The sequence below is a fragment of the Agrococcus sp. SGAir0287 genome (genome assembly GCF_005484985.1).
In the GTDB taxonomy this organism is placed as follows: Bacteria; Actinomycetota; Actinomycetes; order Actinomycetales; family Microbacteriaceae; genus Agrococcus.
Genome location: NZ_CP027942.1, coordinates 2,359,141 through 2,587,798, shown reverse-complemented (window position 1 = coordinate 2,587,798; position 228,658 = coordinate 2,359,141). Strand labels below are relative to the sequence as shown.

General features: G+C 72.8%; 212 protein-coding genes, 1 pseudogene and 1 riboswitch (1 of these 214 cut by a window edge). Of the genes and pseudogenes, 149 read left to right on the top strand and 64 right to left on the bottom strand.

Annotated features, from left to right (window positions below; translation table 11 throughout):
- On the top strand, positions 1-640 hold the 3' portion of the coding sequence (locus tag C1N71_RS12315) for a LysR family transcriptional regulator substrate-binding protein (protein ID WP_137756672.1). Its footprint begins 71 nt before the window's first position; 640 of the gene's 711 nt are visible here — the last part of the coding sequence; the start codon falls outside the window, past its left edge; its stop codon occupies positions 638-640.
- Positions 641-890: 250 nt separating this feature from the next.
- Here the strand turns inward: C1N71_RS12315 and C1N71_RS12310 are convergent, their stop codons facing one another.
- The gene (locus tag C1N71_RS12310; protein WP_254678000.1) at positions 891-1,550 is read right to left on the bottom strand and encodes an alpha/beta hydrolase; all 660 of its coding nucleotides are present in this window, start codon (positions 1,548-1,550) and stop codon (positions 891-893) included.
- Positions 1,547-1,978: a YdeI/OmpD-associated family protein gene (locus tag C1N71_RS12305; protein WP_137756671.1), complete on the bottom strand. Its 432-nt coding sequence runs from the start codon at positions 1,976-1,978 to the stop codon at positions 1,547-1,549. Before C1N71_RS12305 ends, C1N71_RS12310 begins: the two co-directional genes overlap by 4 nt.
- A gap of 433 nt (positions 1,979-2,411) precedes the next feature.
- Between C1N71_RS12305 and C1N71_RS12300 the strand changes: the two genes are divergently transcribed.
- Positions 2,412-2,951 carry an NUDIX hydrolase family protein gene (locus C1N71_RS12300; RefSeq protein WP_137756670.1) on the top strand — a complete coding sequence of 180 codons (540 nt, stop codon included), beginning with the start codon at positions 2,412-2,414 and terminating at the stop codon, positions 2,949-2,951.
- 88 nt (positions 2,952-3,039) lie between these two features.
- Positions 3,040-3,486, top strand: a complete 447-nt coding sequence (locus C1N71_RS12295; RefSeq protein ID WP_137756669.1) for a hypothetical protein — start codon at positions 3,040-3,042, stop codon at positions 3,484-3,486.
- A gap of 7 nt (positions 3,487-3,493) precedes the next feature.
- On the opposite strand, the gene C1N71_RS12290 is transcribed toward C1N71_RS12295, so the two are convergent.
- The 9 genes from C1N71_RS12290 to C1N71_RS12250 form a co-directional block, all read right to left on the bottom strand.
- Positions 3,494-4,327, bottom strand: a complete 834-nt coding sequence (locus C1N71_RS12290; protein ID WP_137756668.1) for a spermidine synthase — start codon at positions 4,325-4,327, stop codon at positions 3,494-3,496.
- A complete protein-coding gene (locus tag C1N71_RS12285) occupies positions 4,324-4,773 on the bottom strand; it encodes a SprT-like domain-containing protein (protein ID WP_137756667.1) in 450 nt (149 codons plus the stop codon). The genes C1N71_RS12290 and C1N71_RS12285 overlap by 4 nt, the downstream gene beginning before the upstream one ends.
- Positions 4,774-5,073: 300 nt before the next feature.
- Entirely contained in the window at positions 5,074-6,714 is a 1,641-nt protein-coding gene (locus C1N71_RS12280) for an amidohydrolase (protein WP_254677999.1), read from the bottom strand.
- Positions 6,715-6,778: 64 nt separating this feature from the next.
- The gene (locus C1N71_RS12275) at positions 6,779-7,642 is read right to left on the bottom strand and encodes an ABC transporter permease (RefSeq protein ID WP_254677998.1); all 864 of its coding nucleotides are present in this window, start codon (positions 7,640-7,642) and stop codon (positions 6,779-6,781) included.
- On the bottom strand, positions 7,639-8,577 hold the full coding sequence (locus C1N71_RS12270) for an ABC transporter permease (RefSeq protein ID WP_175414206.1): 939 nt from the start codon (positions 8,575-8,577) through the stop codon (positions 7,639-7,641). Before C1N71_RS12270 ends, C1N71_RS12275 begins: the two co-directional genes overlap by 4 nt.
- Positions 8,574-9,710, bottom strand: a complete 1,137-nt coding sequence (locus C1N71_RS12265; protein ID WP_137756666.1) for an ABC transporter ATP-binding protein — start codon at positions 9,708-9,710, stop codon at positions 8,574-8,576. The genes C1N71_RS12270 and C1N71_RS12265 overlap by 4 nt, the downstream gene beginning before the upstream one ends.
- Before the next feature lie 2 nt (positions 9,711-9,712).
- Positions 9,713-10,888, bottom strand: coding sequence for a polyamine ABC transporter substrate-binding protein (locus tag C1N71_RS12260; RefSeq protein ID WP_137756665.1), 1,176 nt, complete (start codon positions 10,886-10,888; stop codon positions 9,713-9,715).
- A 422-nt stretch (positions 10,889-11,310) separates the two neighbouring features.
- On the bottom strand, positions 11,311-11,949 hold the full coding sequence (locus tag C1N71_RS12255) for a hypothetical protein (RefSeq protein ID WP_137756664.1): 639 nt from the start codon (positions 11,947-11,949) through the stop codon (positions 11,311-11,313).
- 95 nt (positions 11,950-12,044) lie between these two features.
- Positions 12,045-12,878, bottom strand: coding sequence for a spermidine synthase (locus tag C1N71_RS12250; protein ID WP_441297071.1), 834 nt, complete (start codon positions 12,876-12,878; stop codon positions 12,045-12,047).
- Between the two features lie 166 nt (positions 12,879-13,044).
- Here C1N71_RS12250 and C1N71_RS12245 point away from each other — a divergent pair, with 166 nt between their 5' ends.
- The 29 genes from C1N71_RS12245 to C1N71_RS12105 all read left to right on the top strand — a co-directional run bounded on the left by C1N71_RS12245 (position 13,045) and on the right by C1N71_RS12105 (position 54,469).
- Positions 13,045-13,281: a hypothetical protein gene (locus C1N71_RS12245; protein ID WP_137756663.1), complete on the top strand. Its 237-nt coding sequence runs from the start codon at positions 13,045-13,047 to the stop codon at positions 13,279-13,281.
- The gene (locus C1N71_RS12240; protein WP_137756662.1) at positions 13,281-14,423 is read left to right on the top strand and encodes a hypothetical protein; all 1,143 of its coding nucleotides are present in this window, start codon (positions 13,281-13,283) and stop codon (positions 14,421-14,423) included. Before C1N71_RS12245 ends, C1N71_RS12240 begins: the two co-directional genes overlap by 1 nt.
- 83 nt (positions 14,424-14,506) lie before the next feature.
- Positions 14,507-15,052: a hypothetical protein gene (locus C1N71_RS12235; protein ID WP_137756661.1), complete on the top strand. Its 546-nt coding sequence runs from the start codon at positions 14,507-14,509 to the stop codon at positions 15,050-15,052.
- A complete protein-coding gene (locus C1N71_RS12230; protein WP_137756660.1) occupies positions 15,049-15,651 on the top strand; it encodes a hypothetical protein in 603 nt (200 codons plus the stop codon). The genes C1N71_RS12235 and C1N71_RS12230 overlap by 4 nt, the downstream gene beginning before the upstream one ends.
- A complete protein-coding gene (locus C1N71_RS12225; RefSeq protein ID WP_137756659.1) occupies positions 15,639-16,193 on the top strand; it encodes a hypothetical protein in 555 nt (184 codons plus the stop codon). Before C1N71_RS12230 ends, C1N71_RS12225 begins: the two co-directional genes overlap by 13 nt.
- A 109-nt stretch (positions 16,194-16,302) precedes the next feature.
- The gene (rpoB, locus tag C1N71_RS12220) at positions 16,303-19,884 is read left to right on the top strand and encodes a DNA-directed RNA polymerase subunit beta (RefSeq protein WP_137756658.1); all 3,582 of its coding nucleotides are present in this window, start codon (positions 16,303-16,305) and stop codon (positions 19,882-19,884) included.
- Between the two features lie 36 nt (positions 19,885-19,920).
- Positions 19,921-23,808: a DNA-directed RNA polymerase subunit beta' gene (gene rpoC, locus C1N71_RS12215; RefSeq protein WP_137756657.1), complete on the top strand. Its 3,888-nt coding sequence runs from the start codon at positions 19,921-19,923 to the stop codon at positions 23,806-23,808.
- A 301-nt stretch (positions 23,809-24,109) separates the two neighbouring features.
- Positions 24,110-25,450, top strand: a complete 1,341-nt coding sequence (locus C1N71_RS12210; protein ID WP_137756656.1) for a hypothetical protein — start codon at positions 24,110-24,112, stop codon at positions 25,448-25,450.
- Between the two features lie 167 nt (positions 25,451-25,617).
- Positions 25,618-31,764, top strand: a complete 6,147-nt coding sequence (locus C1N71_RS12205; RefSeq protein ID WP_137756655.1) for an Ig-like domain-containing protein — start codon at positions 25,618-25,620, stop codon at positions 31,762-31,764.
- A 25-nt stretch (positions 31,765-31,789) separates the two neighbouring features.
- Positions 31,790-32,764 (top strand): AAA family ATPase, encoded by a 975-nt coding sequence (locus tag C1N71_RS12200; RefSeq protein ID WP_137757328.1) that lies wholly within the window; start codon positions 31,790-31,792, stop codon positions 32,762-32,764.
- Positions 32,765-32,769: 5 nt separating this feature from the next.
- On the top strand, positions 32,770-34,110 hold the full coding sequence (locus C1N71_RS12195; protein ID WP_175414204.1) for a DUF58 domain-containing protein: 1,341 nt from the start codon (positions 32,770-32,772) through the stop codon (positions 34,108-34,110).
- Entirely contained in the window at positions 34,107-36,446 is a 2,340-nt protein-coding gene (locus C1N71_RS12190) for a transglutaminase-like domain-containing protein (protein ID WP_137756653.1), read from the top strand. Before C1N71_RS12195 ends, C1N71_RS12190 begins: the two co-directional genes overlap by 4 nt.
- Positions 36,443-38,023 carry an RDD family protein gene (locus C1N71_RS12185; RefSeq protein WP_137756652.1) on the top strand — a complete coding sequence of 527 codons (1,581 nt, stop codon included), beginning with the start codon at positions 36,443-36,445 and terminating at the stop codon, positions 38,021-38,023. The genes C1N71_RS12190 and C1N71_RS12185 overlap by 4 nt, the downstream gene beginning before the upstream one ends.
- Positions 38,016-38,849, top strand: coding sequence for a PP2C family protein-serine/threonine phosphatase (locus C1N71_RS12180; RefSeq protein ID WP_137756651.1), 834 nt, complete (start codon positions 38,016-38,018; stop codon positions 38,847-38,849). Before C1N71_RS12185 ends, C1N71_RS12180 begins: the two co-directional genes overlap by 8 nt.
- A complete protein-coding gene (locus C1N71_RS12175) occupies positions 38,849-40,225 on the top strand; it encodes an FHA domain-containing protein (protein ID WP_175414203.1) in 1,377 nt (458 codons plus the stop codon). The genes C1N71_RS12180 and C1N71_RS12175 overlap by 1 nt, the downstream gene beginning before the upstream one ends.
- A complete protein-coding gene (locus C1N71_RS12170; protein ID WP_137756649.1) occupies positions 40,222-41,793 on the top strand; it encodes a serine/threonine-protein kinase in 1,572 nt (523 codons plus the stop codon). Before C1N71_RS12175 ends, C1N71_RS12170 begins: the two co-directional genes overlap by 4 nt.
- Positions 41,786-42,520 (top strand): hypothetical protein, encoded by a 735-nt coding sequence (locus C1N71_RS12165; protein ID WP_137756648.1) that lies wholly within the window; start codon positions 41,786-41,788, stop codon positions 42,518-42,520. Before C1N71_RS12170 ends, C1N71_RS12165 begins: the two co-directional genes overlap by 8 nt.
- Entirely contained in the window at positions 42,517-47,112 is a 4,596-nt protein-coding gene (locus C1N71_RS12160; protein WP_137756647.1) for an FtsK/SpoIIIE domain-containing protein, read from the top strand. The genes C1N71_RS12165 and C1N71_RS12160 overlap by 4 nt, the downstream gene beginning before the upstream one ends.
- Positions 47,113-47,200: 88 nt before the next feature.
- Positions 47,201-47,497 carry a flagellar protein FlgN gene (locus C1N71_RS12155; RefSeq protein WP_137756646.1) on the top strand — a complete coding sequence of 99 codons (297 nt, stop codon included), beginning with the start codon at positions 47,201-47,203 and terminating at the stop codon, positions 47,495-47,497.
- Positions 47,497-48,672 (top strand): hypothetical protein, encoded by a 1,176-nt coding sequence (locus tag C1N71_RS12150; RefSeq protein WP_137756645.1) that lies wholly within the window; start codon positions 47,497-47,499, stop codon positions 48,670-48,672. Before C1N71_RS12155 ends, C1N71_RS12150 begins: the two co-directional genes overlap by 1 nt.
- Positions 48,673-48,695: 23 nt before the next feature.
- On the top strand, positions 48,696-49,295 hold the full coding sequence (locus tag C1N71_RS12145; RefSeq protein WP_137756644.1) for a hypothetical protein: 600 nt from the start codon (positions 48,696-48,698) through the stop codon (positions 49,293-49,295).
- A gap of 20 nt (positions 49,296-49,315) precedes the next feature.
- Positions 49,316-49,924 carry a hypothetical protein gene (locus C1N71_RS12140; protein ID WP_137756643.1) on the top strand — a complete coding sequence of 203 codons (609 nt, stop codon included), beginning with the start codon at positions 49,316-49,318 and terminating at the stop codon, positions 49,922-49,924.
- Positions 49,921-50,553 carry a hypothetical protein gene (locus C1N71_RS12135; protein WP_137756642.1) on the top strand — a complete coding sequence of 211 codons (633 nt, stop codon included), beginning with the start codon at positions 49,921-49,923 and terminating at the stop codon, positions 50,551-50,553. The genes C1N71_RS12140 and C1N71_RS12135 overlap by 4 nt, the downstream gene beginning before the upstream one ends.
- Before the next feature lie 54 nt (positions 50,554-50,607).
- Positions 50,608-50,895, top strand: a complete 288-nt coding sequence (locus C1N71_RS12130; protein ID WP_092503067.1) for a WXG100 family type VII secretion target — start codon at positions 50,608-50,610, stop codon at positions 50,893-50,895.
- Positions 50,896-51,077: 182 nt separating this feature from the next.
- On the top strand, positions 51,078-51,365 hold the full coding sequence (locus C1N71_RS12125; RefSeq protein ID WP_092503067.1) for a WXG100 family type VII secretion target: 288 nt from the start codon (positions 51,078-51,080) through the stop codon (positions 51,363-51,365).
- A 164-nt stretch (positions 51,366-51,529) separates the two neighbouring features.
- On the top strand, positions 51,530-51,811 hold the full coding sequence (locus C1N71_RS12120; RefSeq protein WP_137756641.1) for a hypothetical protein: 282 nt from the start codon (positions 51,530-51,532) through the stop codon (positions 51,809-51,811).
- On the top strand, positions 51,808-53,487 hold the full coding sequence (locus C1N71_RS12115; protein ID WP_137756640.1) for a hypothetical protein: 1,680 nt from the start codon (positions 51,808-51,810) through the stop codon (positions 53,485-53,487). Before C1N71_RS12120 ends, C1N71_RS12115 begins: the two co-directional genes overlap by 4 nt.
- A complete protein-coding gene (locus C1N71_RS12110) occupies positions 53,484-53,837 on the top strand; it encodes a hypothetical protein (protein ID WP_137756639.1) in 354 nt (117 codons plus the stop codon). Before C1N71_RS12115 ends, C1N71_RS12110 begins: the two co-directional genes overlap by 4 nt.
- Entirely contained in the window at positions 53,834-54,469 is a 636-nt protein-coding gene (locus C1N71_RS12105) for a hypothetical protein (protein ID WP_137756638.1), read from the top strand. Before C1N71_RS12110 ends, C1N71_RS12105 begins: the two co-directional genes overlap by 4 nt.
- Before the next feature lie 53 nt (positions 54,470-54,522).
- Here the strand turns inward: C1N71_RS12105 and C1N71_RS12100 are convergent, their stop codons facing one another.
- A complete protein-coding gene (locus tag C1N71_RS12100) occupies positions 54,523-55,098 on the bottom strand; it encodes a hypothetical protein (RefSeq protein ID WP_137756637.1) in 576 nt (191 codons plus the stop codon).
- 332 nt (positions 55,099-55,430) lie between these two features.
- On the opposite strand from C1N71_RS12100, the gene rpsL reads away from it, so the two are divergent.
- The 4 genes from rpsL to tuf all read left to right on the top strand — a co-directional run bounded on the left by rpsL (position 55,431) and on the right by tuf (position 59,771).
- On the top strand, positions 55,431-55,799 hold the full coding sequence (rpsL, locus tag C1N71_RS12095) for a 30S ribosomal protein S12 (protein ID WP_066517721.1): 369 nt from the start codon (positions 55,431-55,433) through the stop codon (positions 55,797-55,799).
- 5 nt (positions 55,800-55,804) lie between these two features.
- Positions 55,805-56,275, top strand: a complete 471-nt coding sequence (rpsG, locus tag C1N71_RS12090) for a 30S ribosomal protein S7 (RefSeq protein WP_137756636.1) — start codon at positions 55,805-55,807, stop codon at positions 56,273-56,275.
- Between the two features lie 73 nt (positions 56,276-56,348).
- A complete protein-coding gene (fusA, locus tag C1N71_RS12085) occupies positions 56,349-58,463 on the top strand; it encodes an elongation factor G (RefSeq protein WP_137756635.1) in 2,115 nt (704 codons plus the stop codon).
- Between the two features lie 114 nt (positions 58,464-58,577).
- Positions 58,578-59,771 carry an elongation factor Tu gene (gene tuf, locus C1N71_RS12080; RefSeq protein WP_137756634.1) on the top strand — a complete coding sequence of 398 codons (1,194 nt, stop codon included), beginning with the start codon at positions 58,578-58,580 and terminating at the stop codon, positions 59,769-59,771.
- Between the two features lie 64 nt (positions 59,772-59,835).
- Here the strand turns inward: tuf and C1N71_RS12075 are convergent, their stop codons facing one another.
- The gene (locus tag C1N71_RS12075) at positions 59,836-60,522 is read right to left on the bottom strand and encodes an SGNH/GDSL hydrolase family protein (RefSeq protein ID WP_137756633.1); all 687 of its coding nucleotides are present in this window, start codon (positions 60,520-60,522) and stop codon (positions 59,836-59,838) included.
- 59 nt (positions 60,523-60,581) lie between these two features.
- Between C1N71_RS12075 and C1N71_RS12070 the strand changes: the two genes are divergently transcribed.
- Positions 60,582-61,145 (top strand): dTDP-4-dehydrorhamnose 3,5-epimerase family protein, encoded by a 564-nt coding sequence (locus C1N71_RS12070; protein ID WP_137756632.1) that lies wholly within the window; start codon positions 60,582-60,584, stop codon positions 61,143-61,145.
- A gap of 60 nt (positions 61,146-61,205) precedes the next feature.
- Entirely contained in the window at positions 61,206-61,667 is a 462-nt protein-coding gene (locus tag C1N71_RS12065; protein ID WP_254677996.1) for a GNAT family N-acetyltransferase, read from the top strand.
- Between the two features lie 10 nt (positions 61,668-61,677).
- On the opposite strand, the gene C1N71_RS15015 is transcribed toward C1N71_RS12065, so the two are convergent.
- Both C1N71_RS15015 and C1N71_RS12055 read right to left on the bottom strand, forming a co-directional pair.
- Complete coding sequence (locus tag C1N71_RS15015) at positions 61,678-62,274, bottom strand: hypothetical protein (RefSeq protein WP_175414202.1); 597 nt, start codon at positions 62,272-62,274, stop codon at positions 61,678-61,680.
- A 9-nt stretch (positions 62,275-62,283) separates the two neighbouring features.
- Complete coding sequence (locus C1N71_RS12055) at positions 62,284-63,078, bottom strand: IclR family transcriptional regulator (protein ID WP_175414201.1); 795 nt, start codon at positions 63,076-63,078, stop codon at positions 62,284-62,286.
- An 85-nt stretch (positions 63,079-63,163) separates the two neighbouring features.
- On the opposite strand from C1N71_RS12055, the gene hutH reads away from it, so the two are divergent.
- Genes hutH through hutI form a run of 3 tightly spaced genes read left to right on the top strand, consistent with a single transcriptional unit; the run spans position 63,164 to position 67,586 of the window.
- Positions 63,164-64,726, top strand: a complete 1,563-nt coding sequence (gene hutH / locus C1N71_RS12050; RefSeq protein ID WP_137756630.1) for a histidine ammonia-lyase — start codon at positions 63,164-63,166, stop codon at positions 64,724-64,726.
- Positions 64,723-66,393 (top strand): urocanate hydratase, encoded by a 1,671-nt coding sequence (gene hutU, locus C1N71_RS12045; RefSeq protein WP_137756629.1) that lies wholly within the window; start codon positions 64,723-64,725, stop codon positions 66,391-66,393. Before hutH ends, hutU begins: the two co-directional genes overlap by 4 nt.
- Positions 66,393-67,586 carry an imidazolonepropionase gene (gene hutI, locus C1N71_RS12040; RefSeq protein ID WP_137756628.1) on the top strand — a complete coding sequence of 398 codons (1,194 nt, stop codon included), beginning with the start codon at positions 66,393-66,395 and terminating at the stop codon, positions 67,584-67,586. The genes hutU and hutI overlap by 1 nt, the downstream gene beginning before the upstream one ends.
- A gap of 786 nt (positions 67,587-68,372) precedes the next feature.
- Here the strand turns inward: hutI and C1N71_RS12035 are convergent.
- Complete coding sequence (locus tag C1N71_RS12035) at positions 68,373-69,308, bottom strand: arginase family protein (protein WP_254677995.1); 936 nt, start codon at positions 69,306-69,308, stop codon at positions 68,373-68,375.
- 943 nt (positions 69,309-70,251) lie between these two features.
- On the opposite strand from C1N71_RS12035, the gene rpsJ reads away from it, so the two are divergent.
- From rpsJ to truA, 34 genes and pseudogenes are all read left to right on the top strand, one after another.
- Positions 70,252-70,560: a 30S ribosomal protein S10 gene (gene rpsJ, locus C1N71_RS12030; protein WP_092503033.1), complete on the top strand. Its 309-nt coding sequence runs from the start codon at positions 70,252-70,254 to the stop codon at positions 70,558-70,560.
- An 8-nt stretch (positions 70,561-70,568) separates the two neighbouring features.
- Positions 70,569-71,219, top strand: a complete 651-nt coding sequence (rplC, locus tag C1N71_RS12025; RefSeq protein ID WP_137756627.1) for a 50S ribosomal protein L3 — start codon at positions 70,569-70,571, stop codon at positions 71,217-71,219.
- A gap of 2 nt (positions 71,220-71,221) precedes the next feature.
- A pseudogene (rplD, locus tag C1N71_RS12020) lies at positions 71,222-71,860 on the top strand (50S ribosomal protein L4); the annotation flags it as partial.
- Positions 71,861-72,075: 215 nt separating this feature from the next.
- Positions 72,076-72,372, top strand: coding sequence for a 50S ribosomal protein L23 (gene rplW, locus C1N71_RS12015; RefSeq protein ID WP_137756625.1), 297 nt, complete (start codon positions 72,076-72,078; stop codon positions 72,370-72,372).
- Between the two features lie 18 nt (positions 72,373-72,390).
- Positions 72,391-73,230, top strand: a complete 840-nt coding sequence (gene rplB / locus C1N71_RS12010) for a 50S ribosomal protein L2 (protein WP_137756624.1) — start codon at positions 72,391-72,393, stop codon at positions 73,228-73,230.
- Between the two features lie 6 nt (positions 73,231-73,236).
- The gene (gene rpsS, locus C1N71_RS12005) at positions 73,237-73,518 is read left to right on the top strand and encodes a 30S ribosomal protein S19 (protein WP_092503023.1); all 282 of its coding nucleotides are present in this window, start codon (positions 73,237-73,239) and stop codon (positions 73,516-73,518) included.
- A gap of 26 nt (positions 73,519-73,544) precedes the next feature.
- Positions 73,545-73,907, top strand: coding sequence for a 50S ribosomal protein L22 (gene rplV, locus C1N71_RS12000; RefSeq protein ID WP_137756623.1), 363 nt, complete (start codon positions 73,545-73,547; stop codon positions 73,905-73,907).
- Between the two features lie 6 nt (positions 73,908-73,913).
- Positions 73,914-74,645, top strand: coding sequence for a 30S ribosomal protein S3 (rpsC, locus tag C1N71_RS11995; protein WP_137756622.1), 732 nt, complete (start codon positions 73,914-73,916; stop codon positions 74,643-74,645).
- Positions 74,646-74,647: 2 nt separating this feature from the next.
- The gene (gene rplP / locus C1N71_RS11990; protein ID WP_092503017.1) at positions 74,648-75,067 is read left to right on the top strand and encodes a 50S ribosomal protein L16; all 420 of its coding nucleotides are present in this window, start codon (positions 74,648-74,650) and stop codon (positions 75,065-75,067) included.
- Complete coding sequence (rpmC, locus tag C1N71_RS11985; RefSeq protein WP_137756621.1) at positions 75,067-75,366, top strand: 50S ribosomal protein L29; 300 nt, start codon at positions 75,067-75,069, stop codon at positions 75,364-75,366. The genes rplP and rpmC overlap by 1 nt, the downstream gene beginning before the upstream one ends.
- Positions 75,366-75,650: a 30S ribosomal protein S17 gene (rpsQ, locus tag C1N71_RS11980; protein WP_137756620.1), complete on the top strand. Its 285-nt coding sequence runs from the start codon at positions 75,366-75,368 to the stop codon at positions 75,648-75,650. The genes rpmC and rpsQ overlap by 1 nt, the downstream gene beginning before the upstream one ends.
- Positions 75,651-75,666: 16 nt before the next feature.
- Complete coding sequence (rplN, locus tag C1N71_RS11975; protein WP_092503011.1) at positions 75,667-76,035, top strand: 50S ribosomal protein L14; 369 nt, start codon at positions 75,667-75,669, stop codon at positions 76,033-76,035.
- Positions 76,035-76,406 (top strand): 50S ribosomal protein L24, encoded by a 372-nt coding sequence (rplX, locus tag C1N71_RS11970; protein WP_137756619.1) that lies wholly within the window; start codon positions 76,035-76,037, stop codon positions 76,404-76,406. The genes rplN and rplX overlap by 1 nt, the downstream gene beginning before the upstream one ends.
- On the top strand, positions 76,399-76,962 hold the full coding sequence (gene rplE / locus C1N71_RS11965; protein ID WP_137756618.1) for a 50S ribosomal protein L5: 564 nt from the start codon (positions 76,399-76,401) through the stop codon (positions 76,960-76,962). The genes rplX and rplE overlap by 8 nt, the downstream gene beginning before the upstream one ends.
- An 88-nt stretch (positions 76,963-77,050) precedes the next feature.
- The gene (gene rpsH / locus C1N71_RS11960) at positions 77,051-77,449 is read left to right on the top strand and encodes a 30S ribosomal protein S8 (RefSeq protein WP_137756617.1); all 399 of its coding nucleotides are present in this window, start codon (positions 77,051-77,053) and stop codon (positions 77,447-77,449) included.
- Positions 77,450-77,455: 6 nt separating this feature from the next.
- On the top strand, positions 77,456-77,992 hold the full coding sequence (rplF, locus tag C1N71_RS11955) for a 50S ribosomal protein L6 (RefSeq protein WP_137756616.1): 537 nt from the start codon (positions 77,456-77,458) through the stop codon (positions 77,990-77,992).
- Positions 77,992-78,363: a 50S ribosomal protein L18 gene (gene rplR / locus C1N71_RS11950; protein ID WP_137756615.1), complete on the top strand. Its 372-nt coding sequence runs from the start codon at positions 77,992-77,994 to the stop codon at positions 78,361-78,363. Before rplF ends, rplR begins: the two co-directional genes overlap by 1 nt.
- 23 nt (positions 78,364-78,386) lie before the next feature.
- On the top strand, positions 78,387-79,061 hold the full coding sequence (gene rpsE / locus C1N71_RS11945) for a 30S ribosomal protein S5 (RefSeq protein WP_302630601.1): 675 nt from the start codon (positions 78,387-78,389) through the stop codon (positions 79,059-79,061).
- Positions 79,058-79,243: a 50S ribosomal protein L30 gene (gene rpmD / locus C1N71_RS11940; RefSeq protein ID WP_137756613.1), complete on the top strand. Its 186-nt coding sequence runs from the start codon at positions 79,058-79,060 to the stop codon at positions 79,241-79,243. The genes rpsE and rpmD overlap by 4 nt, the downstream gene beginning before the upstream one ends.
- Positions 79,240-79,710 (top strand): 50S ribosomal protein L15, encoded by a 471-nt coding sequence (rplO, locus tag C1N71_RS11935; RefSeq protein WP_137756612.1) that lies wholly within the window; start codon positions 79,240-79,242, stop codon positions 79,708-79,710. Before rpmD ends, rplO begins: the two co-directional genes overlap by 4 nt.
- Before the next feature lie 66 nt (positions 79,711-79,776).
- Positions 79,777-81,117: a preprotein translocase subunit SecY gene (secY, locus tag C1N71_RS11930; protein WP_137756611.1), complete on the top strand. Its 1,341-nt coding sequence runs from the start codon at positions 79,777-79,779 to the stop codon at positions 81,115-81,117.
- The gene (locus C1N71_RS11925) at positions 81,114-81,698 is read left to right on the top strand and encodes an adenylate kinase (RefSeq protein WP_137756610.1); all 585 of its coding nucleotides are present in this window, start codon (positions 81,114-81,116) and stop codon (positions 81,696-81,698) included. Before secY ends, C1N71_RS11925 begins: the two co-directional genes overlap by 4 nt.
- A gap of 10 nt (positions 81,699-81,708) precedes the next feature.
- Entirely contained in the window at positions 81,709-82,533 is an 825-nt protein-coding gene (gene map, locus C1N71_RS11920; RefSeq protein ID WP_137756609.1) for a type I methionyl aminopeptidase, read from the top strand.
- A gap of 125 nt (positions 82,534-82,658) precedes the next feature.
- Positions 82,659-82,913 carry an HPr family phosphocarrier protein gene (locus C1N71_RS11915; RefSeq protein WP_137756608.1) on the top strand — a complete coding sequence of 85 codons (255 nt, stop codon included), beginning with the start codon at positions 82,659-82,661 and terminating at the stop codon, positions 82,911-82,913.
- A gap of 28 nt (positions 82,914-82,941) precedes the next feature.
- Positions 82,942-84,966, top strand: a complete 2,025-nt coding sequence (locus C1N71_RS11910; protein ID WP_137756607.1) for a PTS mannitol transporter subunit IICBA — start codon at positions 82,942-82,944, stop codon at positions 84,964-84,966.
- Positions 84,966-86,087: a mannitol-1-phosphate 5-dehydrogenase gene (locus C1N71_RS11905; RefSeq protein WP_137756606.1), complete on the top strand. Its 1,122-nt coding sequence runs from the start codon at positions 84,966-84,968 to the stop codon at positions 86,085-86,087. The genes C1N71_RS11910 and C1N71_RS11905 overlap by 1 nt, the downstream gene beginning before the upstream one ends.
- A gap of 97 nt (positions 86,088-86,184) precedes the next feature.
- Entirely contained in the window at positions 86,185-87,075 is an 891-nt protein-coding gene (locus C1N71_RS11900; protein ID WP_137756605.1) for a DUF3419 domain-containing protein, read from the top strand.
- A 140-nt stretch (positions 87,076-87,215) separates the two neighbouring features.
- Positions 87,216-87,437, top strand: a complete 222-nt coding sequence (gene infA, locus C1N71_RS11895) for a translation initiation factor IF-1 (protein WP_137756604.1) — start codon at positions 87,216-87,218, stop codon at positions 87,435-87,437.
- Positions 87,438-87,494: 57 nt separating this feature from the next.
- A complete protein-coding gene (gene rpmJ, locus C1N71_RS11890; protein WP_137756603.1) occupies positions 87,495-87,608 on the top strand; it encodes a 50S ribosomal protein L36 in 114 nt (37 codons plus the stop codon).
- 264 nt (positions 87,609-87,872) lie between these two features.
- Positions 87,873-88,244 (top strand): 30S ribosomal protein S13, encoded by a 372-nt coding sequence (gene rpsM / locus C1N71_RS11885; protein ID WP_137756602.1) that lies wholly within the window; start codon positions 87,873-87,875, stop codon positions 88,242-88,244.
- 22 nt (positions 88,245-88,266) lie between these two features.
- Positions 88,267-88,665 carry a 30S ribosomal protein S11 gene (gene rpsK, locus C1N71_RS11880; RefSeq protein WP_137756601.1) on the top strand — a complete coding sequence of 133 codons (399 nt, stop codon included), beginning with the start codon at positions 88,267-88,269 and terminating at the stop codon, positions 88,663-88,665.
- A gap of 104 nt (positions 88,666-88,769) precedes the next feature.
- Positions 88,770-89,759 carry a DNA-directed RNA polymerase subunit alpha gene (locus C1N71_RS11875; RefSeq protein ID WP_137756600.1) on the top strand — a complete coding sequence of 330 codons (990 nt, stop codon included), beginning with the start codon at positions 88,770-88,772 and terminating at the stop codon, positions 89,757-89,759.
- A gap of 30 nt (positions 89,760-89,789) precedes the next feature.
- On the top strand, positions 89,790-90,377 hold the full coding sequence (rplQ, locus tag C1N71_RS11870) for a 50S ribosomal protein L17 (protein WP_137756599.1): 588 nt from the start codon (positions 89,790-89,792) through the stop codon (positions 90,375-90,377).
- Positions 90,378-90,469: 92 nt separating this feature from the next.
- The gene (gene truA, locus C1N71_RS11865; protein ID WP_137756598.1) at positions 90,470-91,279 is read left to right on the top strand and encodes a tRNA pseudouridine(38-40) synthase TruA; all 810 of its coding nucleotides are present in this window, start codon (positions 90,470-90,472) and stop codon (positions 91,277-91,279) included.
- A 7-nt stretch (positions 91,280-91,286) separates the two neighbouring features.
- Here the strand turns inward: truA and C1N71_RS11860 are convergent, their stop codons facing one another.
- Together C1N71_RS11860 and C1N71_RS11855 are read right to left on the bottom strand one after the other, a co-directional pair.
- The gene (locus tag C1N71_RS11860) at positions 91,287-91,982 is read right to left on the bottom strand and encodes a DUF6882 domain-containing protein (protein ID WP_137756597.1); all 696 of its coding nucleotides are present in this window, start codon (positions 91,980-91,982) and stop codon (positions 91,287-91,289) included.
- Between the two features lie 29 nt (positions 91,983-92,011).
- Positions 92,012-92,662, bottom strand: a complete 651-nt coding sequence (locus tag C1N71_RS11855) for an HAD hydrolase-like protein (RefSeq protein ID WP_137756596.1) — start codon at positions 92,660-92,662, stop codon at positions 92,012-92,014.
- An 86-nt stretch (positions 92,663-92,748) separates the two neighbouring features.
- Between C1N71_RS11855 and C1N71_RS11850 the strand changes: the two genes are divergently transcribed.
- The 4 genes from C1N71_RS11850 (at position 92,749) to glmM (ending at position 96,644) form a co-directional block, all read left to right on the top strand.
- Positions 92,749-94,158 carry a DivIVA domain-containing protein gene (locus C1N71_RS11850; RefSeq protein WP_137756595.1) on the top strand — a complete coding sequence of 470 codons (1,410 nt, stop codon included), beginning with the start codon at positions 92,749-92,751 and terminating at the stop codon, positions 94,156-94,158.
- 175 nt (positions 94,159-94,333) lie between these two features.
- Positions 94,334-94,780 (top strand): 50S ribosomal protein L13, encoded by a 447-nt coding sequence (rplM, locus tag C1N71_RS11845; protein ID WP_137756594.1) that lies wholly within the window; start codon positions 94,334-94,336, stop codon positions 94,778-94,780.
- Positions 94,781-94,803: 23 nt separating this feature from the next.
- A complete protein-coding gene (rpsI, locus tag C1N71_RS11840; protein WP_137756593.1) occupies positions 94,804-95,283 on the top strand; it encodes a 30S ribosomal protein S9 in 480 nt (159 codons plus the stop codon).
- A gap of 2 nt (positions 95,284-95,285) precedes the next feature.
- Positions 95,286-96,644 carry a phosphoglucosamine mutase gene (gene glmM, locus C1N71_RS11835; protein WP_137756592.1) on the top strand — a complete coding sequence of 453 codons (1,359 nt, stop codon included), beginning with the start codon at positions 95,286-95,288 and terminating at the stop codon, positions 96,642-96,644.
- A gap of 10 nt (positions 96,645-96,654) precedes the next feature.
- Here glmM and C1N71_RS15390 read toward each other — a convergent pair whose 3' ends face one another.
- Positions 96,655-97,194, bottom strand: coding sequence for a CGNR zinc finger domain-containing protein (locus C1N71_RS15390; RefSeq protein WP_137756591.1), 540 nt, complete (start codon positions 97,192-97,194; stop codon positions 96,655-96,657).
- Between the two features lie 74 nt (positions 97,195-97,268).
- On the opposite strand from C1N71_RS15390, the gene C1N71_RS11825 reads away from it, so the two are divergent.
- Positions 97,269-98,285 (top strand): EamA family transporter, encoded by a 1,017-nt coding sequence (locus C1N71_RS11825; protein ID WP_137756590.1) that lies wholly within the window; start codon positions 97,269-97,271, stop codon positions 98,283-98,285.
- On the opposite strand, the gene coaA is transcribed toward C1N71_RS11825, so the two are convergent.
- Entirely contained in the window at positions 98,249-99,178 is a 930-nt protein-coding gene (gene coaA, locus C1N71_RS11820; protein WP_137756589.1) for a type I pantothenate kinase, read from the bottom strand. The two genes, C1N71_RS11825 and coaA, sit on opposite strands and share 37 nt — an antisense overlap.
- Positions 99,179-99,234: 56 nt before the next feature.
- Here coaA and glmS point away from each other — a divergent pair, with 56 nt between their 5' ends.
- The 9 genes from glmS (at position 99,235) to C1N71_RS11775 (ending at position 106,943) form a co-directional block, all read left to right on the top strand.
- The gene (glmS, locus tag C1N71_RS11815) at positions 99,235-101,082 is read left to right on the top strand and encodes a glutamine--fructose-6-phosphate transaminase (isomerizing) (protein ID WP_137756588.1); all 1,848 of its coding nucleotides are present in this window, start codon (positions 99,235-99,237) and stop codon (positions 101,080-101,082) included.
- A complete protein-coding gene (locus C1N71_RS11810; protein WP_137756587.1) occupies positions 101,079-101,444 on the top strand; it encodes a holo-ACP synthase in 366 nt (121 codons plus the stop codon). The genes glmS and C1N71_RS11810 overlap by 4 nt, the downstream gene beginning before the upstream one ends.
- Positions 101,444-102,412, top strand: coding sequence for an alanine racemase (locus C1N71_RS11805; RefSeq protein ID WP_137756586.1), 969 nt, complete (start codon positions 101,444-101,446; stop codon positions 102,410-102,412). Before C1N71_RS11810 ends, C1N71_RS11805 begins: the two co-directional genes overlap by 1 nt.
- Positions 102,409-103,320, top strand: coding sequence for a tRNA (adenosine(37)-N6)-threonylcarbamoyltransferase complex ATPase subunit type 1 TsaE (gene tsaE, locus C1N71_RS15525; protein WP_368074102.1), 912 nt, complete (start codon positions 102,409-102,411; stop codon positions 103,318-103,320). Before C1N71_RS11805 ends, tsaE begins: the two co-directional genes overlap by 4 nt.
- Complete coding sequence (gene tsaB / locus C1N71_RS15385; RefSeq protein ID WP_137756585.1) at positions 103,317-103,880, top strand: tRNA (adenosine(37)-N6)-threonylcarbamoyltransferase complex dimerization subunit type 1 TsaB; 564 nt, start codon at positions 103,317-103,319, stop codon at positions 103,878-103,880. The genes tsaE and tsaB overlap by 4 nt, the downstream gene beginning before the upstream one ends.
- Positions 103,877-104,323 (top strand): ribosomal protein S18-alanine N-acetyltransferase, encoded by a 447-nt coding sequence (rimI, locus tag C1N71_RS15380; protein ID WP_368074101.1) that lies wholly within the window; start codon positions 103,877-103,879, stop codon positions 104,321-104,323. Before tsaB ends, rimI begins: the two co-directional genes overlap by 4 nt.
- Positions 104,320-105,360: a tRNA (adenosine(37)-N6)-threonylcarbamoyltransferase complex transferase subunit TsaD gene (gene tsaD, locus C1N71_RS15375; protein WP_254677994.1), complete on the top strand. Its 1,041-nt coding sequence runs from the start codon at positions 104,320-104,322 to the stop codon at positions 105,358-105,360. The genes rimI and tsaD overlap by 4 nt, the downstream gene beginning before the upstream one ends.
- 68 nt (positions 105,361-105,428) lie before the next feature.
- Positions 105,429-105,761: a DUF4190 domain-containing protein gene (locus C1N71_RS11780; RefSeq protein WP_175414200.1), complete on the top strand. Its 333-nt coding sequence runs from the start codon at positions 105,429-105,431 to the stop codon at positions 105,759-105,761.
- A gap of 123 nt (positions 105,762-105,884) precedes the next feature.
- On the top strand, positions 105,885-106,943 hold the full coding sequence (locus C1N71_RS11775) for a hypothetical protein (RefSeq protein WP_137756583.1): 1,059 nt from the start codon (positions 105,885-105,887) through the stop codon (positions 106,941-106,943).
- A gap of 65 nt (positions 106,944-107,008) precedes the next feature.
- Here the strand turns inward: C1N71_RS11775 and C1N71_RS11770 are convergent, their stop codons facing one another.
- Complete coding sequence (locus tag C1N71_RS11770; protein WP_137756582.1) at positions 107,009-108,187, bottom strand: class I SAM-dependent methyltransferase; 1,179 nt, start codon at positions 108,185-108,187, stop codon at positions 107,009-107,011.
- A gap of 147 nt (positions 108,188-108,334) precedes the next feature.
- On the opposite strand from C1N71_RS11770, the gene groES reads away from it, so the two are divergent.
- The 3 genes from groES to C1N71_RS11755 all read left to right on the top strand — a co-directional run bounded on the left by groES (position 108,335) and on the right by C1N71_RS11755 (position 111,054).
- Positions 108,335-108,631 (top strand): co-chaperone GroES, encoded by a 297-nt coding sequence (gene groES / locus C1N71_RS11765; protein WP_137756581.1) that lies wholly within the window; start codon positions 108,335-108,337, stop codon positions 108,629-108,631.
- An 85-nt stretch (positions 108,632-108,716) separates the two neighbouring features.
- Positions 108,717-109,640 (top strand): EamA family transporter RarD, encoded by a 924-nt coding sequence (gene rarD, locus C1N71_RS11760; RefSeq protein WP_137756580.1) that lies wholly within the window; start codon positions 108,717-108,719, stop codon positions 109,638-109,640.
- A gap of 163 nt (positions 109,641-109,803) precedes the next feature.
- The gene (locus tag C1N71_RS11755) at positions 109,804-111,054 is read left to right on the top strand and encodes an ABC transporter substrate-binding protein (RefSeq protein ID WP_137756579.1); all 1,251 of its coding nucleotides are present in this window, start codon (positions 109,804-109,806) and stop codon (positions 111,052-111,054) included.
- Positions 111,055-111,957: 903 nt separating this feature from the next.
- Here C1N71_RS11755 and C1N71_RS11750 read toward each other — a convergent pair.
- Genes C1N71_RS11750 through C1N71_RS11735 form a run of 4 tightly spaced genes read right to left on the bottom strand, consistent with a single transcriptional unit; the run spans position 111,958 to position 116,093 of the window.
- The gene (locus C1N71_RS11750; protein ID WP_137756578.1) at positions 111,958-112,797 is read right to left on the bottom strand and encodes an ABC transporter ATP-binding protein; all 840 of its coding nucleotides are present in this window, start codon (positions 112,795-112,797) and stop codon (positions 111,958-111,960) included.
- On the bottom strand, positions 112,794-113,723 hold the full coding sequence (locus C1N71_RS11745; RefSeq protein WP_137756577.1) for an ABC transporter ATP-binding protein: 930 nt from the start codon (positions 113,721-113,723) through the stop codon (positions 112,794-112,796). Before C1N71_RS11745 ends, C1N71_RS11750 begins: the two co-directional genes overlap by 4 nt.
- Entirely contained in the window at positions 113,716-114,699 is a 984-nt protein-coding gene (locus C1N71_RS11740; RefSeq protein ID WP_137756576.1) for a branched-chain amino acid ABC transporter permease, read from the bottom strand. Before C1N71_RS11740 ends, C1N71_RS11745 begins: the two co-directional genes overlap by 8 nt.
- The gene (locus C1N71_RS11735; protein ID WP_254677993.1) at positions 114,699-116,093 is read right to left on the bottom strand and encodes a branched-chain amino acid ABC transporter permease; all 1,395 of its coding nucleotides are present in this window, start codon (positions 116,091-116,093) and stop codon (positions 114,699-114,701) included. Before C1N71_RS11735 ends, C1N71_RS11740 begins: the two co-directional genes overlap by 1 nt.
- A gap of 162 nt (positions 116,094-116,255) precedes the next feature.
- On the opposite strand from C1N71_RS11735, the gene guaB reads away from it, so the two are divergent.
- The 14 genes from guaB to C1N71_RS11670 all read left to right on the top strand — a co-directional run bounded on the left by guaB (position 116,256) and on the right by C1N71_RS11670 (position 132,269).
- Complete coding sequence (gene guaB, locus C1N71_RS11730; protein WP_137756574.1) at positions 116,256-117,758, top strand: IMP dehydrogenase; 1,503 nt, start codon at positions 116,256-116,258, stop codon at positions 117,756-117,758.
- A gap of 315 nt (positions 117,759-118,073) precedes the next feature.
- Positions 118,074-119,000, top strand: coding sequence for a hypothetical protein (locus C1N71_RS11725; protein WP_137756573.1), 927 nt, complete (start codon positions 118,074-118,076; stop codon positions 118,998-119,000).
- Positions 119,001-119,192: 192 nt separating this feature from the next.
- Entirely contained in the window at positions 119,193-120,068 is an 876-nt protein-coding gene (locus C1N71_RS11720) for a DUF4097 family beta strand repeat-containing protein (RefSeq protein WP_254677992.1), read from the top strand.
- On the top strand, positions 120,065-120,724 hold the full coding sequence (locus C1N71_RS11715; protein ID WP_137756572.1) for a PadR family transcriptional regulator: 660 nt from the start codon (positions 120,065-120,067) through the stop codon (positions 120,722-120,724). Before C1N71_RS11720 ends, C1N71_RS11715 begins: the two co-directional genes overlap by 4 nt.
- A 218-nt stretch (positions 120,725-120,942) precedes the next feature.
- Positions 120,943-122,058 (top strand): GuaB3 family IMP dehydrogenase-related protein, encoded by a 1,116-nt coding sequence (locus tag C1N71_RS11710; RefSeq protein WP_137756571.1) that lies wholly within the window; start codon positions 120,943-120,945, stop codon positions 122,056-122,058.
- 60 nt (positions 122,059-122,118) lie between these two features.
- Positions 122,119-123,912 (top strand): glycerol-3-phosphate dehydrogenase/oxidase, encoded by a 1,794-nt coding sequence (locus C1N71_RS11705; protein ID WP_137756570.1) that lies wholly within the window; start codon positions 122,119-122,121, stop codon positions 123,910-123,912.
- A gap of 14 nt (positions 123,913-123,926) precedes the next feature.
- Positions 123,927-125,429 (top strand): glycosyltransferase, encoded by a 1,503-nt coding sequence (locus C1N71_RS11700; RefSeq protein ID WP_137756569.1) that lies wholly within the window; start codon positions 123,927-123,929, stop codon positions 125,427-125,429.
- Entirely contained in the window at positions 125,426-127,519 is a 2,094-nt protein-coding gene (locus tag C1N71_RS11695; protein ID WP_137756568.1) for a rhamnan synthesis F family protein, read from the top strand. Before C1N71_RS11700 ends, C1N71_RS11695 begins: the two co-directional genes overlap by 4 nt.
- A complete protein-coding gene (locus C1N71_RS11690; protein ID WP_137756567.1) occupies positions 127,516-128,304 on the top strand; it encodes an SURF1 family cytochrome oxidase biogenesis protein in 789 nt (262 codons plus the stop codon). Before C1N71_RS11695 ends, C1N71_RS11690 begins: the two co-directional genes overlap by 4 nt.
- 54 nt (positions 128,305-128,358) lie before the next feature.
- A complete protein-coding gene (locus C1N71_RS11685; protein WP_441297065.1) occupies positions 128,359-128,784 on the top strand; it encodes a DUF3817 domain-containing protein in 426 nt (141 codons plus the stop codon).
- 8 nt (positions 128,785-128,792) lie between these two features.
- Positions 128,793-130,364, top strand: a complete 1,572-nt coding sequence (gene guaA, locus C1N71_RS11680) for a glutamine-hydrolyzing GMP synthase (RefSeq protein ID WP_137756565.1) — start codon at positions 128,793-128,795, stop codon at positions 130,362-130,364.
- Between the two features lie 247 nt (positions 130,365-130,611).
- Positions 130,612-130,809 carry a hypothetical protein gene (locus tag C1N71_RS15155; protein ID WP_217495996.1) on the top strand — a complete coding sequence of 66 codons (198 nt, stop codon included), beginning with the start codon at positions 130,612-130,614 and terminating at the stop codon, positions 130,807-130,809.
- Complete coding sequence (locus C1N71_RS15010; RefSeq protein WP_175414199.1) at positions 130,806-131,075, top strand: YciI family protein; 270 nt, start codon at positions 130,806-130,808, stop codon at positions 131,073-131,075. The genes C1N71_RS15155 and C1N71_RS15010 overlap by 4 nt, the downstream gene beginning before the upstream one ends.
- Positions 131,076-131,267: 192 nt before the next feature.
- Positions 131,268-132,269, top strand: coding sequence for a bile acid:sodium symporter family protein (locus C1N71_RS11670; RefSeq protein ID WP_137756563.1), 1,002 nt, complete (start codon positions 131,268-131,270; stop codon positions 132,267-132,269).
- Positions 132,270-132,288: 19 nt separating this feature from the next.
- Here the strand turns inward: C1N71_RS11670 and C1N71_RS11665 are convergent, their stop codons facing one another.
- Positions 132,289-133,146 carry a GNAT family N-acetyltransferase gene (locus tag C1N71_RS11665; protein ID WP_137756562.1) on the bottom strand — a complete coding sequence of 286 codons (858 nt, stop codon included), beginning with the start codon at positions 133,144-133,146 and terminating at the stop codon, positions 132,289-132,291.
- 141 nt (positions 133,147-133,287) lie between these two features.
- Between C1N71_RS11665 and C1N71_RS15150 the strand changes: the two genes are divergently transcribed.
- From C1N71_RS15150 to C1N71_RS11655, 3 genes are all read left to right on the top strand, one after another.
- Positions 133,288-133,719, top strand: coding sequence for a YciI family protein (locus tag C1N71_RS15150; protein WP_217495995.1), 432 nt, complete (start codon positions 133,288-133,290; stop codon positions 133,717-133,719).
- Entirely contained in the window at positions 133,716-135,014 is a 1,299-nt protein-coding gene (locus tag C1N71_RS11660; protein WP_217495994.1) for an RNA polymerase sigma factor, read from the top strand. Before C1N71_RS15150 ends, C1N71_RS11660 begins: the two co-directional genes overlap by 4 nt.
- A 339-nt stretch (positions 135,015-135,353) precedes the next feature.
- Positions 135,354-135,752, top strand: coding sequence for a VOC family protein (locus C1N71_RS11655; RefSeq protein ID WP_137756560.1), 399 nt, complete (start codon positions 135,354-135,356; stop codon positions 135,750-135,752).
- Position 135,753: 1 nt separating this feature from the next.
- On the opposite strand, the gene C1N71_RS11650 is transcribed toward C1N71_RS11655, so the two are convergent.
- The 4 genes from C1N71_RS11650 to C1N71_RS11635 form a co-directional block, all read right to left on the bottom strand.
- Positions 135,754-137,265 (bottom strand): SDR family NAD(P)-dependent oxidoreductase, encoded by a 1,512-nt coding sequence (locus C1N71_RS11650; RefSeq protein ID WP_217496067.1) that lies wholly within the window; start codon positions 137,263-137,265, stop codon positions 135,754-135,756.
- 41 nt (positions 137,266-137,306) lie between these two features.
- A complete protein-coding gene (locus tag C1N71_RS11645) occupies positions 137,307-137,765 on the bottom strand; it encodes a hypothetical protein (protein WP_137756558.1) in 459 nt (152 codons plus the stop codon).
- 100 nt (positions 137,766-137,865) lie between these two features.
- On the bottom strand, positions 137,866-138,189 hold the full coding sequence (locus C1N71_RS11640) for a DUF7882 family protein (protein WP_137756557.1): 324 nt from the start codon (positions 138,187-138,189) through the stop codon (positions 137,866-137,868).
- A gap of 172 nt (positions 138,190-138,361) precedes the next feature.
- Positions 138,362-139,327: a Bax inhibitor-1/YccA family protein gene (locus C1N71_RS11635; RefSeq protein WP_137756556.1), complete on the bottom strand. Its 966-nt coding sequence runs from the start codon at positions 139,325-139,327 to the stop codon at positions 138,362-138,364.
- 126 nt (positions 139,328-139,453) lie between these two features.
- Between C1N71_RS11635 and C1N71_RS11630 the strand changes: the two genes are divergently transcribed.
- The 3 genes from C1N71_RS11630 (at position 139,454) to pdxH (ending at position 144,068) form a co-directional block, all read left to right on the top strand.
- Entirely contained in the window at positions 139,454-140,461 is a 1,008-nt protein-coding gene (locus tag C1N71_RS11630) for a glycerophosphodiester phosphodiesterase family protein (RefSeq protein ID WP_137756555.1), read from the top strand.
- A 185-nt stretch (positions 140,462-140,646) separates the two neighbouring features.
- Positions 140,647-143,049, top strand: a complete 2,403-nt coding sequence (locus C1N71_RS11625; RefSeq protein WP_175414198.1) for an ATP-dependent helicase — start codon at positions 140,647-140,649, stop codon at positions 143,047-143,049.
- A gap of 377 nt (positions 143,050-143,426) precedes the next feature.
- Complete coding sequence (gene pdxH, locus C1N71_RS11620) at positions 143,427-144,068, top strand: pyridoxamine 5'-phosphate oxidase (RefSeq protein WP_137756554.1); 642 nt, start codon at positions 143,427-143,429, stop codon at positions 144,066-144,068.
- Positions 144,069-144,123: 55 nt separating this feature from the next.
- Here pdxH and C1N71_RS11615 read toward each other — a convergent pair whose 3' ends face one another.
- The 3 genes from C1N71_RS11615 to C1N71_RS11605 are packed head-to-tail and all read right to left on the bottom strand — an operon-like array spanning position 144,124 to position 147,381.
- On the bottom strand, positions 144,124-145,803 hold the full coding sequence (locus tag C1N71_RS11615; RefSeq protein WP_137756553.1) for a tripartite tricarboxylate transporter permease: 1,680 nt from the start codon (positions 145,801-145,803) through the stop codon (positions 144,124-144,126).
- On the bottom strand, positions 145,796-146,350 hold the full coding sequence (locus C1N71_RS11610; protein WP_137756552.1) for a tripartite tricarboxylate transporter TctB family protein: 555 nt from the start codon (positions 146,348-146,350) through the stop codon (positions 145,796-145,798). Before C1N71_RS11610 ends, C1N71_RS11615 begins: the two co-directional genes overlap by 8 nt.
- Complete coding sequence (locus tag C1N71_RS11605; RefSeq protein ID WP_137756551.1) at positions 146,347-147,381, bottom strand: Bug family tripartite tricarboxylate transporter substrate binding protein; 1,035 nt, start codon at positions 147,379-147,381, stop codon at positions 146,347-146,349. Before C1N71_RS11605 ends, C1N71_RS11610 begins: the two co-directional genes overlap by 4 nt.
- A 172-nt stretch (positions 147,382-147,553) precedes the next feature.
- Here C1N71_RS11605 and C1N71_RS11600 point away from each other — a divergent pair, with 172 nt between their 5' ends.
- On the top strand, positions 147,554-149,188 hold the full coding sequence (locus C1N71_RS11600) for an ATP-binding protein (RefSeq protein ID WP_254677991.1): 1,635 nt from the start codon (positions 147,554-147,556) through the stop codon (positions 149,186-149,188).
- Positions 149,185-149,868 carry a response regulator gene (locus C1N71_RS11595; RefSeq protein WP_137756550.1) on the top strand — a complete coding sequence of 228 codons (684 nt, stop codon included), beginning with the start codon at positions 149,185-149,187 and terminating at the stop codon, positions 149,866-149,868. Before C1N71_RS11600 ends, C1N71_RS11595 begins: the two co-directional genes overlap by 4 nt.
- A 3-nt stretch (positions 149,869-149,871) precedes the next feature.
- Here C1N71_RS11595 and C1N71_RS11590 read toward each other — a convergent pair whose 3' ends face one another.
- Positions 149,872-150,963, bottom strand: coding sequence for a PQQ-dependent sugar dehydrogenase (locus C1N71_RS11590; RefSeq protein WP_137756549.1), 1,092 nt, complete (start codon positions 150,961-150,963; stop codon positions 149,872-149,874).
- A 64-nt stretch (positions 150,964-151,027) separates the two neighbouring features.
- Positions 151,028-151,213, bottom strand: a complete 186-nt coding sequence (locus C1N71_RS11585; RefSeq protein ID WP_137756548.1) for a hypothetical protein — start codon at positions 151,211-151,213, stop codon at positions 151,028-151,030.
- 59 nt (positions 151,214-151,272) lie between these two features.
- Between C1N71_RS11585 and C1N71_RS11580 the strand changes: the two genes are divergently transcribed.
- Positions 151,273-152,673 carry a pyridoxal phosphate-dependent decarboxylase family protein gene (locus tag C1N71_RS11580; RefSeq protein WP_254677990.1) on the top strand — a complete coding sequence of 467 codons (1,401 nt, stop codon included), beginning with the start codon at positions 151,273-151,275 and terminating at the stop codon, positions 152,671-152,673.
- 37 nt (positions 152,674-152,710) lie between these two features.
- On the opposite strand, the gene C1N71_RS11575 is transcribed toward C1N71_RS11580, so the two are convergent.
- Complete coding sequence (locus C1N71_RS11575; protein WP_137756547.1) at positions 152,711-153,415, bottom strand: MBL fold metallo-hydrolase; 705 nt, start codon at positions 153,413-153,415, stop codon at positions 152,711-152,713.
- Between the two features lie 69 nt (positions 153,416-153,484).
- Here C1N71_RS11575 and C1N71_RS11570 point away from each other — a divergent pair, with 69 nt between their 5' ends.
- Positions 153,485-154,042, top strand: coding sequence for a TetR/AcrR family transcriptional regulator (locus C1N71_RS11570; protein ID WP_137756546.1), 558 nt, complete (start codon positions 153,485-153,487; stop codon positions 154,040-154,042).
- Between the two features lie 9 nt (positions 154,043-154,051).
- Here C1N71_RS11570 and C1N71_RS11565 read toward each other — a convergent pair whose 3' ends face one another.
- Complete coding sequence (locus C1N71_RS11565) at positions 154,052-154,453, bottom strand: glyoxalase superfamily protein (RefSeq protein ID WP_137756545.1); 402 nt, start codon at positions 154,451-154,453, stop codon at positions 154,052-154,054.
- A gap of 45 nt (positions 154,454-154,498) precedes the next feature.
- Positions 154,499-155,224 carry a VIT1/CCC1 transporter family protein gene (locus C1N71_RS11560; protein WP_137756544.1) on the bottom strand — a complete coding sequence of 242 codons (726 nt, stop codon included), beginning with the start codon at positions 155,222-155,224 and terminating at the stop codon, positions 154,499-154,501.
- Between the two features lie 254 nt (positions 155,225-155,478).
- On the opposite strand from C1N71_RS11560, the gene sucC reads away from it, so the two are divergent.
- Together sucC and sucD are read left to right on the top strand one after the other, a co-directional pair.
- Positions 155,479-156,645, top strand: coding sequence for an ADP-forming succinate--CoA ligase subunit beta (sucC, locus tag C1N71_RS11555; protein WP_137756543.1), 1,167 nt, complete (start codon positions 155,479-155,481; stop codon positions 156,643-156,645).
- 11 nt (positions 156,646-156,656) lie between these two features.
- The gene (gene sucD / locus C1N71_RS11550) at positions 156,657-157,556 is read left to right on the top strand and encodes a succinate--CoA ligase subunit alpha (RefSeq protein ID WP_137756542.1); all 900 of its coding nucleotides are present in this window, start codon (positions 156,657-156,659) and stop codon (positions 157,554-157,556) included.
- An 80-nt stretch (positions 157,557-157,636) separates the two neighbouring features.
- Here the strand turns inward: sucD and C1N71_RS11545 are convergent, their stop codons facing one another.
- A complete protein-coding gene (locus C1N71_RS11545) occupies positions 157,637-158,275 on the bottom strand; it encodes a hypothetical protein (RefSeq protein ID WP_137756541.1) in 639 nt (212 codons plus the stop codon).
- Between the two features lie 32 nt (positions 158,276-158,307).
- On the opposite strand from C1N71_RS11545, the gene C1N71_RS15520 reads away from it, so the two are divergent.
- Entirely contained in the window at positions 158,308-159,324 is a 1,017-nt protein-coding gene (locus C1N71_RS15520) for an endonuclease domain-containing protein (protein ID WP_368074099.1), read from the top strand.
- A 122-nt stretch (positions 159,325-159,446) separates the two neighbouring features.
- Here C1N71_RS15520 and C1N71_RS11535 read toward each other — a convergent pair whose 3' ends face one another.
- Entirely contained in the window at positions 159,447-161,666 is a 2,220-nt protein-coding gene (locus C1N71_RS11535; protein WP_137756539.1) for an NADP-dependent isocitrate dehydrogenase, read from the bottom strand.
- A gap of 149 nt (positions 161,667-161,815) precedes the next feature.
- Between C1N71_RS11535 and C1N71_RS11530 the strand changes: the two genes are divergently transcribed.
- The 6 genes from C1N71_RS11530 to C1N71_RS11505 all read left to right on the top strand — a co-directional run bounded on the left by C1N71_RS11530 (position 161,816) and on the right by C1N71_RS11505 (position 171,333).
- Positions 161,816-163,381: a cell division protein PerM gene (locus C1N71_RS11530; RefSeq protein ID WP_137756538.1), complete on the top strand. Its 1,566-nt coding sequence runs from the start codon at positions 161,816-161,818 to the stop codon at positions 163,379-163,381.
- A 10-nt stretch (positions 163,382-163,391) separates the two neighbouring features.
- Positions 163,392-163,952: a phosphoribosylglycinamide formyltransferase gene (gene purN, locus C1N71_RS11525; protein WP_137756537.1), complete on the top strand. Its 561-nt coding sequence runs from the start codon at positions 163,392-163,394 to the stop codon at positions 163,950-163,952.
- Position 163,953: 1 nt separating this feature from the next.
- Positions 163,954-165,609 carry a bifunctional phosphoribosylaminoimidazolecarboxamide formyltransferase/IMP cyclohydrolase gene (purH, locus tag C1N71_RS11520; RefSeq protein ID WP_137756536.1) on the top strand — a complete coding sequence of 552 codons (1,656 nt, stop codon included), beginning with the start codon at positions 163,954-163,956 and terminating at the stop codon, positions 165,607-165,609.
- A 319-nt stretch (positions 165,610-165,928) separates the two neighbouring features.
- Entirely contained in the window at positions 165,929-167,437 is a 1,509-nt protein-coding gene (locus C1N71_RS11515) for an LPXTG cell wall anchor domain-containing protein (RefSeq protein WP_137756535.1), read from the top strand.
- Between the two features lie 297 nt (positions 167,438-167,734).
- Positions 167,735-169,528, top strand: a complete 1,794-nt coding sequence (locus C1N71_RS11510; RefSeq protein WP_137756534.1) for an ABC transporter ATP-binding protein — start codon at positions 167,735-167,737, stop codon at positions 169,526-169,528.
- Positions 169,525-171,333, top strand: coding sequence for an ABC transporter ATP-binding protein (locus tag C1N71_RS11505; RefSeq protein ID WP_137756533.1), 1,809 nt, complete (start codon positions 169,525-169,527; stop codon positions 171,331-171,333). Before C1N71_RS11510 ends, C1N71_RS11505 begins: the two co-directional genes overlap by 4 nt.
- Before the next feature lie 39 nt (positions 171,334-171,372).
- On the opposite strand, the gene C1N71_RS11500 is transcribed toward C1N71_RS11505, so the two are convergent.
- From C1N71_RS11500 to C1N71_RS11490, 3 genes are all read right to left on the bottom strand, one after another.
- The gene (locus C1N71_RS11500; RefSeq protein ID WP_137756532.1) at positions 171,373-171,795 is read right to left on the bottom strand and encodes a hypothetical protein; all 423 of its coding nucleotides are present in this window, start codon (positions 171,793-171,795) and stop codon (positions 171,373-171,375) included.
- Between the two features lie 42 nt (positions 171,796-171,837).
- The gene (locus C1N71_RS11495) at positions 171,838-172,170 is read right to left on the bottom strand and encodes an MGMT family protein (RefSeq protein ID WP_254677989.1); all 333 of its coding nucleotides are present in this window, start codon (positions 172,168-172,170) and stop codon (positions 171,838-171,840) included.
- A 237-nt stretch (positions 172,171-172,407) separates the two neighbouring features.
- Positions 172,408-173,298: a MurR/RpiR family transcriptional regulator gene (locus C1N71_RS11490; protein WP_137756530.1), complete on the bottom strand. Its 891-nt coding sequence runs from the start codon at positions 173,296-173,298 to the stop codon at positions 172,408-172,410.
- 140 nt (positions 173,299-173,438) lie between these two features.
- Between C1N71_RS11490 and C1N71_RS11485 the strand changes: the two genes are divergently transcribed.
- Positions 173,439-175,376, top strand: a complete 1,938-nt coding sequence (locus C1N71_RS11485; protein ID WP_137756529.1) for a glucose PTS transporter subunit IIA — start codon at positions 173,439-173,441, stop codon at positions 175,374-175,376.
- The gene (gene murQ, locus C1N71_RS11480) at positions 175,373-176,317 is read left to right on the top strand and encodes an N-acetylmuramic acid 6-phosphate etherase (RefSeq protein ID WP_137756528.1); all 945 of its coding nucleotides are present in this window, start codon (positions 175,373-175,375) and stop codon (positions 176,315-176,317) included. The genes C1N71_RS11485 and murQ overlap by 4 nt, the downstream gene beginning before the upstream one ends.
- A 194-nt stretch (positions 176,318-176,511) precedes the next feature.
- On the opposite strand, the gene C1N71_RS11475 is transcribed toward murQ, so the two are convergent.
- Positions 176,512-176,955, bottom strand: coding sequence for a GNAT family N-acetyltransferase (locus tag C1N71_RS11475; RefSeq protein ID WP_137756527.1), 444 nt, complete (start codon positions 176,953-176,955; stop codon positions 176,512-176,514).
- Positions 176,956-177,107: 152 nt separating this feature from the next.
- Between C1N71_RS11475 and C1N71_RS11470 the strand changes: the two genes are divergently transcribed.
- The 7 genes from C1N71_RS11470 (at position 177,108) to nagB (ending at position 184,602) form a co-directional block, all read left to right on the top strand.
- Entirely contained in the window at positions 177,108-178,271 is a 1,164-nt protein-coding gene (locus tag C1N71_RS11470; protein WP_137756526.1) for an ROK family transcriptional regulator, read from the top strand.
- Between the two features lie 52 nt (positions 178,272-178,323).
- Positions 178,324-179,592 (top strand): extracellular solute-binding protein, encoded by a 1,269-nt coding sequence (locus tag C1N71_RS11465; RefSeq protein ID WP_137756525.1) that lies wholly within the window; start codon positions 178,324-178,326, stop codon positions 179,590-179,592.
- 103 nt (positions 179,593-179,695) lie between these two features.
- Complete coding sequence (locus C1N71_RS11460) at positions 179,696-180,673, top strand: carbohydrate ABC transporter permease (RefSeq protein ID WP_137756524.1); 978 nt, start codon at positions 179,696-179,698, stop codon at positions 180,671-180,673.
- A 23-nt stretch (positions 180,674-180,696) separates the two neighbouring features.
- A complete protein-coding gene (locus C1N71_RS11455) occupies positions 180,697-181,521 on the top strand; it encodes a carbohydrate ABC transporter permease (RefSeq protein ID WP_137757319.1) in 825 nt (274 codons plus the stop codon).
- Positions 181,518-182,930, top strand: a complete 1,413-nt coding sequence (locus C1N71_RS11450; RefSeq protein ID WP_137756523.1) for a glycoside hydrolase family 3 N-terminal domain-containing protein — start codon at positions 181,518-181,520, stop codon at positions 182,928-182,930. The genes C1N71_RS11455 and C1N71_RS11450 overlap by 4 nt, the downstream gene beginning before the upstream one ends.
- Positions 182,930-183,832, top strand: coding sequence for an ROK family protein (locus C1N71_RS11445; RefSeq protein ID WP_137757318.1), 903 nt, complete (start codon positions 182,930-182,932; stop codon positions 183,830-183,832). Before C1N71_RS11450 ends, C1N71_RS11445 begins: the two co-directional genes overlap by 1 nt.
- Complete coding sequence (gene nagB, locus C1N71_RS11440) at positions 183,820-184,602, top strand: glucosamine-6-phosphate deaminase (protein ID WP_137756522.1); 783 nt, start codon at positions 183,820-183,822, stop codon at positions 184,600-184,602. The genes C1N71_RS11445 and nagB overlap by 13 nt, the downstream gene beginning before the upstream one ends.
- Positions 184,603-184,648: 46 nt before the next feature.
- Here the strand turns inward: nagB and nagA are convergent, their stop codons facing one another.
- The gene (gene nagA, locus C1N71_RS11435) at positions 184,649-185,803 is read right to left on the bottom strand and encodes an N-acetylglucosamine-6-phosphate deacetylase (RefSeq protein WP_254677988.1); all 1,155 of its coding nucleotides are present in this window, start codon (positions 185,801-185,803) and stop codon (positions 184,649-184,651) included.
- A 59-nt stretch (positions 185,804-185,862) separates the two neighbouring features.
- Between nagA and argG the strand changes: the two genes are divergently transcribed.
- From argG to C1N71_RS11420, 3 genes are all read left to right on the top strand, one after another.
- Positions 185,863-187,290, top strand: a complete 1,428-nt coding sequence (gene argG, locus C1N71_RS11430) for an argininosuccinate synthase (protein WP_137756521.1) — start codon at positions 185,863-185,865, stop codon at positions 187,288-187,290.
- Positions 187,291-187,497: 207 nt separating this feature from the next.
- Positions 187,498-188,400, top strand: a complete 903-nt coding sequence (locus C1N71_RS11425) for a hypothetical protein (protein ID WP_137756520.1) — start codon at positions 187,498-187,500, stop codon at positions 188,398-188,400.
- A gap of 81 nt (positions 188,401-188,481) precedes the next feature.
- The gene (locus C1N71_RS11420; protein ID WP_137756519.1) at positions 188,482-190,569 is read left to right on the top strand and encodes a hypothetical protein; all 2,088 of its coding nucleotides are present in this window, start codon (positions 188,482-188,484) and stop codon (positions 190,567-190,569) included.
- 43 nt (positions 190,570-190,612) lie between these two features.
- On the opposite strand, the gene C1N71_RS11415 is transcribed toward C1N71_RS11420, so the two are convergent.
- Positions 190,613-191,836 (bottom strand): 4-alpha-glucanotransferase, encoded by a 1,224-nt coding sequence (locus tag C1N71_RS11415; RefSeq protein WP_137756518.1) that lies wholly within the window; start codon positions 191,834-191,836, stop codon positions 190,613-190,615.
- 383 nt (positions 191,837-192,219) lie between these two features.
- On the opposite strand from C1N71_RS11415, the gene C1N71_RS11410 reads away from it, so the two are divergent.
- From C1N71_RS11410 to C1N71_RS11400, 3 genes are all read left to right on the top strand, one after another.
- Entirely contained in the window at positions 192,220-192,840 is a 621-nt protein-coding gene (locus C1N71_RS11410; protein WP_137756517.1) for a hypothetical protein, read from the top strand.
- Positions 192,841-193,246: 406 nt separating this feature from the next.
- Positions 193,247-194,905: a Y-family DNA polymerase gene (locus C1N71_RS11405; protein ID WP_175414197.1), complete on the top strand. Its 1,659-nt coding sequence runs from the start codon at positions 193,247-193,249 to the stop codon at positions 194,903-194,905.
- Between the two features lie 46 nt (positions 194,906-194,951).
- Entirely contained in the window at positions 194,952-196,898 is a 1,947-nt protein-coding gene (locus C1N71_RS11400) for a hypothetical protein (RefSeq protein WP_137756515.1), read from the top strand.
- A 51-nt stretch (positions 196,899-196,949) separates the two neighbouring features.
- On the opposite strand, the gene C1N71_RS11395 is transcribed toward C1N71_RS11400, so the two are convergent.
- From C1N71_RS11395 to C1N71_RS11375, 5 genes are all read right to left on the bottom strand, one after another.
- A complete protein-coding gene (locus C1N71_RS11395) occupies positions 196,950-198,353 on the bottom strand; it encodes an Nramp family divalent metal transporter (protein ID WP_137756514.1) in 1,404 nt (467 codons plus the stop codon).
- A 42-nt stretch (positions 198,354-198,395) separates the two neighbouring features.
- Positions 198,396-199,343, bottom strand: a complete 948-nt coding sequence (locus tag C1N71_RS11390; protein WP_137756513.1) for an NAD(P)-dependent oxidoreductase — start codon at positions 199,341-199,343, stop codon at positions 198,396-198,398.
- Positions 199,340-200,377 (bottom strand): Ldh family oxidoreductase, encoded by a 1,038-nt coding sequence (locus tag C1N71_RS11385; RefSeq protein WP_175414196.1) that lies wholly within the window; start codon positions 200,375-200,377, stop codon positions 199,340-199,342. Before C1N71_RS11385 ends, C1N71_RS11390 begins: the two co-directional genes overlap by 4 nt.
- A 194-nt stretch (positions 200,378-200,571) precedes the next feature.
- A complete protein-coding gene (locus tag C1N71_RS11380) occupies positions 200,572-201,363 on the bottom strand; it encodes a FadR/GntR family transcriptional regulator (protein WP_137756511.1) in 792 nt (263 codons plus the stop codon).
- A 52-nt stretch (positions 201,364-201,415) separates the two neighbouring features.
- Positions 201,416-201,640 (bottom strand): hypothetical protein, encoded by a 225-nt coding sequence (locus C1N71_RS11375; protein ID WP_137756510.1) that lies wholly within the window; start codon positions 201,638-201,640, stop codon positions 201,416-201,418.
- Positions 201,641-201,990: 350 nt separating this feature from the next.
- Here C1N71_RS11375 and C1N71_RS11370 point away from each other — a divergent pair, with 350 nt between their 5' ends.
- On the top strand, positions 201,991-205,341 hold the full coding sequence (locus C1N71_RS11370) for an error-prone DNA polymerase (protein ID WP_137756509.1): 3,351 nt from the start codon (positions 201,991-201,993) through the stop codon (positions 205,339-205,341).
- A gap of 167 nt (positions 205,342-205,508) precedes the next feature.
- On the opposite strand, the gene C1N71_RS11365 is transcribed toward C1N71_RS11370, so the two are convergent.
- From C1N71_RS11365 to C1N71_RS11350, 4 genes are all read right to left on the bottom strand, one after another.
- The gene (locus C1N71_RS11365; RefSeq protein WP_175414195.1) at positions 205,509-208,811 is read right to left on the bottom strand and encodes an ExeM/NucH family extracellular endonuclease; all 3,303 of its coding nucleotides are present in this window, start codon (positions 208,809-208,811) and stop codon (positions 205,509-205,511) included.
- A 240-nt stretch (positions 208,812-209,051) separates the two neighbouring features.
- On the bottom strand, positions 209,052-210,416 hold the full coding sequence (locus C1N71_RS11360) for an NAD-dependent succinate-semialdehyde dehydrogenase (RefSeq protein WP_137756507.1): 1,365 nt from the start codon (positions 210,414-210,416) through the stop codon (positions 209,052-209,054).
- A gap of 103 nt (positions 210,417-210,519) precedes the next feature.
- Complete coding sequence (gene purU / locus C1N71_RS11355) at positions 210,520-211,368, bottom strand: formyltetrahydrofolate deformylase (RefSeq protein ID WP_137756506.1); 849 nt, start codon at positions 211,366-211,368, stop codon at positions 210,520-210,522.
- 335 nt (positions 211,369-211,703) lie between these two features.
- Positions 211,704-212,489 carry a hypothetical protein gene (locus C1N71_RS11350; protein WP_137756505.1) on the bottom strand — a complete coding sequence of 262 codons (786 nt, stop codon included), beginning with the start codon at positions 212,487-212,489 and terminating at the stop codon, positions 211,704-211,706.
- A 71-nt stretch (positions 212,490-212,560) separates the two neighbouring features.
- Between C1N71_RS11350 and C1N71_RS11345 the strand changes: the two genes are divergently transcribed.
- On the top strand, positions 212,561-213,139 hold the full coding sequence (locus C1N71_RS11345) for a hypothetical protein (RefSeq protein ID WP_137756504.1): 579 nt from the start codon (positions 212,561-212,563) through the stop codon (positions 213,137-213,139).
- A gap of 18 nt (positions 213,140-213,157) precedes the next feature.
- Here the strand turns inward: C1N71_RS11345 and C1N71_RS11340 are convergent, their stop codons facing one another.
- From C1N71_RS11340 to C1N71_RS11325, 4 genes are all read right to left on the bottom strand, one after another.
- Complete coding sequence (locus C1N71_RS11340) at positions 213,158-213,574, bottom strand: DUF779 domain-containing protein (RefSeq protein WP_137756503.1); 417 nt, start codon at positions 213,572-213,574, stop codon at positions 213,158-213,160.
- Positions 213,575-213,683: 109 nt separating this feature from the next.
- Entirely contained in the window at positions 213,684-215,207 is a 1,524-nt protein-coding gene (gene exaC, locus C1N71_RS11335; protein WP_137756502.1) for an acetaldehyde dehydrogenase ExaC, read from the bottom strand.
- A 312-nt stretch (positions 215,208-215,519) separates the two neighbouring features.
- On the bottom strand, positions 215,520-216,722 hold the full coding sequence (locus C1N71_RS11330; RefSeq protein ID WP_137756501.1) for a GAF domain-containing protein: 1,203 nt from the start codon (positions 216,720-216,722) through the stop codon (positions 215,520-215,522).
- Between the two features lie 118 nt (positions 216,723-216,840).
- Positions 216,841-217,143 carry a DivIVA domain-containing protein gene (locus C1N71_RS11325; RefSeq protein ID WP_137756500.1) on the bottom strand — a complete coding sequence of 101 codons (303 nt, stop codon included), beginning with the start codon at positions 217,141-217,143 and terminating at the stop codon, positions 216,841-216,843.
- A gap of 66 nt (positions 217,144-217,209) precedes the next feature.
- On the opposite strand from C1N71_RS11325, the gene C1N71_RS11320 reads away from it, so the two are divergent.
- Positions 217,210-218,430 carry an MFS transporter gene (locus C1N71_RS11320; RefSeq protein ID WP_137756499.1) on the top strand — a complete coding sequence of 407 codons (1,221 nt, stop codon included), beginning with the start codon at positions 217,210-217,212 and terminating at the stop codon, positions 218,428-218,430.
- A 2-nt stretch (positions 218,431-218,432) separates the two neighbouring features.
- Here the strand turns inward: C1N71_RS11320 and C1N71_RS11315 are convergent, their stop codons facing one another.
- A complete protein-coding gene (locus C1N71_RS11315) occupies positions 218,433-218,948 on the bottom strand; it encodes a mycothiol transferase (RefSeq protein ID WP_254677987.1) in 516 nt (171 codons plus the stop codon).
- Between the two features lie 68 nt (positions 218,949-219,016).
- Positions 219,017-219,099: riboswitch (ZMP/ZTP riboswitch) on the top strand.
- Between the two features lie 21 nt (positions 219,100-219,120).
- Here C1N71_RS11315 and glyA point away from each other — a divergent pair.
- Both glyA and C1N71_RS11305 read left to right on the top strand, forming a co-directional pair.
- Positions 219,121-220,398 (top strand): serine hydroxymethyltransferase, encoded by a 1,278-nt coding sequence (glyA, locus tag C1N71_RS11310; protein ID WP_137756497.1) that lies wholly within the window; start codon positions 219,121-219,123, stop codon positions 220,396-220,398.
- A complete protein-coding gene (locus C1N71_RS11305) occupies positions 220,395-221,276 on the top strand; it encodes a bifunctional methylenetetrahydrofolate dehydrogenase/methenyltetrahydrofolate cyclohydrolase (protein WP_137756496.1) in 882 nt (293 codons plus the stop codon). The genes glyA and C1N71_RS11305 overlap by 4 nt, the downstream gene beginning before the upstream one ends.
- 17 nt (positions 221,277-221,293) lie before the next feature.
- Here the strand turns inward: C1N71_RS11305 and C1N71_RS11300 are convergent, their stop codons facing one another.
- Both C1N71_RS11300 and C1N71_RS11295 read right to left on the bottom strand, forming a co-directional pair.
- Entirely contained in the window at positions 221,294-221,821 is a 528-nt protein-coding gene (locus tag C1N71_RS11300) for a gamma carbonic anhydrase family protein (RefSeq protein WP_137756495.1), read from the bottom strand.
- A gap of 22 nt (positions 221,822-221,843) precedes the next feature.
- The gene (locus C1N71_RS11295) at positions 221,844-222,647 is read right to left on the bottom strand and encodes a hypothetical protein (protein ID WP_137756494.1); all 804 of its coding nucleotides are present in this window, start codon (positions 222,645-222,647) and stop codon (positions 221,844-221,846) included.
- 35 nt (positions 222,648-222,682) lie between these two features.
- Here C1N71_RS11295 and C1N71_RS11290 point away from each other — a divergent pair, with 35 nt between their 5' ends.
- From C1N71_RS11290 to C1N71_RS11275, 4 genes are all read left to right on the top strand, one after another.
- A complete protein-coding gene (locus tag C1N71_RS11290; protein ID WP_254677986.1) occupies positions 222,683-223,624 on the top strand; it encodes an aldose 1-epimerase family protein in 942 nt (313 codons plus the stop codon).
- A 140-nt stretch (positions 223,625-223,764) separates the two neighbouring features.
- Positions 223,765-224,226: an FMN-binding protein gene (locus C1N71_RS11285; protein WP_175414194.1), complete on the top strand. Its 462-nt coding sequence runs from the start codon at positions 223,765-223,767 to the stop codon at positions 224,224-224,226.
- Between the two features lie 2 nt (positions 224,227-224,228).
- The gene (locus C1N71_RS11280) at positions 224,229-225,113 is read left to right on the top strand and encodes an FAD:protein FMN transferase (protein ID WP_137756492.1); all 885 of its coding nucleotides are present in this window, start codon (positions 224,229-224,231) and stop codon (positions 225,111-225,113) included.
- On the top strand, positions 225,110-226,648 hold the full coding sequence (locus tag C1N71_RS11275; RefSeq protein WP_137756491.1) for an FAD-dependent oxidoreductase: 1,539 nt from the start codon (positions 225,110-225,112) through the stop codon (positions 226,646-226,648). The genes C1N71_RS11280 and C1N71_RS11275 overlap by 4 nt, the downstream gene beginning before the upstream one ends.
- A gap of 10 nt (positions 226,649-226,658) precedes the next feature.
- Here the strand turns inward: C1N71_RS11275 and C1N71_RS11270 are convergent, their stop codons facing one another.
- The gene (locus C1N71_RS11270; protein WP_137756490.1) at positions 226,659-227,744 is read right to left on the bottom strand and encodes a hypothetical protein; all 1,086 of its coding nucleotides are present in this window, start codon (positions 227,742-227,744) and stop codon (positions 226,659-226,661) included.
- A 67-nt stretch (positions 227,745-227,811) separates the two neighbouring features.
- Positions 227,812-228,531: an SPFH domain-containing protein gene (locus tag C1N71_RS11265; protein WP_137756489.1), complete on the bottom strand. Its 720-nt coding sequence runs from the start codon at positions 228,529-228,531 to the stop codon at positions 227,812-227,814.
- Between the last annotated feature and the right edge of the window lie 127 nt (positions 228,532-228,658).

Here is a 228,658-nt window from a genome sequence, read left to right as displayed (position 1 = left end):
CGGCGCGAAGGGCGGCGGTGCGAAGGGCGCGGGCGCGAAGGCAGGCGGGGTGCGGCGTCCCGCATCCGCCCGCAGCACGGTCGAGCCCGCTGCCGCGTCCGCGCCCCGCGAGCCCTTCCGCCTGACGTACGTCGAGGGCGCGACGCCCGCGCGCTGGATCCGCGCCTGGGGCGAACGGATGCCGCAGCCGCTGGAGCACGAGCGGGTCGCGCTCGAGCAGCAGCTCGACGCGCTGCGCGCCGGCGACGCGGACGCTGCGATCGTGCGGCTGCCGATCGACGAGGGCGGGCTGCACGTCGTCCGGCTCTACGACGAGCGCGCGTTCGTCGTCGTGCCGCGCGAGCATCCCCTCGCCGATGCCGAGTCGGCCGTCGTGGCCGACCTCGACGACGCGTCGACGATCGCGCGCGGCACGATGACCTGGCAGGAGCTCGTCGAGGTCGTCGCGTCGGGAGCGGGCGTGGCCGTGATGCCGCAGTCGCTCGCTCGGCTGCACCATCGACGCGACGTCGCCGCCGTGCCGGTCGCCGACCTCCCGCCGACGACGATCGCGCTCGTCTGGCAGCAGGAGCGCGACGCCGACGACGTGCAGGCGCTCGTCGCGATCACGCGCGGCCGGTCGGCTCGCTCGTCGCGCTAGGAGCCGCGGGCTCGCCGACCTTCCGCGAGCCGACCGCCGCTCGCGGCCCGGCACCCGACGCTCCGTCCGCGCGACCGCTCGTCGAGGTGCGAGCGCAGCGAGCCTCGAGGCGAGCCGCACCGAGGCTGCACGCCCGAGACGGCGCGTGGCCGCGTCGTGCGGTGATCGGTCGCGTCCTGCGGTGGCGCGTCGCTCATCGGTCCGAACGTGGACCGATCGCCGACCCCGACAGCGACGGCGACGCGAGCCCTCAGCCGGGCAGCACCCGATCGAGGAACGCGACGACGTCCTGCAGCTCCTCCTGCACGATCGAGTGCCCCATGGCGTACTCGTGCGCCTCGACGTCGGTGTGCTCGCGCATCCACGCGGTCGTGCGGCTCGTCGCGTCGCGCGCGATCATCTCGTCGGCGGATCCGGATGCCTGGAAGGCGGGCACGCGCGGATCCGCCGCGGCGAGGGCCGCGTCGCCGGGCGCCGTGCCGGCGAAGACGAATCCCGACAGCTGCACGACGGCGGCGAAGCGCTCGGGCGCGTGGCGCAGCAGCTGCAGCGTCATGGCACCGCCCTGCGAGAAGCCGAGCAGCGAGACCGAGCGGAACTCGTCCTCCAGCCCGTCGAGCCAGGCGAGCACGCCGCGGCTCGAGGCGTCGATGAGGCTCGCATCGGTCGACATCTGGCTGCCGGCGGCGTACCAGGCGTAGCCGGTTCCGTAGCGCAGCGGAGCGCGCAGCGCGGCGATCGTGAGCCGATCGGGCAGGAAGGGTGCGAGCGCGAAGAGGTCGCCCTCGTGGCTGCCGATGCCGTGCATCACGACGAGCAGGTCGCTGCCGGCACGACCGTCGATCGCGTCGCGCCACAGCACGGCGTCGGCGTCGATCGCGTGGACGGGCTGCGCCTCCGCGCCTGTCACGCGAGCGACTCCACGACCTTCGCGACGCGCCTGGCCCGCGTGTCCTCGGCCTTCGCCGACTCCACCTGGCGCACGTGCTCCTTGCGCCTCGACGGCGAGAGGGCATCGAAGGCGGCGCGCGCGCCCGCGGCGTCGAGTGCGGCCGCGAGGTCGTCGGGCACGGGGGTGTCGCGGCTCGACGTGTCGAGCTCGAGCGTCACCTGGTGCTCCTCGCCACCCGTGACCCCCGCGTCCTTGCGGACCTGCGCGGAGACGGGGATGAGGTAGCGCCCGCCCATGACGGCGATCGTCGAGGGGTACTCGTGGCCGTTCAGGGTGACGACGACGGGCACGCGCTTGCCGACGCCGAAGCCGAGCACGACGTCCTCGGGCACCTCGATGCCGACGTTGTTGCCCTGGCTCAGCAGGGTCGTGGTGAAGGTGGGCATCGCCGCTCCTCTCGCGCGCCCGCGGCGCTCGGCGCCAGCATAGGCCGCATGCGTGGCCGCCGGGCGAGGCGAGAAGCCGGCGCCCGTCTCGTCGGGGCCGTCGCCTGCCGCCGACTCGACGCTCGTGGTGGTGATCGGTCGCTCGGTGCACCAGCGAGCGACCAACGTCGCCTGCGCACTCGGTCACGAATGGCGTGACTGGTCGCAGTCGCACCGGACTGGTCGCAGCTTCGGCGCGACCGCGACCAGTGACCGGTGCATCCGCGACCGGTCCGGTGCATCTGCGACCAGTGCGGTGCACCTGCGAGCAGGCCCGGGTGCATCGCCGACCGGTCCGGCGCACCTGCGACCAGTCCTGCCCGCGGCGAGCCGCCCCGCGCGCCGCGATCGCCCATGACGGCCCGCGCCGCGCGGGGGATGCCACGATGGATGCATGTCCGTGCGCACTCCCGACCGCAACCCCGGATGGCTGAGCGACGACGACCTCGCCGAGGCGAGGCGTCGGCTGCCCATGCTCTACGTGGAGGCCGTGCCCGTGCGCCTCGACGGCCAGGGACGCGTGACCGACGTCGGGCTGCTGCTGCGCGTCGGCGCGTCCGGCGCCATCGCGCGCACGATCGTCTCCGGCCGCGTCATGCACGGCGAGACGCTGCGCGACGCGCTCGACCGGCATCTCGAGAAGGACCTCGGCCCGATGGCGTTCCCGCAGCTGCCGCCGTGCCCGACGCCCTTCCACGTCGCCGAGTACATGCCGATCCCCGGCGACGGCATGTACCACGACGATCGGCAGCACGCCGTCTCGCTCGTGTTCATCGTGCCCGTCACCGGCACCTGCGAGCCGCGCCAGGACGCGCTGGAGCTCACGTGGCTCACGCCCGACCAGGCGGCCTCCGAGCTCGTGACCTCCGAGATGGAGGGCGGCCGCGGCGCGCTCGTGCGCTCGGCGCTCGCGCACCTCGGCGCGCTGCGCTGACCGCGGCGAACGGACGTCGCGACGGCGCATGACGCCGCGTGACGCGCGCGCATCGCAGGCTCTGCGGCGCGCGCGTACGCTCGCGACCGTGTCCGCCGACTACCAGATCCAGCTCGAGTGGGGCGTGCAGGCGCTGCGCGCCCACCCCGCCGACGTCGTGATCGTCGCCGACGCGGATGCAGGGGAGTCGGGCGACGCGCTGCGCGCCGCCGACGCGGGGCTCGTGCTCGCCGCCACGCTCGAGACGGCGGACGAGGTCGCCGAGATCGTGCTCGCCGAGCAGGGGCGCCTCGGTCGCCGCGCATCCATCACGATCGCCGCGGCGGGCGACCGCTGGCCCGACGGCTCGCTGCGCGTCAGCGTGGCCGACACGCTCGTCGCCGGTCGCGTCGTCGACGCGCTCGCCGAGCGCGGCATCGACTTCCACTCGCCGCAGGCGGCCGTCGCCTGCGCGGCCGCGGTCGCGCTGCGCGGCGCGACGGGCCACCTCGTGACCGCCGAGCGCGCGAGCCGCGAGCTCGCCGCCGCCGTCTGACGCGGCGTCAGTCGGGTCGCACGACCGCCGATCGGATCGGCTCGGGCGACCATCGTGCATCCGCATCGCGCAGCGGCGCGGCACCGTCGACGATGCGCGACACGTCCGCGACGAGGGCGCCACGGGAGGTGTCGCCGGCGAGCGCGGCGCGGATGCGGTCGGCGGCGAGGGGCGCGTCGCTCGCGACGACCACGGCGTTGCCGAACCGCGCGCCGGCCAGCACGGATCCCTGCACGACGAGCGCGACGTGCGCGAAGGCCGCCTCGAGCGCTGCGAGGTGCGCGCTCGTGAAGCCGAGCTCGGGGCCGGCGACGCCGTTCACGACGAGCACGCCCTGCGCGTCGAGCGCCGCCCGCGCAGCGAGGGCGCACTCGAGCGACGTGAAGGCGGGCGGGATGCGCCCGCCGGCGAAGACGTCGATCGCGACCCCGTCGAGCGATGCCGGCGCGGCGGCGTCGAGCCATGCGCGCGCGTCGCCGACCACGACGCGCACGCCGGCGGGCGGGGGCGCGTGCGTGACGACGAGGTCGACGATCGCCTGCTCGAGCTCGACGACGACCTGCTCGGCGTCGGGCCGCGCGTGGGCGACCTGCCGCGGCAGGCTCATCGCGGCGCCGCCGAGATGCGCGAGGCGCACGGGCGCCTCGGCGCCGAGCGGACCGGCGAGCGCCGCGAGCATCCACCGAACCGTCGCATGCGGGGAGGGTTCGGCGTCGTCGCCGACGTGCGACTGGCGGAAGCCGTCGACCTCCAGCGCCCAGCCGTCGTCGAGCACCACGATCGACGCGGTCTGCCCGCTCGAGAGCGTCGCCGACCACGACGACCGCGGCGCGCCGCTCATCGCACGCGCTCCCAGGCGATGCGATGCGCCGCGTCGAAGCGCTTCGAGCACTGGCCGCAGCTCGTCGCCCGCGTCGGCCGACGGAAGCGGTGGTGCACGTGGCCCGCCGGGCAGCGCCCGACCCACGGGGCGAGCTCCGAGGCGATCGCGCCATCGTGCAGGCGTCCGCCCTCGTAGCCGAGGTCGCGGGCGACGCGGCGCCAGCGCGGCCCGTGGCCGGCGTCGAAGCCCGCGAGCGCGTGCGCGACCTCGTGCAGCAGGATCTGGTGGACCTCGTCGTCCTCGTAGCGTGCGGCGAGATGCCGCGAGACCGAGATGCGATGCCGCGCATGATCCGTGAGCCCCGCGCGGCGCTTCGCGTGGTCGAAGCCGAACGACCACGAGTCGTCGAGGTGGATGCGGATGAGCGACTCCGCCCACACCCGCACACGAGCGAGATCAGCCATGCGCCGCACGCCGTCCTCGCGCGCCGCACCGCGCCGATCGCGCTGAGCCCCGCATCCCCACGCATCCATCGTCGCACCGACCGCCGACGCACCGCCGCTGCGGCAGCGCCGCCGCGACGCGCGGCGTCGACGGTGACGCGGTGACCACGAGGGCGCCCAGTCACCTCGTCAGGCTCGACAGTGGTCAGCAGATGCCGCCCGAGCGGCGTGTCGGCGACATCTGCCGACCACTCACCGACATCGAGCGACCACTCCAGCGATCGGTCAGCACCGGCGGGCGGTGGGCGCGCGTGGCGGGCGTCACTCCCGCACGAACACCCGACGGCCGCCGACCCAGGTCTCGTCGTTCGTCGTGTCGCCGATCTCGTCGACGTCGCCCGCGAACGGGTCGCGGGAGGCGACGGCGAGGTCGGCGAGGCGCCCGGGAGCCAGCACGCCCGACTCCCAGCGGTTCACCCACGCCGAGCCGGCCGTGTAGGCGGCGAGCGCCGTCGACAGCGGCAGCGCCTGCTCGGGCAGGAACGGCCGCATCCCTCGAGAGCCCGGCTCGGTCCGGGTGACGCCGACGTGGATCGCGGCCCACGGATCGGGCGTCGAGACCGACCAGTCCGAGCCGGCGGCGAGCACGGCGCCCGCGGCGGTGAGCGACGCGAACGGGTACTGCCACGACACGCGCGCCGCGTCCTCGCCGCCGAGGAACGGGATCGTGAGCTCGACCATCTGATCCTCGAGCACCGCCCAGAGCATCTGCATGTTCGCGGCGACGCCGAGCTCGCGGAAGCGCCCGCGGTCGTCGGGATGCACGACCTGGATGTGCGAGATGTGCGGGCGCGAGTCCACCCGGCCGTTCGCGGCGCGCGCCGCGGCGACGGCGTCGAGGCACTCGCGCACCGCGCGGTCGCCGATCGCGTGGAAGTGCGCCTGGAAGCCGAGCCGCTCGAGCGCGGGCAGCGCCTCCGCGAGCACCGCGGGGTCGTGGAAGGAGAGCCCGTCGTTCGCCGTCGCGTGGCCGTGGCCGTCGCAGTACGGCTCGAGCATGCCCGCCGTGAAGTTCTCGGCGACGCCGTCCTGCATGATCTTCACGCTCGTGGCCGCGAACGTCCCCGCCGACCACGCATCCCTGCGCTCGACGAGCTCGGGGATCTGCTCGACGCCGCGGCCGCGCTCCCACCACAGCGCGCCGCGCACGCGCGCCGTCAGCTCGCCGGACCGGGCGAGGGCAAGGTACGTCGGACCCGGGTTCGGCGCATCCCCGTAGTCGCCGAGGATCGCGTCCTGCCAGCCGACGACGCCCAGCGAGTGCAGGTACCGCTGCGCCACGCGCAACGCCTCGCGCATCCGCTCGGGCGACTCGACGGGGATGAGCCGGTTCACGAGCGTCATCGCGCCCTCGTGGAGGGTGCCGCTCGGCGTGCCGTCGGCGAGCCGCTCGATGCGCCCGTCGGCGGGATCGGGCGTCGACGCGTCGATGCCCGCCATGCGCAGCGCCACCGCGTTCGCCCATGCGCCGTGCCCGTCGCGGTTCGTGAGGAACGCGGGTCGGTCGGGCACGATCCGATCGAGGTCCGCGGCGAGCGGCGTGCCGCCGGGGAACGCCGCCATCGCCCAGCCGCCGCCGAGCAGCCACGGCTCGTCGGGATGCGCGGCGACGTAGTCGGCGATGGCCGCGAGGTAGGCATCCCGGTCGATCGCCGTGCCCGACAGGTCGCAGCGGAGCATGTCGAGCCCGCCCCACGCGGGGTGCACGTGGCTGTCGACGAAGCCGGGCGTCAGCAGCCTGCCGCGCAGGTCGACGACCTCCGTCGTGCTCGTGCGCAGCTCGAGCACCTCGTCGTGGCCGACCGCGACGATGCGGTCGCCGGCGATCGCGAGGCTCGTCGCCCACGAGCGCGCGGCGTCCGCGGTGAAGATGGGTCCGTTCGTGAAGATCGCGTCGACCACGGTGCGTGCCTTCCGTCCTGCAGCGGCGACCGCGCTCGCGATCGCGTCGAATGGGTGCGCGGCCTCAGCCGCCGGTCATCGTGCGGGCGATCTGCGCCGTCGAGTCGCCCGAGCGCCGCAGCACGATCGCGACGAGCACGAGCACGAGCAGCGTGAGCACGAGCATCACGGTCGACATCGCCGCGATCTCGGGCCGCAGCCCCGAGCGCACGGATCCGAGGATGTAGACGGGCCACGGCGTGGATCCCTGCACCGAGACGAACGCCGCGATGATCGTGTTGTCGAGGCTGAGCGTGAACGACAGCAGGAAGCCCGACAGCACGGCGGGTGCCGTGAGCGGCAGCGTCACGCGTGTGAGCGCCTGCACGGGCGTCGCGTAGAGGTCGGCGGCCGCCTGCTCGAGGTGCTCGTCCATGCCGACGAGCCGCGAGCGCACGAGGTACGCGACGACCGCGGTGGAGAACAGCGACGAGCCGATCGCGAGCCGCACGATGCCGTCGTTGAGCACCGTGATGCCGAGCTCGGTGCCCAGCTGCACGAACCACGGCAGGAGCGCGACGGCATCCACGATCTCGGGCGTCACGGTCACGAGCAGCAGCAGCGCCGTGAACCACACCGTCCAGCGACCGGGGCGCCTCGCGAGCGCGATGCCCGCCATCGTGCCGAGCACCGTCGCGACGAGCGCCGACCAGATGGCGACGCGGATCGTCACGAGCACCGTCGCGACGATCTGCCGGTTCGCGAACGCCGCCTCGTAGGCGGAGAACCCGAAGCCGTCCCACGACGCGAGCAGTCGCCCCTCGTTGAACGAGTAGACGACGATCACCAGGATCGGCGCGAAGAGGAACGCCATGACGAGCCAGCCCCACACCGACAGCAGCACGTCCGTCACGGGCCTGCGACGACGGCGCGCGGCGGGGGCGGTCACGACGCCGCTCCGATGCGCAGCCGCTGCGACAGCCGCAGCGGCCAGGTGACGAGCCACAGCAGGCCCGCGGCGACCACGGCCGACAGCACGGTCGTGACGATGAGCACGACGGCCATCGCCGAGCCGAGCGCCCAGTTCTGCGCCGTCTGGAACTGGCTCGCGACGAGCTGCCCCGCCATGGTGCCCTGGGCGCCGCCGAGCACGGTCGCCGTGATGTAGTCGCCCATGAGCGGGATGTAGACGAACAGCACGCCCGCGACGATGCCGGGGCGCGCGAGCGGCAGCGTCACGGTGAGGAAGGTGCGCACGCGGTCGGCGCCGAGGTCCTTGCTCGCCTCGCGCAGCGGCCCCTCGACGCGATCGAACGCGACGTACAGCGGCAGGATCATGAGCGGCAGGTAGTTGTAGACGACGCCGATGACGACGGCCGCGCGCGTGTTGAGGAGGTCGATGGGCGGCAGCCCGAGCCCGACCATCCACTCCGACAGGAAGCCCTCGGGCGCGAGCATGACGCGCCAGCCGATCGTGCGCACGAGGAAGTTCGTCCAGAAGGGCACGAGCACGAGACCGAGCATGAGACCGCGGCGGTGCGCGGGCACCTTCGTCGCGATCCAGTACGCGGCGGGCATCGCGATCGCGAGGCACAGCACGGTGCCGACGACGCCGACCCACAGGGTGCTGGCGAAGACGGAGGCGAAGGTCGGTGACAGCGCCTCGACGTAGCGGTCGAACGAGAGGCGGTCGGTCGCGACGGTCTCGAAGAGGCTCGGCTTGTAGCCGAACGAGTAGAACAGCACGAGCCCGACGGGTGCGACGAAGAACACGAGCAGCCAGAACCACGCGGGCAGCGCGAGCAGGAAGGCGGGCGCGCGCAGGCGGCGACGTGCGGGGGGCGCGGATGCGGGCGCCGCGGGCGCGGGGGCCGTCGCGGTCACGACGCCGCCGAGGCCGTCTCGGGCGCCGGCTGCGACCGGTCGTCGGGGAAGACCGCGACGTCGCCCGCATCCCAGGCGAGCGTCACCGCGTCGCCGGGCTGCACGCTCGGCGCGCTCGGACGCGGCGTCAGCACGACGACCGAGTGCCTGCCGGCCTCGACGATGTACTGCATCGACTCGCCGAGGTGGCTGATGCCGACGAGCCTGCCCACGAGCCGGTTCTCGCCGGGCTCCTCGCCGAGCGCGAGGCGCACGGCCTCGGGGCGGATGGCCGCGCGCACCGCCGTGCCGTCGACGAGGGATGCCGTGCCGCGCAGCGTGAGGCCGTCGGCCTCCACGAGGCTGCCTGCGGCGGTGCCGGCGAAGAAGTTCTGCCTGCCGATGAATCCTGCGACGTATGCGGATGCGGGGCTGCCGTAGACGGTGTCGGCGTCGGCGAGCTGCTCGATGCGCCCCGCGCGCATGACCGCGATGCGATCGCTCATCGACAGCGCCTCGCCCTGGTCGTGCGTCACGAAGACGAACGTGGTGCCGAGCCGCGCCTGCAGCAGCTTGAGCTCGACCTGCATCTCCTCGCGCAGCTGCCGGTCGAGCGCCGACAGCGGCTCGTCGAGCAGCAGCACCGACGGTCGGTTCACGAGCGCCCGCGCGAGCGCGATGCGTTGCTGCTGACCACCGGAGAGGGCCGTGGGGCGGCGGTCGGCGAACCCGCGCATCCGCACCATGTCGAGCGCCTCGACGACGCGGTCGCCGATCTCGGCGCGCGGCACGCGTGCACGACGCAGCCCGAAGGCGACGTTCTCGGCGACGGTGAGGTGCGGGAACAGGGCGTACTGCTGGAAGACGGTGTTGACGTTGCGGCGGTGCGGCGGCACGCCCACGACGGAGGCGCCCGAGATGCGGATGTCGCCGGCGTCGGGCTCCTCGAAGCCGGCGATCATGCGCAGCGTCGTCGTCTTGCCGCAGCCGGAGGGGCCGAGCAGCGAGAGGAACTCGCCCTGCGCGATGTGCAGGTCGAGGCCGTCGACGGCCGTCTGGTCGCCGTAGCGCTTCGTGACGCCCGAGATCGTGACGTCGCCCGCGCGCGCCTCGGCGGCGGCGTGCAGGGCTGCCTGGGCTGCGGTGTCGGTCATCCCTACTGGCCCGCCGCGGCCTTCATGGCGTTCCAGATCTCGACGCCGCGCGGCTGCGCCTCGTTGACCTCGCCGTTGTGCATCGTCGCGAGCTGCTCCTCGGTGAAGAAGACGATGTCGGTGCGCTCGAGGCCCTCGGCGATCGCCGCCTCCTCGATGCCGGCGACGCCCGTGTGGTAGCCGATGTAGTCGAGCTCCTGCAGCGAGACCGTCGGGTCGAGCACGTAGTCGATGAAGGCGTGCGCGGCCTCGGGGTGGGGTGCCCCGGTGGGGATGCACCAGTTGTCCATCCACAGCTCGGTGTCGGGCGCGCCGAGCCGCCACTGCCAGCGGTCGGGGTCGTCCGACTCGAGGATGCCCAGTCGGGCGTCGCCGTTCCACGCCTGCATGAGCACCTGCGTGCCCTGCTGCATCGCGCCGGAGCCCGGGTACGAGTCGAAGGCCGAGATGTGCTGCGCGAGCGTGTTCACGAGGAAGTCCTCGGCGGCGTCGAGGTCGGCCTCATCGGTCGTGGTCCACGGGATGCCGTTCGACCAGAAGTACAGTCCCGTGAGGTCCTCGGGTGCGTCGAGCAGGCTCGTGCGGCCGCTCGCCTCGTTCTGCGCTGCGTCGAGGAAGTCCTCCCACGTCTGCAGGTCGCGCGTGATGACGGTGGAGTCGAACACGAAGCCCGTCGTGCCCCAGTCCTTGCAGATCGAGTAGCGGTTCTCCGGGTCCCAGTCCTGGCCGGCGAACGCGGGGTCGAGGTTCGACAGGTTCGGGATGAGGTCGAGGTTCAGCTCCTGCACGAGCCCCTGCTCGATGAGCTGCGGGATGAAGACGCCCGTCGGCACGATGATGTCGAAGCCGGAGGTGCCGTTCGCGGCGACGAGGCGCGCGATCATCTCCTCGTTCGACGAGTAGGAGTCGAGCGTGATCTGCGGGCCCTGCTCGGCGGTGAAGTCGGTGAGCGTCTCGGGGGCGTCGTAGTCGCCCCACGTGTAGATGGCGAGCGCATCCTCGAGCGCGCCGCCGGTGGCGGCGGGGGCGTCGCTCGTCGACGGACCCGAGCAGGCGGCGAGGAAGGCGGTCGCGCCCGAGCCGGCGGCGACGGCCAGGAAGCCGCGGCGGGTGAGCTCGCTCGTGATCGCGCGCGAGCCTGCGCGGCTCGCGAGGATGCGGATGGGTCGTCGTGCCATCGGTGCTCCTTGGGGCTGGGCGCCGCGCGGGGAGGCGCTCGGTTTCCCGTGAGCGTAGGTCGACCATCGCGCCCAGGGCAATGGAAACGGTCGCCGGGCGCCCGGATCGTCACCGATCCGTGACCGGTGTGCAACATAGGCGACGCATTCCGTCGCCGACGGCGGTCGAGACGCCGATCCGGGGGACGGCGTCGGCGTCTCGACCGCTGCGCACCGGCCGGTCGCGGAGCGCAGTCGCGCAGCGTCTCCGCGTCACGAGACCCGCCGACCTCCGCGGAGCGTCGCAGAGCACGACATCCGTCGACGGCGCGGGTCTCGTGACGGCTCCTCGCCGCGCGACGCCCGAGGACGCGGCGAGCGCAGCGATCAGCCGTCTCGGAGGGTGCGTCCCCTCCACCCGCTGCGCGGCCGGAGCCCCAGCCTCAGCGCGTGCCGAAGAGCGGATGCGTCGGCCGCGCGCGACCCACGGCGCCCTCTGCGCGGTCGGCGCGGTCGAGCGCGACGAGCAGCGACACCTCGGCGGCGTCGATCGCCTCGGCGCGGGCGGCGTCCTCGTCGGCGCGCTCGCCCGAGTCGCCGTCCACCGCCGTGGATGCGGCGAGCTCGCGCGCCGTCGCGTCCGCGTCGCGCAGCAGCGCGAGCGACTCGGCGAGGTCGTCCGCCGCCTCGCGCCACCGCTGCGCCGCGAAGCGGGCGACGCCGCGCTCGTGGAGCGCCTCGGCCAGCACGGCGCTCCACCCCGACGCGCGCGCCTCGTCGACGACGGAGTCGCAGTCGCGCAGCGCCGCGGGGAGGCGCCCGCCCGCGACGGCGACCGCGGCGCGCAGGAGGCGCATGCGGGCGCTCTCGCGCCGGTCGCCCGTTGCCCGGGCGACCATGAGCGCGCGCGCGGCGCTGCCCGCCGCCTCGTCGACCCGGCCGACCGCGAGCAGCAGCCACGCGCGCTCCGCGAGATCGGCCATCGCCCGCGAGAGCCCGATCTCGTCGATGCGGGCCGTCGCGGCGGCGACGTCGACCGTGGGACGCAACGTCGTCACGTCGAAGCCGAGCACCGCATGCATGGGCACATCCTGCACCCGACCACCGACGCGATCCGTGCGCATCGCCCGGCGCGTGCGCGACTCGCCGACGCGGCCGCGGGCGTCGGCGCGTCGCGTCAGCCGAAGACCGAGCGGCTCGGCGGCGGGGAGGGCAGCGCCGTCGCGTCGGTCACGATCGCGCCGCTCGACGCGAAGCGCCGCAGCTCGTCGCCCTCGACGACCTTCGCCGGCCACGGGTCGCGCTGCAGCGCCGCCGGCACGCCGTCGAGCCGCAGCGGCTCGTCGGAGGCGACGGCGACGAGGTTGCCGTACCGGCGTCCCTTGAGGAAGCCCGTGTCGGCGATCGCCGCGAGGTGCGCGTGCACGTGCGCGAGCGTCGCGAGCTGCGAGCGCACGAACCGCAGCTCGCGGCCGTCCGCGAGGTTGACGCACAGCACGCCGCCCGGTGCGAGCAGCGCGCGCAGCCGTTCGTGGAACTCGAGCGACGTGACGTGCGCGGGCGTCTGCGAGCCGGCGAACACGTCGACGACGACGAGGTCGCACGCCCCCGTGAGCCCGGCGGGCAGGCGCTCGAGCACCGCGCGCGCGTCCCCGTATCGGATGCGGATGCTCGCCTCGCGCGGCAGCGGCGCGACCTCCCGCACGATCTCGACGATGCCGGGCTCGAGCTCGATCACCTGCTGCCGCGAGCCGGGACGCGTCGCGGCGACGTAGCGGGGGAGCGTCAGGGCGCCGGCCCCGAGGTGCAGCGCCGTGAGCGGCCCCGGGCGCATGGCGTCGAGCACGTGCCCGATGCGCTGGACGTACTCGTAGACGAGCAGCTGCGGCCGCTCGGGATCGACGTGCGACTGGGGCGTGCCGTCGACGACGAGCTGGTAGCCACCGTCGCCCGAGAACCGCATCTCGGCGTGCATGCCGTTCGAGAGCGTCGTCGACGGGAGTCCGGTCACGCATCCAGCATCGCAGGGTCCCTCGGCAGTCCTCCCCATGGCGACGTCCAGTCTCATCTCCTACGGTCGAGGGACACCCACGAGCCGCGAGGAGCGACGACGAGTGCTGGACGTCATGCTCGACAGGGCGAGGCTCACCGCCGCTCGCGATGGACTCCGCGCCGCGATGGACGAGTTCGAGGACTCGGCCTCGACCAACGACGACCTCGAGGAGTCGGTCGGCAACCCGCATGGTCGCGGGAGGCTTCGCGATCGCGTGGGGTGGTTCGAGGCCAACTGGTCGTCGAATCGCGACGACCTGCGCGAGCGCCTGCAGAGCGTGCACGAGCGCATCGACGGCATCGTCACGGGTTGGAACGACTGGGAGACCGAGGCGACCGCCGCCATGGAGGACGCGGGCTGATGCTGTCCCCTCGCTTCCAGTACCCCCTCGAGCAGTTCGACGGCGAGCCCGGTGCCCTCCGCACCACGGCGCAGGCGTTCGTCGACCTCGGTGCCACGATGGGCTCCACGGCCGACGCGCTCCAGGACGTCGCGGACTCGGACGTGCACCGCAGCATGGGGACCGACGCGCTGGCAGAGGAGGCCGAGGGCGTCGTCGAGGATCTTCGCAAGGCTGCGATCCGCTACGCGGGCACGGGTGAGGCGCTGCTGCCCTACGCCGCCGAGCTCCTCGAGGCGCGGCTCTGGTACGTCCGCAACGCCGACGAGCTGCGCACCGCCGAGACGGCCCACCAGCAGGCGCTCCTCGATCGCGACTCGGCGCTCATGAGCCCCGTGGAGGACCAGGCGGATGCCGTGAGCGAGGCGCAGTCGGCGATCGACGCCGTCGAGGGCACGCGCGACGCCCTGTGGACGCAGTGGGAGACGGTCGTCGACGACTGGTCGAGCGCCTACGAGACCGCGGCAGACGGCATCGCGGAGGCGATGGACGCGGCCGACAACGACGACTCGTGGTGGGATGCGATCTCCGACGCGCTCACGATCATCGGCTGGGTCATCGTGGTGCTCGCCGTCGTGGCGCTCTTCGTCGTCGCGAAGCCGTGGGCGTCGATCATCTTCTGGTCGGCCATGGCGCTCTCCGCCATCCACCTCGCAGGGACCGTGTACCTGTACGCGAACGGCAAGAAGTCGATGTCCGACGTGCTGCTGAGCGCGTTCGGCCTCGTCACGCTCGGCATGGGCGGCGTCTTCACGCGCGCGGCCCCGGGGCTGAGCACCCTCGACGAGGTCTCGACCATCGCCCGGCTCGCACCGAACGCCCCCGCAGGGGTGACGCGGCTCCCCTCGATCCTGTCGCCGCGCAGCGCGCTCGTCGGCATCCAGTACGGGGACGACGTGGCACGGCTCTCGCAGTACGCCGACGACCTCGTGCGCCTCGGCGCCGAGGGCGGGCCGAACCTCACGCGAACGCTCGGCACGATGATCGGCGACGACGTCGCCGCGCTCGGCCTCAACGCGCCCGCGCTCGTCGAGTGGTCGGCCGTGCAGGGCACCGCGGTCCTCGGCAACCTCGGTCTGCTGCCGTCCTTCGGACGACCGTGACCCGCCCTGTCGAGGCCGAGGTGCCGACGCGGGCGCCGGATAGGCTGGGACGCGACGAACGGGGGACGTCGATGGCTCGCTGGGTGCCCGTGCATCGACCGATGCTCGCGAAGGTGCCCGGCCCGTTCGGCGTCGTCCGCCGCACGTTCGTCGTCGCCTCGGTCGCGATGATCGCAGCCATGCTGCTGCACGTCTTCTCGCACATGGCGTTCGCGGGCTGGCGGATCGGTCGCACGGACGGGGCCCGCGATGGAGCGCTGCTGGCCTGGCCGATCGTCGACGTGCCGGCGTGGGCGATGCTGCTCGCGACGGCCATCGGCATCGGGCTGCTCGCGGCGATGATGGTGCTCGCCGACGAGCGCAGCGCGCAGATGGACGTGCCGGTGCTCGCGGCGCTGGGCTTCACGGCCTTCGTCCTCGCGCCGCTGGCCTTCGCCACGTGGTTCGGCGACGCGTCGGGGCTGCCGATCACCTGGAACGACGACGCGGCGCGCGCGGGCACGACGATCGGATGGCACGCGGCGTTGACGCCGGTCATGGCTGCGCTGGTCGTCGCGACGTTCGTGCGTTCGTCGCGCATCACGAGGGCGGCGCGCCGACGCACCGCCCAGCGAGGACCCGCCTCGTGAGCCTTCGTGACGAGCTGATGGCCGCCGCCGGACCCGAGCCGCGCGGCTTCACGCTCCTCGTGCCGCCGTCGTGGCGTCGATTCACGGCCGACGAGGCCGGACGGCGCAGCCTCGAGGCAGCGCTGACCGAGCGGCTGCGACCCCACGGTCGTCCGGACGTCGAGGGGCTGGCGCGCTCGATGGTGCGGGCGCAGTGGCGCAGGCTCGAGCAGCAGCGAGCGTTCGCGATCTCCATGCCGATCGATCCGAGCATCGAGGGCGGCACGCCGATCTCGATCGTCGTCATGCCGTGGGCGTCGCGCTCCGGCGACCTCGAGACCGACCTGCGTGCGCGGGTGTCGTCCGACGTGGAGCGCATCGAGACCGAGGTCGGTCCCGTCCTTCGATGGATCCAGGAGGTCGCTCCCAGCGACGAGGCGGGCGACGCGCCGTCGCGCCACATCTCCTACCTCTTCCCCTTTCCGATCCCCGATGCGCGTCGCGGCGCCCTCGTGCGCGCCGCGATCGTGCATCCCGGGGTCGAGGAGGGCGGCCCGGCGCTCGAGGCGTTCACGCGGCTCGTCGACAGCATCGCGGAGACGTTCCGATGGCGGGTGTGACGGTCGCCGCGTCGGTGCGGCAGGACGACTGGGCGTGGGTGCCCCTCGACTTCCCCGCCGAGCGGTGGACGTCGGAGCAGCAGTGGGCGCACGACGTCGGCGACGCGCTCGCGGGCGACGTGGTCGACGACCGTGAGCGCTGGCGAGCGATGGCGGCGACCGTGGCAGCGCTGCCGGTGCCGTCCGCCGACGTCGTGGCGCGGGTGTGGCACACGGCGCCGGGCACGGGCACCCTCGTCGTCGGCCACGTGCGCGCCGCGGACGACGAGGGCGAGGATCCCGGCGACCTCGCCCTCGTCGGCCTGCGCACGGGCGTGGTCCAACGCATGCTCGGCGTCGAGCATCCGCGACTCGCGGCTGCGTTCCACTCGGTGGGCGTCGGCGAGACGCAGGACGGCGTCGCGCTCGGCGTGCTGCGCTGGAGCGGCGTCGCGAGCGGCACGCGCGTGACGCTCGAGGCGATGCATCCCGAGCCGCCGCGGCTCGCACGCGCGTCGGCGGCGTTCGCGGCCCTCTTCCTGGCGCTCGGCGTCGACGCCTGACCCGGCCGCGTTCGCCGCGAGCGCACGCATCCGCGCCTACCAGGACACGCCGGGAGTGGACACCCGACACGCGCGGGGCGTATCGTGGGACTTTGCCTCTGGCTTCCCCATGCCCTCATATTGCGGTCGGCGTGCGCTCACGCGCTTCACGGGGCCGGATGGCAACTCACCTTACGACGTCGACCCGCAGCGGCTGCAACCCGCATGCGGCACGGAGGTAGTCACCTTGGCAGATGCCATCACCGGGCGCAGCGCCGCCCGACTGAGCTTCGCGAAGATCCCCGAGACCCTGACGGTCCCCGACCTGCTGGCGCTCCAGACCGAGAGCTTCGAGTGGCTCATCGGCTCGAAGGGCTGGCAGGACCGGCTCGCGGCCGCCGACGCGGAGGGACGCGACGACGTCTCCCGCCAGTCGGGCCTCGAGGAGATCTTCGAGGAGATCTCGCCCATCGAGGACCTCGGCGAGAAGATGCAGCTCTCCTTCTCCGAGCCGAGCCTCGAGGAGCCCAAGTACACGATCGACGAGTGCAAGGAGCGCTCGAAGACGTACGCGGCGCCCCTCTACGTGGCCGCCGAGTTCATGAACCACGAGACCGGCGAGATCAAGTCGCAGACGGTCTTCATGGGCGACTTCCCGCTCATGACCGAGAAGGGCACGTTCATCATCAACGGCACCGAGCGTGTCGTCGTGTCCCAGCTCGTCCGCTCGCCCGGCGTCTACTTCGAGCGCACCCCCGAGAAGACGTCCGACAAGGACGTCTACTCCGCGCGCATCATCCCGAGCCGCGGCGCGTGGCTCGAGTTCGAGATCGACAAGCGCGACGCCGTCGGCGTGCGCATCGACCGCAAGCGCAAGCAGTCCGTCACGGTCTTCCTCAAGGCCCTCGGCCTCGAGACCGAGGACATCGCCCGCGAGTTCGCCGGCTACGAGTCGATCCTCGCGACGCTCGAGAAGGACCCGGTGATGTCGAAGGAGGACGCTCTCCGCGACATCTACCGCAAGCTGCGTCCGGGCGAGCAGGTCGCCGCCGAGGCCGCGCGCGCGCTGCTCGACAACTTCTACTTCAACCCGAAGCGCTACGACCTCGCGAAGGTCGGCCGCTACAAGCTGAACCGGAAGCTCGGCATCGACGTGCCCATGAGCGACTCGGTGCTGTCGGTCGCCGACATCGTCGCGACGATCAAGTACCTCGTCGCGCTGCACGCCGGCGAGGAGACGATGGCGGGGACCCGCAAGGGCGAGCCGGTCGACGTGCGCCTCGACACCGACGACATCGACCACTTCGGCAACCGTCGCATCCGCGCGGTCGGCGAGCTCATCCAGAACCAGGTGCGCACGGGCCTCGCCCGCATGGAGCGCGTGGTCCGCGAGCGCATGTCGACGCAGGACATCGAGGCGATCACGCCGCAGACCCTGATCAACGTCCGCCCCGTGTCGGCGGCGATCAAGGAGTTCTTCGGCACGTCGCAGCTGTCGCAGTTCATGGATCAGAACAACCCGCTCGCGGGCCTGACCCACAAGCGCACGCTGTCGGCGCTCGGCCCCGGTGGCCTCAGCCGCGAGCGCGCCGGCGTCGAGGTGCGCGACGTGCACCCCTCGCACTACGGCCGCATGTGCCCGATCGAGACGCCGGAAGGCCCGAACATCGGCCTCATCGGTCGCCTCGCGACGTTCGGCCGCATCAACGCGTTCGGCTTCATTGAGACGCCGTACCGTCGCGTCGTCGACGGCGTCGTCACCGAGCAGATCGACTACCTCACCGCCTCCGAGGAGGACGAGCACGTCATCGCGCAGGCGAACTCGCCGTTCGACGCGAAGGGCAAGCTGACCTCCGAGCGCGTCCTCGTCCGCAAGAAGGGCGGCGAGGTCGAGCTCATCGCCCCCGAGGACGTCGACTACATGGACGTCTCGCCGCGCCAGATGGCGTCGGTCGCGACGAGCCTCATCCCGTTCCTCGAGCACGACGACGCGAACCGCGCCCTCATGGGTGCGAACATGCAGCGTCAGGCCGTGCCGCTGCTCCGCAGCCACGCGCCGCTCGTCGGCACCGGCATGGAGGGCTTCGCGGCCATCGACGCCGGCGACGTCGTGACCGCCGAGAAGGCGGGCGTCGTGGCGGAGGTCTCGGCCGACGTCGTGACGATCCAGCTCGACGAGGGCGGCACGCAGGACTACTACCTGCGCAAGTTCGACCGCTCGAACCAGGGCACCTCGTACAACACGCGCGTCATCGTGTCGGCGGGCGACCGCGTCGAGGCCGGTCAGGTGCTCGCCGACGGTCCCGCGACCGAGAACGGCGAGCTGGCGCTCGGCAAGAACCTCCTCGTGGCGTTCATGCCGTGGGAGGGCCACAACTACGAGGACGCGATGATCCTCAGCCAGAACCTCGTGAAGGACGACGTGCTCTCGTCGATCCACATCGAGGAGTACGAGGTCGACGCGCGCGACACGAAGCTCGGCAAGGAGGAGATCACCCGTGACCTCCCCAACGTGAGCCTCGACCTGCTCGCGGACCTCGACGAGCGCGGCATCATCCGCATCGGCGCCGAGGTCGGCCCTGGCGACATCCTCGTCGGCAAGGTCACGCCGAAGGGCGAGACCGAGCTGTCGGCCGAGGAGCGCCTGCTCCGCGCGATCTTCAACGAGAAGAGCCGCGAGGTGCGCGACACGTCGCTCAAGGTGCCCCACGGCGAGCAGGGCACCGTCATCGCGGTGAAGCACTTCAACGCGGAGGACGGCGACGACGAGCTCGGCTCGGGCGTGCACGAGAAGGTCGTGGTCTACATCGCGCAGAAGCGCAAGATCACCGAGGGCGACAAGCTCGCCGGCCGTCACGGCAACAAGGGCGTCATCGCGAAGATCCTGCCCGAGGAGGACATGCCGTTCCTCCCCGACGGCACGCCGGTCGACATCATCCTGAACCCGCTGGGCATCCCGAAGCGCATGAACTTCGGCCAGGTGCTCGAGACCCACCTCGGGTGGATCGCGGCGACGGGCTGGGACGCCGACGCGAAGGCGGAGTGGGCGAAGAACCTGCCCAAGGAGATCCTGAAGGCCGGCCCCGGCACGAAGGTCGCCACCCCCGTGTTCGACGGCGCGACCGAGGAGGAGATCATCGGTCTGCTCGACTCGACGCTCCCGACGCGCGACGGCGACCGCCTCATCGACGGCTCGGGCAAGGCCCGACTGTTCGACGGTCGCTCGGGCGAGCCGTACCCGTACCCGATCTCGGTCGGCTACATGTACATCCTGAAGCTGCACCACCTCGTCGACGACAAGATCCACGCGCGCTCGACGGGCCCGTACTCGATGATCACGCAGCAGCCGCTGGGTGGGAAGGCGCAGTTCGGCGGTCAGCGCTTCGGCGAGATGGAGGTGTGGGCGCTCGAGGCATACGGCGCGGCCTACACGCTCCAGGAGCTCCTCACGGTCAAGTCCGACGACATCGTCGGCCGCGTGAAGGTGTACGAGGCCATCGTCAAGGGCGAGAACATCCACGACCCCGGCATCCCCGAGTCCTTCAAGGTGCTCATGAAGGAGATGCAGTCGCTCTGCCTGAACGTCGAGGTGCTCAACGCCGCCGGCGAGGTCGTCACGCTGCGTGACGACGAGGACGAGGCGCTCCGCACCGCCGAGGAGCTCGGCATCAACATCTCGCGCCCGGAGCTCTCGTCGATCGACGAGATCTGATCCGGCGCCCACGAAGATTCAGCCAAGGGAACAACATTGATCGACGCAACCACGTTCGATGAGCTCCGGATCGGCCTGGCCACGGCGGAGGACATCCGCAAGTGGTCGTACGGCGAGGTGAAGAAGCCGGAGACCATCAACTACCGCACGCTGAAGCCCGAGAAGGACGGGCTGTTCGGCGAGCAGATCTTCGGTCCCTCGCGGGACTGGGAGTGCTCGTGCGGCAAGTACAAGCGCGTGCGCTTCAAGGGCATCGTCTGCGAGCGCTGCGGTGTCGAGGTCACGAAGTCGTCCGTGCGCCGCGAGCGCATGGGCCACATCGAGCTCGCCGCCCCCGTCACGCACATCTGGTACTTCAAGGGCGTGCCCAGCCGCCTCGGCTACCTCCTGGACATGGCGCCGAAGGACCTCGAGAAGGTCATCTACTTCGCCGCGTACATGATCATCGAGGTCGACGAGGACGGCCGTCACGAGGACCTGCCCGGCATCGAGCAGGAGATCCGCCTCGAGATGGCGGAGCTCGAGAAGCGCCGCGACGCGGCCATCGCCGAGCGCCTCCAGCAGCTGGAGACCGACGTCGCCCAGCTCGAGGAGGAGGGCGCGAAGGCCGACCAGAAGCGCAAGGTCCGCGACGCGGGCGAGCGCGAGATGGCGCAGATCCGCAAGGGCACCGACGAGCAGATCGCGCACCTCGAGCGCGTGTTCGACGACTTCCGCTCGCTGAAGGTCGGCGACCTCAAGCCCGAGGACGCCGTCTTCCACGAGCTCGTCGACCGCTTCGGCGACTACTTCGAGGGCTACATGGGCGCCGAGGCGATCAAGCGTCGCCTCGAGTCGTTCGACCTCGCGGCGGAGGCCGAGCGCCTCCACCTCGAGATCGCCGAGGGCAAGGGCCAGCGCAAGATCCGTGCGATCAAGCGCCTCAAGGTCGTGAACTCGTTCCTGCAGACGGGCACGAACCCGGCTGCCATGGTGCTCGAGGTCGTCCCGGTCATCCCGCCGGAGCTGCGTCCGATGGTGCAGCTCGACGGTGGCCGCTTCGCGACCTCCGACCTGAACGACCTCTACCGTCGCGTCATCAACCGCAACAACCGCCTGCGTCGCCTGCTCGACCTCGGTGCTCCCGAGATCATCGTGAACAACGAGAAGCGCATGCTGCAGGAGGCGGTCGACGCCCTGTTCGACAACGGCCGTCGCGGCCGTCCCGTCACGGGCACCGGCAACCGCGCGCTGAAGTCGCTCTCGGACATGCTGAAGGGCAAGCAGGGCCGGTTCCGTCAGAACCTGCTCGGCAAGCGCGTCGACTACTCGGGCCGCTCGGTCATCGTCGTCGGCCCGCAGCTCAAGCTGCACCAGTGCGGCCTGCCCAAGCAGATGGCGCTCGAGCTGTTCAAGCCGTTCGTCATCAAGCGCCTCATCGACCTGCAGCACTCGCAGAACATCAAGCACGCCAAGCGCATGGTGGAGCGGGCGAAGCCGCAGGTGTGGGACGTGCTCGAGGAGATCATCGCCGAGCGCCCCGTGCTGCTGAACCGTGCGCCCACGCTGCACCGTCTCGGCATCCAGGCGTTCGAGCCGCTGCTCGTCGAGGGCAAGGCGATCCAGCTGCACCCGCTCGTGTGCTCGGCGTTCAACGCCGACTTCGACGGCGACCAGATGGCCGTGCACCTTCCCCTCTCGGTGGAGGCGCAGGCCGAGGCTCGCGTGCTCATGCTCGCCTCGAACAACATCCTGAAGCCGTCCGACGGCCGTCCGGTGACGCTGCCCACGCACGAGATCGTGTCGGGACTGCACCACCTCACGACGGTGAAGCCGGGCGCGACGGGCGAGGGCCGTGCGTTCGCGTCGGTCGCCGAGGCGATCATGGCGATGGACCAGGGCACGCTCGACCTGGGCGCGCTCGTGAAGATCCGCATGGAGGGTCTGCACTTCCGCGACGCCGACCGGCCGGAGGGCTTCGTCGACGGCGAGCCGTTCCTGCTCGAGACGTCGCTGGGTCGTGCGCTCTTCAGCGAGACGCTGCCTGCGGACTTCCCGTTCGTGCAGGAGGCGACGACCAAGCCGGTCATCTCGCAGATCGTCAACGCGCTCGCGGAGCGGTACCCGAAGGTCGTCGTGGCGGAGACGCTCGACAAGATCAAGGACGCCGGCTTCCACTGGGCCACGCGCTCGGGCATCTCGGTCGCCCTCTCCGACGTCATCACGCCGGCGGAGAAGAAGGAGATCGTCTCCAAGGCCGAGGTCGCGGCGCAGAAGATCCAGGACCAGTACGACAACGGCTTCATCTCGGACGCCGAGCGTCGTCAGGACCTGACGGAGCTGTGGACGAACGCGACGAACGACGTGCAGAAGGCGACGCAGGCCGCGTTCGACGAGGGCAACTCGATCTACCGCATGGTCACGGCAGGCGCCAACGGCAACTGGATCCAGGTCCGCAACATCACCGGCATGCGCGGACTCGTGACGAACCCGAAGGGCGAGGTCATCGTCCGTCCGATCATCTCCTCGTACCGCGAGGGGCTGTCGGTGGCGGAGTACTTCATCGCCACGCACGGTGCCCGCAAGGGCTCGGCCGACACCGCCCTCCGCACCGCGGACTCCGGCTACCTCACGCGTCGACTCGTCGACGTGTCGCAGGACGTCATCATCCGCGAGGAGGACTGCGGCACGGAGAAGGGCCTCGACATGCCCATCGCCGAGATGGTCGACGGCGTGCTGGTGCGCGGCGAGAACGTGGAGTCCTCGGTCTACGCGCGCACGCTGGCCACCGACGTCGTCGCCCCCGACGGCACGGTGCTCGCGGTCGCGGGCTCGGACTTCGGCGACGTGCAGATCAACGCGGTCATCGCGGCCGGCGTCGAGGAGGTCAAGGTCCGCTCGGTCCTGACCTGCGAGTCGACCACCGGCGTGTGCGCGGCCTGCTACGGCCGCTCGCTCGCGACGGGCAAGCTCGTCGACATCGGCGAGGCGGTCGGCATCATCGCCGCACAGTCGATCGGCGAGCCCGGCACGCAGCTCACGATGCGCACGTTCCACACGGGTGGCTCGGTGGGTGCGAGCGACATCACGCAGGGTCTGCCCCGCGTGACGGAGCTCTTCGAGGCCCGCACGCCCAAGGGCGCGTCCCCGATCGCCGAGGCCGCTGGCCGCGTGCGCATCGAGGAGGACGACAAGTCCAAGCGCATCGTCATCGTCCCCGACGACGGCAGCGACGAGATCGCCTACCCGGTGCTGCGTCGTGCGACGCTCATGGTGCAGGACGGCGACCACGTCGAGCAGGGCGAGCAGCTCCAGGTCGGCACGGTCGACCCGAAGGAGGTGCTGCGCGTGCGCGGCGTGCGCGAGGTGCAGAAGCACCTGGTGTCCGGCGTGCAGGACGTGTACCGCTCGCAGGGCGTGCCGATCCACGACAAGCACATCGAGGTCATCGTCCGTCAGATGCTCCGCAAGGTCACCGTCGTCGATCACGGCGAGACCGACCTGCTGCCGGGAGAGCTCGTCGACCGTTCGCGGTACAACGAGCTCAACCGCGCGGCGCTGACGTCGGGCAAGAAGACCGCGTCGGCCCGCCAGGAGGTCATGGGCATCACGAAGGCGTCGCTCGCGACGGAGTCGTGGCTGTCGGCCGCCTCGTTCCAGGAGACGACGAAGGTGCTCACGGAGGCCGCGCTCAACGGCCGCAAGGACTCCCTCGTCGGCCTCAAGGAGAACGTCATCATCGGCAAGCTCATCCCCGCGGGCACCGGCCTGTCGCGCTACCGCGACGTCGAGGTCGAGGCCACGGAGGAGGCGAAGGCCGAGCGCTACCCGAACCGTCTGTTCGGCGACTCGTCGTCGTTCGGCGACGGCGACCTGGACTTCGTCGACTTCGACTCGTTCACCTCGGGTGACGCGTTCGGCGACGAGCCCGGCGTGTACCGCTGATCGATCCGATCCCTCATCCGAAGGGGCCGTGCCGCGAGGCACGGCCCCTTCGGCGTCTCGGGCGCGCGGCTGCCCTTCTCCTCGGGGCTCGCCGCTCTGCAGCTGGTCGAGGAGCGCGTGAGCGGATGCGAGCACGCGTCACGAGACCTGCGTCGGCGCTCGGACCCCGCGCGTCGTGACGCACCCGACCCGGCCGCAGCATCCGCCTCGGCCCGCGTGCCTCGCTGGCGTCGGCGTGTCCCCTGGCTAGGCTCGGCGATCAGCCAGCGGGCTGCGCTGGGAGCGACGAGGAGCGACGCACATGAGCGACACGACGAACCGCGACGGCCGCGTCGGCGACGCCGACGGCGTGCAGCCGACGACCTCGGCGGAGGACGCATCGACGTCGGTGCAGGACCACGACGCGCACCAGCCGCTCGTCGACGACGGCGACGCGCCGACGCAGCAGATGCCCGTGCAGGACGAGGCGCCGCGCGACGACGCCGACGACTGGCAGCGGTCGTGGGACGAGGCCGGCGGCGGCGACATCGAGCCCACGGTCATCGCGCCCTCGGCGCTGCGCGGGCCGTCGCACGAGGCGGAGGCCGAGCAGTCGTCGCTCGAGCAGGCGCCCGACGAGCCGGTCGACCATGCGCATGCGATGGCGCCGACCGACCCTGCGGCCGCGGATGCGGTGGCCTCGTCGCGCTCGGTCGAGGCGGGCGAGCACGCCGAGCCGACGAATCCACCGGAGCTCGTCGAGCCGCGCCGGCCGAGCCTGAGCCTGCGCGGCGAGCAGCGGCCCGACCTCGCCGACACGGCCCCCTTCGAAGGGCTCGCGGGCGCAGGAGCCGTCGCCGGTGCGGGAGCAGCCGCGGGCGCCGCCGCGACCTCCCACCGCGAGGAGCCCGCCGCGACGGAGGCGATGCCGGTGCAGGACGACCGCACGCAGGCGATGCCCGCCGCGCCCGCCACCGAGCCGCAGTTCGAGGTCGACGAGCCCGTCGAGGAGCAGCGCACCGAGCGCCTCGGCTCCATCGCCGTCGACGACGAGACGGCACGCGCCGCCGCGACCGGCACGCCCATCGTGCTCGTGGAGTCGGCGACGCCGCCGCGCAAGAAGGGCGCGCGCGGGGTCGGCTTCCTCGTCGTGCTCCTCTCGACGATCGTCTTCGCTGCCCTGCTCGCCGCCGCGTTCCTCGCCGTCGACTACCTCTTCGACCGCGGCTTCGTGCTGCAGGACGCGCTGACGGAGCTGTGGCTGCGCCCGTCGTGGCTGCTGCCCGTCGCCGTCTTCCTCGTCGCCTACTGGCTGACGACGATCATCGTGAACCGCGCGGGATGGTGGGCGCACGTGCTCGGCGGCTTCATCGTCGCGCTGCTCGCCTACGGCGCGCACGTCGCGGGCGCGTACCTCGAGACGCAGGAGAACGTGTGGGACGTCACGGCGATCGTCGGGATCGGCGCACGCGACCTCGGCGAGCTGCTCCTGGCGCCGACCGCGATCGTCACCTTCCTCCTCGCGCGCGAGGTGCCCATCTGGTTCGGCGGCATCGTCGCCCGCCGCGGTCGTCGCGCGAAGCAGCGCAACAAGGAGGCCCTGGAGGAGTACGAGGCCGAGCAGGCCCGTCGTCTCGAGGAGTACGAGGCCACGCGCGCCTGACGCCTGCCCGACGCCCGTCGCACCCCGGTGCGGCGGGCGTCGTCGTGTCCTGCGCCCCGCGCCGAGCCGACCACGCTACGCCCTCGACCGCGTTGAGCGCCCATCCAGCAGCGCGTGCGAGCGGTAGGGCATGATCGTCTGGTCGAGTCCAAGACGTCGGGGGTGCCGTGGGCGTGCTGCGCTGGATGAAGGGGCGTCGCAAGACGACCGCATCCATCGCCGTCGTCTCCGCCGCCGCGATCGCGCTCGGCGTCCTCGCCTTCACCTACGAGGGGTTCACGCAGACCGACGTCGACCTGCATGACGGCGGCGTCTGGGTCACCCGCACGTCGACCTCGGAGGTCGGCCACCTCAACGTCCAGGCGCAGGAGCTCGACGGGCATGTCTACGCGCCGTCCGGCTCGACGTCCTTCGACGTCCTGCAGGACGGCGACGACGTCTTCCTGCGCGACGGCGACGGTGCGCTCATCGAGATCGATCCCGCCCGCATGATCACGGGCGCCGGCATCCCGCTCGCCGCCGACGTGGACGTGCAGCAGCGCGGCGGCACGATCGCGGTGCTCGAGCCCGACGGGCGCCTGTGGGCCATGCCCGTCGGCGAGATCGGCGCCTTCGACCCCGAGGAGGTCGAGCCGCTCGCCGAGGTGGGCGACGATGCGGCGCTCGCCGTCGGTCTCGACGGCTCCGTCGCGGTCGCCTCGCCCGAGCAGGGCGCGGTGCTGCGGTGGGCGCCGAGCGACGAGGGCGGCTTCGAGGGTCCGACGACCGAGGGGCGCGAGGGGCTCGCGGACGCGGACGACGTGGCGGTGACGCTCGTCGGCGACCAGGCGGTCGCGATCGGCGGCGAGCGCCTGTTCCTGCCGGGACGCACGGTCGACGTGCCCGAGGATGCGGTCCTGCAGCAGGTGGGCGACGACGCCTCGACGGTCGTGCTGGCCACGAGCGAGCTGCTGCTGCGCCAGCCCCTCGGCGTAGGCGATCTCGCCGAGCAGTCGTTCGGCTCCGGCGGCGGCGAGCCCGTGGCTCCCGTGCAGCTCGGCGGCTGCCTCTACGCCGCCTTCCCGTCCGCCGGCCACTTCGTGCGCTCGTGCCAGGACGCCTCGCGCAACCTCGACGAGCCGATCGAGGGGCTCGAGGGCCCCGCGGTCTTCCGCGTCAACCGCGGCCAGGTCGTGCTCAACCAGTTCGAGTCGGGGCAGTCGTGGCTCGTGAGCGACCAGGTCGTGCTCGTCGACAACTGGGACGATCTGATCCCGCCGGAGTCGGAGGAGGAGTCGGAGGAGCAGGACGAGTCGCTCGAGGACATCCTGCAGCAGACGGTGCCGCCGCCGAGCGAGGAGAACCACGCGCCCGTCGCGACCGACGACCAGCTCGGCGCGCGCCCGGGTCGCGCGACGATCCTGCCGGTGCTCGCCAACGACTCCGATCAGGACGGCGACGTGCTCACTGCCCGCGTGATCTCGGACCTGCCCTCGGGCGTCACGGTCGCGCCGATCGCCAACGACTCGCAGCTGCAGATCGACATCCCCGCGTCGTTCACCGACCGCACGATCACGTTCCAGTACGAGGTCGACGACGGCCGCGGCGGCACCGACCAGGCGACGGTCGTCGTCACGGTGCGCACGCCCGAGGAGAACGGCGCGCCCGAGCGCCTCTTCGAGCAGTCGTTCACGATCGAGCAGACGGCGCGCTTCGAGTACTCGGCGCTGCAGGCGTGGGTCGATCCCGACGGCGACGACTTCTACCTCCAGTCGGCGACGAGCCCCACGGGCGACCAGATCGAGGCCAGCCCCGCCGGCCGCATCCTCTACACGGCGACGGGATCCGTCGGCGTCACGACGATCGACCTCACGATCGTCGACTCGCGCGGCGAGACGGCGACGGGCTCGATCTCGGTGACGGTCATGGAGCGCAACACCGCGCCGATCGTCGCGAACGCCGACTTCGTCGCGACGACGGTCGGGCAGGACGTGTCGTTCGAGCCGCTCGCGAACGACTACGTGCCCGGCACGCAGGATGCGCGCGTCGCGCAGGTCTCGTTCGAGCTCGAGCCGCGCATCACGGGCTCGTGGGATCGCGAGACGGGCATCGTCACCATCTCGGGCGAGACGCCGGGCACCTACTACGTGACGTACCTCGCGTCGGCGGGCGCGGCCTCGGCGACGGGGCGGATCCGCGTCGACATCCGCGAGGCCGACGACGAGGCGCGGCCCGTCGCGGTGCGCGACATCGCGCTGCTGCCGCAGGGCGGCGAGACGCTCGTCGACCTGCTCGCGAACGACGTCGACCCGGCGGGCGGCGTGCTCGTCGTGCAGTCGGTGACGGCGGACGGCGTGCCGGTGTCGGCGCAGCTCCTCGAGCGCCGCGTGCTGCGGCTCATCGACTCGCAGGGCATCGTCGACGAGGGCACGATCACCTACACGGTGTCGAACGGTCGGTTCACCGAGACCGGGCAGGTCGTCGTCATCCCCGTCGCACCGCCGGAGCAGCCGAGGCCGCCGACCGCGGTGGCGGACACGGCGATCGTGCGCGAGGGCGACTTCGTGACGATCCCCGTGCTCGCGAACGACTTCAGCCCCGACAACCTCGACCTCGCGCTCTCGCCGGAGCTCGTCGAGACGAGCTTCTCCACCGGCGACGGCGGATGCGACGTCAGCGGCGAGGAGGCCGAGGGCTGCGCCTTCGTCGACGGCGACACCGTGCGGCTGTTCGTGCCGGTCGGCGGCCCGTCGTCGGTGCGCCTCGTCTACGAGGTGGGCGTCGAGAACGGCGGCGTCGCGACCGCCGCGGTCGACGTGACCGTCATCCCCCGCGACGCCGGCGACGACCCGCCCATCGCGCAGACGGTCCAGTCGCGCGTCGTGGCCGGCAACCGCGTCTCGATCCCCATCCCGCTCGACGGCATCGACCCCGACGGCGACGGCGTCGAGCTCGTCGGCTACGACGAGGCGCCCGAGCAGGGTCGCATCGTCGAGACCGGCGACGGCTTCTTCGTCTACGAGGCATACGAGGGCACATCGGGCACGGTCTCGTTCACGTACCGCGTGCGCGACCGCAACGGCCTGGAGGCGACGGGCGCCGTGCGCATCGGCATCGCGCCGCCGCCGGAGCTGAACCAGGCGCCGTTCGCCGAGACCGACGAGGTGCTCGTGCAGCCGGGTCGCGCGATCGCGGTGCCGGTGCTCGCGAACGACTTCGATCCAGACGGCGATCCGCTGACTCTGAGCGACGAGCTCACGAACGTGTCGGAGGCGCTCGAGCCCGTCTCGATCGACCCCGACCGCAGCACGGTCGACTTCGTCTCGCCCGACGAGCCGGGCGAGTACGAGCTCCGCTACACGGTCGGAGACGGGCGCGGCGCGGAGACGACGGGCGTCGTGCTCGTCACGGTCGCCACCGACGCGCCGCTCGAGCCGCCGGTCGCGGTCGACGACGTCGTGCCGGTCGCGGAGGTCGAGGCGGGCGTGCCGCTCGAGGTGCCCGTGCTCGACAACGACCTCGACCCCGACGGCAGCCCCGACGCGCTCGAGGTGTCTGTGCTGCAGGGGCCGGGCACGGAGGTCGACGGCGCCATCCGCGTCACGCCCTCCGACGAGGAGTTCCAGGTCGTCACCTACCGCGTGACGGATCCCGACGGCGAGACGGCGCAGGCGTTCGTCTTCGTGCCGCTCGCGCGCGATCCCGCGCCGCGCCTCATCTCCGACGAGGTCGTCGAGGTGCAGTCGGGCATCTCGTACGAGTTCCCGCTCGACGAGTACGTCGCGGTGTCGCGCAACAGCCCGCGCATCACGACCGCTGATCGCGTCAGTGCGACGAACGACAACGGCGACCCGCTCGTCGTGAGCGTCGACACGTTGCAGTACACCTCGGAGCTCGGCTACACGGGCCCGGCGACGCTCTCGTTCGAGGTCACCGACGGCACCGACGAGTCGGACCCCGACGCCAACGTGGCGACGCTCTCCATCGCGCTCTTCGTGCGGCCGTCGTCGGCGGTGCCGCCGACGATGACGGGCACGCAGATCTCGGTGCCGCAGGGCGAGACGGTCGAGTTCGACCTCACGACGGCGACCCGCGATCCCGATCCCGACGACCTCCCCAACATGGACTACGCGCTCGTCGGCGGCGCCTCCGACGACATCGACGCGGACGTGAGCGAGCAGACGCTGACGCTCACCGCGCCGGTGAACGGCAACGTCGGCGCGGACGTCGCGTACACGATCGAGGCGACCGATCGGCACGGCAACACCGCGCAGGGCACGTTCGTCGCGACGATCGTCGTCTCGAACGCGCCGTTCGCGATCGTGCGCGACGACACCGGCGAGGCGACGCAGGGCGTGGCGCAGAGCATCAACGTGCTCGCGAACGACTTCAACCCCTTCGAAGGTCAGGCGCCGCTGCGCGTCGTCGACGTCGCGGTCGTCGGTGGCGTCGGCGAGCCCTCCACCGACGGGTCGACGGTCACCGTGACGCCGGGCGCCGACTTCTCGGGCGTGCTCACGCTGCGATACACCGTGCAGGATGCGACGGAGACGGTGCAGCGGCAGCGCACGGGGCAGATCATCCTCAACGTGAAGGGCAGGCCGGAGGCGCCCATCCGGCCGAACGTGCTGTCGGTCGGCGACCAGACGGTGACGCTGCAGTGGGCGGCGCCCGCGGCGAACGGCGCGCCGATCCAGGGCTATACGGTCACGAGCGCCGACGGCACGTTCTCGCAGCCCTGCCCGTCGACGACGTGCACGCTGCAGGGGCTCGTGAACGACCAGACGTACCAGTTCCAGGTCGTCGCGACGAACGAGGTCGGCGACTCCGACCCGTCGCCGGCATCCGCCGACGCGCGGCCCGACGTGCGGCCCGACCCGCCCGCGGCGCCCACGGCGGTGCGCGGCGACACGCAGCTGTCGATCACGTGGACGGCGCCGACGAACCGCGGCTCGGCGATCACGCAGTACCTGCTCGAGATCAGCCCGCCGCCCGCGAACGGCCAGCCGACCGCCGTCATCGCCGGTGGCGCGACGAGCCATGTGTGGACGGGCCTGACGAACGGCGTCGCCTACTCGTTCCGCGTGCAGGCGTACAACGACGCTCCCGAGCCGAGCGACTGGAGCCCGTCGTCGTCGCCCGTGACGCCGGCCGGCCCGCCCTTCCAGGTCACGGGCGTCTCGGCGACGCGCGACCAGTCGATCCCGAACACCGTGCAGGTGCAGGTGACGTGGGATCCGCACGCGAACCAGTCGAACGGCGCGGCCATCACGCGCTACGTCGTGACCGCCTCGAGCGGCCAGACGGTCGAGGTGGCCGGTGCGGACGCGACGCGCGCGACGTTCGGCGCGGGCGTGCTGCCTGCCGGCACGGGCGCCACCGTGACCTTCACGGTGCAAGCCGTCAACGACGTCGGCCCGTCGCAGCCGTCCGCGCCGTCGAACGGCGTGCGCGACGCGACGACGCCGGGTGCGCCGAGGATCGACTCGTTCACGGAGGGCGACGGCTTCGTCGACATCGTCATGACCGCGGGACCGACGAACGGCGCGCGGGCCGAGGAGATCCAGTACCAGGTGCTCATCGGCGGCACGCAGCAGGGCACGGTGTCGGCGAACGGCGGCCGCATCCCGCTGCAGAACCGGCAGAACCCGTACAACATCTCGGTGCGCGCCGTCTCGACCGTGCAGGGCATCACGTACACGAGCCAGCCGTCGAACGTCGTGCAGGCTGCGCCGTACGGGCCGATCGGGAACCCATCGGTGAACGCGACGGAGCAGATCGGTCAGGTCACGTTCCGGTGGACGGCGCCGAACGCGAACGGGCGACCGGTGTCGGTCCAGATCCGCATCAATGGCGGCGGCTGGCAGAACGCTGCCAACAACGGTCAGGAGACTGTGCAGGATGCGCCCGGCGGGCAACCGGCCACGATCGACGTCCGAGCCACGACGGGTCTGCCAGACGGCAATGGTCACGGCGCGCAGACGACGACCGCGAGCGCCCAGGGCCAAGGCCTCGCTAATCCGTCTGTAACGCTGTCGAGGGGTGACGTTCGCGGTGACGGCTGCCAGGGAGCCAATGGCGAGCAGTGCCGCTACTTCCAGATCAACTGGCAGAACATGCCACTCGGCAACTACGACGTCGCCTGCCATCACAGCGACGGCAACGCAACCACGCCGTTCCAGACGGCGACGATCAACGTCGGCTCGGCCAACGGCAGCACCCAGTACCGCGTCGGCGGCGGCCGCATCTGCTACTCGGGCTTCGCAGGCGAGGCCTGGTTCACCATCCAGGGCAACGGGGTCAACCTCACCTCTCCCAGAGTGGGCTGGCCGTGACGAACGAAGGAGCGCCGACATGGCGATGACGATGACCCGCGAGCAGGCGGCATGGTTCCAGGAGACGTTCAACCGCCTCGTGGGGAACGTCGGCGCGGTCGTGCTCGGCAAGGAGGACGTGATCGCGCTCGCGTTCACGACGATGCTCTCCGAGGGCCACCTGCTGCTCGAGGACGCCCCCGGCACCGGCAAGACGCAGCTGGCGAAGTCGATGGCGGCGACGGTCGCGGGCACGAACACGCGCGTGCAGTTCACGCCCGACCTGCTGCCCTCCGACGTCACGGGCGTCACGGTCTACGACCAGAAGACGCAGGCCTTCGAGTTCCACAAGGGCCCGATCTTCGCCCAGATCGTGCTCGCCGACGAGATCAACCGCGCATCCCCGAAGACGCAGTCGGCGCTGCTCGAGGTCATGGAGGAGGGCCGCGTGACCGTCGACGGCGAGCCGTACGAGGTCGGGCGCCCCTTCATGGTCATCGCGACGCAGAACCCCATCGAGCAGGCCGGCACGTACCGGCTGCCCGAGGCGCAGCTCGACCGCTTCCTCATGAAGACGTCGATCGGCTACCCCGGCCGCGAGCAGACGGTGCGCATCCTCGCGGGCGCCTCGCAGCGCAACGCCTCCGCGCGCGTGCAGCCCATCGTCACGACCTCCGCCGTCGCCGAGATGATCGACCTCGCGGCCACGGCGCACGTCGACCCCGCGGTGCTCGACTACGTCGCGGCGCTCGCCGAGGCGACGCGCGAGTCGAAGGACACGCGTCTGGGCGTCTCGGTGCGCGGTGCCATGGCGATCACGCGCGCCGCGAAGGCGTGGGCGGCGGCGCACGGGCGCAACTACGTGCTGCCCGACGACGTGAAGACCCTCGCGCAGCCCGTGTGGGCGCACCGCGTCGTGCTCGACCCCGAGGCGGAGTTCTCGGGCGTCACGGGCGACCGCGTCATCGAGCGCGCCATCGCCGACGTGCCGGCTCCGCAGGAGCGGGCGCTCGTCGGATGACGCAGGTGGTGCCGCCTCCGAGCGTGCCGGCGCCGGAGGCCGAGGAGCAGGAGACGCCGCGCGAGCGGCGCCGACTGCCGCGCCCGCGCCAGGTCGTCGCCGGCGCGCGCGAGCGGCTGCGCGCCGCGGCGGACTCGCAGCTCGCGCACGACGCGCGCCGCACCGTCGCACGCGGCGTCCGCGCCGTCGTGCCCGTGCTCGCCCCCGTCACGTGGCTCGGATGGGTGGCCCTCGGCATCACGGTCGCGGCGCTCGTCGTGGGCGTCACGCTCGAGTGGGTCGAGCTCGTCGTCATCGCCATCGCCGGCGGCGTGCTGCTCGCGATCGCGATCGGCTACGTCATCGGCCGCACGATGTACCGCATCGAGCTCGACCTCGCGTACACGCGCGTCGTCGTCGGTGAGCGCGCCCTCGGCCGCATCGAGATCCACTCCGCCTCCTCCCGCCCGCTCATGCCCGCGACGATCGAGGTGCCCGTCGGCTCCGCCGTCGCCTCCTTCCACCTGCCCCGCATGCAGCCGCGCGACGTGCACGAGGACGTCTTCGCCATCCCCACCTCGCGCCGTGCGGTGCTGCAGGTCGGCCCCGTGCGATCCGTGAAGGGCGACCCGCTCGGCCTCCTGCGGCGCCAGGTGCGGTGGACGGAGCCCGTCGAGCTGTTCGTGCACCCCCGCACGGTGCAGCTCGAGGAGACGGCGCCCGGTCTCATCCGCGACCTCGAGGGCATCACGACCCGCGACCTCACGAACTCCGACATCGCCTTCCACGCCCTGCGCGACTACGTCGCCGGCGACGACCGCAGGTACATCCACTGGAAGTCGTCGGCGCGCACCGGCCAGCTCATGGTGCGCCAGTTCGAGCAGACCAGGCGCTCGGTGCTCGCGCTCGGCCTCTCGACGAACCCCGACGACTACGGCGACCCCGACGAGCTCGAGACGGCGATCTCGGTGCTCGGCTCGCTCGGCCTGCAGGCGATCCGCGACGAGATGGACGTCGTCGTGCGCACGTCGCGCCGCTCGCTGCCCGCGACGAACGGCAAGCGCCTGCTCGACGGCCTCTCGGGCGTCGCGTCCAGCCAGCGCCACGACCGACTCGTCGGCCTCGCAGGCGAGATCGGTCGCGAGCATCCCGGCGCCTCCGTCGTCATGCTGCACGTCGGCCGCGGCGTCGACGTCGCGACGGTGCGCCGCGCCACGGCGCTGCTGCCGTCGCAGGCGCGCATCCTCGTCTTCCAGGCCGTGACCGGCACGAAGGCGCGCGTGCAGCCGCTCGGGCCGGCGACGCTCGTGCAGCTGCCGTCGGTCACGGAGCTGCCGCGCGTCGTGCGGGCGGTGAGCGAGCTGTGAGCGCCCCCGCGCCGTCGGCGGCCGAGCGTCGCGAGCCGCTGCTGCCGCGCCGGCCGTGGCAGGTCGCGATCGACTGCGCCGTCATCCTCGTCGTGCACGTCATGGCGACGCTCGCGTTCGGCCCCGTCTTCGGCGGCGTCGACTACGCGATCGCCGGCATCGGCGGTGCGCTGGCGGGCATCGTCGTCGGCGTCGTCACGTCGATGCGGCCGCTGCGCGGCTGGCTCGTGACCGTGGCGGGCGTCGTCGTCGCCTACGTCGTCGTCGGCCCCGTGCTCGCCGTGCGGCACGCGACGATCGCCGGCTTCATCCCCACGCTCGACGGCCTGCGCGAGCTCATGCTCGGCTCCTTCATCTCCTGGCGCTCGCTGCTCACGGCGCAGCCGCCCGTGCAGGGCTTCCCGAGCCTGCTCGTCGTGCCGATGCTCACGACCCTCGTGTGCGCGACCGTCGCCACCGTGCTCGCGATGCGCCTGCGCCGCGGCGCGCCCTGGGCGATGCTGCCCGGCGTCGTCGCGCTCGTCGTCGGCATCGCGTTCGGCACGCGCATCGCCGCGCAGCCCATCCTGCTCGGCGTCGTCACCGCCTGCGCCTCCATGGCGTGGATCGCGTGGCGCGGCGCGACCGCGCGCCGCAACCTCGCCGAGGAGGTCGAGGTCACGCGCGACGACGCCAACCGCAAGGCGTTCGCGCGGCGGCGGCTCATCGGCGGCGTCGGCATGGTCACGGCCGCGGCTGTGATCGCGAGCGTCGCCGCGCTGCCGATCGCCTTCACGAACCGGCAGGTGCTGCGCGACGACGTCGAGCCGCCCGTCGAGCTCGCCGACTACCCGAGCCCGCTCGTCGGCTTCCGCACGTGGCACAAGAACTTCGAGGAGGCGACGCTGCTGACGGTCTCCGGGATGCCGGAGGGGTCGCGCCTGCGCATCGCGACGCTCGACTGGTACGACGGCACCGTCTACGCCGTCGCCGGCAGCCAGGAGTCGTCGTCCTCCTCCGGGTCCTTCTCCCGCGTCGGCGACGAGATCGGCACGTCGCAGCCGGGCGTCCCCGCGACGATCGACGTCGAGGTCGGCGAGTACTCGGGCGTGTGGGTGCCGAGCGTCGGCTACGCCGAGCGCATCGACTTCGCGGGCGACGATGCCGTCGCGCTGCAGTCGTCCCTCGCCTACAACGGCGCGACGGGCAACGTCATCGCCGAGGCCGGGCTCGGCCCCGGGGATCGCTACACGATCGACGCCATCGTGCCCGAGGTCGTCGAGCACGACGAGCTCGAGGGCATCCCGACGTCGGACATCGACATGCCGGAGCCCGCGCAGATGCCGGAGCTCATCCAGGCATGGGTGTCGACGCACGCGACCGAGCGCACGGCGCTCGACAACATCCTCGCGATGGCGACGCAGATGGAGACGTACGGCGCCTTCAGCCACGGCGTCGGGCCCGACGAGGCGCCCTCGCTCTCCGGGCACGGCTACCGCCGCCTCTCGGACATGTTCGACGCCGAGACGCTGCTCGGCGACGACGAGCAGTACGCGGCCGCCTACGCGCTCGCGCTCGACTTCTACGGCGTGCCCGCGCGCGTCGTCATGGGCATGTACCCGGGCGACGACGGCTTCGAGGCGGGCGGCGAGGCCGTCGAGCTCACGGGCGCCGACATGCACGCGTGGGTCGAGGTGTCGTTCCAGGGCGTCGGCTGGGTGGCGTTCGACCCCACGCCGCCCGAGGACAACACGCAGGTCGAGCCCGAGCCGCAGCCGCAGCCGAACCCGCGGCCGCAGGTGCTGCAGCCGCCGCAGCCGCCTGAGGAGCCCGCGGAGCTGCTGCCGAACACCCAGCCCGACCAGGCGCAGGACGACGAGGAGGAGCAGTCGGCGAGCGTCTGGCTCGTCGTGCTCGCCGTCGCAGGCAGCATCCTGCTCGCGCTGCTCGTGCTCGCATCCCCGTTCATCGTCATCGGACTGCTGAAGGCGAGACGCCGACGGCGGCGCTTCGAGGCCGCGACCGAGAGCGAACGGCTCGCGGGCGGCTGGCATCAGGTCGTCGACGAGGCCGTCGACCTCGGCCTCCCCGTGCCCGCGGGCGTCACGCGGCGGGAGGTGGCGGCCGACGTCGAGGAGCGCTATCCGCGCTCGCGCGCCGTCGCGATCGGCGAGTACGTCGACGCGGGCGTCTTCGGGCCCGGTGAGCCGCACCGGGGCGAGATCGACGCGTTCTGGAAGGATGTCGACCGCAGCGTGGCTGCGATGCGGCAGGAGGCGAGCAGGCGCCAGAGGATCCTCGGGATGCTCTCGCTGCGCTCGTTCCTCCGCCGCCGGGCGGAGCGGAGGGGCCGATGATCTGGTCGATCGACGACGGACGCGACAAGCGACCCGAGGGCGTCGACGAGGACGGCGTGCCCGACCCCGCCTACGCTGCGAGCCTCGGGCTCCTGAACGCGCCGCTCGGCCGTCGTGCCGCAGCAAGCCTCGTCGACGTCGCCGTCTACGCGCTGCTGTCGCTGCCGCTCGTCGTCGGCGCCTCGCCGCGGCTCATGAGCCTCGCGACCGGCGCGGTGAGCTGGTACGGCTTCGTCAACCATCCCGACTTCGTGCTGACCGTCGTCTTCGCGGCCGTCACGGTCGTGCTGTCGCTCGCCTTCACGATCGTGCAGCTCGTGCTGCACGGCAGGAAGGGCGTCACGCTCGGCAAGGCGCTCACGGGCCTGCGCACCGTGAACGTCACGACGCTGCAGGCGCCGGGCTTCGGGCGGATGCTGCTGCGCGGCGTCGTGCTGTCCGCGTCGTCGATCGTGCCGGTCGTCGGCCCCGCGCTCTTCCTCGCCTCGCCGCTGCTCGACCGCGCTCGTCGGCGCGGCTGGCTCGACCACGTGGGCCGCTCGTGGCTCGTCGACGCGGCGAAGGGCCTCGACCCGTACGACGTCAAGCGGATGCGCATCGCGCGGAAGACCGTCGCCGCCGATCCGATCGCCGAGCAGCAGGTGCTGCCCTCGCTCGCGACGCCCGTGCAGCACGGCGCACCCGTCGCGTACCAGCCGGGGGCGCGCGTGAGCGCCGGCGTGCTCGGGGCCGCACGCCCGCACGTGCCCGGCGAGCAGCCCGTCGTCGGCATCGCGTCCTCGCAGGTCGCGCAGCAGCAGCAGTCGGCGCCGGCTCCGCCGTCGCAGCCGCCGCAGACGCCCTACCGACCGGGCGAGCTGAGCGGGGCGACCTCCGCGCCCGCCGTGCCCTCATCGCCCTTCGCACGTCCGGAGGGCGTGCCGAGCGCGCCGCAGTACGCGCAGGCGGGGGAGCCCGTGCAGGGCGTGCCGACCGCGGCTCCCGTGCCGCCGCAGCAGCCTGCGCAGCAGCCGCCCGTCGCGCCGCAGCCGGGCGGCGACCAGCGCTGGCAGGCGCCGCAGGCGGGCCCCTCCGTCGTGCCGCCCGCCCCGCCGCTCGAGGCCGCGGGGCCCCCGGCCGTCGCGCAGCCGTCGCAGCCCACCCCGCCGCCGTCGGCGCCCACCCAGCCGTCGGTGCCCGACGCGACGATCGTGCCGGGACGGGCCCCGGGCGACGCGGACGACGACCTCGACGCCACGCGCATCGCGCGACCGCGCGCCATCGTGCTCGAGCTCGACGACGGCGCCCGCATCACGCTGGGCGGTCGCACGCTCATCGGCCGCAACCCGACGCTGCAGCCGGGCGAGGCCGGCACGGTCGTGCCCATCCCCGACGACACGCGATCCGTGTCGAAGACGCACGTCGCGATCGACGTCGAAGGCGGCACGATCCAGATCGTCGATCGGCACTCGACGAACGGCACGGCGATCGTGCGCGGCGGCAAGGAGACGCGGCTCGTCGGCGGCGTCCCGACGCGGGCCGAGGTGGGCGACACCGTCATGCTCGGCGATCGGCGGGCGGTGATCGCGCGTGGCTGAGCTGCACGTGGGGGAGTACCGCTTCGAGCACCCCGCGATCCAGCTCCGCTGGGCGGCCGCGACGCATGAGGGCGCCCGGGCGATGAACGAGGACTCGGTCTTCGCCTCGTTCCCCGTCTTCCTCGTGGCGGACGGCATGGGCGGCCAGGCATCGGGCGACGTCGCGAGCGCGCTCGCGGTCGAGTCGTTCCGCACGCTCAAGGGCCGCGCGCTCGCGACGGTCGAGGGCGTCGAGCAGAGCATCGAGCGCGCCTTCCGCGCCGTGCGCCACGAGGCGGCATGGCACGGCGCAGCGGGCGGCACGACGCTCGCGGGCGCCGTCGCGGTCGACGTCGGCGGCATCGCCCACTGGTACGTGCTCAACGTCGGAGACTCGCGCACCTACCTGCTCGACGACGCGAGGCTGCAGCAGGTGAGCGTCGACCACTCCGTCGTGCAGGAGCTCGTGGACGCGGGCGCCGTCGAGCGCGAGGCCGCGCGCACGCATCCGCAGCGCCACGTCATCACCCGCGCGATCGGCGCCGGCGAGGAGCACGCGCCCGACTCGTGGCTGCTGCCCGCCGAGCGCGGCCAGCGGCTGCTCGTCTGCTCCGACGGCCTCTCGAGCGAGGTCGACGACGCCGAGATCGCGGGCGTCCTGCGTGCGACGCCCTCGCCGGCGGATGCGGCGGCGTCGCTCGTCGCGCGGGCGCTGCATGCGGGCGGTCGCGACAACGTGACGGTCGTCGTCGTCGACGTCGACGCCGTGTCCGGCGGATGGAGCCTCGGCGACACGCATCGGGGCGGCCTCGACGAGGACACCGTGCCCACGGGCAGGCGACGCTGATGCGCACGACGTACGTCTCGGGCGCCGCGTGGTGCATCGTGCACGGCGACGTGCTCGTCGTGCTCGACCGCGGCTTCGACGCGCGGTCCGCGAGCGCGCTGTTCGCGCGCCTCGACCCCGCTGCGCTGCGCGACGAGCCCCTCGCGCTCGCCGTGCTCGAGCCGACGGCGGACGGATGGCTGCTGTCGCGAAGGCGCGGGGTGCCCGCCGTGACCTACGCCGCGCTGCCCGATCGCTCCGGCGAGGCATGGGGCAGCGACCTGCTCCCGGCGGGGGCGACGGTCGCCTTCGGCGCCGTCGGCGCCCTCGACGAGGCGATGCCGCTCGCAGGGGGCGTCGTGCGTGCGAGTGCCGTGCGCGTCGAGCTCGCCGCACCCCGGTCGGCGGACCGCCCCGTGGCGGACGCGGCATCCGCTCGGCCGGAGGCGCAGCCGGTGGATGCGCCCGCTTCGCTCGAGGCACCTCCGATCGTCGAGCACGCGCCGGTGCCGTCACCCGCGGCCACCCCCGTGCCGTCGGCGCCCGAGGCCCCGGTCGTCGTCGAGCATGCGCCCGTGCAGGACGCCGACACGACCGCGACGCCCGTGCCGGACGACGGCGAGGAGCCCGAGGCACCGCCTCCCGCGTCCGACGCCGCGGCGCTCGAGCCGGTCGTCGAGCACGCGCTTGCCGCGCCCGACGAGGAGTCGCGCGCCGAGCCGACGCCCGACGCCCCCTCAGGCATCGGCGGCATCATCGACTCCGTGCCCGGCTTCATCCGTCCCGCGACCGTCGTCGAGGTCCCCGACGACCTCGCGATGGGCGACCACGACGGCATGACGATCGCCGGCGACGAGGCGCGCAGGCTCGCCGCGGCCGCTCGTGCGGAGCAGGCGGCGCCGCCCGTGCTCGGGCCGGCGACGGGCCCGGTCGTGCTGTCGACGCTGTGCGCCTCCGGCCACGTCAATCCGCCGGGAGCCGGCGCGTGCGCGTGCGGCGCGCCCATCGTCTCGGACTCCGCCGACCAGCGCGCCCGGCCCGAGTTCGCCGAGCTCGTGCTGCCGGACGGCGGGCGCGTGCCGCTCGGCCGCGGCGTCGTGCTCGGCCGCCGGCCGCGCAGCCGCCGTGTCGAGGACGGACGCGTGCCGCGCCTCGTGACGGTGCACTCCCCGAGCGAGGACATCTCGCGCAGCCACCTCGAGGTGCGCTGCGAGGACTGGAACGTGCTCGCGATCGACCTGGAGTCGACGAACGGCACCGTGCTGCTGCGCGACGGCGCCGCTCCCATGCGCCTGCGGCCCGACGTGCCGCAGCTCGTCGCCTTCGGCGACCGCCTCGACCTCGGCGACGGCGTCGTCGTGCGCGTCGAGCGCGCCAGGACGGAGGCCGGCTCGTGAGCCCGCGCCGCGCGCCGTCGCCGCCGCCCGTGCTCCCCGGCTACGAGCATCGCCGTCTGCTGGGCACGGGAGGCTTCGCCGACGTGTTCCTCTACGAGCAGGTGCTGCCGTCGCGGCCCGTGGCAGTGAAGGTGCTGCTCACCGAGACGACCGACCGCGACGTCATCGAGCACTTCCGGCAGGAGGCCAACGTCATGGCCCAGCTGTCGTCGCATCCCTCGATCGTCACGATCTACGGCGCCGCCGTCTCCGACGACGGCCGCCCGTACCTCGTCATGGAGTACTGCCCGCGGCCGAACCTCGGCGTGCGCTACCGCAGCGACCGCTTCTCGGTCGCCGAGGTGCTCGCGCTCGGCGTGCAGATCGCCGGCGCCGTCGAGACCGCGCATCGCGCCGGGGTGCTGCACCGCGACATCAAGCCCGCGAACATCCTCGTGACGGCGTACAACCGGCCGGCGCTCACCGACTTCGGCATCGCGACCACGACGGGCGAGGCGGATGCGTCGACGGGCATGTCCATCCCGTGGTCGCCGCCCGAGGCGTTCGCTGAGCGCCCCTGGAGCGGGCGCGAGTCCGACGTCTTCGCGCTCGGCGCGACGCTCTACACGCTGCTCGCCGGTCGGTCGCCCTTCGAGCTCCCCGGCGGCTCGAACACGAGCCTCGACGTCATCGCGCGCATCGAGCGCGGCGAGATCGCGCCGCTCGCCCGCTCCGACGTGCCCGCGTCGCTCGAGGCGGTGCTGCGCTCGTCCATGGAGGTCGACCCCCGGCGCCGCTACGCGAGCGCGCAGGCGCTCGGCCGCGCGCTGCAGCAGGTGGAGGCCGAGATGAGCCTCTCGGTCACGCAGATGGACGTGCTCGACGACTCGCTGCCCGTCGACGTCGTCGACGACCAGGACGGCGGTGCGACGCGCATCCGCGGCGTCGTCGAGATCGATCCGCACGTCGACGACCCGCCGAGGCTCGCGACGTCGAGCCCCGCGCCGGCGATGCCGTCGTACGCGGCCGCCGCGCAGGTCGTCTCCGACGCGACCATCGTGCGACCGTCCGCGGCGCAGGCGTCCGCGCCCGCGATCCCTCGCCCCGGCGAGCTGCCCGTCGCGCCCGAGTCGGGCTCGCCGTGGGCGGTCGCGTCGGAGCAGGCGCAGGCCGAGCGCCGCAAGCGCTCTCGCACGCCGATCGTGGCAGCGATCGCGGGCGCGGTCGTGCTCGTCGTCGCCGCCACCGGCGTCTGGCTCGTCGTCACCTCCGGCGCCGGCACCTCCCAGCCCGGACCCTCGACGACGATCGCCGCGCCCGAGCCGGGCGCTCCCTCGCCGCCCATCGCCTTCCAGACGACCGTCGAGGCCGACGGCGTGCGCTTCGGCTGGACGAACCCCTCGCCCGCCGACGGCGACGCGTACGTGGTGCGCTCCGACCCGTCCGCCGGCACCCCCGTCCGCGAGACCATCGTGCAGCCCGAGATCGTGGTGCCGATCGACCCCGACGGCCAGACGTGCATCGCCGTCGCGATCCAGCGCGCCACGGGCATGCAGTCCGACTACGAGGAGCACTGCGTCGATGCCTGACCCCACCGCGATCCGCGTCGAGTTCGCCGGCGAGTGGTTCGACCCCGCGCCGGATCGGCCGTTCACGATCGGCCGCGAGGGCGACCTCGCCGTCGACGACAACCCCTACCTGCACCGGGCGTTCCTCGAGATCGCGCAGCGCGACGGGCTCTGGTGGCTCTCGAACGTGGGCACGCGGCTGTCGGCGACGCTCTCGAGCGCCGGCGGCGCAGTGCAGTCGTGGCTGTCGCCCGGCGCGAGCCTGCCGCTCGTGTTCGCCGAGTGCGTCGTCGTGTTCACGGCCGGTCCGACCACCTACGAGGTCGGCATCCACACCTCGACGGCGCCGTTCGCGATGGCGGCGGCGGGCGCTCGCGGCGGCGTCGGCGACGCGACCGTCATGCCCTCGCAGCTGACCGCGCTCCAGAAGGCGCTCATCGTCGCCCTCGCGGAGCCGATGCTGCGGCGCGAGGGCGTCGGCGTGAGCGAGCTGCCCACGAGCACGGCGGCGGCCGAGCGACTCGGCTGGTCGATGTCGCGCTTCAACCGGAAGCTCGACAACGTGTGCGACAAGCTCGACCGCATGGGCGTGCAGGGCCTGCGCGGCGGGGCGGGCAGGCTCGCGAGCAACCGGCGGGCGCGGCTCGTCGAGTACGCGGTGTCGTCGCAGCTCGTCACGCGCGCCGACCTGGCGCTGCTCGACGACGAGACCCTGCGCGGCACCGACGACGAGGGAGCGGACGCATGAAGGTCAAGCTCACGCTGCACAAGGACGGGGCCGCGCCGCGCGACATCGTCGTGACGGCCGACTCGACGGCGACCGTCGAGGACGTCGCGAGGCAGATCGCCGACGCAGACCCGGCGGGCGGCATCGCGATCGGCGACGACCAGGTGGTGACGCTCGCCGTCGCTCCACCCACGAGCCCGAGGCTCGAGCCGCTCGACCCCGACGCGCTCATCGGCGAGGCGGCCATCGGCTCGGGCTTCAACGCGGCCGTGCTGCCGCTCGGCCAGCGCCGCGGCCAGCGGGTCGCGAACGCGGGCGGGCCGGCGCTCGCCGTGCTCCGGGTCGTCCAGGGTCCGGCGGCGGGTCTCGAGGCGCAGCTGACGGCGGGCCAGCACACGATCGGCCGCGATCCCTCGTGCGACGTCGTCCTCGCCGACCGGCAGGTCTCGAAGCGGCACGCGCGCATCGAGGTCGGCACGCACATCGAGGTCGTCGACCTCAACTCCGCCAACGGCGTCCTCGTCGACGGCCAGCTCGTGACGCGCCTGCGCGTCATCCCCGGCCAGCCCTTCACGCTCGGCGAGTCGGTGCTGCAGGTGCAGCTCGCCGGCGCCTTCGACGCCGGCGGCGCGGACCCCGTGCTCGAGCGCGGCGGCTCGCTCATGTTCAACCGCAGCCCACGCGTCGAGGAGCGCTACTCGGGGGAGTCGTGGGACGAGCCGCGGATGCCGAAGGAGCCCTCGTCGAGGATGTTCCCGTGGCCGATGCTCATCGCGCCGATCATCCTCGCATCCACGCTCTTCGCGATGACGGGCCGCGCCCGGTCGCTCGTCGTCGCGTTCATGACCCCGCTCATGCTCGCGGGCAACTTCATCTCGCAGCGCACGCAGCTCGGCCAGAAGATCAAGGCCGAGGCCGCGACGTTCGAGAAGCAGTTCGAGCGACTCGAGGAGCTGCTCTACCGCGCGATCCCCGAGGAGCGCCGCGTGCGCAACCTCGAGGCACCGCCCGTCGCCGAGGTCTTCGACCACGCCATGCGCCTCGGGCCGATGCTCTGGACGCGGCGTCCCGAGCACTGGAACTTCCTCGGCGTGCGGCTCGGCACGTGCACGACCGACAGCCGCAACGAGATCAAGCGCGCCGAGGTGCAGGAGGGCCTGCCCGAGTACGTCGAGCGCGTCGACGCGCTCGAGGAGCGCTACAGGACCATCTCCGACGTGCCCGTGTTCGAGACCCTGCTGTCGACGGGATCGCTCGGCGTCGCCGGCCCGAAGGCCGCCGCGAGCGACGCGCTGCGCGGCCTCGGCGTGCAGCTGTTCGGGCTGCACGCGCCGAACGACGTCGTCTCGATCGCGCTCACCGATCCCGACTGGGTCGAGGAGCTCGAGTGGCTCAAGTGGCTGCCGCACACCTCGAGCGAGCGGAACCCCTTCAAGGACATGCCGCTCGCGGACTCCGCTCCGACGGGCCAGGCGCTGCTGTCGGCGCTCGAGGAGCACATCATGCGTCGGTCGAAGAAGACCGAGGCCGACCTGCGTCCGCCGTACAAGGACGACTGGGACCCCATGGACTTCGGCACCGACGTCGAGCGGGCGTCGAAGGAGTCGAAGTTCCCCGGCGGCACGGCGATCGTGCTCATCGTCACGAACGACGCACCCGTCGACCGCCCGCGCCTGACGCAGATCCTCGAGCGCGGCCCCGACGTCGGCGTCTACACGCTCTTCGTCGCGCCGACCGTCGAGTCGCTGCCCGCCGCGTGCCGCACGTTCGTCGACGTCACCGACGGTCTCACGGCCGCGACCGTCGGCACGGTCCGCTCGGGCGTGACGTACCGCGACGTCGTCGTCGAGGGCGTCTCGAACGAGTACATGCACATGCTCGCCAAGCGCCTCGCGCCCGTCGTCGACTCTTCGACCGTCATCGAGGACTCGTCGGACATCCCGAACTCCGTGAACCTCCTCACGCTCACGGGCCACGAGATCGCGACGGATCCGGGCGCGGTCGTCGAGCGCTGGCGGCAGAACAACACCGTCATCGATCGCTCCGGCGTGCCGCAGCCGCGGCTGAAGAAGGCGGGCAACCTGCGGGCCGTCATCGGCCAGGGCGCCACCGACGCCATGACCCTCGACCTGCGCACGCAGGGCCCCCACGCACTCGTCGGCGGCACGACGGGCGCGGGCAAGTCGGAGTTCCTGCAGGCATGGGTGCTCGGCATGGCCGCGGCGCACAGCCCCGACCGCGTCACGTTCCTCTTCGTCGACTACAAGGGCGGGTCGGCGTTCGCCGACTGCGTCGAGCTGCCGCACTGCGTGGGACTCGTCACCGACCTCTCGCCGCACCTCGTGCGTCGCGCGCTCACGAGCCTCCGCGCCGAGCTGCACTACCGCGAGCACCTCTTCAACCGGAAGAAGGCGAAGGACCTCCTCGAGCTCGAGAAGCGGCGCGACCCCGACTGCCCGCCGGCGCTCGTGCTCGTCATCGACGAGTTCGCAGCGCTCGCCGGCGAGGTGCCGGAGTTCGTCGACGGCGTCGTCGACATCGCCCAGCGCGGGCGCTCCCTCGGCATCCACCTCATCATGGCAACGCAGCGCCCCGCCGGCGTCATCAAGGACAATCTGCGCGCGAACACGAACCTCCGCGTGGCGCTGCGCATGGCCGACGAGTCGGACTCGAAGGACGTCGTCGACGATCCGATCGCCGGCACGTTCGACCCGTCGATCCCCGGCCGCGGCATCGCGAAGACGGGCCCCGGCCGGCTCGTGCCGTTCCAGTCCGCGTACGCGGGCGGCTGGACCGAGCCCGACGTCGTGCAGACCGCCGACGTGCAGGTCGCCGAGCTGCGCTTCGGCTCGCTCGTGCGCTGGGAGCGCGAGCAGGCGGTCGAGGTGGACGAGGACGTGGATCCCGGCCCCAACGACCAGAAGCGCATCGTGCGCACGCTCATCGACGCGTCGGGCGAGGCGGGCATCCCCGCGCCGCGCAGGCCGTGGCTCGACGACCTGGAGCGCACGGTCGACATGCGCGACCTGCCGATCCACGACGACCGGCGCATCCTGCTCGGCAAGGCCGACATCCCCGAGCGGCAGCTGCAGGAGCCGATGTACTTCGTGCCCGACCGCGACGGCTCGCTGCTCGTGTACGGCACGTCGGGCGCGGGCAAGTCGAGCGTGCTGCGCACGATCGGCATCGGTGCGGGCATGCGTCCGGAGAACGACGTCGAGGTCTACGGCCTCGACTTCGCCTCCGGCGCGCTCCGCTCGCTCGAGGTGCTGCCGCACGTCGGCTCGATCATCTCCGGCGACGACGCTGAGCGCGTCCAGCGCCTGCTGCGCTCGCTCGGCATGCTGCTCGACGAGCGCGGGCGCCGCTTCTCCGACGTCAACGCGTCCGACATCTCCGAGTTCCGCGAGATCACGGGCGAGCGGATGCCGCGCATCCTCGTGCTCATCGACAACTTCCCGCAGTTCAAGGCCGAGTGGGACATGACGAGCGCCCGCGCGCCGTTCTACGCCGTCTTCATGCGGATGCTCGGCGAGGGTCGCCCGCTCGGCGTCCACGCCGTCTTCACCGCCGACCGCTCGGGCGCCGTGCCGACGGGCGTCTCGTCGAACGTCTCGCGCCGCGTCGTCCTGCGCCTCGCCGACGAGAACGCCTACGTCATGGTGGGCGTCGCGCGCGACGTGCTCGACGAGCAATCGGCGCCGGGTCGCGCGATCGTCGACGGCTTCGAGACGCAGATCGCCGTGCTCGGCGGCACGCCGAACGTCGCCGAGCAGTCGAAGCTCATGGGGCAGCTCGCGGAGGAGCTGCGCAGGCAGGGCGCCCGCGAGGTCGAGGAGATCGGCGCGCTGCCGACGCGGCTGTCGGAGGACAAGCTGCCTGCGCGGATCAAGGACTTCCCCGTGCTCGGCGTCGCCGAGGACACCCTCGCGCCGCGCGAGTTCGACCCCATCGGCACGTTCATCGTCGCGGGGCCACCGGAGTCGGGCAAGACGAACGCCATGAAGGCGATCGTCAACAGCATGCTGCGCTACGACCCCGACGTGCGGCTGTTCCACTTCGCGGGGCGTCGCTCGGTGCTCAAGGACTACGCGCCGTGGGTGCGCAGCGCGGTCACCGTCGACGACGCCAAGGCGCTCGCGACCGAGCTCGTCGACATCGTGAAGGACGAGTCGATCCCCGGCCGCATCATGATCGTCGTCGAGAACGTGCCGCAGTTCGCCGACTCCGACGCCGAGCGCAAGCTCAAGGAGCTCATGCAGGCGATCAACCGCTCCGACCATCTCCTCGTCGGCGACGCCGACGTCGCGCAGGTCACGAGCGGCTTCGGCTTCATCGGCGACTTCAAGGCGGGCCGCAAGGGCATCATCCTGAAGCCCGACTCGTTCGACGGCGACTCGGTGTTCAAGGTGCCCTTCCCGAAGGTGAAGCGCTCCGACTTCCCCGTCGGGCGCGGCATCTTCGTGCAGTCGGGCCGCGCGGTCACGATGCAGATGCCGCTCGTGCAGACGCCGACGGCCCCGGTGCCTCCGGCGCGGACGCCCGTCGCGGTCGGAGCGTCGTCCTCCGACGACGAGGCCGTGAGCGAGTCGACCGTCCTGCCGCCCGCATGACGGGCGGACATGGGGAGGTCTCCCCATCGCATCTTCCAGCCGGGCGACCTAGCGTGGATCACGACCATCGAGACGAAGGAGGCGGCACGTGGACGTGCTCGTGAAGTTCGACGACCTGAGGACGCTCAACGAGTACCTCGTGTCGATCGTCGCCGAGTTCGACGCGGCCGAGGACCGCGCCGACGTCCTGGAGGAGGCGATCGGCGATCCCTTCGGCCGCAACGATCTGCGCGAGGCCGTCGAGGACTTCGAGGACCGGTGGGACGACAAGCGCGACGAGCTGCGCGACGACCTGAAGAAGGTGCAGGAGCACGTGCAGGGCGTGCTCGACGGCTTCACCGACTGGGACGTCGAGACGGCCAAGGGACTCGAGGGCGAGGGCTGATGACGTACTACGGATTCATGGAGCGCTCCCCGGGCGAGCGGATCATCCGCGAGCTCGAGGGCAACCCGACGAAGATCATGGAGCGCGGCACCGAGATCCGCGAGCTCGGCGAGGCGATGATCGACAGCGCCACGGTGCTGCAGTCGCTGGCGGACGGCACCCACGGCCTCAAGGGCAAGGCGGTCGACAAGCTGGTCGAGGGCGTCGGCAGCGCCCACGGCACGCTCAAGGAGGCCGGCGAGCTGTACAAGCCGACAGGGCCCATCGTCTGGCGCTACGGCTATGCGCTCTCGCAGGTCCAGGACAGCCTCAACGGCCACGTGGCCAACTGCGAGACGCTCTGGCAGGACTACGAGGCGCTGCCCGGCGACCGCGCAGGACGCGGCGTCGGCGGCTTCCTGCAGCCCGAGGCGGGCAGCGAGGAGGCGAAGACGCAGGAGGCCCAGGACGAGGCGAAGCAGGAGGCGTACGACGCCTGGAAGGCCGAGGCCGAGCTCTTCGACGACGACTACGACACGTGGGAGACGGCGTTCGAGACGGCGGCGAAGGACGTCGGCACCGCGCTCGCCGGCAAGATCAAGGACTCGTTCTGGGACGACCTCGACGGCTTCGTCGCGGGCGCCCTCGAGGTGCTGAAGTGGGTGGGCCTCGTGCTCGCCGTGGCCGCGCTGCTCATCGGCGGCCCCATCATCGGCCTCATCTCCGGCATCGTCGGCCTCGTCGTGCTGGGGCTCACGATCTACCAGAAGATCCGTGGCGACTGCGGCTGGATGGAGCTCGGGCTCGCGATCTTCGGGGCGATCCCGTTCGGCTCCCTCTCGAAGGTGTTCTCGAAGCCCGGCCAGGCGTTCTTCGGCGGCGTCTTCTCGAAGAAGGGCTGGATGGACGCCGCGTTCGAGTTCAAGGGCATCGTGCGCGCCGGCTCCGGCGGCGGCCTGCAGGGCATCCGCGGCGCATGGTCGCAGTTCGTCGCGCAGGGCGAGGCTGGACGCACCGTCAACACGATCTCGCGATTCTTCAGCGGCAAGGGAGCGATCCCGCTCGGCTCCGCGCATCCGGTCGACATCGTCGCCGGCACGTGGATGACGACCCTCGGACGCCTCAACATGGCGCTGGGCTTCGGTACCGGCGAGGGCCTGTACCAGCGCGTCGTGTCGGGTGGGGGATCCTCCTAGGCGACGCTCGTAGGCTGAGGTCGATGGCTGCGACGACCGACGATGCACGCGCCCGGGCCGACGACCCGGCGCTCGCCGCGACATCGGGCTTCTCCTTCGCGCGCCGCTCCTCGCCCGGCCATCTCGCCGCCCTCGTGCTCGGCGGGGTGCTCGTGCTCGCAGGGGCCGTGGGCTTCGGGCCCATCGCCGCGTGGGCGTCCGCGGGCGGCGACGGAGCAGGATGGGTCGCTCCCGTCGTGCTCCTCGTCGTGGGCGCCTGGCTCGGCGGCGTCGGGCTCGTGGGCGTCCTGCGCGCGCGTCGCACGTGGACGGCGCCGGACGGCGCGATCCTGCGCCGCGAGCGGTACCGGCTCCGCGGCTCGCAGGTCGACGCGCAGCTGCTGTGGGACCGCCTGACGACGGCGCCCGTCGCCGAGCTGCCGAGGCTGCCTGAGGGGCGAGTGGGGCCCATCGTCGTGTCGACGTACGTCGATCGCGCCGCCACGCGCCTGCACGCGACGGTCGTCCATCGCGAGGGCGACGCCGTGCGGGCATGGCCCGTCGTGACGCGCGAGGACGCCGGCGCGGCCCGGTACGGCCAGGGGAGCGGGCCGGACGAGGCACCGAACCCCATCACGATCTGACCCACGAGGCGAGGAGCACCATGACCGACCTGAGACGCGAGCTGGGGGCCGTCGACCCCGAGTGGACGATGATGCTGCCGGCGGGCTGGGAGCGCATCGACGCCGACGACCGCTCGCTCGACGAGCTGCTGGAGCGGCTGAAGCAGCGGCTGATGCGCGAGCACGGCGTCGTCGCGTACGCGCAGACCTCCGAGCGGCTGCGTCGCGCCATCGCGGATCTCCAGGCGCGCGGCGGCACCGCGCTCATGCTGCCGCTCGAGCAGGTCGAGGGTGCGCAGTACATCCCCGCGTCGCTCTCGGCCGCGTTCATCGGCGCGTCGCGCGAGGAGCTCGACGCCACCGTCGCGGGGCTCGTCGCCGACGGGGCGATCGCGTTCGGCGGCGACCGTCGCTGGGTGCGAGCGCAGTCGACGCAGCACGGCGTCGAGGGCGAGGAGGCCGCTGCCCTCACCACCGTGCGCTACCTCACGCCCGTGCCGCGCACGCAGCGCACGCGAGCGCTCGTCCTCACCGGCAGCGTGCTCCACGACGTCGGCCACGAGGAGGGCGACCCGTTCCTCGAGGGCGTCCTGCGCGTGCTCGACACGCACGTCGCGACCTTCCGCTGGCTGCCGAGGACCGCGTCGTGAGGCTCGACATCGTGCCGGAGGCGCTCACGCGCTGGGTCGAGCTGCCGCCCGTCGGCACCGAGACGCCGCAGTGGCGCGAGGAGCTCGCAGACGGCCTCCTGCGCACCTGGCAGGGCGACTGGAGTCGCGACGTCGCCGAGGACGCGATCGACCACGGGCTTGCGGCGCGCGATCCCGACGCGCTCGCCACGATGCAGCTGTGGCCGCACGACGGCCCGGCGCACGCCATCGTCCAGCTCTCGGTGCACGCGGCACCACCCGCCGATCGGCTCGTCGCCGAGGTCTTCCCCGGCGACGACGTCGAGATCGCACGGCTCGAGGATGCGCGCGTGGGCCCGGGCTACGAGGTCGTCTGGGCCGTCGCACTCCCCGACGGGGCGCAGGGCGTCGCCGCCCGGCACGCCTTCACCGACGGCGAGACCCTGCTGCTCGTGACGCTCGAGGTCACGCATCCGCTCTTCGCCGCGTCCGTCCTCGAGACGATCCGCGACCTCGCGCGCGGCATCGTCGTCGAGCACGACGACGGCACGCCGTGGCGCTCCGCGCCGTTGCTCGAGCACGTCGTGGTCGACGAGCAGGTGGAGGCATGGGGAGTTGTCCCCATCGACACGGAGGAACGGGCTTCGTAGGTTGGTCGCAGATGGTCCGAACGGGCCACGACAACGTCGAGGGAAGGGAAGACCATGACGGACTTCGGTGCCAGCTATGGCGAGATGGAGCAGGTCGCGGCGGCGCTCGTCGACGGGCGCGACGACATCGTGCAGACGCTCGAGCAGCTCAAGGGCAAGGTCGACACGCTGCTGGGCGAGGACTTCAAGACGCAGCACGCGTCGGGGAAGTTCGGCGAGGGCTACGAGGAGCTGACCTCGGGTCTGACGACGGCGGTCGACGGCATCGGCGACATGTCGGAGGCGCTGACGGGCATGATGCAGGCGATCCAGCAGCTCGACGAGCAGCTCGCCGGCGGCTGATCCAGCCATCCAGCTCCACGAGGAGGGGTCGACCACGACGGTCGGCCCCTCCTCGCATGCGCGGGTGCGTCATGGCATGCCGCGCATGGGGAGTCCTGCCCATGGTGCTTCCCAGGGTCCGCTCGTAGCGTTGTCGCACACGGTCCGTTCGGACCGCGAGATCCGAACGAAGGGGAGAGACCATGACGGACTTCGGTGCCAGCTATGGCGAGATGGAGCAGGTCGCGGCGGCGCTCGTCGACGGCCGCGACGACATCGTGCAGACGCTCGAGCAGCTCAAGGGCAAGGTCGACACGCTGCTGGGCGAGGACTTCAAGACGCAGCACGCGTCGGGGAAGTTCGGCGAGGGCTACGAGGAGCTGACCTCGGGTCTGACGACGGCGGTCGACGGCATCGGCGACATGTCGGAGGCGCTGACGGGCATGATGCAGGCGATCCAGCAGCTCGACGAGCAGCTCGCCGGCGGCTGATCCAGCCATCCAGCTCCACGAGGAGGGGTCGACCACGACGGTCGGCCCCTCCTCGCATGCGTGGGCCGTGCCATCCCCGCCGCACGAGGTCGATGGGCAGACCTGCCCATCGGCGTCCCCCGGGCTCCCGCATAGGTTGGGAGCAGGCGGCAGGGAGGCACGACGTGGGCGACGACATCCGCATCTCGTACGGCGACCTGCGCGGCGCGGTCACGAACCTCGACCACGTCGCGACGCAGTTCGACGCGCACGAGGACACCGCCGCGTCGGCCGCGGCCGCCGTCGGCCACGAGGGCCTCGCGCATCAGGTCCGCGAGTCCGCCGACGCGTGGGACGACAACCGCGCGGACTTCCAGGGCGCAGCGGAGGGTCTCGCGCGCTCGATCGACGACATCGTGCGCGCGTTCGTCGAGCTCGACGTCGAGCTCGCGAAGGACGAGCGGTGAGGCCCCAGCCACTTCCCGGCGACGCGAGCGTCGTCGAGGGGCACGGCGCCGCCTACGTCGGCACGGCGGAGGCGATCGAGGCCGCGATCGCGCGGCTGCGTGCGATCCGCGACGAGGACTCGACGATCGCGCAGGCGTTCGATCGCGTCCGCGACGCCGCCGGGGAGGTGTCCGAGCAGATCGCTCGCGCGCAGTCCCGCTACGACGTCACGGGGCGCGCGCTCGTCGACTACGCCGCGGAGCTGCGCCTCGCGCAGACGGTGGCCGACGAGGCGATCGAGCGCTGGGAGTCGGCCGACGCCGCCGCGGAGGAGGCCGAGGAGCACCGCCGGGCGCTGGAGGCCGCGGCGGCAGGCGACGACGCAGGGGACCCGCTCGCCGACCAGGCGGCCGTCGTCGCCGCGTACGAGTCCGCGCGCGCCCAGGCGCTCGACGACTGGCTCGTCGCAGTCGATCGCAAGCGCGCCGCCGCGCAGGAGGCGGAGGCGCGCATCCGCGCCGAGGTCGAGGACTCGGAGCTGGACGACTCGTTCTGGGACGACCTGTGGGGCGGGATCGGCGCCCTCTTCGAGGCCATCGCCGACGCGCTCGTCGCCGTGCTGCAGTGGATCGCCGCCGTCGTCCTCGTGGCCGTCGCCGTCATCGTCGTCGCGGCGCTCGCGATCGCCATGCTCGCGGCGGGCGGCATCGTCGCGCTGCTCGGCGGGATCCTGCTCGCGACCGCCGTGCTCGTCGTCGCGACCGGCGGCGCCGACGCGTTCGTGCGCACGCTGCTGCGCACCGGCGAGCTCGACGCCGCGATCGTGGCGGGAGCGATCGAGACGGTGCGCCGCACCGCGCCCGGCGTCCTCGCATGGCTCATCGCGCAGGACGCGGGCGACCCGCGGCGCGTGTGGAGCGACGAGAAGCCGATGCGGCGGGACCTCGACGGCGCGACCGCGGGCGACCTGCTGGCCGAGCTGCAGGCCGGGAACCGCGACGTCGACGCGCTCGTCGGCGCGCCGGAGGGCTACGACTCCACGAACGCGACCATGGTGACGGTCACGGCGGTCACGGGGCCCGACGGCGTCGTGCGCTACCGCGTCAACATCCCGAGCACGCAGCAGTGGACGCCCGGTTCCGACGGCATCAACGACGTCGCGAGCGACGCGGCCGCCAAGCTCGGCGACGATCCGACGCAGCTCGAGCTGGCGGTTCGCGAGGCGATGGTGGACGCCGGCGTGCCGGACGGGGCGGGCGTGCTGCTCACGGGATGGAGCCTCGGCGGCATCACGGCGGCGAACCTCGCCGCGGATCCCGCCTTCTCGCGCCGGTACGACGTCGACGCGGTGGTCGTGGCCGGCGCACCGGTCGACGACGTCGCCGTGCCGACGCACATCCCCGTCCTCTCGGTCGAGCACGCGGGCGACCCCGTGCCGCTGCTCGAGGATCCGGCGCGCGGATGGCACCGCGACGACCCGAACCGCACGCGCATCGAGGTGGCGCCTCCCGCGGATGCGCCGTTCGTGCCGCACGAGGGCGCCGCGTACGAGACGACGCTGCAGCAGCAGGGCGACCTGCCGGGCTCCGTCGCCCAGGCGTGGGCGGATCGCGTGGCGCTCGACCGATACGTGGGGGCCGAGGAGACGCAGCACCGCTTCGTCTACCAGCGCGGCCGCGAGGGAGCGGCGCGATGATCGATCGGGCAGCCATCGAGGCGGCGATCGCGGCCGTCGACGGCGTCGCGGCCGCGACGGTCGCCGAGGCCGCGGACGGCGCCCCGTGGCGCACGGCCCTCGTCGTGCGGGTGGACCTCGAGCCCGGCGCCGCCGACGCACCCGGCCCCGTCGCACGCGGCGCGCTCGCGGCGCTCGCGGGCGCGGGAGACGACCTGCCTCGCGCGACGATCTCGTTCACGACGCACCGCCCGCACGAGGAGCGGCTCGACGCGCGCCGCATCGCCGACGCCGCGGGCCTCGCGGCGCTCGGCGTCGTGTCGCGCCGGTCGATCGTCGTCGGCGCCGACGCCGTGCGGGACCTGCGATGAGGCTCGAGCTGCCGCTGCCCGGGCGGTGGTACGCGCTCCCGATCGGTGCTCCGGACGCCCGCACACGCATCCGCCGATTCGCCGAGGAGGTGCACGGCGCGGGCGACGACCGCGCGCTCGACCGGATCCGGCTGCGTCGCCGGCTGCATCTCGCGCTCGCGCACGCCGAGCGCGGTCGCGCCCAGCAGCTGCATCTCGGTCGCGCGCTCGACGGCGGGCTGCCGCTGCCGGCGTCGATCGCCGTCTACCCCGGCATCGCGGTCGGCACGGCCGTCGACGCGTCGCCGGAGGCGGTGATGGATGCGCTCGTGCCGCTCGTGCTGCGCGCGGCGCACGAGCCGCTCGGCGGCTCGCCCATCCCCGGACCCGACGATCGCGTGCTGCGCACGCCGCGCTCGCTCGTCCTGCGGCGACCGACGCTCGAGCACGTCGAGGCCGAGGCGGTCGGCCGGCTGCCGACGCTGCGGGTCGACTACTGGGTCACGGTGCCCGGCGAGCGGCACGCGATGCTCGTGCACGCCGTCGCACCCGAGACCGCCCTCGCACCGCTGCTGCGCGAGCTCTTCGACGAGATCATCGTCGGCGCCCGCTTCGCGTCCGACTCGGCGCTCGCCGCCGAGCTGCGCCGCTGACGCGACGACGGCCCCCGGACCGCCAGGTCCGAGGGCCGTCGTCGCGCGGCGCGTCAGCTGCCGAGGCTCGTGGCCGCGACGACGACGAGGTCGCTGACGTCGTCGAAGCCCGCGGTCTCCTGCGTGAAGGTCGTGAAGGGCACGCCTGCGACCGTGAGGCCCTCGACGGTGCCCGTCATGGCGCCGCCCGCCTCGGTGACGCTGCCGCCGGCCGCGGTCGCCTGCTGCGCGATCGTCGTGATCGTGGCGGCACCGCCGGGCAGGACGGCGAACGACGACGAGATGCCCGCCTGGTCGAGCGCGGCGACGCACGTGACGGGGAGGTCGCCGAGGATGACGGCGGGCTGGAAGTCCGCGGTCGCCGCGGCGGCGACCACGTCCGACCCGGCGGTGGACGACGTGAGGGTCGCAAGCTGCTCGGCGTCGCACACGGGGTACGCGCCCTCGGCCTCGGGCGTCTCGGACGTGGTGGGCTCGCTCGACGCCTCGGGCGACTCCTCCGTCGTCGAGGTCGTCGGCTGCTCGTCGGCGTCGGAGCCGCCGGAGCAGCCCGCGAGCCCGAGCACGCCGACGGCGGCGATGGCGACGATGGTGGAGCCGCGCAGGGCGCGGGTCGTGATGGTGGGCATGGTGCTCCTCTCAGGGGGACGGGCAGAGCCTAGGTGCACGCGCGGGCCGCAGCCTGGACGGCCGGTGGATGCGGCGATCGCCCAGGGCGAGCGGCGCGACCTTGACCCGCCCGCGAGCGCGGCCGTATGCTCTACGAGGTGTGCGCTCACGCGCGCCCTGCGTCATGCGCGGGATGCGACGAGCTCCACCTTGGGCGATCGGACACCCGTCCGAGCCCCCACGGCATATCCAGCTCCCCGCGAGGAGACTCGCGCGCTGGATCACCGATGGCGCCGGCTGGAGGCCGGCAGATCACATCGATGCTGTCACCGTGCAGCAGAAGGAAGCATCCGTGCCCACCATCCAGCAGCTGGTCCGCAAGGGCCGGACGCCGAAGGTCGTCAAGACCAAGGCGCCCGCGCTCAAGGCCAACCCGCAGCAGCGAGGCGTCTGCACTCGCGTCTACACGACCACGCCCAAGAAGCCGAACTCGGCGCTCCGCAAGGTCGCCCGCGTCAAGCTCTCCAACGGCACCGAGGTCACGGCCTACATCCCCGGCGAGGGCCACAACCTGCAGGAGCACTCGATGGTGCTCGTCCGCGGCGGTCGTGTGAAGGACCTCCCTGGCGTGCGCTACAAGATCGTGCGCGGCGCGCTCGACACGCAGGCCGTCAAGAACCGCAAGCAGGCTCGCAGCCGCTACGGCGCGAAGAAGGGCTGAGCACCATGCCTCGCAAGGGACCCGCTCCGAAGCGTCCTGTCGTCGCAGACCCGGTCTACGGCGCACCGATCGTCTCGCAGCTCGTGAACAAGATCCTCCTCGACGGCAAGAAGGGCCTGGCCGAGCGCATCGTCTACGGCGCGCTCGCCGGCGTCGGCGAGAAGTCGGGCCAGGAGCCCGTCGCGGTGCTGAAGAAGGCGCTCGACAACATCCGCCCGACCCTCGAGGTCAAGTCGCGCCGCGTGGGCGGCTCGACCTACCAGGTGCCCGTCGAGGTCAAGCCGCACCGCGCGAACACGCTCGCGCTGCGCTGGCTCGTCTCGTACGCCAAGGCTCGTCGCGAGAAGACGATGACCGAGCGCCTGATGAACGAGATCCTCGACGCGTCGAACAGCCTCGGCGCTGCCGTGAAGCGTCGCGAGGACACGCACAAGATGGCCGAGTCGAACAAGGCCTTCGCTCACTACCGCTGGTGAACCCCGGCCGCGAGGCGTCCCGACCGGACGCCTCGCGGCCCCACCTGCCAATCCACTCCAGTAAGGAAACCCTGTGGCACAAGACGTGCTGACGGACCTCACGAAGGTCCGCAACATCGGCATCATGGCGCACATCGATGCCGGCAAGACGACGACCACCGAGCGCGTGCTCTTCTACACGGGCGTCAACCACAAGATCGGCGAGACGCACGACGGCGCCTCGACGACCGACTGGATGGAGCAGGAGAAGGAGCGCGGCATCACGATCACGTCGGCCGCCGTGACCTGCTTCTGGAACGGCACCCAGATCAACATCATCGACACCCCCGGTCACGTCGACTTCACCGTCGAGGTCGAGCGCAGCCTGCGCATCCTCGACGGCGCCGTCGCCGTGTTCGACGGCAAGGAGGGCGTCGAGCCCCAGTCCGAGACCGTGTGGCGTCAGGCCGACAAGTACAACGTCCCGCGCATCTGCTTCGTCAACAAGATGGACAAGCTCGGCGCCGACTTCTACTTCACGGTCGACACGATCGTGTCGCGCCTCGGCGCGCGCCCGCTCGTGCTCCAGCTCCCCATCGGCTCGGAGTCCGACTTCGTCGGCGTCGTCGACCTGCTCTCCATGAAGGCCTTCGTGTGGCCCGGCGACGCCAAGGGCGACGTGACCATGGGTGCGAAGTACGAGATCGAGGAGATCCCGGCCGACCTCCAGGCGAAGGCCGAGGAGTACCGCGCGACGCTCGTCGAGGCCGTGGCCGAGGCGGACGACGCGCTCATGGAGAAGTTCTTCGAGGGCGAGGAGCTCTCGATCGAGGAGCTCCAGGCCGGCATCCGCAAGCTCACGATCGCCGGCGACGCCTACCCGGTCCTCTGCGGCTCCGCGTTCAAGAACCGCGGCGTGCAGCCCATGCTCGACGCCGTCGTCGCCTACCTGCCGTCGCCGCTCGACGTGCCGCCGGTGCAGGGCCACGACGTCAAGGACCCCGAGGTCGTCATCGAGCGTCACGCCGACGCGTCCGAGCCCTTCGCGGCGCTCGTGTCGAAGATCGCCGTGCACCCCTTCTTCGGTCGCCTGACCTACATCCGCGTCTACTCGGGTCACCTCGACCAGGGCGCGCAGGTCATCAACTCGACCAAGGGCAAGAAGGAGCGCATCGGCAAGATCTTCCAGATGCACGCCAACAAGGAGATCCCCGTCGACTCGGTCACGGCCGGCCACATCTACGCGGTCATCGGCCTCAAGGACACGACGACGGGCGACACGCTCTCCGACGCGCAGCACCAGGTCGTCCTCGAGTCGATGACGTTCCCGGCCCCGGTCATCGAGGTCGCGATCGAGCCCAAGACGAAGGCCGACCAGGAGAAGCTCGGCACGGCCATCCAGAAGCTGGCCGAGGAGGACCCGACCTTCCAGACCGAGCTGAACCCGGAGACGGGCCAGACGGTCATCAAGGGCATGGGCGAGCTGCACCTCGACATCCTCGTGGACCGCATGAAGCGCGAGTTCAAGGTCGAGGCGAACATCGGCAAGCCGCAGGTCGCGTACCGCGAGACGCTGCGCGGCACGATCGACAAGTTCGACTACACGCACAAGAAGCAGACGGGTGGCTCCGGCCAGTTCGCCAAGGTGCAGATCAAGCTCGAGCCCATCGAGGTCACGGCAGAGACGACGTACGAGTTCGAGAACGCCGTCACCGGTGGTCGCGTGCCCCGCGAGTACATCCCCTCGGTGGACGCGGGCATCCAGGACGCCATGCAGGTCGGCGTGCTCGCCGGCTTCCCGACGGTGGGCGTGAAGGCGACCCTCCTCGACGGTGCGGCGCACGACGTCGACTCGTCGGAGATGGCGTTCAAGATCGCCGGCTCGATGGCGTACAAGGAGGCGGCCCGCAAGGCGCAGCCCGTGCTGCTCGAGCCGCTCATGGCCGTCGAGGTCCGCACGCCCGAGGAGTACATGGGCGACGTCATCGGCGACCTGAACTCGCGCCGCGGCCAGATCCAGTCGATGGAGGACGCCGCAGGCGTCAAGGTCGTCAAGGCGCAGGTGCCGCTGTCGGAGATGTTCGGCTACGTCGGCGACCTGCGTTCGAAGACCTCGGGTCGCGCCGTCTTCTCGATGGAGTTCTCGAGCTACGCCGAGGTCCCCAAGGCCGTCTCGGACGAGATCGTCCAGAAGGCCAAGGGCGAGTGAGCCCGGCCGGGTTCGGCCATGACGGCCGAGCCCGGCTACCATAACTGCATACCCCAAGACCCGCTTCGTCGCCGCGCGCGCGGAGCAACCTGAAAGACGTCCTAGGAGGACACAGTGGCCAAGGCCAAGTTCGAGCGGACCAAGCCGCACGTCAACATCGGAACGATCGGTCACGTCGACCACGGCAAGACCACGCTCACCGCAGCCATCTCGAAGGTGCTTGCCGACAAGTACCCCTCGGCGACCAACGTGCAGCGCGACTTCGCATCGATCGACTCGGCTCCCGAGGAGCGCCAGCGCGGCATCACGATCAACATCTCGCACGTCGAGTACGAGACGCCGAAGCGCCACTACGCGCACGTCGACGCCCCGGGTCACGCCGACTACATCAAGAACATGATCACGGGCGCCGCCCAGATGGACGGCGCGATCCTCGTGGTCGCCGCCACCGACGGCCCCATGGCGCAGACGCGCGAGCACGTGCTGCTCGCGAAGCAGGTCGGCGTGCCCTACCTGCTCGTCGCGCTCAACAAGTCGGACATGGTCGACGACGAGGAGATCCTCGAGCTCGTCGAGCTCGAGGTCCGCGAGCTGCTCTCGTCGCAGGACTTCGACGGCGACAACGCGCCCGTCGTCCGCGTCTCGGGCCTCAAGGCGCTCGAGGGCGACGAGAAGTGGTCGCAGGCCGTCCTCGACCTCATGGAGGCCGTCGACGAGTCCATCCCGGACCCGGTCCGCGACAAGGACAAGCCCTTCCTCATGCCGATCGAGGACGTCTTCACGATCACCGGTCGTGGCACGGTCGTCACGGGTCGCGCGGAGCGCGGCACGCTCGGCATCAACTCCGAGGTCGAGATCGTCGGCATCCGCCCGACGCAGAAGACCACGGTCACGGGCATCGAGATGTTCCACAAGCAGCTCGACGAGGCGTGGGCCGGCGAGAACTGCGGTCTGCTCCTCCGCGGCACCAAGCGCGAGGACGTCGAGCGCGGCCAGGTCGTCGTGAAGCCGGGCTCGGTCACGCCCCACACGAACTTCGAGGGCACGGCCTACATCCTGTCCAAGGACGAGGGTGGCCGTCACAACCCGTTCTTCACGAACTACCGCCCGCAGTTCTACTTCCGCACCACCGACGTCACCGGCGTCATCTCGCTGCCCGAGGGCACCGAGATGGTCATGCCCGGCGACACCACCGACATGACGGTCGAGCTGATCCAGCCGATCGCCATGGAGGAGGGCCTCGGCTTCGCCATCCGCGAGGGTGGCCGCACGGTCGGCGCCGGCACGGTCACGAAGATCGTCAAGTAGTCATTCGACTGCGTCAGCAGGGGGTCCGCGTCTCGCGGGCCCCCTGCTTCGTCGTTCCGGGATCTCAGTCGGCGGCGAGGACGGCCTCGCGGATCGCGTGGCCGAGGATGCGGGCTCCGTCCGCGGTGGGGTGCACGCCGTCGTCGCTCATCGTCGGCGCGAATCCCTCGCCGTCGCGCAGGCCGGCCGAGGCGTCCACCCACGTCCAGCCGTGCTCGGCGACGAAGGGCTCGAGGAACGCGTTGACGGCCGTGGCGCGATCGGGTGCCGCGTCGATGGGCGGGATGGACGAGACGACGACCGCCTCGACGTCGGCGCGATCGACGATCCGCTCGAGCTGCGCGCCGACGTCCGCTGCGAGGTCGTCGGAGTATGCATCGTTCGTGCCGGCGAGGATCACGAGCACGTCGGCGTCGAGCGGTCCGGCGACGCCGTCGGCCATCTGCGCCGTGCGCGCACCCCACTGCGCCCATCCACCCGCGAACGCGACGCCGTCGCCCACGGCGTAGGACACCCACGACTGCGCCCCGAGCGCGCCCGAGGCGAGGTCGGGGCTGTCGGCGTCGGTGATGGAGTCGCCGACGACCGCCATGCGCACGACGTCGGTCGCACCCTCGGACGCCCCAGGCGCGGTGGTGCTCGGCGTCTGCGAGCAGGCGACGAGGCCCGCGCCGACGACAGCGAGCGCGGCAGCATGGATGCGGCACCGCGAGCGGCTCGGCGTCGCTCGACGCAGGTGTGCCGGTGCCATGGCCCGACGGTAGCGGACCGCGTCGGCTCGGCGTCGGCGGGCGGGTAGGCTCGTCCACCGTGGTGGACATCATCGACTTCGAGCTGCAGACGACGACGATCGAGGGCCTCGCCCTCATCAGGATGAAGCAGATCACCGACGACCGCGGCACCGTGCGCGAGTTCTTCCGGGCGTCGGCGTTCGCCGACGCCGGATACGCACTGCCCGCCTTCCAGCAGGTCAACGTCACCGAGACGAAGCCCGGCGGCATGCGCGGCATGCACGGCGAGTCGATGGTGAAGCTCATCGCCATCGCCCACGGCACCGCCTACGGCGCATGGGTGGACACGCGGCCCGACTCGCCCACGCGCGGCGCCGTGTTCCAGACCGACCTGCAGCCCGGCACGCAGATCCTCGTTCCCGAGGGGGTCTGCAACGGCTTCCAGTCCACCGGCGACACCCCGACGCAGTACGTCTACTGCTTCACGAGCGAGTGGGTGCCCGGCATGGCCGGCGTCGCGATCACGCCCCTCGACCCCGAGCTCGGCATCCTCTGGCCCATCGAGCCCGACCGCGAGGACCGCTCGATCATCAGCCAGAAGGACCTCGACGCACCGACGCTCGCCGAGGTGCTCGCGGGCTGAGCGCGCCCTCGCCTGCCGGCCGTCACACGACCGTCACGCGTCGTCGGTAGCGTCGCATCCGTGCCCGCCATCGCCATCGCCGCCTCCATCGCCGACGACGTCGCCGCCTTCCTGGGCGAGCACCTCGCCGACATGCGCAGCGTGTCGCCGCCGGAGTCGGTGCATGCGCTCGACGTCGACGCGCTCCGCGCGCCGGGCATGCGCCTCTGGGTGCTGCGCGACGACGGCGGCGGCGTGCTCGGCACCATCGCGCTCGCGCCGCTCGAGCCCGGCCACGTCGAGCTGAAGTCGATGCGCGTCGCGAGCGCCGCGCGCGGCACGGGGCTCGGCCGGGCGCTGCTCGAGCACGCGCTCGCCCAGGCGTCGGCCTCGGGTGCGACGCGCGTGAGCCTCGAGACCGGCGCCGAGCCGTACTTCGCGCCGGCGCGTGCGCTCTACCTGCGCAGCGGGTTCGAGGAGTGCGCGCCGTTCGGCTCGTACGTGCTCGACCCGTGCAGCGTCTTCCTGACATGCGCCCTCTGAGCCTCGCGGCTCAGGCCTGGTACCACTGCACGATGGCCCAGCGCGCCGGCTCCGCGTACTCGTGGGCGAGGTCCTCGCCGTGGATCTCGATCCACGCGTCGAGCGCCTGCACCGACACGGCGCTCCCGTCCGGGGCGTCGTAGAACGACGGCGCGAGGTCGTCCTGCACCCATCCGGACGCCACGAGGCGCTCGGCGATCGTCGTCGCCGAGGCGGCTCCGCCGTCGACGAAGGCGATGGACTGCGTCGTGTAGTCGTAGTCCTCGAGCGGGATCGGCTGGGTCACGGCGCACGGCGCCGAGAGGCCGTCGAGCAGCGCAGGCGTGATGAAGCCGGGCGTCTGCGTCGATGGGTCGTGGAGCCAGACGAAGTCGGCGAGCGTGGTCGGGCCGCAGCCGGACCCGTCGGCGACGATCGCCGTCGGCTCGGCGGAGGGGCTCGCGCTCGGAGCCGCCGAGGGGGAGGGCGAGGTCGGCAGCGTCGGCGCGGGCGTGCTCGGGGCGGGCGGCGCGGGCGGCGCGGACGGGGGCGGCGTGAGGACGCAGCCGGCGAGCATGGCGCTCAGGGCGAGGCCGAGCGCGATCGGGACGCGTGCGGTGCGGCGCATGGTGCGACGCTACGCCCGGATGCCGCCTGCGGGCTGGGAGCGGCGAGCGGCGAGCCGGGCGCTGAGCTCGGCGGCGCCGTCGACGACGAGCGACTGCAGGGCTGACCATGCCTCGGCGGCGTCTGCGTCGTCGAGCCGGACCGTGACGCCGACCGCCGCGACCGGCTCGCCCACGGCGTCGATCGCCGCGGCGGCCACGGATCCGTAGGAGGGGTCGACGTCGCCGCGCTCGAGCGCCCAGCCGCGCGCGCGCACGTCGGCGAGCATGCGAGCGAGCGCGGCTCGCGTCGCGGGCTCGCCGCCGGCGAGGTCGGCGTCGTGCGGCACGAGCGCGCGCACCTGCGCGTCGTCGAGGGCCGCGAGCAGCGCGCGTCCCGTCGCGGTGCGCACGGCGGGCAGCCGCACGCCGACGCTCGAGACCGTCACGGGGGAGCGGCGTGCGGACCCGCGACCCGCGTAGCGCACGTCGACGCCCGAGAGCACCGCGAGATGCGCGGTGGCGGGCACGGGGGAGGCGCGCACAAGCCGGTCGAGCAGCGGCTGCCCGAGCCGTTCGATGCGCGTCGCGGCATCGACGCGCGAGCCGATGCGCGCGACGCGAGCGCTCGGCCCCCACGCGCCGAGCTCGGGGTAGTGCACGAGGAATCCCTCCTCGCGCATGACGGCGAGGAGGTCGTACGTCGTCGAGCGCGGGATGCCGAGGTCGCGCGCGATCGTCTGCGCGCGCACGGGGCCGAGGTGCTCCGAGAGCAGCGCGAGCACCTGCAGCGCGTGCCGCGCGGCCGGCATGCGAGGTGCGGGCATCGGGATCCGCCTCCAGTCCGAGATCTCGGACACCAGTGTCGCCCACGCCGCTGCGCGATGGCCAGCGCGTCGATTGCATGGGGGCATGGTCGAGATCGTCATCGGGGCAGGGCCCCTCGCCGTCGCCGACGTCGTCGCCGTCGCACGGCGCGGCGCACGCGTGCGCATCCATCCGAGCGCCCTCGAGGCCGTCGCCGAGACGCGCGGCATCGTCGACGCGCTCGCCGACGACACGAGCCCCCACTACGGCATCTCGACGGGCTTCGGCGCGCTCGCGACCACGGCCATCGCGCCCGCGGATCGCACGCGGCTGCAGCAGTCGCTCATCCGCAGCCACGCCGCCTCCTCGGGAGCGCCGGTGGAGGACGAGGTCGTGCGCGCGCTCATGCTGCTGCGCCTGCGCACGCTCGCGACCGGGCGCACGGGCGTGCGGCCCATCGTCGTCGAGACCTACGCGGCGATGCTCGACGCCGGCATCCACCCCGTCGTCGGCGAGTACGGATCGCTCGGCTGCTCGGGCGACCTCGCGCCGCTGTCGCACGTGGCGCTCGCGCTCATGGGCGAGGGCGACGTCCGCGTTGATGGCGTCGTGCGGCCCGCGGCCGAGGCGCTCGCGGCGGCGGGCATCGAGCCCGTCGTCCTCGCCGAGAAGGAGGGCCTCGCCCTCGTCAACGGCACCGACGGCATGCTCGGCATGCTGTGCCTCGCGCTCGACGACCTCGCCCGCCTGCTCGACGCCGCCGACCTCGCTGCCGCGATGAGCGTCGAGGGGCTGCTCGGCACCGACGCACCCTTCGCCGCCGACCTGCAGGCCCTGCGCCCGCACGCCGGGCAGGCGGCGAGCGCCGCCCGCATCCGCGGGCTCCTCGCCGGCAGCCCCATCGTCGCGAGCCACGCCGGCCCCGAGGACACGCGCGTGCAGGACGCCTACTCGCTGCGCTGCGCACCGCAGGTGCACGGCACGGCGCGCGACACCGCGGACCACGCGACGCGCGTCGCCGAGGTCGAGCTCGTCTCCGCCATCGACAACCCCGTCGTGACGCTCGACGGTCGCATCGTGTCGAACGGCAACTTCCACGGGGCGCCCGTCGCGGCCGTGCTCGACTTCCTCGCGATCGTCGTCGCCGACGTCGCCTCCATGAGCGAGCGCCGCACCGACCGCTTCCTCGACCCCGCGCGCAGCCACGGCCTGCCGCCGTTCCTCGCCGCCGAGCCCGGCGTCGACTCGGGCCTCATGATCGCCCAGTACACGCAGGCGGGCATCGTCTCCGAGCTCAAGCGGCTCGCGATGCCCGCATCCGTCGACTCCATCCCCTCGAGCGCCATGCAGGAGGACCACGTGTCGATGGGGTGGGGTGCTGCGCGGAAGCTGCGTCGCGCGATCGACGGCCTCGAGCAGGTGCTCGCGATCGAGCTCATGACGGCCGCGCGCGGCATCGAGCTGCGCGACGCGGCACCGGGCGAGCGCACGGGCGCCGTGATCGCGGCGATCCGCGAGCACGTGCCCGGCGCCGGCGCCGATCGCTTCCTCGCGCCCGACGTCGCGGCCGTCCGATCCCTCGTCGCCTCGGGCGCCGTGCTCGAGGCCGCCCGCATCCACGACCTCGCGCCGGCAGCCGCCGACGCTCACGGAAGGAGCGACCGATGACCGGTCCCGGAACGAGCGGCCCGCGCCCCGTGCGCGCGCACCGCGGCACGCAGCTGCACACGAAGGGGTGGCAGCAGGAGGCCGTGCTGCGGATGCTGCAGAACAACCTCGACCCCGAGGTCGCCGAGCACCCCGACGCGCTCGTCGTCTACGGCGGCACCGGCAAGGCGGCCCGCTCGTGGGCGGCGTACGACGCGATCGTGCGCACGCTCGAGACGCTCGAGGACGACGAGACGATGCTCGTGCAGTCGGGCAAGCCCGTCGGCGTGCTGCGCACGCACGAACGCGCCCCGCGCGTGCTCATCGCCAACTCGAACCTCGTCGGCGACTGGGCGACGTGGCCCGAGTTCCGCAGGCTCGAGGCGGAGGGGCTGATGATGTACGGCCAGATGACGGCCGGATCATGGATCTACATCGGCACGCAGGGCATCCTGCAGGGCACGTACGAGACGTTCGGCGCCGTCGCGCGCGCCCTCGGCCGCGATTCGCTCGCCGGCACCATCACGCTCACGGCGGGGCTCGGCGGCATGGGCGGTGCGCAGCCGCTCGCCGTGACCATGAACGACGGCGTCGCGATCTGCGTCGAGGTCGACGCGTCCCGCATCCAGCGCCGCATCGAGCACCGCTACCTCGACGAGCTCGCCGACTCCGTCGAGGACGCCGTCGAGCGTGCGGTCCGCGCGCGCGACGAGGGCCGCGCCCTGTCGATCGGCGTCCTGGGCAACGCCGCCGAGGCGTTCCCGGCGCTGCTCGCGATGGGCGCCCCCATCGACGTCGTGACCGACCAGACGAGCGCGCACGACCCGCTCGCGTACCTGCCGCTCGAGGTTGCCTTCGAGGACTGGGATGCGGCGCGCACGCGCGACCCCGAGACCTTCGTCGCGCAGGCGCGCGCCGCGATGGCGCGCCACGTCGAGGCCATGGTCGGCTTCCAGGACGCCGGCGCCGAGGTGTTCGACTACGGCAACTCGATCCGTGCGGAGGCGCAGCTGGGCGGCTACGACCGCGCGTTCGCCTTCCCAGGCTTCGTGCCCGCCTACATCCGGCCGCTCTTCGCGCACGGCAAGGGTCCCTTCCGCTGGGTCGCGCTCTCGGGCGACCCGGAGGACATCCGGAGGACGGACGCGGCGATCCTCGAGCTCTTCGGCGACGACGCGCACCTGCGCCGCTGGATCGAGATGGCGGGGGAGCGCATCCACTTCCAGGGGCTGCCCGCCCGCATCTGCTGGCTCGGCGCCGAGCAGCGCCACCTCGCGGGGCTCCGCTTCAACGCGATGGTGGCGTCGGGCGAGCTGTCCGCGCCGATCGTCATCGGCCGCGACCACCTCGACTCGGGATCGGTCGCGAGCCCGTACCGCGAGACGGAGGCGATGAAGGACGGCTCCGACGCGATCGCCGACTGGCCGCTGCTCAACGCGCTCACGGCGACGGCGTCGGGCGCGAGCTGGGTCTCGATCCACCACGGCGGCGGCGTCGGCATCGGCCGCTCGATCCACGCCGGGCAGGTGACGGTCGCCGACGGCACGCAGCTGGCGGCGGAGCGGCTGGAGGCCGTGCTGCGCAACGACCCGGCGATGGGCGTGCTGCGCCACGCGGACGCCGGCTACGAGGAGGCGGAGACCTTCGCGGCCGAGCACGGCATCCGCATCCCCATGCGGGAGTCCTGATGCCCGCGACCCTCGTCACGGGCATCGCGGAGCTCACGACGAACGACGACGCGCATCCGGGCGGCCGCCTCGACGACGCCGCCGTGGTGCTCGACGGCGAGGTCGTCGCGTGGGTGGGCCGGTCGTCGGCGGCGCCCGCCGCCGACGACCGCGTCGACGTCGCCGGTCGTGCGGCGCTGCCCGGCTGGGTCGACGCGCACACGCACCTCGTCTTCGCGGGCGACCGCGGCGCCGAGTTCGAGGCGCGGATGGCGGGGGAGGCCTACGCGGCGGGCGGCATCGCGACGACGGTCGCGGCGACGCGGGCGGCGACGGACGCCGAGCTGCAGGCGCGCTACGACCGCCTGGTCGAGGAGATGGCGCGCGGCGGCACGACGGCGTTCGAGACGAAGACGGGCTACGGCCTCACCGTCGCCGACGAGGCGCGGTCGGCGCGCATCGCCGCGACGCGCGCCGACGCCGTCACGTTCCTCGGCGCGCACCTCGTGCCCGACGGGCGCGACGCCGACGCGTACCTCGACGAGGTCGTCGGCCCGATGCTCGCCGCCGTCCTGCCGCACGTCGACGCGATCGACGTGTTCTGCGAGCGCGGGGCCTTCGACGAGGCGCGGTCGCGCCGCGTGCTCGAGGCGGGCAGGGATGCGGGGCTCGCGCTGCGCGTGCACGGCAACCAGCTGGGCCCCGGGCCGGGCGTCCGCCTCGCGGTCGAGCTCGGCGCGCGCAGCGTCGACCACGTGGGCTTCGTGTCCGACGAGGAGATCGCGATGCTCGCCGCGTCGTGGACGGGTGGGGCGCGCGGCACGGTCGCCACGCTGCTGCCCGCGTGCGACCTGTCGACGCGCATGCCGCTCGCGCCGGCGCGAGCGCTCGTCGACGCGGGCGCGACGATCGCGATCGCGACGAACGCGAACCCGGGCACCTCGTACACGACCTCGATGGCGTTCTGCGTCGCGACGGCGGTGCTGCAGCAGCGCCTCACGGTGACGGAGGCGGTGCGCGCCGCGACGCTCGGCGGCGCGATCGCGCTCGGACGCGACGAGCCCGCGCCGGAGCGCCCGGACCTCGGCCGCATCCGCGTCGGCGCCCGCGCCGACCTCCACGTGCTCGACGCCCCATCGGTGGCCCATCTCGCCTATCGCGCGGGCGTGCCGCTCACCCACGCGGTCTGGAGGGCGGGCGAGCGGGTGGTGTGACGGTCCTCGGCCGTACCATCATCGGCTGCTCGGGGACGACTGTCGTACGACCGGCCCTTGAGGTGCGAGCGCAGCGAGCCTCGAAAGGGTCACGCCCATCGATGTGCCTCCCCCACCAGCTGGTCGAGGAGGCCGCAGCCGAAGGCTGCAGCCGTCACGAGACCACGCGAGATGCCCGCTCGACGCGACCGCGCGCATGGCTGGGCGGGAGGTGCCGTCGCGCGGTCTCGTGACGCGTACTCGCCTGGCGGCTCGCGCGCTCCTCGACCGGCTGATCGGGGTGGCTCCAAGATCCGGCCCTTGAGGTGCGAGCGAAGCGAGCCTCGAAAGGGTCACGCGCATCGTCGCGCACCCACCAGCTGGTCGAGGAGGCCGCAGCCGAAGGCTGCAGCCGTCACGAGACCACGCGAGATGCCCGCTCGACGCGACCGCGCGCATGGCTGGGCGGGAGGTGCCGTCGCGTGGTCTCGTGACGCGTGCTCGCCGGGCGGCTCGCGCGCTCCTCGACCGGCTGCGTGGGGGTGGTCACAGCACCCCTTGAGGTGCGAGCGCAGCGAGCCTCGAAAGGGTCACGCGCATCGTCCTGCACCCGCCAGCTTGTCGAGGAGGCCGCAGCCGAAGGCTGCAGCCGTCACGAGACCACGCGAGATGCCCGCTCGACGCGACCGCGCGCATGGCTGGGCGGGAGGTGCCGTCGCGCGGTCTCGTGACGCGTGCTCGCCTGGCGGCTCGCGCGCTCCTCGACCGGCTGATCGGGGAGGCGTGCGAACGAGGGGGACGCGCCGCCTACCGCTCGCGCTCGGCGAGGCCCGCGAGGGCCTCGAGCACGCAGAGCGCCGCGAGCCGCACCGTGCGGCCGTCGGCGGCGTCGGCCGTCGCGTCCACCTCGGTGAGGTCGAGGGAGCGGACGCGCGGGTCGCGAGCGAGGGCGCGGACGAGGGCGCGCAGCCGCCACGCGGAGATGCCGCCGGGCATCGATGCCGGGCAGCCCGGCGCCGCGGCCCGGTCGACGACGTCGACGTCGACGTCGACGTGGATGGGGCCGGAGACGCCGCCCGCGATGGTCAGCGCGCGCTCGACGATCGCGGCGACGGGCTCCTCCTCGACCGCCGCGCGCGTCTCGACGGCGATGCCGAGGTCGGCAGCCCGGTCGGCGTACGCGCGCGAGTTCGCGAAGTCCTGGATGCCGACCTGCACGATCCGCGCACCGGAGAGACCCGCCTCGACGAGGCGGCGCACGGGGGAGCCGTTCGATCGTCCGTCGCGCAGGTCGTGGTGCGCGTCGAGCGTGACGAGGCCGGCGCCCGCCGGCGCGACCCCGACGCCGCGCCACGAACCGAGCGCCGCGGGCACGGTGGCGGCGTTGTCGCCGCCGAGCACGATCGCGAGCCGCGAGCGAGCGACGGCGCGCTCGACGAGGGCGGCCGCCGCGTCCTCGTCGCCATCGGGGTCGGCGGCGTCGCCCGCGTCGGCGACGCGCAGCGCGTCGAGATCGGCGCCGGCGGCGTGCGGCGCGAAGCGGGCGAGCGCCTCCCGCACGGCGAGCGGCGTCGCGTGCGCGCCGGTGGGCGAGATGCTCGTCGCATGCGTGCCGAGGCCGACGAGCACGGCGTCCACGGGCTCGTCGCCGAGGTCGGGCCAGCCGCCGGCCCGTGGCCACAGCGGGTCGACGTGCATCGCGTCGCGGCTGGAACGGGCGGTCTGGCGGACGTCCTCGGGCATGCGGCGACGATACCGATCCGCGCCGAGGCGGGCACGCGTCACGAGACCCGCCGCCTGGCTTGACGACTCGGGGCGCAGCCGTCCTGCGGTGGCTCGGGCCTCGTGACAACTCCTCGCCGTCGCTCGGGGCCTCCTCGACCAGCTGCACACCCAGCTGGTCGAGGAGCGCAGTCGCGCGGCGCCTCCGCGTCACGAGACCCGTCGTGCCGCGCGGGGCGTCGCTCGCGCGGCGTTCGTCGGTGGCGCGGGTCTCGTGACGGCTCCTCGCTGGCGCTCGGGGCCTCCTCGACCAGCTGGGGTGGGCGTCCCCCTCGGCGCGAGATCGGGTCGTCGCACCTCCAGCTGGTCGAGGAGCGCAGGCGCGCAGCGCCTCCGCGTCACGAGACCCGGTGCTCCTGCGAGACGGCGGCTCGTGGTGGGCACGCCCCGCCCCACCGGGTCGGTGCCTGCGGGGAGCGCAGCGACCCGCACGACGAGGACGGTGGCTCGCCGCGCGGCGGCCGGGCCAGGACGCCGATCCGCCCGCCCCACGAACGCAGCGAGGCGCGCGCCCGCCGCCCCCCGCTCCGCTGCCGTCGCAGCGCGTCGACCCCCGGCGCGCGCCGATCACGCACATCGGCCGCCCACCCACCCTCGGCACGCCGCAGGACAGCGCGACGCCCCCTCGCGGCCGATGCGACACGCCCGGGTTGCACGCACTCCCGCACCCATGCGAGAATCGTCAGGTTGCAGACGCCGCGATCGCGGCTCACTGCTCGGCTGTGCACAGGACGAACGATCCTGGGCCGCGTGCAGATCGACATCACTTCGCCGAAGCTCTGCAGGCATGTCCTGCGGAGGATCGGCATGCCCCTCGGGGCGTTGACAGAAGAACAGGGCGCACAGCAGTGCTCAAATGCGCGGTCCGGGATGCCGGCTGCGCGTCGATGAGAGAAGGACAGCCATGGCGGGACAGAAGATCCGCATCCGACTGAAGTCGTACGACCACGAGGTCATCGACTCGTCGGCGCGGAAGATCGTCGACACCGTGACCCGTGCGGGCGCGACGGTGGTGGGCCCCGTGCCGCTGCCGACCGAGAAGAACGTGGTGGCGGTCATCCGCTCGCCCCACAAGTACAAGGACAGCCGCGAGCACTTCGAGAAGCGCACGCACAAGCGCCTCATCGACATCGTCGACCCGACGCCGAAGGCGGTCGACTCGCTCATGCGCCTCGACCTCCCTGCCGACGTCAACATCGAGATCAAGCTCTAAGGAACCGCATGTCCACCCTCGCAACGACTCAGGGTCTGCTGGGCCGGAAGCTCGGCATGACGCAGGTGTGGGACGAGCAGAACAAGCTCGTGCCCGTCACCGTCGTCGAGATCACGCCCAACGTGGTCACGCAGATCCGCACGCCCGAGCGTGACGGCTACGACGCGATCCAGATCGCGTTCGGCTCGATCGACCCCCGCAAGGTGAACCAGCCCAAGGCCGGTCACTTCAAGGCTGCCGGCACGACGCCGCGCCGCCACCTCACCGAGGTCCGCACCGCCAACGCCTCCGAGTACGAGCTCGGCCAGGAGATCGCGGTCGACGTGTTCCAGGCCGGCCAGAAGGTCGACGTCGTGGGCACGTCCAAGGGCAAGGGCTTCGCCGGCGTCATGAAGCGCCACAACTTCGCGGGCGTCTCGGCATCGCACGGTGCGCACCGCAACCACCGCAAGCCCGGCTCGATCGGTGCCTCGTCGACGCCCTCGCGCGTCTTCCGCGGCATGCGCATGGCCGGCCGCATGGGCGGCGACCGCGTCACCGTCCAGAACCTCACGGTGCACGCCGTCGACGCCGAGAAGGGTCTGCTGCTCGTCAAGGGCGCCGTCCCCGGTGCTCGCGGCCGCATCGTCTTCGTCCGCAACGCCGTGAAGGGAGCCTGATCATGGCGAACAAGGTCGACGTCCTCGACGCCAAGGGTGCGAAGGCCGGCTCGCTCGAGCTGCCCGAGTCGCTCTTCGACGTCCAGACGAACGTGCCCCTCATCCACCAGGTGGTCGTGGCGCAGCTCGCTGCCGCGCGCCAGGGCACGCACAAGACGAAGAACCGCGGCGAGGTCTCCGGCGCCGGTCGCAAGCCGTTCAAGCAGAAGGGCACCGGCCGTTCGCGCCAGGGCTCGATCCGCCAGCCCGAGCACCGTGGCGGTGGCGTCGTGCACGGCCCGACGCCGCGCGACTACTCGCAGCGCACCCCCAAGAAGATGATCGCCGCCGCGCTCCGCGGCGCGCTCTCGGACCGCGCTCGTGGCGGCCGTCTCCACGTCGTGGAGTCGCTCGTCTCCGGCGACGTCCCCTCGACGAAGACGGCCGTGGCGCTGCTCGCGTCGGTGGCGACGTCGAAGAACGTGCTGGTCGTGCTGCACCGCGACGAGGAGTCGTCGTGGCTGTCGGTGCGCAACCTCGGCAACGTCCACGTGCTCACGTGGGACCAGCTGAACGCGTACGACGTGCTCGTGAGCGACGACATCGTCTTCACGAAGGCCGCCTACCAGGGCTTCGTCGAGGCGCGCACGGGCGAGACCGTCGAGGTCGAGGCCGCGAAGAAGGCGCCGAAGGCGAAGGCCGCGAAGGCCGACGCCGACGAGACCGCCGTCGCCGAGCCCGCCACGAAGGCGCCGAAGGCCAAGGCCGCGAAGGCCGACGCCGACGAGACCGCCGAGGCCGCCCCCGCCAAGAAGGCGCCGAAGGCGAAGTCGGCGAAGGCCGACGACGCCGCCGAGGCAGAGAAGGAGTAGGACCGATGAGCATCCAGAAGGACCCGCGCGACGTCATCCTGCGTCCGATCGTCTCGGAGAAGAGCTACTCGCTCATCGACCGCGGCAGCTACACGTTCGAGGTCGACCCGCGCGCCTCGAAGACCGAGATCCGTCTCGCCATCGAGAAGATCTTCGGCGTCAAGGTCGAGCGCGTGAACACGCTCAACCGCCAGGGCAAGACGCGCCGCACCCGCTTCGGCATGGGCAAGCGCAAGGACACGAAGCGTGCCATCGTCACGCTCCGCTCCGGCTCGATCGACATCTTCACGGCTGTCGGCTGAGGGTAGAGGACCACACACATGGCTATTCGCAAGTACAAGCCGACGACCCCGGGTCGTCGTGGCTCGTCGGTCGCCGACTTCGCGGAGATCACGCGCTCGACCCCTGAGAAGTCGCTGCTCCGTCCGCTGCCCAAGACGGGCGGTCGCAACAACACCGGTCGCATCACCACCCGCCACATCGGCGGTGGCCACAAGCGCCAGTACCGCGTCATCGACTTCCGTCGCAACGACAAGGACGGCGTGAACGCCCGCGTCGCGCACATCGAGTACGACCCCAACCGCACGGCGCGCATCGCGCTGCTGCACTTCGAGGACGGCACGAAGCGCTACATCCTGGCCCCGAACAAGCTCTCGCAGGGCGACGTCGTGGAGTCGGGTGCCGGCGCGGACATCAAGCCGGGCAACAACCTGCCGCTGCGCAACATCCCCACGGGAACGGTCATCCACGCCATCGAGCTCCGCCCCGGCGGCGGCGCGAAGATGGCGCGCTCGGCCGGTGCGTCGGTGCGACTCGTCGCCAAGGACGGCCCCTACGCGCAGCTGCGTCTGCCCTCGGGCGAGATCCGCAACGTCGACGCGCGCTGCCGCGCGACCGTCGGCGAGGTCGGCAACGCCGAGCAGTCGAACATCAACTGGGGCAAGGCCGGCCGCAACCGCTGGAAGGGCATCCGCCCGACCGTCCGCGGCGTGGCGATGAACCCGGTCGACCACCCGCACGGTGGTGGCGAGGGCAAGACGAGCGGTGGCCGTCACCCGGTGAGCCCGTGGGGCAAGCCGGAGGGCCGCACCCGTCGCCCCAACAAGGAGAGCGACAAGCTCATCGTCCGTCGCCGGTCCACGAACAAGAAGCGGAAGTAATCCAAGATGCCTCGCAGCCTGAAGAAGGGCCCGTTCGTCGACGACCACCTGTTCCAGAAGGTGGTCCGTCAGAACGAGGCCGGCAGCAAGAACGTCATCCGTACCTGGTCGCGCCGCTCGATGATCGTGCCCGCGATGCTGGGTCACACCATCGCGGTCCACGACGGCCGCAAGCACATCCCGGTGTTCGTCACCGAGTCGATGGTCGGTCACAAGCTCGGCGAGTTCGCGCCGACGCGGACCTTCCGCGGCCACGTGAAGGACGACAAGAAGGGCCGTCGCCGCTGACGCGGCGACGCTGACAGGAGGAAGAGATGATCGAGTCGATCGCTCGGGTGCGGCACATCCGCATCACCCCGCAGAAGGCCCGACGCGTCGTGGACCTCATCCGCGGCAAGCAGGCCGAGGAGGCCATGGCCATCCTCACGTTCGCGCCGCAGAGCGCCGCCGAGCCCGTGCGCAAGCTCGTGGCCTCGGCCATGGCGAACGCACGCGTGAAGGCCGACGCGCAGAACGAGTACCTCGACGAGCAGGACCTGTACGTGTCCCGCGCGTTCGTCGACGAGGGCACCACGCTCAAGCGGTTCCGTCCGCGTGCGCAGGGTCGTGCCTTCCGCATCAACAAGCGCACGAGCCACATCACCGTCGTGCTGGCCACGCCCGAGACGGAGGTCTAGGAAGCAATGGGACAGAAGGTCAACCCGTACGGGTTCCGCCTCGGCATCACCACCGACCACGTGTCGCGCTGGTTCGCCGACTCGTCGAAGCCCGGTCAGCGCTACGCCGACTACGTGGCGGAGGACGTCAAGATCCGCGAGATGCTCAAGAAGAGCCTCGACCGGGCCGGCGTCGCGCGCATCGAGATCGAGCGCACCCGCGACCGCGTCCGCGTGGACATCCACACGGCTCGCCCCGGCATCGTCATCGGTCGCCGCGGTGCGGAGGCCGAGCGCATCCGCGCCGAGCTCGAGAAGCTCACGTCGAAGCAGATCCAGCTGAACATCCTCGAGGTGAAGAACCCCGAGGCCGAGGCGCAGCTCGTCGCCCAGGGCATCGCGGAGCAGCTCAGCGCTCGCGTCGCGTTCCGTCGTGCGATGCGCAAGGGCCTCCAGGGCGCCCAGCGCGCCGGCGCCAAGGGTGTCCGCATCCAGGTGTCGGGCCGTCTCGGCGGCGCCGAGATGAGCCGCTCGGAGTTCTACCGCGAGGGCCGCGTGCCCCTGCACACGCTGCGCGCCAACATCGACTACGGCTTCTACGAGGCCCGGACGACGTTCGGTCGCATCGGCGTGAAGGTGTGGATCTACAAGGGCGACATCACCAACCGCGAGCTCGCCCGCGAGCAGGCGAACCAGAAGTCGTCGCGTCCCGAGCGTCGTGGCCCCCGCCGCGACTCGAACGCCGGATCGGAGGGCTGATCATGCTGATCCCCCGTCGCGTCAAGCACCGCAAGCAGCACCACCCGAAGCGCTCGGGCCAGGCCACCGGCGGCACGAAGGTCAACTTCGGCGAGTTCGGCATCCAGGCCCTCACGCCCGCGTACGTGACCAACCGTCAGATCGAGTCCGCTCGCATCGCCATGACGCGTCACATCAAGCGTGGCGGCAAGGTGTGGATCAACATCTACCCCGACCGTCCGCTCACCAAGAAGCCCGCCGAGACCCGAATGGGCTCCGGCAAGGGCTCGCCCGAGTGGTGGGTCGCGAACGTGAAGCCGGGTCGCGTCCTCTTCGAGGTCGCCGGCGTCAACGAGGAGCTGGCTCGCGAGGCCATGACCCGCGCGATCCACAAGCTGCCGCTCAAGGCACGCATCATCACCCGCGAGGAGGCTGACGCATAATGGCGATCGGAACGAAGGAGCTCATGCCCGTCGAGCTCGCCACGTTCGACGACGAGCGTCTCGTCGCCGAGCTGAAGCGCGCCAAGGAGGAGCTGTTCAACCTGCGCTTCCAGGCGGCGACCGGCCAGCTCGAGAGCCACGGCCGCGTGCGCGCCGTGAAGCGCGACATCGCGCGCCTCTACACCGTCATCCGCGAGCGCGAGCTCGGGATCAGCGCCTCGCCGGCGCCGGTGGAGAAGGCCGCGGACAAGAAGAAGTCCAAGAAGGCCGCCGAGGCCGAGAAGGTCGAGGAGAGCTGATGGCCGAGCAGGCACAGGCAGCCGACACGGTCCAGCGCGGCTACCGCAAGTCGCGCCAGGGCTACGTCGTGAGCGACAAGATGGAGAAGACCATCGTCGTCGAGGTCGAGGATCGCGTGAAGCACCCCCTCTACGGCAAGGTCATCCGCACGTCGTCGAAGGTCAAGGCCCACGACGAGCAGAACAGCGCCGGCATCGGCGACCGCGTCCTGATCGCGGAGACCCGCCCGACGAGCGCCACCAAGCGCTGGCGTCTGGTGGAGATCCTCGAGAAGGCCAAGTAGGCCAGGGGAGACAGAGATGCTGCAGCAGGAATCCCGCGTCAAGGTCGCCGACAACACCGGGGCCAAGGAGCTCCTGACCATCCGCGTGCTCGGCGGCTCCGGCCGTCGCTACGCGGGCCTGGGCGACACCATCGTCGCCACGGTCAAGGACGCCATCCCGGGCGGCAACGTGAAGAAGGGCGATGTGGTCAAGGCCGTCATCGTCCGCACGGTGAAGGAGACCCGTCGTCCCGACGGCTCCTACATCAAGTTCGACGAGAACGCCGCCGTGATCCTGAAGAACGACGGTGACCCCCGTGGCACCCGCATCTTCGGACCGGTCGGCCGTGAGCTGCGCGACAAGCGATTCATGAAGATCGTCTCGCTCGCGCCGGAGGTGCTGTGATGGCGACCATCAAGAAGGGCGACACCGTCCAGGTCATCGCCGGGGCTCGTGAGTCCCGCGGCGGCGACCGTGGCAAGACCGGCCGCGTCCTCGAGGTCCTCAAGGACCAGGACCGCGTGATCGTCGAGGGCGTGAACCTCGTGACGAAGCACGTGAAGGTCGGGCAGACGCAGCGCGGCACGAAGACGGGTGGCATCGAGACCCACGAGGCCCCGATCCACGTGTCGAACGTCGCGCTCATCGACCCGGAGAGCAAGAAGCCGACGCGCGTCCGCTCCTCGATCACCAAGGTCGAGAAGGACGGCGTCCAGGTGACGACGAAGGTGCGTGTGAGCACGCGCTCGGGCAAGGAGATCAAGAGCAATGACTGACACGGCAGTGCGCCTGCCGCGCCTCAAGGCGCAGTACCGCGCGGAGATCGTGGACCAGCTGCGCTCGCAGTTCGAGTACGCGAACGTCATGCAGGTCCCCGGCCTGGTGAAGATCGTCGTGAACACGGGCGTCGGCGACGCGGCTCGTGACTCGAAGGTCATCGACGGCGCGATCAAGGACCTGACGGCCATCACCGGCCAGAAGCCCATGGTCACGAAGGCACGCAAGTCGATCGCGCAGTTCAAGCTGCGCGAGGGCATGCCGATCGGCGCCCACGTGACGCTGCGCGGCGACCGCATGTGGGAGTTCCTCGACCGTCTGCTGACGCTCGCGCTGCCCCGCATCCGCGACTTCCGCGGCCTGAGCCCCAAGCAGTTCGACGGCAACGGCAACTACACGTTCGGCCTCCAGGAGCAGTCGGTGTTCCACGAGATCGACCAGGACCGCATCGACCGGGTCCGCGGCTTCGACATCACCGTCGTGACCACGGCCAAGAACGACGACGAGGGTCGCGCGCTGCTCAAGGCGCTCGGCTTCCCCTTCAAGTCGGAGTAGGACCTCGGCGCCATCCGGCGCCGAGCACGCATCAAGGTCGTCGTCCGTGGAACGGGCGGCGAAACCGGAGCAACAGAGGAGACATCCCATGACGATGACCGACCCGGTCGCCGACATGCTGACGAGGCTGAGGAACGCCAACACGGCGTTCCACGACGAGGTCTCGCTGCCGTCGTCGAACCTCAAGACGCACATCGCCGAGATCCTGCAGCGCGAGGGCTTCATCCAGGACTGGAAGGTGGAGGACGCCCGCGTGGGCAAGACCCTCACCATCGGCCTGAAGTACGGCCCGGACCGCCAGCGCTCGATCGCCGGCATCAAGCGGGTCTCGAAGCCCGGCCTCCGCGTGTACGCGAAGTCGACCGAGATCCCCCAGGTGCTCGGCGGCCTCGGCGTCGCGATCCTCTCGACGAGCTCGGGCCTGCTCACGGACCGTGAGGCCCAGCAGAAGGGCGTGGGTGGGGAAGTCCTCGCCTACGTGTGGTGATCTGACATGTCTCGAATCGGACGACTCCCCATCGACATCCCCGCGGGCGTCGAGGTCACGGTCGACGGCGCCTCGGTGACCGTCAAGGGCCCGAAGGGCGAGCTGAGCCTGGAGGTGGCCAAGCCCATCCAGGTCGAGGTCGCCGACGGTCAGGTGCAGGTCACGCGCCCCGACGACGAGCGCGAGTCGCGTTCGCTCCACGGCCTGACCCGCACGCTCATCGCGAACGACATCGTCGGCGTCACCGCCGGCTACTCGAAGTCCCTCGAGGTCGTCGGCACGGGCTACCGCGTCGCGTCCAAGGGCTCGGGCGTCGAGTTCGCGCTCGGCTACTCGCACCCGATCGCCGTCGAGCCCCCCGCGGGCATCACGTTCACGGTCGAGGGCAACAACAAGGTCACCGTCAGCGGCATCTCGAAGCAGGCCGTCGGCGAGGTGGCCGCCAACCTCCGCAAGCTCCGCAAGCCCGAGCCGTACAAGGGCAAGGGCGTCCGCTACGCGGGCGAGCAGATCCGCCGCAAGGCTGGAAAGGCAGGCAAGTGATGGGTCTCGGAACCCGAGGCAGCAGCAAGTCCGCTGCTCGCGGCCGCCGTCACGCACGGCTGCGCAAGAAGATCGTCGGCTCGGCCACCACGCCGCGCCTCGTCGTCACCCGATCGGCACGGCACCTGTTCGTGCAGGTCGTCGACGACACCCAGGGCCACACGCTGGCCTCGGCGTCGACCATGGAGGCCGACCTCCGCGGCCTGACGGCGGACAAGTCGGAGAAGGCGAAGAAGGTCGGCGAGCTCGTCGGCGAGCGCGCCAAGGCTGCGGGCGTCGAGAAGGTCGTGTTCGACCGCGGCGGCAACCGCTACGCCGGTCGCGTCGCAGCAGTGGCGGACGGTGCACGAGAGGCAGGTCTGGAGCTGTGAGCGAAGAGACGAAGGAGACGCAGGTGAGCGACACCACCGCCACCGCGGAGACGGTGCAGGGCACCGACACCCGCAGCGAGCCCCGTGAGCAGCGTCGCGGCAGCCGCGACCGCGGCACGCGCGGCGAGCGCGGTCAGCGCGATCGCGGCAACGACAGCCAGTTCCTGGAGCGCGTCGTCACCATCAACCGCGTGTCGAAGGTCGTGAAGGGTGGTCGTCGCTTCAGCTTCACCGCCCTCGTGGTCGTCGGCGACGGCAACGGCATGGTCGGCGTCGGCTACGGCAAGGCGCGCGAGGTCCCCACGGCGATCTCGAAGGGCGTCGAGGAGGCGAAGAAGAACTTCTTCCGCGTGCCTCGCGTCGCGGCGACGATCCCGCACCCCGTGCAGGGCGAGGCGGCGGCGGGCGTGGTCCTGCTCCGTCCGGCCGCCGCCGGTACCGGCGTCATCGCGGGCGGCCCCGTCCGCGCCGTGCTCGAGTGCGCGGGCATCCACGACGTCCTGTCGAAGTCGCTCGGCTCGTCGAACACGATCAACATCGTGCACGCGACCGTCGAGGCGCTCCGTCAGCTCGAGGAGCCCCGTGCCGTCGCCGCCCGTCGCGGCCTGGACGTCGACCACGTCGTGCCCGCACGACTGCGTCGCGCCGAGGTCGAGGCGAAGCAGCACGCTGCCGAGATCGCGGAGGTGTCGGCATGAGCAAGCTCAAGGTGACCCAGATCAAGTCCAAGATCAGCGAGAAGCCGAACCAGCGCGAGACGCTGCGGTCGCTCGGCCTCAAGCGCATCGGCCACACGGTCGTGCGCGAGGACGACGCGCAGACGCGCGGCTACGTGAACGTGGTTCGTCACCTCGTGCGCGTCGAGGAGGTCGACGAATGAGCGAGAAGAACAAGGACGGCGGCGAGCAGCTGCCCGCCCTGAAGGTCCACCACCTTCGTCCCGCGCCCGGTGCCAAGAAGGACCGTCAGCGCGTGGGCCGCGGTGAGGGCTCGAAGGGCAAGACGGCCGGTCGCGGCACCAAGGGCACGAAGGCGCGCAACACCGTGCGCCTCGGCTTCGAGGGCGGCCAGCTCAACTCGGTGATGCGCGCCCCCAAGCTGCGCGGCTTCAAGAACCCGTTCCGCACGGAGTACCAGGTCGTCAACGTCGGCCAGCTCCAGCAGCTCTTCCCCGAGGGTGGCGACGTGACCGTCGCAGCGCTCGTGGAGAAGGGCGCCGTGCGCAAGAACGAGCTCGTGAAGGTGCTCGGCGACGGCGAGCTGACGGCTACGCTGAACGTGACGGTCGACAAGGTGTCGGCTGCTGCGGAGCAGAAGATCGTCGCCGCCGGCGGCTCCATCCAGTAAGCAAGCATGGATGGGGTGGCCCGCGTGGCCACCCCATCCTTCTTCTGCGTCCACCGGAAGGCTCACGTGTTCAAGGCAATCGGCAGGATCTTCAAGACTCGCGACCTGCGACGGAAGATCCTCTTCACCCTCGCCATCGTGGCGGCGTTCCGTCTGGGCTCGTTCATCCCGGCCCCGTTCGTCGACTACGGCAACGTGCAGGCGTGCCTCGCCTCCAACGTGACGGACACGGCGGGCCTCTACCAGCTCGTCAACCTCTTCTCGGGTGGCGCGCTGCTCCAGCTGAGCGTCTTCGCGCTCGGCATCATGCCCTACATCACGGCATCGATCATCGTGCAGCTGCTGCGCGTGGTGATCCCCCGCTTCGAGGCGCTCTACAAGGAGGGCCAGACGGGGCAGTCGAAGCTCACGCAGTACACGCGCTACCTGACGATCGGTCTCGGCGTCCTGCAGTCGACGACGCTCATCGCGGTCGTCCGCTCCGGCCAGCTGTTCTCGGCCGGCGGCGCCGTGCCCGCGGGCAGCCCCTGCGCCGACCTGCTGACGAACGAGGCCTGGTGGGCCATCGTCCTCATGGTCGTCGCGATGACGGCGGGCACGGGCGTCATCATGTGGATGGGCGAGCTCATCACCGAGCGCGGCATCGGCAACGGCATGTCGCTGCTCATCTTCACGTCGATCGCCGCGACCTTCCCCTCGGCCCTCTTCCTCATCGGCGAGACGAACGGCATCGAGATGCTCGTGGCCGTCCTCGCGATCGGCGTCGTCATCATGGGCGCGGTCGTGTTCGTCGAGCAGTCGCAGCGCCGCATCCCCGTGCAGTACGCGAAGCGCATGGTGGGCAGGCGCATGTACGGCGGCAAGTCGACGTACATCCCGATCAAGGTGAACATGGCCGGCGTCGTGCCCGTCATCTTCGCGTCGTCGCTGCTGTACTTCCCCGCGCTCATCGCGTCGTTCAACTCGCCGCGCGCCGGCGAGCAGCCGGCCGAGTGGGTGCAGTGGATCAACGACAACCTGACGACGGGCGACCACCCGCTGTACATGGTGCTGTACTTCCTGCTCATCATCGGCTTCACCTACTTCTACGTCGCGATCACGTTCAACCCGGACGACGTCGCCGAGAACATGCGCAAGTACGGCGGCTTCATCCCCGGCATCCGCGCGGGCCGTCCGACGGCCGAGTACCTCGACTACGTGCTGACGCGCGTGACGTTCCCCGGCTCGATCTACCTCGGCATCGTGGCGCTCATCCCGCTCATCGCGCTCGCGACGGTCGGTGCCAACCAGAACTTCCCGTTCGGTGGCGCATCGATCCTCATCATCGTCGGCGTCGGCCTCGAGACGGTCCGCCAGATCGACGCGCAGCTGCAGCAGCGCCACTACGAGGGACTGATCCGCACGTGACCCAGCTGCTCATCGTCGGCCCTCCCGGGGCAGGCAAGGGGACGCAGGCGTCCCGCATCGCCGAGCGCTTCGGCATCCCGACGATCTCGACGGGCGACATCTTCCGCTGGAACATCAAGGAGCGCACGCCGCTCGGCGCGCAGGTCACCGCGATCCTCGACGCGGGCGACTACGTGCCGGACTCGCTGACGAACGACCTCGTGGAGGACCGGCTCGGCCAGGCGGACGCGCAGGAGGGCTACCTGCTCGACGGGTACCCGCGCACCGAGGGGCAGGTCGCGTTCCTCGACGAGCTCAACGAGCGTCGCGGTCGGGGCATCGACGCCGTGGTGCGGCTCGTCGCCGACCACGACGAGGTCATCCGTCGTCTGCAGCTGCGCGCCGCGGAGCAGGGTCGCAGCGACGACACGGACGAGGCGATGCGCCACCGGCTCGAGGTGTACGAGCGCGAGACCGAGCCGATCCTCGCGCTGTACGCGGCGCGCGGCATCGTCGTCGAGATCGACGGCCTCGGCGAGATCGACGAGGTCACGGGCCGCATCCTCGACGCGCTGAGCACGCGCGGCGTCGCCGCGCGCTGAGCGGGCCCGGATGCGCCGGATCTACAAGTCCCGGTCGCAGCTCGCCGCGATGCGCGCGCCCGGGCTGCTCACCGGTCGTGCGCTCGAGGCGGTGCGCGCGGCCATCCGTCCGGGCGTGACGACCCTCGAGCTCGACGCGATCGCGGAGGACGTCGTGCGCTCGGGCGGCGGCATCCCGAACTTCCAGCTCGAGCCCGGCTACCGCCACACGATCTGCGCGAACGTCAACGACGTCGTCGTGCACGGCATCCCCGACGAGCGGCCCATCGAGGCCGGCGACCTCGTGACGATCGACTGCGGCGCGATGGTCGACGGCTGGAACGGCGATGCGGCCTTCTCCCTCGTCGTGCCCGGCGGATCGGGGGAGCTCGTCGACGTCCGCGAGCGGCTGTCGCAGGCGACGCACGACGGGCTGTGGGCCGGCATCGCGGCGCTCGCATCCGCACGCATGCTCGGCGAGGTCGGCGCAGCGGTCGAGGACGCGGTCGAGGCGGCGGGCGACTACGCGATCAGCGACGACTGGATCGGCCACGGCATCGGGCGCTCGATGCACGAGGAGCCGCCGGTCTTCAACTACCGCACGCGCGTCGTCGGCCCCGCGGTGAAGCCCGGCCTCTGCGTCGCGATCGAGCCCATCGTCATCGCCGGCGACCAGGCGACCCGCATCCTCGACGACGGCTGGTCGGTCGTGACGGTCGACGGCAGCCAGGCCTGCCAGTGGGAGCACTCGGTCGCGGTGCACGCCGACGGCATCTGGGTGCTCACGGCCGAGGACGGCGGCGCCGCGGACCTCGCTCCCTTCGGCATCGAGCCGCGTCCCATCCGCGACCGCTGACCGCTCGCGACCGCCTGCGACGACCCGCGCGGGACGCGGGCGGAACCGGTTCCGCCGCGCGCCGGCGGCGAGCCTGCAGGTGCTAGGTTCGTCTGCGAGATTCTTCGTCCGATCAGGAGCACCCAATGGCCGAGCGCACCGTCACCGTCGCATCCTCCCAGGGCCTGCACGCCCGCCCCGCATCGCTGTTCACGCAGGCGGCGGCGAAGGCGTCGTCCCCGGTCACGATCGCGAAGGGCGACAAGCAGGTCAACGCGGCGTCGATCCTGTCGGTCATCTCGCTCGGCGTCGCCAAGGGCGACACCGTCGTGATCGCGAGCGACGACGAGGCGACGCTCGACGAGCTCGAGCAGCTGCTCAGCACCGACCACGACGCCTGATCCAGCACACGCACCAGAGAGGTCGACGATGACCGCCACCGCACCAGCAGTCGAGCAGAGGGGCGGCGCGCGAGTCGCCGTCCAGCGCTTCGGCACCTTCCTGTCGGGCATGATCATGCCCAACATCCCCGCGCTCATCGCGTGGGGCATCCTCACGGCCCTGTTCATCCCGGCCGGGCCGTTCCCGAACCAGGGCATCACCGACTTCGTCGTCGGCCCGGTCATCCACTACCTGCTGCCGCTCATCATCGCGAACACGGGCGGCCGGATGGTCTACGACCAGCGCGGCGGCATCGTCGCCACGGTCGCGACGGCGGGCGCGATCGGCGGCGCCGACTACATCGCATCCCTCGTGCCCGACGGCCCGAGCTCGCCGCACATGTTCATCGGCGCGATGATCCTCGGCCCGCTGTCGGCCTGGGTCATGAAGATGCTCGACCGGCTGTGGGATGGCAAGGTCCGCGCGGGCTTCGAGATGCTCGTCAACATGTTCTCGGCGGGCATCGTCGCGTTCCTGATGGCGCTGTTCGGCTTCTTCGTCATCGCCCAGGTCGTCACGTTCATCATGCGCGTGCTCGGCGGCGCGGTCGGCTTCCTCGTCGACTCCGGCCTGCTGCCGCTCGCGAGCATCATCATCGAGCCCGCGAAGGTCTTCTTCCTCAACAACGCGCTGAACCACGGCGTGCTGACCCCGCTGGGCGTGCAGCAGGCGTCGGAGACCGGCAGCTCGATCTTCTTCCTGCTCGAGGCGAACCCCGGTCCCGGCCTCGGCGTGCTGCTCGCCTTCACCTTCTTCGGCGTGGGCGTCTCGAAGGCCACGGCGCCGGGCGCGGCGATCATCCACTTCTTCGGCGGCATCCACGAGGTGTACTTCCCGTACGTCCTCGCGAAGCCCGTCCTGCTCGTGGCGATGATCGCGGGCGGCGCCTCGGGCGTCGCGACGAACGCCATCCTCGGCACGGGCCTCGGCTTCCCCGCGGCTCCGGGGTCGATCATCGCGGTCTTCGGCGCGGCGATCTCCGTCTCGGCCCTGAACCTCGTGGGCGTGCTCGCGTCCGTGCTCATCTCGGCGACCGTCACGTTCCTCGTCGCATCGGTCATCCTGCGTGCGTCGCGCAAGCGCGACCTCGAGCGCGAGGCAGCCGGTGCCGACGACTTCGGCGCGGCGGTGGCGCGCACCGAGGCGAACAAGGGTCGGTCCTCCGAGGCGCTCGCCGGGCTGCGCACCGCCGCAGCCGGCGGCACCGCGACCGCGACGCTCGCCGGGCCGATCTCGAAGATCGTGTTCGCCTGCGACGCGGGCATGGGCTCGAGCGCCATGGGCGCCTCGGTGCTGCGGAGCAAGATCAAGCAGGCGGGCTTCGGCGACGTGAGCGTGTCGAACGTCGCGATCGCGAACCTCGACGCGACGCCCGACGTGATCGTGACGCAGCAGGAGCTCACGCCGCGCGCGCAGCAGCGGACGCCCGATGCGATCCACATCTCGGTCGACAACTTCATGAGCAGTCCGCGGTACGACGAGGTCGTGGAGCTCGTCGCGCGCAGCCGCGAGGCGGCGCCCGCCGAGGAGGCCGCGCCGGCCGCTGCGGCCGCACCGTCCACGGCGCCCTCGACGCCCGCCGACGACGTGCTGACGCTCGAGCGCATCACCGTCTCGCCGACGGCGACGACGAAGGAGGCCGCCATCCAGGAGGCCGCCGACGTGCTCGTCGCCGCGGGCGCCGTCACGCCGGCGTACGCCGACGCGATGCGCGAGCGCGAGGCGACGGTGTCGACGTACATGGGCAACCTGCTCGCGATCCCGCACGGCACGAACGAGGCCAAGGGCGAGGTGCTCGCCTCGGCGATCTCGGTCGCCCGCTACCCGCAGGCCATCTCGTGGGACGGCAACGACGTTCGCTTCGTCGTCGGCATCGCCGGCAAGGACGGCGGACACCTCGAGATCCTCGCGAAGATCGCCACGGTCTTCAGCGACGAGGCGCAGGTGCAGCGGCTGCTCGACGCGCCCGACGAGCAGGCGATGCTGGACATCCTGGCCGCGGTGAACGACTGATGCGGGCGGTCCACTTCGGTGCCGGCAACATCGGACGGGGATTCATCGGCCTGCTGCTGCATGAGGCCGGCTACCACGTGACCTTCGTCGACGTGAACGCCGAGCTCATCGGGATGCTGCAGGCCGTGGACTCGTACGCCGTCACCGAGGTGGGCCCTGATGCGCGGCGCCACGTCGTCACGGGCTTCGACGCGATCGACTCCCGTGCCGACGAGGCGGCCGCCGTGCGCGCGATCGCCGAGGCGGACGTCGTGACCTGCGCCGTCGGCCCGACGGTGCTGCGCTTCATCGCACCCGTCATCCGGGCCGGCCTCGCCGCTCGCCCGGATGGCGCGGCGCCGCTCGCGGTCATGGCGTGCGAGAACGCCATCGGCGCGAGCGACACCCTCGCGGGCCACGTGCTCGAGGGCGCCGAGGAGCTCGCGTCGCGCGCCGTGTTCGCCAACACGGCGGTCGACCGCATCATCCCGGCGCAGGACGCCTCCGGGGTCGACGTCGTCGTCGAGGACTTCTCCGAGTGGTCGATCGACCGCACGCCCTTCGCAGGCGACGTGCCCGCGATCGACGGCGCGCACATGGTCGACGACCTCACGCCGTGGATCGAGCGCAAGCTGTTCACCGTGAACACCGGGCACGCGACGACGGCCTACCACGGCTTCCTCGCGGGTGCGGAGACGATCGCGGACGCGCTCGCCCTGCCCGCGGTGCGCGCCGAGGTCGAGGCGGCGCTCGCCGAGACGAGCGCGCTGCTCGTGGAGCGCTTCGGGCTCGACGCCGACGAGCACGCCGCGTACGTCGCCCGCGCCATCCAGCGGTTCGAGAACCGCGCGCTGCCCGACACGTGCGTCCGCATCGGCAGGCAGCCGCTGCGCAAGCTCTCGCGCGACGAGCGCTTCATCCGTCCCGCCGCCGCGCTCGCGGAGCAGGGCGCGCATCCGCATGCGCTCGTGCGCGCCGTCGGCGCCGCCCTCGCCTTCGACGTCGCCGACGACGAGCAGGCGGTCGAGCTGCAGCGACTGCTGCGCGACCTGGAGCCGGCGGCGTTCGTCGCCGAGGTCTGCGGCATCGCGGAGGGGCATCCGCTGCAGCCCGCGCTCGTCGAGGTCGTCGCGGCGCGCTGACCCGCCCGGCCCGTCCCCTTCCCAGGCTGCGCGCCTACGATGGCGGCATGCCGTCGCGCTCGCTGCAGCCCTCGCCCGCGCGCGGTCGGGCGCGCTGATGGCCGAGCGACGGGGCCGCGCGGGACGCGCGAGCGCGACGCCGAGGCATCGGCTGCTGTACGGCTGGGACATCGAGGACGAGCAGATCGAGCTCGCGCTGCTGCCCCCGTCGAGCCGGGTCCTCGCCGCCGCGGGCGCCGGCGAGCTCATCGCCCATCTCGCGGCGGCCGGGCACGAGGTCGTCGCGGTGACGGCGAACCGCGAGCAGCTCGAGTACGCGCGGCGCCGCTCGTCGGGAGGCCCGTTCGAGGCGGGCTCGGTCGAGCGCATGCTCGACGCGGGCCGCCGCCTCATCCGGGCCGCGAGCCCCGCGTGGAGCCGGCGTCGCGTGCGCGGCCTCCTCGCCGACGCGTCGCCGGCGCGCGTGCAGCACCAGTGGCGCCAGCGCTTCGACAACCGGACCTTCCGCAACGTCCTGCACGCGACGATGGCGCCCGCGGGCATGCTCGCGGCCGCCGTGCAGCGCGACTTCTCGACCGCGCTGCCCGCCCACTTCACCGACACCGTGCGTGCGCGGCTCGACGTGCGGCTCGGCATCCATCCGTCGCCGGGCAACCGCTTCGCGTGGCGCCTGCTGGCGGGGGAGGACCCGCCCGGCTACCAACCGCCCGTCGCACCCGCCGACGCCATCGAGTTCGTGCTCGCGGACGCGCTCACGCATCTCGAGTCCGTCGCGCCGGCATCGTACGACGCCGTGACGCTCTCGAACGTCGCCGACGGCACGCGCGCCGACGTCGTGGAGCGCCTGGGACGCGCCGCGCGTCGCGCGGTCGTGCCGGGCGGACCCGTGATCGTGCGCTCCTTCGCCGCGACGACCGACGCGCGCGCGAGCGCGCTCGCCGACGAGGACCGCAGCCTCGTGTGGGGCGGCATCCACGTGCAGCGCTGAGCGTCGGTCGCGGGGAGGCCGCGACGCGCCCGACTTGCAGCCGCAGGCGCGGCGCGCGTAGAGTAGACCCTTGGTGCGCTGACACGACCGTGTCCGCGCACTCGCACGACCAGCAACCATCCCCAACCCTAGACGAGGTCATGGCTAAGAAGGACGGCGTCATCGAGATCGAAGGCTCGGTGGTCGAGGCACTGCCCAACGCGATGTTCCGAGTGGAGCTCACGAACGGGCACGTCGTCCTCGCGCACATCTCGGGGAAGATGCGGCAGAACTACATCCGCATCCTCCCGGAGGACCGGGTCATCGTCGAGCTCAGCCCGTACGACCTGACCCGTGGCCGCATCGTCTACCGCTACCGGTAGGTCGCTGAGAAGGAACGGCTCCACCCCGGAGCACGAGGCCAGCGAGAAGAGAAGATCATGAAGGTCAACCCCAGCGTCAAGCCCATCTGCGACAAGTGCAAGGTCATCCGTCGGCACGGTCGCGTCATGGTCATCTGCGCCAACCCCCGCCACAAGCAGCGGCAGGGTTGAGCGCGGAGCACGCAATGCGACGACGTCGCGTTGCGTGCGCAGCGCTCGAGGTCGAGGAGCGCGCGAGCGAAGCGAGCACGCGTCACGAGACCTGACCCCGCATCGACGGCAACGTCGAATCGTGGGTCGAACCGGCCAGGAGGCCGTGACAACTCCACACACGAGCACCGCAAGAACCTCCGCGAGGAGGGGACACCCAGGGACGGAGAGGCCCTGGCCCCGCGGCTGCACCACACCTCCCCATGACTCCGAGAAGGAGCACAGATGGCACGTCTCGCAGGCGTGGACATCCCGCGCGACAAGCGCGTGGTGATCGCACTCACCTACATCTACGGCGTCGGCCGCACCCGAGCGATCCAGACGCTCGAGGCCACCGGCATCGACCAGAGCATCCGCGTCAAGGACCTCACCGACGAGCAGCTCGGCGCGCTCCGCGACCACATCGAGAACTACAAGGTGGAGGGCGACCTCCGCCGCGAGGTGGCCGCCGACATCCGCCGCAAGGTCGAGATCGGCTCGTACGAGGGCATCCGCCACCGTCGCGGCCTCCCCGTCCGCGGTCAGCGCACGAAGACGAACGCTCGCACCCGCAAGGGCCCGAAGCGCACCGTCGCCGGCAAGAAGAAGGCCCGTTAAGGGCCTCGGGAGGTAGAGGAACATGGCAGCTCCCAAGTCCGCGGTCCGCAAGCCGCGTCGCAAGGACAAGAAGAACGTCGCCGTCGGTCAGGCGCACATCAAGTCGACGTTCAACAACACGATCGTCTCGATCACCGACACCACCGGTGCCGTCATCTCGCAGGCGTCGGGTGGCGCGATCGGCATGAAGGGCTCGCGCAAGTCGACGCCCTACGCCGCGCAGCTCGCCGCCGAGTCGGCCGCACGCCAGGCGCAGGACCACGGCATGAAGAAGGTCGACGTGTTCGTGAAGGGTGCCGGCTCGGGGCGCGAGACCGCGATCCGCTCGCTCCAGGCCACCGGCCTCGAGATCGGCGCGATCCACGACGTCACGCCGCAGGCGCACAACGGCGTCCGTCCGCCGAAGCCCCGCCGCAACTGACCCATCGACGCGTGGAGGGTCCGACGGCCCTCCACGCGTCGCACCCTGTCGCCACTCCACCATCGCGAGTCATATAGCGGACTCGCAGAACAGGAACGCATACCGTGCTGATCGCCCAGCGCCCGACCGTCTCCGAAGAGGTCATCTCGGAGCACCGCTCGCGGTTCACCATCGAGCCGCTCGAGCCCGGATTCGGGTACACCCTCGGCAACTCCCTCCGCCGCACGCTCCTCTCGTCGATCCCCGGTGCCGCCGTCACGGGCATCCGCATCGACGGCGTGCTCCACGAGTTCACGACCATCCAGGGCGTGAAGGAGGACGTGACCGAGATCATCCTCAACCTCAAGGGACTCGTCGTCTCGTCCGAGCACGACGAGCCGATCGTCGCCTACCTGTCGAAGCAGGGTGCCGGCAGCGTCACCGCCGCCGACATCACGGCTCCCGCCGGCGTCGAGATCCACAACCCCGAGCTCGTCATCGCCACGCTCAACGACAAGGCGAAGTTCCAGCTCGAGCTCACGATCGAGCGCGGCCGCGGCTACGTGTCGGCTGCGCAGAACCGCGACGAGTTCGCCGAGGCGGGCTCGATCCCGATCGACTCGATCTACTCGCCCGTGCTCAAGGTCACCTACCGCGTCGAGGCGACGCGTGCCGGTGAGCGCACGGACTTCGACTCGCTCGTCGTCGACGTCGAGACGAAGCCGGCGATCACGCCGCGCGACGCCGTCGCGTCGGCCGGCCGGACGCTCGTCGAGCTCTTCGGCCTCACGCGCGACCTCAACGCCGCCGCCGAGGGCATCGAGATCGGCCCCGCGCCGGCCGTCGAGCAGCTCTCGGGCGAGCTCGGCACGCCGATCGAGGAGCTCGACCTGTCGGTCCGCTCGTACAACTGCCTCAAGCGCGAGGGCATCAACACGGTGTCCGAGCTCGTGGCGCTGAGCGAGACGCAGCTCATGAACATCCGCAACTTCGGCCAGAAGTCCGTCGACGAGGTCAAGGACAAGCTCACCGAGCTCGGCCTCTCGCTCAAGGACGCGGTGCCCGGCTTCGACGGCGCCCACTTCTACGGCTACGACGACGAGGAAGCCCTCTAAGGGCTCCTGGACTGACAAGGGAGCATCACCATGCCCAGGCCCACGAAGGGACCCCGCCTCGGAGGCGGACCGGCGCACGAGCGCCTGCTGCTCGCGAACCTCGCGGCTGCGCTGTTCACGCACAAGGCGATCACGACGACCGAGACGAAGGCCAAGCGCCTGCGTCCCGTCGCCGAGCGCCTCGTCACGTTCGCGAAGCGCGGCGACCTGCACGCGCGTCGCCGCGTCCTCGCCGTGATCGGCGACAAGGGCGTCGTGCACGAGCTGTTCGCCGAGATCGCCCCGCTCGTCGCGGAGCGCGAGGGCGGCTACACGCGCATCACGAAGCTCGGCTACCGCAAGGGCGACAACGCACCCATGGCACGCATCGAGCTCGTGCTCGAGCCCGTGCAGAAGAAGGGCTCGAAGTCGAAGAACGCCGCCGCAGCCGCGACGGCCGCCGCCGACCAGGAGGCCGCGGCCGCCGCTGCCGCCGAGTCCGACGAGGCCGCCGCCGAGGAGCCGACCGAGACGACCGAGGAGGTCGTCGAGTCCGACACGGCTGCCGCGCCCGAGTCGGAGGCGACCGAGACGTCGACCGACGAGGCCGAGGCCGAGTCGAAGGATGAGACCAAGTAGGTCACGGACCATCCGTCACGAGGGCGGGAGCGCGATGCGCTCCCGCCCTCGTCGCGTGCGGGGACGGACGCCGCGCGGGCTAGCGTGGAGCCATGCCCCGCGTCCGCCTCGACCTCGCGTACGACGGCACGGACTTCGCCGGCTGGGCGGCGCAGCCGGGGCTGCGCACCTGCCAGGGCGTGCTCGAGGATGCGCTCCACACCGTCACGCGGCGGGCCGTGCGCGTCACGGTCGCCGGCCGGACGGATGCGGGCGTGCACGCGTCGGGACAGGTGGCGCACGTCGACCTCGACGGGCCGCCGGACCCGCGGCTCGCGCACCGGCTCACGTCGCTCGTCCGCGAGGGCGACCTCGTGGTGCGGTCGGCGGCGCTCGCGCCCGCCGGCTTCGACGCGCGCTTCTCGGCGGTGCACCGCCGATACGAGTACCGCATCCAGACGCGCGTCGCCGACCCGCTCGTACGACGGACGAGCGCGTTCGTCCCGCGCGCGCTCGACGACGCGGCGATGCAGCGCGCTGCCGACGTGCTCGTGGGGCTGCACGACTTCGCGGCGTTCTGCAAGCCGCGCGAGGGCGCGACGACCATCCGCTCGCTGCAGGCGTTCTCGTGGGCTCGCGAGGGCGACCTGCTCGTCGCGAGCGTGCAGGCCGACGCCTTCTGCCACTCGATGGTGCGCTCGCTCGTCGGCGCGTGCGTCGCGGTGGGGGAGGGACGGCTCGGCCTCGCACAGGCCGCGGCGCTGCTCGACGCTCGCGGCCGCTCGAGCGCCTTCCGCATGATGCCCGCCGCGGGCCTCACGCTCGTCGAGGTCGGCTACCCGCCCGACGACGAGCTCGCGGCGCAGGCCGAGCGCGCTCGCGCCAGGCGCTCCGCCGCCGACGTGGAGCGGCCCGCGGGCTGAGCCGCGCTCAGGCCGGGCGCGACGAGCCGGTCATGCCGACGACGCGATCGCGCTCGTCGAGGCGCACGGCGACGTCGCCGTCCGCGAGCCGCAGCAGCAGGCCGTCCGGCGTCGGGGTGGCCGTCACGCCGCGCTGCGAGGCCCACGTCAGCACGCTCGAGCGTCCGAGGCCGTGCGACTGCGCGGCCTCGCCGATGCAGCGCAGCAGCCGCGGCGTGCTCGGCGCGGGCAGCCGCAGCGCCTCGCTCGTGAGCACGAGCGCCCCGACCGTCCCGCCGCCCGCATCGAACGTGTACGTCGGCCACGGCCCCAGCGCGAGGATGGCAGCGGCACCCATGCGCCACGCGACGTCGCGCGGCGCCCGCTCGCCCAGCGGCACCTCCGCGCTCGTGAGCTCGGCGACCTGCAGGCGCTCGCCGAGGTCGCGGACGAGCCGCGCCGCCTCGGCGACGGGTCCGTCGTGCTGCGGGTTCGCCCACGCCCACAGCCAGGATCCCGGTCCCGGCGCAGCAGAGCCGAGCAGGCCCGCACGGGCCGTGAACGTCTCGTCGCTCGTCGTCGACGACTGCGAGAAGCGCCCGAGGCCGAGGTCGACGCTCCACGATCCGTCGAAGCGCGTGCCGGAGCCGATCAGGTCGTGGAGGTGCGCCTGGGCCTCCGCCTGCAGGATGGCGGCGTCGTGGACGAGGGCGTCGAGCTGCATGCCAGCACGGTAGCGGTCGGCGCCCGAGATCAGCCGAGCAGCAGGCGACGCAGCGACGCGACGTCGTCGACGACGTCGTCGGCGCCGGCCACCTCGAGCTCGTCGCGCGAGCCGTAGCCCCACGTGACGCCGATCGCGCGCACGCCGGCCTCGTGCGCGCCCTCGACGTCGTGGCGGCGGTCGCCCACCATGACGACGGCGGGCGACGCGGCGACGCCGAGCTCGGTGAGCGCGCGGGCGATGAGTGGTGCCTTCGAGCGGCCGTCGTCCCGCGGGATGCGGCCGTGCACCGCGCCGAGTGCGTCGCGGAGTCCGAGGTGCTCGGCGACGACCTCCGCGTCCTCCTGCAGCTTGAACGTGAGGATGCTCGTGGGCACGCCCGCGGCGCGCAGATCCTCGACGAGCGCGACGATGCCGTCGTACACCCGCTGGTCCAGCAGCCCGCCGCCGTCCAGCAGGTGCTCGCGGAACAGGGCGACGCCGCGTGCGACCGTCGCGCCGTCGTGGCCGTGCTCGGCGAGCGTCGTGGCCGTCGGCGGGCCGAGCCAGCGTCGCAGCTCGTCGTCACCTGGAACTGGCAGCCCGAGGCCCTCGTGCATGTGCCGCAGCGAGGCGAGGAGGCCGGGAGCGGAGTCGCTCAGCGTGCCGTCGAGGTCGAGGAGCACGGCGGACGGTCGCATCTGCACATCCTCCCATCCATCCGTCCACACGGCCTGGCTACCATGGAGCCCGTCGGTGCCGATCGCGAGTGGATGAGGCGACCCCCATGACGGACGTGCAGGAGTTCAAGCAGGCCTTCCGTGGCTACGACCAGGCGCAGGTCGACGCGGAGGTGCAGCGGCTGCGCGACGCCGTCGAGCAGTCGCGCCGCTCGGCGCAGGCGGCCGCGCAGGACCTGCAGGCCCAGGCCGAGCACCACCGCGAGGACATGTCCGCCGCCGAGCAGCGCATCACGCGCCTCGAGGGCGAGCTCATCGAGGTGCGCAGCCGGCTGCAGGCGGCGGAGTCGCGGGCGGAGATCCTCGGCCGCGAGGTCTCGGAGGACGGCGAGGAGCCGCGCTTCGAGGAGATCCTGCGCGTCGCGGAGGAGCAGGCGTCCGCCCTCATCGACAACGCCGTGCAGCAGGCTGAGCGCATCGTCGCCGACGCCACGAGCCAGATCGAGAAGGACCGCGCGAAGCAGAAGGAGGAGTCGGACCGCATCCTCGAGGCTGCGAAGCACGAGGAGGCGCAGGCCCGGCTCCGCATCGAGACCGAGCGCAGCGCGCACGCGGCCGAGCTCGAGTCGCGCGAGGCGAAGCATCAGGAGCGCGTCGCGCAGGCCGAGTCGGAGGCGAGCGTCCTCATCTCGGAGGCCGAGCGCGCGGCGTCGGCGCTGCGCCAGCAGAGCACGGCGGAGGCCGACGCGCTCAAGGCCGAGGCCGAGCGCATCCATCGCGAGTCGAAGGCGCGTCAGCTCGAGCTGGACGCGGCGGCGAAGCGCAGGCAGGAGGAGGCGCAGCAGGAGTTCCTCCGGCTGCACAACCACGCGATCCAGCACGCGGAGCGCATCACGGCCGACGCGAACGAGAAGGTCGCCTCCGCGCTGCAGCACGCGAACCACATCGCGGAGCAGGCGCAGGCGTTCGAGGAGCTGTCGAAGGCGCAGGCGGCGCACGTCGAGCGGCAGGCGGTGGCACGGGCGAGCGCCATCCTCGGCGAGGCCCGCACGCGCGCGCAGGCGATCGTCGACGCCGTGCTCGGACACTCCAAGGAGGTGCTGCACGAGGCGGAGGACCGCGCGCGCACCCTGCGCTTCCAGCAGCAGCAGCTGCAGGGGTTCCGCGCCGAGGTGGGGCAGCTCATGGCGATCGCCGAGTCGACGCGCGCCGCGCTGCCGACGTTCGGCGACGACGCCGCGACCATCCCGTCGCCGAGCGAGGCCGCGCCGAGCGCCCCCGCCGTGCCGGACGTCGAGCCGTCGGATGGCGCGGACGACGTCGCGGACCTCGAGCCCACCGTCGAGCAGGATCCGCACGCGCAGCACGTGGAGGTCTCCGACGACCTCGACGACCTCACGATCGTCACGGGCGAGACGGAGCCGGTCGAGACGCCGTCGCAGGGCGGCATCGTGAGCGAGCAGGTCGAGGTCGTGTGGCACGAGGACCGCGACGAGCGGGACGACGCCGACCGCTGACGCCGGCGACGCGCCGACCCGCCTCGGATTGACCCGGTGCCCGCTCAGCGGGTATCGTGGACCCTTGGTGCGCGCTCTGCTGCGCCCCGAGCTGAGCCCTCCGACCGGGAGCGTCCCACACGGGAACCCCATGGAGCGGGATGCACGACCACTTCACTCGACACATGAGGCACCCATGACTCGTACCTACTCGCCCAAGGCGAGCGACGTCCAGCACGACTGGATCGTCATCGACGCCACCGACGTGGTGCTCGGCCGCCTGGCCAGCCACGCCGCCGCCATCCTGCGCGGCAAGCACAAGGCGACGTTCGCCCCGCACATCGACATGGGCGACCACGTCATCATCGTGAACGCAGACAAGGTCGCGCTCACGGGCCAGAAGCGCGAGCAGAAGCTCGCCTACCGCCACTCGGGCTACCCGGGCGGCCTCAAGGCCACGAGCTACGTCGAGATGCTCGAGAAGCACCCCGTCCGCACGGTCGAGAAGGCCATCCGCGGCATGCTGCCGAAGAACTCGCTCGGCCGCGCCCAGATCAAGAAGCTCAAGGTGTACGCGGGTGCCGAGCACCCCCACGCTGCCCAGCAGCCGACCCCGTACACGTTCGACCAGGTCGCCCAGTAGGCGCGAGAGGGAACCGACACATCATGGCGAAGATCGCAGACTCCATCGAGGCGCCCGAGGGCTTCTCGACCGAGACGCCCGAGGCTGCAGCGCCGCGCGCGCCCCGCGTCCTCACCGTCGGCGGCCAGGCCGTCGGCCGTCGCAAGCAGGCCATCGCCCGCGTGCGCCTCGTCCCCGGCTCCGGCACGTTCCAGGTGAACGGTCGCACGCTCGAGGACTACTTCCCGAACAAGCTGCACCAGCAGCTCATCAACGACCCGTTCACGATCCTCGAGCTGAACGGCAGCTACGACGTGATCGCCCGCGTCTCCGGCGGCGGCCCTTCGGGTCAGGCCGGCGCGATGCGCCTCGGCATCGCCCGTGCGCTGAACCAGATCGACGTCGAGAACAACCGCCCCGAGCTCAAGAAGGCCGGCTTCCTCTCGCGCGACGCTCGCGTCATCGAGCGCAAGAAGGCCGGTCTCAAGAAGGCTCGCAAGGCGCCTCAGTACTCGAAGCGCTGACCTTGTCGCGCCTGTTCGGCACGGACGGAGTCCGTGGCCTCGCCGGCGCGGACATCACGGCCGAGCTCGCGCTGTCACTCGCCCAGGCGGGTGCAGCCGTGCTCGGCCGTGCTGCACGCCTGGAGGGTCGTCGGCCCGTCGCGGTCGTCGCCCGCGACCCGCGCGTCTCGGGCGAGTTCATCGTCGCGGCCGTCGCGGCAGGGCTCGCGTCGAGCGGCGTCGACGTGCTCGACGCCGGGGTGATCCCGACGCCGGCCACGGCGTTCCTCGTCGGCGACGTCGACGCCGACTTCGGCGTCATGATCTCCGCGTCCCACAACCCGGCGCCGGACAACGGCATCAAGTTCCTCGCGCGCGGCGGGACGAAGCTGCAGGACGCGACCGAGGACGACATCGAGCGTGCGATGGCCGAGCAGCCCATCCGCGCCGTCGCAGGCGAGGTCGGGCGCATCCGCCGGTTCGCCGACGCCGAGGACCGCTACGTCGTGCACCTGCTGGGCACCCTCGACACGCGGCTCGACGGGCTGCACGTCGTGCTCGACTGCGCGAACGGCGCGGCGTCGGGCGTGAGCCCCGACGCGTTCCACGACGCGGGCGCGACCGTCACGGTGATCGGGGCCGACCCCGACGGCATGAACATCAACCGCGACGTGGGCTCGACGCACCTCGAGCTGCTGCAGGAGCGCGTCGTCGCGCTCGGCGCCGACATCGGCATCGCGCACGACGGCGACGCCGACCGATGCCTCGCGGTGGATGCGGACGGGCGGGTCGTCGACGGCGACCAGATCATGGCGATCCTCGCGGTGGCTGCGAAGCAGCGCGGCGAGCTCGCCGATGACACGCTCGTCGCGACCGTCATGTCCAACCTCGGGCTCCGGCTCGCGATGGAGGAGCACGGCATCGAGCTCGTGCAGACCGCGGTGGGCGACCGCTACGTGCTCGAGGCGCTCGGCGCCTACGGGCTCTCGCTCGGCGGCGAGCAGTCCGGCCATGTCATCCTCACGCAGCACGCGACGACGGGCGACGGGGTGCTCACGGGGCTGCACGTGGCGCAGGAGATGGCGCGCACGGGCAGGTCCCTCGCGGAGCTCGCCGCGGTCATGCAGGTCTTCCCGCAGGTGCTCGTCAACGTGCGCGGCGTCGACCGGCTCGCGCTGGCGGGCGACGACGTCATCCAGGACGCCGTCGCGCGGCACGAGGCGGAGCTCGGCGACTCGGGCCGCATCCTGCTGCGGCCCAGCGGCACCGAGAAGCTCATCCGCGTCATGGTCGAGGCGCGCGAGCAGCACACGGCCGACGCCATCGCGCACGAGCTCGCCGAGCTCGTCCGCGACCGTCTCGGCACCGCCGCGGAGGCCTGAGCCCGACGCGTCAGCGGCTGCGCGCGCGGTACGCGGCGACGTTGACGCGCGACTGGCAGGCGGTCGAGCAGAAGCGCCTGGACCGGTTGCGGGACAGGTCGAGCATCGGCAGCCCGCAGTCGCCGGCGGCGCAGCGCTTGCAGCGATCGGTCTCGTCGAGGCGGATGAGGTCGACGAAGGCGATGGCGGTCTCGACCGCGATGCGCTCGGCGAGCGGACGCTCGGGGTCGATCGCGTGGAGGTGCCAGTCGATGCCGTCGTGCCGCACGAGCTGCGGTGCGGCGTCGGCGCCGCGGAGGATGGCGTTCGCGAGCGCGGGGACGTCGTCGCGCTCGGCGTCCCACATCGCCAGCAGCGCAGGCACGACGTCGCGCACCTCGCGGGCCTCGGCGTCGTCGTGCGCCCGCGAGCCCGTGTAGCGGATGTCGCCGAGCGCGGCGTCGAGCCCGGCCGCGTCGTCGAGCGCGCCTGCGTTGGCGGCGGTGGCGATCGCGACGACCGCCTCGAGCGCCGCGACCGTCTCGGTCGGCAGGCGGAGCGGCGTCACCATGCTGCGCGTCCCATGCCGCATACGATAGCGTCACGACCGTACGCACGAACGCCCATGACATCCGAGGAGTCCGCATGCTCGATCGCCGTGGCTTCGGCCTGCTGCTCTGCATCGCAGCGGCGGCCTCCTTCGGCCTCTCCGGGATCTTCGCGAGCGCCCTGATCGCCTCGGGATGGTCGCCCGGCGCCGTCACCGCCGCGCGCATCTCGCTCGCCGCGCTCGTCATGCTCGTACCCGCGCTGCTCGCGCTGCGCGGGCGGTGGGCGACCCTGTGGGCCGGTCGGTGGCAGGTGCTGCTGTTCGGTACCTTCGCGGTCGCGATCTGCCAGCTGGCGTACTTCAGCGCCGTGCAGCGCATCCCGCCTGCGCTCGCGCTGCTCATCGAGTTCCTGGGGCCCGTGCTGCTCGTCGGCTGGACGTGGGCTCGCACGCGCCGCTCGCCGGCCGCCCTGACGCTCGTCGGCGCCGGGCTCGCGGTGCTCGGCCTCGGGCTCGTCTCCGGCGTCGGTCAGGCGGAGTCGCTCGACCCGATCGGCATCGGCCTCGCCCTCGTCTCGGCCGTCGGCAACGCCGTCTACTGGGCGTCGGCCGCCTCGACGACCCATGGGCTGCCGCCCGTCACGCTCGCGGGCCTCGGGCTCGCCGTCGGCGGCGTGCTGCTGCTCGTCGCGGGGGCCATCGGCATCCTGCCCATGACCGTCGCGACGGCTCCCACCGAGCTCGCAGGCATGCAGGTGCCGATGATGGCGACCCTCGCGGTGCTCGTGCTCGTCGCGACCGTCGCCGCCTACGTGCTGGGCGTCTCGGGCGTGCGGCGCCTCGGCGCGACGCTGTCGAGCTTCCTCGGCTACTCCGAGCCGCTCTTCGGCGTGCTGTGGATGGCGCTGCTGCTCGCCCTCGTGCCCACGCCGGTGCAGTGGCTCGGCGGCGCGGCGATCCTCGCCGGCGTCGTGCTCGTGCGCGCGGGCGAGCTGCGAAGGCCCAGGGACGAGCGCGACGCCGTCACGGCGCCCGTCGAGCTGCCGCTCGTCGTCCCCGAGGAGCCCGCGACCGATCAGATCTTGCGCAGGAGCACCGACCGCACGGTGTGATCGTCGGCCTTGCGCAGCACGAGATCCGCGCGCGACCGCGTCGGGAGGATGTTCTCGACGAGGTTCGGGCCGTTGATCGCATCCCATACGCCCACGGCGTAGGCGCGCGCGGCCTGCTCGTCGAGGTCGGCGAAGCGATGGAAGTACGACTCGGGCTGCTGGAAGGCGCCGCGCTGGAGGGCGAGGAAGCGCTCGACGTACCACTCGCGGATCGATGCGGTGCGGGCGTCGACGTACACGGAGAAGTCGAAGAGGTCCGAGACCGCCATGTGCGCCTTCGACGCGGGCGGCTGCAGCACGTTGAGGCCCTCGACGATGAGGATGTCGGGGCGACGGATCACGATCCGCTCGTCGGGGACGATGTCGTAGGTGAGGTGCGAGTAGACCGGCACCTCCACCTCCTCGACGCCCGCCTTGACCTTCGAGATCGCCGCGAGCAGCGCGCGCCGGTCGTACGCCTCCGGGAAGCCCTTGCGCTGCATGAGGCCGCGGCGCTCGAGCTCGGCGTTCGGCAGCAGGAAGCCGTCGGTCGTCACGAGGTCGACGCGGGGGCTGCCCTCCCACCTGCCCAGCAGCTCCTGCAGCAGGCGCGCCGTCGTCGACTTGCCGACCGCGACGGATCCGGCGACGCCGATGACGAATGGCACGGGCCGCGCGCGCTCGCCGAGGAAGGATGCGGTCTCGGCGTGCAGCCTGCGCGCCGACTCCTGGTAGAGGCTCACGAGCCGGGAGATGGGGAGGTACACCTCGGCGACCTCGCGCAGCTCGAGCCGGTCGCCGAGGCCGCGCAGCCGTGCGACCTCGCGCTCGGTGAGCGGGTTCGGCGTCATGGGCGCGAGCCTCGACCAGGCGACGCGGTCGATGTCGACGAACGGCGTCTGCTGGTGGACCACGAGCGCCGAGCCTAGCGGCGCGGGGCGCCGGGTCGCCGCCGGTAGGCTTGGCACCCATGTGCGGCATCGTCGGCTATGCAGGACCTCGCGACACCGTCGAGGTGCTCCTCGAGGGGCTCGGCCGCCTCGAGTACCGCGGCTACGACTCCGCGGGCATCGCGGTCGTCGCGCCCGACGGGCTCGCCTCGCGCAAGCGCGGCGGCAAGCTCGGCGTGCTGCGCGGCTCGCTCGAGGACGCGCCGCTGCCGGAGTCGAGCATCGGCATCGGGCACACGCGCTGGGCGACGCACGGCGGGCCGACCGACGAGAACGCGCATCCGCACCTCGGCGACGACGGCCGCCTCGCCCTCATCCACAACGGGATCATCGAGAACTTCGCCGCGCTGCGAGCCGAGCTCGTCGCGGCGGGGGAGACGTTCACGTCGGAGACCGACACCGAGGCGGCCGCGCTGCTGCTCGGCAGGCTCTTCCGCGAGCACGGCGACCTCACGCAGGCGATGCTCGCACTCGTGCGCAGGCTCGAGGGGCAGTTCACGCTCCTCGCCGTGCACGTCGACCAGCCCGGCGTCGTCGTCGGCGCCTGCCACAACTCCCCGCTGCTCGTCGGCCTCTCGCAGGGCGAGCAGTTCCTCGCGAGCGACGTGAGCGCCTTCGTGCGCTACACGCGCATGGCGTGGGCGCTCGGCAACGACGAGCTCGCGACCATCACGCCCGACGGCGTCGAGGTCGTCGACTTCGGCGGGCAGTCGGTCGAGGGCGCGCCGTTCGAGGTGACGTGGGATGCCGCGGCGGCCGAGAAGGGCGGCTGGTCGTCGTTCATGGCGAAGGAGGTCGCGGAGGACCCCGAGGCCGTCGCGAACACGCTGCGCGGCCGCATCGTCGACGGGCTGCCGGCCCTCGGCGAGCTCGGCGCGCTCGACGACGACGTGCTGCGCGGCATCGACCGCGTGCAGATCGTCGCGTGCGGCACCGCCGCCTACTCGGCGCTCGTCGGCGAGTACGCGATCGAGACCTGGGCGCGCATACCGGTCGAGGTCGACCTCGCGCACGAGTACCGCTACCGCGATCCGATCGTCGACGAGCGCACGCTCGTCATCTCGATCTCGCAGTCCGGCGAGACGATGGACACGAAGATGGCGGTGCAGCACGCGATCGAGCAGGGGGCGCGCACGCTGTCGATCTGCAACACGCAGGGCTCGACGATCGCCCGCGCCTCCGAGGCCGTGCTCTACACGCACGCCGGTCCCGAGGTCGCCGTCGCGTCGACGAAGGCGTTCCTCGCCCAGGTCGTCGCGCTGCTGCTGACCGGCCTCCACCTCGGCCGCGTGCGGGGCACGATCGCCGACGACGCCGTGCGGGAGGTCACCGCGGCGCTCGAGGCCCTGCCGGAGCAGCTGCGCACGCTGCTCGGCGAGCAGGATGCGATCCGCGAGCTGGCGCATTGGATGAGCGGCACGCGCTCGGTGCTGTTCCTCGGCCGCCACGTCGGCTACCCCGTCGCGCTCGAGGGCGCGCTCAAGCTCAAGGAGCTGAGCTACATCCACGCGGAGGGCTTCGCGGCGGGCGAGCTGAAGCACGGACCCATCGCGCTCATCGAGCCCGGGCAGGTGGTGTTCGTCGTCGTGCCGAGCCCCAGGCACCAGCAGGGGCTGCACGCCAAGGTCGTCTCGAACATCCAGGAGATCCGGGCGCGCGGCGCCCGCGTCATCGCCGTCGCGGAGGCGGGCGACGCCGCCGTGCTGCCGTACGCGGACCAGGTGCTGCGCATCCCCCTCACGCTCCCGCTCCTCGAGCCGGTGCTCTCGGTCGTGCCGCTGCACCTGTTCGCGCTCGAGCTCGCGACGGCGAAGGGCCTCGACGTCGACCAGCCGCGCAACCTCGCGAAGTCCGTGACGGTCGAGTGATCGTCGGGCTGGGCATCGACGTCGTCGACGTGGCGCGCTTCGAGCGCGCCGTCTCGCGTACGCCGGGCCTGGCGCAGCGGCTCTTCGCCGACCGCGAGCTCGTCGTCGGCGGCGCGGCACGGCCCGTGCGCTCGCTCGCTGCACGCTGGGCCGCGAAGGAGGCGGCGGCGAAGGCGCTCGGGACGATCGAGGGGCAACGCTGGCGCGACCTCGTGGTGGCGTCGGACGCCGCCGGTGCGCCGTCGCTCGAGCTCGGCGGCGCGTGGGCGGCGCTCGCGGCGTCGCGCGGCGTCACGAGCGTGCATCTCTCCCTCACCCACGACGCCGGCGTCGCCGCGGCCGTCGTCGTCGCGGAGTCGTGATGGCGCGCGCGGTGGACGCCTCGGCGATCGTCGCGAACCTGCAGACGATCGTGCGACGGACGGACGCGCTCGTGTGCGGCGTCGTGAAGGCGGACGGCTACGGCCACGGAGCGGTGCTCGCGGCGCGCGCGATGCTCGATGGCGGTGCCTCGTGGCTCGGCGTGGTCGACGTCGATGAGGCGATCGCGCTGCGCGCGGCCGGCGTGGAGGCGCCCATCCTCACGTGGCTGCACGCCGCCGAGCCCGACCTCGCCCCGGCCGTCGCCGCGCGCGTCGACGTGGGCGTGTCGAGCCTCGCGCAGCTCGAGCAGGCGGCCGAGGTCGGTGCGACGGTCCACCTCAAGGTCGACACGGGGCTCGGACGCAACGGCGTGCCGATGGGCGAGTGGCCGCAGGTCGTGGCGCGCGCGACCGCACTGCAGGCGAGCGGTCGGCTGCGCGTGCGCGGCGTCTTCTCGCACCTCGCGGGATCCGGCCCGGACGCGGATGCCGCGCAGGCCGCCGCGTTCGCCGATGCCTGCGCGCTCGCCGCCGGGCTCGAGCCCGAGCTGCGGCATCTGGCGAACTCCTCCGCGACGCTCGCCGCCGGGGGCGTCGCGCTCGACATGGTGCGCGTCGGCATCGCCGCCTACGGCATCCACCCTGACGGCGACGACGCGCAGGGCTCGGCCGCAGCGGCTGCGGGGCTGCGCCCCGCGATGCGCGTGACGGGCTCGGTCGTCGACGGCGTGCTCGACGTCGGGGCACGGCACGGCCTGCTGCCCGCGCCCGGCGCGCCGGTGCTCGTCGGCGACCGCGTCGTGCCGGTCGCCGAGGTGGGCGTCGCCGCGACGCGACTCGCCGAGGCCGTCTCGGGCGCCGCAGTGCTGTGGGGCGACCCGGCGCGCGGCGAGCCGAGCGCGATCGCCTGGGCGCACGCAGCCGGCACGATCGGCTACGAGGTCGTCACGCGGATGGCGGCGGCATGAGCGCCGACCAGCCGCGCCGGGCGCCGCGCCGCGTCGCGACGATCGACCTCGCGGGCCGCGTCGTGCGCCTGGCAGGCGAGGTCGTGTCGACGAAGCGCGTGCCGGCCGGGCACGGCGTCTCGTACGGCTGGGAGCACGTCACGACGCGCGAGACGACCCTCGCCCTCGTCGCGCTCGGCTACGCCGACGGCGTGCCGCGCTCCGCCGCCGGAGCGCCCGTGACCGTCGACGCCGTGCCGCATCCCATCGCGGGACGCGTCGCGATGGACCAGGTCGTGCTCGACATCGGCGACGCCGTCGTCGCGCCGGGCGCCGAGGCGGTCGTCTGGGGCGCGGGCGGCGAGGAGGTCGCCGCGTGGGGCGCCGCGGCAGGGGTTTCGGCGCGGCTGCTCGAGGCGTTCGTCGGCCCGCGCGTCGACGCGATCGTCGAGGACGTCGTCGTCGACGCCGACGCCATGGAGGCGCTCGGTCGCCGCCTCGCCGGCATCCTCGAGGCGGGCGACGTCGTCGTGCTCACCGGCGAGCTCGGCGCGGGCAAGACGACGCTGACGCGCGGGATCGGCGACGGCCTCGGTGCCGTCGGCACCGTGCAGAGCCCCACGTTCGTCATCGCCCGCACCCACCGCACGGCGACGGTCCCGCTGCTGCACGTCGACGCGTACCGACTCGGCGACGAGGCGGAGCTCGACGACCTCGACCTCGACGTCGACGCATCCATCACGATCGCCGAGTGGGGGCTGCCGCTCGTGCATGCGGTCGACACCTGGCTGCACGTCGAGATCGAGCGCACCATCGGCGGCGACGCGGGCGAGGCCGACGCCGACGAGCCGCGCACCGTGCGGCTCACCGGGCACGGCGACCGCTGGCCCGCATCCCGCCTGCTCGCGTTCGCGAGGGAGACCGCATGATCCTGGCCATCGACACGTCGCTCGGCACGTCGATCGCGCTCGTCGACGCCGGGCGCGTCGTCGCCGCGCACGACGAGCACGACACCCGCCGGCATGCGGAGGTGCTCGACGTCGCGCTCGCCGTGGTGCTCGGCGACCATCGCGATGCGGTCACGCAGGTCGTCGCCGGCCTCGGGCCCGGCGCCTTCACGGGTCTGCGCATCGGGATCGTCGCCGCCCGCACCGCAGCCCTCGGCCTCGGGGTGCCGTGGGTGGGCGTGTGCAGCCACGACGCGGTGGGCGTCGCCGAGCCGGGCCTCGTGCAGGTCACGACGGACGTGCGGCGTCGCGAGCGCGCCTGGAGCCTCTACCGGGGCGGCGCGCGCGTGCAGGGCCCCGCGCTCGCCCCCGCCGCGGCCGTCCCCGTGATCGATGGCGCTCGACGCGTGGACGCCGACTGGATCGGCGCCGCCGGCCTCGTCGCCGCGCTCGCGGCCGGCGCCGGGTCGAGCCGCGAGGCGATCTACCTGCGCGAGGCCGACGCCGTGCCGAGCGCCGCCCCGAAGCGGGTCACGTCGTGATCGCCCTGCGCACGGCGACGCTCGACGACCTCGACGCCGTCATGGCGATCGAGACCGCGTCGTTCGGCCTCACCGCGTGGGCGCGCGGCACGATGGCCGCGGAGATGGCGAGCGACTGGGGCCGCTACGTGGTCGCCGTCGACGACGACGGCTCGATCGTCGGCTACGTCGGCCTGCGCGCGGTCGGCGTCGAGGGCGACATCCAGACGATCGCGGTCGCCGAGTCCGCACGCGGCACGGGCCTCGGGCGTCGCCTGCTGCGGCAGGCGCAGCAGGACGCGCGCGACCGCGGCGTCACCGAGCTGTTCCTCGAGGTGCGCGAGGACAACGCGCCCGCCCGCGCGCTCTACCTGTCGGAGGGATTCGTCGAGACCGGCGTGCGCCCCGGGTATTACCAGCCGGAGGGCGTCGACGCGATCTCGATGCGGAAGGACCTGTCGTGATACCGCTCGTGCTCGGCATCGAGACCAGCTGCGACGAGACGGGCGTCGGCATCGTGCGCGGCGACGAGCTGCTCGCGAACGTCGTCGCCTCGTCGATGGACCTGCACGCGCGCTTCGGCGGCGTCGTGCCGGAGATCGCGGCGCGTGCGCACCTCGAGGCCATGGAGCCGACGATCCGTCGCGCGCTCGACGAGGCGGGCGTCACGATCGCCGACCTCGACGCCATCGCCGTGACAGCCGGTCCGGGACTCGCGGGCGCGCTCATGGTGGGCGTCGGCGCCGCGAAGGCGCTCGGCGTCGCGACGGGCCTGCCGGTGCACGGCGTCAACCACCTCGTCGGCCACGTCGCCGCCGACGCGCTCGCCGGCGGCCCGATCGAGGCGGAGACGATCGCGCTGCTCGTCTCGGGCGGCCACACCTCCCTCCTGCACGTGCGAGACATCGACGAGGACGTCGCGACGCTCGGCGAGACGATCGACGACGCCGCAGGGGAGGCGTTCGACAAGGTCGCGCGGCTGCTGGGCCTCGGCTACCCCGGCGGTCCGTCGATCGACGCCGCTGCGGCGGACGGGGATCCGCGTGCCATCGCCTTCCCGCGTGGTCTGACCGCGCCGAAGGATCGCGAGCGCCACCGCTTCGACTTCTCGTTCTCGGGGCTCAAGACGGCCGTCGCGCGGCACGTCGAGCGCGCGGCCGACGCCGACTCGGTGTCGGTGCCGGACGTGGCGGCGTCGTTCCGCGAGGCCGTCGTCGACGTGCTCGTGACGAAGGCCTTGGACGCCTGCGCGCACACGGGCGTCCCGCGCCTGCTGCTCGGCGGCGGCGTCGTGGCGAACCGGCGGCTGCGCGAGGTCGCGGCGGAGCGCTGCGAGGCCGCCGGCGTCGTCCTGCGCGTGCCGCCGCTATCGCTGTGCACCGACAACGGCGCGATGATCGCGGGCCTCGGCGCGCGGCTCGTCGCGCGCGGGGCGGCGCCGAGCGCGCCGGGCTTCGGGGTGGAGTCGACGCTCGACGCGAGCGTCGTGCAGGTGGGCTGAGGGCGCGGCGGCCGGGCCGCGCCGTCGTGGCAGAGCCGGCGCACAGCGACGCGTGGCACCCTGTCCAGGTGAGCATCGCACCCCCGCCGCCGACCGCGATCGTGCACGAGGCACCCGACGCCGCCGCTTACCGTGCGCCGGCGACCGACCTGCTCGCGATGCTCGCGATCGGCGCATCCGTCTTGGGCGTCACGCTGCTCCCGCTGCTGGGATCGCTCGCCGGCATCGTCCTCGGCGCCGTCTCGATCGCGCGGATCCGGCGCTCGGGGGCGGGCGGACGCCCGCTCGCCGTCGGCGCCATCGTGCTCGGCGCGCTCGGGCTCGTCGCGATCGTCGCGAGCATCGTGCTCTTCGGCGCGACGCTCGCCGCGCTCTTCCAGGGACTGCCCACCGCACCATGACGCGGATGGGCGCAAGCCCAGGGATCGTCGCGGTCCGTGCGATAGCGTGAGCCCGCGCGTCGCACCGCGTCTCGCGACCGCCACCCGAGCCTGCCGACGCAGGCGAGCATCCCAGGAGGGACCATGAGCGACCAGTTCCCGCAGCAGGGCGACGAGCGACGCTTCGCGCCGTCCGAGAGCACCGAGCAGTCCGCATCCGCGTCGAGCGCCGGACAGGAGGCGCAGCAGCCCGAGCAGTCGGGATCGTGGGGACAGCCCGCCACGCAGCAGCCCCAGGCCACCGGCGACCAGCAGGCGCAGCCCTGGGGGCAGCCCGCCGCCGAGCAGCCCGCGGCGCCGTCGTACGACCAGTCGTCGGAGCAGTCCGCCACGCCGTCGTACGGCCAGTCGGAGCAGACTCCGTCGTACGGCCAGTCGGAGCAGTCCGCCACGTCGTACGGCCAGTCGTCGGACCAGTCCGCCACGTCGTACGGCCAGTCGTCGGACCAGTCCGCCACGCCCTCGTACGGTCAGTCGGAGCAGACGCCGTCGTACGGCCAGTCGTCGGCCGCCTACGGGCAGTCGTCGCAGTCCGAGCAGCAGGCGCCCGCGTGGGGCCAGGCGCAGTCGTCCGACCAGCAGCAGTCGTGGGGGCAGCCCGCGCAGCAGTCCGACCAGTCGTGGGGTCAGCCCTCGCAGCAGCAGCCCTCGTACGGCCAGTCGACCCCGTCCTACGGCCAGCCGTCGTCGGCGCCCGCCTACGGCCAGCAGCAGTACGGCCAGCAGTCGACCCCGTCGTACGGCCAGCAGTCGTCGTCGGCGCCCGCCTACGCGCAGCAGCAGCCGGGCTACGGCCAGCAGCAGTACGGCCAGCAGGCCGGCTACGGCCAGTACGGCCAGCAGCAGTACGGCGCGCAGCCCGCGAAGGCACCGCGCGGCAAGCTCACGGGCATCACGATCACCGCGATCGTGCTCACGGGCGTCGGCCTCCTGCTCACGATCCTCTTCGCGCCGATCGCGGGCCTGCCGCTCATCGGCGGCATCGTCACGGGCGTCATGAGCATGCGCCGCGCACCGCAGAACAAGCCGTGGGGCCTCATCGCGACGATCGGCAGCGGCGTGCTGCTGGTCGTGGCCATCATCATCACGATCGTCTACGCGGTGATCTGGCTGCCGTGGTTCGCCAGCGGCGGCTCCTTCTAGCCGACCCCGCAGCACGAACGCCCCGCGATCCGCGGGGCGTTCGTGCGTCCGTCGCCGACGACGGCTCAGGCGCGCTCGGCGAGGATCGCGCGGTGCCTGCCGTCGACGCGCGTCGCGAGCAGCGTCGCGGCGCCGTCGCCCGCGAGCCGCAGGCGCCGACGCAGCCGGTCGGGGTCGACGTCGGCGCCGCGCTTCTTCACCTCGAGCGTCCCGATGCCGCGCGCCCGGAGCTCGCGCTGGATGGCGCGCTCGTCGAGCGGCATCGTCGCGACCACGCGGAAGCGCTGCGTGAAGGGGCTCACGACGTCCGCGTCGGTCGTGAGGTAGGCGATGCGCTCGCTCACGAGCCCCGCGTCGATCTCGGCCGCCACGGCGCCGATGAGCCGCGCGCGGATGACGGCGCCGGCCGGCTCGTGCAGCCAGGCGCCGAGCGCGCGCACGTCGACGGCATCCTCGTCGGGGGAGCCCGCGAGCTCGTGCGCCCCGGCGTCGTCGAGCACGATCGCCGAGGTGCGCACGCCCGGACGCGCGAGCGACCCCGTCCACGCCACGGCCTCCACCGTCTCGCCGTCGACCGTCACCCACTGCGCCTCGCCGTCGGCGGGCAGGTGCTCGTGGTCGATCGCGGGTCCGAGCTTCACGCCCATCGGCCGCTCGTCGGCCAGCGACAGGAGCCACGGCAGCGACGGCGACCACGCCTCGACCGGCAGCCGCCGACCCGTCGCGTCGCGGCGAGCCGGGTCGGCCCAGATCGCGTCCACGTCCCGAAGGTCCGCGTCCTCCGCGCGGCCGTGCACGACGGTCGCCTCGGGCAGCGGTGCGAGGTTGAACCCGGCGACCGCCGCGGTCACCTCGTCCGCATCCACCGCGCGCACCGTGCAGCCGGTCGCGGCGATCGCCATCGCGTCGCCGCCGATGCCGCAGCCGAGGTCGGCGACGGAGGCCACGCCCGCATCGCGCATGCGCCCCGCATGGACCGCCGCGACCCGCAGGCGCGTCGCCTGCTCGAGCCCGGCCTCCGTGAAGAGCATCGAGGCTGCGAACGGGCCGAACTTCGCCGCGCCCCGCCGACGGAGCCGAGCCTGGGTCAGCACGGCGGCGACGAGCGCCGGGTCGTGCCCGCGGCGGCGCAGCGACTGCACCGCCTGCACGGCGCCGCCGAGGTCGTCGAGCGTCGCCGACACCTCGTCGAGCAGCGCGAGCCCGTCGCGCGAGAGCAGCAGACGCAGGGCGGCGGCATCCATCCCACCATCCAAGCAGCCGCCGCCACCCGGATCGGCCTCCGAGTTGGCACTCATGTTGCCCAGGTGCCAGCCGCTCGCGTACAGTCGTTCTGGCACTCGACACCGTCGACTGCCAACGAAGACATCCGACTGAGGAAAGAGGCAACCGTGTCGGTCTCCATCAAGCCGCTCGAGGACCGCATCGTCATCCGCCAGGTCGAGGCGGAGACGACGACTGCCAGCGGTCTCGTCATCCCGGACACCGCCAAGGAGAAGCCCCAGGAGGGCGAGGTCGTGGCCGTGGGCCCCGGCCGTGTCGACGACAACGGCAACCGCGTGCCCGTCGACGTCGCCGAGGGCGACCGGGTCATCTACTCGAAGTACGGCGGCACGGAGGTGAAGTTCGGCGGCGAGGAGTTCCTCGTGCTGTCGGCTCGCGACGTGCTCGCGGTGGTCGTGCGCTGACGCGACGCCACGCATCCGCGACGGCGGCACCCGATGGGGTGCCGCCGTCGCTGCGTCCATGGGCATGCGTGAGGATGGGGAGACGATGAGGACGACGGAGTCGGGGCGCGGGCTGGCGCTCGCGGTGGGCGCATACGCCGTGTGGGGCGTCGTGCCTGCGTACGTCGTGCTCATGCAGGGCGTCGCCGCAATCGAGCTCGTCGGCTGGCGCGTGCTGGCGTCCGTCGTCGTCGCCGCGCTCATCGTCACCGCCGTGCGCGGCTGGGGCGCCCTCTGCGCGGTGCTGCGCGACCGGCGCTCGCTCCTGGCGCTCGGCGCCTCCGGCCTCGCGATCCTCGTGAACTGGACGGTCTTCGCCTACGCCGTCCTCTCCGGCCACATCATCGAGACGAGCCTCGGCTACTTCCTGAACCCGATCCTGTCGATCGTGCTCGCCGTCGTCGTGCTGCACGAGCGCCTGCGACCGGCGCAGTGGGTGGCGGTGGGCATCAGCGTCGTCGCCGTCGTCGTGCTCGTCGTCGCCTACCGCTCGTTCCCGTGGATCGCGATCCTGCTCGCGCTCGCCTTCTCCGTCTACGGCCTGCTCAAGAAGCAGGTCGGCGCCCGCGTCGACGCGATCACGGGGTTCACGCTCGAGACCGCAGCCACCGTGCCGTTCGCGATCGGAATGCTCGTCGTCTCCACGATCGTCGCGGGGCCGACGATCCTCGACGTCCCGCCGCTCGTGCAGCTCGCCGTCGTCGGCTTCGGCGTCGTCACGGCCGTGCCGCTCATGCTGTTCTCGGCGGCGGCCCGTCGCGTCTCGCTCACGACGCTCGGCTTCACGCAGTACCTCGCGCCGATCCTCTCCCTCCTCTTCGGCTGGCTCGTCATGGGCGAGCCGATGCCGCCCGAGCGACTGATCGGCTTCGGACTCGTGTGGCTCTCGCTCGCCGTGCTCATGGTCGACCTCGTCGTCGCCGAGGGTCGTCGACGCCGCTCGCCGGCGGTGCCTGCGCCCGCGCCCTGACGCGTCCTCGCGGTGCGACGCACGGTGCAGGAGCCGTGATCGAACCGCGACCAGACCGTTACACGTTCGTCACGAAATCGAGCGTTCTTCGCTTCCGTGCGCGCCTAGGGTTGACGGCAACCCGGCGTGGCCGGGCGTACCCTGAGGACTCCTGAGGAGCACCATGAAGGCATCCCTTCACCAGCGTTCGCGCCGCGCCGCGCTGCTCGCTGCATCCACCGCGGGCATCGTCGTGCTCGCCGCCTGCTCCACCGGGGGCGGCGCCGGTGGCGAGAGCGACGCGCCGAGCGACGACCCGTTCATCGTCGGCACGATCCTGCCCCAGACCGGCAACCTCGCCTTCCTCGGCCCGCCCGAGTTCGCAGGCGTCGACCTCGCCGTCGCCGACCTCGAGGCCGCCGACTTCCCGTTCGACATCGAGCAGATCGACACCGACTCGGGCGACACGACGACCGACATCGCCATCCAGTCGGCCGGCCAGCTCGTCGACGCCGGCGCGTCCGTCGTCATCGGCGCCGCCTCGTCGGGCGTGTCGTTCACGTTCATCGACCAGTTCGTCGACGCGGGCATCGTGCAGATCTCGCCGGCGAACACGTCGCCCGACTTCTCGACCTACGACGACGACGGCTACTACTGGCGCACCGCCCCCTCGGACGTGCTCCAGGGTCGCGTGCTCGGCAACCTCATGGTGAACGACGGCGCCGCCAACGTGGCGTTCCTCTACATCAACGACCCCTACGGCATCGGCCTGGCGGACAACGCCGGCGCAGCCGTCGAGGCCGGCGGCGGCTCGGTGGTCGCCTCCGTCTCGTACAACCCGGGCGACACGAACTTCTCGTCGCAGGTGTCGGAGATCCTCGCCGCGAGCCCCGACGCGATCGGCATCCTCGCGTTCGAGGAGACGGCGAACATCATCCCCGAGCTCGTCTCGACGCAGGGATACGCGGCCAGCCAGGTGTACTTCGTCGACGGCAACCTCTCCAACTCGTACGAGTTCCCGGAGGGCACGCTCGAGGGCGCCAAGGGCACGCTGCCCGGCAACCCCGCCGACGACACCTTCCAGGACCGCCTCCTCGAGATCGACGACTCGCTGACCGACTTCTCGTACGCTCCCGAGTCGTACGACGCGGTCATCCTCGCGGCCCTCGCGGCCGCGCAGGGCGGCTCGACCGACCCCGAGACCATCCGCGACAACATGCAGTCGGTCTCGGAGGGCGGCACGAAGTGCACCGACGTCGCCGAGTGCCTGCAGCTCATCGCGGACGGCGAGGACATCGACTACGACGGCGTCTCCGGACCCATCGAGTTCGATGACAACGGCGACCCGACCGAGGCGTACATCGGCATCTACCAGTACGGTGCCGACAACCGCTACACGCTGCTCACCACGGAGTTCGGCTCGCTGAACGAGTAGTCGGTTCGGGCCTTCCGAATCCACAGCACACCAGAAGGGCCCCGGAGTCATCCGGGGTCCTTCTGCTGTTCCGGTGTCGTGCGGGGGTTCGTCTGCCATGACCGGGTCGGCGGTGCACGGCGATGGCGCTCCTCAGCTCAGACAATGGGGAAGGGAGGAGGGGATGCGGCCTAGCGGCCGCACCCCCTCCTCCCTTCCCCATAACTCGACACCCCGCGCCATCTCCGCGCACCGCCGTCCCTCCGTCTCGGGTGAGGAGCGAACGCCGAATCGTTGGGGCGCTGCGCGCGCGTCCGTCGACCCGGCGTCCTCGCGCGGCCGTTCCCAGCCCTCCGCGGGTCCGCGTGGGCGTCACCACGGGTCGGCGCTCCGGAGGTGCGCGGGTCTCGTGACGCATGCGGCGCAAGCCCACGCGCTCCTCGACCGGCTGCGGGAGCGCAGCGTCCCGATCGAGGGGAAGCCTCATTCGGCGATGTCGTCGCTCTGCCCCCTCCCAGCTGGTCGAGGAGGCCGCGAGCACAGCGAGCAGCCGTCACGAGACCCGCACCTCGCCGTCCGCGGTGCGCGCGAGCGTCCCTCGGTGAGCACCGTCGAGGTCGGGAACGGCCGCGCGCCGACGCCGGTCGGCGGAACGCGCGCGCAGCGCCCACCCCAGCGGTGCGGCTCGTCCAGGATCCTCTAGACCGCTCAGCCCTCGAGGACGCGAGGGGTGGGCGGTCGACGGGATGTCGCGGGGTGTCGAGTCATGAGGGTGGGGCGCGGGGTCACGGCCGCCAGGCCGCGACCCCGCGCCCCACCCTCATCGTCCGAGCTGAGGAGCGACGTCCCGCCGACCGCCCACCCCGGGAGAACGAAGGAGGCGCCGCACCCGCAGGTGCGACGCCTCCGCTCGATCCGAAGACCCTACTTCGACTCGTCCCGAGGCTCCGACGACGCCGCGATCTCGTCCGCACCACCCGGCTCCGCCGACGCCCCCGAGTCGACGACGATCGCGTTCGTCGACGTCTTCGCCTTCTCCTCGACGTCGGTCGCGAGCGTGCCGAGGTACAGCTCGACGACCTTCGGGTCGTTGAGCATCTCGCGCCCCGAGCCCGTGTACGCGTCCCTGCCCTGGTCGAGCACGTACGCGCGGTGCGCGATCTGCAGGCAGCGGCGCGCGTTCTGCTCGACCATGACGATCGTCACGCCGTGCTTGTTGATCTCGGCGACGCGCAGGAACGTCTCGTCCTGGCGCACGGGGGAGAGGCCGGCCGATGGCTCGTCGAGCAGCAGCACCGACGGATCCATCATGAGCGCGCGGCCCATGGCGACCATCTGCCGCTCGCCGCCCGAGAGCGATCCGGCGCGCTGCCTGCGTCGCTTCGCGAGCTCGGGGAAGAGCCCTGCGACGAACTCGAAGCGCTCCTTGAACATCCTCGGCTGCTGGAAGAGCCCCATCTCGAGGTTCTCCTCGATCGTGAGCGAGGGGAACACGTTGTTGTTCTGCGGCACCATGCCGACGCCCTTGCCGACGAGCCGGTCGGCCTTGAGGCCCGTGATCTCCTCGCCGTTCAGCACGATCGAGCCGCCGCGCACGTTGACCTGGCCGAAGATCGCCTTCAGCAGCGTCGACTTGCCGGCGCCGTTCGGGCCGATGATGCCGATGAGGTCGCCTTCGTTCGCGACGATCGAGCAGCCGTTGAGGATGTTGACGCCCGGCAGGTAGCCGGCGACGAGGTCCTTCGTCTCGAGCACGGCGGTCATGCCTTGTCCTCCTCGCGAGCGGCCTGGACCTCGTCGAGCTCCTCGGCGGCCTCCTGCTCGATCTGCTGGATCTCCTGGTTGGTCAGCGTGCCCAGGTCGGTGTCGTGGTGCGCGCCCAGGTAGGCGTCGACGACGGCCTGGTCCTGCATGATCGACTCGGGCGGACCCTCGGCGACGACCTTGCCCTCGGCCATGACGATGACCCAGTCGGAGATGTGCCGCACCATGTGCATGTCGTGCTCGACGAAGAGCACGCTCATGCCGTCGGCCTTGAGGCCGAGCACGTGGTCGAGCAGCGACTGCGTCAGCGCGGGGTTCACGCCGGCCATCGGCTCGTCGAGCATGACGAGGTTGGGCTTCGACATGAGTGCGCGGGCCATCTCGAGCAGCTTGCGCTGACCACCGGAGAGCGAGGCGGCGAAGTCCTCCCGCTTGGCGTCGAGCTTGAACCGGGCGAGGAGGTCGTCGGCGCGAACGATGTTCTCCTGCTCCTGCTTGCGCCAGAGGAAGGCCCAGAGGGCGGAGCCGAGCCGCTCGCCGCGCTGACCCGTCGCGCCGAGCAGCATGTTCTGCAGCACGGTGAGGCGGCCGAGCGACTTCGTGAGCTGGAAGGTGCGCACCATGCCGCGGCGGGCGACCTTGTAGGCGGGGACGCCGGCGAGCGACTGGCCGTCGAACGACCACGACCCCTCGTTGGGCTTGTCGAACCCCGTGAGCAGGTTGAAGAACGTCGTCTTGCCGGCGCCGTTCGGCCCGATGAGCGCCGTGATGGCGCCGCGAGGGATCTCGACGTGCTCGACGTCGACGGCCGTGAGGCCGCCGAACTGGCGGCGCACGCCGTCGGCGACGACGATCGGGTCGACCTTGGCGCAGCCGGGGCCGACCTCGCCGTCGACGAGGGGATGGGTCTTCGTGGCGCTAGACATTGAACGACAGCTCCTTCTTGTTGCCCATGATGCCCTGCGGTCGGAAGACGACGAGGGCGATGAGGGCGACGCCGACGGCGACGAACGCGAGCTGGCCGGCCTGCGTGGCCGACATGGCTCCGAAGAGGCCGAGGTCGTGCAGCTCGCCGATGAGGCCGCGCACGAACGACAGCAGGAACCAGAACAGCACGCCGCCGAGCACCGGTCCGAGCACGGTCGCCGCACCGCCGAGCAGCAGCGCCGTCCACACGTTGAACGTGAGGGTCGTCGCGAAGCTGTCCGGCTGGACGGCACGGGGGAAGATGAACAGGATGCCGGCGATGGCGCCGATGACGCCGCCGAGCACGAGCGCCTGCATCTTGTACGCGTAGACGTTCTTGCCGAGCGAGCGCACCGCATCCTCGTCCTCGCGGATGCCCTTGATGACGCGGCCCCACGGGCTGCGCATGAGGCCCCAGACGAGGAGGATCGCCAGGATGACGATGATCCAGCTCACGAGCGTGTACCAGGTGTTGTTCGACAGGTCGAGCAGCCCGTCGTTGACGGCCTGGATGTCGCCCTTGTAGTCGGTGCCGCGGATGCCCTGCGAGCCGCCCGTGACGTCGGTGAGGTCCTGCGTGCGGACGGTGAACCGTACGATCTCCGCCGACGCGATCGTGACGATCGCGAGGTAGTCGCCGCGTAGGCGCAGGGTGGGGATGCCGAGGATGAGCGCGAACACCGTCGCGCACGCGATGCCGACGAGCGTCGCCGCGAGCAGCGACAGCGCCGGCGGCCATCCCCAGTTCTCGGTCGGGTTCGCCATGCTGGTGAAGATCGCGAACGAGTAGGCGCCGATGGCCATGAAGCCGGCCTGGCCGAAGTTCAGCAGACCCGCGTAGCCGAAGTGGATGCCGAGGCCGATCGCCGCGAGCGCGTACGCCGCCGACGAGGCCGAGATGAGCTCGCCGAGCGAGCCGAGCAGGACATCGAGCATCAGCCGATCCTCTCCTTGCGACCGAGCACACCCTGCGGCCGGAGCAGCAGCACGAGGATGAGGATGACGAGGGCGACCGCGAATCGGAGGTCCGTGGGCAGCCAGAGGGTGGACAGCTCGGTGGCGAGTCCGATGATCACGGCGCCGACGAGGGCACCGAACGCGCTGCCGAGGCCTCCGAGGGTGACGGATGCGAACAGCAGCAGCAGGATGATGAAGCCCATGTCCCACCGCACGCTGGCGCCGACGAAGTAGGCGTACAGCACGCCCGACAGGCCCGTGAGCGTGCCGGCGAGCACCCAGACGATGCGGATGACCCGGTCGACGTTGATGCCGGAGGCTGCCGCGAGCCCGGAGTTGTCGCTCACCGCGCGCGTCGCCTTGCCGATGCGCGTGCGCGTCAGGAAGAACGCGACGGCGAGCAGGATGATCACCGAGACGACCATGCTCACGATGTTCGACACGCGCACGTTGAACGTGCCGAACGAGATGACCGCCGAGTTGTCGACCGCGAGCGTCTCGCTGCCGCCGCCGAAGAGGAACTGGAAGAAGTAGCGCAGCGCGATCGACAGGCCGATCGTGACGATGAGCACCTGCACGAGGCCCACGCGCCTGCGGCGCAACGGTCGGAAGATCGCGGCGTCGTGGAGCCAGCCGAACGCGGCGCTCGCGACCAGCACGCCGAGCACCGAGAGCCACACCGGCAGGTGCAGCGCCGTGGTCAGCATGTAGAAGACGAGCGCGCCGAACGTGAGCATCTCGCCGTGGGCGAAGTTGTTGACGCCCGTCGTGCCGAAGATGAGCGTGATGCCGATGGCGCCGAGCGCCAGCAGCAGGCCGAAGTTGAGGCCGGTGAAGAGGCGCTGCCCGAGCTGCGACCACGAGAAGCGGCTGCTGCTGGACTCGCCCGAGCTCGAGCCGGATCCCGAGCCGGAGCTCGTGCCCTCGCCGTCGTCGCCACCGGATCCTGCGCCATCGAAGGATCCGGGCTCGCCGATCTGGAACAGGACGCCCTGCGAGTTCGTCGTGCCGATCGTGAACTCGCGTGAGACGTGCTCGGGGTTCACCTGCAGGCCCGAGGGGATCGTCGCCTCGTCGATCGTCACCGTGTAGGCGCCCGGGCCCGGCACGGCGATCGACCAGCGGCCGTCGGCCCCGGTGGTCGCGGTGCCCTCGAAGCCGTCGCCGGTCGCGGTGATGACGACGCCGGCGAGGGGCGTCTGCGGGTCGGAGCGGACGATGCCCTGGAACTGGTACGTCTGGCTCGGGTCGGTCGGCGCCGGCGTCGAGGTCGCGTCGGCGGGCGCTGCGCCCAGCCCGATCGCGGCGCCGACGGCGACGAGCAGCGCGATGAGGGGGAACCACCATCGCGTGCGTCGGAGTGTCGTCTCCACATGTCCTCCAGTGGTCCGTGACGCACGCCTGGTGGGAATGCGATGGGCGCGGTGCCCGTTGCACGGTGGAGTCACCATAGCCCGGTGACGGTGTCGAGCATGTTTCGTCTCTTGCCCGAGGCGGCACTCGGGACCGAATCGTTACTCGTACGATGGATGGCGATGGACACGCGCGACCCGTTCGGCTTCACAGGACTCACCTACGACGACGTCATGCTGCTGCCCGGCCGCACCGACGTCATCCCCAGCGAGGCGGACACCTCGACGTGGCTCTCGCGCCGCATCCGGCTCGCCGTGCCGCTCGTGTCGAGCGCGATGGACACCGTCACCGAGGAGCGCATGGCCATCGCGATGGCGCGCCAGGGCGGCATCGGCATCGTGCACCGCAACCTCGCGATCGCGGAGCAGGCGGCGATCGTCGACCGCGTGAAGCGGTCGGAGTCGGGCATGATCACCGATCCCGTGACGATCGGCCCGGACGCGACGGTCGCCGAGGTCGACGCGATCTGCGGCCAGTACAAGGTGTCGGGCCTGCCGGTCGTCGACGAGGGCGGGCACCTGCTCGGCATCATCACCAACCGCGACATGCGCTTCGTCGCCCGCGCGGATGCCGCATCCACGCTCGTGCGCGACGTCATGACGCCTGCGCCCCTCACGACGGCGCCCGTCGGCACGTCGCGCGAGGACGTGCTCGAGATCTTCCGGGCCTCGAAGCTCGAGAAGCTGCCGCTCGTGCACGAGGACGGTCGGCTCGCCGGCCTCATCACCATCAAGGACTTCGACAAGGTCGAGCAGTACCCGTTCGCGACGAAGGACGAGCACGGCCGCCTGCGGGTGGGCGCGGCGATCGGCTTCTTCGGCGACGCCTACGACCGCGCCGAGGCGCTGCTCGAGGCGGGCGTCGACGTCATCGTCGTCGACACCGCCAACGGCGAGTCGCAGGGCGTCATCGACATCGTCACGCGGCTGAAGGGCGACGCGCGCTTCGACGGCGTCGACATCATCGGCGGCAACGTCGCGACCCGCGAGGGCGCGCAGGCGCTCGTCGACGCGGGCGTCGACGCCGTCAAGGTAGGCGTCGGGCCCGGCTCGATCTGCACGACGCGCGTCGTCTCCGGCGTCGGGGTGCCGCAGGTGACCGCCGTCTACGAGGCGTCGCTCGCCGCGACGCCCGCGGGCGTGCCGGTGATCGCCGACGGCGGCCTGCAGTACTCGGGCGACATCGCGAAGGCGCTCGTCGCGGGTGCGTCGTCCGTCATGCTCGGCTCGCTGCTCGCCGGCACGGACGAGTCGCCCGGCGATCTCGTGCTCATCAACGGCAAGCAGTTCAAGACGTACCGCGGCATGGGCTCGCTCGGGGCGATGCAGACGCGCGGCAAGAAGACGTCGTACTCGCGCGACCGCTACTTCCAGGCAGACGTGCCCTCCGACGAGCAGCTCATCGCCGAGGGCATCGAGGGGCAGGTGCCGTACCGCGGCCCGCTCGCGACCGTCGCCTACCAGCTCACGGGCGGCCTGCGGCAGTCGATGTTCTACGTCGGCGGCCGCACGATCGGCGAGCTGCAGACGAAGGGCCGGTTCGTGCGCATCACGGCGGCGGGCCTCAAGGAGTCGCACCCGCACGACATCCAGATGGTCGTCGAGGCGCCGAACTACCGCCGCTGACGCGCGCTCCGCTGGACCTCGTGCGCGCCCCTCGCTCCGGCGGGGGGGCGTGTCGTCGTTCCGAGGTGCGCTTCGTGCAGTGCGGTGCGCTTGCGGCCGATGTGGTCGCTCCGAGGTGCGTTTCGTGCAGTGAGGTGCGGTTCCCGACGCCGCAATCGTTCCGAGGTGCGCCTGCTGCTGCGAGGTGCCGTTGCAACGGCCCCTGAGTGCAGCAGGCGCACCTCGCAACGATGAAGCGTCCCTCACAGGCCGGCGGCATCCACAGCCTCGGATGCTGTCGGCACGCGATCGACGGCTGGCCGACAGGGTGCGACCATGCCGGATCCGCTCGACATCGTCCAGACCTCGCAGGTGCACGCGCTCGGTCTCGTGCCCTCGCGCTCACGAGGACTCGCACGCGTCCGTCGCGGCGCCTACGTGGACGCTGCTGCCCTCGCAGCGGCCGACCCCGAGCAGCGGTACCGCGCGCGGGTGAAGGCGGTCGGGTTGGCGCGACCCGGCATCGTGCTCGCGCTCGAGTCCGCCCTCATGCTGCACGGCCTGCCGTTCGGCTCGGAGCCGAGCCACGTGTTCAGCACCGGCGATCCCGCGATGTCGGGCGGTCGTGCCGGCGTCCGCAACTCGCATCTGCCGATCCGCCCCGAGCACGTCGTCGAGGTCGAAGGACTGCGGTGCTCGAGCGTCGCATGGACCTTGGCCGACATCGGCCGACGGCGGATCCCGAGCGCTGCGGTCGCATCCGTGGACGCTGCGCTTGCAGCGGGGACGGTCGACGTCGACGACATCCTCGGAGCGCTCGCGTATCAGAGCCGGCAGGGCGGCGCCCGCGCGCGGTGGTCGGTCGCGTTCGCCGATGGTCGGTCGGAGTCGGTGGGGGAGTCGCGCAGCCGGGTGGCGATCGCGCTGCTCGGCTTTCCTGCCCCCGAGCTGCAGGTCGAGGTCCGGACGGATCTCGGATCGTTCCGAGCCGACTTCGGCTGGCGGCTCGACGATCGATGGCTGCTGGGCGAGTTCGATGGCCTCGTCAAGTACGGCGCCCTCGCATCGGCCTCGGGCCGCACGGGCGTCGATGCGCTCGTCGCTGAGAAGCGCCGGGAGGATGCGATCCGCCGCGTGGCAGACCTCTGTCGGTGGACGTGGGACGACGTCGTGCGACCCGAGCGACTCGCACGCATCCTGCGCGCTGCGGGCCTGCGGCGGCGCGACCCCGTGCTGCCGGCTGGCGTGCGCCTCCTCCCGTGACGCAGACCGACGTTGGGAGGTGCGGTTGCTGCACTGAGGTGCCGTTGCAACGCCACCTCACTGCAGCACGCGCACCTCGCATCGGCGGACGCCGTAGGAAGCGCACCCCGGCGCAGGAAGCGCACCTCGCAACGGCAGGGCTCGAGGGTTGCGGCAGCGAAGAACGCGATATATCGTGACTTGGAAGACGCGATGCATCGCGAGTCGCGCATGGAGTGGGGAGCCGTCATGGAGACGAACGAGCAGGGCACGTTCGAGGGGTCGACGCCGGCCGACTCGAGCCTCGAGCGTTGGACGGTGCGACCGGGCGAGACGCGCACGATCACCCTCGAGGGCGTGCGCCGGCTCAAGGTGGGCGTCATCGCCGGCAGCGTCGACGTCGTCGGACACGACGAGCCGTGGGCGCGCGTCGAGGTGCACCGCGTCGACGGACGCGACCTCGAGGTGTCGCTCGACGACGGCGCGCTCACCGTCGCGCATCCGCTGCTGCGCTGGTCGAACCTCATCGAGTCGCTGAAGTCGCTGGGCACCGAGCGCGGTCGCGTCGAGGTCAGCATCCTCGTGCCGCGGCACGTCTCGCTCACCTACGGCCAGGTCACGGCGCAGGGGCTCGTCGCGGGCCTCTCCGCCGGCGCCGACGTCAGCACCGTCTCGGGCGACGTGCAGCTCGACGGCGTGACGGGCACGGTGCAGGTCAACACGGTCTCCGGCGACGTGGAGGCGACCGGCCTCGACGGCGACGTGCAGGTGCACGCCCTCTCGGGCGACGTCACGATGTCCGGCAGGTCGCGCCGCGTCGGCGTCGACACGGTCTCGGGCGACGTGCTGCTCGACGTGCTCGGCCCCGTCGACGCCGTCTCGGTCAACGGCGTCTCCGGCGACGCCACCGTGCGCGTCGACGAGGACGTCGCGCTCGAGGTCGTCACGAACACGGTCTCCGGCAGCGGTCGCGTGCTGGGCACGGCGCTGCCGAAGCGCGGCGGACGCCACAGCGAGCCGGGCACGGGCCCCGCGGCGCGGATCACGCTCAACAGCGTCTCCGGCGACCACGCGGTCGTCCGTCGATGAGCCCCGTCTTCGCGCACGGCGCGCTGCGCCTGTACCTGCTCGCGCTGCTCGCGGAGTCCCCGATGCACGGGTACGAGGTCATGCAGGCCCTCGAGCGACGCTTCGGCGGCACCTACCAGCCGTCGGCCGGCACCATCTATCCGCGCCTGTCGAGGCTCGAGGAGGAGGGGCTCGTCGCCAAGCACGCCGACGGGCGTCGCACCCGGTACGAGATCACGGATGCGGGACGCGCGCACCTCGCCGATCGGCAGGGCGAGCTCGACGCGCTCGAGTCGGAGATCGGCGACTCGGTGCGGCGCCTCGCCGACGAGGTGCGCGGCGGCGTCCGCGACGCCATGCGCACGTTGCGTGCCGACCTCGCCGCCGCCGAGCGCGAGGCGCGCTCGTCGCGCACTGCCGCGCCGTCGCCCTCGCCGTCGAACGATGCCGAGCCCGAGCCCGCGTCGTCGACCACGCATGGACGCTCGGAGCCGCGCGGCGAGGATCGCGCCGAGCTGCGCGCCGCCGTGCACGAGGTCGACCTCGCCGCCACGCGGCTGCGCGCGGAGGTGCGCACGCTCGTCCGTGGCGCGTCGGTGACGGCGGCGACGGCACGCGAGGTCCTGGCCGAGGTGGATGCGACCGCCGCCCGCATCCGGGCGATCGTCGGTCGCTAGGCGCGGCTGGGCATCCCGCCCGACGTTGCGAGGTACCCATCTCGCGACCAGGTGCTGCAATCGGCGTACCTGGTAGCAGGACGAGTACCTCGGAACGAGATGCGTACTTCGGGACGAGATCGAACGCGGCGGCACGCACCGGTAGCACGTCGCGCACGAGGGTCCTCCCTCAGCGGACGCCGGGGGAGCGCATCGTCGCGCGGGACTAGGCTGGGGTCGTGGCGGAGATCGAGCTCGGGCTGGCCAAGAGCGCACGACCGGCGTACGGATTCGACGACGTCGCGGTCGTGCCGACGAGGCGCACGCGCGACAGCGACGTCGTCTCGCTCGCGTGGCAGATCGACGCGTTCCGGTTCGAGATGCCGGTGCTCGGCGCGCCGACCGACTCGGTCATGAGCCCCCGCACCGCCATCGCGCTCGGACGCGCCGGCGGCCTCGGCGTGCTCAACCTCGAGGGCGTGTGGACGCGCTACGACGACCCCGAGCCGCTGCTCGCCGAGATCGCGGGCCTGCCCGCCGACCTCGCGACGAGCCGCATGCGCGAGATCTACGCCGAGCCCGTGCGGCCCGAGCTCATCCGGCAGCGCCTGTCCGAGGTCCGAGACGCCGGCGTCACGGTCGCGGGCTCGCTGAGCCCGCAGGCCGTGCAGGAGCACTACCAGACCGTCATCGAGGCGGGCGTCGACCTCTTCGTCATCCGCGGCAGCACTGTCTCCGCCGAGCACGTCACGAAGTCCGGCGAGGCGCTGAACCTCAAGCAGTTCATCTACGAGCTCGACGTGCCGGTGATCGTCGGCGGCGTCGTCACGTACACGGCTGCGCTGCACCTCATGCGCACGGGCGCGGCCGGCGTGCTCGTCGGCTTCGGCGGCGGCGCGGCCTCGACGAGCCGCTCGGTGCTCGGCATCCACGCGCCGATGGCGACGGCGGTCAGCGACGTCGCCGCGGCTCGCCGCGACTACCTCGACGAGTCGGGCGGCCGCTACGTGCAGGTCATCGCCGACGGCTCGCTGGGCACCTCCGGCGACATCGTCAAGGCCTTCGCCTGCGGTGCCGACGCTGCGATGCTCGGCACGGCGCTCGCGCGGGCGACGGATGCGCCGGGTCGCGGCTGGCACTGGGGCCCGGAGGCGCACAACCAGAAGCTGCCGCGCGGCAACCGCGTCCAGGTCGAGCAGGTCGGCGACCTCGAGGTGGTGCTGAACGGCCCCGCGCCCGTCGCCGACGGCACGGCGAACATCGTCGGAGCGGTGCGCAAGGCGCTCGCGACGACCGGCTACAAGGACGTCAAGGAGTTCCAGCGCATCGACGTCGTGGTGGCACCGCGACGCTAGCGCCGGATGGCTCGAGGACCCACTGGGCCCGAAGGATCCCTCGAGGGAAAGGGGAGGCACATGGCAGGCAAGCAGCAGACCGCGCCGTCGAAGAGCGTGCGTCGATCGGCCAACCTCGGTCCGGAGGAGCGCGCGAAGGCGCTCGCGTCGATGCGCGAGCGCGAGGTCGACGTGCTCGTGATCGGCGGCGGCATCGTCGGCGTCGGATCGGCGCTCGACGCCGTGACGCGCGGCCTGCGCGTCGGGCTCGTGGAGGCGCGCGACTTCGCCTCGGGCACGTCGAGCCGGTCGTCGAAGCTCATCCACGGCGGCATCCGCTACCTCGAGCAGCTGAACTTCGGGCTCGTGCGCGAGGCGCTCATCGAGCGCGGCCTGCTGCTGCAGCGCATCGCACCGCACCTCGTGAAGCCCGTCCGCTTCCTGTACCCGCTGACGAACCAGCTCGAGCGCGGCTACATCGGCGCGGGCATGGCGCTGTACGACGCCTTCAGCTACACGGGGTTCATGCGCCCGGGCGTCCCCCTCCACCGGCACCTGACGAAGAAGCAGATGCTCAAGGAGATCCCGTCGCTCGACCCGAACGCGCTCGTCGGCGGCCTCACCTACTACGACGCGCAGGTCGACGACGCCCGCTACGTCGCCGAGCTCGCGCGGACGGCGTCGTTCTACGGCGCCCACGTCGCCAGCCGCGTCCGCGCCGAGGGGTTCCTCAAGGTCGGCGAGCGCGTCGTCGGCATCCAGGCGCACGACTACGAGACGGGCGAGCGCTTCGAGATCCGCGCGAAGCAGGTCGTGAACGCGACCGGCGTGTGGACGGGCGACACGCAGGCGATGGTCGGCGAGCGCGGCGACTTCCGCGTGCGCGCGTCGAAGGGCGTCCACCTCGTCGTGCCGCGCGACCGCTTCCACTCCTCGATGGGCCTGCTGCTGCGCACCGAGAAGTCGGTGCTCTTCGTGATCCCGTGGGGGCGGCACTGGATCATCGGCACGACGGACACCGACTGGGAGCTCGACAAGGCGCACCCGGCGGCGACGGCGGCCGACATCGACTACATCCTCGAGCACGTGAACTCCGTGCTCGCGACGAAGCTCACGCGCGCCGACGTCGAGGGCGTCTACGCGGGGCTGCGGCCGCTGCTCGCCGCCGCGGAGGGCGGCTCGACCGCGAACCTCTCGCGCGAGCACCACGTCTCCCACACGGTGCCCGGCCTCGTCATGATCGCCGGCGGCAAGTGGACGACGTACCGCGTGATGGCGAAGGACGCGATCGACGAGGCGGTGTCGGCGATCGATGGCAAGGTCCCGCCGTCGTGCACGGAGGACATCCCGCTGCTCGGCGCCGTCGGCTACCGCGCCGCGTGGAACAAGCGCGGCAAGATCGCGAAGGCGTTCGGGCTGCACAAGCACCGCGTCGAGCACCTGCTGAACCGCTACGGCGTCATGACCGACGACCTGCTCGACATCATCCGCGAGCGCCCCGAGCTCGCCGAGCCGCTGCCGGGGGCCGACGACTACCTCGGCGCCGAGGTGCGCTACGCGTGCCTCGCCGAGGGTGCGCTGCACCTCGACGACGTGCTCGCGCGCCGCACGCGCATCTCGATCGAGGCGTGGGATCGCGGCGTCGCCGCAGCGCCCGTCGCCGCTCGCATCATGGCCGAGGCGCTCGGCTGGGACGAGGAGCGGATCGAGAAGGAGATCAACACCTACAACAAGCGCGTCGCGGCCGAGCTCGCGAGCCAGGAGCTGCCGGACGACGAGTCCGCCGACCGCGCGCGCACGGAGGCGCCCGAGATCGTGCCGCTGGGGGCGCTGCCCGTCGCCGAGCCGGTCGGGACGCGGGCCCAGGCTGGCTAGGGCACGATAGGAGCATGCCGCACGCACTGATCGGGACGAACCACCTCCGGTCCTATGCGGGGTCCGAGATGGTCGTGCTCGAGCTCGTCGAGCACCTGATCGGTCGCGGCTGGCGCGTCGACGTCTACACCAACGAGCTCGGCTCGCCGATGGTCGACGAGCTGACGTCGCTGCCGCACGAGGGGCGCCTCCGGCTCGTCGAGGCGAGCCCGTCCGAGCGCTTCGACGACGACTACGACCTCGTGTGGATGCAGCACGGCGTGCTGCCGCCCGCCTTCCTCGAGCGGCTCGAGGAAGGCGTCGACGCACCGATCGTGTGGCATCACCTGTCGCGCTTCCAGGACGTGGAGATGCCGATCCTCGCGGACGTCGAGTCGCGCGTGACCGCGCTCTCGGCGGGCATGTGCGGCCGTGTCCTCGAGGTGCTCGGCGAGTTCGGCGTCGCCGACGACAGGATGCTGCTCGTCGACAACCCTGCACCGGACGCGTTCGCCGACCACCCGCGCGAGCCGCGCACCGGCCCGCTGGAGCGCGTGCTCGTCGTCTCCAACCATCCGCCGGACGAGGTGCGCGACGCCGTCGCGCTGCTCGAGGCTCGCGGCATCGTCGTGGGCAGGCTCGGCGTGCACGACGAGCCCAAGCGCGTGACGCCCGACGTGCTCGAGCAGTACGACGCGGTGGTCACCATCGGCAAGACCGTGCAGTACGCGCTCTCGATGGGCATCCCGGCGTACGTATACGACCACTTCGGTGGCGTCGGCTGGCTCGACGACACCACGCTGGAGCCCGAGCTGCACTGGGCGTTCTCGGGCCAGAAGACACAGCGTCGCATCGACGCGGAGACCCTGGCGCGCGAGCTCGTCGAGGGGTTCCCCGTCGCGCGCGCGTTCGCCGAGCGGCATCGCACCCGGCACGCCGAGCGCTGGCGGCTCTCGACGCGCATCGACGCCCTGCTCGCCGACGAGCGCCTGCGACCTGCACCACCCGCGTCCAAGGCCGACGTCCGACGCCTCGCCTCCTTCGGCCGTCTCTACGGCGACCTCTACCGGCTCATGCGCAGCCGCGACCACGCCGCGCGCGAGGCCGAGCGCGAGCTCGCCCTCGTCCGGGAGTCGCACGCGTCCGCAGCCGAGGCCCGCGACCGCCGCGAGACCGAGGTGCTCGTGATCGGGCAGCGCCTCACCGCAGCCCGCGCCGACATGCATCGCGCGATCGAGCGCGCCGAGGCCGCCGAGCGTGCGCGGGAGCGGGCCGAGCGTCGGCTCGCGCGCCAGCAGCGGCTCGAGGAGCAGCGGCTCGCGCTGGTCGAGCTGCTGCTGTCACGGCCCTGGATGGTGACCGGAGCGGCACGCCACCTCGTGGGGTGGATCACGCGTCGCTACCCGATCCGGCTCCAGGACGTCCGTGCCGCCGACCCGGCGGCGCTGCGGCGCATGCACGACGAGGTGCTCGAGTCGCGGTTCTACCGGCTCGGCCGGGTCGCGGGCGACGACGCGGACGCAGGGCGCCGGCGGTGATCCTCGGCCCTGACGCGCGTCGCCTCGGCATCTACTTCCTCTACGACGCCGAGGGCGTCGTCGACGATGCGACCTTCCTCATGCTCGAGGCGATCCACGCGCACTGCCACGAGCTCATCGTCGTGGTGAACGGCTTCCTCGACGACGCCGGTCGCGACCGGCTCGAGACGCTGCCGCGCACGACCGTGCTGCAGCGCGCCAACGAGGGCTTCGACGTGTGGGCGTACCGCACGGCGCTGCGGGCGAAGGGGTGGGACGAGCTCGAGCGCTTCGACGAGGTCGTGCTGTGCAACTTCACGATCCTCGGGCCCGTGCACCCGCTCTCCGAGATGTTCGACGAGATGGCCGCCCGCGACGACGACTTCTGGGGCCTCACGACGCACAACGGCGCGACGTTCGACCCCTTCTCGACGCACTCCGAGCTCGGCTACCTGCCGGTCCATCTGCAGTCGCACTTCATCGCGGTGCGCCGGTCGCTCGCGACGTCGCCGGAGTTCCGCGACTACTGGGAGCACATGGTTCCGATCCACTCCTACGCGGACGCCGTCGGCAAGCACGAGGTGGTGTTCACGAAGCGCTTCGCGGAGCTCGGCTTCCGCTGGACGGCATACGTCGACACCTCCGACACCATCGGGCAGCAGTACTACCCGCTGTTCAACGACCCGGTGCGCCTCCTGCAGGAGCATCGCAGCCCCGTCTTCAAGCGCAAGTCGTTCTTCGCAGGTCCTGCCGCCTACGTCGACGAGACCTCGCACGACGTCGCGCGACGGCTCTACGACCACCTGCGCGACGGGACGTCGTACGACCATCGCGCGCTGCTGCGGCACCTGCTGCGCACCTGCGACGTCGCCGACCTCCATGCGACGCTCGCGCTGCACGAGGTCGTCGAGCCGCGCGAGCCCGACCGGGCACGGCGTCTGCGCGCCTACGTCTCGTGCGCGGGGATGGACGCCGTGCGGGCGGTGCGTGCCGCGCGCGCCGCCGGCGTCGACGACGTGGTCGTGCTGTGCGAGCACGGCTGCCGCGGCGCGTGCGACGAGGCGTCGCGCGTGCTGCTCGACGGCGGCGATCCTCTGCGCACGAGCCTGCGCGACATCCGCGAGCATCCGATCGACGCGGCGTGCGTCCTCCTAGGGCCCTCGAGCGGCCTCTCCTTCCCCTTCTCCGCCGCCGAGTCGACGGCGCGACAGGCGATCGACGACGTGCTCGCGAGCCGCGAGCACGTCGAAGGGATCCTGCGGCTGCTCGAGACGGACGACACCGGTCTGCTCGTCGCCGCGCCGCCGGTGCACGCGACGTGGTTCGGTGCGCTCGGCGACGGATGGCGCGGCAGCCACGATCGGATCCGCGCCGCGCTCGCCGCGATCGGCCGCGCCGTGCCGACGAACGAGCGCCGGGACCCGATCTCGCTGGCATCGGGGGCGCTCTGGCTCCTGCCCGACGCCGCCGAGGGGCTCGAGACGCTCGGCGTGTCCGCGGAGGACGCGCGCACGGCGCTGCCGTCGATCGTCGCCTCCAACGGACTGCTCACGCGCCATGTCACCACTCCGCAGCACGCGAGCGTCGCCCTCGTCACGTCGCTCGACTACCTGCGCCGCCTCGGCAGCCAGGTCGGCAGCGGTGGCGAGGAGCGCTTCAGCGCGCTGCTGCACCGCGTGCGCCAGATGGCCGAGGCGGGGCAGCCCGGGCACCACGCGCGCACGATCGTCGCCTTCTCGATCGCCTGGGACGTCGGGGGCAGTCGCGTGGACGCAGAGCACGTCGCGTTCGTCACCGACGGCGCCGGGACGTCGCGCATCACCCTCGTGCCGCCGCCGGGCGCCGTGAGCGCGCACCTCGACCCGGTCGACGGGGCGCGCGTGCTGTGCGACGTGCCGCGCATCCGCAGCCGCGGGGCCCTCGAGCTGCGCATCGACGGCGCCGTCGAGGCGGGCGACGACCTCCTGCTCGACGAGGACGCATCGCTGCGCGTCGTCGGCGCGCTCGTGCCCGGGGAGTCGTTCACCATCGAGTTCGACCGGCTGCGGCTCGACGAGGAGGGGCCCGCCATCCTCGACGCGCTCGTCGACCAGCGAGGATCGCGACCATGACCGCCACCGCTTCCTCCTTCCTCGACGTCGCGCGGCGCCCCCGGTGGATCGGGGCGCTGCTCGCGGCGCTCGCGGTCGCCGCGATCTTCGCCGCCCTCGGGCAGTGGCAGATCGGTCGCGCCGTCGAGCAGGGGCAGGCGGACGAGCGCGACACCGAGACGCCCGTCGCGCTCGCGTCCGTCGCCGAGCCGCAGGAGCCGCTGCTGTCGGTCGCGGGCGGACGCATCGTCGAGGCCGAGGCTGCGATCGACCCCGCCTCGTTCCTCACGATCGTCGGGCGCGACCAGGACGGCGTCAGCGGCGCGTGGCTCACGGCGCGCGCCATCACGGACGCCGGCGATTCGCTCGCCGTCGCCATCGGGTGGGCGCCGACGCGCGGCGAGGCCGAGGCTGCTGCCGCCGACGTCGACCTCGGCCCCAGGATGCTCGTGGGCCGTTACATGCCGTCGGAGTCCCCGACCGTCACCGACTTCGAGGGCGACACGACCGAGGCGATGAGCGTCGGCGACCTCATCAACCGCTGGCCGGGCTTCGAGGGCGACGTCTACGCCGGCTACGTCATCCTCGACGAGGCGCCCACGGACCTCGCGCCGATCGTGTCCCTGCCGCCGCAGCAGCAGACGCAGCTGAACTGGCTCAACGTCTTCTACGCCATCGAATGGGTCGCCTTCGCGATCTTCGCCTTCTACCTCTGGTTCCGACTCGTGCAGGACGCGCGCGAGCGCGAGCGCGAGGCGGCCGAGGACGCCGCGGCGGCGACCGCCGACGAGCCCTCGACGACCTAGGGAGCGGTCCCCGCGCGGCTCGGCGCGGCATCCGCCGCCGGTAGGATGGGGTGCGTGCCCAGGCCCGTCCAGCAGATCCCGCAGATCCGGAGCGCGCTGGCCTTCTACCGCGTGATGGCGTACGTCACCGGCGTGCTGCTGCTCCTCGTCGTCGTCGAGATGGTCGCCAAGTACGGCTTCCTCATGGAGATCGAGGCGTTCGGCCGCAGCGGCGTGCTGGGTCTCGTGCCCGACGGCACGACGACCGGCGTCAACCTCTCCCGCGTCGTGCTCATCGTGCACGGCTGGGTCTACGTCGTCTACCTCATCTCGAACTTCCGGCTCTTCCTCCTGCTGCGCTGGCCGTTCCTCAGACTGCTCGCCATGGCGGCAGGCGGCGTCGTGCCGCTGCTGTCGTTCTTCGTCGAGCGCCGCATCCACCGCATCGCCGAGGCCGAGCTCGCCGCGCTCGAGCAGCAGGCGGCCGCACCCAGCCAGTGAAGGAACCGATGGCAGACACCTCCCAGCGTCCCGTCCTCGTCGTCGACTTCGGCGCCCAGTACGCGCAGCTCATCGCCCGCCGCGTGCGCGAGGCCGACGTCTACTCGGAGATCGTGCCGTCGAGCATCACCGCCGAGGAGGTGCGGGCCAAGGATCCCGCCGCGATCGTGCTCTCCGGCGGACCGTCGAGCGTCTACGCCGAGGGCGCGCCGCGCCTCGACCCCGAGATCCTCGACCTCGGCATCCCGACGCTCGGCATCTGCTACGGCTTCCAGGTCATGGCGGCGCAGCTCGGCGGCCGGGTCGCCCGCACCGGCAACCGCGAGTACGGCTCCACCGCCGTCACCGTCGGCGCCGCCGGCAGCCTCCTCGCCGAGCAGCCCGACGCGCAGACCGTGTGGATGAGCCACGGCGACGCCGTCGCCGAGGCACCGGAGGGCTTCGAGGTGCTCGCCTCGTCCGTCGACACCCCCGTCGCAGCGTTCGAGCATCGCGAGCGTCGACTCGCCGGCGTGCAGTGGCACCCCGAGGTGCGGCACTCCGAGCACGGCCAGCGCGTCATCGAGGCGTTCCTCCACGACATCGCCGGACTCCCAGGCGACTGGGCGTCGGACAACATCATCGAGGAGCAGGTGCAGCGCATCCGCGAGCAGGTCGGCACCGACCGCGTCATCTGCGGCCTCTCCGGCGGCGTCGACTCCGCCGTCGCCGCCGCGCTCGTGCACGAGGCGGTCGGCGACCAGCTCGTCTGCATCTTCGTCGACCACGGCCTCCTGCGGCAGGACGAGCGGGAGCAGGTCGAGCAGGACTACGTCGCCTCCACCGGCGTGCGCCTCGTGACGGTGGACGCCCGCGAGCAGTTCCTCTCCGCGCTCGCCGGCGTCACCGACCCCGAGACGAAGCGCAAGATCATCGGCCGCGAGTTCATCCGCGCGTTCGAGCAGGCCGAGCGCGACCTCGTCGCCGAGGCAGCCGCCGACGGCGCGCCCATCCGCTGGCTCGTGCAGGGCACCCTCTACCCCGACGTCGTCGAGTCGGGCGGCGGCACCGGCACCGCCAACATCAAGTCGCACCACAACGTCGGCGGCCTGCCCGACGACCTGCAGTTCCAGCTCATCGAGCCGCTGCGCGCCCTCTTCAAGGACGAGGTGCGCGCCATCGGCCGCGAGCTCGGCCTGCCGGAGGTCATCGTCGGCCGTCAGCCGTTCCCCGGACCCGGCCTCGGCATCCGCATCATCGGCGAGGTCACCGAGGAGCGCCTCGACACCCTGCGCCGCGCCGACGCCATCGCACGCGCCGAGCTCACCGCCGCCGGCCTCGACGGCGAGATCTGGCAGTGCCCCGTCGTGCTGCTCGCCGACGTCCGCTCCGTCGGCGTCCAGGGCGACGGTCGCACCTACGGCCACCCCGTCGTGCTGCGACCCGTGTCGTCGGAGGACGCCATGACGGCCGACTGGACGCGCCTGCCGTACGACGTGCTCGCCCGCATCTCGAACCGGATCACGAACGAGGTCGAGGAGGTGAATCGCGTCGTGCTCGACGTGACGTCGAAGCCTCCGGGGACGATCGAGTGGGAGTGAGGGCCCGCGGGTCTGCGCTCGGCGCGTGAATCGCTCCTCAGCTCGGACAACGCAGACGACCGGAGGGGTCGTGGCCTAGGGGCCACGACCCCTCCGGTCGTCTGCGTCACTCGACACCCCGCGATCCACGCGCCGAGCGCTCGGGGCCGCGCGGGCGGGATGCGCTGCGGCGGCAGGCGCTCGCTCGCGCTCGCGGCGGCCGCCGAGAGAGGGATGCACTGGGCGTCTCTCGGAGTGCGGCCACGACATGCAGCTCATGCTCATCATGCGCGACGACGATCGGGCGGCGATCGAGCGACGCGACGGGGACGTGCCGACGATGATGGCCGCCATGAGGGCCTACGACGAGCGGCTGCAGGCCGCCGGCGCCCTCGTCGCCGCGGTCGGGCTCGACGCCCCGGCCAACGGTGCCGTGGTGCACTTCGGTGGGTGCCACCCCTCGTGACCGACGGTCCATACGACGAGATCGAGGAGCTCTTCGACGGGTTCTGGATCGTCGAGGCCGCCGACCTCGCCGCCGCCACCGCCCTCGCCGCCGACGCACCGCTCGCCGACGGCATGCACCTCGAGGTGCGTCGCATCCACGGCGAGGCCGACGTGCCGAGCCGAGCTCGCGACGTCCCTCCAGCTGGTCGAGGAGCGCGCGAGCGCAGCGAGCACGCGTCACGAGACCACGCGAGCGCCGCGCCTGCCCAGCCATGCGCATGGTAGCGTCGGAAGGGCACGTCGCGTGATCTCGTGACGCGTGCTCGCCCCTCGGGCTCGCGCGCTCCCCGACCAGCTCGTGGGGAGCAGCGCGACGGAAGCGGAGTCGACGGCACGGCAGCCGACGTCTTCCGGGCGCGGGATGCGCACGTCGATAGCGTCGATGCGACCACCCGAACCTCGACGAGGAGCATCCGCATGCCCGCGCACGACCCTGCACCGACCGCCTCCGACACGACCGGCGCGCGTGTCGGGCGCATCGCGGGGACGTGGTTCCCGCTCGTCGTGCTCGCGGCCGGTGCCCTGGCCGTGCTCGTGCCCACGCCGTTCCTGCCGCTCGGGGCACTCGTGACCCCGCTGCTCATGGTCATCATGCTCGGCATGGGCATGACGCTGCGCGGCAGCGACTTCGCGATCGTCGCCCGGAAGCCCTTCGCGCTCGTCATCGGCGTGCTCGCGCAGTTCGTCATCATGCCGCTCACGGGCTGGGCGCTCGTCTCGGTGCTGGGGCTCGAGCCGGCGATCGCCGTCGGCGTCATCCTCGTCGCCGCCGCGCCCGGCGGCACCGCGTCGAACGTCATGGTCTTCCTCGCGAAGGGAGACACGGCGCTGTCGGTCGCGATGACCACCGTGTCCACGCTCGTCGCGCCCGTCGTCACGCCGCTGCTCGTGCTCTGGCTCGCGGGCGACTACCTGCCCGTCGACCCCGTCGGCCTGTTCGTCTCCATCGTGCAGATCGTCATCGTGCCCATCGTCGTCGGCCTGCTGCTGCGCCGCTTCCTGCCCCGCGCCGTCGAGCGCATCGTGGCGTGGATGCCGCTCGTGTCGGTCGTCGGCATCACGCTCGTCGTGCTCGCGGTGGTGTCGGGCTCGGCGTCGACGATCCTCGCCTCGGGGCTCGCGATCCTCGGCATCGTCGTCGCGCTGAACGGCGTCGGCCTCGTGCTCGGGTACGTCGCCGCGCGTGCCGTCGGACTCGAGGAGCCCGCGCGCCGCGCCGTCTCGATCGAGGTCGGCATGCAGAACTCCGGCCTCGCGGCCGGGCTCGCCCGCACGCACTTCGCGCCCGAGGCCGCCGTGCCCGCCGCGATCTTCTCGGTCTGGCACAACGTCTCGGGCTCGCTGCTCGCGTCGTTCTGGTCGCGCCGCCCGCCGAAGGGCGCCCCGCGCGTCGAGCGCGCGGACGCCGCGGCGAGCTGAGCCGCGTCCCCGATCCGGATCAGCGGGGCCTGCGCCGGTCTGCGCGCTCGGGCAGGTCGACGAAGCCCGCCGACCGGTACGTCGCGATGCCGCGGACGTTCGTCGACGGCGTGCACACGAGGGCGCTCGACGCGCCCAGGTCGCGCAGCACGATCGCGGATGCGACGGCGATCGCCGTGCCGAGCCCCCGACCGCGGTGGTCGCGGTGCGCGCCGAGCGGTTCGAGCACGCCCGGGCGTCCCGCTCCCGCCGACCACACCGTGGCGGCCGCGACGGCCGTGCCGTCGGCGTCGCGCACGAGCAGGCACCGCGCATCCGCGTAGGCCGGCCCCGCGGCCATCGCGTGCCACGCAGCCGCGTCGAACGATCCGCCGTCGAACGAGGCCCGGTGCACCGCGACGCGCTCCTCCGTGAGCGCGGCGTCGACGAGTTCGATGCGCAGGCCGTCGGCGAGCGGCGGCACCGGCTCGGCGAGGTCGCGGCGCAGCGGCTGCCACACCTCGTCGGGCGTCCAGCCGCGCGCGGCGAGCACGGCGTGCAGCACGGCGCCGGTCGGCGCCTCGATCGCGGCGTCCGCGCCCGGCAGGGCGCCATCGACGTCGGAGAGGTCGTCGGTGAGCGTCTGCGCCAGCGCGAGGTCGACCTGCAGGCGCGGCTCGATCGCGATGCGCAGCACCGGCCCGTCGAGCATGCCGAGGGCCACGAGCGCGTCGCCCAGGTGCCACGTGCGCAGCGAGGCGGCGAGCGGCTCCGCGCCGAGCCGCTGCTGCCAGCCGAGGTCGCCCGGGTGCAGCTGCAGTGGCGCGTCGTCGCGCTGCCACGCCGCGAGCTCGTCCACGAGCGCAGGGAGGTCGGCTGCGGGAGGGATCGTCGCCATGCCTCGATCGAACCACGGATGCCAGGGCGCGACACGCCCGGGATGCACGAATCCGCACCGCGGTCGACCTGCGCCCCGCATGCGCGACGTCCTGGATGAGAGGGTCGACCGAGCGGCCCCGCACCCGAGAGGATCGGAACCATGAAGTACATGCTCATCATGCGCAGCACCGCCGAGGCGATCGAGGCGTCGAAGGAGTTCGACTTCGACGAGATCATCGCGGCGATGGGCCGCTACAACGAGTCGCTCATCGAGGCGGGCGTGCTCATCGGCGGCGACGGCCTGGCCGACGCCTCGGAGGGCTTCGTCGTCGACTTCGACGAGACGCCGCCGCTCGTCACCGACGGCCCCTACGGCGAGATCAAGGAGCTCTTCAACGGCTTCTGGATCCTGCAGGTGTCGTCGAAGGAGGAGGCCGCGGAGTGGGCGAAGCGCTGCCCGCTCGGCCCCGGATCCAAGCTCGAGGTGCGCCGCGTCACCGACGAGTCGGACTTCGACCCCGACAACGAGTGGATCCAGAAGGAGCAGGAGTGGCGCGCCGACGCCGAGCGGAAGGCCGCCGAGCAGGCGTGACCGGCCGCGACCGCGCAGCATCCCCGGCAGGCGACGGCGCCGCCGGGGATGCGGCGCGTCGTGCCGTCGGCGCCGTGTGGCGCATCGAGGCCCGCCGCATCGTCACGACGCTCACGCGCCACGTCGGCGACTTCGCGCTCGCCGAGGACCTCGCGCAGGAGGCGCTCGCCGATGCGCTGCGTCAGTGGCCGGTCGAAGGCGTGCCCGCGAACGGCGGCGCCTGGCTCACCGCCGTCGCCAAGCGCAAGGCCATCGACCATTGGCGGCGCCGCGAGCGGCTCGACGCACGCGTCGCATCCATCGGCCACGACCTCGAGCTCGAGCAGCGCGAGGCGGCGGACGCCGTGCCGTGGGACCTCGAGTCGTCGCTCGACGACCAGCTGCGGCTCATGCTCATCGCCTGCCATCCCGTGCTCGGACCCGAGGCGCGCGTCGCGCTCACGCTCCGCACCGTCGCAGGCCTCACGACCGACGAGATCGCCGCCGCCTTCCTCGTCGCGCCCGCGACGATCCAGCAGCGCATCGTGCGCGCCAAGCGCGCCTTGACGGACTCCGGGGCGAGGTTCGAGCTGCCCGAGGCCGACGCGCTCGCCGAGCGGCTGCCGGCCGTGCTCGCGTGCATCTACCTCGTCTTCACCGAGGGCCATGCCGCCTCCGCGGGCGACGCCCCCGTGCGCGCCGATCTCGTGCGCGAGGCGCTGCGGCTCGGCCGCGCGCTGCAGGCGATGCTGCCGCGCGAGCCCGAGGTGCACGGGCTCCTCGCCCTCATGGAGCTCACGGCCGCGCGCATGCCCGCGCGCGTCGATCCGGCTGGCCGGCCCGTGCTGCTCGCCGATCAGGACCGCACGCGCTGGGATCGCAGCGCCATCGAGCGAGGCAGGGCCGCACTCGCCCGTGCCGACGCCCTGCGCATCGGTCGCGGGGTCTACGCGCAGCAGGCGGCGATCGCGGAGCAGCACGCCATCGCACGGCGCTTCGAGGACACCGACTGGCACGCGATCGTCGACTGCTACGACGGCCTGCTCGCCGCCGGTCCTTCGCCGATCGTCGAGCTCAACCGCGCCGTCGCCGTCGCGATGGCCGACGGACCCGCGGCAGGGCTTGCGATCGCCGACGCCATCGAGGCATCCGGCCGCCTCGCCGACCACCACCTCGTGCCTTCCGTGCGCGGCGAGCTGCTCGCGAGGCTCGGCCGCGTCGAGGAGGCTCGCGAGGCGCTCGAGGAGGCGGCGCGGCGCACGCGCAACGCGTCCGAGCGCGCGGTGCTGCTGGCGAAGGCAGCGACGACCCGCTGAGGCCGCCCAACCGGTCGGACGCATCCCTTCGTCCCCTGAGGTGCGAGCGAAGCGAGCCTCGAAGGGTTCCCTTCGATCGCCGTGGTGCACCTTTCGAGGCTCGCTGCGCTCGCACCTCAAGGAGCGGTTGGGAGGGCAGCGCGAGCGGGAAGGGAGCGGTTGGGAGGGCAGCGCGAGCGGGAAGGGAGCGGTTGGGAGGGCAGCGCGAGCGGGAAGGGAGCGGTTGGGAGGGCAGCGCGAGCGGGAGGGGAGAGCGGTCTGAGCAGCGGCGTCCGGAGGCCTCACCCTCGACGCCGTCGGAGGCGGGGGCTACCGTCGGGGGCGACGAAGGGAGCAGCCATGCCGCTGCGCTGGTACACCGTGGTCGTCGAGACCACCGATCCCGCCCGCCTGGGGCACTGGTGGGCCGAGGCCCTCGACTGGGAGGTCATCTACGAGGCCGACGACGAGGTCGTCGCGATCCCGCGCTGGGCGGAGGAGCTCTCGGCGTCGCTGCCGTTCCATCGGCAGCCGCCCGGCCTCGTGTTCGTGCGGGTCGACCACGAGAAGACGACGAAGAACCGCCTCCACATCGACCTCGCACCGCACACGAGCGACGATCGCGAGGCGGAGATCGCTCGCCTCGAGTCCCTCGGCGCGACGCGCGTCGACGTGGGGCAGGGGCCGGACGTGACGTGGACGGTGCTCGCCGACATCGACGGCAACGAGTTCTGCGTGCTCTCGTCGCGCGATCAGTGACCTACCAGGGCGCTCGCTCGTAGTCCTTGAGGAAGACGCCGAAGAGATCCTCGCCGGCCTCGCCGCGGACGATGGGGTCGTAGACGCGAGCCGCCCCGTCGACGAGGTCGAGCGGCGCGTGCCAGCCTTCGGCGGCGATGCGCAGCTTCTCCTGGTGCGGACGCTCGTCGGTGATCCAGCCGGTGTCGACGGCGGTCATGAGGATGCGGTCGGTCTCGAACATCTCGGGCCCGCTCGTGCGCGTGAGCATGTTGAGCGACGCCTTGGCCATGTTCGTGTGCGGATGCCCGGCGCCCTTGTAGCGTCGTCCGCCGAACTGGCCCTCCATCGCCGACACGTTGACGACGTAGGCGCGGCGGGCGCCCGCCTGGATCGCGGCGCGCATCGACGCGCGCAGCCGTGAGACCAGCAGGAACGGCGCGGTCGCGTTGCACAGCTGCACCTCGAGCATCTCGAGCGCATCCACCTGCTCGACCGTCTGCGTCCACGAGTTCGTCGTCTGCAGGTCGGGCAGCAGGCCGCCGGCGTCGACCGCCGTGCCGGCGAGGTGTGCGTCGAGGCTCGCATGGCCGGCACGCAGCGCGAGCGCCGTCATCGACGCCGCGGTCTGCGCCGCCATGGCGTGCTCGAGCGACTCGCCCTCGTGGTGGGGCGTCGCGTGGTGGTCGAGGGCGCCGGCGATCGACGCGGGGTGCACCGACGAGATGCCGTCGAACGTCGTCATCTCCGGCAGCGCGAGATCGGCGGGCAGCGGCGCGGACTCCTGCTCGACGAGCGCGGAGTAGGCGCCGGGGGAGCGGCGCACCGTCTGCGCCGCGTTGTTCACGAGGATGTCGAGCGGCCCGGCCGCGGCGACGTCGTCGGCGAGGGCGATGACCTGGGTCGGGTCGCGCAGGTCGATGCCGACGATCTTCAGACGGTGGATCCAGTCGCTCGCGTCGTCCATCTGCGCGAAGCGACGCATCGCGTCCTTCGGGAATCGCGTCGTGATCGTCGTGTGCGCGCCGTCGCGCAGCAGCCGCAGCGCGATGTACATGCCGATCTTCGCTCGCCCGCCCGTGAGCAGCGCCCGCCGACCCGTCAGGTCGGTGCGCTGGTCGCGCTTCGCATGGCTGCGCGCGGCGCACGTGGGGCAGAGCCCGTGGTAGAACGCGTCGACGAGGGTGTACTCGCGCTTGCAGACGTAGCAGCCCCGCGCCTTGCGCAGCTCGCCGGCGAAGGCGCCCTGCGCCGCGGAGACGAGCGGGATGCCCTTCGTCTCGTCGTCGATCCGCATCGGCGAGCCCGTCGCGGTCGCCTCGAGCACCGCGCGATCAGCCTTGCGCTCCGCCCAGGTCTTCTCGTCGCGGCGGGTCTTCTTCAGCCGCTTCTGCAGCAGCCACGCAGCACGCTTGAGCGCGACGAGGTCGGGGTCGTCCTGCGCGAGCCGAGGCGCCTCCTCGAGCACGCGCAGCGCGACGGCGAGGTCGGCGGGGTCGATGCCGGTGGGCCGGGAGTCGCGATCGGGCACCAGTCGAGGGTAGTCGCGCCGACGCGACCGGCGGGACGGCGGCCTCAGACCGCGACGGTCTCCTCGTCCCGCTGCGCGGCGCCCGACTGCGGCATCGCGAGGTCCTCCAGCGTCTCCTGGAGCGTCGCGAGGTGCTCGCGAGCGATCCCCACCGCGGCGTGCATCCCCGAGCCCGGCGGCAGCGAGGTGAGCGATGCCAACGCCGATCCGAGGGACGTGGTGACGGCGTCCACGACCTCGACGAGCGCGCCGTGTCGCAGCACCTCGATCGACGAATGGGGGACGTCGAGCCCGAGCGAGCGGGCGGTGCCTTCGCTCTCGAGCACGCAGCGGGCCAGCACGTGCCGGCGCGTCGCGCCCCGCGCGGCCGGCGCCGCCAGCGCGTCGTCGTCGAGCTCGAGCATCGCGAGCAGCAGCCGGCGCGTGACGGCCTGCGCACGCTCCACGAGCGTCGAGAGCTCCGACGACGCCGCCTGCAGCGGTCCGTGCAGCGCGGTCGTCACGACCGCGGCGACGGGTCGGAGGCGGGGTCGGGACGCACGGGATGCAGGACGACCGCTCCTACGGAGCTCCAGGCGCTCGCGACGGGCGCGGGTCGGCGCCTCATGCTGCGACCGCGAGGCGGTCGACCGCGGCGAGCGGACGACCGAGGCTCTCGACCGTCAGTCCGGTCGGGCGGTTGGTGTCGCGCACCATCGCCTCAAGGCGCGCCTTGTCGAGCTGGGGGTTGGCCTCGGCGCCGTACGTCCATCGCAGGGTGCTGGCGTCGTGGATCCACACCGACTCCCGACCGCCCGCCGACACGGTCGTGAGCAGGAAGGGCTCACGACGGCGCAGCTTCGCGACGACCACCGCAGCCACGTGGGCGAGTGTCTCGTCGTCGATCGCGATGCCCGTTTCATCGTTGCCGTAGTGCATGGTGCCCATGGGTGCTCCTTCGTCGAGCGGTTGAGGGTGCTGCGAGTAGTTCGTTCGACGAACATATCATTAGTTCATCTAGCAAACTACAAATCGAACCATTCCGCTGGCGCTCATGCCGGATCCATGGGAACGCGACGACGCCCCGAGCCGATGGCTCGGGGCGTCGCGTCGATCTGCGCTAGTTGCTGCGCAGGATCGCGATGAGGCGCAGGATCTCGACGTACAGCCAGATGATCGTGGCCGTGATGCCGAAGGCCGCCTGCCAGCCGTACTTCGCGGGCACGCCGCGCTGCACGCCGATCTCGACGTTGTTGAAGTCGAGCATGAGCGAGTAGGCGCCGAGCGCGACGGCCAGGAGGCCGAGCGCGAGGCCGAGCGGGATGCCGGCGATCTCTGCCGAGTACAGGCCGAACATGCCCTGCGTCACGCCCGTCATCTGCAGCACGAAGTTCACCAGCGCGAACAGCGAGTAGGCGATGAGCAGGATGAAGAAGAACCGCGTGAACTTCGGCGTGACGCGCACGATGCGGAAGGCGTAGAGCGCGAGCGTCGCCGCGAACACCGACGCGGTGCCCAGCAGCGCCTGCAGGATGATGCCCGAGAACTGGCCGTTGAAGCCGAACTCGAGCAGCACGCTGAGGCCACCGATCATGAGGCCCTGCGCCGCGCCGTACGCGAGCACGAGCGCACGGCTCGGCTCGCGCTTGAACGCGTTGACGAGGCCGAGCACGAGACCGGCCACGAGGCCGACCCACATGAGGCCCTGCATGATCGTGCCGTTGCCCGTGAGGAAGAGGCCCATCTGCACGACGAACGCGAGCGCGACGGCGCCGAGCGTCACGACGGTCTTCATGATGACGCCGTCGTATGTGAGGCGACCGGTGTCGGTCGGCGTCGCCGCCGGGCGGTCGTACATCTGCCCCAGCTGCTCGGGCGTGGGCGCGCCAGGCTGCGCGTACCCGGGCTGGCCGTAGCCCTGCTGCGCAGGCTGGCCGTACTGCTGGAAGCCGGGCTGCTGCATGCCCTGACCCTGCTGGGGCGCGTAGGTCTGCCCCGGGACGTACGCGCCGTCCTGCTGCAGCTGCGCGGCGCGCTGCGGGTCCCGCGAGAAGGCGGGGGAGTTCGAGAAGCCGAAGCCGGCCATGGTGTGCACTCCTGTTCGGGATGGGAAGTCCTGCACCAGGGTAGCCAGCGACGCCATGGATTCGCTGTGACCGTGCGGCCGTTCGCCGCCGGCGCACGGCGGCGTCGCCGCGGCTAGCCTGGGCGCGTGAGCAGGCCTCTCGTCGTCGCCCATCGCGGAGCCAGCGGCCACCGCCCGGAGCACTCGGAGGAGGCGTACCGCCTCGCCGCCCGCCTCGGCGCCGACGCCATCGAGCCCGACGTCGTCGCGACGCGCGACGGCGTGCTCGTGCTGCGCCACGAGAACGAGATCTCCGGCACGACGGACGTCGCCGCGCGGCCGGAGTTCTTCTCCCGGCGCACGACGAAGGAGATCGACGGTGAGACCCTCACCGGCTGGTTCACGGAGGACTTCACCTGGGAGGAGCTGTCGCAGCTCGCCGTGCGCGAGCGGCTCCCGCGCATCCGCCAGGCGTCGGCGACCTTCGACGGGCAGCTCGGCATCCTCAGGCTGCAGGACCTGCTCGACATCCTCGACGAGACCGGGCTGCAGATGGTCCTCGAGGTCAAGCACGCCACGTACTTCGCCTCCATCGGCCTGCCGCTCGACGAGCTCGTCGCAAGCGAGCTCCGAGCGAGGGGGTGGGCGTCGACGCCCGAGCGGCTCGTCGTGGAGTCGTTCGAGCAGGACGTGCTGCGCAGGCTGCGCGCGCGCGACGTCGCGGCGCGTTGGGTGTACCTGCTGGAGGAGGGCGGAGCGCCGGCCGACGCCGTCGCGTCCCTCGGGTCCGCGGCGCCGACGTACGCGTCCCAGCGCACCGACGAGGGGCTCGCGGCCATCGCGGCGCAGGGCTTCGACGGCGTCAGCGTGGACAAGCGCACGCTGCTGCAGGACGGGCGCGAGGGCGTGCGCGCCACCGACCTCGTCGACCGCGCCCACGCCGCCGGTCTCCAGGTCTTCGCCTGGACGCTCCGCCCCGAGAACCGCTTCCTCGCCAAGGCCTTCCGCCGCGGACCGCTCGCCTCGCAGTGGGGCGCATGGATGCAGGAGTGGGACGTGCTCATCGGCGCCGGCCTCGACGGCATCTTCGCCGACCACCCCGACCTCGCGGTCTTCGCCGCCGACCACGCCTCCGGCACCGGCCGGGCGCGCTGAGGAGCGCGGGGCTGCATCCCCGGCGCGGCCATGCGCGCGCGGCCGGGCGGGTGCGGCGCTCGCGTGGTCTCGTGACGCGTGCTCGCCTGGCGGCTCGCGCGCTCCTCGACCAGCTGATGGCGTACGCCGAGCAGCAGGGTCTCGGGCGCGGCGCGTCGGCGGTCGCCCGTAGGCTTGGAGCCGTCATGACGGATCTGTGGGGGCTCGACGACGCCCTGCTCGTGCCGACGCCCATCGGGCGCGGCGGCTCGGGCGCGCCCGAGGTCGACGAGGCGCTGCTCGAGGGCCTCAACCCGCCGCAGCGCGAGGCGGTGCTGCACCGCGGTCCCGCGCTGCTCATCGTCGCCGGCGCCGGCTCGGGCAAGACCCGCGTCCTGACGCACCGCATCGCCGGCCTGCTGTCGACGCGCGAGGCGTGGCCGAGCCAGATCCTCGCGATCACGTTCACGAACAAGGCCGCCGGCGAGATGCGCGAGCGCGTCTCGTCGCTCATCGGTGACGAGGCCCGCGGCATGTGGATCTCGACCTTCCACTCGGCGTGCGTGCGCATCCTGCGTCGCGAGGCCGAGCAGTTCGGCTTCAAGCAGTCGTTCACGATCTACGACTCCGGCGACACCCGCGCGCTCGTCAAGCGGCTCATCAAGGACTCCGGCGCCGACACGCTCGGTCTCACGCCCGGCGGCACCGCCGCGAAGATCTCGAAGGCGAAGAACGACCTCCACGACGTCGACTCCTACCGCGAGACCGCGAACCTCTCGGACCCGCGCGAGCAGGCCTTCCTCGAGATCTGGCGCCGCTACGACCACGAGCTGCGCCGCGCGAACGCCTTCGACTTCGACGACCTCATCGCGCAGACCGTCTACCTCTTCCGCGCCTTCCCCGTCGTCGCCGCGCTGTACCGCAAGCGCTTCCGTCACATCCTCGTCGACGAGTACCAGGACACGAACCGCGCCCAGTACGCCCTCATCCGCGAGCTCACGCAGCCCGTGCCGCCGGGCACGCTGCCCGACCAGCGCGGCGAGATCCCCGGCGCGTCGCTCACGGTCGTCGGCGACTCCGACCAGTCGATCTACGCCTTCCGCGGCGCCGACATCCGCAACATCGTCGAGTTCGAGCGCGACTTCTCCGACGCGAAGGTCGTGCTGCTCGAGCAGAACTACCGCTCGACGCAGCACATCCTCTCCGCCGCGAACGCCGTCATCCGCAACAACTTCGACCGGCGCGACAAGAACCTCTTCACCGACGAGGGCGATGGCGAGCTGATCGTCGGCTACACCGGCTACTCCGGCCACGACGAGGCGCAGTTCGTCGCCGACGAGATCGTGTCGCTGCAGACGCAGGGCATGCCGTGGTCGCAGATCGCCGTGTTCTACCGCACGAACGCGCAGACGCGAGCGCTCGAGGAGATCCTCATCCGCTCCGCGATCCCGTACAAGGTCATCGGCGGCACGAAGTTCTACGAGCGCGCCGAGATCAAGGATGCGATGGCCTACCTCGTCGCCGTCGCGAACCCCGACGACGCGATGAGCCTCCGGCGCATCCTCAACGTGCCCAAGCGCGGCATCGGGCCGGCGACGGAGGCGGCGCTGCAGTCGTTCGCCGACGAGCACGACATCACGCTGCGCGACGCGATGCGCCGCGTCGACGAGCTCGGCTTCGGGCCGAAGGTCACCGGCGCGATCCGCGACCTCTCCGCCCTGCTCGACGCGCACACGAACGCCGAGAACCCCGATCCCGGCACGGTGCTCGCCGACCTCATGGGCCGCACCGGCTACCTCGACCAGCTCCGCGCCTCGCCCGACGCGCAGGACGCGGCGCGGGCCGAGAACGTCGAGGAGCTCATCGCCGTCACGCGCGAGTTCCGCAAGGCGAACCCGTCGGGCTCCCTCATCGACTTCCTCACCGAGGTCGCGCTCGTCGCCGCCGCCGACGAGCTCGACGACTCGGAGGGGCAGGTGTCGCTCATGACCTTGCACACCGCGAAGGGCCTCGAGTTCGACGCCGTGTTCATCACGGGCGTCGAGGAGGACCTGCTGCCGCACCGCATCTCGGCGAACGAGCCCGGCGGGCCCGCCGAGGAGCGCCGCCTCTTCTACGTCGGCGTGACGCGCGCCCGCAAGCGCCTCTACCTCTCGCTCGCCATGACGCGCGCGCAGTTCGGCGAGGTCACCGTCGCGATGCCGTCGCGATTCCTGCAGGAGATCCCGGCCGAGCTCATCGACTGGCGCCAGTCGCCCGGCTTCGTCAACGGCCGCGGCGGATCGCAGTCGCGAGCGCTGAACGCCCGTCAGGGCGGCGCGCGCCAGGGCGCGCTCGGCACGGGAGGCCTCGGCGGCCGCTCCGGCTCGCGCTACCCCGACGCGCTGCCGGCCGGCGAGAGGAAGGCCTTCCCGAACACCATCGCGGAGGTGCGCGACAACTCCGACCTCGAGCTCGTGCCCGGCGACCGCATCCGCCACAAGGACTTCGGCGAGGGCCGCGTGTCCGCGGTCACGGGTGCGGGGCCGAAGCGGGTCGCGGAGGTGCAGTTCGATGCGGTCGGGAAGAAGCGGCTGCTGATCAAGATCGCGCCGATCTCGAAGCTGTAGGCGGTCTCGGCGCGCGGTCCTGGGTTGGCTTCGGTCCCGCTGCGCGACGGGGACGGCCGGGATGCGCAGTCCCCCGCTCGCTAGCGCGAGCTCCCGCCAGACCCGATGCCTGCGCATCCCGGCCATCCCCGTCGCTTCGCTCGCGGATCGATGGGCGCGGGGGACCACTGGGTGGTCGAGCGGGTGTGCCGGGCGGGGGTGGGGTGGGCTGCGCGCGCGTCACGGGCCGTGGCGGCTTCGCGCGGCCGTGCTCGGCGGGTCGCATGCCGACGGGGCCGGAGCGGGATGGGCGGGCGAGGGGTGCAGTCGGGCGCGGCGTCGTCCGGCGGGCGCAGGACGCGGGGGTCGCTATCGGGGAGAGTGGCTAGGGTCGGGGCGTGACCGATCCGCTCGCCCGCCACACCGACTACGGCTCCGAGCGCCTCGAGGAGGCGGACGTCGCCGCCGATCCGATCGCGCAGTTCGAGTCGTGGCTCGCCGAGGCGGCCGCGCGGGGCGTCTACGAGCCGAACGCGATGGTGCTCGGCACCGTCGAGGCCGACGGCACGCCCACGAGCCGCACCGTGCTGCTGCGCGCGGTGGACGCCGACGGCTTCGTGTTCTACACGGACCGGTCGTCGCGCAAGGGTCGCGCGCTCGCGGCGCACCCGATCGCGACCCTGCTCTTCCCCTGGTACTCGCTGCATCGCCAGGTGCACGTCACCGGGGAGGTCTCGCTCGTCGACGACGCCGAGTCCGACGCGTACTGGGCGTCGCGGCCGCACGGCTCCCGCATCGCAGGCACCGCGAGCGAGCAGTCGCAGCCGATCGCCTCGCGCGCCGCCCTCGAGGCGAAGGTCGCGCAGGTCGAGGCGGCGTTCCCCGAGGGTGCCGACGTGCCGCGCCCGGCGCGCTGGGGTGGCTACCGCGTGCGACCGCATCGCATCGAGCTCTGGCAGGGACGCACCTCGCGCCTCCACGACCGCCTCGTCTACGCCCGCACCGCGGACGGCTGGGCCGTCCAGCGCCTCCAGCCCTGACGCACGACGCGCCCGCCGCGGCTCGAGGTCCGCAGCGGGCGCGTCGCAGCGACCCTCACTCCGCAGGCGGGTCCTCGCCTCGACGCCCCAACCTCCGCCGCCGCGCCGTCGGGATCGACGTCGTCGACAGCGCGCCGCGCTCCGGCTGCGGATGCGGCTCGTGGCTCTCGATCGCCTCGTCGATCGTCGCGATCGCCTCCGTCGACGCGGCCTCGGTCTCCGCCGCGAGGCGCGCCTCGAAGCGGGCGCTGCGACGTCGCAGCCACAGCGACAGGCCGATGATCACGATCGCGAGCACGTACGCGACGACCGCGAACGGCGACTGCACGAGGTAGACGGGGTCGCCGACGCCGAGCTGCATCGCCTGGCGTAGCTTCTCCTCCGCCATCGGGCCGAGGATGGCGCCGACGACGAGCGGGGACACGGGGAAGCCGTGGCGTCGCATGAAGAAGCCCATGACGCCGAGGATGAACAGCACGACGATGTCGAACGTCGTGAAGTTCGCCGCGTAGGCGCCGAGCCCGGCGAACACGAGGATGCCGGCGTACAGGTAGGGGCGGGGGATCTGCAGCAGCTTCACCCACAGCCCGACGAGCGGCAGGTTCAGCACGAGCAGCATGACGTTGCCGATGTAGAGGCTCGCGATGAGCGCCCACACGAGCGGACCCTGCGACTCGAACAGGCGCGGGCCGGGCTGGATGCCGTACGTCTGGAACGCGGACAGGATGATGGCGGCGGTCGCCGTCGTCGGGATGCCGAGCGTGAGCAGCGGCACGAGCACGCCGGCGGCGGCGGCGTTGTTCGCCGACTCCGGCCCTGCGACGCCCTCGATGGCGCCCTTGCCGAACTGCTGCTTGTACTCGCCCTTCGCGAGCCCGCGCTCGGTCGCGTACGACAGGAACGTCGCCACGTCGGCGCCGCCGGCGGGGATCGTGCCGATCGGGAAGCCGATCGCGGTGCCGCGCAGCCACGGCCGCCACGAGCGCGCCCAGTCGGAGCGGCGCATCCAGGTGCGCCAGCCGCGCGTGATGGGGATGATCGGGATCGCGCCCGAGCGCAGGCGGGAGCCGACGTAGAGCGCCTCGCCGAGGGCGAAGAGGCCGACGGCGACGAGCACGACGTCGATGCCGTCGGTGAGCTGCGGGATGCCGAGCGTGAAGCGCGACTGCCCCGAGATGGAGTCGACGCCGACGAGGCCGATGAGCAGGCCGAGCGCGAGCGAGACGAGGCCGCGCCAGACGCTGGAGCCGAAGAGGGCGCCGACGGTGAGGAAGGCGACGATCATGAGCGCGAAGTAGTCGCGCGGGCCGAGCGACACCGCCCAGCGGGCGACGGTGGGGGCCAGCAGGGTGAGGAGCGCCGTGGCGATGGTGCCGGCGATGAACGAGCCGATCGCCGCGGTCGCGAGCGCTGCCGCGCCACGGCCGACGCGCGCCATCTTGTTGCCCTCGAGGGCCGTGACGATCGAGGCGGACTCGCCGGGCGTGTTCAGCAGGATCGACGTCGTCGATCCGCCGTACATGCCGCCGTAGTAGATGCCGGCGAAGACGATGAGCGCCGCCGTCGGCTCGAGCGCGTACGTGATGGGCAGCAGCAGCGCCACGGTCATGGCGGGGCCGATGCCGGGCAGCACGCCGACGGCGGTGCCGACGAAGACGCCGAGCAGCGCGTAGAGGAGGTAGACGGGCTGCGCGGCGGTCGCGAAGCCCTCGAGCAGCAGGCCGAGGCTATCCAAGGGGGATCCAGGAGGTGAGGGTGCCCGTGGCGGGCAGCGAGAGGCCGAGGAGGGTGCCGAACAGCAGCTGGCTCACGACGCCGAGGCCGAGGCCGACGAGCACCGCGACCCACCAGCGCTTCGCGCCGAGCGCGATGGCGGCGGCGGCGAACAGCACGGTGACGCCGAGCGGCCAGCCGAGGAAGGGGATGGTGACGACGAGCGACAGGAACGCGAGCGCGATGACGCCCATCGTGATCCACGACGTGCCGTGCTCGAGGTCGACGTCCTCGCCTTCGTCGGGCTCGCCGTAGCGTCCGCGCAGCTGGCCGATGAGCACGCCAACGCCGGACACGAGCAGGAGCCCGCCGACGACGTAGGGGATGACGCGGGCGCCGAGCGTCGTCGCCTGCCCGCTCTGGTGGATCTGGGTCGTGAGCACGAGCGACGCGACCGCGAGGGCGATCACGACGCCGACGACGACCATGGCCTCGACCCGGTGCGCCGCGGGGAGCACTCGGGGCGAGGCCGGCGCATCCTGGGCGGGTGCGCCGGCCTCGGCGGTCACGAGGTGAGGCCGATCGTCTGCAGCGTCTCCTGCGTGCGGGCGATGTCCTCCTCGAGGAAGGTCTGCAGCTCGTCGCCGGTGAGGAACGCGTCGGTCCAACCGTTCGTCTCGACCGCCTCGGTCCACGCGCTCGAGCCGTGCATCTCGGTGACGACGTCGACGAGCGCCTGGCGCTCCTCGTCGCTGATGCCGCCGGGCGCGAGGAGACCGCGCCAGTTCGTGATGGCGAGGTCGATGCCCTCGTCCTGCAGCGTGGGCACGTCGGGCAGCGCGATCGCCGGCTCCTCGGACGACACCGCGAGCGCCCGGAGGTCGCCGGACTGCACGGACTCGGCGAACTCGCCGACGCCGGAGATGCCGACCATGGCGGTGCCGCCGAGCAGCATCGTCAGCGCCTCGCCGCCGCCGGAGTTGGCGATGTAGTTGAGCGACGTGGGCACGTCGGCGGAGTCCATGCCGCCCTCGATGAGCAGCTGGCCGGCGAGGATGTGGTCGATGCCGCCGGCGGACCCGCCCGTGACGGTGACCTGCGGGCCGTCCTCCTCGATGGCGTCCACGACGTCCTGCACCGACTCGAACTCGCTCGATGCGGGAACGACGATGACGAGGGGCTCCTCGGTGAGGCGCGCGATGGGCGTCATGTCCTCGATGCGGTTCTCGGAGGCGTTCGTCTCGACGGCGCCGACCATGACGGAGCCCGTGACCATGAGCGTCGTGGAGTCGGTTTCGGTCGCGAGGCTCGCGAGGCCGACCGTGCCGCCGGCGCCGCCGATGTTCGTCACGGGTGCGGAGTCGACGAGGTCGTCGCCCGTGAGGGCGGCCGAGACGGCGCGCGCCGTCTGGTCCCAGCCGCCGCCGGGGTCGGCCGGGGCGATGACGTCGAGCGTCGTGATGGCGCCGGGCGCGCCGTCGCCGGAGCCGGATCCGCCGCCGGTGCTCGAGGAGCAGGCGGCGAGGGCCACGGCCGTGAGGCCCACGGCCCCGATCAGGAGGGTGCGCCGCAGGCGGGTGGTCTGAGCGTCGTCGGTCATCGGTGATCGCCTCTCATCGTCGAGCGCCCGGCGCCGTGCCGGGTCGCGATCTTCGGCGACCATAGGGACGCGGACGCTCGTGCGGCGGCTTGCGTGCAAAAGCCGTGCTTTCGGTCGTTTCGGTCCGCGACCGGAGTGCGCCGCGACTGCCGTTCGGGCCTACCATCTGCTCATGGCTCGAGCGACGGCGCTGCGGGGCCGCCTCGCGCGGCCCGTCGCGCTGCTGCGCGCCATGCCGCTGCGCCGGCAGCTCGTGCTGCTGCAGTCGGCGATCATGCTCGTCGTCATCCTCGGCGCGGGCGTCGCTGCGGTCGTGATCCAGGAGCGGCAGCTGCGCGAGGCGGCGTACGACCGCATGATCGGCGTCGCGTACTCGGTGGCGCAGCTGCCCGCGGTGCTGGAGGCGTTCGACGATCCCGAGCCGTCCATCACGATCCAGCCGATCGCCGAGCTCATCCGCCAGGCCTCCGACGTGACGTTCGTCGTCGTGACCGACCGCGACGGCGTGCGCTTCTCGCATCCCGACACCGATCTCATCGGGCAGGTCGTGTCGACCGATCCGACCGCGCTGCGCACGGGCGAGGTGTGGGTCGGCACGCAGACGAGCAACCTGGGCGAGTCGTGGCGCGTGAAGGTGCCGGTCTTCGGCGCCGACGGGGACATCATCGGGCAGGTCTCGGTGGGCATCCTCGAGTCCGATCTGCGCGCCGACCTCGTCGGGTCGATCTGGTCGCTCTCGGGTCTCCTCGCCGTCGCGGCGATCATCGGCGTGCTGCTCGCGACGTGGGCGGCGAACGTCGTGCGCCGTCGCATCCACGGCGTCGAGCCCGACGAGATCAAGGCGATGCTCGAGACGCGCGACGCGACCCTGCACGGCATCCGCGAGGGCATCGTCGTCGTCGGCGACGACGGACGCATCGCGCTGTGCAACGACGCCGCCGCACGCCTGCTCGACGTCGACGTCGCGGACGCCGTGGGCGAGCGGATCGAGCACGTGCTCGACGCGGACGTCGCGAGCATGCTCGCCGACGACGGGCAGCGACTGGTCCTCGCGGGCGAGCGGGTGCTCGTCGCGCACGCGGATCCGGTGGTCGTGCACGGGCGCACGGCGGGGAGCGTCGTCATCCTCGTCGACCGCACCGAGACCGACGAGGCGCTGCGAGCGCTCGCCGGAGCGCAGTCCGCGGCGGAGGGGCTGCGAGCGCAGCGGCACGAGTTCGCGAACACGCTCCACACGATCGGCGGCCTCATCGAGCTCGGGGAGGCGGATGCGGCGCTCGCGATGGTGCGGCGCGAGGGCGTCGGCGGCGCGATCTCGGACGCGCAGGACTCCGGCATCCACGACCTCGAGCTCGCGGCGCTCGTCCTCGCGAAGCGCGCCCGCGCGCGCGAGCTCGGCGTGCGGCTCACGATCGACGCGTCCGGGCTCGCCGTGCCGTTCGACGCCGACGGCGCCGACCTCGTCACGATCGTCGGCAACCTCGTCGACAACGCCCTCGAGGCGGCGGGCGTGCAGGGTCGGGTGCGCGTGACGCTCGCGAGTGGCGGTGACGCGGCGGCGACGGGGTCCATCGTCGTCGAGGACGACGGTCAGGGCGTGCCGGCGAAGGACCGCGAGGCGATCTTCGAGCTCGGTCGCTCGTCGAAGGGCGAGGGTCGTGCGCGCGGCTACGGGCTCACCCTCGTGCGCCGCGTCGCGCGGCGCCTCGGCGGCGACGTGCGCGTCGACGACTCCGACCTCGGCGGCGCTCGGATGACGGTCGTGATGCCGGTGCGGACGCGTGCGGCGGCGGAGATCGCGCCGTGACCGTCGTGCTGCGCGTCCTCGTCGTCGAGGACGAGCCCGAGGTCGCGATCGTGACGCGCGGCTTCGTCGAGCGGCACGCGGGCTTCCAGGTCGTCGCGGTCGCGCCGACGGGGGAGCAGGCGCTCGACGCCGCCGAGACGCTCGCGCCCGACGTCGTCCTGCTCGACGTGCACCTGCCGGACATGTCGGGCCTCACGGTGCTGCGCCGGCTGCGGTCGCGCGGCAGCCGCGTCGAGGTCGTCGCGGTGACGGCAGCGCGCGACCTCGAGACGGTGCGCATGGCGCGCACGCAGGGCGTGCGGCACTACCTCGTGAAGCCCTTCGACATGCAGACGCTGCATCAGCGGCTCGACGACGTCCATCGCGCCGTCGTGCAGGAGCGCGCGCTCGCCGCGTCGACGCTCGACCAGGCGGGCATCGACGCGGTGCTCGGCAGCCAGGCCGGCCCCCGCCTCGTGCGCAAGGGCGTCAACGACCGCACGCTGCAGACGGTCGAGGAGGCGCTCGTCGCGGTGGGCGCGGACGCCTCGGCCGCCGAGGTGGCCGAGCGGATCGGCATGTCGCGCGTGAGCGCACGCCGCTACCTCGAGCGGCTCGTGGAGCTCGGCGTCGCGCGCGTCGAGCCGCGGTACGGCTCGACCGGGAGGCCTGAGCACAGGTACTCCGCGACGAGCGGCTGAGGGTCAGATCAAGACGCGGACGATGCGGTCGTCCTCGGCCGAGGGTGTGCCGTTCGCGTCGCGGTTGCTCGTCGTGATCCAGAGCGCACCGTCGGGGGCGAGCGCGACGCAGCGCAGCCTGCCGAGCTCGCGGTCGAACGCCTTGAGGGGCGTGCCCGCCCCGTCGCCGGCGATCGGCACGACCCACAGGCCCTGCCCGCGCAGCGCGCAGACGTAGGCGACCCCGCGGTCGATCTCGAGGCCCGACGGCGAGCACTCGGAGGTCGGCCACGTCACGACGGGATCGGCGTACGTCGGGGCGCCGCCGGTGCCCTCGATCGTCGGCCAGCCGTAGTTCGCGCCCGGATCGATCCGATTCAGCTCGTCGACCTGGTTCTGCCCCAGCTCCGCCGACCACATCCGATCGCCGTCCCATGCGATGCCCTGCGGGTTCCGGTGCCCGAGCGACCACACCCGCGTGCCGAAGGGATTGCCCTCGGCGGCCCGCCCGTCGGCGTCGAGGCGGAGGATCTTGCCCGCCAGGTCGTCCGGATCCTGCGACCTCGACCCGTCGGCGGCGTCGCCGACCGTCGCGTACAGCATGCCGTCGGGCCCGAAGCGAAGCCGCCCGCCCTGATGGTTCGACGCGAGCGCGATGCCGTCGACGAGCACCTCCGGCGTGCCGAGGCCGCCGTCGAACGGCATGCGCACGATGCGGTTGTCGGACTCGGTCGACAGGTACGCGTAGAGCGCCGACTCGTCGGGCGAGAGGGCGAGGCCGAGGAGGCCGCCCTCGCCGCGGCCGACGACCCCTGGCACGACCCCGACCTCGTCGACGGCGCCCGCGTCGTCGACGCGCAGCACCCTGCCGGTGCCGCGCTCGGAGACGAGCGCGGCACCGTCGGCGAGGAACGCCAGCGACCACGGCACCGCGAGCCCCGAGGCGATCGTGCGATCGAGCGTCGGGAACGCCGGTGCGGGCGGCGCGGGGGATGCGCCCGCGTCGGGATCGGCGTCGGCAGGCGAGTGCACGACGACGTCGGCAGTGGCGCAGCCTGCCAGCCCGAGGCCGGTCGCGAGCATCCCCGAGAGCATCGTCCTGCGCGTCAGGGTCATGCATCCGCACGCTATCGCCGCCGCCGCGGCCGCGACAGGGGCTGGCGGGGGCCGCCCGAGCGGGTCAGAGCACGAACGTCAGCGTCATGGCGACGAGCGCCGCGATGGCCGCGACCCAGATGACGGGCCGCAGCCGGTTCGCCATCGTGCGCGACGGACGATCGTCGTCGAACTCCGAGAACGCGGGGTCGAGCTCGGGCGGCACGCGGTCGCGCTCGTGCTCGTGCCACGGCTCCCGCTGCTGCTGCATGCTCCCATCGTCCCAGGCGGGGGTCCCGCCCGCCACACGCGTACGCCACCATGGAGTCGATGCCTGCCGAGACCCCTGGGGACGCGATGCTGCGACCCGATGCCATGCACGAGATCTCCGACGACACCCGCGAGGTGGTCGACCGCGTGCTGCGATACGCCCGCGAGCGCGCCCTCTACGAGCGCGTGCCCCTCGACCGCGCGGTGCCGCCCGACGAGCTCGCCGCGCAGGCCGGCGCGTCGATCACGCCCGAGGGCATCGGCGCCGAGCGCGCGACGACGCTCTTCGCCGACGTGCTCGCCCCCGCGTGCCTGTCGACCGACCACCCCGGATACGTCTCCTTCATCCCCTCGGCGCCGAGCAAGGCGGCGATCGCGTTCGACCTCGTCGTCTCCGCGTCGGCGATCTACGGCGGATCGTGGATGGAGGGCGCGGGCGCCGTGCACGCCGAGAACGAGGTGCTGCACTGGCTCGCGCGCGAGTTCGGCCTCCCCGAGGGCGCGGGCGGCGTCTTCGTGCAGGGCGGCACGATCGGCAACCTCTCGGCGCTCGTCGCCGCGCGCGACGCCTATCGCCGCCATCGGGCGGCCATGGACGACCAGGCGCCCGTGCGCCTCGCCGTGGTGTGCAGCGCCGAGGCGCACTCGTCGATCGCGTCGGCCGCCGCCGTGATGGACGTCGACGTCGTGGGCGTGCCGACGGGCCAGGACGGCCGGCTGCAGGGTGACGACGTCGCCGCGGCGCTCGACGCGCACCCCGGCGTCTTCGCGGTCGTCGCGACCGGCGGCACGACGAACTTCGGCATCGTCGACGACATCGCGGGGATCGCGCGCGCCGCCAAGGACCGCGGCGTGTGGCTGCACGTCGACGGCGCGTACGGGCTGGCCGCGATGCTCGTCGACGACCTGCGCCCGGCCTTCGCCGGCGTCGAGCTCGCCGACTCGCTCGTCGTCGACCCGCACAAGTGGCTCTTCGCGCCCTTCGACGCGTGCGCCCTGCTGTACCGCGACCCGGCAGGGGCGCGCCTCGCGCACACGCAGCACGCCGAGTACCTCGACACCCTCACCGAGTCGGCCGACTGGAACCCCTCCGACCTCGCGGTGCAGCTCACGCGGCGCTCGCGCGGCCTCCCGCTGTGGTTCTCGCTCGCGACGCACGGCACCGAGCAGTACCGCGCCGCGATCCGGCACGGGATCGACGCCGCGGCGGCGATCGCCGCCGAGATCGAGCAGCGCCCGCAGCTCTCGCTCGTGCGACCGCCGCAGCTCTCGGTCGTCGTCTTCCGCAGGGAGGGATGGACGCTCGCCGACTACCAGCGGTGGTCGGATCGGCTGCTCGACGAGCAGCGCGCCTTCTGCGTGCCGAGCTCGCACGCCGGCGAGCCCGTGCTGCGCTTCGCCATCGTGAGTCCGCTCACGACGGTCGAGGTGCTCACGGACATCCTCGACACGCTCGACTGACGGGCCATCGCGGCGCGCGCATGCCGCGCGCGCTCGCTCAGGCGCGGATCGCCTCGACGAGCGCGCGGGGCGTGCCGCGCCCCACGGTGCCGTGGCCGGGCACGACGACGTCGGCGTCGAGCGCCGCGAGCCGGTCGAGCGAGGCGGCGGCCGCGGCGGGGTCGTCGGTGAACGGCGCGAGCTGCGGTTGCTCGTCGCCCGTGAGCACGTGCCGCGTCGTGAGCGCGTCGCCGACGGCGACCACGCGGTGCTCGGGCAGGAGCACGGCGATCGATCCCGGCGAGTGCCCCGGCATCGCCACGATCGTCGGGGCACCCGGCAGCGGCAGCACGTCGCCGTCGACGACGGTGCGCACCTGGGCGACGCGTCGCGTGCGGCCACCCTTCGTCAGCATCGTGGCGATGAAGCCGAGCGCTGCGCCCGGGCGCCACGGCGGCGTCGCGGTCGACGGCGCGGCCTCGTCGCCGCGCGTGCGTGCGGCGTCGGCGCCGTGCACGTAGACGGGCACGCCGTGGTCGCGGCGCAGCGCCTCGGCGAATCCGATGTGGTCGACGTCGCCGTGCGTGAGCACGATGCCGCACACGTCGGCCTCCGAGCGGCCGAGCGCGCGCAGCGCGCGTCGCAGGTCGCGTCGATGGCCGGGCAGGCCCGCGTCGACGAGGGTGAGGCCGTCGTCGGCGACGACGAGCAGGAAGGCGACACGATCGTCGCCGAGACGGTGGATGCCGGGTGCGAGCTGCATGATGGCTACGGTACATAGCCTTCATGGCTACGGTCAATAGCCTATGCTCGAGGCGACCGAGGAGGGCGCATGCCGGCACCCGAGCGCACGACGACCGACGCCGTGATCGCCGCCGGTCGCGCCATCGTCGAGGAGGGCGGCGCGGCGGCGCTGACGATGCAGGCCGTCGCCGAGAGGGTCGGCGTGCGGGCGCCGTCGCTGTACAAGCGCGTCGCAGGTCGCGACGCGCTTCTCGCGGCCGTCGTCGCCGCGACCCTCGACGAGCTCGCGAGCGAGCTCGCCGCGGCTGCCGACGCCGGCACGGATGCGCGCGGCAGGCTCGTGGCGATCGCCGAGGCGACGCGCGCCTTCGCGCGTCGCGCGCCCGTCGGCTACGGCCTCGTCTTCGGGCCCCCGTCGCCGCAGGCGCCGGATCCCGCAGCGCTCGCGACCGCCGCGGACCCGCTGCTCGCCGCGACGCGGGAGCTCGTCGGCGACGAAGACGCGCTCGACGCGGCGCGACTGCTCACCGCCTGGCTCCACGGCTTCCTCGCCATGGACCTCGCCGGCGCCTTCCGCCTCGGCGGCGACGTCGATGCCGCGTTCGCCTACGGCCTCGACCGCATCCTCGCCGCCATCGAGCCCTGAGCGCCGGGATCAGCGCTGCGGCAGCTGCTGCAGCACCCAGCGATTGCCATCGGGGTCGACGAACGACACGAAGCGGCCCCACGCCAGCTCGTCGACGCCCTCGGCATCCACGCCCCGCGCTCGCAGGTCGGCCAGGGCGGCGTCGGCGTCGGGGATGACGGCCTGCACGTTGCGCATCGACCCGGGCTCGTCGTCGCTGATGCCTGTGCCGAAGGCGATCGAGCACGCCGAGCCGGGCGGCGTCACCTGCACGAAGCGCAGCGCGTCGGAGACGCGCTGATCGTGGTCGACGCTCCAGCCGAGCGTCTCGCCGTAGAAGGCGACCGAGCGGTCGACGTCGGCGACCGGCACGAAGACGAGCTCGATCCTGACCTCGAGGGCTGCGCCGCCCTCGTTCGCGGTGGTGTCCATGCGCCGACGCTACGCCGCACCACCGACGCGCGGTCGCCCGCGCCGCTACGCGACGTGCGTGCCGAAGAGCGAGCCGATGACGAAGGTGATCGCGAGGGCGCCGACGCCGCCGACGAGCACGCGCAGCATCGCCCGTCGCTTGCCCGCCGCGCCGATGCGCGCGGCCGTGAAGCCCGTCGCGAGCAGCGCGACGACGACCGCGGCGACGATCGACCACGGCGCCCACGACGTCGGCATGAGGATCACCGCGAGCAGCGGGATCACGGCGCCCGCCGAGAAGGCCGCGGCAGACGCGGCGGCAGCGGCCCACGGGTCGTTCGGCGACTCGTCCTCGTCGAGGCGGTACTCGATGTCGAGGTGCGCGCGGAGCGGGTCGGCCGCCGAGAGCTCGGCGGCGACGGCGTGCGCCGTGCGCGGCGAGAGGCCGCGCAGCTCGTACATGTGCGCGAGCTGCGCCTCCTGCCCGACGGGGTTGGAGGCGAGGAAGCGGCGCTCGCGGCGGATCGCGGCGCGCTCGCTGTCGCGCTGCGACGACACCGAGACGTACTCGCCGACGCCCATCGAGAGCGCGCCCGCGACGAGCGCCGCGGTGCCGGCCGTGAGGATCGCGCCCGAGCTCGCGCCCGATGCCGCGACGCCCACGATGAGCGCGGCGGTCGAGACGATGCCGTCGTTCGCGCCGAGCACGGCCGCGCGCAGCCACGACAGCCGCGAGGCGGTCGACTCGACCGGCGCGGGCAGGTCGGGGTGGCGGTGCAGCGCGGGATCCATGCCTTCCATCGTCCGCGCATGCGCGCGCTCGCGCGACGGGGGCGGGCCTGCCATCTCGGCGCCGACGGAGCCGAAGGCAACGGCTTCGGCGCACCGAATCCTCGGGGCGGCCCGAGAGCCGATCCGCACGGGCGCGCGCATCGCGTCCGCGAGCGTCCTCGACCGTCCGCAGACGCCGTACCACGCGCGACGAGGCGGGTGGCGCGACCGGGCTAGGCTGGTCGGCGGCCCCCACTCCCAGCAGAAGGATTCCGGTGGATCTCTACGAGTACCAGGCCAGGGACATGTTCGAGTCCCATGGCGTTCCCGTCCTGCCAGGCATCATCGCCGACACCCCCGAGGAGGCCGAGGCGGCAGCCCGCTCGATCGGCACCCCCGTCGTCGTCGTCAAGGCGCAGGTCAAGACCGGAGGCCGCGGCAAGGCCGGCGGCGTCAAGGTGGCGAAGAGCCCCGAGGAGGCGCGCGCCGCGGCGGAGGCCATCCTGGGCCTCGACATCAAGGGCCACACGGTCCACCGCGTCATGGTCGCCGCCGGTGCGCAGATCGAGGAGGAGTACTACTTCTCCGTGCTGCTCGACCGCGCGAACCGCTCCTACCTCGCCATGTGCTCGTACGAGGGCGGCATGGAGATCGAGCAGCTCGCCGAGGAGCGCCCCGAGGCCCTCGCCAAGGTCGAGGTCGACCCCGCCGTCGGCATCACCCTGCCCGTCGCCCGCCGCATCCTCGAGCAGGCGTCGTTCCCCGCGGACGTCATCGAGCGCGCGGCGCCGGTGCTCGTCACGCTGTACGACGTCTTCGAGAAGGAGGACGCGACGCTCGTCGAGGTGAACCCGCTCGTGCAGACGGCCGACGGCGCGATCGTCGCCCTCGACGGCAAGGTCACGCTCGACGAGAACGCCGGCTTCCGCAACCCCGGCCACGCCGCGCTCGAGGACGCCGCCGCGGCGGACCCGCTCGAGGCGAAGGCCAAGGAGTCGGACCTCAACTACGTGAAGCTCGACGGCCAGGTCGGCATCATCGGCAACGGCGCTGGCCTCGTCATGTCGACGCTCGACGTCGTCGCGTACGCCGGCGAGCAGTTCGGCGGCGTGAAGCCCGCCAACTTCCTCGACATCGGCGGCGGCGCCTCGGCCGAGGTCATGGCCGCGGGCCTCGACGTCATCCTCGGCGACGACGACGTGAAGAGCGTCTTCGTCAACGTCTTCGGCGGCATCACGGCGTGCGACGCCGTCGCCAACGGCATCGTGCAGGCGCTGGGGATCCTCGGATCCGCGGCGACGAAGCCGCTCGTCGTGCGACTCGACGGCAACAACGTCGACGAGGGTCGACGCATCCTGGCCGAGGCGGCGCATCCGCTCGTCACGGTCGTGGACACCATGGACGAGGCCGCCGCCAAGGCTGCCGAGCTGGCAGCGGCGTAGGGGGAAGCAGCATGTCGATCTACCTGAACAAGGATTCCAAGGTCATCGTCCAGGGCATCACCGGCGGCGAGGGCTCGAAGCACACCGCGCGGATGCTCGCGGCCGGCACGCAGGTCGTGGGCGGCGTGAACGCGCGCAAGGCCGGCACCACCGTGAGCCACGTCGCGAAGGACGGCTCGTCGGTCGAGCTGCCCGTCTTCGGCTCGGTCTCGGAGGCCATGGCCGCGACGGGCGCCGACGTCTCGATCGTCTTCGTGCCGCCGGCGTTCGCGAAGGACGCCGTCATCGAGGCCGTCGACGCCGGCATCGGCCTGCTCGTCGTCATCACCGAGGGCATCCCCGTGCAGGACTCCGCGGAGTTCTGGGCGCACGCGAAGGCCACGGGCACGACGCGCATCATCGGCCCGAACTGCCCCGGCATCATCACGCCCGAGGAGTCGCTCGTCGGCATCACGCCCGCGAACATCACGGGCAAGGGCCCCATCGGCCTCGTCTCGAAGTCGGGCACCCTGACGTACCAGATGATGTTCGAGCTGCGCGACATCGGCTTCTCGACCGCCATCGGCATCGGCGGCGACCCGATCATCGGCACGACGCACATCGACGCCCTCGAGGCGTTCGAGGCCGACCCCGAGACGAAGGCGATCGTCATGATCGGCGAGATCGGCGGCGACGCCGAGGAGCGTGCGGCCGACTTCATCAAGGCGAACGTCACGAAGCCCGTCGTGGGCTACGTCGCGGGCTTCACGGCTCCCGAGGGCAAGACGATGGGCCACGCCGGCGCGATCGTCTCGGGCTCGTCGGGCACCGCCGAGGCCAAGAAGGTCGCCCTCGAGGCCGCGGGCGTCAAGGTCGGCAAGACGCCCTCCGAGACGGCGCGCCTCATGCGCGAGGTCATCGCGGCGCTCTGACGCGCAGCGGACGACAGGAGGGCCCCGGCATCAGCCGGGGCCCTCCTGATTTCGCGAGCGCCGAGCGCCGGACGGATCGATCAGGGTGCGGGGATCTGCAGCTCGAGGTCGTCGCCCTGGTTGCCGTAGGTGATCGTCGTGATCGCCGCGTAGTCGAAGCCCTCCGGTGCGAGCACGACGGGGCACACGCGGTCGATGACGGTGCCGACGTCGCCGCTCGCGCCGTAGAGGTCGAGATCGCGGTCGACGGTCTCGTAGTCCCAGCCGTCGTCCCCGCCGGGCACCGTGAACTGGCTGACGACGTCGATGAGGGAGCCGTAGCCGCTCTCGGCCTCCTCGAGCGTCGCGCGGAAGCAGCCCCAGCCGACCTCCATGCCGGCCGGCGGCGCGGGTGCGGGGGCGCCATCCTCGCCGGCGTACTCGGTGAGCTGGTCGAGGGGTGCGGGTCCGAAGTCGAGCAGCTCGAGTCGCCAGGTGACGCCGTCGTTGGAGATGACGGCGGTCGAGCCCTCCACCGTGCCGGTCGGCTCGCCGTCGGCGGCCTGCGTCGGCGTCGAGGACGGCGCAGCGTCCGGAGAGCTGCTCGGCTGCGTCGACGTGGGATCGGGGGCAGGCGCGGCGTCGGTGGGCGGCGGCGGTGCGGAGGGCGGCGTGAGCACGCAGCCGCTGAGGGCGAGCGAGGCTGCGAGCAGCGTGGCGGCGGTGGCGAGTCGGCGCATGACGGAGGACCTTCCTGACGGGACGGTCCACCATGGCATGCGCACCTGACGGATCCCCGATCCGCGATCGGGCTTGCGCTCGTGCACGAGATGCACGTGGGCGGGGCGTGCGGTGGAATGCACCCTCCTCGTCCTCCACAGGTGCATCGTGTGCCGTGCGATCCACCTGTCGTGCCTGCTGGCGGTGGGACGGCGTCGGTCGACGGCATCCTCGCCGAGTGATCGATCCGGTGCTCATCCGACACGGCGTGCTGACGGCCGCGCAGCTGCGCCTCCTCGGCTGGTCGAGGAGGGATCGCGACGCCTCGGTCGCGAACGGGCATCTGACGCGCATCAGGGACGGCTGGTTCGCGGAGCCGGCGGCCGACCCCCGGGTGGTCGCGGCCGTCGCCGCAGGAGGTTGCCTCGCCTGCGCCACCGCGCTGCGGGCCCACGGTGCGTGGGTGCCGGAGTCGCTCGGCCGCGTTCACGTGCGGCTCGCCCGGCGCGCCGACGGAGCCGGGACGGGTCGGGGATGCCGACCGCACGGACGCATGCCCCCGGTGCACGACGCGGTGGACCCGATCGACGTCGCGTTCCGCTGCCTGCTGAGGTGCGGGAGCGACGAGGACGTCGTGGTGGTCGCGGACTCGCTGCTCCACCTGCGGCTCGCGACGATGCACGACCTCGAGCGGTGGGTCGACACGTCGCCGAGCCGGTTCCGTGCGCTCCTGTCGCGCACCGCTGCTGCCGAGTCGGGTCTCGAGAGCATCGTGCGACTCCGACTGCGCCGCCACCGCATCGTCGTCCGGACGCAGGTGCAGATCGAGGACATGCGCGTGGACATGGTGGTGGGGGAGGTCCTGGTCATCGAATGCGATGGCGCCGAGCACCACGGCTCATGGGCTGCGCATGCAGCCGACCGGGCTCGTGATCGCAGGCTCGTGGTCCTGGGCTACCGCGTCATCCGACTGACCTACCGGCAGGTGCTCGACGACTGGCCGGCCGTCGAGCGGGACATCCTGGCGCTCGTCCGCGCCGACGTGCATCGTGCTCCCCGCACGAGATGAACGGGAGCGGTGCATGAGGTGGAATGCGCCCTCGCGGCGCCCCTCACGCGCATCTCGTGCTGGCGTCGAGACGCAGAGGGGCCCCGGCATCGACCGGGTCCCCTCTGCTGCGTCTCGACGCGTCAGCGCAGCGCGTCGACGATCGCGTTGAGCGTCGGCGAGGGACGCATCGCCGCCTCGGCCTTGGCGGCGTCGGGACGGTAGTAGCCGCCGAGGTCGACGGGCGAGCCCTGCGCCGCGAGCAGCTCCGCCTCGATCTCCTCGGTCTTCGACGCGAGCTCCGCGGCGACGGGGCCGAAGCGCTCGGCGAGCGCCGCGTCCTCGGTCTGCTGGCTGAGCTCCTCGGCCCAGTAGCGCGCGAGCCAGAAGTGGCTGCCGCGGTTGTCGATCTCGCCGACGCGGCGCGAGGGCGACCTGTTCTCGTCGAGGAACGTCGCCGTGGCGCGGTCGAGCGTCTCGCCGAGCACGCCTGCGCGCTCGTTGCCCGTCGCGAGCGCGAGGTGGCGGAACGACTCCGCGAGCGCCATGAACTCGCCCAGCGAGTCCCAGCGCAGGTGGTTCTCCTGCTCGACCTGCTGCACGTGCTTCGGCGCCGAGCCGCCCGCGCCGGTCTCGAACAGGCCGCCGCCGGCGAGCAGCGGCACGACCGACAGCATCTTCGCGCTCGTGCCGAGCTCGAGGATGGGGAAGAGGTCGGTGTTGTAGTCGCGCAGCACGTTGCCCGTCACCGAGATGGTGTCGAGGCCCTGACGGATGCGGCCGACCGCGTGGGTCGTCGCCGCCGCCGGCGCGAGGATCTGGATGTCGAGGCCCTCGGTGTCGTGGCGAGGCAGCTCGTCCTGCACGACGCGGATGAGGTTCGCGTCGTGCGCGCGGTCCTCGTCGAGCCAGAACACGGCCGGGGTGTCGGAGAGGCGTGCGCGCTGCACGGCGAGGCGCACCCAGTCGCGGATCGGCACGTCCTTCGTCTGGCAGGCGCGCCAGATGTCGCCGGTCGAGACCTCGTGCGACAGCAGCACCTCGCCGGCGGCGTCCACGACCTCGATGCGGCCGTCAGCAGTCGCCGTGAACGTCTTGTCGTGGCTGCCGTACTCCTCGGCCTTCTGCGCCATGAGGCCGACGTTCGGCACCGATCCCATCGTCGTCGGGTCGTAGGCGCCGTTCGCCTTGCAGTCGTCGATGACGGCCTGGTAGACGCCGGCGTAGGAGGAGTCCGGGATGACCGCGAGCGTGTCCGCCTCCTCGCCGTCGGGGCCCCACATGTGGCCCGCGGTGCGGATCATGGCCGGCATCGAGGCGTCGACGATGACGTCGGAGGGCACGTGCAGGTTCGTGATGCCCTTGTCGGAGTTCACCATCGCGAGGCGCGGACCCTCGCGCAGCCCCTCCTCGACGGCGGCGCGCACGCCCTCGGCGACCGACGGCTCGAGCGCGTCGAGGCCGGCGAGGATCGAGCCGAGGCCGTCGTCCGGCGTGAGGCCCGCCGCCTCGAGCTCGGCGCCGTAGCGCTCGAAGAGCACGGGGAAGAACGCGCGCACGACGCGGCCGAAGATGATCGGGTCCGAGACCTTCATCATCGTCGCCTTGAGGTGGACGGAGAACAGCACGCCCTCCTCCTTCGCAACGCGCACCTGCTCGGCGAGGAAGCGGTCGAGGGCGGCGACGCGCATGACGGTCGCGTCGACGATCTCGCCGGCGAGCACGGGCACGCGCTCCTTCAGCACCGTCACGGCGCCGTCGGCGCCGACGTGGCGGATCTGCAGGTCGGTGGCCTCGGGGACGATGACCGACTGCTCGTTCGAGCGGAAGTCGTCGACGCCCATCGTCGCGACGCGCGTGCGGGAGTCGGGCGACCAGCGGCCCATCGAGTGGGGGTGCTTGCGCGCGTACTGCTTCACCGACTGGGGTGCGCGGCGGTCGGAGTTGCCCTCGCGCAGCACGGGGTTCACCGCCGAGCCCTTCACGGCGTCGTAGCGGGCGCGCACGTCGCGCTCCTCGTCGGTCGATGGCTCGTCGGGGTAGTCGGGCAGGTCGACGCCCTGCGCGCGCAGCTCGGCGATCGCCGCCTTCAGCTGGGGCACGGATGCCGAGATGTTCGGCAGCTTGATGATGTTGGCCTCGGGCGTCTTCGCGAGCTCGCCGAGCTCGGCGAGCGCGTCGTCCTGGCGCTGGTCGGCGGGCAGGCGGTCCGAGAAGGCCGCGACGATGCGGCCGGAGAGCGAGATGTCGCGCGTCTCGACGGCGACGTCGGCCGCCTTCGCGAAGCCCTGCACGATCGGCAGGAGCGAGTGCGTCGCGAGCATCGGCGCCTCGTCGGTGTGGGTGTAGATGATCGTCGCCATGGATGCGTCGTCCCTCGTCGATGGTCGGTGGGGGCGCGCCGGATGGCGGCGCAGGCCCGCATCCCAACCTATCGCGGCTGCGGCGCGGGTCGCCCGCGTCGCGGGCGAGGCGGCCGGGAGGCCGGGGCCAGCGCCACTAGGCTCGCCGCGTGCGTCGCCTCTCGTCCGTCCTGCTGCAGGCGGTCGAGTCGACCTCCATCGCGCTCGCGACGCTGGTGCTCACGCTCGTGCCCGCCGTCGTGACCTTCGCAGCGGGCGGCCTCTCCGGCGACGCGGCCGTGCCCTGGCGCATCGCGGTCGACGCGTGGATGCTTGGCCACGGGGTCGACGTCGGGGTCGCGCTCGGCGACGCGGCGGTCGCCGCCGTCGGCACGGACGCCGCGGCGCAGCCCTTCGTGCTCGGCGTCGGCGCATGGGGCATCGGCCTTGCGACGATCCTGCTCGCCGCGCGCAGCGGCATGCGGCTCGCCCGCACGGCCGAGCCGGCGTGGGGTCTCGTCGGCGGCGTGCTCGCGACCTCGGCGGTCGGCGTCGCGCTCGCGCTGACGGCGCAGCACGAGGCGGCGGCGCCGAACGTCGTGCACGCCGCGATCGGACCCGCTGCATGCATGCTGCTCGGGCTCGCGATCGGCGCGCTGTGGGAGGCGCGCGACGTCGTGGGCGACGCGGGCTCGTGGCTCGCGATCGACGCCTCGGCCGTGCCGCTCGTGCGCGCGTCCCTTCGGGCGGGGCTCGCGGTCGCCGCCGCCTTCGTCGGGCTCGGCGCCGTCCTGCTCGCGATCGCGCTCCTCGTGCGGCAGGCCGACGTCATCGGCCTCTTCGAGGCGCTGCAGCCCGACCACCTCGGCGTCGTCGTGCTGTGGCTCGTGCAGCTCGCGCTGCTGCCGACGGCCGTCGTGTGGTCGACGTCGTGGATGCTCGGGCCGGGCTTCGCCATCGGCGCCGGCTCGAGCGTCTCGCCGCTCGGCACGGACCTCGGCCCCGTGCCGACGCTGCCGCTGCTCGGCGCGATCGCCCCGGGCGTGCAGCCGTGGTCGCTCGTCGTCGTGGTCGTGCCGCTCGTCGCGGCGGTCGGCATCGGCGCCCTCGTGCGGCAGCGATCCACGCTGACGCGCTGGTGGCAGTCCGTCGTCGTCGCGGTCGGCGGCGGCGTCGTCGCAGGCGCGGTGCTCGCCGCGCTCGCGGCTGCGACGTCGGGAGGCATGGGCCCCGGCCGGCTCGACGTCGCCGGGCCGACGTGGTGGATCGTGGGCCTCGTCGCCGCGGGCGTGGCCGCTGTCGGCCTGACGGCCGGACTGCTCTCCGGCCGTTCGCCCGAGACGACCGATGGCGACGTGGACGACGACCACGACGACGCGGACACCGCCGACCTCGACGTCGCGGCGCTCGCCGCGGCGGCCCGTGCTCGCGCGGCGGGGGAGACGGGGCCGTTGCCGTCGCTGTCGGCCGACGGCGGGGGCTCGGCATCGTCGGACGGCGCGGTCGCCGGGCGGCTGGCGGACGCGGAGACCGCGCCCGTCGCGCCGCTCGCGGCGACGCAGACCCATGCCGAGGCGGCGCCCGCGCGTCCGCTCGCCGCCGACGAGCAGGAGACGGAGCCCGTGCTCCCGCTCGAGGACGTCGTCGACCCGGCCGAGCGCGACGCGCAGCCCCCCGGTGTCGAGCGCGACCCGGACGATCCCGACGGCGCGAGCGGCGCATCCGGCCGCCGATAGGCTGGCGGGCGTGCTGCGTCTGGTCGTCCTCGTCTCCGGTGGCGGCAGCAACCTCGCCGACCTGCTCGAGCGCACGCGCGACGGCCGCGTGCCTGCGGCGATCGTCGCGGTCGGCGCCGACCAGGAGTGCGGCGGCATCGACCTCGCTCGTGCCGCGGGCATCCCGACCTTCGTCGAGCCCTTCGCGCAGCCCCGGGCCGCGTGGAGCGGCCGCATCGTCGACCGCGTCCTCGAGCACGCCCCGGACCTCACGATCCTCTCCGGCTTCATGCGGCTGCTGTCGGCGGATGCCGTGGCGCGGCTGAGCCCGAACCTCGTGAACACGCACCCCGCCTACCTGCCCGAGTTCCCCGGTGCCCATGCCGTGCGCGACGCGCTCGCGGCCGGCGCGACCGAGACCGGCGCATCCGTCATCGTGGTCGACGCCGGCGTCGACACCGGTCCCGTCCTCGCGCAGGTGCGCGTGCCCATCCACCCCGACGACGACGAGGCGAGCCTCCACGACCGCATCAAGCCGGTCGAGCGCGACCTGCTCGCGGACGTCGTCACGCACTGGAACCAGGAGTCCTGACGTGAGCGGTCCCACCCACGACGAGAGCCTCTACCGCGAGCGGGACGTGGTGCCGATCCGCCGCGCGCTGCTGTCGGTGAGCGACAAGACCGGCATCCTCGAGCTCGCCGCTGCGCTGCACGCGGCCGGCGTCGAGCTCGTCTCCACCGGGTCGACGGCCCAGGGCATCGCCGACGCGGGCATCCCCGTGACCCAGGTCGCCGACGTCACAGGCTTCCAGGAGGCGCTCGACGGTCGTGTGAAGACGCTGCACCCGAGCATCCACGCGGGTCTGCTCGCCGACCTGCGGCTCGAGCACCACGAGCAGCAGCTCGCCGAGCTCGGCATCGCGCCCTTCGAGCTCGTCGTCGTGAACCTGTACCCGTTCGTCGACACCGTGCGCTCGGGCGCCGCGGCCGACGCCGTCGTCGAGCAGATCGACATCGGCGGCCCGGCGATGGTGCGCGCGAGCGCCAAGAACTTCGCGAACGTGGCGATCGTCACGGATCCGCGCGCGTACGACCTCGTCGCGCGGGCGCTGCCGACCGGCCTCTCGCTCGCGCAGCGCCGCGCGCTCGCGAGCGACGCGTTCGCGCACACCGCGGCCTACGACGCCGCGGTCGCCCGCTGGTTCGCCACCGGGTCCGTCGAGGAGCAGGATGCGGCGACAGCCGGCCCCGCGACCGCGGAGGAGTCGGCCGAGCAGCCCGCCGGCGCGGCCGCGCAGCTGCTCGCCGCGATCGGCGACGCGACGCTCGCGACGCCGCTGCGCTACGGCGAGAACAGCCATCAGCAGGCGGGCCTGTTCACCCTCCCCGCCGGCCGCGGCATCGCGCAGGCGACGCTGCTGCACGGCAAGGAGATGTCGTTCAACAACTACGTGGACGCCGATGCAGCGCTGCGCGCCGCCTTCGACCACGACGAGCCGGCCGTCGCGATCATCAAGCACGCGCAGCCGTGCGGCGTCGCGCTCGCCGCCGCAGGTGCGACCGATCCGATCGCATCCGCCCATGAGCGCGCGCACGCATGCGATCCCGTGTCGGCGTTCGGCGGCGTCATCGCCGCCAACCGCACCGTGACCGCGGCGATGGCGCAGACCGTCGCCGGCATCTTCACCGAGGTCGTCGTCGCGCCCGACTTCGAGCCCGAGGCGATCGAGATCCTCAGCGCGAAGGCCGCCATCCGGCTGCTGCGTCTGCCGGAGGGCTACGCGCGCGAGGCGAGCGAGCTGCGGCAGATCTCGGGTGGCCTGCTGCTGCAGCAGCCGGACACCTTCCACGGCTTCTCGAGCCACACGTGGCGCCGCGTCACGGGCGCCCACGTCGACGACGCGACGCTCGCGGACCTCGAGTTCGCCTGGCGCGCCGTGCGCGCGGTGAAGTCGAACGCGATCCTGCTCGCCGCCGACCGCGCCGCCGTGGGCGTCGGCATGGGCCAGGTCAACCGCGTCGACTCGTGCGTGCTCGCCGTCTCGCGCGCCGGCGACCGCGCACGCGGCTCCGTCGCCGCGTCGGATGCCTTCTTCCCGTTCGCCGACGGTCCGCAGATCCTCATCGACGCCGGCGTGCGCGCCATCGTCCAGCCCGGGGGATCGAAGCGCGATGACGAGGTGATCGCAGCTGCCGAGGCCGCGGGTCTCACGATGTACCTCACGGGGGAGCGGCACTTCTTCCACTGACGCGCCGCGCCGCGGCGCTCGAGCGGCCACGCCCCGCACCCCTCGAGGGATGCGGGGCGTCGTCGTCGGCGGCACGCACGCGAGGCCGAGGATGTCTCGATCGTCGAACGGACGTGTCGGCCTGCGGGGTACGTCGTCCCCTTCGGAATCCGTCGTCTGCTGGTGCTGATAGCAATGCTTCCGATGGATCGGTCCCCCGATCCGTCCCCCCGCGGTCGCCAGGGATGCGCGCCGTTCCTAGGTTCGTCGTCGGCCTCCGCGGCACGATCCTCGCGCGGGCGCCACCGCCCCTGTCCTCTCGACGAATCGGTGATCCTCCGTGCTCGACACCTCCATCTCCAGGCGTCCGCGAGCCCTCGCGCTCGCGGCGGTTCTCCTGCTGACGGCGCTCCTCAGCGCCCTGCTCGTGACCGTCTCGCCCCAGGCCGCGCAGGCGCACACGCCTGCGGCGAACCCGACGTGCACGTCCCTCGACGTGTCCGCGACCAACTACAACGGCAACGCTCCGAACCGCGTCACCGTCGTCATCGACGGCGACACCGTCGTCGACGAGACGTTCGGTGCGAGCTTCGTGCGCTCCTTCCCGTGGGACGACACCGTCGACCACACCTGGGCCGTGACGATCGACCAGGGCGACGGGGACCAGTACGACTACCACGGCTCCGGCACGCAGACGGCGTGCGAGGAGCCGCCCGCGACGCACGTCGGCATCACGACCGAGCCCTCCTTCCACGACGTCTGCGGCCCGGACTTCCAGCTGACGGTCCCGGCGGACACCGAGGGCTACCGCTTCAGCGTGGCCGACGGCACGCAGGACGGCGCCGGCGACGTCGTCGTCACCGCGACCCTGAACGACGGCTACGTGTGGGAGGACGGCTCGACCGCGCCGAAGACCTGGACGTTCCACGCGACGAACGAGCCGTGCGACGTGCCCACCACCATCGAGGGCACGCCGAACGTCGTCGACGAGTGCGGCCCCGGCTACGACGTGCAGCTGCCCGCCGTGACGGACGCCGACGGCTACTCCTTCTCGGTCGACGAGAGCGGCGTCGTCGACGGCCAGGGCACGGTCGTGATCACCGCAACCCTCGCCGAGGGCTTCACGTGGGACGACGGCACCACCGCGCCGCGCCAGTTCACCTTCGACGTGACGAACGAGCCGTGCACGACCGGGCCCATCCCCGCACCCACGCCGACCGAGATCTGCGGCCCCGACGGCGACGCGCCGTACACGCTGCCCGCCGACGGCGAGCACTACCGCTACGTGGTGACCGACCCGGGCACCTACACCGACGGCGAGCGCGTCATCACGATCACCGTCGCGTTCGACGAGGGCTGGACCGCGCCCGAGGGTGCCCAGACCTCGTGGACGTTCACCCTGCAGGAGCAGGAGTGCGACACCCCGGTCACGGGCGTCGCCACGGCCGACGTCACGGTCACGCCCGCGTCCTGCACGGCTCCCGGGTCGGCGACGACCGGCGCCATCGAGAACGCCTCGTGGACCGTGACGGACGCCCCCGCCGCGGGCGGCCAGGCGACCTTCGTCGCCGTGGCCGACCAGGGCGCGGCCTTCCAGGCCGGTCTGCCCGGCGTCTCGAGCGACCTGACGACGCGCACCTTCACGGTGGACGTGCCGGCAGCCGGTGGCGAGCTCTGCACCGTCGCGACGCCGCCGGCCCAGCCGCCGGCCGGCCAGACGCCGCCGCAGGCGACCACGCCGCGTCTGCCCCAGACGGGCTTCGACGTGACGCCGATGCTCGCCCTGGGCGCGCTGCTGGCGCTCGCAGGCGCCGCGCTCGTCACCCGTCGCCTCCGCGCGCACGGCTGATCCAGGCACCACGCCACCACGCGGGAGGCCCCGCATCCGAGAGGATGCGGGGCCTCCCGCTTGCGCGTCGAGGCGTCGCGCGCATAGCCTGGAGGGCTCTCGCCGACCAAGGAGGACGCCATGCTCATCGCACCCGCTCCCACGCTCGTCGGCGTCGTCGCCCGCTAGGGCAGCACGACCACCCGCACCGCCGCATCGCCAGCGCCCCACCCGGCGCGAACCTCCCCGGGCGCATCCCGCCCGACATCCAGCACCGCCTTCCACGCGCGTCACGAGCGCGTCATCGAGGAATCCCCCATGCCGTCGCAGCCCGCTGCCCCCACCAAGCCCCGCATCCTCCCGTCGCTGGCGCGGCTCATGCCGTACGTGCGGCCGTACATGCCCCGACTCGTCGCCGGCGTCGTCGCCGCCCTCGTCGGCGCGCTGCTCGCGCTCGCGATCCCGCTCGTCCTGCGCGCCCTCGTCGACGGTCCGCTCACCGATGGCGCACGCGAGGCCGTGTGGCCGGCTGCCATCGCCGTGCTGGCGCTCGGCGTCGCGGAGGCGCTGTGCATCTTCCTGCGCCGCTTCTTCGTGCTGTCGCCCTCGACGTACATCGAGGCGTCGATGCGGCGCGACCTCTACGCGCGCCTGCAGCAGCTGCCCGTCGCCTTCCACGACCGCTGGCAGTCGGGCCAGCTGCTCTCGCGTGCGGTGCAGGACCTCGGCACGCTGCGACGCTTCCTCGCCTTCGGCTCCGTGCTCTTCGTCGTCAACCTCCTGACCCTCGTGGTCGGCGTCGCCGTCCTCGTGTGGTGGAGCCCCCTGCTCGGCGGCCTCTTCGTGCTCCTGTCGCTGCCGATCGTCGTCGTCGCCTTCCGCTTCGAGCAGCGCTACCACCGGGTCTCGCGTCGCGCGCAGGACCAGGCGGGCGACCTCGCGACGACGGTCGAGCAGTCGGTGCACGGCATCCGCGTCCTCAAGGCGTTCGGCCGCGGCGCGCACGCCCTCGACGGCTTCACGTCGCAGGCGAGCGAGCTGCGCTCGACGGAGATCGCCAAGGCACGCCAGGACGCGTCGCTGTGGATGTGGCTGACGATCATCCCCTTCGTCTCCTACGCCGTGTGCCTCTTCGTCGGCGTCTGGCTCGTCACGATCGACCAGCTCACGATCGGCCAGCTGCTGGCCTTCTTCGCGACCGCCGTGGTGCTCAACTGGCCGATCGAGTCGATGGGCTTCCTCTACGCCTTCGCCATCGACGCCGCCAACGCGTCCGTGCGCTTCCACGAGGTCATCGACACCGAGAACACGATCGACGACCCCGAGCGTCCGGCGACGATCGCCGAGCCGCGCGGGCGGCTCGCGTTCGAGGGCGTGCACTTCCGCTACCAGGACGCCGCCGCGCACGAGCGCGACCTCGTCGACGGGGCGGACCTCGTGCTCGAGCCGGGGGAGACCATGGCGCTCGTGGGCTCGACCGGCAGCGGCAAGACGACGCTGACGGCCCTGCCGGCGCGGCTCTACGACGTCACGGGCGGTCGCGTGCTGCTCGACGGGGTCGACGTGCGCGACCTCGCGCGCGAGGAGCTGCGCACGCACGTGTCGATGGCGTTCGAGGACGCGACGCTGTTCTCGCGCTCCGTGCGCGAGAACGTGCTGCTCGGCGTCCCGGACGCCGGCGACGACGTGCTCGAGGAGGCGTTGCGCATCGCGCAGGCGGGCTTCGTGCACGAGCTGCCGGACGGCGTCGACACCGTGATCGGGGAGGAGGGACTGTCGCTGTCGGGCGGGCAGCGTCAGCGGCTCGCGCTCGCGCGCGCCGTCGCGGCGAAGCCCAGCGTGCTCGTGCTCGACGACCCGCTCTCCGCGCTCGACGTCGACACCGAGGCGCAGGTCGAGGCGGCGCTGCGGCAGGTGCTCGCCGAGACGACCGCGCTCATCGTCGCCCACCGTCCGTCGACCGTGCAGCTCGCCGATCGCGTCGCGCTCATGCGCGACGGCCGCATCGACGACGTCGGCACGCACTCCGAGCTGCTCGACCGCAACGACCACTACCGATTCGTCATCTCGAGCCTGGAAGAGGCCGAGCGCAACCGAGAGGTGAACCTGTGAGCGTCCACGGCGTCTCCGGCGAGGACCGCGACGACTACACGAAGGAGGAGTCGCGGGCGATCCGCCTGCGCTCGCGCAGGCTGCTCGTGCAGCTCGTGCGCCCGCACCTGCGGCGCATCGCGTGGACGATGGTGCTCGTCGTCATCTCGGCCGGCGCCGGCGTCGTCGGCCCTGCGATCATCGCCTACGGCGTCGACACGGCGCTGCCCGCGATCCTCGACGACCAGGACTGGCTGCCGCTGTGGGGCGCGACGATCGTCTACGTCGTGTCGGCGATCGCGGCGGGCGTGCTCATGTACGTCTACACGGTCTCATCGGCGCGCATCAGCCAGGCCGTGCTCTTCTCGCTGCGCCGTCGGCTCTTCGACCACACGCAGCGGCTGAGCCTCGAGTTCCACGAGCAGTACACGTCGGGCCGCATCATCGCGCGCCAGACGAGCGACCTCGAGTCGATCCGCGACCTGCTCGACCAGGGCCTCAACGAGCTCGTGCGCGGCATCCTCTTCATGGCGTTCACGGGCGTCGCGATGGTGCTGCTCGATCCCCTCTCCGGGCTCGTGCTCGGCATCGCGCTCATGCCGGCGATCATCCTCACGCGCTGGTTCCAGCAGCGCTCCACGGTGCGCTTCCGCGAGACGCGCACGACGAGCGCGCGCATGATCGTGTACTTCGTCGAGACCATGACGGGCATCCGCGCCGTCAAGGCGTTCCGCACCGAGCAGCGCAACGACGAGGAGTTCGGCGAGCGCACCGAGGACTACCGCGTGGCCAACCACCGCGTCATCGCGCTCTTCGGCATCTACGAGCCCGGCATCGTCGCGATCGGTGCGACGAGCATCGCCGCGATCGTGCTGCTCGGCGGCCTGCGCGTCATCGACGGCTCGCTCGAGGTCGGCGTGCTGCTCGCGACCGCGCTGTACGCGCGGCAGTTCTTCCAGCCCATCCAGGGCATCGCGATGTTCTTCAACGGCTACCAGTCGGCCTCGGCCGCGCTCGAGAAGATCTCGGGCGTGCTCGAGGAGGAGCCGACGGTGCCGGAGCCCGCGTCGCCCGTCGCGCTCGAGCGGGCATCGGGCGAGATCGAGTTCGACTCCGTGCGCTTCGCGTACGCGACGGGCGGCGACGTGCTGCCGCACCTCGACCTCGCCATCCCGGCGGGGCAGACGATCGCGCTCGTCGGCACGACCGGGGCGGGCAAGACGACGCTCGCGAAGCTCGTCTCGCGCTTCTACGACCCGACCGAGGGCGCCGTGCGCCTCGACGGCGTCGACCTGCGCGACCTGACGAACGACGACCTGCGTCGATCGGTCGTCATGGTGACGCAGGAGGCGTACCTGTTCTCGGGGACGGTCGCCGAGAACATCGCGCTCGGCAAGCCGGATGCGACGAGCGCCGAGATCGAGGCCGCCGCGCGCGCGGTCGGGGCGCACGAGTTCATCACGGCGCTGCCCGACGGCTACGACACCGACGTGAACAAGCGCGGCGGACGCGTGTCGTCCGGTCAGCGGCAGCTGCTGTCGTTCGCGCGCGCGTTCCTCGCCGACCCCGCCGTCCTCATCCTCGACGAGGCCACCGCGAGCCTCGACATCCCGAGCGAGCGGCTCGTGCAGCAGGCGCTGCAGACGCTGCTGGCCGACAGGACGGCGATCATCATCGCCCACCGCCTGTCGACGGTCGCGATCGCGGACCGCGTGCTCGTCATGGAGCACGGACGCGTGATCGAGGACGACGCGCCGGATGCGCTCATCGCCGCCGGCGGCAGGTTCGCGAGCCTGCACCGCGCGTGGCGGGAGTCGCTCGTCTGAGCGATGCGGCGGGCGCCCTGGTGGCGCCCGCCGCTCCCGTCACAGGCTCGACGCGACGAATCCGACGCCGACGGAGAGCAGGATCTGGACGAGCACCGACACGCCGATGCCCAGCGCCGCGGCCGCGAGCAGTCGTCTTCTGTCGCGGACCACGAGGCCAGCGATCGCGAGTCCGATCGTCATGAGCGACAGCACGACGCGGACGGCGGTGAAGGCGTTGCTGAGCGGCTCGATCGTCGGCACGCCGCCACCTTGCGAGATGGCGAGGTTGACGGCGAGCTGCTGCGCGGGTGCGGTGAGCGTCAGGAGCGCCGCGACCGCGATGGCGGCGATGCCGAGGACGTTCGCGCGCCGGCGCGGTGCCGGATCGAGCGGCGGCTGCAGCGGTCGAGGCGCGGCGCCGACCGACTGCTGCTGGGGTTGCGACCACGACGGGGGCTGCGGAGGAGGAGGCTGCGTCATGCGCCGATCATCCGCTCGCCGGCTGCGTGCCAGCCGAGCGCGTCAGTCGGGCATCCATCGGGCTCGTCGCTGGATGCGGAACGGGGCATCGGCGCCCGGCGGCGTGTCCGCGAGGGGCGTGCCCTCCGCCTCGTAGTGCGGCAGCGCCCGGTCGTGGAGTCCGGCCGGCGGCAGGCCGCTCGCGCGGACGACGCGCCACCAGGGCAGTCCCTCGGAGTCGGTCGCCATGATGCGGCCGACGCGGCGCGCGGCCCGCGATCCGAGCACGGCGGCGACCTCGCCGTACGCCATCACCCGTCCGGGCGGGATGCTCGCGACGAGCTCGTGGACGGCCTCGGCGAAGGCGTCGCGGTCGGGCTCGGGCTCCTCGGTCACGTCGTCACGATACGACGCTGGCGGAGTGCGTTCCGCAGGCGATCGCGGGTCGTGAGGGGGATGCTCCCTCGAGACCCGCGATCGCCTCCGAGACGAGCAGTGCGGATGTGGATGGCTGCGTCTCGCAGGCGATCGAAGGTGCCCGAGGGGCATCTTCCCTCCGACCACCGAGATCGCCTGCGAGACGCGACGACCTGGTCGCCCGAGATCGCCTGCGAGACGCAGACGGCGGAGGGATCAGGCGCCGGGCAGCGTGCGGCCGACCGCCGCGTACGTGCGACGCAGCGCGTCGGTCGCCGCCTCGGCGTCGCGCTGCGCCACCCCGAGGTAGAGGCAGTCGCCGAGCAGCAGCTGCGCCGTGCGGCTGCCCAGCGCGCCCGAGCGCAGCGGCGCCGCCTCCCGGGCGGCGGTCCGCAGCACGACGTCGGCGTCGGCGGCGAGCGGCGAGGCGTCGTCGTTCGTGATCGCGACCGTCGTGGCGCCCGACTCGCCCGCGAGGCGCAGGAAGCGCACGGTCTCGACGGTCGTGCCCGAATGCGAGATGGCGATCGCGACGGACGCCTCGTCGAGCACGGCCGCCGCCGTCCATGCCGCGTGCGGCTCGGGCCACTCGATCGCCACGCGGCCGATGCGCGAGAGCTTTCGCTGCAGGTCGACGGCGACGATCGCGCTCGCCCCGACGCCGAAGAGGTCGACGCGGCGGGCGCGGACGATCGCGTCGACGGCGCGCGTCAGCGCATCCACGTCCACGGCGGCGGCGGTGTCGGCGATCGAGAGCGACTCGTTCGCGGCGACCCTGGCGACGACGTCCTCCATGCCGTCGCCGAGCGAGACGTCGGAGCTCGTGACGTCGATCGCGGCGACCGCGAGGCGCTCGCGGAGATTCTGCTCGGCGAGCGCGCGGCGCAGGTCGCGGAAGCGCTCGAAGCCGACGGTGCGGGTGAACCGCACGACCGTCGTCGTCGAGGTGCTGGCGGCGGCGGCGATCTCGCCGATCGACCGCGTTGCGAAGCCCTCGGGGTCGGCGAGCAGCGCGTCGGCGATGCGCCGCTCGGAGGGGCGCAGCTCCTCGTAGCGTGCGCGCGTCTCGGTCAGCACGGTGCGCGGCGTGCGTCGCTCGGTCGTCATCGTCGTCCTCTCGGTGCCTCGTCACCGTACAGTCGTGGGCCGCCGCTCCGCAGTCACCGCGCATGTACCCAATGTACCCGAACTACTGCATTCGTGTACGCTATGTACACGATCGCTCCCATCGACGCGAGGATCCACCCATGGCCGCACCCGACCAGATCGCCGCCCAGTTGCTGCAGCACCTCGGTGGCGCCGAGAACGTGGCAGGCGTGGAGCAGTGCATGACGCGCATGCGCGTCACGCCGGTCGATCGCGCCCGCATCGACGAGTCGGCCGTGCGCGGCACCGACGGCGTGCTCGGCATCGTCGACGACGAGACGTTCCAGATCGTGCTCGGACCCGGCGCCGTGACGCGCATCACGACCGCGTTCCGCGCCCGGCTCTCGGCCGGCGGCTCCGACGCCCAGGCGCTCGCGGCCCGGGGTGCGGACATCAAGGCGGCGCAGCGGCGGCGCAACGACACCCCGTTCAAGAACCTCATCCGGAAGATCGCCAACATCTTCGTGCCGCTCATTCCGGCGCTCATCGGTGCCGGCATCGTCGCTGCGGTCCGCGGCCTCCTCGTGAACTGGGATGCCGTCGGCGCGGCCCCGGCGTGGGTCGCCGGCCTCATCCCCGCGCTCACCGCGATCGGCTCGGCGTTCTTCGCCTACCTCGCGATCTTCGCGGGCATCAACGCCGCGAAGGAGTTCGGCGGCACGCCCGCGCTCGGCGGCGCCGTCGCCGCGATCATCGTCTTCCCCGGCATCGCCGACGTCACGTACGCCCTGCCGGTCGTCGGCGAGATCACCCTCGCACCGGGACAGGGAGGGGTCATCGGCGCCATCTTCGCCGCGGTGCTGGCCTCGTGGATCGAGCGCGGGCTGCGCGGCCGCATCCCGGACGCGATCGACATCCTCGTCACGCCGACGCTCGCGCTGCTCGGCTCGGGCCTCGCGACGATCTTCGCCTTCATGCCGCTCGCCGGCGCGATCGCCACGGGCATCGGCTCCGGCGCCGTGTGGCTGCTGCAGGTGTCGGGCATCCTGGCGGGATTCGTGCTCGGCGGGCTCTTCCTGCCGCTCGTGATGCTCGGCCTGCATCAGGCGCTCATCCCCATCCACGCGACCCTCATCGAGCAGCTCGGCTTCACGCCGCTGCTGACGATCCTCGCGATGGCCGGCGCCGGTCAGGTGGGCGCGGCGATCGCGATCTGGATCCGTCTGCGCCGCAACGCCTCGCTGCGCCGGGCGATCAAGGGCGCGCTGCCCGTCGGCGTGCTCGGCGTCGGCGAGCCGCTCATCTACGCCGTCACGCTGCCGCTCGGGCGGCCCTTCCTCACGGCGTGCCTCGGCGGCGCCGTCGGCGGTGCGGTCGCCGGTGCGTTCAACCAGCTCGTCGCGCCGTGGGGCGCGACCGCCATCGGGCCCTCGGGCTGGGCGCTGCTGCCGCTGCTGCAGAGCGATGCAGGGCAGGGCTACGCGATCCTCGCCTACGCGATCGGACTGCTCGCCGGGTACGTCGGTGGATTCGTCATCACGATGCTCTTCGGCTTCCCCAAGGCGCTGCTCGCCGAGCACGGGGGAGCGGTGGATGCGGACGCGGAGTCCGCCGCCGCGACGCCGTCGACGTCGCCGACGCCCGGCACGCGCATCGCGATCGCCGCGCCGGCCGAGGGGCGCATCCTCTCGCTGGACGACGTGCCCGACGCCGCCTTCCGCGAGCGCACGCTCGGCGACGGGTTCGCCGTGGACCCCACGAGCGGCCGCTTCGCGAGCCCCGTCGCCGGCACGATCACCGCGCTCTTCCCGACGGGGCACGCGTTCGGCGTCACGACGCCCGAGGGGCTCGAGGTGCTCGTGCACGTCGGCCTCGGCACGGTCGCGCTCGGCGGCGAGGGCTTCACCGTGCTGCGGGCGGAGGGCGACGTCGTCGAGGCGGGGGACGCCGTCGTCGACGTCGACCTCGACGCGATCCGCGACCGCGTGCCCTCGCTCGTCTCGCCCGTCGTCGTCCTGAACGGCGGCGCCTGGGCGATCGTCGAGCGCGACGCCGAGGCACCCGTCGTGGTCGCCGCGTCCGCGGCGGCGGACGCATGACCACCGCATCCGCGCCGAAGGGGCAGCTCGTGACCGACGACATCCACGCCATCGCCGCGCTCGGCACCGAGGGTCGCAACCCGCGCACCCTCGACCTCGACACGCTCGACACGACGACGCTGCTCGAGCGCATGAACGACGAGGACGCGACGGTCGCGGGTGCGGTCCGTGCCGCGCTGCCGCAGATCGCCGACGCGGTCGACCGCATCGCCGCGGCGCGCCGCCGTGGCGGGCGGCTCGTCTACCTCGGAGCGGGCACGAGCGGGCGGCTCGGCCTCCTCGACGCCGTGGAGTGCCCGCCGACCTTCGGCACGGATCCCGGCGAGGTCGTCGGGCTCATGGCAGGCGGGCGCGACGCGTTCGTCGTCGCCGTCGAGGGGGCGGAGGACGATCCGGACCTCGGCGCCGCCGACGTGGCGGGACTCGGCGTCGGCGCGGACGACGTCGTCGTCGGGCTCGCGGCGAGCGGCCGGACCCCGTACGTGCTCGGCGGCCTCGCCGAGGCCCGTGCGCGCGGCGCTGCGACCGTCGCCGTCGCGTGCAACCCTGGCTCGCGCATCGGCGCGGCCGCGGACGTCGCGATCGAGGTCGCGACAGGCCCCGAGGTGCTCACGGGGTCCACGCGACTCAAGGCCGGCACGGCCCAGAAGCTCGTGTGCAACATGCTCTCGACGGCGAGCATGGTGCGCACCGGCAAGGCCTACGGCAACCTCATGGTCGACGTGAGGCCCACCAACGCGAAGCTCGTCGACCGCGCGCAGCGGATCGTCGCCGAGGCGACGGGTGCGGATCGTGCGGCTGCGGCGGACGCGCTCGCCGCGGCGGGCGAGCACGCGAAGGTCGCGATCGTCATGCTGCTCGCCGACCGGGACGCGACGGGTGCGCAGGCGCTGCTCGATGCCGCGGGCGGCGACGTGCGCGCGGCGCTCGCGACGGCCTGACGTCGCGGCGACCGCGGCGACGTTCGGCGCCCGCGGCGGCGCCGGGCTCAGCGTACGGTACCGAACCGTGCCCTCTGCGTTGCGCAGGCGATTCCGGCTCGTGAGGGCGATCTTCCCTCGTGGGGCGGGATCGCCTGCGAGACGCGACGGAGCGCGGCGTCGGGCGGGCGGGGGATCCGCCGGGGCGCAGCGCGCTACAGCGGGCGGCGGCCGATCTGGTCGCCGAACTCCGTCTGGCCGACGACCTCGAAGCCGATGGCCGTGAAGAACGGCTCGGGGCCGAGCTCGCCCTGCTCCCAGATCGCGTAGAGCGCGTCGAAGCCGCGGCGCTTGCCCTCCGCGGCGACCTGGTCGACGGCGTACGTGCCGACGCCCTGGCCCTGCGCCGTCGCGGCGACGTGCATGCGCAGGACGCTGCAGCGGTACTCCTCGGCCCTCGCCTCGGGGTCGAAGTTGGCCATGATGTACGCGACGAGCTCGTCGCCGGCGTAGACGACGCGCGTCCAGGTCGACGACTGGTCGACGTAGGCCTCGTTCGAGGCGGGCACGAGGAAGGCCTCCTGCCCGCGCTTGAGCGTCAGGCCGTTGGCTGCCACGGCGTTCTTGGCGTTCAGCTCCTCGAGGCGCAGGTCGTGCATGCCCTCACGCTAGCCGACTCGACCCGTGCGCTGCATCAGACCTCGGGATGAGTCGAGCGACCCCGCCGTGCGCGGTCGGGTGGCGCCGTCGTGACCGGATCGTGATCCGACACCTCTTGCGGCGCGTTTGTATGGAAGGTGTACTAACAAACATGGCACCCACCCAGGTCCGCTCCGACGCCGCCGTCGCCCTGCCCCGCGACGCGTTCGCCGCCGGGGCCAAGCGACGGCACAAGGTGCTGCCCGAGCACGCACGCGCGCACAACCGCACGCTCGTGCTGCAGACCCTCCTCGACGAGGGCCCCTCGTCCCGCGCCGACCTCGCCCGGGCGACCGCGCTGACGCGCGTGACGGTCTCCGACCTCGTCGGCGAGCTCGTCGCCGAGGGGCTGCTCGTCGAGCTCGGTCACCGCGAGGACCCGAGACCCGGCAAGCCGGCGACCCTCGTCGACCTCGCGCGCGACGCGTTCCAGATCGTCGGCCTCGACCTCTCCGACGCCACCGCCTTCCGCGGCGCGCTCCTCGCCGTCGACGGCACCGTGCTCGATCGGGCGGAGGTGCCCACGCGCGGCACGCGAGGGGAGGATGCGCTCGCGCTCGTGCTCGAGCTCGCCCGCACCCTCCGCGACCGCGCGGGCGTCCGCGTCGTCGGCGTCGGCGTCGGCACGCCCGGCGTCGTGGACGTCGACGGCGTCGTGCTGCAGGCGCCGAACCTCGACTGGCACGGGCTCGCGCTGCGCGACCGGCTCGTCGCCGAGCTCGGGGTGCCCGTCCACGTCGCCAACGACGCGAACGCGGCCCTCCTCGCCGAGCGCGGACGCTCGGACGCCGACGTCCTCGTCGTGCGCATCGGTCTCGGCGTCGGCGCCGGCCTCGCCGTCGGCGGCGTGCCCGTGCGCGGCACGCGATCCGCGGCCGGCGAGATCGGGCACGTGACGATCGGCACCGACGGCGGACCCCGCTGCGCCTGCGGGCGGGACGGATGCCTCGAGGCCTGGCTCGCGGAGCCGAGGCTCCGTCAGGCGCTCGCCGAGGCCGACGCATCCGAGCACGACCGCATCCTCGACGAGGCCGGCCACCGCCTCGGCATCGCGCTCGCGCCGATCGTCGGCGTGCTCGACCTGCCGCGCGTCGTCCTGTCGGGACCCGCCGACCTGCTCGACGGACCCCTCGCGCGCGCCGCCGAGCGCACGCTGCGCGAGCGCACCCTCGATGACGGCCAGGAGGTCGTCGTCGCCATGACCGCGCACGGCGACGACGTCGTCGTGCGAGGAGCCGCGATGCTCGTGCGCTCCGGAGAGCTCGGGGTCGCGTGACCCTCGAGAGCCGACGGGTCAGCCCGCCGGCCGCCCTAGGAAAGGAACACGCATGAGGAAGATCGCACTCGCGAGCGTCGCCGTGGTCGGCGTGCTCGCCGCGGCCGGCTGCAGCGCAGGCGGCGACGGCGCCGGAGGCGGTGACGAGGGCGCCGAGATCCGCGTCTGGCTCGTCGGCACCGACACGCCCGACGCGGCACGCGACCTGCTCGTCGAGCGGTTCGAGGAGCAGCACCCGGACAGCACGCTCGTCATCGAGGAGCAGTCGTGGGACGGCCTCGTCGACCGCCTCACCACCGCGCTGTCGGGCTCGGACAGCCCGGACATCGTCGAGATCGGCAACACCCAGACGCCCGCGTTCACGAGCGCCGGCGCGTTCCTCGACCTGACCGACCACTACGAGGAGCTCGGCGGCGACGACCTGCTGCCCGGGTTCGTCGAGATCGGCTCGTACGAGGACGCCTTCTACGCCGCGCCGCTGTACTCGGGCGCCCGCGTCGTCTACTACGACACCGCCGCCTACGACGCGGCCGGCCTCGAGGTGCCCACGACGCTCGACGAGTACGTCTCGAACGCAGAGGCGCTCGCGGCCGCGAACCCCGACGCCTCCGGCCTGTGGTGGCCCGGGCAGGACTGGTACAACGGCCTCCCGTTCATCTGGGAGCACGGCGGCGAGGTCGCGGTGCCCGACGGCGACGCGTGGGATGCGCAGCTGTCGAGCCCGGAGTCGGTCGCGGGCCTCGAGCAGGTGCAAGAGGTCATGCAGGGTGCGTCGCGCGCGCCGGTCGACGCGAACGAGACGAACCCGCAGGTCGGGTTCTGCGACGGCACGAGCCTGCAGGTCTCCGCGCCGAACTGGGTGCGCTGGTCGATCCTCGCGCCTGCCGACGCCGAGACGCCCGGCTGCCCCGAGATGGAGGCCCAGCTCGGCGTGTACGCGATGCCCGGCATGGATGGCGGCGCCGCGCAAGTGTTCGCCGGCGGATCCAACATCGCCATCTCGGCGCGCACCGAGCACCCCGAGCTCGCGCTCGACGCGCTGACGATCATCCTGGGGGACGACTTCCAGACGATCTACGGCGAGAACGGCCTCGTACCCGCTCGCGTCTCGCTCGCAAGCACGCTCGGCGACGACGCGTCGGCGCAGGCGTCGACCGAGGCGGCGGCGAACGCGCGCCTCACCCCTGCGTCGCCGCGATGGGCGGACGTCGAGGCGGCCGGCATCATGCAGGACCTGTTCGTGTCCATCGCGCAGGGCGGCGACGTGCAGGCGCTCGCCGAGCAGGCGGACCGCGACATCGAGGCCGTGCTCAACGGCTGAGACGCCCCGCCCCATCCCGACGATGCGGTCGGCGCGGCATCGCCCGCCGCGCCGACCGCATCCGGCCCTAGGAAGGCCGACACGATCCTAGGAGGCTCACCGCATGGTGCAGACCCAGGTGCCCACCGCCGCGAGCCCCGCGGTGACGGCCGTCGCCCCGCCGCCGGGCAGGCGGCCCGCGACGCGCGAGCGTCGCCGCGCGGGCGCGCTGCCGTACGCGCTGCTCGCGCCCGCGACGATCGTCGTGCTCGCGATCATCGGCTGGCCGCTCGTGCAGCTCGTGATCCTCTCCTTCCAGGAGTTCGGACGCGCGCAGGCCTTCGGACGGCCCGCCGAGTGGGTGGGCGTCGACAACTACGTGCGCGTGCTCACCGACCCCGTCTTCTGGGAGGTGCTCGGTCGCACCGCAGGCTTCGCGGCCGTGTGCGTCGCCGTCACGATGCTGCTCGGCACCCTCGTCGCGCTGCTCATGCAGCGGCTCCCGACGCCCTTCCGCATCCTCGTGAGCGTCGGCCTGCTGCTCGCGTGGGCCATGCCCGCGCTGACGGCGACGATCGTGTGGGGATGGATGGTCGACACCGAGTACGGCGTCGTCAACCAGCTGCTGCGCGACGGCCTGGGCCTCGCGCAGTTCGACCGGCACTCCTGGCTCATCGAGCCCATGTCGTTCCTCGGCGTCGCCGTCGTCATCATCGTCTGGGGTGCCGTGCCGTTCGTCGCCTTCACCGTCTTCGCGGGCCTCACGCAGGTGCCCGACGAGCAGCTCGAGGCCGCGGCGCTCGACGGCGCAGGCCCCGTGCAGCGCTTCACCGCGATCGTGCTGCCGCAGATCGCGCCCATCCTCGTCATCGCGACGATCCTGCAGATCATCTGGGACCTGCGGGTCTTCACGCAGATCTTCGCCCTGCAGGACATCGGCGGCATCCGCGCCGAGACGTCGACGCTCGGCGTGTACATCTACCAGACCGCCATCGCCGGCGGGGAGTTCGGCGAGGGCGGCGCGCTCGCGATCATCACGATGGCCGCGATCTCGATCGCGTCGATCGCGCTCGTGCGCCGCATGCTGCGGAGCGAGTCGTGAGGCGCTCGGCCGCCGCCCGCGGCATGACGGTGCTGTGGTGCGCCGTCGCGGTCGTCGTCTTCGTCTGCTCCGTCTTCCCCGTCTTCTGGATGGTGAAGACCTCGTTCCAGCCCAACAGCGACGTGCGCACGCCCGAGCTGCAGCTGTGGCCCGAGACGTTCACGCTGCGCAACTACGAGACGGTGCTCTTCGACCCGGGCCGCACGCCCTTCCTGCCCGCCCTCGGCACGTCGCTGATCGCGACGCTCGCGACCGTCCTCATCGCGGCCGTCCTCGCGTTCCTCGCCGCCGTCGCGATCTCGCGGTTCCGCTTCCGCAGCCGCCGCGCGTTCATCGTCGCGATCCTCGTCATCCAGATGCTGCCGCTCGAGGCGATGATGGTCTCGCTCTACCGCGTGCTCGACGGCTGGCAGCTGCTGAACACGATCCTCGCCCTCGTGCTCGTGTACACGGCGACGGTGCTGCCCTTCACGATCTGGACGCTGCGCGGCTTCGTCGACGGCGTGCCGATCGAGCTCGAGGAGGCGGCGATGATCGACGGCTGCTCGCGCATCGGCGCGTTCCTGCGCGTCACCTTCCCGCTCCTCGCGCCCGGACTCGTCGCCACCGGCGTCTTCGCCTTCATCCAGGCCTGGAACGAGTTCCTCATCGCCCTCATCGTCAACACCGACCCGCAGCTCATGACGCTGCCCGTGTGGCTGCGCACGTTCCTCGCGCTCAACGGCACGACGAACTGGGCGGCGATCATGGCCGGCTCGACGCTCATGGCGATCCCCGTCGTCGTGTTCTTCCTCATCGTGCAGGGGCGGATGACGAGCGGGCTCGTGAGCGGGGCGGTGAAGGGATGAGCGCGCTGCTGCACGACGTGCGGGCGACGCTCATGCCGGGCTTCGCGGGCACGACGCTGCCGACGTGGGTCGCGGATCGACTCGGTGACGGGCTCGCCTCCGTCTGCCTGTACGGCGAGAACGCGCCCGACGCGGCGACGCTGCGCGGCCTTGCCGGCGCGGTGCGGGCGGTCCGTGCCGACGCGATCGTCGCGATCGACGAGGAGGGCGGCGACGTCACGCGCATCCACTACGCCACGGGCGCGCCGTACCCGGGCGCCGCGGTGCTCGGACGGGCCGACGACGTGGGCTGGACGCGCGACGTCGGCGCACGCGTGGGCCGCGACGTGCGGGCGGCGGGCGCCACGCTGACGTTCGGCCCCGTCGCGGACGTGAACGTGGATCCGCGCAACCCCGTCATCGGCGTGCGATCGTTCGGCGCCGACGCCGCGCTCGCGGCCAGGCACGTCGCGGCATGGGTCGCAGGCGTGCAGTCCACGGGGGTCGCGGCCAGCGCCAAGCACTTCCCCGGGCATGGGGACACCGCGGTCGACTCGCACCTGGGGCTGCCGATCGTGCACGCGTCCGAGGGTGTGCTGCGCTCGCGAGAGCTCGCGCCGTTCCGCGCGGCGATCGAGGCGGGCGTCGCGACGATCATGACGAGCCACATCGTGCTGCCCGCGTTCGACGACGTGCCGGCGACGCTCTCCTCGCGCATCCTCCAGGGGCTGCTGCGCGACGAGCTCGGCTTCGCAGGCGTCATCGTGTCGGACGCGCTCGACATGGCCGGCGCCTCCGGCGAGACCGGCATCCCCGAGGCCGCCGTGCGCGCGCTCGCCGCGGGCTGCGACCTGCTGTGCCTCGGCACCGCGACGGGGGCCGAGGGCATGGCCGCGATCGAGGAGGCCGTGCTCGCCGCCGTCGACGACGGGCGGCTCGCGCGGTCGCGGCTCGCGGAGGCGGCGGCGCGCGTGCGCGCGCTCGCGGCCGCCGCACCGCCGCCGACGCTCGACGAGGTCGCGGGCGTCGACGACGACGAGCTCGACCGCATCGCCGCGACCTTCTCGCTGTCGGAGCACGCGAGCGCGTGGCTGCAGCGCTTCCGCGGCGCCGATCGCACGACCACGGTCGTGCGCATCGAGCGCGCCGCGAACATCGCCGCCGGTGCCGTGCCGTGGGATCCGTTCGACGCCGCGGTCGTCGTCGAGCCGGGGGTCGTGCCCGAGCTCGAGCCCGGACCCGTCGTGGTCGTCGGCAAGGACCTCGAGCGCGGCGACGCGACCCGCGCGACGATCGACGGGCTCCGCGCGCGGCACGACGTGCTCGCGATCGACCTCGGCTGGTCGACGGGCGAGGTCGCTGACGTCGCGACGTTCGGCGCGTCGGCCGCGGTCGGCGCCGCCGTGCGGCGCTGGATCGAGCGCGCGTGATGCGCCTGGGGATCGACGTCGGGGGCACGAAGACCGCGGCGGTGCTGCTCGACGCGCGGGGCGTCGTCGTCGGCCAGCATCGGGTGCCGACCCTGCGCGGCGAGGGTGTCGTCGACTCAGTGCTCGCCGCCGCACGACCGGTGCTGCGGCACGCGGGCGTCGACGTCGACGCGCTCGACGGCGTGGGCCTCGGCATCCCGGGCGTCGTCGGGCACGATCGCTCGACCATCCGCGACGCCGTGCACCTCGGCATCGACGCGTTCGACGTCGGCGCCGCCGTCGGCGAGCGCCTCGGCGTGCGCGTGCTCGTCGAGAACGACGTCAACGCCGCCGTCGTCGGCGCGCGCCACCTGCTCGGCGACGCCTCCGACGCGTTCGCCTACCTCGGGCTCGGCACGGGGATCGCCGCCGGCATCCTGCTCGACGGCGCCGTCTGGCGCGGCGCGACGGGCGTCGCCGGCGAGATCGGCCACGTGCCGGTGCCGGGTGCGACCGGTCGATGCCGATGCGGGCAGACGGGATGCCTCGAGACCGTCGCGGCGGGCTGGGCGCTCGCCGAGCGCTGGGACGAGCCGTGGCCCGCCGCGCGGATGCTCGCGGCGGCGCGGGCGGGATCCGCGCAGGCGACCGCCGAGTGGGAGGCGGTCGTCGACGGCATCGCGCACGCCGTCCGCCTCCTCGTGCTCACGCTCGACGTCGGCACGATCGCGATCGGTGGCGGCCTGCGCGAGCTCGGCGCGCCGCTCCTCGACGGCATCCGGGAGCGCCTCGGCGAGTGGGCGCTCGCGTCGCCGTTCGTCGCCGCGGTGGCGATACCGTCGAGGGTGCACATGGTCCCCGCGGGCAGCCAGCCCGCCGCCGTCGGGGCCGCGATCGTGGGGAGCAGCGCGTGGAAGTCGTGATCGTCGCAGGACCGGTCGAGGTCGGAGCGTTCGCAGCGGGGCGCATCGCCGACCTCGTGAGCGGCAAGCCCGAGGCCGTGCTCGGCGTCGCGACCGGATCCAGCCCGCTCGAGACCTACCGCGCGCTCGCCGCTCGTCGCGGCGCGGGACTCGACCTCTCGCGCGTCTCGGCGTTCGCCCTCGACGAGTACGTCGGCATCGCGCACGACCATCCGGAGTCGTACCACGCGGTCGTCGCCCGCGAGGTCGCCCTGCCGCTGGGCCTCGATCCGTCGCGCGTGCACGTGCCCGACGGACTCGCCGCCGACCTCGACGCCGCGGCCGCGGGCTACGAGGCGCAGATCGTCGCCGCGGGCGGCGTCGACCTGCAGCTGCTCGGCATCGGCGCGAACGGACACATCGGCTTCAACGAGCCCACCTCCTCCCTCTCCTCGCGCACGCGCGTGAAGACGCTCGCCCCGCGCACGCGCCAGGACAATGCGCGCTTCTTCGACAGCCCGGACGAGGTGCCGATGCACTGCCTCACGCAGGGCCTCGGCACGATCCTCGACGCGCGTCGAGCGCTGCTCGTCGCGCAGGGCGCATCGAAGGCGCACGCGATCGCCCAGATCGTCGAGGGGCCCGTGTCGTCGATGTGGCCGGGATCCGTGCTGCAGCTGCACCGCCACGCGACCGTCGTGATCGACGAGGCCGCGGCCGCCGAGCTCACGCTCACCGACTACTACCGCTCCACGGTCGAGCACCGCGGGGTCGTGCAGCCCGACGCCTGACGGATGGGAGGAGTTCGGCCGGCGACCCGACATCCGGCCGAGAACCTCAATCCTGCGGGACGAGGGTGCCGCGGGAGAGGACCGCGGCGACGTGGAGGCGGTCGTCGAGCACGACGACGTCCGCGACGCGGCCGGGCGCGATCGACCCGAAGCGGTCGTCGACGCCGAGCGCCCGCGCCGGCACGCGCGTCGCGGCGTCGATCGCCGCAGGCAGCGGCACGCCCGCGTCGACCGCGACGCGCACGGCGCGGTCCATCGTGAGCGTCGAGCCGGCGATCGAGCCGCCCTCGCGCAGCCGCGGCACGCCGTCCGTCACCGTCACCGCGAGCGAGCCGAGCATCCAGTCGCCGTCGGGCTGCCCCGCGGCCGCCATCGCGTCGGTGACGAGCGCCACCCGACCGGGCGCCGCCTCGAACAGCAGCCGCACCATGCGCGGATGCACGTGCACGCCATCGGCGATGACCTCGATCGTCACGCGCTCGTCGTCGAACGCCGCGGGCAGTACGCCGGGGGCGCGATGGTCGAGGCCGCGCATGCCGTTGAAGGCGTGCGTCACGAGCGTCGCCCCCGCGTCGAACGCGGCGGCACCCTGCTCGACGACGGCGTCGGTGTGGCCGACGGCCACGCGCCAGCCGCGCTGCGCGAGCGCGGTGACGGCATCCATGCCCCCGTCGAGCTCGGGCGCGAGGGTGATCATGGCCGGCATCGCGCCGACGGCCGCGACGAGGGCGTCGATCGACGCGGCGTCGGGATCGCGCAGCAGCGCGGCGTCGTGGGCGCCCTTGCGGGCCTCGGCGATGCACGGGCCCTCGAGGTGGACGCCGAGCAGCCGATCGTCGCGCGCCGCCACCGCCGCGATCGCGCCCGCGCGCGCCGTCATGTCGTCGAGCGATCCCGTGACGAGGGATGCGAGCTGCCGCGTCGTGCCGTGCGCGCGATGGAACGCCATCGCCCGCTCGATCGCCGCCTCGCCGTCGTCGAACGCGACGCCCGCGCCGCCGTGGCAGTGCAGGTCGACGAAGCCGGGAGCGACGATCGCGCCCGCGATCGTGCGGTCCGCCGTCGGCGCCGACCCGTTGCCGACCTCGACGATCCGGCCCGACTCGACGAGCGCCCACGCGTCGTCGAGGTCGCGGCCATCGCTCACGATGCGACCCCGCAGCAGCGTCGTGCCGACGTCGATCCCCGTCACCTGCTCCACCCCTCGACCCTACGCGCGCGCGTCCTGACCGGCATCCGCGCGGCTCTAGGCTGGAAGGCATGTCGAAGGTCCTCTCCTCCCTGCCCGTCGGCGAGCGCGTCGGCATCGCCTTCTCGGGAGGGCTCGACACCTCCGTCGCCGTGGCGTGGATGCGCCACAACGGTGCCGTGCCCTTCACGTACACCGCGAACATCGGCCAGTACGACGAGCCCGACATCGACGCCGTGCCCGGCCGCGCGCTCGAGTACGGCGCCGAGCAGGCGCGGCTCGTCGACGCGCGCGAGATGCTCGTCGAGGAGGGCTTCGTCGCCCTGCAGTGCGGCGCCTTCCACATCCGCTCCGGCGGTCGCACGTACTTCAACACCACGCCGCTCGGCCGCGCCGTGACGGGCACGATGCTCGTGCGCGCCATGAAGGAGGACGGCGTCGACATCTGGGGCGACGGCTCGACCTACAAGGGCAACGACATCGAGCGGTTCTACCGCTACGGTCTCCTCGCCCACCCTGGCCTGCGCATCTACAAGCCGTGGCTCGACGCGCAGTTCGTCGAGGAGCTCGGCGGTCGCGCCGAGATGTCGGCGTGGCTCGTCGAGCACGGCTTCGGCTACCGCGACTCCGCCGAGAAGGCGTACTCGACCGACGCGAACATCTGGGGCGCGACGCACGAGGCGAAGGACCTCGAGCAGCTCGACGCCTCCGTGCTCATCGTCGAGCCCATCATGGGCGTCGCGTCGTGGCGCGAGGACGTCGAGATCGCGACCGAGGACGTGACGATCGGCTTCGAGGCCGGCCGCCCCGTGACGGTGAACGGCGTCGAGCTGGGCGCCGTCGCGCTCGTCGACGAGGTGAACCGCATCGGCGGGCGCCACGGCATCGGCGTCTCGGACCAGATCGAGAACCGCATCATCGAGGCGAAGTCGCGCGGCATCTACGAGGCGCCCGGCATGGCGCTGCTGCACATCGCCTACGAGCGCCTCCTCAACGCCATCCACAACGAGGACACCGTCGCGACCTACCACGGCGAGGGCCGTCGCCTGGGTCGCTACATGTACGAGGGCCGTTGGCTCGACCCGCAGTCGCTCATGCTGCGCGAGTCGATCGTGCGCTGGGTCGCGTCGGCCGTCACCGGCACCGTCACGCTGCGCCTGCGCCGCGGCGACGACTACACGATCCTCGACACGACGGGCCCCTCGCTGTCGTACCACCCCGAGAAGCTGTCGATGGAGCGCGTCGGCGACGCCGCGTTCGGACCGACCGAGCGCATCGGTCAGCTCACGATGCGGAACCTCGACATCGCCGACTCGCGGCAGCGCCTCGAGCAGTACGCGGCATCCGGCCTCGTCACCGGTGAGACTGCGACCCTCATCGGCGAGCTCGAGGAGGGTGGCGCTGCGCTCATCGCGAGCGGCGGCTCGGCGACCGACGCCGACCTCGACTCGCTCGACGAGGCGGGGGAGCGCGCGGCGTTCGACGCCGGCACCGACTGACTCGTCGCGGGGAACCCGCACGCGTTCGAGCGCCGTCTCCCCGATCGAGGGGGACGGCGCTCGCGCCGTCCGGGGGACATCTGCAATCCGAGACGTCGACGACTCCGAACGCGTGCGCGCGTACGCCCGACGCGCCGTCCGACGCAAGGGTCTGTCTCCGCCAGGCGTCTGAGGTGTCCACTGGTCGCGTACCGGGGGAGGTGCCGCATGGATGCGTCGAGAGCGAAGGCTCTCCGCTCCCGTGCGCTGCGGCTGCTGCTCGGCTCGCTCGTCGTCGGTGGCGGTGCGGTCGTCGCGGGGCTCGTGCTCGCCGCTCCTGACGCCTCGGCGGACGACGGCTCGACGCTCGAGGGCGTCCTCTCGTCCACCTCGCAGTCGCTCGGCGACACGACGGTCGACGTCGTGCAGCAGACCGTCGCCGTCGTGGCACCGGTCACCGCGCCGGTCGAGTCGATCGCGGGGCCGGCCGTCGCCGCTGCGGCGCCGATCGTGCAGTCGGCGGCCGTGCCCGTGACCCAGGTCGCAGCACCCGTCGTGCAGCTCGCGCAGCCCGTCGTCTCGGCGCTGCCGCCCGTCGCCGCCGTCCTCACGCCCGTCGTCGACAGCCTCGAGGAGGCCGTGGTCGCGGTGCCCATCGTGCGCGACGTCGTCGAGCCGGTCGGCGCGATCGTCGACCCTGTGGTCGAGGTCGTCGACGACGACGCCGTCGCCGCACCCATCGCGAGCGGCGCCGAGGTCCCCCCGATGGTCGTGGATGCATCCTCGTCCGGCCCCTGGGCGGGCGTCGCGTCGAGTCGGGCGGCATCGCCGGAGGGCGTCGGGGCGCAGCTCGCCGCGCAGATCGCAGCCACGAGCGACGACGTCGCCGCGCAGGCGGCCACGTTCGGCGCGCCCGCCTCGACGACCGCCGACGACGAGCGCAGTGCGCCCTTCCCGACCGACGAGCGAGCGCTGACCGCGCCCGCATCCGGCTCGGCAGGCGCCGCCGGACCCGTCGGCGACGCGACCCACGAGCGCATCGGCGCGTCGAGCGGCGTCCGCGCCGCTCCCGCCGGCGACGACCACGTGCCCGCCTCCGTGGTGGGCGACCACGACACGAGCCCTGACTGACGGATGCCCGACCGCGCGCTCGCGCGGCACGGCGCCGCTCCGACCGGAGCGAGCGAAGCATCCATCACGAAGGGTTCCATCATGAACAAGCACGTCACGCGAGGGCTGCTGTGCGCAGCCGTCGCAGGCGGCCTCTGGGCCGCGGGCACGGCAGTCGCCAGTGCCGACGTCGGCGACGAGGGTTCGGGCATCGGCTCGGACCTCACCTCGATCGTCGACCTCCAGCTGCCGGTCACGATCGCGGGCAACGCGGTCGGCGGCGACGATGCCAGCACCTCGGGTGCCGACACGTCCGTCGCGGCAGCCACCTCCACCGCATCTCAGGGCGGCAGCGCCGACTCGGGCTCCGGAGGGCTCCTGTCGGGCGGGTCGTCGGCCGCCGTGGTCTCGGTACCGGTCACGGTGTCGGGCAACGCGGTCTCTGTCCTCGGGGACGCGCATTCGGAGGGTGCGACGACGACCGTCGACGCGCCGGCCGATGCGACGTCGTCGAGCGCCGGCTCGGGCTCGGATGGCGGGCTGCTCTCGGGCGGCTCGTCCGGTGCCGTGATCTCGGCGCCGATCACCGTCTCCGGCAACGCGGTCTCGGTCCTCGGGGACGCGCACTCGGAGGGTGCGACGACGACCGTCGACGCGCCGGCCGATGCGACGTCGTCGAGCGCCGGCTCGGGCTCGGATGGCGGGCTGCTCTCGGGCGGCTCGTCCGGTGCCGTGATCTCGGCGCCGATCACCGTCTCCGGCAACGCGGTCTCGGTCCTCGGGGACGCGCACTCGGAGGGTGCGACGACGACCGTCGACGCTCCTGCGATGGCGCAGTCGCACGCGATGGGCTCCGGCTCGTCGGCGTGGGGATCGGATGAGGGGCTGCTCTCGGGTGGCTCGTCGGGCATCGCTGCGGCGGCGCCGGTGACGATCGGCGGGAACGCCGTGTCGGGTCTGGGCGACGCGTGGTCGGAGGGTGCGACGACGACCGTGCACGCTCCGGCGACGGCGGAGTCGCACGCGACGAGCTCCGGCTCGTCGGAGTGGGGCTCGGACGATGGGCTGCTCTCGGGTGGCTCGTCGGGCATCGCTGCGGCGGCGCCGGTGACGATCGGCGGGAACGCCGTGTCGGTGCTGGGCGACGCGTGGTCGCAGGACGCGACGACGACCGTGCACGCTCCGGCGATGGCGGAGTCGCACGCGATGGGCTCCGGCTCGTCGGAGTGGGGCTCGGACGAGGGGCTGCTCTCGGGTGGCTCGTCGGGCATCGCTGCGGCGGCGCCGGTGACGATCGGCGGGAACGCCGTGTCGGGTCTGGGCGACGCCTGGTCGGAGGGTGCGACGACGACCGTCGACGTTCCGGCGATGGCGCAGTCGCACGCGACGGGCTCCGGCTCGTCGGAGTGGGGCTCGGACGAGGGGCTGCTCTCGGGTGGCTCGTCGGGCATCGCTGCGGCGGCGCCGGTGACGATCGGCGGGAACGCCGTGTCGGGTCTGGGTGACGCCTGGTCGGAGGGTGCGACGACGACCGTGCACGCTCCGGCGATGGCGGAGTCGCACGCGATGGGCTCCGGCTCGTCGGAGTGGGGCTCGGACGAGGGGCTGCTCTCGGGTGGCTCGTCGGGCATCGCGATCACGGCGCCCGTGACGATCGGCGGGAACGCCGTGTCGGTGCTGGGCGACGCGTGGTCGCAGGACGCGACGACGACCGTCGTCGCCCCCGCCTCCTCGTCGTCGACCGGTTCGACGTCGGATGGCGGCCTGCTCTCCGGCGGAACCTCGATCCTGGAGATCGTGGCGCCCGTCACGATCGGCGGGAACGCCGTGTCGGTGCTCGGCGACGCCACCACGACGGGCTCGACCACCGTGGTGATCACGGAGCCGACGATGCCGGAGGAGCCGGGCACGCCGACGACGCCGGGCACGCCGACCACGCCGGGCACGGACACGCCCTCGACGGGCGGCCCCGGCGGCCCGTCGACCGGCGGTCCCGTCGACGCGACGCCCGCGGGCGCCGCGCCGTCGTCGCCCAAGGCCGACGCGCCCGCTGCGACGCCGACGGCCTCGGCCTCGCTGCCGGTGACCGGTGCCGAGCTCGGCACCGCCGGCCTGGCGCTCGCCATCGCGGCGCTGCTGCTCGGCCTGCTGCTCATGGGTGCGCGACGCCGCGCCTTCGCGCAGCGCTGAGTCGAGGGCCGGTGCTGCGAGCGAGTCTCGCAGCACCGGCACCTCACACGCGGCCGGCTGCCGTCGAGATGGCGCGCAGCCGGCTCGCGTGCGCGCTCGTCAGCGCATCCGCATCCATCCGCCAGCCCCACGTCGAGGCGGTGCCGGGCGTGTTCATGCGCGCCTCGGAGCCGAGGCCGAGCACATCCTGCGCCTGGGCCACCGCGAGCCTGCTCGGCGCGTGCTGCGCCACCTCGATGAGACCCCACGATGGCTCGCGCCGCCTCGTCGACCACCGGGCGCCCGCCGCGCGCATCGCATGCCGCGCAGCACGGCGCCGCGACCGTGGCAGCGTCGTCCACCAGCCGACGACGGTGTCGTTGTCGTGGGTGCCGGTGTAGACGACCTGCTCGCGCGTCAGGTTCGCCGGCTCGTGCGGGCTCGTCGCATCGCCCTCGAACGCGAACTGCAGCACGGCCATGCCGGGGAAGCCGAGCGCGTCGCGCAGGTCGAGCACCGGCTGATCGATGTCGCCGAGGTCCTCGGCGAGCACGGGCAGCGGGCCGAGCTCGGCCGTCGCGGCGTCGAACATCGCACGACCCGGGCCGGGCTCCCAGACGCCGCGCTCGGCTGTCGCATCGCCTGCGGGCACCGCCCAGAAGTCGCTGAACGCGCGGAAGTGGTCGATGCGCACGAGGTCGTAGAGGTCGAAGGTGCGCCGCAGTCGCTCGATCCACCAGCGGTAGCCGTCGGCGGCGAGCGCATCCCAGTCGTAGAGCGGGTTGCCCCACAGCTGCCCCGTCGCGGCGTAGGCGTCCGGCGGTACGCCCGCGACGGCGTCGTCGCGGAAGTACTCCGGCCACGCGGCCACGTCGGCGCCGCCTTGCGCGACGTAGATGGGCACGTCGCCGAGGATCATGACGCCGCGCTCGCGCGCATAGGCGCGCAGGGCGCCCCACTCGCGGTCGACGCGCACCTGGTCGGCGAGATCGCCGCCGTGCGCCACCCACGACGGTGCCCAGTAGGCGTGCCGCTCGGCGAACGCGCGCACCTCGTCCTGGCTCACGGGCGCATCCGGATGCTCGAGCAGCGCGGGGTTCGCCGCGAACGCCGACGGCGAGGCGTACGGCGAGCCGAACGCATCCGGCACCGTGAGCGGCAGCACCTGCCAGACGGTCTGCCCGGCGTCGGCGAGCCAGTCGACGAAGCGGCGTGCGGACGCGCCGAGGCGTCCGTCCGGCAGGGACGTCAGGTGCAGCTGGATGCCGCTGGCGCGTTCGGGGAGCACGCCTCGAGCCTGGCAGACGCGCGGCGTGCGACGTGCGGCCTTGCGGGCGATGCGCCGACGCGGCAGGGGCGTGCGGCGGAGTGGTCGCTCGGTGCGCGTGAGTGGTCAGCGGATGTCGACGACACGCCGGTGGGGCGGCAGCGAGTGACCAATCACCCGATGCCTCGCGCTCGACGTCGGGGTGCGGGCGTGCGAGACGCTGGCGGTCCGAGTCCGTGTCAGCGGCGTCGGCGATGCTCGGAGTCCGGCTCGCAGCTCGCCCTGGCGCCGCGCTCCGGCATGCGATCCGCGCTCGACGCGACGGCCGCATCCGGGGCACGAGGTCGCTCGAGGACACGCCGCGACGACTTGCCGCATTCGAACATACGTTCGATCATGGATGCATGACGATCGCAGACCTCGACCGCGGCAAGGCCGCGACGATCGAGGCGCTGCGCTCGCGGATGCGCGGCATGGAAGCGACGAGCGTCGAGGTCGCCGGCCTGCCGACGCCCGCTGCGCTGCAGCGCGTGCTGCCCTCGCTGCGCATCGGTGGCGTGCACGCCGTCGACTCCCGCTCGCTCGCGTTGCACATGCTCGCGGCGGCGCTGCCCGCGGGCGGATGGGGCGCCATCGTCGGTCTCGCCGACGTCGGCGTGGAGGCGGCGTCGGATGCCGGGGTGCCGGTCGATCGCATCGTGCTCGTGCCGACTCCGGGGCAGGCATGGGCGAGCGCCGTCGCGGGCTTCGCCGAGGTGCTGCCCGTCGTGCTCGCGGCCGCGCCGCCCAGGCTCGCGCCCGCCGAGGCGGCACGCCTCGCCGCCCGCGTGCGCGGCGCCGACGGCTGCCTCCTCGTGCTCGGCGACTGGCCGCAGCCGGCGAGCCGCATCCGCACGCTCGGCACGCGGTGGACGGGCGCCGACGCCGGCCTCGGCCGCATCCGCGCCGCTCGGCTCGAGGTCGAGGTGTCGGCGGCCGACCGCGTGCCCAGACGTGCGGTCGTCGAGCTGGGCGGTGCGCGATGAGCGCGGGTGGATGCGCGGCGCACGGGTGCGGTGCGCTCCGCGAGCGCGCCGAGCGCGCGCTGCGGGGGAGCGAGCGGCCAGCGCCGCGCTCGGGCGAGCAGCCCCCGCGGCTCCGCGCCGCGTCGCACTCTGGCTCCCAGGTGCGCTCGGTGCGCTCGGGTGCGGCTCCTTCCGCATCCGAGCGCGCCGACCGCACCTCGGCGCATGGCGCCGGCGCCGGCCGCGGCAGCGGGCGTCGTCCCCGTCGCGAGGTGCGCCTGCTGCGCTCGGGTGCGGATGCCGCTGCCGAGGTGCGCTCGCTGCATCGAGGTGCGGTCGCAAGCGCACCCGAACGCGGGAGCCGCACCTCGCGTCGGCGAGGCGTGCGCCCCGCCAGCCGAGCCGCGCATCCCGGACGGAGCACCTCGTGAGCACCCGACGCATCGCCGTCGTGCGCGTGCCCGACTGGTCGGTGGTCGTCGCGCGTGCCGCGGGCGAGCTGCCCGGCGGCGTGCCGGTGGCGACGGAGCATCAGCACCGCATCGTGGCGTGCGACGACCTCGCGCGGGCGGCGGGCGTGCGCGTCGGGCAGCGGGTGCGCGATGCGCAGGCGGGCGCGCCGTCGCTCGTGCTCGCGTCCGCCGACGCCGTGGGGGAGGCGCTCGCGTTCGCCCATGTCATCCGCGCCGTCGAGTCGGTCGTGCCGGGCGTGCAGGGGCTCGGCGACGGCGCGCTCGCGCTGCCGATGCGCGGCGCGGCGCGCTTCTACGGCGGCGAGCGGGAGGCGGTCGCGGCGATCGTCGTCGCCCTCGCGCCGCTCGGGCTGCGCGTGCGCGTGGGCGTCGCCGACGACCGGTTCACGGCCGAGCTCGCCGAGCGGGCGGCGACGGCCGATGCGGATGCGGTGGGCGCGGAGGCGGCGCCACCGCACCCCGCGCGGCGAGATGTGCACGCGCGCGAGGCGGCAGGCGCGCATGACGCTCGCCGACCCGCTCCAGAGCACATCCCACCGGCCGCCGCGGCCGACCGGATCCCGGCGCTGCCTTCCACGCCCACGTGCATCGTCGAGCCCGGAGGCTCGCGCGCCTTCCTCGCGCCCGTGCCGGTGACGGTGCTGGGAGGCGAGCTCGCGGGCATGCTGCTGCGGCTCGGGCTGCGCACGCTCGGCGACCTCGCGGCGCTGCCGGACGCGAGCGTGCGCGATCGCTTCGGGGCCGAAGGGCTGCGCGACCTGCAGCGTGCCCGCGGCCTCGACGACCGGCGCGTCGAGCCGGGGTCCGAGCATCCGCCCGACGCGCTCGCGATGGAGTTCGAGCCGGGCATCGAGGGCGCGGAGGAGCTCGGGTTCGCGCTGCAGGCGCGCGCCGACGCCTACGTGGCCGAGCTCGCCTCCCGGCGCCTCGTCGTCGCCGAGGTGCGCATCCTGCTGCGCGCCGACCTCGGCGGCATCAGCGAGCGGACGTGGCGCAAGCCCGGCTTCTTCCGCGCGCGCGACGTCGTCGACCGTGCGCGCTGGCAGCTCGTGGAGAGCGGCCTCGACAGCGCGCTCGTGGAGGTGCGCATCACGCCGGAGCGGCTCGAGCGCGACACCGAGCACATGCCCGGCCTCTGGGGTGGGCGCGGCGTCGACGAGCGCACGCGCGGCGTCATCGAGCGGTTGCAGGGCGTGCTGGGGCGCGAGGGCGTCGTCGTCGCGAGCCTCGGCGGTGGGCGGCTGCTCGCCGAGCGCGGCGTGCTCACGCCGTGGGGGGATGCGGTCGCCGAGCCGCGCGAGGGGCCGTGGCCGGGATCGCTGCCCGAGCCGCGACCTGCGACGGTGTTCCGTCCGCCGCAGCCGGTGACGCTGCTCGATGCCGACGGCGCGACCGTGGTGGCCGACGAGCGCATCCGCGAGCCCGTGTGGTTCCGCTCGCCGGCGGGCGACCGTCGCCGCGTCGCTGCATGGGCGGGGCCGTGGCCGCTGCGCATGCGCGCGGGCGCTCATGTCGAGTCGCTCGCGCGCCTGCAGGTCGTCGACGGCGCCGGGGATGCGTGGGTGCTGCTGGGCGACGAGGCCGGCTGGCGCGCGGAGGGGCGGTACGACTGACGGGCCGCGGCGCGGTGCGGCGTCTCGGCCGTGGGATGCTCGCCGGATGACCGAGCATGCGCGCAGCGCCGAGCGCGAGCGTCTCGCCGCGGTGCTCGAGGCGTTGCGGGTCGAGCCGACCGCCGACCTGCGCGTGCAACGCGCCGAGGCGCGCTGGCGCGTGCTGCGCGGCGACGACGTCGCGTTGCGCATGCTGTTCGCAGAGCACTACCGCGCGATCGGAGCGCTCGACCAGGCGGCGCGCTTCGGCGTCGTCGAGCCCGGATGGATGCGGCCGCGCGAGCTGCGTGCGCTGCGCCGCGTGCTGCTGCGGGAGGTCGCGGGAGGCAGCGTTCGCGACCTCCTGGGGCTCGGCCGGCGCGCACGGGTGCCGTCCGAGGTCGCGGACCTCATCGAGATCCCGGAGCGGGCGGTCGCGCGCGGCAGCGGCCTTGCGCGCGCCTTCGCGACGATCGCGTCGTTTGGCGGCGTCCTCTGGTTCGTCGTCGTCGTCGCGCGGGCCGTCGTGGCGGCGACGCAGGGCGTGGAGGTGCTGGATGCGCTGCGAGCCGTGCGCGTCGAGGCGTTCGTCGCAGGCGTGGTCGGGCTCGCCGGGACCATGTGGCTGCGACGGCATCCGCGTCCGCGCGGCGACTGGTTGCGGCGGCGCGACATCGACGCGGAACGTCGCGCCCAGGCGCTGCTGCCGACGCTCGAGCTGCACACCGAGCGGCATGCGCTGCTGCGCGGCTGGCTCGCGAGCAGCTGGATGCCCGACCATGATGCGAGGGTGCGCAGGCTGCTCGTCGACCTCGCTCGTGAGCGGCGCCGGCCGGCGGAGGCCGGACGCTGGGGCATCGCGATCGACGGCGTGACGACTCCCGACGAGCGCGCGCGGTTCGCCGTGACGCTGCACGCGGGCGACGAGTGGATGCGCGAGCTCGAGCGTCGCACGGAACGCAAGCCCGGTCGGCTCGGCGTCGACGAGCGCGACACGCTCATCCGGGCGGGCGTCGCACCGGAGGCCATCGACCGACGGTGGATGACGAACGACGATCGGCTCACGGAGATCGAGCACGAGCGCGTCGCGCGGGTGCTCGCCGAGCTCCTCGAGCACCCCACCGACGCGCTGCGGCACGAGCGCGCGGCGATCGTGCGGGCGGCGAGCAAGGCACCGCATCCGGAGGTACGTCGGCTGCTCGCCGAGCACTACCGTGCGCTGGGCGAGCATGCGCAGGCGGGGCGGTGGGGCCTGGCCGACGACGACTGGGCGACGGAGGTCGAGCTGCGCGCGCTGCGTCTGGATCTGCTCGAGCAGCGTCCCACGCAACCGACCCGTGCCTACCTGGGCCTCGCGAGGCACGACAGGCTGCCGAAGGCGGTCGCGGACATCGAGCGCACGGGCGAGCGGCCGGAGCATCCGCTCGCGATGGTGGGCGGGGCGATCGGTCTCGTCGGCCTCCTCGCTCTCGTCGTCGGGGTCCTGCTGCTCCCCGTCGCGGTGACGCTCGCGCTGCTCGGCATCGAGCAGCCCGGCTGGCTCTGGCCGACGATCGCGGGCTGCGGTGCCACGACGGTCGTCGGAGGGCTGGCTGCGGTCGGCGGGCTGGTGCTCGGCGACCACCTCGAGGCGCGGGTGTCGCGACGCGACGCGTACGCGCGGGAGCTCCGGCGGCGACTGCCCGGCCTCGCCGATCCCGCCGAGCGTCGCTCTCTCCCGCTCGGCGCGCTGGAGTCCCGGGAGCTGCGCACGCGCCGAGCCGCGCGCCGAGTGCTCGTGGACGCCTCGCGGCGACTCGGTCGCGCCGACGAGGTCGCTCGCTGGGGTGCGTCGATCGAGGGCGAGACGACGGCCGACGAGCGGGAGGCGCTGGCCGCACGGCTCGCGCGCACGCGCGACCCGATGCGCACCTACGTCGCGCGCTCGCACCGCGAGCCGGGCCCGCTGGGCGTCGACGAACTCGACGTGCTGCGACGGGCTGGCGTGCCCGTCGAGGCGATGGACGGGAGCTGACCCGCCGACGCCCCGCCACCCGCGGTGGCGACGGAGCGTCGGCACGCGGCGTCAGAACAGGTTGATCAGCCCGAACACGCCGACCGCGACGATCGCGATCGCCGACACGACCAGGTAGGCGGTCGTGAGGCGGCCGTCCTTGATGCTGCGATCCGTCTGCGTGAACGAGAGGTACGCCGTCGCGATCGCCACCGCGATGAGGTAGAACGCGTTGAGCGTGCCGCCGATGATGACGAGCGCGAGCGGCGCGTTCACGACGACGCCGAGCAGTCCCCACAGCACGGGCATCGCGATCATCATGATGCGCAGCCAGCGGGCGCGCATCCTGGCGTCGCTCCAGTCGAACGCGCCGAAGATCGCGAACGCGGCGACCGTGAGCCGCGACAGGCTCGGCACGTTCGCGAGGATCGTCTTGTACAGCGTGATCGCCGCGAAGACGAGGAAGGCGACGCCTGCCCACGGGCCGAGGGTGTCGGAGAAGATGCGCGAGATCGTCGTGAGCACCTCGCTGCCCTCGGGGACGAGCCCCTGCGGGTGCAGCACGGCGGCACCCAGCACGTAGAAGGCGGCGGTCGAGAGCGTGTAGACGACCCACGACACCCATGCGTCCTTCTTCATGACGGCGATCCAGCCGCGCGCGCGTCGCTGCCACGCCTCCGAGCCGTCGTTCGGTCCGGTCCACGCGGCGTAGCCCTTCTCGACGCACCAGAACGAGTAGCTCGTGACCTCCCCGGCGCCGACGCCCGTGAGCCCGAACATCGAGATCGCGACGCCGACGGCGCCGAGCGCAAGCTGGAAGGTGAGGCCGGAGCCGACGTCCGCCCCGTCCCACGCGAAGGGCGTCGCCTGGATGCCGAAGACCAGGGCGATCGCGGCGAACGTCACGATGCCGACGAGCACCGTCGAGACGCGCTCGACGACCGTGTACCGATTGGCGATGTGGATGGCGATGGCAGCGACGACGAGCAGCGCCACCCAGAACCCGATGGATGCGACGCTCGCGGGCGGGCCGAAGACCGGCATGAGGATCGACAGCGCGAGGCCGCTCGTCGAGATCACGCCCGCCTGGCTCGTGACGAACTGCAGCACCATGAGCACCGAGAGGTACGAGATCCAGCCGCGCTGGAAGATCCGCGGCGGCACGAGGTCGTAGCCGAACAGCGCCGGCTTGCCCGTCGAGATCGTCCAGCGCGCGAGCTCGATCTGCACGGCGACCTTCACGAACGTCGACACGAAGACGAGCCACAGCAGCATGAAGCCGACCTGCGCGCCCAGCGTCGTCGCCGTGATGAGCTCGCCGGAGCCGACGATCGCGGCGCTCGTGATCATCCCGGGCCCGAGCAGGCGCATGCTCGCCCGCCAGCCCTTGGGCGGCTCCTGCACCTTCGCGGGGTCGAGGACGTAGGGGTCGCCCTCGACCACGGTGGTCGGGCGAGCCGGTGCGGTCTCGGTCATGTCGGCTCCTTCGCCTGGATGCGGATGCGGGGGGGCCGTCGGTCAGTCGCCGACGACCTGCACGAGGTTGGCGAGCGGGTCGCCGTTCGCGAGCGCTGCGACGTTCGCGGCGACGAGCGACGCAGCGCCGAGCGGCCGCCCGCCCGCGGCATGCGGCGTGAGGATGACGTCGTCGCGCTCCCAGAGCGGCGACGAGGCGGGCAGCGGCTCGACCTCGGTGACGTCGAGCGCCGCCCCGCCGAGCGCATCCGCCTCGAGCGCGGCCACGAGCGCCGCCTCGTCGACGGTCGCACCGCGGCCGACGTTCACGACCCACGCGTGGCGCGGCAGGTGCGCGAGCATCGTCGCGTCGAGCGCATGCCGCGTGGCGTCGGTCGCGGGCAGGATCATGACGAGCACGTCCGTCCGCTCGAGCAGCGCGGGCAGCGCATCGCGATCGACGACCTCGACGTCGCCCTCCGTGCGCGCACGGGTCGCGGCGCCCGTCACGTGCGCGCCGAGCGCCTGCAGATGCGGAGCGAGGGTGCTGCCGATGCTGCCGTAGCCCCAGATCGTGACGCGCGCGTCGCGCAGGGTGGTGAAGACGCCGGGCGATGGCTCGGGCTGGATGCCGCCGAGCTCGCTCGCCCAACGGTGCTCGAGCTGCGCCCGCACGAGCGTGTGCAGACGCCTGGCCGCGGCCAGGATGAGCGCGAGCGCGTGCTCGGCGACGGGGCGATCGTGCAGCGATCGACCGCTGCAGATCGCGACGCCGGGCGCGAAGCCCGCGGCGAGCGCGGCGTCGCTGCCCGCCGAGAGCAGCTGCACCATGCGCAGGGAGCGCAGGCGCGTCGCGGCATCGGCGAGCTGCGCGTCGCCCAGGCCCCAGCCCACGAGCACGTCGGCATCGAGATGCTCGTCGGGGATGGGCGCGGCAGGGTCGAAGCGCACGACCTGGGCGCCCTCGAGGGCGTCGAGCCCGTCGACGATCGTCGGCACGAGCACCTTCATCGCGCACCGCCCTCGAAGGGCACCGCGAAGCGCTCGCCGAGCGCGACGAGGTCGTCGACGGTCGCGTCGGGCAGTGCGATGCCGTCGGCGAGTCGAGTGCGCCGCGTGCGCTCCTCGGGCTCGCCGGGGACGAGCACCTCGTCGGAGCCCGGCGCAGGGGCGATGGCGTGCGCCTCTGCGACGAGCGCATCCATCCGCTCCTGGAGCTCGCCGAGGGGCATGAACGCCTCCGCATCGAGCGCGAGCATCCAGTGGCCGACGTCCTGCGGCTTCGAGAAGTCGTCGTACATGCTGCCGATGCCGCTCGCGATGGCCGCGCCCGAGAGCACGCCGCCGAGGATCTCCACGAGGAAGCCGATGCCGTAGCCCTTCGGTCCACCGGCGGGCAGCAGCGCGACCACGGCATGCGGGTCGGTGGTCGGGCGGCCCTCGGCGTCGACGCCCCAGGTGTCGGGGATCGACGTGCCCGCCGCCCGGGCGACGAAGACCTTGCCCATCGCGCTCGTGCTCGTGGCCATGTCGAGGCTCACGGGCTCGCCGCTCGTGGGTGCGGCGAACGCGAAGGGGTTCGTGCCCAGCAGCGGCTCGCGGCCGCCGAAGGGCACGACGCCCGGCTCGGAGTTCGACACGACCATGGCGACCTTGCCGCGTGCGGCGAGCGCACGCGCGTACGTGCCCGCGGTGCCGAAGTGCGCCGAGCCGCGCACGACGACCGTGCCGACGCCGTGGGCGGTGGCCGCGGCGTCGACGGCCTCGACGGCCGCGCGTGCGGCGAGCTGACCCTGCGCCCCGGCGGCGTCGATCCGCACGACCGCGCCGCGCTGCTCGACGACGGGGACGGCGGTGGGGGAGACGAGACCGGCATCGATGCGCGCGCGATACGCGGGCAGGCGGATGACGCCGTGCGAGTCGACGCCGCGCAGGTTCGCGTCGACGAGGCCGGCGGCGACGTAGGCGGCGTCGTCGGGGGCGAATCCCCATTCGACGAGGAGGCGCGTCGTCCAGTCGAGCAGGCGGTCGGAGGGGATCGTCATCGGTCGGTGCTCCTTCGCACGGGATGTCGGGTCGTCCGCCATTCACTCATACTCGTCATACTTATTGCAACGCGCATCGGCGCGTCGCGGCAGCGCGGTCGGTGCGGCGCGTCGGTCGGGCGCCGTCGAGGAGCGTGCGACGGCGCCTACCCGCTGACGATGCGCCGAGCGCCGGGCGATCGTGCCGTGCGGGCTCAGGCCGCGGAGTCGGAGGCGCCGGCGATGTCGTCGATCTCGGCGAGCGTGTCGCGCACGACCACGCGAGCCGACGCCTCCGCCGCATCGGCGTCGCCCGCGGCGATCGCCTCGGCGAGCGCGCGGTGGTCGACGACCGACGACGGCCGGATGCCGTCCATGCCGGGTCTCGGGTCGCGGCTGCGTGCCGCGATCGTGATGCCGACAGCCTCCGCCAGCCGCGCCATCACGCCGTTGCCGGAGCCGTCGAGCAGGAGGGCGTGGAACTCGACGTCGAAGGCGAAGTAGCGCGGTGCGTCGCCGGCGGCGAGGGCGGACTCCATGCCCGCCACGCATGCGACGAGTCGGTCTGCCTCCGCTGGCGGCATCCGCGTCGCCGCCAGCCTCGCCGCGACCGGCTCGAGCCCGAGACGCAGCTCGAGCAGCTCGCGCAGCTGCTCGACGCCGCCGACGCCGGCGCTGCGCCAGCGCACGATGTGCGGATTCAGCAGGTCCCACTCCGTCGGTGGCTGGACGCGCGTGCCCACCTGCGGGCGCGGCGCGACGAGCCCCATGGAGCCGAGGGTGCGCACGGCCTCGCGCACGACCGATCGCGAGACGCCGAAGCGCGCGCACACCTCGTCGCTGCCGAGGATGGAGCCGGTCGCGATCGTGCCGTCGACGATCTCCTGCCCGAGCGTCTCGACGACCTGCGCGTACAGGCCGGAGCCGATGCGGGCACGGCTGAGGGACCGCGCGAGCGGACGGGATGCGTCGCCGTGCATGTCCTCCCCGCCCTGTCGACCGTGCATCAGACTAGTCAGCCCGAGGTCGTTGCGGCGACGCTCGCCGTCGAAGGCTCGGCTACGCGGCGGTGCGACGGATGCGCGAGCGCGCGGTGCCGAGGCTCGGCATGCGATCGCACTCGAGGCAGTCGTCGACCGGCGTCGCGTGGCCGTAGGCGTGGTGCTCGTCGGCGACCGCGAGGCAGGCGGGGCAGCGACCGCCGAAGCCCTCCTCGGGCAGGTAGGCGGTCGTGCACCACGCGCTCTCGCAGAGCCGGAGCTCGGGCTCGTCGTGGTGGGTCATGCCACGAGGGTCGCACCGACCTCCGACACGACGGCCGAGGCGCGCCGCCCGCATCCCCCGGTCGCGCATCCCTCCGAGGCCGTCAGTGGTCGATGGATGTCGCCGCTCTGGGCGTGTCGGCGACATCCATCGACCACTGATCGACCAGAGGTGGCCACTCGTCGACCGCAAGGGACCGGTCAGGCCACGGGCGGAGGTGCAACCCTCCACCGCACCTTGAGGCGAATCGTCGTCGGAGGTCGAACATACGTTCGAATCCGGCGTATCGTCGCAGCGACCATCGTGGTGGCCGGCCCGATGCGCACGACGGATGCGACCGCATCCGCGACTCGACCGAGCAGGAGGCGAGGATGGGCTGGCGCAACCCGCCGATGCCGTGGCGCGAGCTCGAGGCGATCCTCGACGGCCGCGCCACCGATGCGCCCTCCCTCGTGCCCGTGCCCGAGCAGCGCGAGCTGCGCACGCGGCCCGATCCGGCGCGCGTCGTGCCGTACGCCGAGCTGCACGCCCACTCGCACTACTCGTTCCTCGACGGCGCCTCCAGCCCCGCGCAGCTCGTCACCGAGGCGACGGCGCTCGGGCTCGAGGCGCTCGCGCTCGTCGACCACGACGGGCTCTACGGAGCCGTGCGCTTCGCCGAGGCTGCCGACCACGCAGGGCTCGCCACCGTCTTCGGCGCCGAGCTGAGCCTCGGGCTGCCCGAGCCGCAGACGGGCGTCGCCGACCCCGTCGGCGACCACCTGCTCGTGCTCGCCCGCAGCCCGGAGGGCTACCGGCGGCTCGCCGCGACGATCACCGACGGCTACCTCGCGGGCGGCGAGAAGGGCCGCCCGATCCTGCACCTCGAGCAGGTCGCCGAGCGAGCGGGCGAGTGGCTCGTGTCGACGGGCTGCCGCAAGGGCGCCGTGCGTCGAGCGCTCGAGCGCGACGGGGCGGATGCGGCGGGCGCCGAGCTCGACCGGCTCGTGTCCCTCTTCGGCGCCGAGGGCGTCGTCGTCGAGCTCACCGACCTCGGCCTGCCCGACGACGGCGAGCGCAACCAGGCGCTGCACGCGCTCGCCGAGCGCCGCGGCCTGCCCGTGATCGCGACGACGAACGCGCACGTCGCAGGGCCCAGGCAGCAGCTGCTGGGGGATGCGATGGCGGCGGTGCGCGCGCGCCGCAGCATCGACGAGCTCGACGGCTGGCTGCCCGCCGGCGGCGTGCCCCGGCTGCGCTCGGGCGCCGAGATGGCGTGGCGGTTCCGCGCCTTTCCCGGCGTCGTCGATCGCGCCGCCGCCATCGGGCGCGAGCTCGCCTTCAGCCTGCGCGCCGCGAGCCCGCACCTGCCCGACACCGAGGTGCCCGCCGGGCACACGCAGATGACGTGGCTGCGCCACCTCGTCGCCGAGCGGCGCGATCGCGTCTATCCGCCGGACGACGGTGCGCTCGACCACGCGAGGATCGAGCGGCGTCTCGCGCACGAGCTGCGGCTCATCGAGGAGAAGGGCTTCGCCGGCTACTTCCTCATCGTCAGCGAGATCGCCGACTTCGCGCACGGCCGGGGCATCCTCTGCCAGGGTCGCGGCTCGGCGGTGGCGAGCGCCGTGTGCTTCATCCTCGGCATCACGGCGGTCGACCCGATCCTGTACGACCTGCCCTTCGAGCGCTTCATCTCGATGATCCGCACCGAGGAGCCCGACATCGACATCGACTTCGACGCCGCACGGCGCGAGGAGGTCATCCAGCACGTCTACGAGCGCTACGGCCGGCGCAACGCGGCGCAGGTCGCGAACGTCATCACCTACCGGCCGAAGTCGGCGGTGCGCGACGCCGCGAAGGCGCTCGGCTACGCCGTCGGGCAGCAGAACGCGTGGTCGAAGCGCATCGAGGGGTGGAGCGCGCCGTCGGTCGACGGCACCGAGGGCATCCCGGACCCCGTCCTCGCCCTCGCCGACGACTTCATGCACGCGCCGCGCCACCTCGGCATCCACTCGGGCGGCATGGTGCTCACGAAGGAGCCCGTCGGCCACGTCTGCCCCATCGAGCCCGCCCGCATGGAGGGGCGCACGGTGCTGCAGTGGGACAAGGACGACTGCGAGTGGATGGGGCTCGTGAAGTTCGACCTGCTCGGCCTCGGCATGCTCGGCGCGATGCAGCACACCATGGACATCGCCGCCGAGCACCTCGGCGAGCGGTGGACGGTCGCGACGATCCCCGCCGAGGAGCCCGGCGTCTACGACATGCTGTGCGCAGCGGATGCCGTGGGCGTCTTCCAGGTCGAGTCGCGCGCGCAGCTCGCGACGCTGCCGAGGCTCAAGCCGCGATCGTTCTACGACCTCGTCATCGAGATCGCGCTCATCCGCCCCGGTCCGATCCAGGGCGACGCCGTGCACCCGTACCTGCGCAGGCGCAGCGGGCAGGAGCCCATCACGTACCCGCATCCGCTCGTCGAGCCCGTGCTGCGCCGCACGCTCGGGGTGCCGCTCTTCCAGGAGCAGCTCATGCAGATCGCGACGGCGGTCGGCGGCTTCTCGGCGGCCGACGGCGACGAGCTGCGCCGCGCGATCGGGTCGAAGCGCAGCCGCGAGCGGATGGCCGAGCTGCGCGAGCGCCTCTTCGAGGGCATGGAGCGCAACGGCATCGTCGGCGATCTCGCCGAGAGCATCTGGCGCCGGATCGAGGCGTTCGCTGGGTTCGGCTTCGCCGAGTCGCACTCGCTCGCGTTCGGCAAGCTCGTGTACGCCTCGTCGTGGCTGAAGCTGCACCATCCCGCGGCGTTCCTCGCGGGGCTGCTGCGGGCGCAGCCCATGGGGTTCTGGTCGGCGCAGACGCTGAGCGCGGATGCGCGCAGGCACGGGGTCGAGGTGCTCGGCCCCGACCTCGTGCGCTCGGCGGCCATGGCCGACCTCGAGCGGCACGGCGATCAGGCCGGCGGCGACGACGCGTGCCTCGAGCCCCACCAGCCCACCGTGCCGTGGGAGCCCGGCCCCAACGACCACGAGCGGCACCGGCGCGACCGCGGGTTCGCGGTGCGCCTGGGCCTGTCGAGCGTCGCGCACGTCGGCGTCGACGACGCCGAGCGCATCGTCGAGGCGCGCGCCCAGTCGCCGTTCACGGGCATCGACGACGTCGCGCGGCGCGCCCGCCTCGACCGCAGGCAGCTCGAGTCGCTCGCGACGGCCGGCGCCTTCGAGGGGCTCGGGCTCGAGCGCCGGCAGGCGCTGTGGCTCGCGGCCCCTGCGTCCACCGAGCGCGAGGATCAGCTCGAGGGCACGTCGGTGACGGTGCAGCCGCCGCTGCTGCCGGTCCTGTCCGAGGCCGAGCAGACGGCGCTCGACATCTGGGCGACGGGCGTGAGCCCGGACGACCATCCCGTGCGGCACGCCCGCGCGGCGCTCGAGGCCGACGGCGTCGTGCCCATCGCGCGCCTGCCGGAGCTCGAGCCCGGCAGGCGCCGCTGGGCGGCGGGCATCGTCACGCATCGGCAGCGCCCGCAGACGGCGCAGGGGGTGACGTTCATGAACATCGAGGACGAGACGGGCATGCTCAACGTCGTCTGCTCCGTCGGGCTGTGGAAGCGGTACCGCAGCGTCGCGAAGCACTCGGCGGCGCTCAAGGTGCGCGGCATCCTGCAGCACTCGCAGGGCGTCGTGACGATGATGGCCGACCACATCGAGCCGTTCGACGCGGCCGCGCCGCGGTCGCGCGACTTCCGCTGAGCGGTGGGGTGGACGGGGTGCCCCTTCGAGGCTCGCTGCGCTCGCGCCTCAGGGGGCGGGTGGTGCGTTGCGCTCGCGCCTCGGGGAGCGGTACCGGCGACGCCCCGCGGCGTGCGAGGAGGGCGGCACCCGGTCTCCCGGATGCCGCCCTCCTCATGCGAGCCGCGTCAGCAGGACGTGCGCCATGCCTCCGGCGACAGCACGGCCGAGCCGCCGACGTTGAGCACGATCGAGGGCTCGAACCCGGCGATGGCATCCTCGACGTCGATCGTCACGCACTGGCCGACAGCCAGCAGCAGCGGTCCACCGGTCGCCCCGGCGAGCGCGGTGCCCGAGAGCGCATCCGGGAACGCGGCGCCCGACGCGACGACGATCGCCTGCGGATCCGTCGGCTCGACGAACGCCGCGACGAGCGCCGCGTTCGTCGCGTACCGGTCGGCGCCGGCGATGCGCGTCGTCGCGGTGACGTCGCGCAGCTCGCGCACCACGCCGTCGGAGATCGCGGCACGACCGCCGGCGACGACGATCTGCGAGACCTCGAGGCTCTCGAGGGCCTCGACGGTGACCTCCGGCAGGCTCGTCGCCATCGTCAGCAGCACCGGCGCGTCGGCGAGGGTCGCCGCGACGCCGCTCGCCGAGAGGGCGTCTGCGAAGTCGGCACCGCTCGCGACGAAGGCGCGCTCGGCGCTGCCGAACACCTCCGTCGCGACCGCTGCAGCGGTCGCGTAGCGGTCGGGGCCCGAGATGCGGGTGATCTGGGCCTCCGGCCACTCGGCGGCGAGCTGCGCCTCGACGTCGGCCGACACGGCCGCCGAGCCGCCGACGATCGTGATCGACGTCGGGGCGAGGCGCTCGATCTCGTCGAGCGTCTCGGGCAGCAGCGAGGCCGTCGGCGTCAGCAGCAGGCTCGCGCCGTCGTGCGCGGCGGCCGGACCGGCGGCGAGCGCATCGGCGAAGCCCTCGCCCGCCGTCAGGTAGACGTCGGTGCCGGGTGCGAACTGCGCGGCGGACGCTGCGGCGCTCGTGGCGTAGCGGTTCGAGCCCGAGAGCGTCGACACCGCCGGCTCCTCGACGGTCGGCGGGTCGAGCTCGAGCCCGACCAGCACGGCGTCGTGGTCGGATGCGCGGTACGCGTCCGGCGCGAAGATCGCCTGCTGCGCCGGCTGCTTGTACTGCGTCGAGTAGTCGATGATCGGCACCTCGTCCGAGTTCGCCGTCCACGCCGCCGTGCCCACGACCTGGTCGCCGAGGCCGGGGCCTGCGAGCGCGTAGTCGAGATAGCCCAGCTGGCCGTCGAACACGTACGTGTACGCCTCCTCGCCCTGGAACGCCTCGAGCAGGTCGGCGTAGCCAGCCGCCTCGAGCGTCGTGATGGGCTGCTCGTGGTCGTACGAGTTGAGGTCGCCGAGGATGAGCACGTTGTCGGTGTCCGCACCCGTCGGGTCGGTCGCGAGGAAGTCGGCGAGCGCCGCGGCCGCCTGCGTGCGCGTCACGTTGCAGTTGCCCGCGCCGTCGCCGAGGTCGGGGTCGCCGGAGCACTCAGAGCCCTTCGACTTCAGGTGGTTCACCGAGACCGTGAGCAGCGCGCCCGTGTCGTTCGTCGCGAACGTCTGGATGAGCGACGGACGGTTGCGCGACGTGTCGAAGCGCGGGTCGACCGACGAGTCGAGCACGGCGAACGCACCCTGCGGCGTGACGGCCGCCGGCTGGTAGATGAGCGCCGTCGTGATCTCGTCGGTGCCGATCGTGCCGGTGTCGATCGCGGCGTAGCGCTCCTCGCCTGCGGCATCGTTCAGGGCCGCCACCAGGGTGTCGAGCGCGAACCCGTCGTTGTTCTCGATCTCGAGCAGGCCGACGACGTCGGCGTCGAGCTCGACGATCGCGGCCACGATCTTCGACTCCTGGCGCTCGAACTCGATCGCATTGCGAGCGCCTCGGCTGCCGAGCGTCGTGAAGTAGTTGAGCACGTTGAACGACGCGACCTGCAGGTCGCCGCCCACCTCGGGCACCTCCGGCCGCGGGTTCGTCGACGTCACGTCGGCGCCCTCGGTGGGCTGGATGCGCCAGGCGCTGAAGCCGTAGTCGAGGATGCCAGTGACGTTCGCGACGGTGTCGCCGCCGCGGAGCAGGTTGTCGAGCGTGAACGGCTGCCCGTTGGGGTGGATCGCGGGGTCGGCGTTCTGCGCGGTCCTGGCGTCGTCGAGGATGATGCGGTTCTCGGCGTTCGACGCGGCGATCGCGGCCGCCTCGGCCGAGCCGGGCGCGGCGAGCGCGGTCGGCTGGAACTGGCGCTCGGTGCCGATCGAGATCTCGCCGTACTGCGCGAATCGGTACGCCTCGAGCACCGACAGCTCCTGCGGCATCGTCACGAGCATGCCCTCGGTGGCGTCGGGGTTCGTCAGCGGCAGCGTGATCGGCGTCGCCTCGGGGACGGCGACCGACTCGGCGCAGATCGCGACGCCGAGGGCGTCGAGGTGCGTGCGACCGTACTGCTCGGACACCACGCCCTCCACACGTACCTCCTGGCCCACGGCGAGCGTGGCGACGGTGGCCGGGGCGGCCTCGACGACGATGCCCTCGCTCGTGGAGGGGTCGCCGTCCTGGTCGGCGGTCGCCTGCTGCACCGCGAAGGTCGCGAGCGTGCCGCCGTTGTTGGGCAGCGTCACGGTGAGGCCCGGCATCACCGCGGTGACGACCGCCTCGACCTGCACGGTCTGGTCGACCAGCGGGCTCGCGGAGCCTGGACCCTGCACCGTACCGATGGGCGTCGCATCGGTGCCGCACACGAGCTCGCTCGGTTCGGGTGTCGTCCCGTCGTCGTAGATCGCGTTCGGCAGACCCGGCGTGTTGATGGCGAGGCCGTTCGAGATGGGAGCCGCCTCGTACCCCGGGATGCCGTAGCCGCTCATCGCGTTGCGCACCCAGTCCGACGCCGAGCCGGTGTCGACGCCGTCGACGGCTCGGCTCGCGCCCCCGACGAACCCGCTCCGGCCGTCGAACGTCGGCGTGAGGATCGTGTCGCCGTACGCGAAGCCGACGCCGTTGGGGGTCGTGGTGCCGACCGAGTCGACGATGTCGAATGCGAGGCCCTCGTCGAGCACGCCGTCGTCGTTCGTGTCGAGGTCGACGTTGCGGGCAGGCGCTGGTCCCGTGACGAGCATGAGCGTCATGGTCGAGTTGAGGATGGTGTTCGATGCGAGCGGCACGTTCAGCAGACCGTTGGCGTCGGTGGTGCCGGTCACGGGGATCGACGCGTACACCTGGCCGTTGAGGGTCGCGTTCGTCGCCGTGCCTCCGCGCACGACGAGGATCGTGTGCCCGTCCATGCTCGTGCCGGGTGCCGCGTGCAGCTCGACGTACTCGAAGTCGGGTTGCGGCGACTGGGGGTCGGGCCCCGCGGTGTCGTTCGAGAACTCGTTGATCGTCGGGTAGGTGGCGGCGTTCGCGACGCCTGCACCCCCCAGCGCCACGAGGGCAGATGCCGCGAGTGCCGTCGCGGTGGCGACGCTCAGCGAGCGTCGAAGGGCCTGAGGCATGGGTCGTCCAAGGTCCGGTGGTCAAGGGATGCTCTCGAACCTAGCCAGGACGTGCGACGACACGGCAGACCCGATCGTGACGATTCGATGAACCTTGTCGCCGCCGCGCGCGCCGGACACGTCGAGGCCGCGTCGGCCGCAGCCGACGCGCCCTCGAGCGCTGCGCATCCCGCCCTACGGCAGGCGCACCACCTTCTTGTTCAGGAACTCCTCGATGCCGAGCACGCCCATCTCGCGGCCCGTGCCCGAGCGCTTGACGCCGCCGAACGGCAGGCCGGCCTCGTCGGCGAGCACGGCGTTGACGAAGACCATGCCGGCGTCGATGCGGTCGGCCAGGCGCGACGCCTGCTCCTCGTCGGTCGTGTAGACGTACGAGCCGAGGCCGAACGGGGTCGCGTTGGCGACCTCGATCGCCTCGTCCTCGCTCGAGACCTTGTAGAGGGATGCGACGGGGCCGAAGAACTCCTGCTGGTAGGCGGGGTTCTCGGGCGCGATGTCGGCGAGCACCGTCGTGCCGACGTGCGCGCCGCCCGGGCCGTGCGGGGAGGCCCCGCGCAGCAGCGCCGTGGCACCCGCGGCGATCGCGGCCTCGATCTGCTCCTCGAGACGCTCGGCGGCGGTCTTCGACGAGAGCGGGCCGAGCAGCAGGTCGTCCTCGGGGGCGCCGGGCTCCTGCTCTGCCATCTTCGCGACCATCTTCTCGGCGAACGCGTCGTAGAGGTCCTCGTGCACGATGAAGCGCTTCGCGGCGTTGCACGACTGGCCCGTGTTGTCGAGGCGCGCGTTCACCGCATCCTCGACGACCTGGTCGAGGTCGTCCGTCGAGAGCAGGATGAACGGATCCGAGCCGCCGAGCTCGAGGACGGCCTTCTTGAGGTTGCGGCCGGCGACCTCGGCGACCGCCGCGCCGGCGCGCTCGGAGCCCGTGAGCGAGACGCCGCGCACGCGCGGGTCGGCGATGACATCCGCCGCCTGCTCGTTCGAGAGGAAGACGTTCGTGTACGCGCCGACCGGGAGGCCGGCATCGGCGAAGATCTGGTGGATCGCGAGCGCCGACTCGGGGCACTGCGGCGCGTGCTTCAGCAGGATGGGGTTGCCGACGATGAGGTTCGGGCCGGCGAAGCGGGCCACCTGGTAGTACGGGAAGTTCCACGGCATGATGCCCAGCAGCGGCCCGATCGACGACTTGCGCACGACGGCGCGGCCGTCGTCGGTCTCGAGCGGCAGGTCGGCGAGCAGGGTCTCGGCATGGTCGGCGTACCAGCGGTAGATCGCCGCAGCGAACTCCACCTCGCCCGTCGCCTGGCTCCTGGGCTTGCCCATCTCGCGCATGATGATCGCGGCGAGCTCGTCGACGCGCTCCTCGTGCAGGTCAGCGACCTTCGCGATGCGGGCCGCGCGCTCGGCGACCGACTCGGCGGCGAGCACGCTCCACGCGCTCCATGCGCCGGCGATGGCGCTCTCGAGCTCCTCGGCGGTGACGGTGGGATGCACCTCGCCGGTCTCGCCCGTGGACGGGTTGACGACCTGATACTGCATGGAATCGCGCTCCTTCGCTACCGGATTCCACCCAGTATGCGGGTCCGGACGACGGATCGCATAGGACCGGGCCCCGATTCCGTGCGGAATCGCGCGTCGCGCGTCAGCGGAAGATGATGGTGCGCTGGCCGTCGAGCAGCACGCGGTCCTCCGAGATCCACTGCACGGCGCGCGTGAGCGTGCGCGACTCCTCGTCCTGCCCGATCGCGACGAGCTGCGCGGGGGAGTGCGCGTGGTCGACCCGCACGACGTTCTGCTCGATGATCGGTCCCTCGTCGAGCTCGCTCGTCACGAAGTGCGCCGTCGCGCCGATGAGCTTGACGCCGCGCGCGTGCGCCTGCCGGTACGGGTTCGCGCCCTTGAAGCCCGGCAGGAACGAGTGGTGGATGTTGACGATGCGGCCGGCGAGGCGCTCGCAGAGCTCGGGCGAGAGGATCTGCATGTAGCGCGCGAGCACGACGAGCTCGATGTCGTGCTGCTCGACGACCTCGAGGATGCGTGCCTCGAACGCGGCCTTCGACGCGGCGTCGACGACGGGTGCGTGCTCGAACGGGACGTCGTAGAACGCCGCGAGCGACGCGAGGTCGGGATGGTTCGCGAGCACGAGCGGGATCTCGACGGCGAGCTGGCCCGCCCGCTGCCGGAAGAGCATGTCGTTGAGGCAGTGCGCCGCCTTGGAGACGAGCACGAGGGTGCGCAGCGGTCGACCGACGTCGTCGAGCTGCCACTGCATGCCGTACCGATCGACGACGGGCGCGAGCTCGCGCTCGAAGTCCTCGCGCGGCGCCTCCGCCTCCACCTGCAGCCGCATGAAGAAGCGGTCGGTGTCGGCCGACGAGAACTGCTGCGACTCCGTGATGTTGCCGCCGCACGCGACGATCGCTCCCGTGATGGCGTGCACGATGCCCGCGCGGTCGTCGCACGCGAAGGAAAGGATCCAGTGGTTGGGCACCGGATGAGTCTACGAGCGCGGCATCGTCCCGCTCGTCGCCGGGCCCTCGGCACCGGATGCGTCACTGAGCGCGGCATCGTCCCGCTCGTCGCCGGGCCCTCGGCACCGGATGCGTCTCCGAGCGCGGCATCGTCCCGCTCGTCGCCGGGCCCTCGGCACCGGATGCGTCACCGAGCGCGGCATCGTCCCGCTCGTCGCCGGGCCCTCGGCACCGGATGCGTCTCCGAGCGCGGCATCCCCATGCGGCTCGCCGGGCCTTCGGCACCGGATGCGTCACCGAGCGCGGCATCCTCCCGAGCATCGCCGGCCCCGACGCAGCGCCACCCGATCTCGGCTCAGCCGAGCATGCGCGCGAGCGCAGCCCCGAACGCCGCGTCGATCTCCTCGTCGGAGAGCTCGAGCTGGGGAGGGGCGAACTGGTTGTAGCTCACGACGGCGATGCGATCTGCGACCGCGCCGACGCAGAAGGTCTGCCGGACGCCCTGCGTGCTCTCGTCCGCCGGGAGCAGATCGCCGCAGACGGCGTCGGGCATGGTCGGCGGCGCCGACCGCAGCGATGCGGTCATCCCGGACTGCGTCGTGCCGGCAGCGGGGCACGTCTCCAGATCCGCGGCGATGCGTGCGAACGCGGACGCGGCGTCCGGCGTCGCGCGGAGGAGCGCACCGATCGACACCGGGAACGGCGGAGCGGACACGTCGCCGCTCGAGGCCCAGCGGACCTCGGCGGAGGGCACGTCGGACTCGAGCGGGCTGCCCAGCACGTACCAGAAGGACGGGCCGCACGGCTCGAAGGTGGGCGCGTAGGGGATGGCCGCGTAGTCGTTGTATCCCTGCACCCATCCGCTCGGCATGTCGCTCGCGACGGGCAGGTACGCCTGCAACTGCTCGGCGGTCACGTCCGTGGCGGGAGCGAGCGGCGTCAGGGCGATCGGCGACCCGGCCGCGGCGGTGGGCTCAGGGCCCGCCTCCGTCGGCGTCGGCGAGGGCGTCGGAGTCGGCGTGGACGACGGGCTCGCCGAGGGGACGGGCGACGGGTCGTCCGAGACCGCGCTCGTGGTGGCGCACGCGCTCAGCAGCAGCGCGGCGACGACGGGGAGGGCGAGCAGGCGGCGCGAGGGCATGGTGGCAGCGTCGCAGGGCATCCTGGACGCACGCCGCTCGTGCCCGCCGTCACGCACGAGAGAATTGCGGCATGCCTCGACGCCTCCTCGCTCCGCTCGTCGCCGCGCTCGCGATGGCAGCCCTCGCCGGCTGCCAGTCGGGCGCGCTCGCACCCGACGACGGCGCACCCTCGACGACCGGCGCCGCGTCCGATCCGTCGGCGCAGCCCGAGGTCGCGCTGCCGCCGATGCCGCAGCTGTGCGCCGAGCTCGACGCGCCCGGCACGGCTGCAGCCGCGGAGGCGGCCGGCTTCGGGCCGAGCGCGCAGGAGTGGCAGTCGTCCGGCGACGTCTGGGAGCACGACGTGGAGCTGCCGCAGCCCGCGCTCACGTGCGCGTGGATGCCGGCCGGTGCCGGGGACGAGATGGTCCTCGTCGAGCTGCTCGAGGTCGACGCCGCGCAGCTCGAGGCATGGGAGGCATCGAGCGACTGGTCGTCGACGCGCCTCGGCGATCACGAGGTGCGCGCGGCCCAGCAGTCGGACGGGGCGACCCAGGTCCAGACGACGTGGGCCGCGGCCGACGGCCGGATGCTGCGCCTCACCGCGATCGATGCCCTCGCCACCGGCACGGCGCTCGCCGAGGTGCTCGTGCCCGCCGTGCTCGGCTGAGCCCGGGCAGCCGGCGACTCAGCTCGTCAGCATGCCCGCGTCGACGAGCGAGCGGTACTCGTCGTCAGAGAGCACGCGCGAGCGGATGAGGAAGCGCTTGCCCTCCGGCGCCTCGAGCGAGAAGCCCGAGCCGCGGCCGGGGACGACGTCGACGGTGATGTGGGTGTGCTTCCACAGCTCGTACTGCGACGCGCTCATGAAGAAGGGCGTCGGCTCGTCGACCCCGTCGATGCGCAGCTCCTCGAGCAGCACGTCGGACTGGCCGGTGCGGAACATGCCCTTCGGGTAGCACATGGGTGCGGAGCCGTCGCAGCAGCCGCCCGACTGGTGGAACATCACCGGCCCGTGGGCGGCGACGAGCGAGCGGATGAGCTCGGCGGCGGCGTCCGTGACGGCGACGCGCTCGATCGCGGGGTGGGTGCTGGACTCGGTCATCGTCGACCTCCTGACGGCGGGATGCGGATGCGGCCCGCGGCACCAGGATGGCACCGCGGGCCGCCGTGCGGGAGGGCTTGCCGGTGCGCGGCCGGCCCTCGCGCGCGAATCAGAAGAAGCCCATCGGCCCCTCGGCGTACGAGACGAGCAGGTTCTTCGTCTGCTGGTAGTGATCGAGCATCATCTTGTGGTTCTCGCGGCCGATGCCCGACTGCTTGTAGCCGCCGAACGCGGCGTGGGCCGGGTACTGGTGGTACGTGTTCGACCACACGCGACCGGCCTCGATCGCCCGGCCCGCACGGTACAGCTGCGCGCCGTCGCGGCTCCACACGCCGGCGCCGAGGCCGTAGAGGGTGTCGTTGGCGATCGCGATGGCCTCGTCGAAGGAGTCGAAGGTCGTGACCGACACGACCGGTCCGAAGATCTCCTCCTGGAAGACGCGCATGCGGTTCTGGCCCTTGAAGACCGTCGGCTGCACGTAGTAGCCGCCGGAGAGGTCGCCGCCGAGGTCGACGCGCTCGCCGCCCGTGAGCAGCTCCGCCCCCTCCTGCCTCCCGATGTCGATGTAGCTGAGGATCTTCTCCAGCTGGTCGTTCGACGCCTGCGCGCCGATCATCGTGTCGGTGTCGAGCGGGTTCCCTTGGCGGACCTTGGCGACGCGGTCGAGGCCGTCGGCGATGAAGCCGTCGTAGATGCTCGACGCGATGAGCGCGCGCGACGGGCACGTGCACACCTCGCCCTGGTTGAGCGCGAAGAACGCGAAGCCCTCGAGCGCCTTGTCGTAGAACGAGTCCTTCTCGCGGGCGACGTCCTCGAAGAACACGTTCGGGCTCTTGCCGCCGAGCTCGAGCGTGACGGGGATCAGGTTCTCCGACGCGTACTGCATGATGAGGCGGCCCGTGGTCGTCTCGCCCGTGAACGCGATCTTGCGGATCCGCGGGTGCGACGCGAGCGGTGCGCCCGCCTCGATGCCGAACCCGTTCACGATGTTCAGGACGCCCTCGGGGATGAGGTCCTCGATGAACGACAGCAGCAGGTGGATCGACGCGGGCGTCTGCTCGGCGGGCTTCAGCACGACGCAGTTGCCCGCGGCGAGCGCCGGCGCGAGCTTCCATACGGCCATGAGGATGGGGAAGTTCCACGGGATGATCTGCCCGACCACGCCGAGCGGCTCGTGGTAGTGGTAGGCGACCGTGTCATGGTCGAGCTCGGAGATGCCGCCCTCCTGCGCGCGCAGGGCGCCGGCGAAGTAGCGGAAGTGGTCGATCGCGAGGGGGATGTCGGCGGCGAGGCACTCGCGCACCGCCTTGCCGTTCTCGTAGCACTCGGCGACCGCGATCTCCTCGAGGTGCTCCTCCATGCGGTCGGCGATCTTGTTGAGCATGGTCGCGCGCTCGGTGGGGGAGGTCTTCCCCCAGGTCGCGAACGCCTTCCATGCGGCGTCGACGGCAGCGTCGACGTCCTCGCTCGTGCCTCGGGCGACCTCGCAGAAGGTCTGGCCCGTGATGGGCGTCGGGTTCTCGAAGTACTGGCCCTTGGCGGGCGGCACGTACCGGCCCCCGATGTAGTGGTCGTACCGCGACTGGTAGCTGACGACGGAGCCCTCGGCTCCGGGTCGTGCGTAGACGGTCATCGCTCCCTCTCTCTCGACGTCGTCGTCGTGCGGCGGGATCGCCGTGCGCGTCACGGTACGCGCGGCGACGTTGCACGAGGTTGCAGCGGGTGACGCGCATCGATTCGCCCCGCCAGGCGGTCGAGGAGCCCGCCGCCCACCAGCTGGTCGAGGAGGCCGCAGCCGAAGGCCGCAGCCGTCGCGAGACCACGGGAGATGCTCCCTCGACGCGACCATGCGCATGGCCGGCCAGGAGCGGCGTTCGCGTGGTCTCGTGACGCGTGCTCGCTGCGCTCGCGCGCTCCTCGACCAGCTGGATGGGCGGGCCCGACCCTACGCGAGGTCGCGGTCGAGGCGCTCGAGGTGCTCGACGACCGCCGCGCGCCGCGGCGAGCGCGGCGGCAGCCCCCGCAGCAGCTGCATCCACGCCTCCCGATCGCAGCGTCCGTGCGTCGACGCGTAGTCGTACAGGACCTCGGCGGATGCGGCGGACAGGATGGCGGTGCGCAGCCGGCCCGCGACCTCATCGCGCGCGGCGACCACGCCGGGCGCGTTCGACCCCGGCACGAGCGGACCGCGGTAGCAGGAGAGCGCGACGCGATGCGCGCCGCGGTCGAGAAGCGACAGGAGCCGGTCGACGTCGGTCTCGAGCGCCGACGCGAGCCGATACGGCCGAGACTCCACCCGAACGACCCCCGCCAGCGCGCGTCGCAGCCTCGTCATCTCGGCGCGGAGCGTCACAGGGGAGGCGTCGTGCTCCGACAGCATCGCGGCGAGCTCGCCGGCCGCGAGCCCCTCGGGGTGCAGCGTGAGCAGCACGAGGATCTCGGTGTGCCGCAGCGAGAGGCGGCGCTCGCGACCGTCGCTCACCGTCCCGGTGTCGACACCGAGGCACGCGAGCGTCGGCTGGACGCTCGTGGTCTCGAGCCTCGCCCGCGTGAGGCGCTGCACGAGCAGCTCGCGCTCGACGGCGGCCGCGGTCGCCTCGAGCAGCGGCAGCACGTGCGGGTCGACGACCTCGCTGCCGCCGGTGATGTCGATGACGCCCAGCAGGCCGCCGTGCTCGGGGTCGTGCACGGGCACCGCCGAGCAGCTCCACGGCTGCACGACCTCGGCGAAGTGCTCGTCGCGATGGATCTGGATGGCGTGATCGATCGCGAGGGCCGTGCCCGGCGCGCTCGTGCCGACGCGCCGCTCCGACCAGTCCGCGCCTGCGACGAACAGCATCGACTCGGCGCGCGCCTTGAGGCTGCGGTCGCCATCGACCCACAGCAGCCGACCCATGGCGTCGCCGACGGCGACGAGCACGCCCGAGCCGTCGTCGGCATCGCGGTGCAGCAGTCGCGAGATGACGGGCAGCGCGGGTGCGAGCGGATGCGTGGAGCGCGTCTCGTCGAGCGCGTCGCCCGTGAGGGCGAGGGATGCGGAGACGTCGGGCGCGAGGCGCTCCCGCCGGGCGCGCTCCCACGACGCGCGCACGACCGCACGCTCCTCGTCGCTGCCCGGCTGCGCGAGCCACGGGCTGAGCGTCGTCACGCAGGCACCTTCGCCATGCGCCTCACCCTACGCACGGTGCGCCGAATCCGCACCGCAGGGATGCCTCGCGTGCCCCTCGCACGCGAGCCCCCGCTCACGTGCGGATCCGACGCGCGACTCAGCTCGGCCGGTCGCCCCGCTCGAGCGCGGCGAGCGTTGCCTGCACGCGGTCGAGGAAGCCGTCGACCTCGGCCATGTCGTAGCGCGCGCGGAAGCGGGTGACCTCGAAGCGCACGGCGGCGACGTCGTCGGCTCGGACCGGTCTGGCGATCGGCGAGCCGTCGAGGTGCGCGCGCATGGTCGCGACGACGTCGTCGAGGAGCTGGTCGACCTGGTCGACCTCGTACCCGGCGCGGAGCCGAGTGGTCGAGAAGGTCTGCCGCACGACGTCGTCGGGCAGGAGGAGGTGGCCTGGCTGCATGGCTCGACCCTACGAACCCGTCCTGACCGACGCGCGAGGCCGCGCGGACTAGGCTGAGCCGTTGCCATGACGACGCCGCGTGAGACCCCAGCCACCTTCCCGCTCGTGGCGCTCCTCACCCTCGCGTTCGCCATCTTCGTGAACATCTCGGTCGAGATGCTGCCCATGGGGCTGCTGCTGCCGATGAGCCGCGACCTCGGCGTCGGCGAGGGCGCGATCGGCCTGCTCGTCACGGTCTTCGCGGGCACCGTCGTGCTCACGTCGACCGTGCTCGTGCACCTGACGCGGCGCATCCCGAGGCACGTGCTCGTCGTCACGGTGCTCGTCGTCTTCGGCATCACGTGCATCGCGACGGCCGCCGTGCCCGAGTACTGGATGGTCGTCGTGCTGCGCGTCGTCGCGGGGCTCGCGCACGGCGTCTTCTGGACGGTCGTGGGCGCGTACGCCGCGTACCTCGTGCCGAAGGAGGAGCTCGGTCGCGCGGTGGGCATCACGAGCGCGGGCGGCTCGCTCGCGTTCGTGCTCGGGCTGCCGCTGTCGACGCTGCTCGGGCAGGCGCTCGGCTGGCGCTGGTCGTTCGCGGTCTTCGGCGTCGCGTGCCTGGTCGCCGCGGCGCTCGTGCGGCGCATGCTGCCCGCCGTGCAGCACCTGCCCGCCGTCGCGACGACCGAGACGGGATCCGTGGCGCTGCCGCAGCGCGAGCCCGGCCGCTCGGCGATCGGCGTCGCGGTCGCCGTCTCGGTGACGGCAGTCGTGATGCTGGGCCAGTACGCCTTCTACACGTACGTGACCCCGTACATGGTGGAGCGCGTCGGGCTGCCCGAGATCTGGCTGAGCCCCGCGCTGCTGTCGTACGGCCTCATGGGCGCGCTCGCCGTGGCGGTCGTGTCGGTGTGGCTCGGCAGGCGCCCATTCGGCGGCGCCGTCGGCTGCATGGTCGTCATGGTCGTCGTCTGCGTCGTGCTCGCGTCGACCGACGTGCTGCCCGTCGCGTTCGCCGCCATCCTCCTCTGGGGCCTCGCGATGGGCGCGCTCCCGCCGCTCCTGCAGACGCGGATGCTGCAGGCGTCGCCCACGCACATGCTGCAGACCTCCACCGCCTGGTACACGTCGGGCTTCAACCTCGGCATCGGCGGCGGGGCGCTGCTCGGCGCGCTCGTCTACGAGGGCGCGGGCATCGAGGCGCTGCCCGCCGTGCTGCTCGTGGCGCTCGTCGTCGGGCTCGTGCTCGTGCTCGCCGACGGCGCGCGCCTCGCGCGCGTGCGCCGAGCGCACGAGGTGCGCTGACCTCAGAGCACCAGGCGCTGCCTTCCGTCGCCGAGCTCGAGCGCCGCGTCGAGGTGGCCAGCGTGCGTCGCGGTCTCGACGAGCACGTGCAGCACGACGGCACGGACGTCGGGGAATCGCTGCGGACCCCATCCCTCCTCGCGACGCCGGGGTGCGTCGTCGAGGGAGACGGATGCGAGCACAGCACCGGATCGCGCGATCGCCGCGCGATACGCGGCGAGCACCTCGACGGTGGGCTCGACGTCGTCGACCCGCCAGTCGGCGGGGCGGCCGCCGTCGCGCGCCGCGTCGTCGTCCGGCCACCAGCCGAGGTCCCCGCCTGCGACGACCGTCTCGAACCAGTAGCGCTCGCCGCCGAGCGTCAGGTGGCGTACGAGGCCGATCGGCGACCAGCCCGACGGGAGGGTCGCTGCACGCAGCGTCGCGTCGTCGACGCCGGCGACGGCGTCGAGCACGTGCGTGCGCGCGGCATCGAGCGCGCTCAGCAGGGCGTCGCGGTCGCGGTCGTGGCGGTCCACGCGTCCCACGATGGCATGACCTGCGTCGACGGCGCAGGTGGATGCGGCGAGCGCCGACGAGTAGCATCGGCAGCGGCCGCGACTGGCGCTTGGGTGGGGGACCACCGGGGAGCGGCCGAGACCCGTTCGGTCGCGCGCCTGGGCCATCCATCGCTTCCCGAGGAGATGCATCGTGTCCGACCGCCTGCCCACGACGTTCAACGAGCCGCTCGCGACCGTCGATCCCGAGATCGCCGCCGTCCTGCAGCAGGAGCTCGGCCGGCAGCAGCAGTACCTCGAGATGATCGCGTCCGAGAACTTCGTGCCCGTCGCCGTGCTCGAGGCGCAGGGCTCCGTGCTCACGAACAAGTACGCCGAGGGCTACCCCGGTCGCCGCTACTACGGGGGCTGCGAGTTCGTCGACGTCGCCGAGTCGCTCGCGATCGAGCGCGCGAAGGCGCTGTTCGGTGCCGAGTTCGCCAACGTGCAGCCCCACTCGGGCGCGTCGGCGAACGCCGCCGTGCTGCACGCGATCGCGCGACCGGGCGACACGCTGCTCGGCCTCTCGCTCGACCACGGCGGCCATCTGACCCACGGCATGAAGATCAACTTCTCGGGTCGCCTCTACGACATCGTCGCCTACGGCGTCGATGCGGAGACGAGCCGCATCGACATGGACGAGGTGCGCCGCCTCGCCCTCGAGCACCAGCCGAAGGTCATCATCGCCGGCTGGTCGGCCTACCCGCGCCAGCTCGACTTCGCAGCCTTCCGCGCGATCGCCGACGAGGTCGGCGCGCTCCTGTGGGTCGACATGGCGCACTTCGCCGGCCTCGTCGCCGCCGGCATCCACCCGAGCCCCGTGCCGCACGCGCACGTCGTCTCCTCGACGGTGCACAAGACGATCGGCGGCCCCCGCTCGGGCTTCATCCTCACGAACGACGCCGACATCGCGAAGAAGATCAACTCGGCCGTCTTCCCCGGCCAGCAGGGCGGACCGCTCATGCACGTCATCGCCGCCAAGGCGACGGCGTTCAAGCTGGCGGCAGAGCCGGAGTTCGTGGAGCGGCAGGAGCGCACGGTGCGCGGCGCGCAGATCCTCGCCGAGCGACTCACGCAGCAGGACGTCGCCGACGCCGGCATCACGCTGCGCTCGGGCGGCACCGACGTGCATCTCGTGCTCGTCGACCTGCGCGACGCCGCGATCGACGGCAAGCAGGCGGAGGACCTGCTGCACGAGATCCGCATCACCGTCAACCGCAACTCCGTGCCGAACGACCCGCGGCCGCCGATGGTGACGAGCGGTCTGCGCATCGGCACGCCGGCGCTCGCGACGCGCGGCTTCGGCGACGACGACTTCCGCGAGGTCGCCGACGTCATCGCGCTCGCGCTGCTGCCCGGCGCCGACGTCGACGCGCTCCGCGCCCGCGTCGACGCGCTCGCCGCGGCGTTCCCGCTCTACCCGACGCTGTGACCGCTCGCGTCCTCGACGGCGTCGCCACCGCGGCGACCGTCAAGGACGAGCTGCGCGCGCGCGTCGAGGCCCTGCGCGGCCTCGGCGCGGCGCCCGGTCTCGCGACCTTGCTCGTCGGCGACGATCCCGCATCGCGATCGTACGTCGCAGGCAAGCACCGCGACTGCCTCGAGGTGGGGATCGCCTCGATCGAGGTCGAGCTGCCGGCCACGGCCACGCAGACCGACGTGCGCGCTGCCATCCGCGACCTGAACGCGGCCCGCGAGGTCACGGGCCTCGTCGTGCAGCTGCCGCTGCCGACGAGGATCGACGCGGAGGCGATGCTCGAGGAGGTCGACCCCGCGAAGGATGCCGACGGCCTGCATCCGACGAACCTCGGCAGGCTCGTGCTCGGCGTGGACGGTGCGATCGACGCACCGCTGCCGTGCACGCCGAGCGCGTGCGTCGAGCTCCTCGCGCGTCACGGCGTGCCGCTCGCCGGGGCCGACGTGTGCGTCATCGGGCGCGGTCTCACGGTCGGCAGGTCGATCGGGCTGCTGCTCACGCGTCGCGGCGTCGACGCGACCGTGACGCTCACCCACTCCCGCACGCCGGACCTCGCAGCGCACGTGCGACGCGCCGACGTCGTCGTCGCCGCGGTCGGCAGCCGTCACCTCGTGCGGCCCGACTGGATCGCGCCGGGCGCGGCGGTGCTCGACGTGGGCATCACACGGGAGCGGATGCTCGCCAACGGTCGGGCGCGGCTCGCCGGCGACGTGCATCCGGGCGTCGCGGACGTCGCCGGATGGCTCTCTCCCGTGCCGGGCGGCGTCGGACCGATGACGCGCGTCATGCTGCTCGACAACGTCGTGCGGGCGGCCGAGCGCGCGGCGCGCTGACGACGTCCTGACCGGGATCAGAGCGAGCGGTACTGCGCGGTGCGCTCGACGTAGACGGCGGCGTTGCGGTGGATGGCCGCGAGCTCGTCGTCGGTCACCGACCGTCGTACCGTCGCGGGCACGCCCGCGACGAGGGATCCGGGCGGCACGACCTGCCCCTGGGTCACGAGCGCGCCGGCGGCGACGAGCGATCCGGCGCCGATCACCGCGCCATTCATGATGGTCGCGTGCATGCCCACGAGCACGTCGTCCTCGATGGTGCAGCCGTGGACGACGGCGCCGTGGCCGATCGACACGCGGCGGCCGATCGTCAGCGGCGAGCCGGCGTCGACGTGCAGCGAGCAGGAGTCCTGGACGTTCGAGTCGTCGCCGACGACGATCGGCTCCTCCTCGGCGCGCAGGCTCGCGCCGGGGTAGACGCCGACCCGCTCGCCGAGCCGCACGTCGCCCGCGACGACGACGTTCGGCAGCAGGTACGCGGAGTCCGGGATGCGCGGCGCACGGCCGGGCAGGGCGAGGATCGTGGCGCGCTCGTGGGCTGTCATGGCGCGAGCGTAGCGAGCGCCGTCAGCGTCGCCGCGACGTGCGCAGCACGAGGACGCCGGCGAGCAGGACCAGCAGGCCGCGCAGGAGCAGCACGACGAGCGACGCGAGCACCGGCGGGGTGCCGGCGGCCGCGGCGAGCGCCGGGGCGATGAAGAGCGAGAGCGCCAGCGCCCACAGCAGCACGGCGGGCAGCGCCGGCGTCGAGGAGCCGTGCAGGGCGAGCGCGGAGGCGATCGCGAGGGCGGCGATCGGCAGCGAGCGCGCGAGCGTCGCCGCGAGGTCCGTCGCCTCGCCCGTGCGGAGCACCTGCACCACGGCGGCCGAGACGTAGAAGAGGGCGACGGCCGCCGCGGCCATCAGCAGCGCTGCTCGACCCTCGCCGTCGCGCCGGGTCAGCACGCCCAGCGCCGCGGCTGCGACGGCGAGCAGGATCGGCACGAGCTGCACCGCATCCCATCCCGACGTCCGTCCCATCGGCATGAGCACGACGATCACGACGGCGTCGAGGAGCGCTGCGGCACCCGCAGCGACGACGAGCCCGGTCACGCGCGACGCGAGCGCGAAGAGCGTCGCGAGCACGACGCCCGAGGTGCTCCACAGCGCGATGGTCGTCACGAGATCGAGACCCGACGGCATGCCGACGCTCAGCGTGCTCGCCGCGCCCTGCGAGCCGATGACGAGGAAGGCCGCCACGAGCAGGATGCCAGGCACGAGCAGACCCGAACGGCTCGCGCGCGCGAGGGTCGGCTCCGGGGCGGCGCCGTGCTGCCAGCCACTGGCCGGGCGGAAGGACGAGACGGGCGGGGTGGCGCTCGGCTGGGTCACGCCTCGACCCTAGCCCGATCCGTAGGATCGCCTGTGTGCGACCCCCCACAGGCCAGCAGCTGACCATCGCGTCCACCGTCTCCGGCGTGCCGCTGCGCGCCACGGTCACCGGGCTCGCCGCCGGGCTCCGCGAGCTCGTGCTGGGAGACACGGACCTCGTCGAGCCGTTCCACGAGGACGCGAGGCCGGGCAAGGGTCAGGGCATCGTGCTCGCACCCTGGGGCGGCCGCGTGCGCGACGGCCGCTGGCTCCTGGACGGCGTGCCGCAGCAGCTCGCGCTCACCGAGCCGTCGCGCGGCAACGCGAGCCACGGGCTCCTGCGCTACGCCCCGTACCGCGTGCTCGAGCACGGCGAGGCGCGCGCCGTGCTCGCGGCCACGATCCATCCGCAGCCGGGGTATCCCTTCCTCGTCGACACGACCGTGCGCTACGAGGTCGGGGAGACGGGCCTCGTCGTCACCCACGAGGCGGTGAACGTCGGCGCGACCCGGGCACCGTGGGCCTGCGGCGCGCATCCCTACCTCGCCGTCGGCAGGACGCCGGCGTCGGCGCTGACCCTCACGGTGCCCGCATCGACGGCGCTCGTGACCGACGAGCGCCTCCTACCGGTGCGATCGGTCGCGGTCGACGCGCCGGACGCGCCCGCCGGCGCCGACCTGCGTCGCGGACGCCGCCTCGCGGAGCTCGACCTCGACCTGGGCCTCGTCGACGTCGAGCACGTCGACGGCATCGCCGCGTCCACCCTGCTCGACGACGAGGGGCGCGGCGTGCGGCTGTGGCAGGACGCGGCCTTCGGCGCCCTCGTCGTGTTCACGCCGCGCGACTTCCCCGCCGTCGACGGGGTGCGCCAGGCGGTCGCGGTCGAGCCGATGTCCGCGCCCGCCGATGCCCTGAACTCCGGCGACGGCCTCGCATGGCTCGAGCCGGGCGAGTCGTGGACGGGACGCTGGGGCATCGCACCCGTCGGTCTGGTCTGAGCCGTGGCATCCGTCATGCGAGTCCGCGCGAACGGGGGACGGATGCGGCATCATGGGAGACGCCTAGGCGCCTGATGGTGGGCGCGTCGCACCTCACGGCTACCGTGCCCACGACGACCCCTCTCGACAGGAGCCCGCTCATGATCCCCCGCCGCCGCGCCGCCCTCGCGCTCGCCACGACGTCCTTCGCCGCCCTGGGCCTCGCAGCCTGCTCGACGGCGGACCAGCCCGCCGAGCCGAGCGACGAGGCGTCGACGCCCGAGTCGCCCGCGACGAGCGATGCCGGCGCGACGGGCTCCAGCGAGTACGCGGACGGCACCTACACCGCGGACGGCTCGTACACCTCTCCCGGCGGCCAGGAGACGATCACCGTCACCGTCACGCTCGCCGACGGCGTCATCGAGGACGTCGAGGTCACGAACCCCGAGACGACGAACCCGAACTCGCTGCGCTACCAGGGCGAGTTCATCGACGGCATCGCCGCCGAGGTCGTGGGCGTGCCGCTCGACGACGTCTCGGTCGATCGCGTCGGCGGCTCGAGCCTCACGAGCGGCGGCTTCGAGGACGCGCTGCAGACGATCCGCGACGAGGCAGCCGGCTAGGCATGCCGGCGAGGCTGCGCCTCGACGCGATCGGCACGAGCTGGTCGATCGACGCACCCGAGCCGCTCGGGGATGCGGTCGTCGACGCGATCCGCGCGCGCATCGAGGCCTACGACCTGGCCTGGTCGCGCTTCCGCCCCGACGCGACGATCGCTCCGCTCGCGCGCTCGGCGGGCGAGGTGCGGATGCCGGACGAGTCCGCCGAGCTCGCGCAGCTCTACCGACTGCTGCACGACGTCACGGACGGCGCGGTGACGCCCCTCGTCGGCGCATCCCTCGAGCGGCTCGGATATGGCGCCGACGGCGTCGTCGACACCGGCCTCGCGCCGCAGGCGCCGCCGGCGTGGGATGCGGCGCTGCGATGGGAGGGCACGACGCTGCGCGCGCTGCAGCCGCTCGTGCTCGACGTGGGCGCCGCGGGCAAGGGACAGCTCGTCGACCTCGTCTGCGACGTGCTCGCGGCGCACGGCGTGCGCGACGTCGTCGTCGACGCGTCGGGCGACCTGCGCCACGCGGGCACGGGCGACGCCGGCAGGCCGACGCGCGTGGCCCTCGAGGATCCGCGGGCGCTCGGCCACGCGATCGGCGTCGTCGAGGTGTCGGGCGAGGCGTTCTGCGCCTCCGCGGGCAACCGTCGCCGCTGGGCCGGCCGGCACCACATCCTCGACGGGCGCACCGGCGCCCCGGTCGACGAGGTCATCGGCACGTGGGTGATCGCGGAGCGGGCCATGGTCGCCGACGCCATCGCGACGGCGCTCTCGTTCGCCCCGGTCGGCGTGCTCGCTCGCCACTGGTCGTTCGAGCACGCGAGGATGTACGCGGGTGGCCAGGTGGAGGCGACCGGCCGATTCGCAGCAGGGCTGCACGTCAGGAGGGTGGCCGCGTGAGCGCCAGGGGACCGATCGCACGGCTCGACGCCGTGCCCATGCACGTGCTGGTCGGCGCGGTCCTCCTCGCGCACGTCGCGCTGGCGGCGATCCTCGCGTTCGCCGGCGTGCTCGCGTACGACGGCGGCGGCATCCTGCTCTCGGCGCTCGTGGGCGTCGGCGCGTCGATCGTCGCGAGCCTGCTGTTCGGTCGCATCGCGCACCGACCGGCGCACCTGCCGTCCGCCGCCATCACGGGCCTGCTCGTCGCCCTCATCGCACTGCCGCCGAGCCTCTCGCGACCGTCCGGGCTCGCCGACCTCGCGGTCGTCGCAGCGGTCAGCGTGCTCGCCGCCGCCGCGAAGGTGCTCGCCGTGCGGCGCGGTCGCCTCGTCGTGAACCCCGCCGCCGCCGGGCTCGTCGTCGCGGGCATCGTGCTGCCGCTCGTCTCGCCCGGCGCCGCGGTCGAGGCATGGTGGGTCGCCGCGCTGCCGCTGCTGCCGCTGACGATCGTGGGCGGCGCGCTCGTGCTGGTCCGCACCCGCATCGTCGCGCCCGCGCTCGCGCTCGTCGCCGCCGGCGTGCTGCTGCAGGCCGTCGCGTACGCGGCGTTCACCGGCGACCTCGCCAGGGCGCTGACGCAGGCCGTCGGCCAGAGCCCCGTCCTCTTCCTGGCGGCCTTCATGTTCTCCGAGCCCATCACGCTGCCGCCGCTGCGGTGGCAGCGCGTGCTCGTCGGCATGCTGGTCGGCGTGCTGGTCGCGGTGCCGGCGCTCGCCGGCGTCGCCGGCATCCCGGTGGGCATCGGCGCCTTCTACCCGGGGCCGGCGCTGGCGCTGGTGGTCGGCAACGTCGTCGCCTTCCTGCTCGGCTCGCGGCACGGCACGATCCTGCGACTCACGGGCCTCGAGCGCGACGGCGACCTCGTCGACCTGCGCTTCGTCGCGGAGCCCGAGCTCGAGCATCGGCCCGGGCAGTGGGTGGAGCTGAGCATCCCGCACCGTGCCGACCTGCGCGGCGAGCGCCGTGTGTTCAGCGTCGCCTCCCCGCCGGGATCGCCCGAGGTGCGCCTCGGCGTGCGCGCCGCCGAGCCCATCTCCTCGTTCAAGCGGCACCTGCTCGACATGGAGCCCGGCGACACCGTCGCGGTGACGCGCCAGGGAGGCGACTTCACGCCGAAGCCGGGCCGGCCGAGGCTGCTCGTCGCCGCCGGCATCGGCGTGACGCCGTTCCTGTCGCACCTCGGCGCCAGCGACGAGGACACCGTGCTCGTGCTGCTGCTGCGCGACGGCGACCCCGTGCCGTTCCCGACCGCGCTCGCGCAGGCCTCGGCGCGCATCGTCGTCGTCGCGCCGACGGCGCCGGAGGGCATGTCGGAGGGCTGGGAGCACGTCGCGGGCCGCATCGATGGCGATCGGCTGCGCGAGCTCGTGCCCGACCTGGCCGAGCGGCAGGTGCTCGTCTCCGGATCGTCCGCCCAGGTCGGCAGCCTGCGGCGGATCGCGAAGGCGGCGGGCGCGCGCCGCGTGCTCGTCGACGCGTTCGCCGGCTACTGAGCCGCCCGGATCACGGCCGATCGTCGCGCGGGGCGATCGGCGGATCCGCGTCCTCCGGCACCTCGCGGTCGCTCTGGTCGATCGCGGCGTCGGCATCCGCGGGGACGCCCGGCGCATGCGTCGCCGCCGAGGCATCGGTGGGCGTCGCGGCCGCGGCTGGGTGGTGCGTCGCGGCGGCGGGTGCGTCGTGGGTCGTGGCGGCGGGCGGGGGCACGTGCTGCGTCGTCGGCACCACGGGGGGTGCGACCTGCGGCTCGGGCGCTCGCGGTGCGCGAGGCTCCACCGTCGGCGGTGCGACGCCCGCGCTCGGGGCGAGCCATCGCGTCGAGAGCGCCACGAGCGCGCCAGCGAGGAGCAGCAGCACGGCCCGCACGGCGGCGATGGCGACGAGCGCCGAGAGCGTGCCGGGGAGCACGACGGTCTGCAGGAGCACGACCCAGAGCGCGACGAGGGCCAGGGTGCCCGCCGCGACCCAGCGGGCGACGGGCGATCGCACGCCCGCGACGAGCGCGGCGGCGACGAGCGCGCCGACGACGACCGTGTCGGCGACGAGCACCTGCAGCAGCTCCTGGGGGGAGGCGACGAGGTAGACCGTGGCGAGGACGACGACGGTCGCGAGCGCGACGAGGACGAGCGCCGCGACCCAGCCGGCGCCCTCGCGCCGGTCGCCGGCACGGGCTGCCGCGGTCGCGACCAGCGCGACGACGACGGCCGCGAGCGCGAGCAGCATCGCCAGCGCGTCGCCGAGGTGCGCGAGCACGGCGAGGCCGGAGGCGCCGGAGGCTCCCGCCACGATGGCCACGACGACGAGCACGAGCCCGTGCACGGCCAGCACGGGGATCGCGAGCACGAGCAGCCACACGATCCTCGTCGCGACGGCGCCGGCTGCGAGGACGATCGTCGCCGCGACGGCGGCGGAGGCGCCCTGCTCGAACACCTCGCCGACGCCGATCCCGCCGAGGAACGCATCCCACACCACGAGCGCCTGCGGCACGAGGAGCCAGGTCGAGGCGGCGAGCGCCAGGATGCCCAGGCCGAGCACGCCCGTGCGCTGACGGGGCGGCCTCGTCCAGGTGGCGGCGGGGAAGGCGGTCATGATGGCTCCTCGCGTCGTGTGCGGTGCGCCCACGCTACGCGCTCGGGCTGTGCGCGTCCTCCGCTCGTCAGCGGGCGAGCGGCACGACGACGTCGTCGGCGCCCCTGGTGCGGATGGCCTCCGCGAGCAGGTAGCCCTCGGTGAGGGCATCGCCCGTGAGCGTGACGTGCAGCAGCTCGACGCCGCACGAGTCGAGGACCTGCTGCCGGCACGCCGAGAGCACGAGGTCCGACATGTCGGCGTTCGACGGCAGGGGCGGGGCGCCCAGCTCGCGGATGACGTCGCGCAGCGCGGCGCCCACGACGTTGGAGACGCGCTCGTGCACGTTGAGCACCTCGAGCTCGAACACGCGCAACGCCCTGCCGGACACCTCGGGCCGCCACTCGATCGACGCCGGCACGAGGTAGGTGTGCCCCGTGCCGGTCGTGAGGTGCCGAGCGGGAAGGTCGGCGGCGCGCGTGCGCACGTCGACCATGCGGTACCAGAGCAGCAGCGGGAAGGCGCCGTGCGTGCCGGGGCGCAGCACCACGAGCTCGCCCTCGGGGCTCGCGGGGTGCTTCAGCTGCCCCACCCGTGGGCCGCGGGCGTAGCGCACGGCATGCTCGCGCCTGCGGACGATCGGCCTGCCGTTGCGCGTGCGGATCGCAGCCCAACCCTCGTCGACCGTGACGATGAGCATCTTCAGCAGCGCGGGGACGACGAGCAGCACCGTGAGGACGCCGCCGCCGACCTTGAGGATCTGGTTCAGGCTGGCCCCGCCGAAGCCCGAGAGGATGCCGGTGAGCATCGCGCCCCCCTTCCCGTCCGATGCGTCCAGCGTGGCGTGTGCCCGTGGTGGTCAGCGCCGTGCGGGGTCGCGATCGCCGATCGTTCATCCGTTCGTCGCGCATCCGTCGCCGCGGCGTCGGCGATCC

Excerpts from the sequence above, each read along its gene's own strand:
- C1N71_RS12305 (WP_137756671.1), bottom strand. The coding sequence starts at position 1,978 with ATGCCCACCTTCACCACGACCCTGCTGAGCCAGGGCAACAACGTCGGC.
- C1N71_RS12300 (WP_137756670.1), top strand. The coding sequence starts at position 2,412 with ATGTCCGTGCGCACTCCCGACCGCAACCCCGGATGGCTGAGCGACGAC.
- C1N71_RS12290 (WP_137756668.1), bottom strand. The coding sequence starts at position 4,327 with ATGAGCGGCGCGCCGCGGTCGTCGTGGTCGGCGACGCTCTCGAGCGGG.
- C1N71_RS12285 (WP_137756667.1), bottom strand. The coding sequence starts at position 4,773 with ATGGCTGATCTCGCTCGTGTGCGGGTGTGGGCGGAGTCGCTCATCCGC.
- C1N71_RS12265 (WP_137756666.1), bottom strand. The coding sequence starts at position 9,710 with ATGACCGACACCGCAGCCCAGGCAGCCCTGCACGCCGCCGCCGAGGCG.
- C1N71_RS12260 (WP_137756665.1), bottom strand. The coding sequence starts at position 10,888 with ATGGCACGACGACCCATCCGCATCCTCGCGAGCCGCGCAGGCTCGCGC.
- C1N71_RS12255 (WP_137756664.1), bottom strand. The coding sequence starts at position 11,949 with ATGCATGCGGTGCTCGGCTTCGACGTGACGACGTTGCGTCCCACGGTC.
- C1N71_RS12245 (WP_137756663.1), top strand. The coding sequence starts at position 13,045 with ATGGACGAGTTCGAGGACTCGGCCTCGACCAACGACGACCTCGAGGAG.
- C1N71_RS12240 (WP_137756662.1), top strand. The coding sequence starts at position 13,281 with ATGCTGTCCCCTCGCTTCCAGTACCCCCTCGAGCAGTTCGACGGCGAG.
- C1N71_RS12225 (WP_137756659.1), top strand. The coding sequence starts at position 15,639 with ATGGCGGGTGTGACGGTCGCCGCGTCGGTGCGGCAGGACGACTGGGCG.
- rpoB (WP_137756658.1), top strand. The coding sequence starts at position 16,303 with ATGCCCTCATATTGCGGTCGGCGTGCGCTCACGCGCTTCACGGGGCCG.
- C1N71_RS12210 (WP_137756656.1), top strand. The coding sequence starts at position 24,110 with ATGAGCGACACGACGAACCGCGACGGCCGCGTCGGCGACGCCGACGGC.
- C1N71_RS12200 (WP_137757328.1), top strand. The coding sequence starts at position 31,790 with ATGACGATGACCCGCGAGCAGGCGGCATGGTTCCAGGAGACGTTCAAC.
- C1N71_RS12185 (WP_137756652.1), top strand. The coding sequence starts at position 36,443 with ATGATCTGGTCGATCGACGACGGACGCGACAAGCGACCCGAGGGCGTC.
- C1N71_RS12175 (WP_175414203.1), top strand. The coding sequence starts at position 38,849 with ATGCGCACGACGTACGTCTCGGGCGCCGCGTGGTGCATCGTGCACGGC.
- C1N71_RS12165 (WP_137756648.1), top strand. The coding sequence starts at position 41,786 with ATGCCTGACCCCACCGCGATCCGCGTCGAGTTCGCCGGCGAGTGGTTC.
- C1N71_RS12160 (WP_137756647.1), top strand. The coding sequence starts at position 42,517 with ATGAAGGTCAAGCTCACGCTGCACAAGGACGGGGCCGCGCCGCGCGAC.
- C1N71_RS12150 (WP_137756645.1), top strand. The coding sequence starts at position 47,497 with ATGACGTACTACGGATTCATGGAGCGCTCCCCGGGCGAGCGGATCATC.
- C1N71_RS12145 (WP_137756644.1), top strand. The coding sequence starts at position 48,696 with ATGGCTGCGACGACCGACGATGCACGCGCCCGGGCCGACGACCCGGCG.
- C1N71_RS12140 (WP_137756643.1), top strand. The coding sequence starts at position 49,316 with ATGACCGACCTGAGACGCGAGCTGGGGGCCGTCGACCCCGAGTGGACG.
- C1N71_RS12130 (WP_092503067.1), top strand. The coding sequence starts at position 50,608 with ATGACGGACTTCGGTGCCAGCTATGGCGAGATGGAGCAGGTCGCGGCG.
- C1N71_RS12125 (WP_092503067.1), top strand. The coding sequence starts at position 51,078 with ATGACGGACTTCGGTGCCAGCTATGGCGAGATGGAGCAGGTCGCGGCG.
- C1N71_RS12110 (WP_137756639.1), top strand. The coding sequence starts at position 53,484 with ATGATCGATCGGGCAGCCATCGAGGCGGCGATCGCGGCCGTCGACGGC.
- C1N71_RS12105 (WP_137756638.1), top strand. The coding sequence starts at position 53,834 with ATGAGGCTCGAGCTGCCGCTGCCCGGGCGGTGGTACGCGCTCCCGATC.
- C1N71_RS12100 (WP_137756637.1), bottom strand. The coding sequence starts at position 55,098 with ATGCCCACCATCACGACCCGCGCCCTGCGCGGCTCCACCATCGTCGCC.
- rpsG (WP_137756636.1), top strand. The coding sequence starts at position 55,805 with ATGCCTCGCAAGGGACCCGCTCCGAAGCGTCCTGTCGTCGCAGACCCG.
- C1N71_RS12075 (WP_137756633.1), bottom strand. The coding sequence starts at position 60,522 with ATGGCACCGGCACACCTGCGTCGAGCGACGCCGAGCCGCTCGCGGTGC.
- C1N71_RS15015 (WP_175414202.1), bottom strand. The coding sequence starts at position 62,274 with ATGCGCCGCACCGCACGCGTCCCGATCGCGCTCGGCCTCGCCCTGAGC.
- C1N71_RS12055 (WP_175414201.1), bottom strand. The coding sequence starts at position 63,078 with ATGCCCGCACCTCGCATGCCGGCCGCGCGGCACGCGCTGCAGGTGCTC.
- hutH (WP_137756630.1), top strand. The coding sequence starts at position 63,164 with ATGGTCGAGATCGTCATCGGGGCAGGGCCCCTCGCCGTCGCCGACGTC.
- hutU (WP_137756629.1), top strand. The coding sequence starts at position 64,723 with ATGACCGGTCCCGGAACGAGCGGCCCGCGCCCCGTGCGCGCGCACCGC.
- hutI (WP_137756628.1), top strand. The coding sequence starts at position 66,393 with ATGCCCGCGACCCTCGTCACGGGCATCGCGGAGCTCACGACGAACGAC.
- C1N71_RS12035 (WP_254677995.1), bottom strand. The coding sequence starts at position 69,308 with ATGCCCGAGGACGTCCGCCAGACCGCCCGTTCCAGCCGCGACGCGATG.
- rpsJ (WP_092503033.1), top strand. The coding sequence starts at position 70,252 with ATGGCGGGACAGAAGATCCGCATCCGACTGAAGTCGTACGACCACGAG.
- rplC (WP_137756627.1), top strand. The coding sequence starts at position 70,569 with ATGTCCACCCTCGCAACGACTCAGGGTCTGCTGGGCCGGAAGCTCGGC.
- rplW (WP_137756625.1), top strand. The coding sequence starts at position 72,076 with ATGAGCATCCAGAAGGACCCGCGCGACGTCATCCTGCGTCCGATCGTC.
- rplB (WP_137756624.1), top strand. The coding sequence starts at position 72,391 with ATGGCTATTCGCAAGTACAAGCCGACGACCCCGGGTCGTCGTGGCTCG.
- rpsS (WP_092503023.1), top strand. The coding sequence starts at position 73,237 with ATGCCTCGCAGCCTGAAGAAGGGCCCGTTCGTCGACGACCACCTGTTC.
- rplV (WP_137756623.1), top strand. The coding sequence starts at position 73,545 with ATGATCGAGTCGATCGCTCGGGTGCGGCACATCCGCATCACCCCGCAG.
- rpsC (WP_137756622.1), top strand. The coding sequence starts at position 73,914 with ATGGGACAGAAGGTCAACCCGTACGGGTTCCGCCTCGGCATCACCACC.
- rplP (WP_092503017.1), top strand. The coding sequence starts at position 74,648 with ATGCTGATCCCCCGTCGCGTCAAGCACCGCAAGCAGCACCACCCGAAG.
- rpmC (WP_137756621.1), top strand. The coding sequence starts at position 75,067 with ATGGCGATCGGAACGAAGGAGCTCATGCCCGTCGAGCTCGCCACGTTC.
- rpsQ (WP_137756620.1), top strand. The coding sequence starts at position 75,366 with ATGGCCGAGCAGGCACAGGCAGCCGACACGGTCCAGCGCGGCTACCGC.
- rplN (WP_092503011.1), top strand. The coding sequence starts at position 75,667 with ATGCTGCAGCAGGAATCCCGCGTCAAGGTCGCCGACAACACCGGGGCC.
- rplX (WP_137756619.1), top strand. The coding sequence starts at position 76,035 with ATGGCGACCATCAAGAAGGGCGACACCGTCCAGGTCATCGCCGGGGCT.
- rplE (WP_137756618.1), top strand. The coding sequence starts at position 76,399 with ATGACTGACACGGCAGTGCGCCTGCCGCGCCTCAAGGCGCAGTACCGC.
- rpsH (WP_137756617.1), top strand. The coding sequence starts at position 77,051 with ATGACGATGACCGACCCGGTCGCCGACATGCTGACGAGGCTGAGGAAC.
- rplF (WP_137756616.1), top strand. The coding sequence starts at position 77,456 with ATGTCTCGAATCGGACGACTCCCCATCGACATCCCCGCGGGCGTCGAG.
- rplR (WP_137756615.1), top strand. The coding sequence starts at position 77,992 with ATGGGTCTCGGAACCCGAGGCAGCAGCAAGTCCGCTGCTCGCGGCCGC.
- rpmD (WP_137756613.1), top strand. The coding sequence starts at position 79,058 with ATGAGCAAGCTCAAGGTGACCCAGATCAAGTCCAAGATCAGCGAGAAG.
- rplO (WP_137756612.1), top strand. The coding sequence starts at position 79,240 with ATGAGCGAGAAGAACAAGGACGGCGGCGAGCAGCTGCCCGCCCTGAAG.
- map (WP_137756609.1), top strand. The coding sequence starts at position 81,709 with ATGCGCCGGATCTACAAGTCCCGGTCGCAGCTCGCCGCGATGCGCGCG.
- C1N71_RS11915 (WP_137756608.1), top strand. The coding sequence starts at position 82,659 with ATGGCCGAGCGCACCGTCACCGTCGCATCCTCCCAGGGCCTGCACGCC.
- C1N71_RS11910 (WP_137756607.1), top strand. The coding sequence starts at position 82,942 with ATGACCGCCACCGCACCAGCAGTCGAGCAGAGGGGCGGCGCGCGAGTC.
- C1N71_RS11905 (WP_137756606.1), top strand. The coding sequence starts at position 84,966 with ATGCGGGCGGTCCACTTCGGTGCCGGCAACATCGGACGGGGATTCATC.
- C1N71_RS11900 (WP_137756605.1), top strand. The coding sequence starts at position 86,185 with ATGGCCGAGCGACGGGGCCGCGCGGGACGCGCGAGCGCGACGCCGAGG.
- infA (WP_137756604.1), top strand. The coding sequence starts at position 87,216 with ATGGCTAAGAAGGACGGCGTCATCGAGATCGAAGGCTCGGTGGTCGAG.
- rpmJ (WP_137756603.1), top strand. The coding sequence starts at position 87,495 with ATGAAGGTCAACCCCAGCGTCAAGCCCATCTGCGACAAGTGCAAGGTC.
- rpsM (WP_137756602.1), top strand. The coding sequence starts at position 87,873 with ATGGCACGTCTCGCAGGCGTGGACATCCCGCGCGACAAGCGCGTGGTG.
- rpsK (WP_137756601.1), top strand. The coding sequence starts at position 88,267 with ATGGCAGCTCCCAAGTCCGCGGTCCGCAAGCCGCGTCGCAAGGACAAG.
- rplQ (WP_137756599.1), top strand. The coding sequence starts at position 89,790 with ATGCCCAGGCCCACGAAGGGACCCCGCCTCGGAGGCGGACCGGCGCAC.
- truA (WP_137756598.1), top strand. The coding sequence starts at position 90,470 with ATGCCCCGCGTCCGCCTCGACCTCGCGTACGACGGCACGGACTTCGCC.
- C1N71_RS11860 (WP_137756597.1), bottom strand. The coding sequence starts at position 91,982 with ATGCAGCTCGACGCCCTCGTCCACGACGCCGCCATCCTGCAGGCGGAG.
- C1N71_RS11855 (WP_137756596.1), bottom strand. The coding sequence starts at position 92,662 with ATGCGACCGTCCGCCGTGCTCCTCGACCTCGACGGCACGCTGAGCGAC.
- C1N71_RS11850 (WP_137756595.1), top strand. The coding sequence starts at position 92,749 with ATGACGGACGTGCAGGAGTTCAAGCAGGCCTTCCGTGGCTACGACCAG.
- rplM (WP_137756594.1), top strand. The coding sequence starts at position 94,334 with ATGACTCGTACCTACTCGCCCAAGGCGAGCGACGTCCAGCACGACTGG.
- rpsI (WP_137756593.1), top strand. The coding sequence starts at position 94,804 with ATGGCGAAGATCGCAGACTCCATCGAGGCGCCCGAGGGCTTCTCGACC.
- C1N71_RS15390 (WP_137756591.1), bottom strand. The coding sequence starts at position 97,194 with ATGGTGACGCCGCTCCGCCTGCCGACCGAGACGGTCGCGGCGCTCGAG.
- C1N71_RS11825 (WP_137756590.1), top strand. The coding sequence starts at position 97,269 with ATGCTCGATCGCCGTGGCTTCGGCCTGCTGCTCTGCATCGCAGCGGCG.
- glmS (WP_137756588.1), top strand. The coding sequence starts at position 99,235 with ATGTGCGGCATCGTCGGCTATGCAGGACCTCGCGACACCGTCGAGGTG.
- C1N71_RS11805 (WP_137756586.1), top strand. The coding sequence starts at position 101,444 with ATGGCGCGCGCGGTGGACGCCTCGGCGATCGTCGCGAACCTGCAGACG.
- tsaE (WP_368074102.1), top strand. The coding sequence starts at position 102,409 with ATGAGCGCCGACCAGCCGCGCCGGGCGCCGCGCCGCGTCGCGACGATC.
- tsaB (WP_137756585.1), top strand. The coding sequence starts at position 103,317 with ATGATCCTGGCCATCGACACGTCGCTCGGCACGTCGATCGCGCTCGTC.
- C1N71_RS11775 (WP_137756583.1), top strand. The coding sequence starts at position 105,885 with ATGAGCGACCAGTTCCCGCAGCAGGGCGACGAGCGACGCTTCGCGCCG.
- C1N71_RS11770 (WP_137756582.1), bottom strand. The coding sequence starts at position 108,187 with ATGGATGCCGCCGCCCTGCGTCTGCTGCTCTCGCGCGACGGGCTCGCG.
- rarD (WP_137756580.1), top strand. The coding sequence starts at position 108,717 with ATGAGGACGACGGAGTCGGGGCGCGGGCTGGCGCTCGCGGTGGGCGCA.
- C1N71_RS11755 (WP_137756579.1), top strand. The coding sequence starts at position 109,804 with ATGAAGGCATCCCTTCACCAGCGTTCGCGCCGCGCCGCGCTGCTCGCT.
- C1N71_RS11750 (WP_137756578.1), bottom strand. The coding sequence starts at position 112,797 with ATGACCGCCGTGCTCGAGACGAAGGACCTCGTCGCCGGCTACCTGCCG.
- C1N71_RS11745 (WP_137756577.1), bottom strand. The coding sequence starts at position 113,723 with ATGTCTAGCGCCACGAAGACCCATCCCCTCGTCGACGGCGAGGTCGGC.
- C1N71_RS11740 (WP_137756576.1), bottom strand. The coding sequence starts at position 114,699 with ATGCTCGATGTCCTGCTCGGCTCGCTCGGCGAGCTCATCTCGGCCTCG.
- guaB (WP_137756574.1), top strand. The coding sequence starts at position 116,256 with ATGGACACGCGCGACCCGTTCGGCTTCACAGGACTCACCTACGACGAC.
- C1N71_RS11725 (WP_137756573.1), top strand. The coding sequence starts at position 118,074 with ATGCCGGATCCGCTCGACATCGTCCAGACCTCGCAGGTGCACGCGCTC.
- C1N71_RS11720 (WP_254677992.1), top strand. The coding sequence starts at position 119,193 with ATGCATCGCGAGTCGCGCATGGAGTGGGGAGCCGTCATGGAGACGAAC.
- C1N71_RS11715 (WP_137756572.1), top strand. The coding sequence starts at position 120,065 with ATGAGCCCCGTCTTCGCGCACGGCGCGCTGCGCCTGTACCTGCTCGCG.
- C1N71_RS11705 (WP_137756570.1), top strand. The coding sequence starts at position 122,119 with ATGGCAGGCAAGCAGCAGACCGCGCCGTCGAAGAGCGTGCGTCGATCG.
- C1N71_RS11700 (WP_137756569.1), top strand. The coding sequence starts at position 123,927 with ATGCCGCACGCACTGATCGGGACGAACCACCTCCGGTCCTATGCGGGG.
- C1N71_RS11690 (WP_137756567.1), top strand. The coding sequence starts at position 127,516 with ATGACCGCCACCGCTTCCTCCTTCCTCGACGTCGCGCGGCGCCCCCGG.
- guaA (WP_137756565.1), top strand. The coding sequence starts at position 128,793 with ATGGCAGACACCTCCCAGCGTCCCGTCCTCGTCGTCGACTTCGGCGCC.
- C1N71_RS15155 (WP_217495996.1), top strand. The coding sequence starts at position 130,612 with ATGCAGCTCATGCTCATCATGCGCGACGACGATCGGGCGGCGATCGAG.
- C1N71_RS11670 (WP_137756563.1), top strand. The coding sequence starts at position 131,268 with ATGCCCGCGCACGACCCTGCACCGACCGCCTCCGACACGACCGGCGCG.
- C1N71_RS11665 (WP_137756562.1), bottom strand. The coding sequence starts at position 133,146 with ATGGCGACGATCCCTCCCGCAGCCGACCTCCCTGCGCTCGTGGACGAG.
- C1N71_RS15150 (WP_217495995.1), top strand. The coding sequence starts at position 133,288 with ATGAAGTACATGCTCATCATGCGCAGCACCGCCGAGGCGATCGAGGCG.
- C1N71_RS11655 (WP_137756560.1), top strand. The coding sequence starts at position 135,354 with ATGCCGCTGCGCTGGTACACCGTGGTCGTCGAGACCACCGATCCCGCC.
- C1N71_RS11640 (WP_137756557.1), bottom strand. The coding sequence starts at position 138,189 with ATGGGCACCATGCACTACGGCAACGATGAAACGGGCATCGCGATCGAC.
- C1N71_RS11635 (WP_137756556.1), bottom strand. The coding sequence starts at position 139,327 with ATGGCCGGCTTCGGCTTCTCGAACTCCCCCGCCTTCTCGCGGGACCCG.
- C1N71_RS11625 (WP_175414198.1), top strand. The coding sequence starts at position 140,647 with ATGACGGATCTGTGGGGGCTCGACGACGCCCTGCTCGTGCCGACGCCC.
- C1N71_RS11605 (WP_137756551.1), bottom strand. The coding sequence starts at position 147,381 with ATGACCGACGACGCTCAGACCACCCGCCTGCGGCGCACCCTCCTGATC.
- C1N71_RS11600 (WP_254677991.1), top strand. The coding sequence starts at position 147,554 with ATGGCTCGAGCGACGGCGCTGCGGGGCCGCCTCGCGCGGCCCGTCGCG.
- C1N71_RS11590 (WP_137756549.1), bottom strand. The coding sequence starts at position 150,963 with ATGACCCTGACGCGCAGGACGATGCTCTCGGGGATGCTCGCGACCGGC.
- C1N71_RS11585 (WP_137756548.1), bottom strand. The coding sequence starts at position 151,213 with ATGCAGCAGCAGCGGGAGCCGTGGCACGAGCACGAGCGCGACCGCGTG.
- C1N71_RS11580 (WP_254677990.1), top strand. The coding sequence starts at position 151,273 with ATGCCTGCCGAGACCCCTGGGGACGCGATGCTGCGACCCGATGCCATG.
- C1N71_RS11575 (WP_137756547.1), bottom strand. The coding sequence starts at position 153,415 with ATGCAGCTCGCACCCGGCATCCACCGTCTCGGCGACGATCGTGTCGCC.
- C1N71_RS11570 (WP_137756546.1), top strand. The coding sequence starts at position 153,485 with ATGCCGGCACCCGAGCGCACGACGACCGACGCCGTGATCGCCGCCGGT.
- C1N71_RS11565 (WP_137756545.1), bottom strand. The coding sequence starts at position 154,453 with ATGGACACCACCGCGAACGAGGGCGGCGCAGCCCTCGAGGTCAGGATC.
- C1N71_RS11560 (WP_137756544.1), bottom strand. The coding sequence starts at position 155,224 with ATGGATCCCGCGCTGCACCGCCACCCCGACCTGCCCGCGCCGGTCGAG.
- sucD (WP_137756542.1), top strand. The coding sequence starts at position 156,657 with ATGTCGATCTACCTGAACAAGGATTCCAAGGTCATCGTCCAGGGCATC.
- C1N71_RS11545 (WP_137756541.1), bottom strand. The coding sequence starts at position 158,275 with ATGCGCCGACTCGCCACCGCCGCCACGCTGCTCGCAGCCTCGCTCGCC.
- C1N71_RS15520 (WP_368074099.1), top strand. The coding sequence starts at position 158,308 with ATGGCATGCGCACCTGACGGATCCCCGATCCGCGATCGGGCTTGCGCT.
- C1N71_RS11535 (WP_137756539.1), bottom strand. The coding sequence starts at position 161,666 with ATGGCGACGATCATCTACACCCACACCGACGAGGCGCCGATGCTCGCG.
- C1N71_RS11510 (WP_137756534.1), top strand. The coding sequence starts at position 167,735 with ATGCCGTCGCAGCCCGCTGCCCCCACCAAGCCCCGCATCCTCCCGTCG.
- C1N71_RS11500 (WP_137756532.1), bottom strand. The coding sequence starts at position 171,795 with ATGACGCAGCCTCCTCCTCCGCAGCCCCCGTCGTGGTCGCAACCCCAG.
- C1N71_RS11490 (WP_137756530.1), bottom strand. The coding sequence starts at position 173,298 with ATGACGACCGAGCGACGCACGCCGCGCACCGTGCTGACCGAGACGCGC.
- C1N71_RS11485 (WP_137756529.1), top strand. The coding sequence starts at position 173,439 with ATGGCCGCACCCGACCAGATCGCCGCCCAGTTGCTGCAGCACCTCGGT.
- murQ (WP_137756528.1), top strand. The coding sequence starts at position 175,373 with ATGACCACCGCATCCGCGCCGAAGGGGCAGCTCGTGACCGACGACATC.
- C1N71_RS11475 (WP_137756527.1), bottom strand. The coding sequence starts at position 176,955 with ATGCACGACCTGCGCCTCGAGGAGCTGAACGCCAAGAACGCCGTGGCA.
- C1N71_RS11470 (WP_137756526.1), top strand. The coding sequence starts at position 177,108 with ATGGCACCCACCCAGGTCCGCTCCGACGCCGCCGTCGCCCTGCCCCGC.
- C1N71_RS11465 (WP_137756525.1), top strand. The coding sequence starts at position 178,324 with ATGAGGAAGATCGCACTCGCGAGCGTCGCCGTGGTCGGCGTGCTCGCC.
- C1N71_RS11460 (WP_137756524.1), top strand. The coding sequence starts at position 179,696 with ATGGTGCAGACCCAGGTGCCCACCGCCGCGAGCCCCGCGGTGACGGCC.
- C1N71_RS11455 (WP_137757319.1), top strand. The coding sequence starts at position 180,697 with ATGACGGTGCTGTGGTGCGCCGTCGCGGTCGTCGTCTTCGTCTGCTCC.
- C1N71_RS11450 (WP_137756523.1), top strand. The coding sequence starts at position 181,518 with ATGAGCGCGCTGCTGCACGACGTGCGGGCGACGCTCATGCCGGGCTTC.
- C1N71_RS11445 (WP_137757318.1), top strand. The coding sequence starts at position 182,930 with ATGCGCCTGGGGATCGACGTCGGGGGCACGAAGACCGCGGCGGTGCTG.
- argG (WP_137756521.1), top strand. The coding sequence starts at position 185,863 with ATGTCGAAGGTCCTCTCCTCCCTGCCCGTCGGCGAGCGCGTCGGCATC.
- C1N71_RS11425 (WP_137756520.1), top strand. The coding sequence starts at position 187,498 with ATGGATGCGTCGAGAGCGAAGGCTCTCCGCTCCCGTGCGCTGCGGCTG.
- C1N71_RS11420 (WP_137756519.1), top strand. The coding sequence starts at position 188,482 with ATGAACAAGCACGTCACGCGAGGGCTGCTGTGCGCAGCCGTCGCAGGC.
- C1N71_RS11410 (WP_137756517.1), top strand. The coding sequence starts at position 192,220 with ATGACGATCGCAGACCTCGACCGCGGCAAGGCCGCGACGATCGAGGCG.
- C1N71_RS11400 (WP_137756515.1), top strand. The coding sequence starts at position 194,952 with ATGACCGAGCATGCGCGCAGCGCCGAGCGCGAGCGTCTCGCCGCGGTG.
- C1N71_RS11395 (WP_137756514.1), bottom strand. The coding sequence starts at position 198,353 with ATGACCGAGACCGCACCGGCTCGCCCGACCACCGTGGTCGAGGGCGAC.
- C1N71_RS11390 (WP_137756513.1), bottom strand. The coding sequence starts at position 199,343 with ATGAAGGTGCTCGTGCCGACGATCGTCGACGGGCTCGACGCCCTCGAG.
- C1N71_RS11385 (WP_175414196.1), bottom strand. The coding sequence starts at position 200,377 with ATGACGATCCCCTCCGACCGCCTGCTCGACTGGACGACGCGCCTCCTC.
- C1N71_RS11380 (WP_137756511.1), bottom strand. The coding sequence starts at position 201,363 with ATGCACGGTCGACAGGGCGGGGAGGACATGCACGGCGACGCATCCCGT.
- C1N71_RS11375 (WP_137756510.1), bottom strand. The coding sequence starts at position 201,640 with ATGACCCACCACGACGAGCCCGAGCTCCGGCTCTGCGAGAGCGCGTGG.
- C1N71_RS11370 (WP_137756509.1), top strand. The coding sequence starts at position 201,991 with ATGGGCTGGCGCAACCCGCCGATGCCGTGGCGCGAGCTCGAGGCGATC.
- C1N71_RS11360 (WP_137756507.1), bottom strand. The coding sequence starts at position 210,416 with ATGCAGTATCAGGTCGTCAACCCGTCCACGGGCGAGACCGGCGAGGTG.
- C1N71_RS11350 (WP_137756505.1), bottom strand. The coding sequence starts at position 212,489 with ATGCCCTCGCGCCGCCTGCTCGCCCTCCCCGTCGTCGCCGCGCTGCTG.
- C1N71_RS11345 (WP_137756504.1), top strand. The coding sequence starts at position 212,561 with ATGCCTCGACGCCTCCTCGCTCCGCTCGTCGCCGCGCTCGCGATGGCA.
- C1N71_RS11340 (WP_137756503.1), bottom strand. The coding sequence starts at position 213,574 with ATGACCGAGTCCAGCACCCACCCCGCGATCGAGCGCGTCGCCGTCACG.
- exaC (WP_137756502.1), bottom strand. The coding sequence starts at position 215,207 with ATGACCGTCTACGCACGACCCGGAGCCGAGGGCTCCGTCGTCAGCTAC.
- C1N71_RS11325 (WP_137756500.1), bottom strand. The coding sequence starts at position 217,143 with ATGCAGCCAGGCCACCTCCTCCTGCCCGACGACGTCGTGCGGCAGACC.
- C1N71_RS11320 (WP_137756499.1), top strand. The coding sequence starts at position 217,210 with ATGACGACGCCGCGTGAGACCCCAGCCACCTTCCCGCTCGTGGCGCTC.
- C1N71_RS11300 (WP_137756495.1), bottom strand. The coding sequence starts at position 221,821 with ATGACAGCCCACGAGCGCGCCACGATCCTCGCCCTGCCCGGCCGTGCG.
- C1N71_RS11285 (WP_175414194.1), top strand. The coding sequence starts at position 223,765 with ATGATCCCCCGCCGCCGCGCCGCCCTCGCGCTCGCCACGACGTCCTTC.
- C1N71_RS11280 (WP_137756492.1), top strand. The coding sequence starts at position 224,229 with ATGCCGGCGAGGCTGCGCCTCGACGCGATCGGCACGAGCTGGTCGATC.
- C1N71_RS11270 (WP_137756490.1), bottom strand. The coding sequence starts at position 227,744 with ATGACCGCCTTCCCCGCCGCCACCTGGACGAGGCCGCCCCGTCAGCGC.
- C1N71_RS11265 (WP_137756489.1), bottom strand. The coding sequence starts at position 228,531 with ATGCTCACCGGCATCCTCTCGGGCTTCGGCGGGGCCAGCCTGAACCAG.